At 69.1% G+C, this 225,262-nt stretch carries 206 protein-coding genes and 22 pseudogenes (1 of these 228 only partly in view); 113 read left to right on the forward strand and 115 right to left on the reverse strand.

Translation table 11 applies throughout. The features are described from left to right. Positions 1–805, reverse strand: the 5' portion of a protein-coding gene (locus tag PXH83_RS29910; protein WP_274564575.1) for an SWIM zinc finger family protein. Its footprint begins 542 nt before the window's first position; only the first 805 of its 1,347 coding nucleotides appear in the window; the start codon lies at positions 803–805; the stop codon falls past the left edge of the window. Positions 806–864: 59 nt separating this feature from the next. Continuing rightward, a complete protein-coding gene (locus PXH83_RS29915) occupies positions 865–3,843 on the reverse strand; it encodes a DEAD/DEAH box helicase (RefSeq protein ID WP_274564577.1) in 2,979 nt (992 codons plus the stop codon). A gap of 204 nt (positions 3,844–4,047) precedes the next feature. On the opposite strand from PXH83_RS29915, the gene PXH83_RS29920 reads away from it, so the two are divergent. From PXH83_RS29920 to PXH83_RS29930, 3 genes are all read left to right on the forward strand, one after another. After that, positions 4,048–5,100 carry an acyl-CoA desaturase gene (locus PXH83_RS29920; protein WP_274564578.1) on the forward strand — a complete coding sequence of 351 codons (1,053 nt, stop codon included), beginning with the start codon at positions 4,048–4,050 and terminating at the stop codon, positions 5,098–5,100. A gap of 96 nt (positions 5,101–5,196) precedes the next feature. Next, positions 5,197–5,385: a hypothetical protein gene (locus PXH83_RS29925; protein WP_274564579.1), complete on the forward strand. Its 189-nt coding sequence runs from the start codon at positions 5,197–5,199 to the stop codon at positions 5,383–5,385. Next, complete coding sequence (locus tag PXH83_RS29930; protein ID WP_274565213.1) at positions 5,382–5,924, forward strand: MOSC domain-containing protein; 543 nt, start codon at positions 5,382–5,384, stop codon at positions 5,922–5,924. Before PXH83_RS29925 ends, PXH83_RS29930 begins: the two co-directional genes overlap by 4 nt. A gap of 9 nt (positions 5,925–5,933) precedes the next feature. Here PXH83_RS29930 and PXH83_RS29935 read toward each other — a convergent pair whose 3' ends face one another. Continuing rightward, the gene (locus tag PXH83_RS29935; RefSeq protein ID WP_274564580.1) at positions 5,934–7,316 is read right to left on the reverse strand and encodes a tannase/feruloyl esterase family alpha/beta hydrolase; all 1,383 of its coding nucleotides are present in this window, start codon (positions 7,314–7,316) and stop codon (positions 5,934–5,936) included. A 359-nt stretch (positions 7,317–7,675) separates the two neighbouring features. Here PXH83_RS29935 and PXH83_RS29940 point away from each other — a divergent pair, with 359 nt between their 5' ends. Continuing rightward, complete coding sequence (locus PXH83_RS29940) at positions 7,676–11,023, forward strand: hypothetical protein (RefSeq protein ID WP_274564582.1); 3,348 nt, start codon at positions 7,676–7,678, stop codon at positions 11,021–11,023. Between the two features lie 15 nt (positions 11,024–11,038). On the opposite strand, the gene PXH83_RS29945 is transcribed toward PXH83_RS29940, so the two are convergent. After that, positions 11,039–11,839 carry a hypothetical protein gene (locus PXH83_RS29945; protein ID WP_274564584.1) on the reverse strand — a complete coding sequence of 267 codons (801 nt, stop codon included), beginning with the start codon at positions 11,837–11,839 and terminating at the stop codon, positions 11,039–11,041. A gap of 133 nt (positions 11,840–11,972) precedes the next feature. Beyond that, positions 11,973–12,266, reverse strand: a complete 294-nt coding sequence (locus tag PXH83_RS29950; RefSeq protein WP_274564587.1) for a hypothetical protein — start codon at positions 12,264–12,266, stop codon at positions 11,973–11,975. Positions 12,267–12,364: 98 nt separating this feature from the next. Between PXH83_RS29950 and PXH83_RS29955 the strand changes: the two genes are divergently transcribed. Beyond that, positions 12,365–13,267, forward strand: coding sequence for an oxygenase MpaB family protein (locus PXH83_RS29955; RefSeq protein ID WP_274564589.1), 903 nt, complete (start codon positions 12,365–12,367; stop codon positions 13,265–13,267). Positions 13,268–13,315: 48 nt separating this feature from the next. On the opposite strand, the gene PXH83_RS29960 is transcribed toward PXH83_RS29955, so the two are convergent. Next, positions 13,316–13,915 (reverse strand): class I SAM-dependent methyltransferase, encoded by a 600-nt coding sequence (locus PXH83_RS29960; protein WP_274564593.1) that lies wholly within the window; start codon positions 13,913–13,915, stop codon positions 13,316–13,318. Positions 13,916–14,066: 151 nt separating this feature from the next. On the opposite strand from PXH83_RS29960, the gene PXH83_RS29965 reads away from it, so the two are divergent. The 7 genes from PXH83_RS29965 (at position 14,067) to PXH83_RS29995 (ending at position 20,384) form a co-directional block, all read left to right on the forward strand. Then, positions 14,067–14,840 (forward strand): MHYT domain-containing protein, encoded by a 774-nt coding sequence (locus PXH83_RS29965; RefSeq protein ID WP_274564594.1) that lies wholly within the window; start codon positions 14,067–14,069, stop codon positions 14,838–14,840. Positions 14,841–14,902: 62 nt separating this feature from the next. Beyond that, complete coding sequence (locus PXH83_RS29970) at positions 14,903–17,407, forward strand: sensor histidine kinase (protein ID WP_274564595.1); 2,505 nt, start codon at positions 14,903–14,905, stop codon at positions 17,405–17,407. Beyond that, positions 17,404–17,847 (forward strand): roadblock/LC7 domain-containing protein, encoded by a 444-nt coding sequence (locus PXH83_RS29975; protein ID WP_274564596.1) that lies wholly within the window; start codon positions 17,404–17,406, stop codon positions 17,845–17,847. The genes PXH83_RS29970 and PXH83_RS29975 overlap by 4 nt, the downstream gene beginning before the upstream one ends. 27 nt (positions 17,848–17,874) lie before the next feature. Then, positions 17,875–18,291 carry a DUF742 domain-containing protein gene (locus tag PXH83_RS29980; protein ID WP_274564598.1) on the forward strand — a complete coding sequence of 139 codons (417 nt, stop codon included), beginning with the start codon at positions 17,875–17,877 and terminating at the stop codon, positions 18,289–18,291. Beyond that, entirely contained in the window at positions 18,272–18,877 is a 606-nt protein-coding gene (locus PXH83_RS29985) for a GTP-binding protein (protein WP_274564599.1), read from the forward strand. Before PXH83_RS29980 ends, PXH83_RS29985 begins: the two co-directional genes overlap by 20 nt. An 85-nt stretch (positions 18,878–18,962) precedes the next feature. Then, positions 18,963–19,361: a roadblock/LC7 domain-containing protein gene (locus PXH83_RS29990; protein WP_274564600.1), complete on the forward strand. Its 399-nt coding sequence runs from the start codon at positions 18,963–18,965 to the stop codon at positions 19,359–19,361. Between the two features lie 108 nt (positions 19,362–19,469). Then, positions 19,470–20,384, forward strand: coding sequence for a DUF6397 family protein (locus PXH83_RS29995; protein ID WP_274564602.1), 915 nt, complete (start codon positions 19,470–19,472; stop codon positions 20,382–20,384). Here the strand turns inward: PXH83_RS29995 and PXH83_RS30000 are convergent. Both PXH83_RS30000 and PXH83_RS30005 read right to left on the reverse strand, forming a co-directional pair. Then, the gene (locus PXH83_RS30000; RefSeq protein WP_274564603.1) at positions 20,360–20,833 is read right to left on the reverse strand and encodes a phosphatase domain-containing protein; all 474 of its coding nucleotides are present in this window, start codon (positions 20,831–20,833) and stop codon (positions 20,360–20,362) included. The genes PXH83_RS29995 and PXH83_RS30000 overlap by 25 nt on opposite strands. Beyond that, positions 20,808–21,542 carry a GvpL/GvpF family gas vesicle protein gene (locus tag PXH83_RS30005; RefSeq protein ID WP_274564605.1) on the reverse strand — a complete coding sequence of 245 codons (735 nt, stop codon included), beginning with the start codon at positions 21,540–21,542 and terminating at the stop codon, positions 20,808–20,810. The genes PXH83_RS30000 and PXH83_RS30005 overlap by 26 nt, the downstream gene beginning before the upstream one ends. Positions 21,543–21,739: 197 nt before the next feature. On the opposite strand from PXH83_RS30005, the gene PXH83_RS30010 reads away from it, so the two are divergent. After that, positions 21,740–22,480 (forward strand): SDR family NAD(P)-dependent oxidoreductase, encoded by a 741-nt coding sequence (locus PXH83_RS30010; RefSeq protein ID WP_274564607.1) that lies wholly within the window; start codon positions 21,740–21,742, stop codon positions 22,478–22,480. Between the two features lie 108 nt (positions 22,481–22,588). Next, entirely contained in the window at positions 22,589–23,242 is a 654-nt protein-coding gene (locus tag PXH83_RS30015) for a DUF6629 family protein (RefSeq protein ID WP_274564609.1), read from the forward strand. A 20-nt stretch (positions 23,243–23,262) separates the two neighbouring features. Here PXH83_RS30015 and PXH83_RS30020 read toward each other — a convergent pair whose 3' ends face one another. The 7 genes and pseudogenes from PXH83_RS30020 to PXH83_RS30050 form a co-directional block, all read right to left on the reverse strand. Continuing rightward, complete coding sequence (locus PXH83_RS30020) at positions 23,263–24,105, reverse strand: SDR family NAD(P)-dependent oxidoreductase (protein WP_274564610.1); 843 nt, start codon at positions 24,103–24,105, stop codon at positions 23,263–23,265. A gap of 79 nt (positions 24,106–24,184) precedes the next feature. After that, positions 24,185–24,898 carry an aquaporin gene (locus tag PXH83_RS30025; protein WP_274564611.1) on the reverse strand — a complete coding sequence of 238 codons (714 nt, stop codon included), beginning with the start codon at positions 24,896–24,898 and terminating at the stop codon, positions 24,185–24,187. Positions 24,899–25,068: 170 nt separating this feature from the next. Continuing rightward, positions 25,069–25,683, reverse strand: a complete 615-nt coding sequence (locus PXH83_RS30030) for a hypothetical protein (protein ID WP_274564612.1) — start codon at positions 25,681–25,683, stop codon at positions 25,069–25,071. 450 nt (positions 25,684–26,133) lie between these two features. Beyond that, positions 26,134–26,322, reverse strand: coding sequence for a DUF2795 domain-containing protein (locus PXH83_RS30035; protein ID WP_274564614.1), 189 nt, complete (start codon positions 26,320–26,322; stop codon positions 26,134–26,136). 101 nt (positions 26,323–26,423) lie between these two features. Continuing rightward, positions 26,424–26,772: pseudogene (locus tag PXH83_RS30040) on the reverse strand (DUF7144 family membrane protein). A 54-nt stretch (positions 26,773–26,826) separates the two neighbouring features. Beyond that, a pseudogene (locus tag PXH83_RS30045) lies at positions 26,827–27,236 on the reverse strand (SHOCT domain-containing protein). Positions 27,237–27,418: 182 nt separating this feature from the next. After that, on the reverse strand, positions 27,419–28,417 hold the full coding sequence (locus PXH83_RS30050) for a winged helix-turn-helix domain-containing protein (RefSeq protein WP_274564616.1): 999 nt from the start codon (positions 28,415–28,417) through the stop codon (positions 27,419–27,421). Between the two features lie 571 nt (positions 28,418–28,988). On the opposite strand from PXH83_RS30050, the gene PXH83_RS30055 reads away from it, so the two are divergent. The 7 genes and pseudogenes from PXH83_RS30055 to PXH83_RS30085 all read left to right on the forward strand — a co-directional run bounded on the left by PXH83_RS30055 (position 28,989) and on the right by PXH83_RS30085 (position 32,524). Continuing rightward, the gene (locus PXH83_RS30055; protein WP_214921793.1) at positions 28,989–29,153 is read left to right on the forward strand and encodes a hypothetical protein; all 165 of its coding nucleotides are present in this window, start codon (positions 28,989–28,991) and stop codon (positions 29,151–29,153) included. Positions 29,154–29,338: 185 nt separating this feature from the next. Further along, positions 29,339–29,623: a hypothetical protein gene (locus tag PXH83_RS30060; RefSeq protein WP_274564618.1), complete on the forward strand. Its 285-nt coding sequence runs from the start codon at positions 29,339–29,341 to the stop codon at positions 29,621–29,623. A gap of 33 nt (positions 29,624–29,656) precedes the next feature. After that, positions 29,657–29,863: pseudogene (locus PXH83_RS30065) on the forward strand (phosphatase PAP2 family protein); the annotation flags it as partial. A gap of 78 nt (positions 29,864–29,941) precedes the next feature. Continuing rightward, positions 29,942–30,208 (forward strand): DUF4235 domain-containing protein, encoded by a 267-nt coding sequence (locus PXH83_RS30070; RefSeq protein WP_274564620.1) that lies wholly within the window; start codon positions 29,942–29,944, stop codon positions 30,206–30,208. 35 nt (positions 30,209–30,243) lie between these two features. Continuing rightward, positions 30,244–31,269, forward strand: a complete 1,026-nt coding sequence (locus PXH83_RS30075) for a YihY/virulence factor BrkB family protein (protein WP_274564622.1) — start codon at positions 30,244–30,246, stop codon at positions 31,267–31,269. A 37-nt stretch (positions 31,270–31,306) separates the two neighbouring features. Further along, positions 31,307–31,756, forward strand: coding sequence for a DUF6098 family protein (locus tag PXH83_RS30080; RefSeq protein ID WP_274564624.1), 450 nt, complete (start codon positions 31,307–31,309; stop codon positions 31,754–31,756). Between the two features lie 189 nt (positions 31,757–31,945). Beyond that, a complete protein-coding gene (locus PXH83_RS30085) occupies positions 31,946–32,524 on the forward strand; it encodes a type 1 glutamine amidotransferase domain-containing protein (protein ID WP_274564625.1) in 579 nt (192 codons plus the stop codon). Here the strand turns inward: PXH83_RS30085 and PXH83_RS30090 are convergent. From PXH83_RS30090 to PXH83_RS30100, 3 genes are all read right to left on the reverse strand, one after another. Continuing rightward, a complete protein-coding gene (locus PXH83_RS30090; protein ID WP_274564626.1) occupies positions 32,515–33,108 on the reverse strand; it encodes a dihydrofolate reductase family protein in 594 nt (197 codons plus the stop codon). The two genes, PXH83_RS30085 and PXH83_RS30090, sit on opposite strands and share 10 nt — an antisense overlap. Further along, positions 33,105–33,404: a hypothetical protein gene (locus tag PXH83_RS30095; protein WP_274564627.1), complete on the reverse strand. Its 300-nt coding sequence runs from the start codon at positions 33,402–33,404 to the stop codon at positions 33,105–33,107. Before PXH83_RS30095 ends, PXH83_RS30090 begins: the two co-directional genes overlap by 4 nt. Before the next feature lie 141 nt (positions 33,405–33,545). Beyond that, positions 33,546–34,493: an SGNH/GDSL hydrolase family protein gene (locus PXH83_RS30100; protein ID WP_274564628.1), complete on the reverse strand. Its 948-nt coding sequence runs from the start codon at positions 34,491–34,493 to the stop codon at positions 33,546–33,548. A 227-nt stretch (positions 34,494–34,720) separates the two neighbouring features. On the opposite strand from PXH83_RS30100, the gene PXH83_RS30105 reads away from it, so the two are divergent. Then, positions 34,721–35,128, forward strand: coding sequence for a hypothetical protein (locus PXH83_RS30105; protein ID WP_274564629.1), 408 nt, complete (start codon positions 34,721–34,723; stop codon positions 35,126–35,128). A 232-nt stretch (positions 35,129–35,360) separates the two neighbouring features. Here PXH83_RS30105 and PXH83_RS30115 read toward each other — a convergent pair whose 3' ends face one another. The 4 genes from PXH83_RS30115 to PXH83_RS30130 form a co-directional block, all read right to left on the reverse strand. Beyond that, positions 35,361–35,732 (reverse strand): cupin domain-containing protein, encoded by a 372-nt coding sequence (locus PXH83_RS30115; RefSeq protein ID WP_274564631.1) that lies wholly within the window; start codon positions 35,730–35,732, stop codon positions 35,361–35,363. Positions 35,733–35,839: 107 nt separating this feature from the next. Further along, positions 35,840–36,736 (reverse strand): phosphatidylinositol-specific phospholipase C, encoded by an 897-nt coding sequence (locus PXH83_RS30120; protein WP_274564634.1) that lies wholly within the window; start codon positions 36,734–36,736, stop codon positions 35,840–35,842. Positions 36,737–36,892: 156 nt separating this feature from the next. After that, positions 36,893–38,104 (reverse strand): L,D-transpeptidase, encoded by a 1,212-nt coding sequence (locus PXH83_RS30125; RefSeq protein ID WP_274564636.1) that lies wholly within the window; start codon positions 38,102–38,104, stop codon positions 36,893–36,895. A gap of 101 nt (positions 38,105–38,205) precedes the next feature. Continuing rightward, a complete protein-coding gene (locus PXH83_RS30130; protein WP_274564637.1) occupies positions 38,206–38,841 on the reverse strand; it encodes a hypothetical protein in 636 nt (211 codons plus the stop codon). A gap of 180 nt (positions 38,842–39,021) precedes the next feature. On the opposite strand from PXH83_RS30130, the pseudogene PXH83_RS30135 reads away from it, so the two are divergent. Together PXH83_RS30135 and PXH83_RS30140 are read left to right on the forward strand one after the other, a co-directional pair. Continuing rightward, positions 39,022–39,183: pseudogene (locus tag PXH83_RS30135) on the forward strand (helix-turn-helix domain-containing protein); the annotation flags it as partial. Positions 39,184–39,519: 336 nt separating this feature from the next. Continuing rightward, positions 39,520–40,437: a hypothetical protein gene (locus tag PXH83_RS30140; RefSeq protein ID WP_274565235.1), complete on the forward strand. Its 918-nt coding sequence runs from the start codon at positions 39,520–39,522 to the stop codon at positions 40,435–40,437. A gap of 56 nt (positions 40,438–40,493) precedes the next feature. Here the strand turns inward: PXH83_RS30140 and PXH83_RS30145 are convergent, their stop codons facing one another. Genes PXH83_RS30145 through PXH83_RS30155 form a run of 3 tightly spaced genes read right to left on the reverse strand, consistent with a single transcriptional unit; the run spans position 40,494 to position 43,131 of the window. Then, a complete protein-coding gene (locus PXH83_RS30145; protein ID WP_274564638.1) occupies positions 40,494–41,507 on the reverse strand; it encodes an NAD(P)/FAD-dependent oxidoreductase in 1,014 nt (337 codons plus the stop codon). Continuing rightward, the gene (locus tag PXH83_RS30150) at positions 41,504–42,046 is read right to left on the reverse strand and encodes an isoprenylcysteine carboxyl methyltransferase family protein (RefSeq protein ID WP_274564639.1); all 543 of its coding nucleotides are present in this window, start codon (positions 42,044–42,046) and stop codon (positions 41,504–41,506) included. Before PXH83_RS30150 ends, PXH83_RS30145 begins: the two co-directional genes overlap by 4 nt. Positions 42,047–42,075: 29 nt before the next feature. After that, a complete protein-coding gene (locus tag PXH83_RS30155; protein ID WP_274564641.1) occupies positions 42,076–43,131 on the reverse strand; it encodes a type III polyketide synthase in 1,056 nt (351 codons plus the stop codon). A gap of 122 nt (positions 43,132–43,253) precedes the next feature. On the opposite strand from PXH83_RS30155, the gene PXH83_RS30160 reads away from it, so the two are divergent. After that, positions 43,254–44,150, forward strand: coding sequence for a UbiA family prenyltransferase (locus PXH83_RS30160; protein WP_274564643.1), 897 nt, complete (start codon positions 43,254–43,256; stop codon positions 44,148–44,150). Positions 44,151–44,192: 42 nt separating this feature from the next. On the opposite strand, the gene PXH83_RS30165 is transcribed toward PXH83_RS30160, so the two are convergent. Further along, positions 44,193–44,993: a YqjF family protein gene (locus PXH83_RS30165; protein WP_338054927.1), complete on the reverse strand. Its 801-nt coding sequence runs from the start codon at positions 44,991–44,993 to the stop codon at positions 44,193–44,195. A gap of 87 nt (positions 44,994–45,080) precedes the next feature. Between PXH83_RS30165 and PXH83_RS30170 the strand changes: the two genes are divergently transcribed. Both PXH83_RS30170 and PXH83_RS30175 read left to right on the forward strand, forming a co-directional pair. Then, positions 45,081–45,500 (forward strand): phage holin family protein, encoded by a 420-nt coding sequence (locus PXH83_RS30170; RefSeq protein ID WP_274564646.1) that lies wholly within the window; start codon positions 45,081–45,083, stop codon positions 45,498–45,500. Continuing rightward, positions 45,497–45,940, forward strand: a complete 444-nt coding sequence (locus PXH83_RS30175; protein ID WP_274564648.1) for a DUF3618 domain-containing protein — start codon at positions 45,497–45,499, stop codon at positions 45,938–45,940. The genes PXH83_RS30170 and PXH83_RS30175 overlap by 4 nt, the downstream gene beginning before the upstream one ends. Before the next feature lie 99 nt (positions 45,941–46,039). Here the strand turns inward: PXH83_RS30175 and PXH83_RS30180 are convergent, their stop codons facing one another. The 4 genes from PXH83_RS30180 to PXH83_RS30195 all read right to left on the reverse strand — a co-directional run bounded on the left by PXH83_RS30180 (position 46,040) and on the right by PXH83_RS30195 (position 50,166). After that, entirely contained in the window at positions 46,040–47,107 is a 1,068-nt protein-coding gene (locus tag PXH83_RS30180; RefSeq protein ID WP_274564649.1) for a polyprenyl synthetase family protein, read from the reverse strand. Next, complete coding sequence (locus PXH83_RS30185; protein WP_274564650.1) at positions 47,104–48,168, reverse strand: tetratricopeptide repeat protein; 1,065 nt, start codon at positions 48,166–48,168, stop codon at positions 47,104–47,106. The genes PXH83_RS30180 and PXH83_RS30185 overlap by 4 nt, the downstream gene beginning before the upstream one ends. Positions 48,169–48,337: 169 nt before the next feature. Next, entirely contained in the window at positions 48,338–49,534 is a 1,197-nt protein-coding gene (locus PXH83_RS30190) for a sialidase family protein (RefSeq protein WP_274564651.1), read from the reverse strand. 128 nt (positions 49,535–49,662) lie between these two features. Next, positions 49,663–50,166 (reverse strand): metallophosphoesterase family protein, encoded by a 504-nt coding sequence (locus PXH83_RS30195; protein ID WP_274564652.1) that lies wholly within the window; start codon positions 50,164–50,166, stop codon positions 49,663–49,665. A 99-nt stretch (positions 50,167–50,265) separates the two neighbouring features. Here PXH83_RS30195 and PXH83_RS30200 point away from each other — a divergent pair, with 99 nt between their 5' ends. Continuing rightward, a complete protein-coding gene (locus tag PXH83_RS30200; RefSeq protein WP_274564653.1) occupies positions 50,266–52,293 on the forward strand; it encodes a S8 family serine peptidase in 2,028 nt (675 codons plus the stop codon). A 7-nt stretch (positions 52,294–52,300) separates the two neighbouring features. On the opposite strand, the gene PXH83_RS30205 is transcribed toward PXH83_RS30200, so the two are convergent. Beyond that, the gene (locus tag PXH83_RS30205; RefSeq protein ID WP_274565214.1) at positions 52,301–52,621 is read right to left on the reverse strand and encodes a ketopantoate reductase C-terminal domain-containing protein; all 321 of its coding nucleotides are present in this window, start codon (positions 52,619–52,621) and stop codon (positions 52,301–52,303) included. 159 nt (positions 52,622–52,780) lie between these two features. On the opposite strand from PXH83_RS30205, the gene PXH83_RS30210 reads away from it, so the two are divergent. Then, positions 52,781–53,266 carry a GNAT family N-acetyltransferase gene (locus PXH83_RS30210; RefSeq protein ID WP_274564654.1) on the forward strand — a complete coding sequence of 162 codons (486 nt, stop codon included), beginning with the start codon at positions 52,781–52,783 and terminating at the stop codon, positions 53,264–53,266. Between the two features lie 72 nt (positions 53,267–53,338). On the opposite strand, the gene PXH83_RS30215 is transcribed toward PXH83_RS30210, so the two are convergent. Both PXH83_RS30215 and PXH83_RS30220 read right to left on the reverse strand, forming a co-directional pair. Continuing rightward, on the reverse strand, positions 53,339–53,716 hold the full coding sequence (locus tag PXH83_RS30215) for a hypothetical protein (protein WP_274564655.1): 378 nt from the start codon (positions 53,714–53,716) through the stop codon (positions 53,339–53,341). 175 nt (positions 53,717–53,891) lie between these two features. Then, positions 53,892–54,638: an ankyrin repeat domain-containing protein gene (locus PXH83_RS30220; protein ID WP_274564657.1), complete on the reverse strand. Its 747-nt coding sequence runs from the start codon at positions 54,636–54,638 to the stop codon at positions 53,892–53,894. 143 nt (positions 54,639–54,781) lie between these two features. Between PXH83_RS30220 and PXH83_RS30225 the strand changes: the two genes are divergently transcribed. Continuing rightward, positions 54,782–55,189: a heavy metal-responsive transcriptional regulator gene (locus PXH83_RS30225; RefSeq protein ID WP_274564658.1), complete on the forward strand. Its 408-nt coding sequence runs from the start codon at positions 54,782–54,784 to the stop codon at positions 55,187–55,189. Positions 55,190–55,296: 107 nt separating this feature from the next. Here the strand turns inward: PXH83_RS30225 and PXH83_RS30230 are convergent, their stop codons facing one another. Next, the gene (locus tag PXH83_RS30230) at positions 55,297–55,641 is read right to left on the reverse strand and encodes a hypothetical protein (protein WP_274565215.1); all 345 of its coding nucleotides are present in this window, start codon (positions 55,639–55,641) and stop codon (positions 55,297–55,299) included. A gap of 304 nt (positions 55,642–55,945) precedes the next feature. Beyond that, positions 55,946–56,560 carry a hypothetical protein gene (locus PXH83_RS30235; protein ID WP_274564659.1) on the reverse strand — a complete coding sequence of 205 codons (615 nt, stop codon included), beginning with the start codon at positions 56,558–56,560 and terminating at the stop codon, positions 55,946–55,948. Between the two features lie 259 nt (positions 56,561–56,819). Between PXH83_RS30235 and PXH83_RS30240 the strand changes: the two genes are divergently transcribed. Beyond that, complete coding sequence (locus PXH83_RS30240) at positions 56,820–58,523, forward strand: chitinase (RefSeq protein WP_338054746.1); 1,704 nt, start codon at positions 56,820–56,822, stop codon at positions 58,521–58,523. Between the two features lie 31 nt (positions 58,524–58,554). Here the strand turns inward: PXH83_RS30240 and PXH83_RS30245 are convergent, their stop codons facing one another. Continuing rightward, positions 58,555–59,562, reverse strand: coding sequence for an aldo/keto reductase (locus PXH83_RS30245; protein ID WP_274564660.1), 1,008 nt, complete (start codon positions 59,560–59,562; stop codon positions 58,555–58,557). Between the two features lie 131 nt (positions 59,563–59,693). On the opposite strand from PXH83_RS30245, the gene PXH83_RS30250 reads away from it, so the two are divergent. Together PXH83_RS30250 and PXH83_RS30255 are read left to right on the forward strand one after the other, a co-directional pair. Further along, a complete protein-coding gene (locus tag PXH83_RS30250; protein WP_274564661.1) occupies positions 59,694–60,590 on the forward strand; it encodes a LysR family transcriptional regulator in 897 nt (298 codons plus the stop codon). A 155-nt stretch (positions 60,591–60,745) separates the two neighbouring features. Then, on the forward strand, positions 60,746–61,015 hold the full coding sequence (locus PXH83_RS30255) for a hypothetical protein (protein ID WP_274564663.1): 270 nt from the start codon (positions 60,746–60,748) through the stop codon (positions 61,013–61,015). Between the two features lie 136 nt (positions 61,016–61,151). Here the strand turns inward: PXH83_RS30255 and PXH83_RS30260 are convergent, their stop codons facing one another. From PXH83_RS30260 to PXH83_RS30305, 10 genes and pseudogenes are all read right to left on the reverse strand, one after another. Continuing rightward, complete coding sequence (locus tag PXH83_RS30260) at positions 61,152–62,126, reverse strand: NAD(P)-dependent alcohol dehydrogenase (RefSeq protein ID WP_274564664.1); 975 nt, start codon at positions 62,124–62,126, stop codon at positions 61,152–61,154. After that, positions 62,123–62,359: a helix-turn-helix transcriptional regulator gene (locus PXH83_RS30265; RefSeq protein WP_214921761.1), complete on the reverse strand. Its 237-nt coding sequence runs from the start codon at positions 62,357–62,359 to the stop codon at positions 62,123–62,125. Before PXH83_RS30265 ends, PXH83_RS30260 begins: the two co-directional genes overlap by 4 nt. After that, entirely contained in the window at positions 62,353–62,781 is a 429-nt protein-coding gene (locus tag PXH83_RS30270) for a hypothetical protein (RefSeq protein WP_274564665.1), read from the reverse strand. The genes PXH83_RS30265 and PXH83_RS30270 overlap by 7 nt, the downstream gene beginning before the upstream one ends. 79 nt (positions 62,782–62,860) lie before the next feature. Then, positions 62,861–64,102, reverse strand: coding sequence for an RNA polymerase sigma factor (locus tag PXH83_RS30275; RefSeq protein ID WP_274564667.1), 1,242 nt, complete (start codon positions 64,100–64,102; stop codon positions 62,861–62,863). Positions 64,103–64,150: 48 nt separating this feature from the next. Then, the gene (locus PXH83_RS30280; protein WP_274564669.1) at positions 64,151–64,507 is read right to left on the reverse strand and encodes a YciI family protein; all 357 of its coding nucleotides are present in this window, start codon (positions 64,505–64,507) and stop codon (positions 64,151–64,153) included. A gap of 123 nt (positions 64,508–64,630) precedes the next feature. Beyond that, positions 64,631–64,843 (reverse strand): annotated as a pseudogene (locus PXH83_RS30285) (hypothetical protein); the annotation flags it as partial. Positions 64,844–64,915: 72 nt separating this feature from the next. Further along, a pseudogene (locus PXH83_RS30290) lies at positions 64,916–65,107 on the reverse strand (hypothetical protein); the annotation flags it as partial. Between the two features lie 39 nt (positions 65,108–65,146). After that, a pseudogene (locus PXH83_RS30295) lies at positions 65,147–65,350 on the reverse strand (hypothetical protein); the annotation flags it as partial. Between the two features lie 279 nt (positions 65,351–65,629). Continuing rightward, a pseudogene (locus PXH83_RS30300) lies at positions 65,630–66,295 on the reverse strand (caspase family protein); the annotation flags it as partial. 2 nt (positions 66,296–66,297) lie between these two features. Then, positions 66,298–66,714 (reverse strand): effector-associated constant component EACC1, encoded by a 417-nt coding sequence (locus PXH83_RS30305; protein WP_274564671.1) that lies wholly within the window; start codon positions 66,712–66,714, stop codon positions 66,298–66,300. Between the two features lie 425 nt (positions 66,715–67,139). Here PXH83_RS30305 and PXH83_RS30310 point away from each other — a divergent pair, with 425 nt between their 5' ends. Both PXH83_RS30310 and PXH83_RS30315 read left to right on the forward strand, forming a co-directional pair. Next, positions 67,140–67,280, forward strand: coding sequence for a hypothetical protein (locus tag PXH83_RS30310; RefSeq protein WP_274564673.1), 141 nt, complete (start codon positions 67,140–67,142; stop codon positions 67,278–67,280). A gap of 126 nt (positions 67,281–67,406) precedes the next feature. Then, positions 67,407–67,889 carry a GNAT family N-acetyltransferase gene (locus PXH83_RS30315; RefSeq protein ID WP_274564674.1) on the forward strand — a complete coding sequence of 161 codons (483 nt, stop codon included), beginning with the start codon at positions 67,407–67,409 and terminating at the stop codon, positions 67,887–67,889. Here the strand turns inward: PXH83_RS30315 and PXH83_RS30320 are convergent. Then, positions 67,880–68,332: a YbhB/YbcL family Raf kinase inhibitor-like protein gene (locus tag PXH83_RS30320; RefSeq protein ID WP_274564675.1), complete on the reverse strand. Its 453-nt coding sequence runs from the start codon at positions 68,330–68,332 to the stop codon at positions 67,880–67,882. The two genes, PXH83_RS30315 and PXH83_RS30320, sit on opposite strands and share 10 nt — an antisense overlap. Positions 68,333–68,568: 236 nt before the next feature. Between PXH83_RS30320 and PXH83_RS30325 the strand changes: the two genes are divergently transcribed. Then, positions 68,569–68,772 (forward strand): cold-shock protein, encoded by a 204-nt coding sequence (locus PXH83_RS30325; RefSeq protein ID WP_214921741.1) that lies wholly within the window; start codon positions 68,569–68,571, stop codon positions 68,770–68,772. A gap of 39 nt (positions 68,773–68,811) precedes the next feature. On the opposite strand, the gene PXH83_RS30330 is transcribed toward PXH83_RS30325, so the two are convergent. The 5 genes from PXH83_RS30330 to PXH83_RS30350 form a co-directional block, all read right to left on the reverse strand. Next, a complete protein-coding gene (locus PXH83_RS30330) occupies positions 68,812–69,831 on the reverse strand; it encodes a zinc-dependent alcohol dehydrogenase family protein (protein ID WP_274564676.1) in 1,020 nt (339 codons plus the stop codon). 81 nt (positions 69,832–69,912) lie between these two features. Then, the gene (locus tag PXH83_RS30335; RefSeq protein WP_274564678.1) at positions 69,913–70,245 is read right to left on the reverse strand and encodes a MerR family transcriptional regulator; all 333 of its coding nucleotides are present in this window, start codon (positions 70,243–70,245) and stop codon (positions 69,913–69,915) included. Between the two features lie 82 nt (positions 70,246–70,327). After that, positions 70,328–70,960 (reverse strand): nucleotide exchange factor GrpE, encoded by a 633-nt coding sequence (gene grpE / locus PXH83_RS30340; protein ID WP_274564679.1) that lies wholly within the window; start codon positions 70,958–70,960, stop codon positions 70,328–70,330. Next, the gene (gene dnaK / locus PXH83_RS30345; protein ID WP_274564680.1) at positions 70,957–72,837 is read right to left on the reverse strand and encodes a molecular chaperone DnaK; all 1,881 of its coding nucleotides are present in this window, start codon (positions 72,835–72,837) and stop codon (positions 70,957–70,959) included. Before dnaK ends, grpE begins: the two co-directional genes overlap by 4 nt. 10 nt (positions 72,838–72,847) lie before the next feature. After that, on the reverse strand, positions 72,848–73,264 hold the full coding sequence (locus tag PXH83_RS30350; protein ID WP_274564683.1) for a J domain-containing protein: 417 nt from the start codon (positions 73,262–73,264) through the stop codon (positions 72,848–72,850). Positions 73,265–73,480: 216 nt separating this feature from the next. On the opposite strand from PXH83_RS30350, the gene PXH83_RS30355 reads away from it, so the two are divergent. Together PXH83_RS30355 and PXH83_RS30360 are read left to right on the forward strand one after the other, a co-directional pair. Beyond that, on the forward strand, positions 73,481–75,943 hold the full coding sequence (locus tag PXH83_RS30355) for a SpoIIE family protein phosphatase (RefSeq protein ID WP_274564686.1): 2,463 nt from the start codon (positions 73,481–73,483) through the stop codon (positions 75,941–75,943). Positions 75,944–76,121: 178 nt separating this feature from the next. Next, positions 76,122–76,793, forward strand: coding sequence for a DUF4360 domain-containing protein (locus tag PXH83_RS30360; RefSeq protein ID WP_274564688.1), 672 nt, complete (start codon positions 76,122–76,124; stop codon positions 76,791–76,793). 67 nt (positions 76,794–76,860) lie between these two features. Here PXH83_RS30360 and PXH83_RS30365 read toward each other — a convergent pair whose 3' ends face one another. After that, positions 76,861–78,564 (reverse strand): lysyl oxidase family protein, encoded by a 1,704-nt coding sequence (locus PXH83_RS30365; RefSeq protein ID WP_274564689.1) that lies wholly within the window; start codon positions 78,562–78,564, stop codon positions 76,861–76,863. Positions 78,565–78,925: 361 nt separating this feature from the next. On the opposite strand from PXH83_RS30365, the gene PXH83_RS30370 reads away from it, so the two are divergent. Then, on the forward strand, positions 78,926–80,917 hold the full coding sequence (locus PXH83_RS30370; RefSeq protein WP_274564690.1) for a SpoIIE family protein phosphatase: 1,992 nt from the start codon (positions 78,926–78,928) through the stop codon (positions 80,915–80,917). Positions 80,918–81,197: 280 nt separating this feature from the next. On the opposite strand, the gene PXH83_RS30375 is transcribed toward PXH83_RS30370, so the two are convergent. Beyond that, on the reverse strand, positions 81,198–83,915 hold the full coding sequence (locus PXH83_RS30375) for a SpoIIE family protein phosphatase (RefSeq protein ID WP_274564691.1): 2,718 nt from the start codon (positions 83,913–83,915) through the stop codon (positions 81,198–81,200). Positions 83,916–84,878: 963 nt separating this feature from the next. On the opposite strand from PXH83_RS30375, the gene PXH83_RS30380 reads away from it, so the two are divergent. Next, positions 84,879–85,082 (forward strand): cold-shock protein, encoded by a 204-nt coding sequence (locus PXH83_RS30380; RefSeq protein WP_214921741.1) that lies wholly within the window; start codon positions 84,879–84,881, stop codon positions 85,080–85,082. 160 nt (positions 85,083–85,242) lie between these two features. Here PXH83_RS30380 and PXH83_RS30385 read toward each other — a convergent pair whose 3' ends face one another. The 6 genes from PXH83_RS30385 to PXH83_RS30410 all read right to left on the reverse strand — a co-directional run bounded on the left by PXH83_RS30385 (position 85,243) and on the right by PXH83_RS30410 (position 90,362). Beyond that, positions 85,243–86,145, reverse strand: a complete 903-nt coding sequence (locus tag PXH83_RS30385; RefSeq protein ID WP_274564694.1) for a hypothetical protein — start codon at positions 86,143–86,145, stop codon at positions 85,243–85,245. A 213-nt stretch (positions 86,146–86,358) separates the two neighbouring features. Continuing rightward, positions 86,359–86,778 carry an RICIN domain-containing protein gene (locus PXH83_RS30390; RefSeq protein WP_274564696.1) on the reverse strand — a complete coding sequence of 140 codons (420 nt, stop codon included), beginning with the start codon at positions 86,776–86,778 and terminating at the stop codon, positions 86,359–86,361. Positions 86,779–87,132: 354 nt separating this feature from the next. Continuing rightward, entirely contained in the window at positions 87,133–87,294 is a 162-nt protein-coding gene (locus PXH83_RS30395; protein ID WP_274564698.1) for a hypothetical protein, read from the reverse strand. After that, positions 87,291–88,493, reverse strand: coding sequence for a serine hydrolase domain-containing protein (locus tag PXH83_RS30400; protein ID WP_274564700.1), 1,203 nt, complete (start codon positions 88,491–88,493; stop codon positions 87,291–87,293). The genes PXH83_RS30395 and PXH83_RS30400 overlap by 4 nt, the downstream gene beginning before the upstream one ends. A 166-nt stretch (positions 88,494–88,659) precedes the next feature. Then, positions 88,660–89,379 carry a DJ-1/PfpI family protein gene (locus PXH83_RS30405; RefSeq protein WP_274564702.1) on the reverse strand — a complete coding sequence of 240 codons (720 nt, stop codon included), beginning with the start codon at positions 89,377–89,379 and terminating at the stop codon, positions 88,660–88,662. Then, positions 89,376–90,362 (reverse strand): GlxA family transcriptional regulator, encoded by a 987-nt coding sequence (locus PXH83_RS30410; protein ID WP_420803290.1) that lies wholly within the window; start codon positions 90,360–90,362, stop codon positions 89,376–89,378. Before PXH83_RS30410 ends, PXH83_RS30405 begins: the two co-directional genes overlap by 4 nt. Positions 90,363–90,550: 188 nt before the next feature. Between PXH83_RS30410 and PXH83_RS30415 the strand changes: the two genes are divergently transcribed. Next, positions 90,551–90,931, forward strand: coding sequence for a hypothetical protein (locus tag PXH83_RS30415; protein WP_274564704.1), 381 nt, complete (start codon positions 90,551–90,553; stop codon positions 90,929–90,931). A 12-nt stretch (positions 90,932–90,943) separates the two neighbouring features. On the opposite strand, the gene PXH83_RS30420 is transcribed toward PXH83_RS30415, so the two are convergent. Next, entirely contained in the window at positions 90,944–91,855 is a 912-nt protein-coding gene (locus PXH83_RS30420; protein ID WP_274564706.1) for a TetR/AcrR family transcriptional regulator C-terminal domain-containing protein, read from the reverse strand. 93 nt (positions 91,856–91,948) lie between these two features. Between PXH83_RS30420 and PXH83_RS30425 the strand changes: the two are divergent. The 3 genes and pseudogenes from PXH83_RS30425 to PXH83_RS30435 all read left to right on the forward strand — a co-directional run bounded on the left by PXH83_RS30425 (position 91,949) and on the right by PXH83_RS30435 (position 95,584). Next, positions 91,949–93,501 (forward strand): annotated as a pseudogene (locus PXH83_RS30425) (MFS transporter). 111 nt (positions 93,502–93,612) lie between these two features. Then, positions 93,613–93,846 carry a hypothetical protein gene (locus PXH83_RS30430; protein WP_274564708.1) on the forward strand — a complete coding sequence of 78 codons (234 nt, stop codon included), beginning with the start codon at positions 93,613–93,615 and terminating at the stop codon, positions 93,844–93,846. Between the two features lie 94 nt (positions 93,847–93,940). Continuing rightward, positions 93,941–95,584 carry a GMC oxidoreductase gene (locus PXH83_RS30435; RefSeq protein WP_274564710.1) on the forward strand — a complete coding sequence of 548 codons (1,644 nt, stop codon included), beginning with the start codon at positions 93,941–93,943 and terminating at the stop codon, positions 95,582–95,584. A gap of 56 nt (positions 95,585–95,640) precedes the next feature. Here the strand turns inward: PXH83_RS30435 and PXH83_RS30440 are convergent, their stop codons facing one another. From PXH83_RS30440 to PXH83_RS30455, 4 genes are all read right to left on the reverse strand, one after another. Further along, positions 95,641–96,120, reverse strand: a complete 480-nt coding sequence (locus PXH83_RS30440) for a carboxymuconolactone decarboxylase family protein (protein ID WP_274564711.1) — start codon at positions 96,118–96,120, stop codon at positions 95,641–95,643. Then, positions 96,117–97,196: an NAD(P)H-dependent amine dehydrogenase family protein gene (locus PXH83_RS30445; protein WP_274564713.1), complete on the reverse strand. Its 1,080-nt coding sequence runs from the start codon at positions 97,194–97,196 to the stop codon at positions 96,117–96,119. Before PXH83_RS30445 ends, PXH83_RS30440 begins: the two co-directional genes overlap by 4 nt. A 72-nt stretch (positions 97,197–97,268) precedes the next feature. After that, a complete protein-coding gene (locus PXH83_RS30450) occupies positions 97,269–97,391 on the reverse strand; it encodes a hypothetical protein (RefSeq protein ID WP_274564715.1) in 123 nt (40 codons plus the stop codon). 69 nt (positions 97,392–97,460) lie between these two features. Next, positions 97,461–98,294 (reverse strand): helix-turn-helix domain-containing protein, encoded by an 834-nt coding sequence (locus PXH83_RS30455; protein ID WP_274564717.1) that lies wholly within the window; start codon positions 98,292–98,294, stop codon positions 97,461–97,463. Positions 98,295–98,428: 134 nt separating this feature from the next. Between PXH83_RS30455 and PXH83_RS30460 the strand changes: the two genes are divergently transcribed. Then, the gene (locus PXH83_RS30460; protein ID WP_274564718.1) at positions 98,429–98,869 is read left to right on the forward strand and encodes a hypothetical protein; all 441 of its coding nucleotides are present in this window, start codon (positions 98,429–98,431) and stop codon (positions 98,867–98,869) included. 32 nt (positions 98,870–98,901) lie between these two features. Here the strand turns inward: PXH83_RS30460 and PXH83_RS30465 are convergent, their stop codons facing one another. Further along, positions 98,902–100,242 carry a helix-turn-helix domain-containing protein gene (locus PXH83_RS30465; RefSeq protein WP_274564719.1) on the reverse strand — a complete coding sequence of 447 codons (1,341 nt, stop codon included), beginning with the start codon at positions 100,240–100,242 and terminating at the stop codon, positions 98,902–98,904. 141 nt (positions 100,243–100,383) lie between these two features. On the opposite strand from PXH83_RS30465, the gene PXH83_RS30470 reads away from it, so the two are divergent. Next, positions 100,384–101,796, forward strand: a complete 1,413-nt coding sequence (locus tag PXH83_RS30470) for a M64 family metallopeptidase (protein WP_274564721.1) — start codon at positions 100,384–100,386, stop codon at positions 101,794–101,796. Positions 101,797–101,811: 15 nt separating this feature from the next. Here PXH83_RS30470 and PXH83_RS30475 read toward each other — a convergent pair whose 3' ends face one another. Beyond that, positions 101,812–102,618 carry an alpha/beta fold hydrolase gene (locus PXH83_RS30475; protein ID WP_274564722.1) on the reverse strand — a complete coding sequence of 269 codons (807 nt, stop codon included), beginning with the start codon at positions 102,616–102,618 and terminating at the stop codon, positions 101,812–101,814. Further along, positions 102,615–103,079 carry a Crp/Fnr family transcriptional regulator gene (locus tag PXH83_RS30480; RefSeq protein ID WP_274564723.1) on the reverse strand — a complete coding sequence of 155 codons (465 nt, stop codon included), beginning with the start codon at positions 103,077–103,079 and terminating at the stop codon, positions 102,615–102,617. The genes PXH83_RS30475 and PXH83_RS30480 overlap by 4 nt, the downstream gene beginning before the upstream one ends. A gap of 197 nt (positions 103,080–103,276) precedes the next feature. On the opposite strand from PXH83_RS30480, the gene PXH83_RS30485 reads away from it, so the two are divergent. Beyond that, positions 103,277–104,689 (forward strand): RtcB family protein, encoded by a 1,413-nt coding sequence (locus PXH83_RS30485; RefSeq protein WP_274564725.1) that lies wholly within the window; start codon positions 103,277–103,279, stop codon positions 104,687–104,689. Between the two features lie 76 nt (positions 104,690–104,765). Here the strand turns inward: PXH83_RS30485 and PXH83_RS30490 are convergent, their stop codons facing one another. Next, positions 104,766–105,221, reverse strand: a complete 456-nt coding sequence (locus PXH83_RS30490; protein WP_274565217.1) for an archease — start codon at positions 105,219–105,221, stop codon at positions 104,766–104,768. A 165-nt stretch (positions 105,222–105,386) separates the two neighbouring features. Between PXH83_RS30490 and PXH83_RS30495 the strand changes: the two genes are divergently transcribed. The 7 genes from PXH83_RS30495 (at position 105,387) to PXH83_RS30525 (ending at position 111,613) form a co-directional block, all read left to right on the forward strand. Beyond that, entirely contained in the window at positions 105,387–106,187 is an 801-nt protein-coding gene (locus tag PXH83_RS30495) for an SDR family oxidoreductase (RefSeq protein ID WP_274564727.1), read from the forward strand. Between the two features lie 5 nt (positions 106,188–106,192). Continuing rightward, positions 106,193–106,867, forward strand: coding sequence for a protein-L-isoaspartate(D-aspartate) O-methyltransferase (locus PXH83_RS30500; protein ID WP_274564730.1), 675 nt, complete (start codon positions 106,193–106,195; stop codon positions 106,865–106,867). 1 nt (position 106,868) lies between these two features. Then, positions 106,869–107,573, forward strand: coding sequence for a DUF429 domain-containing protein (locus PXH83_RS30505; protein WP_274564731.1), 705 nt, complete (start codon positions 106,869–106,871; stop codon positions 107,571–107,573). A 28-nt stretch (positions 107,574–107,601) separates the two neighbouring features. Further along, positions 107,602–107,895, forward strand: a complete 294-nt coding sequence (locus tag PXH83_RS30510; RefSeq protein ID WP_274564734.1) for a DUF6183 family protein — start codon at positions 107,602–107,604, stop codon at positions 107,893–107,895. A 110-nt stretch (positions 107,896–108,005) separates the two neighbouring features. Next, positions 108,006–109,280 carry an IS21-like element helper ATPase IstB gene (istB, locus tag PXH83_RS30515; RefSeq protein ID WP_338054745.1) on the forward strand — a complete coding sequence of 425 codons (1,275 nt, stop codon included), beginning with the start codon at positions 108,006–108,008 and terminating at the stop codon, positions 109,278–109,280. 119 nt (positions 109,281–109,399) lie between these two features. Beyond that, a complete protein-coding gene (locus PXH83_RS30520; RefSeq protein WP_274564736.1) occupies positions 109,400–110,740 on the forward strand; it encodes a glycosyltransferase in 1,341 nt (446 codons plus the stop codon). A gap of 3 nt (positions 110,741–110,743) precedes the next feature. Next, a complete protein-coding gene (locus PXH83_RS30525) occupies positions 110,744–111,613 on the forward strand; it encodes a DMT family transporter (RefSeq protein ID WP_274564738.1) in 870 nt (289 codons plus the stop codon). 11 nt (positions 111,614–111,624) lie between these two features. Here the strand turns inward: PXH83_RS30525 and hpnR are convergent, their stop codons facing one another. From hpnR to PXH83_RS30540, 3 genes are all read right to left on the reverse strand, one after another. Next, positions 111,625–113,142: a hopanoid C-3 methylase HpnR gene (gene hpnR / locus PXH83_RS30530; protein ID WP_274564740.1), complete on the reverse strand. Its 1,518-nt coding sequence runs from the start codon at positions 113,140–113,142 to the stop codon at positions 111,625–111,627. A gap of 120 nt (positions 113,143–113,262) precedes the next feature. After that, positions 113,263–114,117 carry an SDR family NAD(P)-dependent oxidoreductase gene (locus tag PXH83_RS30535; protein WP_274564742.1) on the reverse strand — a complete coding sequence of 285 codons (855 nt, stop codon included), beginning with the start codon at positions 114,115–114,117 and terminating at the stop codon, positions 113,263–113,265. A 159-nt stretch (positions 114,118–114,276) separates the two neighbouring features. Continuing rightward, positions 114,277–115,323, reverse strand: a complete 1,047-nt coding sequence (locus PXH83_RS30540; protein ID WP_420803266.1) for an endonuclease/exonuclease/phosphatase family protein — start codon at positions 115,321–115,323, stop codon at positions 114,277–114,279. Positions 115,324–115,498: 175 nt separating this feature from the next. Between PXH83_RS30540 and PXH83_RS30545 the strand changes: the two genes are divergently transcribed. From PXH83_RS30545 to PXH83_RS30565, 5 genes are all read left to right on the forward strand, one after another. Continuing rightward, complete coding sequence (locus PXH83_RS30545; RefSeq protein WP_274564747.1) at positions 115,499–116,407, forward strand: oxidoreductase; 909 nt, start codon at positions 115,499–115,501, stop codon at positions 116,405–116,407. A gap of 142 nt (positions 116,408–116,549) precedes the next feature. After that, on the forward strand, positions 116,550–117,647 hold the full coding sequence (locus PXH83_RS30550) for a DNA glycosylase AlkZ-like family protein (protein WP_274564749.1): 1,098 nt from the start codon (positions 116,550–116,552) through the stop codon (positions 117,645–117,647). A gap of 98 nt (positions 117,648–117,745) precedes the next feature. Beyond that, a complete protein-coding gene (locus tag PXH83_RS30555; protein ID WP_274564750.1) occupies positions 117,746–119,971 on the forward strand; it encodes a terpene synthase family protein in 2,226 nt (741 codons plus the stop codon). A 37-nt stretch (positions 119,972–120,008) separates the two neighbouring features. Continuing rightward, entirely contained in the window at positions 120,009–120,833 is an 825-nt protein-coding gene (locus tag PXH83_RS30560; protein WP_274564751.1) for a MerR family transcriptional regulator, read from the forward strand. 492 nt (positions 120,834–121,325) lie between these two features. Continuing rightward, complete coding sequence (locus tag PXH83_RS30565; RefSeq protein ID WP_274564752.1) at positions 121,326–122,816, forward strand: FG-GAP-like repeat-containing protein; 1,491 nt, start codon at positions 121,326–121,328, stop codon at positions 122,814–122,816. 20 nt (positions 122,817–122,836) lie between these two features. Here PXH83_RS30565 and PXH83_RS30570 read toward each other — a convergent pair. The 3 genes and pseudogenes from PXH83_RS30570 to PXH83_RS30580 form a co-directional block, all read right to left on the reverse strand. Further along, a pseudogene (locus PXH83_RS30570) lies at positions 122,837–123,163 on the reverse strand (MarR family winged helix-turn-helix transcriptional regulator); the annotation flags it as partial. A 115-nt stretch (positions 123,164–123,278) separates the two neighbouring features. Continuing rightward, entirely contained in the window at positions 123,279–124,664 is a 1,386-nt protein-coding gene (locus tag PXH83_RS30575; protein ID WP_274564753.1) for an FAD-binding oxidoreductase, read from the reverse strand. Between the two features lie 159 nt (positions 124,665–124,823). Continuing rightward, on the reverse strand, positions 124,824–126,497 hold the full coding sequence (locus tag PXH83_RS30580; protein WP_274564755.1) for a LuxR family transcriptional regulator: 1,674 nt from the start codon (positions 126,495–126,497) through the stop codon (positions 124,824–124,826). Between the two features lie 521 nt (positions 126,498–127,018). On the opposite strand from PXH83_RS30580, the gene PXH83_RS30585 reads away from it, so the two are divergent. Both PXH83_RS30585 and PXH83_RS30590 read left to right on the forward strand, forming a co-directional pair. Further along, positions 127,019–127,474: a hypothetical protein gene (locus tag PXH83_RS30585; protein WP_274564757.1), complete on the forward strand. Its 456-nt coding sequence runs from the start codon at positions 127,019–127,021 to the stop codon at positions 127,472–127,474. Between the two features lie 421 nt (positions 127,475–127,895). Continuing rightward, positions 127,896–128,735 carry an IS5 family transposase gene (locus PXH83_RS30590; RefSeq protein WP_274564759.1) on the forward strand — a complete coding sequence of 280 codons (840 nt, stop codon included), beginning with the start codon at positions 127,896–127,898 and terminating at the stop codon, positions 128,733–128,735. Between the two features lie 590 nt (positions 128,736–129,325). Here PXH83_RS30590 and PXH83_RS30595 read toward each other — a convergent pair. From PXH83_RS30595 to PXH83_RS30610, 4 genes and pseudogenes are all read right to left on the reverse strand, one after another. Beyond that, positions 129,326–130,090 carry a MerR family transcriptional regulator gene (locus tag PXH83_RS30595; RefSeq protein WP_274565219.1) on the reverse strand — a complete coding sequence of 255 codons (765 nt, stop codon included), beginning with the start codon at positions 130,088–130,090 and terminating at the stop codon, positions 129,326–129,328. 145 nt (positions 130,091–130,235) lie between these two features. Then, on the reverse strand, positions 130,236–131,339 hold the full coding sequence (locus tag PXH83_RS30600) for a PP2C family protein-serine/threonine phosphatase (RefSeq protein ID WP_420803267.1): 1,104 nt from the start codon (positions 131,337–131,339) through the stop codon (positions 130,236–130,238). A 344-nt stretch (positions 131,340–131,683) separates the two neighbouring features. Further along, positions 131,684–131,848: pseudogene (locus PXH83_RS30605) on the reverse strand (DUF4232 domain-containing protein); the annotation flags it as partial. Between the two features lie 224 nt (positions 131,849–132,072). Then, positions 132,073–132,898 (reverse strand): annotated as a pseudogene (locus PXH83_RS30610) (AfsR/SARP family transcriptional regulator); the annotation flags it as partial. Positions 132,899–133,292: 394 nt separating this feature from the next. Here PXH83_RS30610 and PXH83_RS30615 point away from each other — a divergent pair. Further along, positions 133,293–135,026, forward strand: a complete 1,734-nt coding sequence (locus PXH83_RS30615) for a PKD domain-containing protein (RefSeq protein ID WP_274564765.1) — start codon at positions 133,293–133,295, stop codon at positions 135,024–135,026. 4 nt (positions 135,027–135,030) lie between these two features. Here the strand turns inward: PXH83_RS30615 and PXH83_RS30620 are convergent, their stop codons facing one another. Then, on the reverse strand, positions 135,031–135,480 hold the full coding sequence (locus PXH83_RS30620) for a nitroreductase family deazaflavin-dependent oxidoreductase (RefSeq protein WP_274564767.1): 450 nt from the start codon (positions 135,478–135,480) through the stop codon (positions 135,031–135,033). Between the two features lie 487 nt (positions 135,481–135,967). Between PXH83_RS30620 and PXH83_RS30625 the strand changes: the two genes are divergently transcribed. Continuing rightward, the gene (locus PXH83_RS30625) at positions 135,968–138,418 is read left to right on the forward strand and encodes a SpoIIE family protein phosphatase (protein ID WP_274565220.1); all 2,451 of its coding nucleotides are present in this window, start codon (positions 135,968–135,970) and stop codon (positions 138,416–138,418) included. 156 nt (positions 138,419–138,574) lie between these two features. On the opposite strand, the gene PXH83_RS30630 is transcribed toward PXH83_RS30625, so the two are convergent. Next, positions 138,575–140,029: a SulP family inorganic anion transporter gene (locus PXH83_RS30630; protein ID WP_274565221.1), complete on the reverse strand. Its 1,455-nt coding sequence runs from the start codon at positions 140,027–140,029 to the stop codon at positions 138,575–138,577. Positions 140,030–140,145: 116 nt separating this feature from the next. Then, positions 140,146–140,739: a carbonic anhydrase gene (locus tag PXH83_RS30635; protein ID WP_274564770.1), complete on the reverse strand. Its 594-nt coding sequence runs from the start codon at positions 140,737–140,739 to the stop codon at positions 140,146–140,148. A 1,110-nt stretch (positions 140,740–141,849) separates the two neighbouring features. On the opposite strand from PXH83_RS30635, the gene PXH83_RS30640 reads away from it, so the two are divergent. Both PXH83_RS30640 and PXH83_RS30645 read left to right on the forward strand, forming a co-directional pair. Then, positions 141,850–143,751, forward strand: coding sequence for a galactose oxidase early set domain-containing protein (locus tag PXH83_RS30640; protein WP_274564771.1), 1,902 nt, complete (start codon positions 141,850–141,852; stop codon positions 143,749–143,751). A gap of 39 nt (positions 143,752–143,790) precedes the next feature. Next, the gene (locus PXH83_RS30645; protein ID WP_274564772.1) at positions 143,791–145,623 is read left to right on the forward strand and encodes a Dyp-type peroxidase; all 1,833 of its coding nucleotides are present in this window, start codon (positions 143,791–143,793) and stop codon (positions 145,621–145,623) included. A 193-nt stretch (positions 145,624–145,816) separates the two neighbouring features. Here PXH83_RS30645 and PXH83_RS30650 read toward each other — a convergent pair whose 3' ends face one another. Then, positions 145,817–146,779 carry a hypothetical protein gene (locus tag PXH83_RS30650; protein WP_338054743.1) on the reverse strand — a complete coding sequence of 321 codons (963 nt, stop codon included), beginning with the start codon at positions 146,777–146,779 and terminating at the stop codon, positions 145,817–145,819. A gap of 1,082 nt (positions 146,780–147,861) precedes the next feature. Here PXH83_RS30650 and PXH83_RS30655 point away from each other — a divergent pair. After that, positions 147,862–148,689 (forward strand): YhjD/YihY/BrkB family envelope integrity protein, encoded by an 828-nt coding sequence (locus PXH83_RS30655; protein WP_420803268.1) that lies wholly within the window; start codon positions 147,862–147,864, stop codon positions 148,687–148,689. 95 nt (positions 148,690–148,784) lie between these two features. Here PXH83_RS30655 and PXH83_RS30660 read toward each other — a convergent pair whose 3' ends face one another. The 6 genes and pseudogenes from PXH83_RS30660 to PXH83_RS30680 form a co-directional block, all read right to left on the reverse strand. After that, complete coding sequence (locus PXH83_RS30660; protein ID WP_274564774.1) at positions 148,785–149,678, reverse strand: NAD(P)-dependent oxidoreductase; 894 nt, start codon at positions 149,676–149,678, stop codon at positions 148,785–148,787. A 487-nt stretch (positions 149,679–150,165) separates the two neighbouring features. After that, the gene (locus PXH83_RS30665) at positions 150,166–151,176 is read right to left on the reverse strand and encodes an alpha/beta hydrolase (RefSeq protein WP_274564775.1); all 1,011 of its coding nucleotides are present in this window, start codon (positions 151,174–151,176) and stop codon (positions 150,166–150,168) included. 201 nt (positions 151,177–151,377) lie between these two features. Beyond that, a pseudogene (locus tag PXH83_RS32635) lies at positions 151,378–151,761 on the reverse strand (DUF2867 domain-containing protein); the annotation flags it as partial. A 12-nt stretch (positions 151,762–151,773) separates the two neighbouring features. Then, on the reverse strand, positions 151,774–151,995 hold the full coding sequence (locus PXH83_RS32640) for a hypothetical protein (RefSeq protein ID WP_420803269.1): 222 nt from the start codon (positions 151,993–151,995) through the stop codon (positions 151,774–151,776). Beyond that, a complete protein-coding gene (locus tag PXH83_RS30675; RefSeq protein ID WP_274564777.1) occupies positions 151,992–152,618 on the reverse strand; it encodes a TetR/AcrR family transcriptional regulator in 627 nt (208 codons plus the stop codon). Before PXH83_RS30675 ends, PXH83_RS32640 begins: the two co-directional genes overlap by 4 nt. Positions 152,619–152,630: 12 nt before the next feature. Beyond that, positions 152,631–153,092: a DUF2867 domain-containing protein gene (locus tag PXH83_RS30680; protein ID WP_274564778.1), complete on the reverse strand. Its 462-nt coding sequence runs from the start codon at positions 153,090–153,092 to the stop codon at positions 152,631–152,633. Positions 153,093–153,425: 333 nt separating this feature from the next. Between PXH83_RS30680 and PXH83_RS30685 the strand changes: the two genes are divergently transcribed. Continuing rightward, positions 153,426–153,890: an SRPBCC family protein gene (locus PXH83_RS30685; protein ID WP_274564780.1), complete on the forward strand. Its 465-nt coding sequence runs from the start codon at positions 153,426–153,428 to the stop codon at positions 153,888–153,890. Positions 153,891–154,090: 200 nt separating this feature from the next. Here the strand turns inward: PXH83_RS30685 and PXH83_RS30690 are convergent. Together PXH83_RS30690 and PXH83_RS30695 are read right to left on the reverse strand one after the other, a co-directional pair. Next, positions 154,091–154,384: pseudogene (locus PXH83_RS30690) on the reverse strand (TolB-like translocation protein); the annotation flags it as partial. A gap of 9 nt (positions 154,385–154,393) precedes the next feature. Next, positions 154,394–154,756, reverse strand: a complete 363-nt coding sequence (locus PXH83_RS30695) for a hypothetical protein (protein WP_274564781.1) — start codon at positions 154,754–154,756, stop codon at positions 154,394–154,396. 331 nt (positions 154,757–155,087) lie between these two features. Here PXH83_RS30695 and PXH83_RS30700 point away from each other — a divergent pair, with 331 nt between their 5' ends. The 4 genes from PXH83_RS30700 (at position 155,088) to PXH83_RS30715 (ending at position 160,985) form a co-directional block, all read left to right on the forward strand. Continuing rightward, on the forward strand, positions 155,088–155,981 hold the full coding sequence (locus tag PXH83_RS30700; RefSeq protein WP_274564782.1) for a S1 family peptidase: 894 nt from the start codon (positions 155,088–155,090) through the stop codon (positions 155,979–155,981). Positions 155,982–156,333: 352 nt separating this feature from the next. Further along, complete coding sequence (locus tag PXH83_RS30705) at positions 156,334–157,884, forward strand: DUF4331 domain-containing protein (protein WP_274564784.1); 1,551 nt, start codon at positions 156,334–156,336, stop codon at positions 157,882–157,884. Between the two features lie 210 nt (positions 157,885–158,094). After that, positions 158,095–159,402, forward strand: coding sequence for a tetratricopeptide repeat protein (locus PXH83_RS30710; protein ID WP_338054742.1), 1,308 nt, complete (start codon positions 158,095–158,097; stop codon positions 159,400–159,402). Then, positions 159,399–160,985: an urease accessory protein UreH domain-containing protein gene (locus tag PXH83_RS30715; RefSeq protein ID WP_274564785.1), complete on the forward strand. Its 1,587-nt coding sequence runs from the start codon at positions 159,399–159,401 to the stop codon at positions 160,983–160,985. The genes PXH83_RS30710 and PXH83_RS30715 overlap by 4 nt, the downstream gene beginning before the upstream one ends. A 122-nt stretch (positions 160,986–161,107) precedes the next feature. Here the strand turns inward: PXH83_RS30715 and PXH83_RS30720 are convergent, their stop codons facing one another. Next, positions 161,108–162,433 (reverse strand): S1 family peptidase, encoded by a 1,326-nt coding sequence (locus PXH83_RS30720; RefSeq protein ID WP_274564787.1) that lies wholly within the window; start codon positions 162,431–162,433, stop codon positions 161,108–161,110. Between the two features lie 209 nt (positions 162,434–162,642). Between PXH83_RS30720 and PXH83_RS30725 the strand changes: the two are divergent. After that, positions 162,643–163,758 (forward strand): annotated as a pseudogene (locus tag PXH83_RS30725) (pyridoxal phosphate-dependent aminotransferase); the annotation flags it as partial. 532 nt (positions 163,759–164,290) lie between these two features. Here PXH83_RS30725 and PXH83_RS30730 read toward each other — a convergent pair. Both PXH83_RS30730 and PXH83_RS30735 read right to left on the reverse strand, forming a co-directional pair. Next, complete coding sequence (locus tag PXH83_RS30730) at positions 164,291–165,283, reverse strand: MBL fold metallo-hydrolase (RefSeq protein WP_274564789.1); 993 nt, start codon at positions 165,281–165,283, stop codon at positions 164,291–164,293. 83 nt (positions 165,284–165,366) lie between these two features. Next, on the reverse strand, positions 165,367–166,260 hold the full coding sequence (locus PXH83_RS30735) for a serine hydrolase (RefSeq protein ID WP_274564790.1): 894 nt from the start codon (positions 166,258–166,260) through the stop codon (positions 165,367–165,369). Positions 166,261–166,299: 39 nt separating this feature from the next. Here PXH83_RS30735 and PXH83_RS30740 point away from each other — a divergent pair, with 39 nt between their 5' ends. Further along, on the forward strand, positions 166,300–167,259 hold the full coding sequence (locus tag PXH83_RS30740) for a LysR family transcriptional regulator (protein ID WP_274565224.1): 960 nt from the start codon (positions 166,300–166,302) through the stop codon (positions 167,257–167,259). A 215-nt stretch (positions 167,260–167,474) separates the two neighbouring features. Continuing rightward, positions 167,475–168,137: a GOLPH3/VPS74 family protein gene (locus PXH83_RS30745; RefSeq protein WP_274564791.1), complete on the forward strand. Its 663-nt coding sequence runs from the start codon at positions 167,475–167,477 to the stop codon at positions 168,135–168,137. Here the strand turns inward: PXH83_RS30745 and PXH83_RS32645 are convergent. Continuing rightward, positions 168,134–168,490 (reverse strand): annotated as a pseudogene (locus PXH83_RS32645) (transposase); the annotation flags it as partial. The gene PXH83_RS30745 and the pseudogene PXH83_RS32645 overlap by 4 nt on opposite strands. A gap of 445 nt (positions 168,491–168,935) precedes the next feature. Here PXH83_RS32645 and PXH83_RS30755 point away from each other — a divergent pair. The 5 genes from PXH83_RS30755 to PXH83_RS30775 all read left to right on the forward strand — a co-directional run bounded on the left by PXH83_RS30755 (position 168,936) and on the right by PXH83_RS30775 (position 174,474). Then, complete coding sequence (locus tag PXH83_RS30755; protein ID WP_274564793.1) at positions 168,936–170,525, forward strand: hypothetical protein; 1,590 nt, start codon at positions 168,936–168,938, stop codon at positions 170,523–170,525. A 295-nt stretch (positions 170,526–170,820) separates the two neighbouring features. After that, complete coding sequence (locus PXH83_RS30760) at positions 170,821–171,261, forward strand: protein kilB (protein ID WP_274564795.1); 441 nt, start codon at positions 170,821–170,823, stop codon at positions 171,259–171,261. Positions 171,262–171,418: 157 nt separating this feature from the next. Then, entirely contained in the window at positions 171,419–171,937 is a 519-nt protein-coding gene (locus PXH83_RS30765) for a hypothetical protein (RefSeq protein WP_274564796.1), read from the forward strand. Positions 171,938–172,952: 1,015 nt separating this feature from the next. Then, a complete protein-coding gene (locus PXH83_RS30770) occupies positions 172,953–173,522 on the forward strand; it encodes a dihydrofolate reductase family protein (protein WP_274564797.1) in 570 nt (189 codons plus the stop codon). A gap of 10 nt (positions 173,523–173,532) precedes the next feature. Then, the gene (locus PXH83_RS30775) at positions 173,533–174,474 is read left to right on the forward strand and encodes a GNAT family N-acetyltransferase (RefSeq protein ID WP_274564798.1); all 942 of its coding nucleotides are present in this window, start codon (positions 173,533–173,535) and stop codon (positions 174,472–174,474) included. On the opposite strand, the gene PXH83_RS30780 is transcribed toward PXH83_RS30775, so the two are convergent. Then, positions 174,469–177,156 (reverse strand): ATP-binding protein, encoded by a 2,688-nt coding sequence (locus PXH83_RS30780; protein WP_274564799.1) that lies wholly within the window; start codon positions 177,154–177,156, stop codon positions 174,469–174,471. The genes PXH83_RS30775 and PXH83_RS30780 overlap by 6 nt on opposite strands. A 247-nt stretch (positions 177,157–177,403) precedes the next feature. Further along, on the reverse strand, positions 177,404–177,814 hold the full coding sequence (locus PXH83_RS30785) for a hypothetical protein (protein WP_420803270.1): 411 nt from the start codon (positions 177,812–177,814) through the stop codon (positions 177,404–177,406). Between PXH83_RS30785 and PXH83_RS30790 the strand changes: the two genes are divergently transcribed. Together PXH83_RS30790 and PXH83_RS30795 are read left to right on the forward strand one after the other, a co-directional pair. Then, positions 177,758–178,084: a PadR family transcriptional regulator gene (locus PXH83_RS30790; protein ID WP_274564802.1), complete on the forward strand. Its 327-nt coding sequence runs from the start codon at positions 177,758–177,760 to the stop codon at positions 178,082–178,084. The two genes, PXH83_RS30785 and PXH83_RS30790, sit on opposite strands and share 57 nt — an antisense overlap. Next, complete coding sequence (locus PXH83_RS30795; RefSeq protein ID WP_274564804.1) at positions 178,081–178,779, forward strand: permease prefix domain 1-containing protein; 699 nt, start codon at positions 178,081–178,083, stop codon at positions 178,777–178,779. Before PXH83_RS30790 ends, PXH83_RS30795 begins: the two co-directional genes overlap by 4 nt. Positions 178,780–178,848: 69 nt before the next feature. On the opposite strand, the gene PXH83_RS30800 is transcribed toward PXH83_RS30795, so the two are convergent. Further along, positions 178,849–180,378, reverse strand: a complete 1,530-nt coding sequence (locus tag PXH83_RS30800) for an APC family permease (protein WP_274564806.1) — start codon at positions 180,376–180,378, stop codon at positions 178,849–178,851. 454 nt (positions 180,379–180,832) lie between these two features. Here PXH83_RS30800 and PXH83_RS30805 point away from each other — a divergent pair, with 454 nt between their 5' ends. Next, on the forward strand, positions 180,833–181,453 hold the full coding sequence (locus PXH83_RS30805) for a DUF1326 domain-containing protein (RefSeq protein ID WP_274564809.1): 621 nt from the start codon (positions 180,833–180,835) through the stop codon (positions 181,451–181,453). A gap of 311 nt (positions 181,454–181,764) precedes the next feature. On the opposite strand, the gene PXH83_RS30810 is transcribed toward PXH83_RS30805, so the two are convergent. Next, positions 181,765–182,625, reverse strand: a complete 861-nt coding sequence (locus tag PXH83_RS30810) for a DUF2182 domain-containing protein (RefSeq protein ID WP_274564811.1) — start codon at positions 182,623–182,625, stop codon at positions 181,765–181,767. Positions 182,626–182,736: 111 nt separating this feature from the next. After that, on the reverse strand, positions 182,737–183,201 hold the full coding sequence (locus tag PXH83_RS30815) for an HAD family hydrolase (protein WP_274564813.1): 465 nt from the start codon (positions 183,199–183,201) through the stop codon (positions 182,737–182,739). A 920-nt stretch (positions 183,202–184,121) separates the two neighbouring features. Here PXH83_RS30815 and PXH83_RS30820 point away from each other — a divergent pair. Further along, positions 184,122–184,877: a hypothetical protein gene (locus tag PXH83_RS30820; protein WP_274564815.1), complete on the forward strand. Its 756-nt coding sequence runs from the start codon at positions 184,122–184,124 to the stop codon at positions 184,875–184,877. 728 nt (positions 184,878–185,605) lie between these two features. Beyond that, the gene (locus PXH83_RS30825; RefSeq protein ID WP_274564817.1) at positions 185,606–186,418 is read left to right on the forward strand and encodes a hypothetical protein; all 813 of its coding nucleotides are present in this window, start codon (positions 185,606–185,608) and stop codon (positions 186,416–186,418) included. On the opposite strand, the pseudogene PXH83_RS32650 reads toward PXH83_RS30825, so the two are convergent. After that, positions 186,349–186,573, reverse strand: a pseudogene (locus PXH83_RS32650) (hypothetical protein); the annotation flags it as partial. The gene PXH83_RS30825 and the pseudogene PXH83_RS32650 sit on opposite strands and share 70 nt — an antisense overlap. A gap of 92 nt (positions 186,574–186,665) precedes the next feature. Here PXH83_RS32650 and PXH83_RS30835 point away from each other — a divergent pair. After that, a complete protein-coding gene (locus PXH83_RS30835) occupies positions 186,666–187,253 on the forward strand; it encodes a TetR/AcrR family transcriptional regulator (protein ID WP_274564818.1) in 588 nt (195 codons plus the stop codon). After that, positions 187,250–187,627, forward strand: coding sequence for a hypothetical protein (locus PXH83_RS30840; protein WP_274564820.1), 378 nt, complete (start codon positions 187,250–187,252; stop codon positions 187,625–187,627). The genes PXH83_RS30835 and PXH83_RS30840 overlap by 4 nt, the downstream gene beginning before the upstream one ends. 129 nt (positions 187,628–187,756) lie before the next feature. On the opposite strand, the gene PXH83_RS30845 is transcribed toward PXH83_RS30840, so the two are convergent. Continuing rightward, on the reverse strand, positions 187,757–188,626 hold the full coding sequence (locus PXH83_RS30845) for a LysR family transcriptional regulator (protein WP_274564821.1): 870 nt from the start codon (positions 188,624–188,626) through the stop codon (positions 187,757–187,759). A 212-nt stretch (positions 188,627–188,838) separates the two neighbouring features. Beyond that, positions 188,839–189,489 carry a TetR/AcrR family transcriptional regulator gene (locus PXH83_RS30855; protein WP_274563746.1) on the reverse strand — a complete coding sequence of 217 codons (651 nt, stop codon included), beginning with the start codon at positions 189,487–189,489 and terminating at the stop codon, positions 188,839–188,841. Between the two features lie 80 nt (positions 189,490–189,569). Between PXH83_RS30855 and PXH83_RS30860 the strand changes: the two genes are divergently transcribed. The 3 genes from PXH83_RS30860 to PXH83_RS30870 all read left to right on the forward strand — a co-directional run bounded on the left by PXH83_RS30860 (position 189,570) and on the right by PXH83_RS30870 (position 191,732). Then, the gene (locus tag PXH83_RS30860) at positions 189,570–189,977 is read left to right on the forward strand and encodes a RidA family protein (protein ID WP_274563747.1); all 408 of its coding nucleotides are present in this window, start codon (positions 189,570–189,572) and stop codon (positions 189,975–189,977) included. A gap of 37 nt (positions 189,978–190,014) precedes the next feature. Then, a protein-coding gene (locus PXH83_RS30865) for an IS5 family transposase (protein WP_420803252.1) occupies positions 190,015–190,952 on the forward strand; the annotation gives its coding sequence in 2 pieces (ribosomal slippage) (positions 190,015–190,356 and positions 190,359–190,952; 936 coding nt in all). A 24-nt stretch (positions 190,953–190,976) separates the two neighbouring features. Next, positions 190,977–191,732: an EamA family transporter gene (locus tag PXH83_RS30870; protein ID WP_274564822.1), complete on the forward strand. Its 756-nt coding sequence runs from the start codon at positions 190,977–190,979 to the stop codon at positions 191,730–191,732. Between the two features lie 6 nt (positions 191,733–191,738). On the opposite strand, the gene PXH83_RS30875 is transcribed toward PXH83_RS30870, so the two are convergent. Further along, complete coding sequence (locus PXH83_RS30875) at positions 191,739–192,830, reverse strand: GlxA family transcriptional regulator (protein WP_274564823.1); 1,092 nt, start codon at positions 192,828–192,830, stop codon at positions 191,739–191,741. Positions 192,831–192,995: 165 nt separating this feature from the next. Here PXH83_RS30875 and PXH83_RS30880 point away from each other — a divergent pair, with 165 nt between their 5' ends. After that, the gene (locus PXH83_RS30880) at positions 192,996–193,589 is read left to right on the forward strand and encodes an isochorismatase family protein (RefSeq protein ID WP_274564824.1); all 594 of its coding nucleotides are present in this window, start codon (positions 192,996–192,998) and stop codon (positions 193,587–193,589) included. 170 nt (positions 193,590–193,759) lie between these two features. Here the strand turns inward: PXH83_RS30880 and PXH83_RS30885 are convergent, their stop codons facing one another. Next, the gene (locus PXH83_RS30885) at positions 193,760–194,581 is read right to left on the reverse strand and encodes an SDR family NAD(P)-dependent oxidoreductase (RefSeq protein ID WP_274564825.1); all 822 of its coding nucleotides are present in this window, start codon (positions 194,579–194,581) and stop codon (positions 193,760–193,762) included. Beyond that, complete coding sequence (locus PXH83_RS30890) at positions 194,578–195,585, reverse strand: NADP-dependent oxidoreductase (RefSeq protein WP_274564826.1); 1,008 nt, start codon at positions 195,583–195,585, stop codon at positions 194,578–194,580. Before PXH83_RS30890 ends, PXH83_RS30885 begins: the two co-directional genes overlap by 4 nt. A gap of 232 nt (positions 195,586–195,817) precedes the next feature. Here PXH83_RS30890 and PXH83_RS30895 point away from each other — a divergent pair, with 232 nt between their 5' ends. After that, positions 195,818–196,270 (forward strand): DUF3592 domain-containing protein, encoded by a 453-nt coding sequence (locus tag PXH83_RS30895; protein WP_274564828.1) that lies wholly within the window; start codon positions 195,818–195,820, stop codon positions 196,268–196,270. Between the two features lie 167 nt (positions 196,271–196,437). On the opposite strand, the gene PXH83_RS32655 is transcribed toward PXH83_RS30895, so the two are convergent. Then, positions 196,438–196,998: a pectinesterase gene (locus PXH83_RS32655; protein WP_420803271.1), complete on the reverse strand. Its 561-nt coding sequence runs from the start codon at positions 196,996–196,998 to the stop codon at positions 196,438–196,440. Between PXH83_RS32655 and PXH83_RS30905 the strand changes: the two genes are divergently transcribed. After that, the gene (locus PXH83_RS30905; protein WP_274564830.1) at positions 196,969–197,118 is read left to right on the forward strand and encodes a hypothetical protein; all 150 of its coding nucleotides are present in this window, start codon (positions 196,969–196,971) and stop codon (positions 197,116–197,118) included. The two genes, PXH83_RS32655 and PXH83_RS30905, sit on opposite strands and share 30 nt — an antisense overlap. A gap of 502 nt (positions 197,119–197,620) precedes the next feature. On the opposite strand, the gene PXH83_RS30910 is transcribed toward PXH83_RS30905, so the two are convergent. Then, positions 197,621–198,178 carry a TetR/AcrR family transcriptional regulator gene (locus PXH83_RS30910; protein ID WP_274564831.1) on the reverse strand — a complete coding sequence of 186 codons (558 nt, stop codon included), beginning with the start codon at positions 198,176–198,178 and terminating at the stop codon, positions 197,621–197,623. Between the two features lie 95 nt (positions 198,179–198,273). Between PXH83_RS30910 and PXH83_RS30915 the strand changes: the two genes are divergently transcribed. Further along, positions 198,274–198,894, forward strand: coding sequence for a DUF2867 domain-containing protein (locus PXH83_RS30915; RefSeq protein WP_274564833.1), 621 nt, complete (start codon positions 198,274–198,276; stop codon positions 198,892–198,894). Next, a complete protein-coding gene (locus PXH83_RS30920) occupies positions 198,891–199,346 on the forward strand; it encodes a DUF6463 family protein (RefSeq protein ID WP_274564834.1) in 456 nt (151 codons plus the stop codon). The genes PXH83_RS30915 and PXH83_RS30920 overlap by 4 nt, the downstream gene beginning before the upstream one ends. A gap of 502 nt (positions 199,347–199,848) precedes the next feature. On the opposite strand, the gene PXH83_RS30925 is transcribed toward PXH83_RS30920, so the two are convergent. Further along, entirely contained in the window at positions 199,849–200,964 is a 1,116-nt protein-coding gene (locus PXH83_RS30925; protein ID WP_274564835.1) for an NAD(P)H-dependent flavin oxidoreductase, read from the reverse strand. A 52-nt stretch (positions 200,965–201,016) separates the two neighbouring features. Then, positions 201,017–201,625 carry a flavodoxin family protein gene (locus tag PXH83_RS30930; RefSeq protein WP_274564837.1) on the reverse strand — a complete coding sequence of 203 codons (609 nt, stop codon included), beginning with the start codon at positions 201,623–201,625 and terminating at the stop codon, positions 201,017–201,019. Between the two features lie 120 nt (positions 201,626–201,745). Between PXH83_RS30930 and PXH83_RS30935 the strand changes: the two genes are divergently transcribed. Both PXH83_RS30935 and PXH83_RS30940 read left to right on the forward strand, forming a co-directional pair. Then, entirely contained in the window at positions 201,746–202,339 is a 594-nt protein-coding gene (locus tag PXH83_RS30935) for a TetR/AcrR family transcriptional regulator (protein ID WP_274564838.1), read from the forward strand. Positions 202,340–202,384: 45 nt separating this feature from the next. Further along, complete coding sequence (locus tag PXH83_RS30940; RefSeq protein WP_274564840.1) at positions 202,385–203,728, forward strand: IS630 family transposase; 1,344 nt, start codon at positions 202,385–202,387, stop codon at positions 203,726–203,728. Positions 203,729–203,859: 131 nt separating this feature from the next. Here the strand turns inward: PXH83_RS30940 and PXH83_RS30945 are convergent, their stop codons facing one another. From PXH83_RS30945 to PXH83_RS30955, 3 genes are all read right to left on the reverse strand, one after another. After that, on the reverse strand, positions 203,860–206,289 hold the full coding sequence (locus PXH83_RS30945; RefSeq protein ID WP_274564841.1) for an excinuclease ABC subunit UvrA: 2,430 nt from the start codon (positions 206,287–206,289) through the stop codon (positions 203,860–203,862). Positions 206,290–206,695: 406 nt separating this feature from the next. After that, positions 206,696–207,112: a VOC family protein gene (locus PXH83_RS30950; RefSeq protein WP_274564842.1), complete on the reverse strand. Its 417-nt coding sequence runs from the start codon at positions 207,110–207,112 to the stop codon at positions 206,696–206,698. A gap of 10 nt (positions 207,113–207,122) precedes the next feature. Next, positions 207,123–207,542 (reverse strand): helix-turn-helix transcriptional regulator, encoded by a 420-nt coding sequence (locus PXH83_RS30955; RefSeq protein ID WP_274564843.1) that lies wholly within the window; start codon positions 207,540–207,542, stop codon positions 207,123–207,125. A gap of 131 nt (positions 207,543–207,673) precedes the next feature. Here PXH83_RS30955 and PXH83_RS30960 point away from each other — a divergent pair. From PXH83_RS30960 to PXH83_RS30985, 6 genes and pseudogenes are all read left to right on the forward strand, one after another. Beyond that, positions 207,674–207,877, forward strand: a pseudogene (locus PXH83_RS30960) (sigma factor-like helix-turn-helix DNA-binding protein); the annotation flags it as partial. A gap of 291 nt (positions 207,878–208,168) precedes the next feature. Then, positions 208,169–208,879: a hypothetical protein gene (locus PXH83_RS30965; protein WP_274564844.1), complete on the forward strand. Its 711-nt coding sequence runs from the start codon at positions 208,169–208,171 to the stop codon at positions 208,877–208,879. A gap of 171 nt (positions 208,880–209,050) precedes the next feature. Then, complete coding sequence (locus tag PXH83_RS30970; protein WP_274564845.1) at positions 209,051–209,197, forward strand: hypothetical protein; 147 nt, start codon at positions 209,051–209,053, stop codon at positions 209,195–209,197. A 391-nt stretch (positions 209,198–209,588) separates the two neighbouring features. Next, positions 209,589–210,098, forward strand: a complete 510-nt coding sequence (locus tag PXH83_RS30975; protein ID WP_274564846.1) for a DUF485 domain-containing protein — start codon at positions 209,589–209,591, stop codon at positions 210,096–210,098. Next, positions 210,095–211,711, forward strand: a complete 1,617-nt coding sequence (locus PXH83_RS30980) for a sodium/solute symporter (RefSeq protein ID WP_274564847.1) — start codon at positions 210,095–210,097, stop codon at positions 211,709–211,711. Before PXH83_RS30975 ends, PXH83_RS30980 begins: the two co-directional genes overlap by 4 nt. Positions 211,712–213,476: 1,765 nt before the next feature. After that, positions 213,477–213,959 (forward strand): annotated as a pseudogene (locus PXH83_RS30985) (nuclear transport factor 2 family protein); the annotation flags it as partial. 145 nt (positions 213,960–214,104) lie between these two features. Here the strand turns inward: PXH83_RS30985 and PXH83_RS30990 are convergent. Further along, positions 214,105–214,704: a TetR/AcrR family transcriptional regulator gene (locus tag PXH83_RS30990; protein ID WP_274564848.1), complete on the reverse strand. Its 600-nt coding sequence runs from the start codon at positions 214,702–214,704 to the stop codon at positions 214,105–214,107. Positions 214,705–214,992: 288 nt separating this feature from the next. Between PXH83_RS30990 and PXH83_RS30995 the strand changes: the two genes are divergently transcribed. The 9 genes and pseudogenes from PXH83_RS30995 to helR all read left to right on the forward strand — a co-directional run bounded on the left by PXH83_RS30995 (position 214,993) and on the right by helR (position 223,196). Then, on the forward strand, positions 214,993–215,379 hold the full coding sequence (locus PXH83_RS30995) for a VOC family protein (protein ID WP_274564849.1): 387 nt from the start codon (positions 214,993–214,995) through the stop codon (positions 215,377–215,379). Continuing rightward, complete coding sequence (locus tag PXH83_RS31000) at positions 215,376–215,510, forward strand: VOC family protein (protein ID WP_274564850.1); 135 nt, start codon at positions 215,376–215,378, stop codon at positions 215,508–215,510. Before PXH83_RS30995 ends, PXH83_RS31000 begins: the two co-directional genes overlap by 4 nt. A gap of 61 nt (positions 215,511–215,571) precedes the next feature. After that, the gene (locus PXH83_RS31005; RefSeq protein ID WP_274564851.1) at positions 215,572–216,738 is read left to right on the forward strand and encodes a winged helix DNA-binding domain-containing protein; all 1,167 of its coding nucleotides are present in this window, start codon (positions 215,572–215,574) and stop codon (positions 216,736–216,738) included. A gap of 164 nt (positions 216,739–216,902) precedes the next feature. Beyond that, positions 216,903–217,716 (forward strand): annotated as a pseudogene (locus PXH83_RS31010) (AraC family transcriptional regulator); the annotation flags it as partial. 118 nt (positions 217,717–217,834) lie between these two features. Beyond that, positions 217,835–218,323 (forward strand): annotated as a pseudogene (locus PXH83_RS31015) (hypothetical protein); the annotation flags it as partial. Between the two features lie 127 nt (positions 218,324–218,450). Continuing rightward, positions 218,451–218,924, forward strand: a complete 474-nt coding sequence (locus PXH83_RS31020) for a carboxymuconolactone decarboxylase family protein (protein WP_274564852.1) — start codon at positions 218,451–218,453, stop codon at positions 218,922–218,924. Between the two features lie 137 nt (positions 218,925–219,061). Continuing rightward, a complete protein-coding gene (locus tag PXH83_RS31025) occupies positions 219,062–219,358 on the forward strand; it encodes a hypothetical protein (RefSeq protein ID WP_420803272.1) in 297 nt (98 codons plus the stop codon). A 212-nt stretch (positions 219,359–219,570) separates the two neighbouring features. Beyond that, positions 219,571–220,809: a glycosyltransferase gene (locus PXH83_RS31030; protein ID WP_274564853.1), complete on the forward strand. Its 1,239-nt coding sequence runs from the start codon at positions 219,571–219,573 to the stop codon at positions 220,807–220,809. Positions 220,810–221,048: 239 nt separating this feature from the next. Next, positions 221,049–223,196 carry an RNA polymerase recycling motor ATPase HelR gene (helR, locus tag PXH83_RS31035; RefSeq protein ID WP_274564854.1) on the forward strand — a complete coding sequence of 716 codons (2,148 nt, stop codon included), beginning with the start codon at positions 221,049–221,051 and terminating at the stop codon, positions 223,194–223,196. A 121-nt stretch (positions 223,197–223,317) separates the two neighbouring features. Here the strand turns inward: helR and PXH83_RS31040 are convergent. After that, a pseudogene (locus PXH83_RS31040) lies at positions 223,318–223,666 on the reverse strand (histidine kinase); the annotation flags it as partial. Between the two features lie 217 nt (positions 223,667–223,883). Here PXH83_RS31040 and PXH83_RS31045 point away from each other — a divergent pair. Beyond that, positions 223,884–224,306: a DUF6223 family protein gene (locus tag PXH83_RS31045; RefSeq protein WP_274564855.1), complete on the forward strand. Its 423-nt coding sequence runs from the start codon at positions 223,884–223,886 to the stop codon at positions 224,304–224,306. Positions 224,307–224,572: 266 nt separating this feature from the next. Further along, the gene (locus tag PXH83_RS31050) at positions 224,573–224,935 is read left to right on the forward strand and encodes a DUF952 domain-containing protein (protein WP_274564856.1); all 363 of its coding nucleotides are present in this window, start codon (positions 224,573–224,575) and stop codon (positions 224,933–224,935) included. Positions 224,936–225,262: the final 327 nt, after the last annotated feature.

Here is a 225,262-nt window from a genome sequence, read left to right on the forward strand (position 1 = left end):
GGCGATGCGCCCGGGCGGCGGCGTCCGCCGCCAGGAACTCCAGCGCCGCGACGTCGATCCCAGGCGCCGGCCCCGTCTCCGTATCGAGAACCGGTGGCCGCCCCGGCTCCTCGGGGAAGGGCGGGGGCGCGGGCAAAGGCAGTATGTCCCGTGCCGCAAACACCTCGTCGGCACGTACGCCCTCCGGGGCGCGCTCTTCCTCGTGCGCCCCCGCGCTTTCGTGGGGAGTCGCTGCCCTGACGGCACTGCGTACCTGCAGCTCGTCCAGCAGTGCCCGCTCGCTCCGCCCCCGCATCAGCAGCAGCACGAACGGGTCCTGGTCCAGCAGCCTCGCCACCTGGTAGCAGAGCGCCGCGGTGTGCGGGCAGTGATCCCATGCCTCGCACGAGCACTCCGGCTCCAGATCGCCGATGCCTGGCAGCAGTTCGACCCCGGCCGCCGCCGCGTCCTCCACCAGGTGCGGCGGCATTTCGCGGTCCAGAAGGGCCGCGATGTGCCCGGCCCGTTCGACCGCCATGTCCAGAAAGCGGTCCCAGTCCTCGTCGCTCAGCCGCTGCAACAGCACATCACTGCGGTACGCCGAGCCGTCCTGCTCCCGGACGACGGCCGTGATCCGGCCGGGCCGTACGGACACGGCGCCGACCGCGCCCTCACGCGCGTACTTGCGCCCCTTCTTGAGCTGTTCACCGTCGAGCGCCGTGTCCTCCAGTGCCTTCAGCCAGGCACGGCCCCACCAGGACTGCGCGAAGCCGCGACCCCGCGCGGGAGGGAGGGCGCCAAAGGTGCGCTCCGTGTCCCATTCCATGGCCCTGTCCCTCTCGTTTTCCGTGGCCCTCTCCGTCTCGTTCCACCCGCCTGTGCCGCTCATCGCGTGCCCCCTCGCAGCTCCACCAGATCCGCCAGTTCGGCGTCGGTCAGTTCGGTCAGCGCGGCCTCGCCGGAGCCGAGGACGGCGTCCGCCAGCTCCTGCTTGCGCGCGAGCATTCCGGCGATCCGGTCCTCGATCGTGCCCTCGGCGATCAGCCGGTGCACCTGCACCGGCTGGGTCTGCCCGATCCGGTACGCCCGGTCGGTGGCCTGTGCCTCGACGGCAGGGTTCCACCAGCGGTCGTAGTGCACGACATGGGCGGCGCGGGTGAGATTGAGACCGGTGCCCGCCGCCTTCAACGACAGGAGGAAGACCGGGACTTCACCGTCCTGGAACCGCTGCACCATCGCCTCGCGTTCCTGGACGGGCGTACCGCCGTGCAAGAACTGGGTGTGCACCCCGCGCGCGGCGAGATGCTGCTCAAGCAGCCGCGCCATCTGCACGTACTGCGTAAAGACCAGCACGCTCGCGTCCTCGGCCAGGATCGTGTCGAGGAGCTCGTCGAGCAGCTCCAGCTTCCCCGACCGTCCCGCGATCCTGGGCCGTTCTTCCGCCGGACTGTTCCGTTTCGGACTGTGCTCTTTGGGACTCTCCTCTTTCAAATACTGTGCGGGGTGGTTGCAGATCTGCTTCAGCGCGGTCAGGAGCTTCACCACGAGCCCGCGCCGGGTGAACCCGTCGGCCCCTGAAATGGCGGCCAGCGTCTCACGCACTACCGCCTCGTACAGTCCGGCCTGTTCCGTCGTGAGAGACACGGCACGGTCGGTCTCCGTCTTCGGCGGCAGCTCGGGCGCGATGCCGGGATCGGACTTGCGGCGCCGCAGCAGGAAGGGGCGTACGAGCTTGGAGAGCCGCTCTGCCGCTGCCGGATCGTTTCCGCCCTCGACCGACTGCGCGTAGGTCCTGCGGAATGTGCCGAGCCTGCCGAGCAGGCCGGGCGTCGTCCAGTCGAGGATCGCCCACAGCTCGGAGAGGTTGTTCTCGACGGGTGTTCCGGTGAGCGCCACGCGTGCGCGTGCGTTGATGGTCCGCAGCTGCTTGGCGGTCGCCGAATACGGGTTTTTGACGTGCTGTGCCTCGTCGATGACGACCATCCCCCAGGCACCGGGCACGGTCAGCTGCCCGGCGTCGAGCCGCATCGTGCCGTACGTCGTGAGGACGAATTCGCCGTCGGCCAGGCCCTCCAGACTGCGCGAAGGGCCGTGGAAGCGGCGTACGGGCGTTCCGGGCGCGAAGCGTTCGATCTCGCGCTGCCAGTTGCCCATGAGTGACGTGGGGCAGACCACGAGGGTGGGTCCTGCGGCCCGCTCGTCCGTCTGCCGGTGCAGATGCAGGGCGATGAGCGTGATGGTCTTGCCGAGCCCCATGTCGTCGGCGAGGCAGGCGCCGAGGCCGAGGGACGTCATGTGATGCAGCCAGTTGAGCCCGCGCAACTGGTAGTCGCGCAGCGTCGCCGCGAGGGCGGCCGGCTGCGGAATCGTCTGGTGCCCGGTGCCCTCGGGATCGGCGATACGGTCCCGCAACTGTGCGAGCCATCCCGACGCCTGTACGTCGACGCGCTGTCCGTCCACCTCTGTACGGCCGGTCAGCGCGGCACTGAGCGCTTCGATCGGGGTGACCTTCCGGTCCTGGTGCTCCCGCGCGCGACGGGCCTCCTCGGGGTCGATGAGGACCCACTGGTCGCGCAGTCGCACCACCGGCCTGTTGGCCTCGGCGAGCCGGTCGAGTTCGGCTCGCGAGAGCTGTTGGCCGCCCAGCGCGAACGACCAGTTGAAGGCCAGCAGGGCGTCGGCCGACAGGAACGACGGCACGTCGGACGCTGTCTTCCCGGGACCCTTGCGATCGCTGCTCTCAGCTGCATCGTCGGGCGGGCCGACGACCGCGCGCGCCGTCAGCTTTCGCGCGAGCTCCTTGGGCCAGTGCACCTGCACGCCGGTGGCGGCCAGAGCCCGGGCGGCCTCGCCGAGCAGTTCGGTGACGTCCTCGTCCGCGAGCTCGATCGCGTCGGGTACGGCGGCCGACAGCAGCGGGGCCAGCGGTGGCCAGGCGCGTGCGGCCCGGCGCAGGGCGAGCAGCGCGTCCATGCGGGCGCGCGGACCGAAAGCCGTACCCGTGTGACCGGGGTGACTGGCATGACCGGCGTGACCGGCACCGGCCCACACCTCCGCGGCGTCCGCCACCAGCGACGGGTCGCTGACGCTGTGCATCTGGAGGACGGCACGGAACGTCCCGGCCCCGGACGCCGCAAGGCCCGGCAGTTCGACCCGCAGTGAGATCCGTACGCCCGCGTCCTGCCCGGCGGCGACATCCGCGGCCCAGGCCCGCTGTTCGGGCAGCCGCTGCGGCTCGGGCGCGGCGAAGGCGGGGCTCAGGGTGGCCCAGGGTGCGGCGGGCGTACGCGGCAGACCGTCGGCGACCGCGTCGAGGAAGGCGCGGAGCAGGCGCTCGGGTGCGGGCAGCAGCAGGGGCTCGGCGTCGATGTCGAGCGGTACGGCATGTGCGGTGGGCGGCATCGCGGCCGCCAGTTCGCGTACCCGTTCCAGGTCGTCGGTGGTGAGTGGTCCGGCCCGCCAGGCATCGTGATCGGTCGCGGTCAGGCCGGGCAGCAGCCGCCCGCGGGCGGCGAGTTGGAGCGCGACGAGGGCCGCCGCGCCCCAGAAAGCGGCGGCGGGGTCGGCGTGTGCGGACGCGCGGGCTCGGGTCAGGACCGGCAGGGCGTCCCGTACGGGCAGTACGACGGCTCGTACGGTCCGCGGTGTCGCATCGGCCGCGACCACGGTCAGTTCTTCGACGGATCCAAGGGCAGACAGGGGCTCGGACCGGGGCGCGGACGGGGGGACGGGCGGGGGCTCGCTGCCGTCGGACCGCCAGAAGGCGACCTTGCCGGTACGGGGTGGGTCCGCGGGCAGAAAGACCGCGGAGCGGCGGGTGAGTTCGGAGATCTCGGAGGGCGTTGCCGCCGGAGGCCGGTGCACAGCGATGACGCATTCCTCAAGTTTGACTAGTCGGGCCGGGCCGCCGAGGGTACAGCATCCGGCGCGCGCGAGGTGTGGCCAGCCCCACCCTGGCGGCTGGGGGCTTACCCCACTGAAAGCCGGGTGCCAGCGCCATGGTCTTCGAGGGTCCTCGTTGCGTACTTTCATGAGGTCAGAGCAAGGTCCTACAGACCGGAGACCCTTATGCCCCAGGCCGCCACTGTCGCGGAACCCACGACAGGCACCTCGGGGAGCGATTTCGCCCCGCTCCTGCGCACCGTGAGGGAGCAGGGACTCCTGGAGCGGCGCATCGGCTGGTACGCGCTGGGGATCGCGGCCAATCTGCTCGCCCTGGCCGCCGTCGTCACCGGCATCGTGCTCATCGGCGACTCCTGGTGGACGCTGCTGCTCGCACTGCCCCTCGCGGTGCTGTGGGCCCGTACCGCCTTCGTAGGACACGACGCGGGACACGCGCAGATAACCGGCAACCGTCGGCTGGGCATGGCCGTCGGGCTCATCCACGGCAATCTGCTGCTCGGCATGAGCCAGGCGTGGTGGAACGACAAGCACGTACGCCACCACGCCAACCCCAACCACGTCGACAAGGACCCCGACGTCGGAGTCGGCGCGCTCGTCTGGACCCAGAAGCAGGCCGAACAGCGTGAGGGTTTCGCCCGCTGGCTCACCCGCAACCAGGCACGCCTGTTCTTCCCGATGCTGCTGCTCGAAGGCATCGCTCTGAAGGTTTCCGGCTTCCAGGACCTGCGCCGCCAGTCGCTGCGCGAGCGCACGGTGGAGGGCTTTCTGCTGGTCGCCCACCTCGTGACATATGCCACACTCCTGCTCACCACCATGTCCGTCGGAAAGGCCATCGTCTTCGCGCTGGTGCACCACGCGCTGTTCGGTCTCCACCTCGGCATGGCCTTCGCGCCCAACCACAAGGGGATGGAAATGCCCGACTCCGACGGCGAGCGATGGGGCCACCTGCAGCGGCAGGTCCTCACGTCACGCAATGTGCGCGGCGGGATACTCACCGACTGGTTCCTCGGCGGCCTCAATTACCAGATAGAGCACCATCTCTTCCCGAGCATGCCGCGCCCGCATCTGCGGCTCGTCCAGCCGCTCGTGCGTGCGCACTGCCACTCACTGGGTATGCCGTATGCGGAGACCGGCCTGGTCGACTCGTACCGGCAGGCGCTGACACACATGCACGAGGTGGGTGAGCCGCTCAGGCCCGCCCCGAGCGCCGCCGTATAAGCGCTGCCGTACAGCGGGCGCACAATGGAACTGCGGCGCTGGCGTGCACGTTGTCGGAGCAGGGAGCGGCAGTCGCCGCGAAGGAGGCGTCAGAAGATGTCGAACAACGCGAAGGTCGTCGCCGCCGGTGGTGTGGTGGTGGGGATCGTCCTGATCTGGTTGATCGGGTTCTGGCCGGCGCTGCTGGTCATGGTGGGAGTGCCTGTGGCGGCGTACCTGATGCTGGACAGTTCGCAGCGCCGCAGGCTGCGCAGCAGGATCTCGCGTAAGGAGATAGGGCGCTGAGCGGCACCGTCACGGCGGTCAGCAGTAACGGCGAGTACAGCTTCACCAAGCCGAACCGGGACAGCATCACCTTGCTGCCCGGTCTCGGCGTGGAGGGGGACGTGCATGCGGGGGTGACGGTCAAGCACCGGTCACGGGTTGCCCAGGACCCCACCCAGCCGAACCTGCGACAGGTCCACCTCATCCATGAAGAGCTCTTCGACGAGGTGCTGGAGGAGGGCTTCAAGGTCGCGCCCGGCGAGCTCGGTGAGAACGTCACCACGCGCGGGATCGACCTGCCGGCGCTGCCCACCGGCACCCTGCTGCGCATCGGCGACGAAGCGGTCGTCAAGATCACCGGCCTGCGCAATCCCTGCCTTCAGATCGACGCCTTCCAGGACGGCCTCCTCAAGCAGGTCGTCGGCCGGGACGCCGCAGGCAACATTGTGCGCAAGGCCGGGATCATGAGCATCGTCACGGCGGGCGGAGTGGTGCGGCCCGGTGACCGGATCAGGGTCGACCTACCGGCCGAGCCGCACCGCCCCCTGGAGCGTGTCTGACCTCCCGGCTCAGCTCAGCGCACAGGAGTTGACCACATCACCGCCCGTGGGCCTGGCGATCGTCCGGTCCGCGGGCGGCGCGCTGCCGTCCTCGACCCACGCGACGAGGGCGGTGAACGCCGAGCGGTAGCAGGGCAGAACCGGCCGCAGCCGCTCGGGGAATGTGTCGTAGAGAGAGTCGACATGGGTACCGCCCTCGACGGTGTAGTAGCGGTGGAGCCGTGACCGGCTCTGCCCGGTCACCATCCGCTCGTACACGTCGGAGTCGGTGGCGATGGGCAGCAGCGTGTCCAGATCGCCGTGCAGCGTGATCAGCGGCCTGCCGATCCGCCCGGTCAGCGCCACCCGCTGGACCGCGCGGTGTACGGACGAGGGGCGCGCGGCGTAGTCGTAGTCCGCATCCGACGCGCACGGGGCAAGGATCTCCGGCGCCGTCGAACCTGCCGAAGAGCCGGGGCAGTCCGGGTCGTACGACGGGTCGAATTCGGCGCGGTAGATCTTCTGGGTCACTCCCCAGTACGCCTTCTCGTGGTACGGCCACAGGAACTGGGAACCGGGCGCGAAACCGGCCTTCAGGAGGTCGTCGTCCGTCGCCCGCCCCAGAGCGCGCGCCACGGTGACCGGCAGGGAGCCCAGCAGTCCGCCGCCGTCCGCCGTCCAGAGCGAGCCCTCCCAGTCGACCCCTCCGTCATAGAGCTCGGGGTGGTTCTCCAACTGCCAGCGAGTCAGATAGCCGCCGTTGGAGATGCCCGTCATGTACGTACGCCGGGGCCCGTGCCCGTACCGCTGCGCGACGGCCTTCCGTGCCGCGCGCGTCAGCTCGGTGGTCCGCCGGTTCCACTCCGCCACCGCATCGCCGGGCCGCTTGCCGTCCGTGAAGAAGTCGGGGCCGCTGTTTCCCTTGTCGGTGGCCGCGTACGCATAACCGAGGGCCAGTACCTGGTCGGAGATGAGGGCGTCGGTCGCGTACTGCTTACGGGTGCCCGGTGCGCCGGTGACCACCAGGCCGCCGTTCCAGCGCTCCGGCAGCCGGATGACGAACTGGGCGTCGTGCCGCCACCCGTGGGTGGGATTGGAGCGCGAAGTGTCCGGGAAGTAGCCGTCGATCTGGATGCCGGGCACACCGGAGGGGTTCTTCGTGCCCTTCGCGGACAGGCCCGCCTGGTCGGCGGTGTCGGTGTATGCCGTGCCGGCGAGCCCCGCAGTGGTCAAGTCGGGGAGACAAGCCACCTGTTGGTGCTCCGCGCCCGGGACCGTCGGACGATCGTGCGGGGCGCAGGCAGAACCGGGAGGGGCGCTGGGGGCGGCGGCGCCGATGGCTGTCGGCATCGTACTCAGACCCATCAGAAGCGCGGCGACGATCGGAACACCTCGGGACAGGAGCGGGCGCATGGGCGGCCTCCGGATTCACGGCGGTGGGGACGGTGCGGGGCGGTGGTGACGGGACGGGGCGCAGCCGCCACATCGTGCTGTCGCTCGTCCCCCTGCGGCCATGGGGCCGGCCCACACGGCGCCGGGCCGGGGCATGGGGGCGGACCACGAAAACCGCTTGCCCGCTGATCAGTTCGCTGTGATCATGACCGCATGAAGACCGGAAAGGGGGCCTCACGATCCTTCGGTGATCGCTGATGGCCACATACGATGCCCCGCACGCTCAACCCCAGCCCCAGCCCCAGCCCCAACCCGAGCCCCAGCCTCTGACTTCCGCATGGCTGAGGGCTCACTTCGACTCCCTGCCCTTCCCCGCCCGCATGGGCGCTCTCGCCCGTTACGGCCGCGCAGTGGCCCCCGACGCCTACGCCGCGGTGCACGCCGCGCTCGACGCGGGGGACCCCGACGAGCGCCACACCGCGCTCTTTCTCGCCGTCGTGCGCCGCGACATCGACACCGTCTCCCGGGCGCTCGCCGATCCCCTCCTGCGCCGCCGCGCACTCTCCGCCGCCGTCCGCCTGCCGCTCCACGAACACGCCCTCACCGCACTCGCGCTGCACAACACCCGCGCCGTACGCCACGAGACGTACCGCGTGCTGAAGACCGGCCGCCGCACCGCGCTCGCCGACTCCCTCATCCAGCAGGTGTACGAACGCCACGGCGGCCAAGAGGCGGCGCGGCTGCTGACAGCCTGTTCCGCACAGACGGCAGCGCACTGGCTCCCGCGCCTCGAACCACCAGCGGGGTTGCTCAACTCCCTTGCCCGCACCGCCCCTGTAGCCGTCGCCAGGCACCTCACCGACGAGTACGCGGCCCGCAGGAGCCATGAACGCCACAGCTACGCACGAGCCCACCGGATCATCGCCACAGCAGTCGCCGAGCGCGACACGGAAGCCGGCCTGCTGATGCTCCGCGGAGCACCCCCACTCATCGGAAAACGGGCAGCTGCAGCCCTCCTGCGGCACCCCTCCGCCGTGCTGGAGATCCTGCGGGCGGCCCCGGCGCACGACGGCACAGAACACGCAGGCACAGAACACGCAGGCACAGAACACCACGGCACAGAGCCCGTACTGACGATCCAGGCGGGGCCGCTGCCCCCGTCGGTCAGGCGCGCTGTCCTGGACCTGCCGCCCGACGACCTGGTCGAGCTCGCCACCCGGTGCCCGGCCGACGCGCCCAGGCGCATCGGCACGGTCCAGGGCCAGGTCGCCCCCGACTCACTGCTCCTGCTTCTGCCGCCCGACGAACGGTGCCGGGTCGTCCGGGAGCGCATCGGAGGAGACTTCGGGCGCCGCGCCTCGCTGTCCGCCATCGCCGCCATCGCCGCCCTCGAACCGGACGACAGGGCCGCCTTCCTCGCACCCTGGCTCAAGCGCTCGGCAGGCAGGAGCAGGACGCTCAGGCGGTTCGCCGCCGGACTGCCGCTCGACGTCGCGGAACCGCTCCTGCGCGTCCAGACGTCGGACCATCGCATGGACCTCCGGCTCGCCGCCTGGCCCGCGCTGCTCGCCAGCGCCGAACTGAACGGTGATCCCGAGGAGTACGCGCGGATCGCCGCCTCCTGCGAACGCGCCTGGCACGACCAGAACGACGTACGCCGCTTCGCCCTCGCGCAGCTGGCCGCCGCACCCGCCCGGCTGCTCGCGGCGGTCGAGGAACGTGTGCTGCGCGACGCCGCCCTGACCACGGTCCAGTCGCGTGACTCCACCGCAGTCACCCTTGCCTGCGCGGAACGGTGGCTGCGCCGTACCACCGAGAGCGCTGCGGCGCGCGGAGACACCGAACGGGCCGCATTCGCTGCCCGGTTGCTGTGCCAGGTTCTCGCCGATCCCCGGCGCAGGGGGCCGCGCAACCCGCTGCGCCTGGACGCACGTACGGCGCTTGCCGTCTGCTCCGGCGCGGTGGCCGAATCAGGGGCGCCCGCCGAAACCCTCACGTCACTCGCCGAACTCCTGGCACCACACCTGGTGGAACTCCCCGCCCTCGAAGCCCTGATGCGGCGTACTGCGGAGGAACACGAGGACCCCGAAATCGCCGCCCGTGCGGCGGCCGTCTGGATCGCCCCCGCCGCCACCCGAGAGGCCCGCTGCGCGGAACTGGTGCGCCTCGACCCGTCCTTCGCCGGCGTACCCGAAGTGCTGCGCACGCTCACCACCCGCCGTACCGACCTGCTCGACGACGTACTCGAAGCCGCCGTACGGGATGGTCTGCGCGGCCGCATCCGCCCCCGGGGCACGCCCTGGGCGCCCCGGCTACGCCTGGCCGACACCGGCCGCTGGCTCGCGTACCAGCGGCGTAAATGGGCGGCGTACCTGGTGACCGTGGCGTCCGACGAGTACACCCCCTTGCGCGAAAGGACCGACGCGGCCGCGCTCCTGAACACCCCGGTACACCTCACGGCCCTGGCCTCGACCGCGCCCCAGCCAGTGGCGGCGGCCGCGATCGGCGCACTGGGCGGGACCAGGCCCGTCACAGCAGAACTGCTGGAGACACTGCTCAGGCACGCGGGCACCGGAGGCGTGCGCGGGCGTGCGGCGATGTCCGCCGTACGTCGCCTGCTGGACGACGTACCGGACAGCCGGGCGATCACACTCCTGGCGCCCCTTCTGCGGAACCCGGCCAACCCGGTCGGCACCCGCAAGGAAGCAGCCAGGGCGCTGGGCGTCCTCACCGGAACGGCCGCCCTGAGTGCGCTGCTCGCCGCCTGGGACGAGCAGGACCAGCACCGGGACGTACGGGCCGTTGTCGCGCCGCTCCTGCTGCGCGGCATCGACCGCGACGACATCGCGGACCGGCTGTCCGAAGGAGTGTGGGAACAGGCCGTAAGAGAGGCTGTCGTCGGTGTACGCCCCACCGCCGTACCGCGCGCGGCCCGTGCCGCGTACAAAGCCTTCCTCCTCGGCCTCGTACAGGGCGGCGACGACAGCACCGCGACCGCCGCCTGCCGCGCCCTGCCCGCCCACCTCACCGGCGATTCGTCAGAGGAGGCCGCCCGTGTCCTGGCACAGACCGTCGTCGACCTCGCCAGGACCCGTCCGGTGTGGCACGCGGCCGTAGCGCAGCTCGTCGCCCTGCCGTCGGGAGAGAACACGTCGGCCATCACGACGGAGGCTTTCGCGCCGTTGCGGATCGGGGCGCATTCCGACGACCCGCTCAGCAGGGTCGACGCGCTGCGCCGCCTCGACGGCTGTGCCGATGCCATCGCCGGCCAGTGCAGTCACGGGGCTTCGCGGGCTGTTGTCGGCGTCCTGCTCGACGCCCTCGAAGGGGCGGGCCTGTTCCGTCAGGCAGCCCGTCTCGCCCAGGAAGCGGCACTGGACGCCGCACGGGCAGGAGACCCGGCTCCCGAACTCTGGGAGCGGCTGCTGCGTCTGGTCGAGGAACGCCCCGACAGACTGGCGCTCGACGACGGCCTGTACATCGACGTCGGCCGCCCCGGCCGAACCGGCCGTCCCGACTGCGCGGCGGCGGTGCTCGATGCCGTGCGCCTGCTGCGCGCCCGTGGATCGGCGCCCGCAGGACTGCTCGCGCTGGCCCTGGTGTCCGCGGCCGGGCGCTCCTCCTCCTGGCGGGAGCCATGGCCCAGCGAGTTGGCGGCCCTTCGCGACCACCCGGATCCGGACACGGCTCTGGGGGCGCTCGTCGCCGGTCCGGCGCGGGGCCACTGACCCGCGAGACGGCGGTCAGGCGGGCCGTACAGCCATCTTGTCGAGCGCCTCCAGCAGCCCGGGCAGCTCGGGGCCCCTGCCGACCGGAAGAACCTCTCCCGGCTCGTCGTCGAGCAGCACAAAAGCGATGTCGTCGGTCCTGGCGACCATGGACCAGCCAGGACCGTCGGCACGGAGCGTACGGGCCTCGCCGGACGCGAAGGCGGAACGTACCCGTCCCGGCGGTGGCGGGGACTCCACATAGGCGTGCAGTTCCTCGATCACGCGCCGCACACCCGTGTGCGGCTTGCCGCCGGGAGCGACGAAGGTCTCCTCGTCGTCGATCTGCTCACGCCAGGCCGCCCACTGCAGCGCGATTTCGTCCGCGCCGAGCCGCCGCTGGGCGGGCCCCCACTGCTCGGTGTCGGGCGGCGCCAGGGCCGGGCCGGTCTCACCCTCCTCGGGTGGAGGGTCGTGCGGCGCGGGAATGCCCGGAGCGGCCACCGCGAGCCTGAGCGGCCAGCCCGGCAGGCCTGCGACCACGCTGCGCTCGTCGGGCGACAGGTCGTACTCCATGCCGCAGTCCCAGGACGCGATGGCGACCGCCACCAGGGACACGTCGTCGATCACCACCGTCCACCGGGCGCCGGTGCCGTCCTGGCCGAGCACAAGCCCGTACCCGTCGGCGTACGGCTCCAGGCCGAGCGCAGCACAGGCCTCCGGATAGTCGTTGCCGAGCACGCTGGGGAACTGCGCGGGCGTCAGCAGCACCGCGGTCAGCACAAACAGTGCGTCCTCGGCGTCCTCGGCATTCTCGGCGGTGTCCGGCCCGGTCACGGCGCCCTCCTTATCGGATCGGTCGTCGGCGCACCCTAACCAGTGAGTAACCCGATCGTCGAGGTCCACGGGACGAAAAGAACCGCTCAGGGGCCCCGCCCTTCCGGAGCCCCGGATCGCTGCCCTTCCTGGGTCAGGCGGCCGGAAGACCCAGGAGCGTACGCGCCACACTGTGCGGTGATTCGTCGCGCTCCCTTGCGAGCGCGATCAACGCGCGACAGGCGAGTTCGTTGACACCGAAGGAGAGGGCCTCGGGCGAGACCCAGCCGGCCGCCTCGTCGCTGCGCCGCTCGTCGTCCTCCGCGCAGGCGGACACGTAGACCGCCGCGGCCTCGAAGATGTTGTGCTGCCGATTTTCCGGGTGCGGTGCGGCCTGCCCAGCACCGCCGGGTCGTGTCGCGAAAAACTTCCGGAGTCTGCCGAACAACCGGATCACCTTCCCCTGTGTGGCTCGATCACGGATCTTTCAAGTGTGCGCCCCCAACGTAAGGTTGGACCTCGGACGACAGATAGGGGGACGGTGCGTTGAAGCGCTACGACCGGCTGAAGGAGATCCAGCGGCTTGATCCGGAGAAGGACTTCCTGACGATCTACCGGCTCACATCGACGTACGAGTTCCCCTGGGACTTCACCCGGGCACTGGAGCTCGCCCTCTACCGCACGTACGCGGTCCCCAGCATCGGCCGTCTCCTCGCCGAGACCGCAGAACTGACAGACCGTACGCAGAAGCGCTACGACGACACCGCGCTGCTTCTGGACACCGTCGTGGAGCACGGTTTCGAGAGCGAGGACGGCCGCACGGCCATCCGCCGCATCAACCAGATGCACCGCAGCTACGACATCAGCAACGACGACATGCGCTACGTGCTGTGCACGTTCGTCGTCATGCCGAAGCGCTGGATCGACTCCTACGGCTGGCGCCGACTGTCCGACCACGAACTCCGGGCCTGTGCCGCCTACTACGCCCTGCTCGGCAAGCACATGGGCATCAAGGAAATCCCGCAGTCCTTCGAGGAGTTCGAGCGCTGCCTCGACACCTACGAGGAGGAGCATTTCGGCTGGGACGAGGGCGCGCGGAAGGTTTCCGACGCGACCCTGGCCCTGATGGCCTCCTGGTACCCGGGCCCCCTCGCGCCCCTGGTGCGCGGCGCGAGCCTCGCTCTCCTCGACGACGCTCTGCTGCGGGCGTTCCGTTACGACACCCCGGCGCCCGCGACCCGCGCCGTGGTCAGGGGAGCGCTCAGGTTGCGCGCCCGTGCCGTACGGCTGCTGCCCCCGCGCAGTACGCCGCACTACGCCCGGCAGAACCCGGAGATCAAGGGATATCCCGACGGCTACACGGTGGGGAGCCTGGGGACCTTCCCGACACCCGGCGTGGGCGGCTGCCCGGTCCCGCACACGGAGAGCCCGGCGGCCACGCAGCCCTGACTCGTCGGTCCTGACGTATCAGTCCTCGCCATCGGTCCCCAAGCCTAATCAGTCCCCACGTACGGCCAGGACCAGGAACCTGTCACTCTCGTCCGTGTACGACGTCATCCGCCACCCGGAACCGGCCAGCAACGGACGCAGGTTGGGCTCGGCGCGGAGGTCCTCCGGGGTGATCTGCCGCCCCTGCCGGGCTGCGAGGGCGGCCCGGCCGATGGGGTGGAACAGCGCCAGCAGGCCGCCGGGCCTCACGGCCCTGGCCAGCTCACGAAGGTTCTCCCCCGGCCGGGGGAGATGCGCGATCAGCCCGGCCGCGAAGACGGCGTCCAGCGCCCCGTCCGCGACCGGCAGCCGGGTCACATCGGCGATCAGCAGCTGCGCCCCGCGATGACGACCGGCGTGCACCGCCGCTTCGAGCATTGCGGGCGTCAGATCGGCGCCGAGCACCGCACCACCGGGGCCCACTGCGTCGCGCAGGTACGGCAGGGCGCGTCCGGTGCCGCATCCGGCGTCGAGCACGGCGTCGCCGGGCCGCAGGCCGAGCGCCGCGACCGCGGCGGCGCAGGCCGGTCCGTCGTCCGGGAAACGGGTGTCCCAGTCGGCGGCACGGGCGGTGAAGAATTCCTGGACATGCGTGTGGTCGTCGGCCATACGGACATGATCCCGCAGAGACTCCGGCGCACGTGCGGTGCACATGTTCGAGCGCTGCTCGGTCGTTCGTAAACGCATCTCTGTCATATTCCGGCAGCTTTCGAAACGCGCCCCCAGTGTGCGCCCCCTTCAGGGCTAGCGTCCCTGAGCCATGGGACACCTGGACCACGCCACCTCCGGCTGGCTGACACCCGTGCTGTCGTACGTGATGGCCGCCATCGGTGCCGCCCTCGCCCTGCGCTGCACCGTACGAGCACTGGCCGCGGGCGGGCGCTCCCGCCGCAACTGGCTGATCACCGCCGCATCCGCCCTCGGCACCGGCATCTGGACCATGCACTTCGTCGCGATGCTCGGCTTCGGCGTCACCGGCACCGAGATCCGCTACAACGTGCCGCTGACCATCCTCAGCCTGCTCGTCGCGATGCTCGTCGTCGGAGCGGGTGTGTTCGCCGTCGGCTACGGCCGCGACCGTCGCAGGGCGCTGCTGCTCGGTGGCTTCACGACAGGCGTGGGAGTGGCGAGCATGCATTACCTCGGCATGGCGGCGCTGCGCCTGCACGGCGACGTCGTCTACGACCCGCTGCTCGTCGCACTGTCCGTCGCCATTGCCGTTGTTGCCGCGACCGCCGCCCTCTGGGCGGCGCTGAACATCAAATCGCCGGTCGCGGTCGCCGTCGCCTCACTCGTCATGGGTGCGGCGGTCAGCAGCATGCACTACACCGGGATGGCAGCGGTGAGCGTGCGGATCAGTCCCTCCGGAAGCGAACTCCCCGGGGCCGCGGCGATGCAGTTCATCTTCCCCCTCGCCGTGGGCCTGGGGTCCTACCTCTTCCTCACGGCCGCCTTCGTCGCCCTCTCACCCACAGCGCGCGAGCGCGCGGCATACGCCTCTGCTGAACGGCTGACCGAAACTGCCGCCCCTTAGCCGCCGCCACGCCGCACTGAACCGCCCAGGCAGTACGACCCGTAACCCGGAACGAGGAGGCCATGCGCACACCCTGCAGGACCCCGGGCGCCGACATACCACCCGAGTCCGCGCCTCCGACGCGCGGACGGCGGGCGCATGCCGGTCCGCCCGCCGATGAAATCCTCGGGCAGGAGGCGCAGGCGGGCACCCCTGTATCCGAACCCGGGCGGTGGCGGCTGCGGCCGAGGACCGTACGGGCGAAGATCGTCTCGCTGCTGATGGTGCCAGTAGTCTCACTGCTCGCGCTCTGGGCCTTCGCCACCGTCACCACCGCCCAGGACGTGGCACGCCAGCGGCAACTGCAACGCGTCGACGAGCAGGTCCGTACGCCTGTCGCCACGGCCGTCGCCGAACTCCAGGCCGAACGCCGGGCGGCCGTACGCTACTTGGCGTCTCCCAAGGGCGACCGTGCTGACGCATTCGAGGAGCAGGCGAAACGCACCGACAAGGCAGTGGACGGTCTCCGGCTCGACGAGCGCCACACCGTTGCAGCAGGCGCAGAGCTGCCGGACACAGTGGTCAGCAGACTCGACACCTTCGTATCCGGTACGCAGAATCTGCGGACCCGGCGCACCGGAATCCTCGACCGCAGTGCCGCCTGGGACAAGACGTACGACCAGTACACCCGGACCATCCAGGAGGCCTTCGGCGTGGCCGGTGCCCTCACCGGCATCCAGGACGCCCGGCTCGGCTCCGACGCGCGCGTACTGCTCGAATTCGCCCGGGCGGGCGAGATGCTGGCGCGCGAGGACGCGCTGCTCTCCTCCGCACAGCTCACCCGCAGCTTCGACGCCGAGCGGCAGCGGCAGTTCGCCGGAGCCGCGGAGACGCGCAGGCACCTGACAGAAGCCGCCGCCGACGACCTGCCGGACATCGAGCACGAAGCGTGGCGCGCGCTCAGCAAGAAGGGCGCGTACGACGACGTACTCGCGGCCGAGGACAAGGTGATCGCAGCTCCGCCGGGACGGAAGGCCGCCCAGGCCGTACCGGAGGCCACCTGGGAGACGGCCCACACCGCCGTACAGCGCGGCGTGCGCGCGATCGGGGCGGGCACCGGCGGGAACGCGGCCGGCCGCACCGACCCGCTCGCCCAGGGCGTGCTCACGCCGTCCGGTGCGGCGGTGCTCCTGGGCCTCGGCGCCGTGGCCGCCTCCCTCGTCATCTCCGTACGCATCGGCCGGGGACTCGTCGTCGAACTCGTCAGCCTGCGCAACGACGCCCTCGAAATCGCCCGGCGCAAACTGCCCCATGCCATGCATAGGCTCCGCGCCGGAGAGGAAATCGACCTCAACGCGGAAGCGCCGCCAGGGCCGCCCGCAGACGACGAGATCGGCCAGGTCGGAGAAGCCCTCGCGACCGTGCACCGGGCCGCCGTCGGCGCGGCCGTGGAACGCGCCGAACTGGCCAACGGCGTATCCGGAATCTTCGTCAACCTCGCCCGCAGGAGCCAGGTCCTCGTCCATCGTCAGCTCAACCTGCTCGACACCATGGAGCGCCGCGCCGACGACCCGGGCGAACTCGGCGACCTCTTCCGCCTCGACCACCTCACCACCCGGATGCGCAGGCACGCGGAAAGCCTGATCATCCTGTCCGGAGCGGCCCCCGGCCGCGCCTGGCGCATGCCCGTACCGCTGACCAACGTCGTACGCGCCGCCGTGTCCGAGATTGAGGACTACGCACGCGTAGAGGTACGGAACCTGCCCGAGGCCGCCGTCGTGGGCGCCGCCGTCGCGGACCTCACCCACCTCCTCGCCGAACTGGTCGAGAACGCCGCCCAGTTCTCCCCACCGCACACCAAGGTGCGCGTGAGCGGCGAACCAGTCGGCAACGGCTACGCCCTGGAGATCGAGGACCGTGGACTCGGTATGGGCAAGGAGTCCCTGGCCGAAGCCAACCGCAGGATCGAGCAGTCCGAAGCGCTCGACCTCTTCGACAGCGACCGGCTCGGGCTCTTCGTAGTCAGCAGGCTCGCCTCCCGGCACGGCATCAAGGTGCATCTGCGCACCTCGCCGTACGGCGGCACAACGGCCGTTGTACTGCTGCCGATTCCGCTGCTGCAGAGCGCGGTCACCAAAGCCGGGCGAACTCCCGCTCCCGACCCGGGCCCCGCCCGTACGAACGGCACCGCACTCCCTGCCCCCGCCCCCGCACCACGCCCCGTCCTGGCGGCACAGCCGCACCGGCAGCCGCGACCGGACCCGCGACCGGACCCGCGACCGGACCCGCGACCGGAGGAAACCGCCGGAGTCACCTCGCTGCGCCTGCACAAGAGCCGCCCCACTGAACGGGCGGAATCAGGCGACACGGACCCGCACGGAACGCGGAACGGTGAGGACGGACTCCCGCGCAGGGTCCGCCAGGCCAGCCTCGTGCCACAACTGCGCGAAGCACCCCCGCCCGAGCCCCCCTCACCACGCCCCCCTTCCGGCGAAAACGCACAAGAACGCACCCCGGAACAGGCCAGGGACCGCATGACGGCATACCGCAGCGGATGGACCCGCGGCAGCGAAGGAGACCACGCATGATCGAGCACGAGAGGGCCGGAACCGGCACTACCGGCCATTCCGGCGAACTCGACTGGCTGCTGGACGACCTGGTGACCAGGGTGGGCGAAGTACGGCACGCCGTCGTGCTGTCGAACGACGGTCTGGCCGTCGGCGCATCGAGCGCACTGAACCGCGAGGACGCCGAACACCTGGCCGCCGTCGCCTCCGGCTTCCACAGCCTCGCCAAGGGCGCGGGACGCCACTTCCACGCCGGAGAAGTGCGCCAGACACTGGTGGAGATGGACGACGGATTCCTGTTCGTCGCCGCGGCCGGCGACGGCTCCTGCCTCGCCGTCCTGAGCGCTGCCACCGCGGACATCGGCCTGATCGCCTACGAGATGGCCCGGCTCGTCAAACGCGTGGGCGAGCACCTGTACACACCGCCACGCCTCGCCGCACGGCCGCCGGCCGCGGGCTGACCGTACGCAGAAAAGGCGGCACCGCACATGACCGACGACAGGGGCACCGGCTACACCGACCACGAGGGCAGCCACTGGTACGACGCCGACGCGGGCCCGTTGGTACGCCCGTACGCCATGACGGGCGGCCGGACCACTCCGGGCCCGAGTGGGGTGCGGTTCGACCTCATTGCGCTCGTCGACATCGCAGACGACGCGCCGGGCAGCGCCGAGGAATCGCTGCTCGGCCCCGAACACCGCGCACTGCTCGCACTGTGCCGCACGGAGACCCAGTCCGTCGCGGAACTCTCGGCGGACGCCGACCTGCCGGTCGGTGTGGTCCGCGTACTCCTCGGTGACCTGTTCGAATCCGGCTACGTCACGGTCAGCCGGCCCGTACCTCCCGCCCAGCTGCCCGATGAGAAAATCCTGGAAGAAGTGATCGATGGGCTCCGAGCGCTCTGACGACAAGGCCGATGAGACGGCCGCCCTCGCACTGAAGATTCTCGTCGCCGGCGGCTTCGGGGTCGGCAAGACGACCCTCGTCGGCGCGGTGAGTGAGATCCGGCCGCTGCGCACCGAGGAACAGCTCAGTGAGGCGGGCCAGACGGTGGACGACACAGGGGGTGTTGACCAGAAGACCACCACGACCGTCGCCATGGACTTCGGACGCATCACCATCAGGTCCGGGTTGTCGCTGTACCTCTTCGGTACGCCGGGGCAGGACCGCTTCTGGTTCCTGTGGGACGAGCTGTCCCAAGGCGCACTGGGCGCCGTCGTCCTCGCCGACACCCGCCGCTTGGAGGACTGCTTCCCCGCCGTGGACTACTTCGAGCACCGCCGCATCCCCTTCGTCATCGCGGTCAACTGCTTCCCCGGCACCCGGACTTATGGCGCGCACGAAGTGTCACGCGCCCTGGACCTGGACCGGGGCACACCGGTCGTGCTGTGCGACGCACGCGACCGGGATTCGGGGAAAGAGGTGCTGGTACGCCTGGTCGAGTACGCCGGCCGAATGCACACCGCAAGGCTGCTCGACACGGTCGGATAGCCCTGCCCTTGCCGCGACGGCGCCCGTGGGGAAGGCTGGCGTTCGATCAGGGCCACGGGGAACAGATGAACGGGGAGGCCGCAATATGGCGCTGGACAAGGGACTCGACTGGCTGCTGGACGACCTGACAAGCCGGGTCGAGTACGTACGGCACGCACTGGTGCTGTCCAACGACGGCCTGGTGACGGGGGCAAGCACAGGGCTGGCCAGGGAGGACGCCGAGCACCTGGCTGCCGTGTCGTCGGGGCTGCACAGCCTCGCCAAGGGATCGGGACGCCACTTCGCGGCGGGCAAAGTCCGCCAGACGATGGTCGAATTCGACGAGGGAGTCCTGTTCGTCACGGCCGCGGGCGACGGCTCCTGCCTCTGCGTGCTGAGCGCGGCGGAAGCGGACATCGGGCAGGTGGCGTACGAGATGACACTGCTCGTGAACCGGGTCGGCGAGCACCTCGGTGTCGCCGCACGAGGCCCCGACCTGCGCTGACCTGCGCGTACTCGCCCGGCCTGGGAGTTATCCACAGGCCGGGCGGGCAGCTCGCGATTCGGGCTACGGTCGTCACCGAGAGTATTCGGACCTCACGGGGAGACGATCATGGCAGTTCAGGAAGCACACCGCGCCACCCGCACCGCCCGTATCGCAGCCGCGCAGGCCGCGAAGCCGCTGACCACGGCCCGGGCGGCCGAGGAACTCGGCCTGAAGCGGAGCGAGTTCGACCTCGGTGTCCTGCTGGGGCATATCCACACCACTTCGGATCCGGGCGGCACTCACCGTCGCGTCACGCGTGAAGAGATGGACCGGCTGCGGTCGACGAACGGTGCTTCGGACACTTTGCGTGAGCGGATCCGGACGGTCGGCACCACAGAGGGCGCCCAGCTCATGGAGATCAGCCCGGACCGCTTCGGCCGGCTCGCCCGCACCGGGTACATCACTCCGGTGAGGTTCTATCTGAACCGCTATCGGGCGGTGGTCTGGCTCTATCTCGCCGAAGAACTCCGGGAGTTCGCCGACCGCGAGCCGGGTCTGCTCACCGGACGGTCGCCGCAGGCCATGCGCACCATGCTCGCTGCGGGGGAGGACCGGCGACCCCGCAACTGGCGGGCCCGGCGCCTCGGCCACCTGACGCGTCAGACCGCCGATCCCTGGGAACAGGCGGCGATCACGAGCTCCGTGCTCGACCCCGTACAGCTCGCGGAGGTCGTCGACGACCCCTATGAGCGTGCGTACCTCAACAAGCTCCGGCCCGGACTCGTGGGCGGCCAGGGCGAGTCGACCGCCGCGCGGGAGGCCATGGCCCGGCTGTCGCTGGCCGACGACCCGGACGAGATTCTCTGGCAGCGGGTGAGCCTGGCCCTGCTGCTGGACGAGGCCCGAGAACACCGGTCGGCTCCCCGACCGGGCGCCGGCCGTCCAGTGCCGCCGCCCAGCCCTGAAACGTCGCGGGGATTGCGCGCCTGGCTGCGAGCGCGGCGGACTGCTCGCGATCAGACGGCGAAGTGCCGGACGTAGCGCCGTTGCCAGGGCGTTTCGACGGCGTGGGCATCGTAGTTCCGGCGTACGAAGTCCACTGCCTTGTCGGCGGGCACGCCGTCGAGGACGGCGAGACAGGCCAGGGCGGTACCGGTCCGCCCACGGCCACCACCGCAGGCAACTTCTACGCGTTCGGTGCCCGCCCGGTTCCAGGCATCCCCGAGGACGGCTCGGGCCTGCGTACGACTGCTGGGCAGCCAGAAGTCCGGCCAGCGCAACCACCGTGTTTCCCACGGGACTTCGGGGGGCTGCTTGCCGAGCAGATAGACGGCGTATGCGGGCACCTGCCCGGCGGGAAGGGGCCGGCGAAGCGCCCGGCCTCGGACCAGGCGCCCGGAGGGAAGCCGAAGGACGCTGACGTCAGTGGGGCTCCAGGTCGTCTCATCCACGTCATTCACGCGCTCACCATAGGAGAACTGGCGAGACATCGCGGGCGGTGAAGGAATACGCGGGCCACGGGCCGGCGAGTTCCATCCGCACATCGGGGAAGCGCTCGCGGAGTGCATCCACCTCGGCGGTGAACTCCTCTGCGCGGATGTCCGGCACGAGATAGGAGCTGTTCAGGATCACGGAGCCTTTGTATCCGGCCGGGCGGGCATCCTCGGGGGGAAGCTGCGCCGTCTCCACCGCGAAATCGCGGAGTGCGTCGTGGATCTGCTCCGCGCGGTCCGCACCGTCGCCCGCGCGGGCGGCCCGCGCGGCATGGTGCTCGGGCACTCGCGGGGCGGCGTAAGCCTTCACACCCCATTCCCTCCGTCCCGCCGCCCGGTCCAGCGCCGACACGAAGTCCGTCCGCCGCTCAGCGAGGAGAGAGCGCACGCGGTCGTCGTCCTGGTAGATCGTCGCGAAGTGGAAAGGAACGATGTTTCTCTGGAGACCCACCGTGCAGATCACTTCGTGATGGGCCCGGGCGGCCTCTTCCAGCCGGCCGCGGTCCTGGAGGTGGTGGTGCAGCTCCTGTTCTCCGAAGTCCTTGGCCGGCACCGAACCGACGAAGCCGGCCAGACAGGTTTCCTTGACGACATGCACCGTCTCACCGGCAACCCCCGTCACTCCGGTGACTTCGGTGGCGAGGTGATTGTCCTGGCCGACGTCGAACGCGACGGCATAGAGCCAGGTGACACAGGACTCGGTCATGACTCCTCCTCGTCCTTGTCCAGCCCTCGGACCAGTCACCTCGTAAGCGAGGTGCGGCGCCGAGACAGCCGGATAGGGCTAATTATGAGCCATATGTCGCATATGTGAATTTGAAGGGCCGCTGGCCGTGGCCGGCGGGCGGTGAGGTACGGCTTGCTGTTGAACCGTGTATGTACCAGCGATCGCAGGAGGCACCCATGTCACGCCCGGTCACCATTGTCACAGGCGGCAGTCGAGGCATCGGCGCAGCAACGTGCCTCCGGTTGGCAGCCGACGGGCACGATCTGGTCCTGGGGTACGTCAGCAACAGTGCGGCGGCGGAGGAGGCTGCCGACGCGGTGCGTGCGGCGGGGGCGCGCTGTGTCACGGTGCGGGTGGACACGTCCGACGAGGCTGATGTGGAGCGGCTGTTCGACACCGCCGTGGCGGAACTCGGGCACGTCACGGGCCTGGTGAACAACGCCGGAGTGACCGGCCCCCTCGGCAGACTCACCGATGCCCGCACAGAGGACCTGCGCCGGGTGGTTGAGGTGAACCTCCTGGGCTACCTGATGTGTTGCCGACGCGCCGCGCGGGACATGGCGGCGTTCGGCTCCGGCGCCATCGTCAACATCTCCTCCGCAGCGGCCACGCTCGGCAGTCCCGGCGAGTACGTGCACTACGCCGCGACGAAGGCGGCCACCGACGCCATGACCGTCGGACTGGCCAAGGAACTTGGCGCGGACGGCATCAGGGTCAACGCGGTTGCCCCCGGCGTCATCAACACCGAGATGCATGCCGCAATGGGGGACCCCGACCGCCCGGCGAAAGCGGCCGCGCAGATCCTGCTCGGGCGACCCGGCGAGCCGGACGAGATCGCAGCGGCCGTCGCATGGCTGCTGTCACCCGACGCCTCGTACACCACCGGGACGGTCTTGAGGGTCTCCGGCGGGCGGTGAAATGAATTCGGCCGGAGCCGAGTGTCCCCAGGGGCCTCGGCGAGGAGCGCCGTAGCGTTGCGCACGGTAACGACCGATTCACGTGACGCTGTGGTCCGGGTGACGCCAATGTGCTGGAGTGCGACCGCCGATCTCGTGGCGGGTATCGGTATCGCCGCGGTCGGGGTGGCGTGTGTCGCGCGCCCGCACCGGGCTCGTGATCTGCCGCTCGCCGCGCTGCCGCTCCTCCTTGGGGTGCATCAGATCATCGAGTCCGTGGTCTGGCGCTCGGGCGGCGGTACAGGACCCGCCACGGTCGCCTGGGCCGTCATCGCCCTTCCGCTGCTGGCGTTGTGGGTGCCGCTGGGTGTGCTGTGCGCCGCGCCGACACCCGCGCGGCGGCGCCGACTGACGGTCCCCGTCGCAGCCGGAGCCGCGACCGCCGTAGCTCTGGCGTACTGCCTCGCCACCCGTCCCGTGACGGCCGAAATCCGTGGCCACACCCTCGGCTACGTACTCGATCTGCCGCATCCCGAGATGCTCGTTGCCGGCTACCTCGTCGCCACCGTCGGCGCGCTGCTCCTGGCCGGCGACAGCCGATTGCGGCTGCTCGGAGTCCTTGTCACCGTCGGGGCGGCAATCTGCGCGGCGCTGTGGCGACTGGAGTTCATTTCGACCTGGTGCGCCTTTGCTGCCGTGTGCTCGGTCGTGCTCCTCGGCTGGGCACGCAGACGCCCTGCGGCGTCGTACCCGCTCCAACGAACGACGGCCGCCGGAGATTGACGAGCGGTCACCGCAGGGGCTCAGCCGCGACTGCCACCAGCCGTACGGGGCTCGTCGTCGCGGGGCTCGATGCGGAAGTCGAACGCGGCAGTCCCGGGGTCGAGTGCCGTCACCCCGCCGTCCACGGTCAGCACCGCACCGTTCACGAAGGACGCCGCGGGCGAGAGCAGCCAGGCGATCGCCTCGGCGACCTCCCGCGGTTCGCCGGGGCGCCGCGCGGGAAGCAGCCGGGTCGCTTCCTCGTACGCCGCATCGATCTCGCCTTCCCCGAGCCCCGCCTCCTGCGCGAAGCGCGCCATCCGCCGGTCGGCCATCTCGGTGCGCACCCAGCTGGGGCACACGGTGTTGGCGCGCAGCCCGTGCCGTCCGTAGTCGACGGCCAGGGACCGGCAGAGCTGAAGGAGGGCAGCCTTGGACGTGGCATACGCGGCGTTGCCCACCCCGTTGCGCAGCGCGGACACCGAGGCGACCGCGACGACGGATCCGCGCGCCTTCAGCAGGTGCGGGAGCGCGCTGCGCAGGAGGTGGAAGGGGCCGGTGAGGTTGGTGCGCATGACGACGTCCCAGTCCTCGACCGACAAGTCGCCCACGGCGCCACTGCGCCCGGTGCCCGCGTTGAGTACGAGCCCGTCCAGGCGGCCGTACGCGGCCAGTGTCGCGTCCACGAGAGCGACGACAGACTCCGGGTCACCGATGTCGGACGGATGGGCCAGGACGCCGATCTCTTCTGCGAGCCGATTCAACGGCTCGGGCCGACGCCCGGACACAACCACTCGATGCCCGGCGGCGCGCAACAGCCGGGCAGTGGCAGCACCAATGCCCGTACCCCCACCAGTAACGATGACAACTTGCCCATCAGCCATGGTCGTTCAGCCTCCCCGGTCGCCTGTAGTCCGACTGATCATAAAGAGCGGTGCGGATGTGTTCCCGCCCTCGCGGCGGTCAGCCGGCGCTTTCAGCCGTCCAGGGTTTTGGAAGTGGCCCGTAGAGGATGGCCGCCAGGCCCGTGCCGAGGAGGCCACCGAGGAGTTGGGCGGTGATGAAGCCGGGTAGTGACGCGGGAGCGATGCCGGTGAAGGAATCGGTGAGCGACCGGCCGACCGTCGCTGCGGGGTTGGCGAACGATCCGGACGAGGTGAACCAGATCGCTGCCCCGATGTATGCGGCGACTGCGACGGGGGTGAGCTTCGCGCGGCCTATGCGGTCCAGACCGTGGACCAGGAGGACCAGCCCGGCTGTGGCGACTGTTTCGCCGATGAGCAGATGGCCGGCCGACCGGATCTGGGTGGACCAGACGCCGGGCATCCGGCCGAACATGGCTTCGGCGAGGAGCGCGCCCGTGACGGCTCCGGTGAACTGCGCGGTGATGTAGAGGGCGACCTCGCGTCGGCTGAGCCCGTCGTTGCCGCGCCGTCGCGACCACCACATGAAGAGTGTGATGACGGGGTTCAGGTGAGCCCCGGAGACCGGGCTGAAGAGGGCGATGAGCAGGCCGAGCCCGATCGCCGAGGCCAGTGCGTTGGCGAGGAGCCGGACTCCGTCGTCCTGGCTGAGCCCGGCGGCCTGGATGCCGGAACCGATGACTACGGTCACCAGCGCCGCGGTTCCTACCAATTCGGCGGCCGCTCGGCGCGGTAGTGCGTTTTCGGTGCACATGGTGTAGTTCCTCCCCCGGGCTACGACGTATCGGAAAATATATTCCGTATCTTGGAAATGCTGTAGCCCGGGGGGAGGGCCCTGGAACTGGAATGGGGAGACTGGAATGGGGAGAGAGGGGAGGGGCAGTTTGCGATCGGCGGCAGCGACTGACCGCCCCCTCCGCCCCGTCAGGCAGGTGAGACAGGGGCCACGAAGACCACCTCGAATTCTTCGAGGCTCCGCGTGATCACACGCGCCTTCGCGGTGGCCTCGCCCCGAATGCCCGCGACGGCGGCCCTGGACGCCGCGAGCGTGTTGTGATCGGTCCAGAGGGCACCGACGGTGGCTCGGCCCTTCGCGCGGTCGATGAGCAGCGACGCGCCCTCGAAACCGCGGATCGTCTCAAGCTTGGGCAGCCCGGTCTTCTCGAAGGTGTCCACCAGCAGATCCGCGTCGGACGGCTCGAACTCCAGCCGGAGCAGCCGGAACCAGGCACCGGAGCCGAGCGCCGCCGGACGCCGGGCGACTGCCGCCTCCCATGTGTCGACCGCCACAGTCCGCGCGAACGGCGCCAGCAACTCGGCCCGCCGCTCGCGCAGGCGATCGTCACTGGCCTGCTCCGCCTTTTCGTCCTCCCACCATGTTCCCGCCACGAGCTTGCCGAGTTCGCGGTCGACGAACAGGCCCATGCCGCGATAGCCCGGCTGTTCCGACAACAGCCTGCGGCCCTCGGTGCTGAGTGCCTCGACTGCGCCGTCGAGTTCGGCCGGATCACCTGTTGCGTAAATGGTGCGAACGTACATAGCGCCCTTTCCTGCAATTCCGACGGCGCGGCTGCGATGCCGCTCCGGCGGCGTGGGCGAGCCCCCGGGTGGGCTCGCGTCCTGCACTCCATGCGATGGCTGGGAGGGCTGGAAGGCAAGGCGGCCGGGGCGTCCGGGTGACCGCCCGCGGCTGGGCCGACGAAAGGGGGGATGCCTGCGCCCGCCTGTGCCAAGCGGTCGGCGAGGTCGCTCGTACGCAGGAGGGGTTGCGTCAGTTGCTCGCGCGGAAGGCGCCACCGATCCGGAATGGACGGCCCTTTACGAATCACTGCCGGTCGATGCCTGCAGAGTCGCCGATGAACTGCTCGCCGAGCTCCCGCACCACAGGGACAGCTCGTGGCCGGCGGACCCTGGCCATGGCAAATATCGGTACCCCGTGACAGCTGTTGCCACGGGGTATCCGGTCATGTTCAGGCTGTGGTTGAGGACTCAGGACTTGCCGACTTCCTTGTTGATGGCCGCCGGAGAGTCGTATTCCTTCTCCGGCAGGGCGTCCAGCGCTTTCTTGACCTCTTCACTTGCCTTGTTGTTTTTCGCCTGGTCGAGGATTTGCTGCTTCGAGGCGGGGTAGTTGACGCCGCCGAGGGACTTCTGCATTTCGATGGGGTTCACCTTCATGGACCGATGTGTGCCCCGATCTTTTCTGTGTGATACCGGGCGTCGGCGCTGTCACCGTGATGGAGTAAATCGGTAACATCCTCGTCCGAGCCGTACAGGTGTCAGTAGCCCGATCCGACGAGGGTGTTGTCCTTCCGGACGACGCAGAGCGCCCAGATGATGAACGCGTACAGGGCGATCAGCACGATCGACCACACCGGGTAGTACGGGATCGAGGCCGACGGCGATAGCGAGGACTCCCAGGACCAGCTGGATCTATCCCCAACTGGTCAGGTCGAACTCGAAGACGTAGTTCGGGGTGGCGACGAAGACATCATCCTCGGCAATGGCCATGATGCCGCGGAAGAGGTCGAGGACGCCGACGATGACCAGCATGACGGCCGCGAACAACACCAGGCCGCCGACCGCGGTTTCGGAGCCGTCGGACCGGCGGGGGGTTGCCTGTGTCATGGTTGTCTCGATTCCCTGGAGTGCCTGTCGCTCGTCCATTGACGTAATGCGATTTCAGCGCAGTATCTTCTCCTTGGCGCGCTGAAATGCCTCAGCGGAAATGTCGCCCTGGGCCTTGAGTTCGGACAGTTTCGCGAGCTCGTCCACGCTGCCCCCGCCTTCACCGACGGCCTGCCGGACGTACGCGTCGACTTTGTCCAACTGGTGTCTGGCGTGCTGAATCTGGCGCTTGCCCATGCCGTCGCCGCGTGCCAGGAAATAGATGAAGACGCCGAGGAAGGGCAGGACGATCACGAACAGTGCCCATCCCGCCTTTACCCATCCGCTCAGATCGTCGTCACGGAAGACGTCGGTGAAGACGCGGAAAAGGAGCACCACCACGTGATCCAGATAAAGATCCACATGACGGTCCAGAAAGCTCCTAGAAGGGGGTAGTCGTACGCCAGGTTCACGTAACCGTCCATCGTGTTCTCCCTACTCCGGGCAGCCCATGTACGTCTTGAGCGTGCGCGCCACGCGAGCCGTTGCAGTCGGTCCGTCTCGGGACCGACTGCCAGACGGCCGATCATCAGGTGCTCGACAGCCAGCGCTGCTGCGTACTGCCAGACCGCCGCCGCGGCCGCGGCCGCATGCGCCAGGGCATCGGTCAGCTGATCGCGCAGGCCAGCCAGCGTGCCGCCCGCCGGTGCAGGCGCTGTTCGAGAGCGGGGCTGTGACTGCGCAGATGGGTGCGGAGCACCGCGGCGAACAGCGGGTGGAACCGGCACCACGAAGTGTCCGCGACGGGTTCGACGAAGAGGTCGGCGCGGGTGAGACCGGTCAGGATGCGCTCGGCGTCTTCGCGCCCGGTCAGCGCGTCGGCGAGAGCCGGGTGCACCTGGCTCAAGATGCTGGTGCGCGGGAGCAAGTCGCGCGCGGCGGGCGTCTGCGCATCGAGGACCTCGGTGAGCAGATGGTCGGCGACGGCCCGCTGGGAAGCGGCGAACGACTGGGCGAGGCCGCCCGGGTCGTCCGACTGCTGCACGGCCAGGGCACACAGCCGCAGACCGGCGGCCCATCCCTCGGTGCGGCCGGTGAGCATGCCGACGGTCTCCGCCGTCGCGGTCAGGCCGTGGCGGCGCAGCAGCGGATCGACCCTGCTGATCAGTACCAGGCACAGTTGAGGGCCCGCGTGGTCGAGCAGGCGTGCCAGGCTCGATGCGACCTCACGGCTGGAGACCATGTCGAGTCCGTCGAGTACGAGAACGACCGGCTCGGGCAGGTGCTCCAGTGCGTGGGCGAACCGGGCGAGCAAGGAACGGTCTGCGCTGTCGGGGCGGCTGGGCGAACCGACGTCACCACCCGGCAGCACCAGACGCTGGTGGTGGAAGGCCTCGAACACATACGCCCAGAACACGCCCGGGGCATTGTCGTCGGCTTCGAGCGTCAGCCAGATCACCGGGCCGGGGGCCGTTCCCGTGCGTACCCAGGAGGCGGCCAGCGTGGTCTTCCCGGCGTCCGCCGGGCCGGTGATCAGGGTGAGCGGCCCGGCCGTACCAGCGGTGAGTCGGTCCAGGAGCCGCTGCCTGCGCACGGAGATACGGGGCACGGGCGGCACCGAGAACTTGACGCTCAGCAGCGGATCCCCGGTCGGCGACAGGCGCACGCCACGCCCCTGGAACCGCAGCCGTCTGTCGGGACGTCGGCCTGGCCGCGGGCGGCGCCGCCCTGTGCCGTTGCCCGCGAATCAGTATCAGGAATGGGGGCCACCGCCAGGTGGGTCCGGACCGTCTGCCCGAACCGATGGGTCGATCCTGGGAGTTCTGCGAGCCGTCGCCGTGGGGGAGAGCTCAGCGGGCGTCGGCCGGTTCGACCTCCGAAAGGCGCCAGGTGCGGTCGAAGAACGACTGTTCCGGGCTGTAGACGGAGAATCGCGAACCGCCCCTTTGCCGGGTCGGTCTGGATCCAGTTGTCCTCTCCCGCTCCGTCGGGACGTGCCGGGCCAACGTCCCGGGGGACATGTCCACTCTTCGATGCTGCCTGCTCCCTGCGTTCTTCGCATCTGCGCGTCCAGGACGAGTCCCCGGGGCGGCGATTGTCGCTTTGCGTGCTTTGACCGGCTGGAGTCGGCCCAATACCTGGTGCGCGCCACGGCGCCGGATGAAGAGCACGTAAACTCCCCCCGTTTCCGCCCGCCGGGCGGTCAGCGTACGCAACTGATCGATAGGTAGTTCGACGTGAGTTTCACAGACAAGACCGACGCACCGATCTACGCCGGTCTGGTGGAGGAGCGCGGGGACGTCCCGGCCGAGGTGCGCCAGGCGGCCGAGCAGACTCTGCGGGAGGTGGAGCTGGCGGTCGACTTCAGCGACGTGCGCGCGTCGATGGCGTACCGGCGGTAGGCGTCGGCACCGGCCGAGCCGGAACCGCGCGCGTCGGCCGCCGCGTCCGGGATGCGAATCGCCGGCCCCCGGGGTGCCATGGAAGTCGAGGCAGTACGTGCCGGCCTGCCGCCCCGGCGTGCGAGTCGGCTACGGACGGGATACAGCGAGCGGATCCATGACGGACGCGCCTGATCTGCCAGAACATGATCCGGTCTCTGACTCGCCGCATCGCCGGCCGGGATTCCGCCTTCACCCGGCGGTTGCTCCCGGCGATGGAGTCCGCAGCCGAGCGCACAAAGCTGTGGCTGGGCCTGGCCGTGGCGATGGCCGCGACCGGCGGATACAGGGGCCGGAAGGCGGCGGCCACGGGGCTGGCGAGCATGGGCGTGTCCGAGCCGGCCTGCAACGCGGTGGGCAAGCAGCTGTACGAGCGGCGCAGGCCGAAGGAGCAGCTGATCCCCCCACGAGGGCGCGCACGAGCGGCCTGACAGCTCCTCCTTCCCTTTCCGGGACACACCGCTGCCGCCGTCGGCTTCACCGCCGCCGTGGCCCGTGCCCGGCCCTGGATGGGCGCGGCCTGCACGGTGGCGGCCGCGATGGTGGCCACCGAACGGGTCCACAGCGGCGCGCACTACCCCACCGACGTCGCCGCCGGGGCCGTCATCGGCCTCGCATGTGCCTCCCTCGTACGTCACGCCCCCCGCCTGCTGCTGCGCAGATTGCTGTGAGAAGGCGGCGGCAGCCATGGATGTGCCACGCCGCCCCGGGTACCTGCGCAACGACCAGCCACGAAGCGGAGGCCAGCAATGAAGGCATCGAAGATTGCTTACAAGCCCCTCGGCCTGGCGCTGGGATCTCTCAGCGGTGTGATAGCCGGGCTCGTGTTCAAGCAGGTCTGGAAGCAGCTCGGGCACGAAGAGGACGCCCCCGACGCCACCAACAAGGAACGCGACTGGCAGGAAGTCCTGCTCGCCGCGGCGCTCCAGGGTGCGATTTTCGCCGCAGTCAAGGCCGCCGTCGATCGCGCAGGCGCGACCGCCACTGAGCGCGTGACGGGCACCTGGCCCGGATGACGCCCACCCGCTGCCTCACTGGAGAGTGGTGAATCATGGCGCGACGCACACCGGACAACACACCGGACAACAACGAAGCTGCCGGCCACGAGCCGGGTGCAACACACGAGCCGGATACAACACATACGACACAGCAGCCGGTCAAGAAGCCGACGGACCTGCCCAAGCAGTCCTGGACCGGCGTTCTGAAACGCACCGCGAAGGAGTTCAAGGGCGACAACCTCACCGACTTGGCGGCTGCCCTGACGTACTACGGCGTGCTGTCGATCTTCCCGGCCCTGTTGGCGCTGGTGTCGATCCTGGGGCTGCTGGGCACCTCGTCGATCAAGCCGCTGATCGACAATGTGGGCAGCCTGGCGCCGGGGGCGGTCCGCGACATCCTCAACAGCATGCTGACCGAGCTGCAGAGTGGCCAGGGCAAGGCGGGTGCCGCTCTGATCATCGGCATCGTCGTCGCCCTGTGGTCGGCTTCCGGCTACATCGCGGCGTTCATGCGCGCCTCCAACACCGTCTACGACATCGGCGAGGGCCGCCCGGTGTGGAAGACACTGCCCACCCGGTTCGGCATCACGCTCGTAGTGGTGGTGCTGCTGGCCGCGATCGCGATCGGCGTGGTCTTCACCGGCAACCTGGCGCAGAAGACGGGCGAGGTCCTCGGCATGGGCGACACCGCCATCACCGTGTTCAACTACGTCAAGTGGCCCGTGCTGGTCCTGCTGTTCAGCTTTGTGATCGCACTGCTGTACTGGGCTGCGCCGAACGTCAAACGCCCCTTCCGCTGGGTCACCCCCGGCAGCATCCTCGCGGTGCTCATCTGGATCGCCGCCTCTGCCCTCTTCGCGCTGTACGTGGCGAACTTCAGCAGCTACAACAAGACCTACGGAAGCCTGGCGGCGGTCATCATCTTCCTGGTGTGGCTGTGGATCTCCAACATCGCCATCCTGCTCGGCCTGGAGTTCAACGCCGAGCTCGAACGTGGCCGCGCCATCGAGGCCGGTCACCCGCCGGAGGAAGAGCCGTACGTCGAGCCCCGCGACACCCGGAAACTCGACCAGCCCTGACCCGAGGACCCGAGGACCCGAAGACCCGAGGACCGGTATGAGCAGCACCGCGGACGAGCTGCCCGTCCTGCACACCCTCGATGACGTGACCGCGCTCGTCGAGCGTCACGAGCATCTGTACGTTCGCTGGTCGCACGGCCCCGCTGCCGACTTGGAGTCGGCGTCGAGCAGGGACGACCTGACGGGCGTGGCGATGCCGGGCCTGTCCGCGAACGCCCTGGCGGTCGAGCCGTGGTGGGGAGACCGACCGGTGAGGGTGTGGGTGGCCCGCCGGTTGTACGACTACTCGCACCTGCCCCGCGACAAGGGCCCAGGAGTGCGCCCCTGGGCGCTGCGCGGTCAGGAGACGGGCCGCGGTCCCGACAACGAGCCGCTGGTCAGGAAGGTGGAACCGGTCGGCTGGATCGATCGGCGAGTGATCGAAGAAGCAGAGGCGGAGGTCGCCCGTCAGGAGGGCGTCTGGGGCCCTCTGCGGCGCAAGGCGTAGCGCCGGAGCACCGGCGGTTCCCCTGATCGGCAGCAGACGGCCGGGCAATCGGATGACGCGGGGCCGACGGCGTCGTGGCGTGTTGGCGGCCGTTGCGGGCCGGACGTAGGAAGTGTGAGGGAGTCGGCCCGGGGTGGCGAAGCCCCGGGCGGCTCCCTCCGAGACGAGCAGACCTGGGGAAGACGCCGTATGACAACTGCCCAAGACAACGATCTGGCCGGTCGCCGTGTCCTGGCGATCGTGACCAACTACGGCGTCGAGCACGACGAACTCGTCGTCCCCGTACAGCACCTGAGGGAAGCCGGCGCCGAGGTGGATGTGGCGGCCGTCTCGGCGGATCCGATCCAGACCCTCATCGGTGACAAGAAGCGGGGCGAGACCGTCGAGCCCACACTCACGCTGGCCGAGGCGGAGCCCTCCGCGTACGACATGCTGCTCGTACCCGGCGGCACGCAGAACGCCGACAGGCTGCGCCTGGACGACAAGGCGGTCGGCATTGTCCGTTCGTTCCAGTCTTCGGGGCGCCCGGTGGCGGCGATTTGCCACGGGCCGTGGGCACTGGTCGAGGCGGGGGTGCTGGAGGGCAAGACCCTGACCTCCTACGCCTCGCTCAAGACGGACATCAGCAACGCCGGCGGCAACTGGGTGGACAAGCCGGTCGTCAGCGACGACTCCGGCGGGTGGGTACTCATCACCTCGCGCAGGCCCAGGGACATGGACCACTTCCTGCGGGAGATCGACGCGCTGTTCCGCGAAGATCACCCCTGATCGGATGCCTCCGTACGCCGGTACTCGGTACGCCGGTAATGGAGGAGGACGACCCCGTTGCCGAAGGTCCGGGTCTCGACGAGCCGGAGGTTGATCTTGGAGTCCGATCCCTGGAACAGCGGTTTGCCCCGTCCGATCAGGACCGGGTGTACGTAGATCCGGAACTCGTCGATCAGATCGCGCTCCATGAACGCCGCAGCGAGGTCGGCCCCGCCGAGCCCCATGTCTCCGCCGGGCTGCGCCTTGAGCGCCCTGATCTCCTCGACGTCGACGTCCCGGGCGATGGTCGTGTTCCAGTCGGCCCGCTCCAGGGTGCGGGAGAACACGACCTTGGGCATGTCCCGCCAGATACCGGCAAACTCGACCATGGCCGCAGTACTTGAGGGGTCGGAGTCTGCGGTCGGCCAGAAGTCGGCCATGAGCTCGTAGGTGACGCGTCCGTTCAGGAAGGCGCCCATCGACCTGGCTTGGTCGTTGAAGTGGCTGTGCAGTTCGTCGTCGACCATGTGCCAGTCGATCTGACGGTCCGGCCCCTCGATGAACCCGTCAAGGGACACCGACATCATCAGGACGATGTTCCTCATTGCCTGGCCTGCGCGTCGGGTGCTTGCGTCGCGTCGTCCAGCTTCTCGCGGTGCAACAGGGCCGAACCGGCGAGGACCGCGCCGATCGCGAACGGGTCGCCGAAGACCGGCTTGGGGGTGGACGGGGGCCACACCGGCGGGTCGAACGGCAGATCGACAGCCGCAGAGGTCGCGGGGGCCGCGGGCTCCGCGGATTCCGGGCCACCGACGGTGCCGACGCTCGGCGCCCGCAGGTCGGGTGCGGCGGCATCCAGGGTCGGGGGTCGATGCTTGCGCATGGCCGGGTCGGTTGTCATGGCGCGGCTCCGTTCGCCGAACTGCCGGTGGCACCCACCGAGGGTTGCCGTGCGTCACTGCGGCGCACGCCTCGTTACATTGAACGGGCATTCCGCGCTACTGCGCCATCCGAGAACGGCAGACGAGGGTTCTGGGCCAAGTCAGGCCGACCGGCGCAGATACGCGTCTACGACCGTGGCGATCGCCTTGCAGTAGCGCACGATCCCCGGCGAACGCACCGGACAGGGCCGCGGCCGCTTCGTCGTCGGGGCGAGGCAGAAGTGCAGATGGTCGTCGCCACGGTGCAGCGTGGCAAGCCCACCGCTGCAGTCGCGTGCGCGGGCCCGTTCGTCGTCGTTGCAGGGCAGCCGCTGCGCCCAGGTGTAGCGGTCACCTGCCGGGCTCACCTGCCGGCCGGCGTCCGCCACCATGTCCCCGGAGGCGGCGGCCTGGGCCCGGTAGATGCCGTTGACGCGCCGGACCCGGTCCGGCGAGAAGGCGTCGGGCGCCTGCAGCACCCACACGATCCTGGGCCGTGGGATCCCAACCTCGCGGGCCGCTGCCGCGATCTGCTCCGTGAGTGCCTTCGCGTCGGCCGCGTACCGGGTGTAGTAGCGCGAACCGCCGCCCTGGGGGATCGAGTCCATGCACGGCGTGTACGCCCAGGAGTTGCCCCAGAACTGGAGCACGACGACCCGCGGGCGCTGGGACTTGACCAGAGCAGCCGCCTTGTGGCGAGGCGGCACGAGAGAGTCGTACGGCCTGTCCGCCCGGTAGTCGCACAGCGTCGTACCGGAGTACGGCGCACGGTGTACGGTCGCGCGCCCGTCGGCGGAGATCCGGTCGGCCAGGACCAGCTGGTTCTCCATGGCGAGCGAGTCCCCGACGTACACCACGCGGGACTTCTTACGCGGCTGCTGCTGCGATTTCGACGGTGCCCCGGCGGGCGGGGCCGACCCGGACTCCACCGGCCGTGCGGCGGTCGACGTACCGGGAGGAGCAGGCGGGGGAGCGGCGGAGGAGTCGGAGGCGTCCGAGCAACCGGTCACCCAGACCAGTGCCAGTGCCAGTGCCAGTGCGACGAAAACCGGGATCCGTCCGCGCCTCACAGTTGTCTCCCTCCCGCGCGGTGATGGGGCACCACAGTGGCCCCGCGGGGCGCGGACGTCCAGACGCGTACGCGACAAATGCGGGAGCGTTGTACGTCGGCGGCAGCGCCTGAGTGATCACGCGCAGCAATTCGCTCTGAACGCGACGTCCGCCCATTGCGTACTACCGGCTATCCGCGCCCCAGCGAGGCGCGGCGAAGGTCTCCGCGTCAACGACAGGAGCGGCAATGAGTAATCGTGACGAGCCGATGATGCAAGGGCTTCCGGACGGCGGTGCTGAACTGTCCGTGGTGCTGCACCTCCGCTGGGACGACGTGGCCGCGCTCGGCCGGGAGGCGAGCCGGCTGGCCGTACAGAGCGGGGCGCCCGTCAGCCTCGACGAGGCTGCCAGCCACCGGCTCCGCACCTGGTCCACCGCGATGGCCAATGCGCCTGCCGACCGCAGCAACGACCGCAGCAAACCGGCCACCCTGAGCGCCACGACCACGACCACGGCCATCACCGGAACCGCGGCCGTGGACCGGGCCCGCCCGAGCGTGGGGCACTTGAGCGAGACGGCGTCACCGGGCGCGTCCATTCCGGCGCAGCCCGTCAGAGACGCACAGGTCAACGGGGTCACCAGCCGCAGCGCCTGACCGGCCAACACCCACACGCTCTCCGTCAACGCACCGTCGCCAAGCGTCGACCACGCGGGTCTGCGCCTGATCACATGTGGCGGGCGTTACGACAAGTCGGAGCGGTATTACCCCGACAACGTGGCCGTGTTCGCACGCCTTACCGAAAGAGCGTGTAGGCGTGCCGTGCCCCGGCCGGGCAGCTCGTCGCGGACGTGCCCGGCCGGCACTCACCGGGCGGCGAAGTCGTGGTTCAGGTGCCTGCCGGTTTGGCGTAGTCCCCGAAGCCGACCCAGTCCAGGGCCACGCACGGCTCGTCGCCGACCACCCAGGCGTCGTGGCCCGGCTTGATGTCCATGAAGTCGCCCGGCCCGAACTCTCCGGTCTCCCCGTCGTCCATGGTGACCTTCATCCGGCCGCTCACGACGTAACCGGTGTGGGCGGCCTGGCAGCTGTCGGTTCCCGCGATGGGCTTGATGTGCTTGGACCACTGCCAGCCCGGCTCGAACACCGCCCGGCCCACCGGGCCGCGGTCTGTGGTGATCAAATCGAGCCTGCCCTTGCCCTCCTTGAACGGACGGGTCTCGTCCGCGGAGTCGAAGTTCCTGCTCACGATTCCGGCCATGATCATCCGCCTCCCGGCGGGGTGAGCGTACGTGCCCCGAGTCCATTTCCAGCCTACGTTCCCGGGTGTCGCCCCGCTCCCGGAGGTGACTGCCCGGAACGGCTCCTTCATGCCCCCTGGGCGCCCTGCCCGGGGTTGTGCCGGATGAGGGACTCCACCAGTCCCGGCCGGGTGTTGGGGAAGTCCATCGGCACCACACCGAGCCCCTTCCAGCCGCCCGCCTCCGCGCCGTCGAGGAAGCCGTGCACTCTGGGGTTGAGCCGGTCGGAGTTCCAGCGGGGCGGCAGCAGTGCCGACGTACTGACGTAGTTGAGGAAGAGCTTTCCGGGCTGCTGGGCGGCTTTGCGGAAATGGGCTTCGATCTTGGGGAACTTGGCGCCCGGCTCGGCCATGTAGTCGTCCTGGATGTCGAAGAGCGCCGAGTCCCCGTACCGGACGCCGGGCAGCCCTCCGTTGTCGGCGAGCAGAACTATCCTGCCTCTGGCCTGCCCCAGCGTCGGCAGACCCGCGTCGATACGGAAGACCGGCCGCCAGCCTTTCGCGTCGAGGTAGAGGTCGAAGATCCGGCGGAACTCGGCGTCGGCCGCCTCGGAGTACTCCTGCTTGACACGCATCAGGACGGTTTCGGTGGGGCGGGCCCGCAGGAAGTCCTGGCAGGCGATGAGCACATCGCCGAACATCAGGTTCTGGTAGTACGCGCCGTGGTGGATGGCGAAGGAGTCGCCGATGGCCCGGCATCGTACGTCCAGGAAGCGGATGCCACTGTTCAACTGCTCGGCGACGGAGGTGTTCTGGCACGCCACCCAAGGTCCGCCGACGCGCGCGCCCGAGTCGTGGGTGCCGGGGATGGTCAGCCGCTGCACTGGGGTGGAGTCGTCGAGGCCCGCCATCCAGTCCTGTACGGAGAGCGTCTGCGGCGCCGCGGCTGCGCTCGGTAAGCCCAGCAGGGCGGTCGCGGAGAGCGCCGTCGCACCTGTGAGAAAGGTTCGCCGGTCCACACTCATGAGCCCGTCCCCTCGGCCGCCCGATCGGCCTTGGGATTATGACGTGGACAGGTCACATTTGGTAGTGCCCGGCGTGCCCGGACTCGCCGCGTGGTTCCACCCGCCCCGTGTCGGGCGTTCCCGCGAGGCGACCCGGGCCGGGAGCGGTGCGGCTGCTCAGCGCAGGGAACTGAGCCTGCGCCACTGCTTGAAGCTCAGGTTCCAGTCGCCGTACCCATTGCCGGTCGCGACCGTGGCACTGCGCGATCCGGTGACCTCGACGATGTCACCGGGGACGGACCGTTTGTAGAACCACTTGCCGTTCGCACCGGACATCCCCACGCAGCCGTGGCTCTTGTTGACCCGGCCGAAGTAGCCCTTGCCTTCGTTCCACGGGGCGGCGTGGACATAAGTGCCCGAGGTCGTCAGATGGACGGCCCACGGCACGTTTTTGTCGTACGGGTCGTCGATATTGACCGATTCGGACGTCATACGGACGAGGCGCTGCTTGCCGAGGACGACCATCGTGCCGTTCCAGGTCGGGTACCGCGGCTCGCCGCCAGATATGGGGATGACCTTGGCCTTCTTGCCGTCCTCGAACACCGTCATCGTGTGTTTGAGCAGGTCCACTTCCGAAATCCGGGCGGTTCCGGTGGTGAAGGTGGTGCTGACGTCGCGCCGCAGGTGGCGGCCGCCGGTGTCCACGCCGCTGAGCTCGGCACGCATCGTCACCTTGGTGCCCTTGGCCCAGTAGTGCCTGGGTCTCCAGTCCACCCGCTCGGTGCCGGTCAGCGGGTCGCGGGTCCAGCCCCACGAGCCCTCGGTCTTCGGGGTGGTGGTGACCGACAGCCGCCGCTCGACCGCCGCCCTGTCCCGGACAGGCGCGTCGAAGGCGATCGACACGGGCTGCCCGACGCCGACGACCGCGCCGTTGGAGGGCGTGACGGTCACGCCGTTGACCTGCTTGGGGGCCCTCGTGCGGAACGTGCTCCGGGTACGGGTCGTGCCGCCGGCCGCGTTGGTGGCGGTGGCCTCGACGACGTACGCAGTGTCGGGCGTCATCGTGCGGTCGGACTGCCAGGTGCGCCTGGCATTCTTCCAGGTGCCGGTCACCTGGACGCCCTCGTCCCCGGCGGGCTTGACCTCGACGGATGTCAGCGTTCCGCGGTCGGTTACCACCTTGACGGTGTGCCCGGGATCCACTGGACCGGTCCCGGTGCCGGCGGGCGAGATGGTGATGCGGGCCCGCGCTGTGTCGGTGACCGCCGCGTCCGGCTCCCGGTTCTTCGTATCCGCGGCGTCCGACGACTGACACCCCGTCACCAGCACAAGACCGAGGAGTGGAACTGTCAGAACGCGCAGACGGCGCCGACGGCGTGTGGTGATCAATGGACTCCTTCTGCGAGTGGTGAGGGTGGGCGGCCCATCGCGGGCCCGGGCTACGCGGGGCGGCGCGCTGCGGTCCGTACAGCGCGCCGCCCCTGGGCGTATCAGCGGTAGAGATTCTTCACCGCGGTACGGGTGGTTGCCTTGAAGCCCTTCAGCGGGGCGTCCTCCAGGTCGCCCAGGCGGCCCCACTGCACGTAGGTGACGGTGCGTCCGTCGCGGCCCACGGAGAACAAGTTGATGTCGGTGCTGCCGACCTCGCGGTCCTCGGTGTCGAGGCTGTAGACGTATGCGCCCTCCTCCACCGCCAGCCTGCCGTGGTAGACGCTGCTCGCCTGCGTGGTGGGGTACTGCTGCTCGATGCGCCCGGCGCACGTGGCGAGTGCCCGGCGCAGTGTGGTGACTGTCTCGGCGGCCTTCGCGGTGGACGTGGCGACCGTGGTGATCTGCAGGCCTCCGGTGTCCAGTTCGGTACGGAACATACGGTGGCTGGTGCCCTTGCCCGGCAGGGCACCCGGAGCGCAGAACACGCCCCCTTCCGGCAGGCCCTTGGTGACCCTCCCGGCCGTCCACGGTGTCGAGGAGGCGGGCATCTGTGCGGCGTTGAGGAACACCGGAGAGGGGGACGGGGAGGGGGACAGGGTGGCCGGGGCCGCGGTGGCCGGGGTGAGCGGGGCGGCGCTCAGGGCGAGGCCGACGGCGGTGAAGGTGGTGGCGAGCGTGGTACGGAATGCAGGCATGGACGGAATATCCCCCGTTGCGGTGGTTGATGAAGACATTGATCAGCTTTGGCAGGTGAAGCCGACCAGCGCAATGCCAACGCGGCCGTACGGGACGGTGGAACCATTCCACCCCCACTGACGTGGGGATATGCGGGTGGGGTGGAATGCGGCCCGGAATGGCTGAGGGGCGGGGGACGGATGAGCACGTCGAGGGAAGCCGAAGTCGAGCTGTTCGCGGAGCAGGTGCGAGGGCTCAAGGAACGCTCGGGCCGGAGCTACGGGGCCTTGGCGCGACGCCTGGGCGTGAGCGCGTCGACACTGCACCGGTACGGCTCGGGCGAGGCGGTACCAGCGCACTTCGCGCCGGTCGAACGGCTGGCACGGCTGTGCGGGGCGCCACCGCAGGAGCTGCTCGAATTGCACCGACTGTGGATCCTGGCGGACGCGACCCGGCGCCCGCAGACCATCCGGAAGGCGGCCGCTACGGCGGCGGCTTCGACGCCGCCCTCTGAGACGTCGGTGCCGACGGCGTCGGTGCCCACGAGCTCGGCCCATACGGCGTCGGCCCGTACGCCGTCGGTGCCCACGAGCTCGGTGCACACGGCGTCGGCCCACGCGGCGTCGGCCTCCAGGACGTCAGAACTCACGACGCACGAACCCGCCAGTCCGCCCCGCCGACCGCGACGCCTGCGCAAGGTGGTTCTTGCCGCGGCTGCGGTTGTCGCCGTCGCCTCCGGGCTCGCCGCGCTGGCCCTTGCGGGGCCGGGGTCCGGAGCTGCGGACGACCGCCGTTCCGCCGCCTCCGTCGAGGGGGTCGGCGACGACCGAACGGGACCACCGCCGCCCGGCAGCCCCACCGCACACCCGAGCAAGTCCGGCAGCCCCAAGGCGTCAACCAGCGCGCCCCCGCGCCGGAACCCCGCGAGAAGCACGCCGCCCAGCACAGAGAAGCGCGTGCCCACGGGCGGCGCAACAGGCCCCGCCGTCCCGTTCACCTGGACCGCCGACTCCGACGTCTGGCAGAGCGGCTGCAACCACAACTACCTGATCAACCGCAGCCCGGACCAGGTCCCTCCGCCACCCGTGGAACAGGACGCCAAGCAGTGGGCGCGCTCCCTCGGCGCACTGCACGGCGGCGACACCAATGTGCGTATCTCCCTCCAGGGCACCTCCGAGAAGACGGTGGTGCTTGAGGCACTTCGCGTGCGCGTCACCGAGCGCGCTGTGCCTGCCAAGCGGAACGTCTACGGGATGAACAACGGCTGCGGCGGCGCACTCAGCCCGCGCTACATCGACGTGAACCTCGACGCCCCGCGCCCCGTCGCCCGCTCCGTCGCGGGTTTCGACGGTGTGGCCGGAACCCGGATCCCCGCGGTTTCGTTCCCGTACACCGTGACGGCCTCAGACCCCGAGGTGCTGCTGGTGACCTCCAGGACGGTCAACTGCGACTGCTACTGGTACCTGGAGCTGGAGTGGAGCAGCGGTGCGCGCTCGGGCACGGTCCGGATCAGCGACAGCGGACAACCCTTCCGCACCAGCGGCACCAAGGGAATGCCGCGCTACGAGTACGCCGCCACCGACCGCCGCTGGATCACCAGCCAGGATCGCGGGTAGCTGACCAGGATCAGTCGGCGCACTGCCCGACACGCCTCCGTAAGCGATGCTGCGAGTCACTGGAGGGCATGGACAGCCGCGGCGAAGGCCGACGGAAGCCTGGCCGCCGCCGGTACGACGAGGCGAGCGGCGGCCGCGTGACTGCTCAGCCGTACGAGCCCCTCCGTCAGCAGGCGATGCCTGCGGGACAGTCGCCGCCAGCACCCCTCGTACGCCTGAGGCCGCCCAGACCTCAGACAGCGCACAGCCGCTTCGGCCGAAGCCATCGCGAGGGCGAGTCCCTCGCCGGTGAGCGCGTCGGTGTAACCGGCCGCGTCGCCCACGAGGAGTACCCGCCCTGCCGTACGGCGGCGTGCCCGCTGGCGCAGTGGTCCGGCGCCGCGTACCGGGGTGGCGGTGGGGCCGTCGAGGAGCTGGAGCAGCCGGGGGAAGTGGGCCAGGTGTGCGTCGTAGCCGCGCCTCATCGTGCTCAGTACGGCCACTCCGACCAGGCCTTCGCCGACCGGTGTCACGTACGCCTCGCCGAAGGGCGACCAGTGCACCTCGACGAACTCCGTCCACGGATCCACTCGGTAGTGCCTTCGCAGGCCGTAGCGCCGCGGCCGACGGTTGGGAAGGTCCAGGCCGAGCGAGTGGCGCAGCGGCGAGTGCAGGCCGTCCGCGGCAGCCAGCCAGCGCGCCTGCAGCCCTCCCGCGCTCACCGTGTCCGTACTCTGCCGCACATCTCCGACCCTGCCCGTGACGACCCTGACGCCGAGTTCGGCAGCCCGCCGGGCCAGCGCCGCGTGCAACTCCGTACGGCGAACACCAAGACCCGAGCCGTCGCGGAATGGAGCCTCCGCGCAATACCGTCCGTCCACGTAGCGAATGCCGCGCAGTGCCCGACCGCCGACGCGGATGCCCAGGGCGTCCAGAGCCAGCACACCGCCGGGCATGATCCCCTCGCCGCATGCCTTGTCCACCGGGGTGCTGCGCTGTTCGATCACCACCGCTTCCATGCCGGCCGACGCCGCGTGGATGGCCGTGGCCAGCCCGGCCGGTCCGCCGCCCGCCACCAGCAGGTCGATCACAGCCCGGCACCCGCCCTGCTGCCGACAGCGGCGCGCGCGGGAGTCAGCGCCTGGTTCTCACAGCGAATCCGTACGGTGAGGAGCGCGGCGTTGAGTACGGTGAAAATCAGCGCGGTGAGCCAGGCGCCGTGCACCAGCGGCAGGGACAGCCCTTCAGCCACTACCGCCACGTAGTTGGGGTGGCTCAGCCACCGGTACGGGCCGCTCGCGACCAGGGGAAGATCCGGCACGACCAGCACGCGGGTGTTCCAGCGCGGCCCCAGCGTGCGGATGCACCACCAGCGCAGGGCCTGTGCCGCCACCACGACGGCGGCCATGCCCCACCCGAGCGCCGGGTCGAACGACCGCCCGGCCAGCCGGACTTCCGCCAGGCATCCGACGAGCAGCCCGGTGTGCAGGGCCACCATCGCCGGATAGTGCCGCTGTCCCGCTTCGACGGCCCCGCGGGCCAGGCTCCAGCGGGCGTTGCGGCGGGCCACGACGAGCTCGGCCACGCGCTCCGCGCCGACCGCCAGGACCAGCAAGGTGAACCAGAGCATGGGTTGCCCTCCCTACCAAATCCAATGGCCTACCAGCGGAGCAGGACGAGTTCGGAGCAGAACCCCGGGCCCATGGCGAGCAGCAGTCCGGCCGTGCCGACCGGTGGGCGGCGCTGTTCAAGGGTGTCGCGCAGGACGTGGAGCACCGAGGCCGAGGAGAGGTTGCCCACTGCCGCAAGCGAACTCCAGGTCAAGTTGAGTGCGCCGCACGGCAGTTCAAGGGCTTCTTCGACCGCCTCAAGCAGTTTGGGGCCGCCGGGGTGGCATACCCAGGCAGCGATGTCCCTCCGGCAGAGACCGTGATCGGCGAGAAACGCGTCGACGTCGGCGGCGAGGTGCTTGCGTACGACATCAGGGACACTCGCATCCAGTACGACGCGGAAGCCGGAGGCCGTGATGTCCCAGCCCAACACGTGCTCGGTGTCCGGGTAGAGATGACTGCGCGTCCCGACCACGACCGGTCCCGTGGCGGCCGTACGGCGCGCGCCGCATGCGACGACAGCCGCGGCGCCGTCCCCGAACAGTGCGCCGGCGACGAGATTGGCCGGTGAGGCGTCGCTGCGCTGGAAGGTGAGAGAGCACAGTTCCACCGACAGAAGGACGGCCACGTCGTCGGGGCGGCCCAGGAGGTAGTCGTGCAGGCGGGCGATTCCGGCCGCCCCCGCGACGCACCCCAGGCCGAAGACGGGGACGCGTTTGACGTCCGGACGCAGTCCGAGCGGCCCCACGAGGCGAGCGTCGACCGACGGTGTGGCGATGCCGGTCACCGAGGTGAACATCAGGAGGTCGACGTCGCGCGGCGAGAGGCCGGCCGCGTCCAGCGCCGCGCCGACCGCCTCGGCACCGAGGCTCACCGCACCCTCGATGAAGGCGTCGTTGACCGCCCCGAAATCGCGAAGTTCCGCGTATGAGTCGAGCGGCAGCGCCGTATGACGGGTTTTCACCTTCGCGCTGTCATGCAGACGGTCGAGTACCCCGCGATCCGTCCCCTCGGGCAGACATACGCGGGCGATCATGTCCGTGATCTCTCGTTGGGCGTGCCGGTGAGGAGCCAAAGCTCCGTGAACAGCGGCGATCCGGGTCATCTGCGGTCCGAGGTCGAGAACGGGGGACCTTGCAATGAGTGCCCCCGCTCGGCATCGCATCACGCCATGTCGCCCGTCCGGCGGCTGGCCTCCGCGACGGCCGGGCTGCCTAGCATGAGCGCGTGGACGCTGAACTGGACGTGGACGCTGCGGCCCGGGCCGACGCGGCATCGGCGTCCCCTGGGGCGTGTCTTCAGCCGCGCCCCCTGAGCGGCCTCCTGAAGGCGTGTCATCCCGGCCCGACCGCAGTGGTCACCGTCCTGATGACCGTGATGGCGGTGGCCGGTGGTCAGGGCGCGGGCGGATGCCTGCTGGTCGCCGCCGCCGTGCTGACGGGGCAGTTGTCCGTCGGCTGGAGCAACGACGCCGTTGACGCCGTACGGGACACCACCACCCGGCGGCGCACCAAACCCGTGGTCGCCGGATCGGTGAGCGTCATCGCCGTACGCCGCGCCGCGATCACCGCCCTGGCCCTGTGCGTACCGCTGTCCCTTGCCTACGGTCCACTCGCCGGTACGGTCCACCTCATCGGCGTGGCCGCAGCCTGGACGTACAACCTCCGGCTGAAGGCCACCCCGCTGTCCTGGCTGCCGTACGCCGTGGGATTCGCGGCGCTCCCTGCCTTCGTATCGCTCGGCCCGGCGGGACGGCCCTGGCCCGCGTGGTGGGTTGTCGCCTCCGCAGCGCTGCTCGGAGTCGGCGCGCACCTGGCGAACGTGCTCCCGGACATCGCTGCCGATCTGGCAACCGGCGTCCACGGCTGGCCCCAGCGGCTGGGCCCGACCCGGGCGCGGCTGCTGCTGCCGCTCCCTCTCGTGACGGCCACCGCGCTGCTCGCGCTCGCCCGTCCCGGCCCGGTCGGTATGGCCGGGGCAACGGCTTTGTCGGTGGCTCTGATCACGGCGGTCGGCAGCGCGCTGCTGGGCCATCGGTGGCCGAGGCTGCCGTTTCTCGCGGCAATCGGCATCGCCGCGGTCGATGTCGCGCTGCTGCTCCAGCAGGGCGTAACCATCACCTGACGCCTAGGGCGGCGGCCTGATCCGCCGCACTCCCCAGCCCCGTCACGGCGCCAGGGCCGAGGAAGAGGATCGACTGCGGCAGGCCGCGGCCGGGCGTGTTACTCCCAGCCGTACGGGCCCGACTCCCGGGGAGTAGTGAACGACAGGCTCTCCCACGGGAGCCGAGAGGCCCGCGCCCACGGTGAGGGTCTCGTCCAGGTCGAGGAGTGTGACGCGTGCCAGGGAATACGGGGGGTGCTCGACCGGTGTCTCCCAGAGCAGGCCCGCTGTCCGGGTGAAGGCCCGCCACCGTGAGGTCAGCCAGGCATCCTCCTCGGTCATCTCGACCGGAGCGCCGGTACGTACCGTCAGCCGGTACCGGGGGCCGCCACCGCGGCGTTCCCCGGTGTAGTGGATGACAGGACCGTCCGTCCTGATCTTCAGGTTCCCCGCGTGGTAGGGGACACCTGCCAGACGGGCCGCCGTCATGATCGGATTGCCGGCCTCGATGGACAGGAACCACAGGCCGCGTTTGCCGTCGGGAAGCCGCACGTACGTTCGTACATTCGTTTCGCTGAATTCCTGGCCCGGTACGGCGACCACACCGAGGACCTTCACCTCGGTCATCAGGAACGGGACGACACCCACCCATGCGGCGTTGCGGAACACATCCACCCGAAGGCCGCCCGGCAACAGGGCCTGTACCTCCTCCGGGGCATACGGCCAATTCACAAAGGTCTGGCTGAGCCACCGCGCCGTCAGTAGGGGAAACGTGACCGGCTGCTCCGCCGAAAACGACGTCACACCCAGCACATGCCCACGACAGCAAGGGGTACGCGCCGGGGGACAGCAGCCACACCACACGCAACGAGGGAGAGGACCCGTGGTGGCAACACGGAAGGCCGGAAATCGTTAGGCGGCCGCTGCTGCCCCGAAAGGCAGGTCACGACAATGAGCAGATCACTGGATCACCCGCCCCGTACTGACACCGAGCAGTCGGTGGGCGAGCTGGTCAAGCAGGCATCGGAGCAGATCTCCCAGCTGATACGGCAGGAGCTGCAGCTGGCGCAGGCCGAGATGCAGCAGAAGGGCAAACGGTTCGGGCTCGGCAGCGGCATGTTCGGCGGAGCCGGTGTGATCGGTTTCGTCGCCCTGCTGGCAGGCGTGGCCACCGCGATCGTCGCTCTGGACCTGGTCTGGCCACTCTGGCTCTCTGCCCTGGTCGTCACCGGCGCTCTGCTCGTGACGGCGGCTGTACTCGCCCTCGTGGGCAAGACGCAGGTCAGCCGGGCCATTCCCCCCGCACCCGAGCAGGCCATCGCCGGCGTCAAGGCCGACGTGGCCGTGATCAAGGAGAGGGCACGGCGATGACGAAACACCGACATGGGAGCAGGTCCGACCGCTCCACACTCACTCCCGACGAATTGCGGGAGCAGGTCGCGGGAACCCGCGAGAAGCTGGGCCGTACGGTCGACGCGCTGGCAGCCAAGGCCGACATCAGAACTCAGGCGCAGGAGAAGGCGGCAAAGGTCAGGAGCCAGGTGCAGGGCAAGGCCGCCCATGTGCTCCATGCCGCGCAGGACAAGACCCCTCAGCCGGTCCGAGAGAAGGCTGCGCACGCCAAGGAACAGGTGACCGGAACGGCCCACGTCCTTGGACAGAAGATCGAGGACAGGACGCCGCAGCCGGTGCGGGAGAGGGCCTATCAGGCGGCTGAGGGAACACGGGCCGACCGAGCAGTGCTGCTGCTCGCCGGTCTGGCCGTGCTCGCCGCAGTCATCATCATCGTGCGGCGTGGCAGGAAGACCTGATCGAGGCGTCACCGTCTCCCGGGAGAGCGACTGCGCAGATCACACCTCTGCTCACGCCCTCGGATCACACCCGGGAGACGGCTCGCGTGGGGCGAGTGGTCACATTCTGCGGTCGATGAGGAACGGCAGGAGTGTGAGGATCTCGCCGACCGCCGTCGGCGCCAACGAGACGCTGTCCAGGCATGCGCGGGCGCTGTCCAGGTGGTGGTGCGCCTCGGTCAGGGTGGCCGAGCGTCCGCCCGCGTCTTCGATGAGCCGGGCGGCCCGTCGTGCGGTGACGTCGTCGAGCGGATCGCCCGAGGTGAGCAGCGCGACGAGGTGTCGTGCGGCCGGTCCGTCCGTGGCCAGGGCTGCCAGGACGGGGTACGTCTTCTTCAGCCGGCGCAGATCGTTGTGGACCGGCTTGCCCGTCACCTGCGGATCGCCCCAGATCCCGAGCAGGTCGTCCACCGCCTGGAAGGCCACCCCGAGATGCCGGCCCGCCCGGGCGAGGGCATCGACGGTTGGAGCCGGGGCCCCGGCGAGCACGGCGCCCAGTCCGGCGGCGCAGCCGAGCAGCGCGCCGGTCTTGTGGCCGGCCATGGACCGGTACTCGTCCGGCCGCACCGCGTCCGGCCCCGTCCACGGCCGGGACTCGAACAGAAGGTCCTCCGCCTGACCGCGCACCAGGTCGTTGAGCGTCGAGGCCAGGTGCCGCACCGCTGCCCCGCTGTGTACGGTGCGGGAGTTCGCCAGGGTCTCCACGGCGAGGGCGAACAGTGCGTCCCCCGCCAACACCGCGGGGCCGGTGCCGTAGGCCTTCCAGACGGTCGCGCGCTGTCTGCGTGTTTCGTCGCCGTCCATGATGTCGTCGTGCAGAAGCGAGAACGTGTGGATCAGCTCGACGGCGACCGCGCCGACCACGGCGTTCTCCCCGGGGGCGCCCGCCGCCTCGGCGCAGAGCACGGTCAGCGCCTGGCGCACTCCCTTGCCGTGCGAGCTGTGCGAGCCGTGCGTGCCGGGGACGAGCGTGCCGCCCACCTCGCTCCAGCCGAGTGAGAAGGCGGCCATCTCGGCCGGCCAGGGGTGAAGGCGCTGGACCGCTTGCGTGAGGGCCGGCCGCACAAGATCGCGGCAGCGGGCGAGGATCTGCGGTGCGGTGGCCCGGGCTGTTGTGGGCATCGTCATCGTGGGCCGACTTCCTCGCCCGCCGCCGTGGCGAGAGGTATGACCCCGAGTTCGGCATGGGCCTTGTCGACCATGTCCCGGGCGTGACGCAGGCCGATCCGGTCGAGCGTACGGCCCAACTCGTCCAGTTCCGCAGCTGTTTCGGCCCGGCCCCGGCCGAGATGGGCGCGCGCCTTGACCAGCCCCAGCCGGGCCAGCGCCTCGCCCCGCGGCTCGCTCATGGCACGGAACTCCGCGAGCGCCTGCTCGTAGACCTCTCGGGCTTCGGCATAACGGCGGGCGCGGTAAAGCACGTTGGCGCGCATTTTGTGGTTGTACGCGAGGGCGCTGGACAACTTCATCTCGCGGCACGAGAGTTCTGCCTCGGCGAGCAGGGCGAGGGCCCGCTCCGGGTTGTCCTCCCGCAGGGAGACGATGTCGGCCATGCCGCGCAGGGCCCACGCCCGTCCCCGCCGGTCGTCCGCCTTCCCGGCTATCTCGGCCGCTTCCTCGAACATCGCGAAGGCCGTGTCGTACGAGCCGGTGTTGCGGTGAATCTGCGCGATGCCCTCCAGTGCCCACACGGTATGGCGGGCCTCGCCGCGTTGGCGTGCTTCGGCGAGCAGTTGCTCGTGCAGGACGGCTACGGCCTGGTAGTCGCCCTGTATTCGTCCGGTCTCCGCCAGACCGGCGAGGGAGTAGCCGCGGGCCACGACGTCTCCGCCGCGCTTTCCCATGTCGGCGGCCAGGCCGAGCAGTCGGAAGGCCAGTGCCAGCGAGCCCCGCTGGCGTGCGAGCGTGCCGCCGCTCCACAGCGCCCAGGCCATGGCCCCGAGGTCACCGGCCGATCGGGCGGCCCGGTAACTCGCCTTCCAGGCCTGGTCGGCTTCCTTGATGTTGCCCAGTCTGCGGTGCGCCTCGGCCACGGCGAGCCCGGACCGCGCCACCTCCTGCTGCGAGCCGGAGAGTTCGGCTGCCCTCAGGTGCTCGGTTCCCTCGGCCAGTACGTCCGTCAGGGAGGAGTTCACCGACAGTTTAGTGAGGGCGCCTTGGTACTCGGGCGCGAATGCCTTGCTGTGCATGGATGCCTTTCTTGCACGGCCGGGGCAACAGCGCGTAACTATACGCTCTATGTATACATGCAGTGTATAGCGGGCTGGTGCCCGGACCTTTTGACGCTCCGGGGATCTGGGCGCCGCCCGTCACCTGCGGCGAAGCGCCCTGCTGTGGACCAAGACGCCTGCCGCGAGCTCAGGGTTGCTTGCCTGTCGAGAGTTTCGGAGAAGGAAACTGTGTGTAGTGGATCGTGTCGTGATAGGTCAGCTTCCCTGTTTCGTAGAGCAGGCCGACTGTCCGCGAGTCCGTCTGCACCAAGTCCGAGTAGCCGGCCGGGTCTCCCGACGCCGACCAGACAGGCCGCCACGACCGGCCGCCGTCGGCGCTGGCCCGCACTTGCATGCGAAACCGCCCGTCCGGGTCCGACGGACCGGAGTACAGCAACGGGCCACTCCGCAGTCCGCGGGAGACCTGCAGCACGCTCCCCTGGACCGTCGGCCCCGTCAGCTCGGGCTGCGGCCGGAACGGGACGGACAGCGTCAGGCCGCCGTCGGTGCTGTAGGCGTCCGCGCGTGTACCTTCGGCCTTCCGGTCGTGGTCACGCGCGTTGATGTAGACCCTGCCGTCCGGGAGCTCGGCCAGCGTGCTCTCGTTGAGCGCGAGCGGGCCGCCGGCGGATCGGCTCACATAGCCGATGCGCCACGTGTGTCCGCCGTCGTCGCTGTAGAGGGAGTGCCCACCACTGCGTCCGTTGGCGCCGGAACTGTGATTCGCGGGTACCAGCAGCCGGTCCCGGTCGAACCCGTGCCGCAGGGCGACCGCATGGCCCGGGCCGACCGCGTACCAGCGCCAGCCGGACGGTTTGACGGATCCGGTGATGTCCCGCTGCCGTGACCAGGTCCTCCCGCCGTCGGCGCTCCGCTGGACGTACACACGACGTACGGACGGAACGACCTGACCCGACGTCACCTGCGACTTCGTGGCTCCGTCGATCGTCCGGCAGGTCACCAGCACGACGTCACCGCTGACGGGGTCGACGACCGGCACGGGATTGCCGACCGTGTCCTTCCCGGCGTCCGCGACCAGCTGGAGCGGCCGCCACGTGCATCCGCCGTCGAAGGAGCGACGCAGGACCAGATCGATGTCACCGTTGTCCGCCGGGGAATTGCGCCGGCCCTCGGCGAAGGCGAGCAGCGCACCGCCGGGTACCTGGAGCGCGGCCGGAATGCGGAAGGTGTGATAGCCGGAATCACCCGACCGGTAGGGCACGGACGCCGGGCACCGGGCCGCCCCGCCGTACGCCGCGGGTGCCGGAGCCTGGGTCACCCCCAGTCCGGCGACCAGTGTCAGCAGCAGTGCCAGGCGTCGGCCGGCAGTCGTATGGAGTCTCATCGTGTCTCTCGTCCGGTGCGGCGTTCACAGAGTTCGTCTCCGACTGACCCGAAGGACAGAAGCGAACGTAACGTCATAAAACGCCCTCACTTGCGAGCGCCACGCGAGAGGTTGTGACCGGAAGCGGTTCAGCTGCGCCGCGGGAGGCGGTGCAGGCGCACCCCGCTCAGGCGCCCGTCCTCCACGACGGCGGTCATATAGGTGCAGTACGGCTGCCGCCGCCGGTCGGTCGGCGAACCCGGATTCAGCAGTCGCAGACCGCCGGGAGCGGTGCTGTCCCAGGGGATGTGACTGTGGCCGAAGACCAGAACGTCGAGATCGGGGAAGCGCTCCGCGCACCGGCGCTCCCGCCCCTGAGCGGCTCCGGTCTCGTGCACCACACCGAAGCGCAGACCGCCGAACTCGACCCGCGCCACTTCGGGCAGACGCGCCCGCAGGTCGGGGCCGTCGTTGTTGCCGTACACCCCCACGATGAGCCGCGCGTGTGCGTCGAGCAGGTCCAGGGTGGCCGTGTCCACCCAGTCACCGGCATGGATCACGGCGTCGGCCTGCCGCGCCCCCGCGAGGAGTTGCGCGGGGAGTTCCCTGGCGCGAGTGGGCAGGTGGGTGTCGGAAGTCAGCAGCAGGCGCACGCGGCCACGGTAGGCGCGTCGGCCGCGCAGTGACACACCCGGCTCGTATGGTGACAGAATGTAATCAACTGTTTCGCGTGCGATCCGGGGAGTGTGGCAATGGCTCGTATCACCATCAACGGCGTGACCGTGGACCCGTTGGTCCAGTCGCGGGAGATGGCCAGTGCATCGCTGGTCTCCGACGACGCTTCCGCGTCCAACTACCTGCTCGTCCAGACCACGCACGTTCCCTCCGCCGAGGAGAAGCAGCAACTTGCGGCGCTCGGCGTGATGATCCACGAATACGTTCCGGAGAGCACCTACCTGTGCGGCTACCGGCCCTCCGATCTGGAGGCCGTACGCGCACTGCCCTTCGTGGCCTGGGCGGACGTCTATCTCAAGGGCTTCAAAATCGCGCCGTCACTGCGGTCGGACCGCCTGCGGCCGGCCGTCGCCGTCCTGGCCGAGCCCATGGAGGCGGCGGGCCCCGCTCCCCGGACGGTCGATGTCGTCCTGCACGAGGACGTCGACACGGGCTCGGACGGAGTGCGCGAGCGGATTGCCGGGGCCGTCGGTGCCCGCGCCGGCGATGTCCGGCCCAACCGCCGCAAGGTGCGTATGACGGTCCGGGAGGAGGACCTGCCCGCGCTGGCCGACCTCGACGAAGTACAGCATGTCGAGGAGGTCGCCGAGATGGGGCTGCACAACACCCTCGCCGGAACCCTGATGCATAGTCAGATCTCTTTCAACGGCACGAAGTTCCGGGGCGAGGGCCAGGTCGTGGCCGTCGCCGACACCGGCTTCGACCGCGGCTCCACGGCAGACGTGCACCCCGCCTTCACCGGCCGCGTCGTCCGCCTGATCGCCCTCGGCCGTACGAACCCCAAGCAGGTGGACGACCCCGACGGCCACGGAACGCACGTGGCGGGCTCGGTCCTCGGCGACGGTACGTCGGCATCGATGGGCGGCCCGATCACGGGCACGGCGCCCGAGGCACGACTGGTCCTGCAGTCCCTCCTGGACGAGAACGGCAGACTCGGAGGCATCCCGGACGACCTCCGTGACCTGTTCGAGCCGCCCTTCCTGGAGGACGGGGCGCGGATCCACACCAACTCCTGGGGCCCGACCCGCCCGAGTCTGCCGTACGACACCAGAGCGTTCGAGACCGACAAGATGGTCTGGGACAACAAGGAGTACGTCATCTGCTTCTCGGCGGGCAACAGCGGTCACGACCGGGACCGTGACGGCCGTGTCAACCAGGCATCCGTCAGCGGGCAGGCGGGCGCCAAGAACTGCATCACCATCGGCGCCAGCGAAGGCAGCCGCCCCGACATCCCCCTCACCTACGGCCAGCTGAGGCCCACATCCTTCCCCGCCAACCCGATCCGCGACGACCGGCAGGCGAGCAACCCGGCCGGGATGGCGGCGTTCAGCAGCCGTGGCCCGTCCCAGGAAGGCCGCATCAAGCCCGATGTCGTCGGCCCCGGCACCTCGATCCTGTCGGCGCACTCGCGCGCGGCGGGGCCCGACACGCTCTTCGGCGTCTCCTCGGACCCCGCGTTCTTCTTCAGCAGCGGCACCAGCATGTCCACCCCGCTGGTCGCGGGCTGCGTGGCGGTGCTGCGCGAGGCCCTGATGAAGAACGGCACCCCCAGGCCGAGCGCGGCGCTCCTGAAGGCCATGCTGATCAATGGCGCGGTGGACCTCCCAGGCCAGTACAACCCCACCGAGGCGGGCCTCTCCCCGAACAACAACTCCGGCTTCGGCCTCGTCAACCTCGAACGCTCCGTTGTCCTGCCCGGCGACGGCAACCGGGCCGGCTTCGCCGACGAGGAGGAGCTGGAGCAGGGCGAGGAGCGTACGTTCCGTATCAGCGTCCCGGAGCAGGCCGGTCACACCCTGAAGATCACCCTGGTCTGGACCGACCCGCCCGGTCCGGCCCTGCAGAACGACCTCGACCTCATCGTCCGCGCGGGCGCCCAGGAACGCCACGGCAACATGGGCACGGAACCCGGATTCGACCGCGTCAACAACGTCGAGCAGGTCCGCTGGAAGAACATCCCCGCCGGGGACGCAGAGGTCGTGGTCCGCGCCCACCGGATCACCCAGTTCGCCCAGCCGTACGCCGTCGCCTGGCGCCTCTCCTGACGCGTACTCACATGGTGAGCGTGCGGTGTTGATGGACACGCAAGTGCAGTGTGGCCAAGTCGAGCAGGGGCGTGTCGACCGACAGGGCGCGTGCGCGCGTCACCAGGTCGCCGAAGACGTGCTCGACTTCGGCCGCGCGGCCGTCGACGACATCGCGGTACATGGAGGGCGCGAACGAGGACAACGGCTGGGTCACCGTTGCTGTGGTGGCGGCGAGTTCGTCCGCCGGGACGGGGAAACCGGCGGCTGCCGCCACCGCTGCGGCCTCGGCGAGGATGGCGGGACCGAGGCGGGATCCACCGGGGACACCGTCGAACAGCGTGATCAGGGGGCCAAGCGGGTCAACCGGATACGCCGCGAGGAGCTCGACGCACGCTTTCCCGGACTGCTCGACCTGATCCTCCGCGCCGACGCCCCCGGCCAGCCCTGCCGTTGACCCCATGTGATCTCATGACGGGCTTGACCGAGACGAAACACGGAGAGCGACATGACACCGAACGCGTCCATACACACCGGCGGAGTATCACTGCGCACAGCCACCGCAGAAGACGCGGAACCCATCACCAGCGTCTTCCTCGCCTCGCGCGCCGAGGCCATGCCCTACTTGCCGAGGGTGCACAGCGACGAGGACACACTCGCCTGGATCACCCACGTCGTGCTGCCGGGTACCACGGTGTGGGTGGCCGAGGAGGAAGACACCGGGAACCTGTTGGGCTTCGCCTCCCTCGACGGAACAGAGCTCGACCACCTCTACCTTCGTCCCGACGTACGACGCCGGGGCATCGGGTCACTGCTGCTGGAGAAGGCCCGCGAGGCCAGCCCCGTAGAGCTCAACCTGCACGTCTTCCAGCGAAACACCGCCGCCCGGGCTTTCTACGAGCGGTACGGATTCAGCGTGGTCGACTTCAACGACGGCAGCCGGAACGAGGAGAGGGAGCCGGACGTCACGTATCGGTGGACCGCTCAGGGATGAGGGATGTGGCCGACGCGCTGTCGCTGCCGGTGGGCGACGAAGCGTACGACGTGGCCGTCAGCGGGCTGGCGCTCAACTGGTCGGCGAAGCTCCGTGCCGAGTGCTCGCTGTGCGGCCATTGGTGTTCTTCGCCGTCCGTCCGCCCACCGAACTGTTCGCACACTGGTTGACTGGACGGCATGCCGCTCGACGCAGCACTCGCTGGCACAGTGTGACGACGCCCTGGGGCGTCGTGTCGACGGCGCTGCAGCGCGCCGAGGCGTCGCCGATCTTCTTGCCGGGCTTGCCCGACTTGTTCTCGTACAGGTGCGCGTAGACATGCCAGTCGGAGCTGATCTGTACCTGGTCCGGGCGGGTGTCCGACTGCGTCAGTGCCAGCCAGTCGAGGACGATGGCGTCGTCCTTGGGCGCGGGCGGCGGGGCCGGCACCGCCGCATGGGCGTTGGGCACGGAGCCTCCAGGAGATGCGTCGGACCCGCCCGGCCCCAACGGCGTCGACGGGCGAAACGAGCCCACCTCAACGCGCGTAAGCCACTCTCGGATCGTGCCACGGGCGAAGAGTCACCTGGTTGGTGGGCGTGGCCACCCGTTCAGCGGCGCGGCGTACGGGCCGTCAGCCGGGCACTCAGGTCAGCTCGGCGCGGGCCTTCGCGCCCTGCGTACGCAGCCACTGGACCACGTCTTCGGCGTCCTGGGCGCGGGCGATGTCGAGGGGCGTCTTGTCGTCGTAGCCGATCCAGTTGATGTCCGCGCCGTGGCGGTGCAGGTACTGGGCGGTGGGCAGGCGGCCGCCGTGGCAGGCGCCCCAGAAGGCCCGGGTCACTTCGTCCGGGGTCGGCGGTTCCGGCGTTTCGACGAGGGCTTCGACGAGGGCTTCGACTCTGTCGAGCAGGCCGAGAGTGGCTGCGTCCTGCAGGGTCGTACGCGCGCCGTGTTCGATGAGCCGGTGCGCTGCCTGCCACTGTCCGAAGCCGCGGGCGTCGGCGAGCGGTGTGCCACCGCCGATGACGGCACCCGGCGCTTCGATGTCGGCGCCTGCCTCGACGAGTGCGTCGAGTACGGCGATGTCGTTGCTGCTGGCGGCCCAGTGCAGGGGCGTTTCGGTGTGGGCACCGGCGAAGCGGGCATTGGGGTCGGCTCCGGCGGCGACGAGGGCGGCGACCGTCGCAGGACCGTTGGGGAAGTGGCCGGGCCAGTCGGTCGCGATGTGCAGCAGGCTCCGTGTCCCGGCGGCGCAGCCCTCTTCAGTGATCCTCGCAGTGGCCAGGCCGGGGTGGTCGGAAAGCAGCTGCTGGAGCGCCGGGCCGTCACCGGCGCGGATCGCCTTGGTCACCGCGATGGCGAGCGGATCTTGGGAGTTGAGAGTGTCCATGGCTGTCCTCCTGGTCGGTGATGCTCCGATCCTGCCAGCAGGCGATCACGACGGTCGGCGATCCGGCCAAGCCATGCTCGCTGCGAGACTGTCGACCGTAGACCTTCCACCGCACTGGAAGGTCAAGGAGTAGCCTCGGTGGCATGCGCATCGGGGAACTGGCCGCCGCCTGCGGGCTGACCACCAAGACCATCCGGTTCTACGAAGAGACCGGCCTGCTGCCCGCGCCACCGCGAACCCCGGGCGGCTACCGCGACTACCCGCCGGAGACCACACCACGGCTGAAGTTCGTCCGGGACGCTCAGAGCGCCGGGCTCACCCTCGCCGAGATCCGCAGCATCCTCGTCCTGCGCGACTCCGGCGAGGCACCGTGCGTCCATGTGGCCGGCCTGATCGAGGAGCACCTCGCAGACATCGAGCGGCGTATGGCCGAGCTGCGCACGGCGCGCGCCGCATTGCGCGGGCTCGCTCGGCGTGCGGCCGAGACGGATCCGAGCACCTGCGGGGGGACGGACATCTGCCGAATTATCGGTGGCCCTGCGGGAGGCTGACAATCAGTGGGAAACGACCGACGGTGCGCCATGCCGTGAGGTCCGCGAATTACTGCAACTGGTGGCGGACCTCACGGACATATATGACGCGCTCGACCTGAATTCGGTCAGAGGCGACGTACCCGCGCAGCGATCCCATGGCCGAGCAGAAGGTAAATTACGGCGGGCAGGCCGTAATTGAGGAAAACTCTCAGGCCTTCGGTCTCCATCGTGAAGATGTCCTGGGACCAGCCTGCGAGCCAGTCGGCCATGCCGTGCACAAAGCCGACGAAGACATTTCCCTGGTTGGCGTCGAGCAGGTACAGGAGGATCCACAGGCCCAGAAATCCTGCTGCTATGTCCGCGATCGTATGGATCGCCAACGCTGCCCGGTTTACTCCGTCGCCGTCCCGGCTACGGCTATGGGTGTCCCTGTTGGGGTCATACGGGTGGTAGTTGTCGTTTACGGGCATGGGCTCACGGGGATTGTTCATGCCCTCCCTGCTTGCCTGGCGCGAGTACGGGAAACCTCTTTCAAACCTGCGATTTCATAACGGGTCCGGTTTCGGGACTGGCGCCCCAGGCCCTGAGTACGTCGGCCTCCTCCGCGGCCGTGAGTGCGATCGCGTGGCCGGCACCGCGCAGGCGTCCGGCGGTGTCGCGAGCGGTCTCAAAGCGCATCACGTCATGATGCTGCGAGCCTGCCGGGCGCCGTCGAGGCGGCAGCCCACGGTGCCGGCCGAAGTCCTCCCTTGCCGAGCCGGGCGCTCGGCAGGGTCAGTTGGCGGGTGCCTGGTAGAGGCCGCGGCCGGCGCGGTGCGCCCTGGAGGTGGCGACGAGGCGGTCGAGTGTGCTGCGTACGGCGTTGATGCTGTTGGCCGTTTCGTCGCGTCCCAGTGCTTCTGCGACGTCGCGGGCGCGGACGGGGCTCTTGCCGGACTTGGCGAGGAACGCCGCGATCTGCTCGGTGAGGCTCTCGCCGACCTGGGCCGGCATCGCGGGCGGTGCCGTCTTCTTCGCGGGCTTTGCCTTGACGCTCTTCGCCGGGGCGGCCTTCTTCGCCGGACGGCGCTTCTGCTTGACGGGTGCTTCCGCGCTCTTCCGCTTCGCTCCGGAGGACGCCTTGGGGCCGGTGACGAGTTCGGCCTCGGTGCTCGCGGACGGGGCGGGCCTGGCCTCCGGCTCGGGCTGGGGGGCCGGCTCCTGGACTTCCGGTGCGAGGGACAGTGCCTGCAGGGCGCTGAGCGCGCTGCGTACGGATTCCAACCGTTCGGTCACTGCGGCGAGTTCTGACTCCAGCGACTGCTGCTGCTCCTCCAGCCGGGGAAGTTCCGCCTGCAGGAGTGCTGTGGTAGCCGCGACGCTGCCCGGTGTGCTGGTTGTGGAATTCATGGTGTCGCCTTTCTGATTGCGGCCCACTGTTGAGCGTGGTGATCGGTGGCCGTTGAGGGGCAGCCTACGGTTTGTTGTGTTGTGGTGGGAATCCGGTGACAGCAGAGCACTCTTCCGAGGCGGTCATGGAATGGCCGGCTGCCTCCGGCGGTCGATGGCAGAGGCCTTGACAACTCCGTTGGTCTGGACCATTTTTACGGCAACGGTGGCCACCGTTGTCTCGTGCACCCCTCTCGCCATACCCCCACCGGAGGCAGTAGTGGACCGCACCACACGCTCACGAAGATGGTTCGCCAGAGCACTGGCGGTGGTCGCCGCATCCGCGCTCGGCGTTGCCGGACTGACCGGAAGCGCTCAGGCAGCCGACGTCAACGTCGCCAAGAACGGCGGCTTCGAGTCCGGACTCGCCAACTGGACCTGCACGGCCGGCAGCGGGGCCACAGTCTCCAGCCCAGTGCACGGCGGCGCGGCCGCCCTCAGGGCGACCCCAGCCGGGCAGGACAACGCCAAGTGTTCGCAGGCTGTCGCGGTCAAGCCCAACTCGACGTACGTGCTGAGCGCGTGGGTGCAGGGCTCGTACGTGTACCTCGGCGCCGGCGGCACCGGCACGACCGACGTGTCCACCTGGACACCCGGCGCCTCCGGCTGGCAGCAGCTCACCACCAGTTTCACGACCGGGGCGAACACGACCTCCGTCACCGTCTACATGCACGGCTGGTACGGCCAGCCCGCCTACCACGCCGACGACCTGACCGTGGTCGGGCCCGACGGCGGCGGGGGCACCGATCCCGAGCCCGGCATACCGGCCGTGCCCAGCGGGCTCGCGACCGGAGCGACCACGGCATCGTCCGTCGCCCTGTCGTGGAACGGCGTGTCCGGCGCAACCGGCTACAACGTCTACCGGAACGGCACCAAGACCCAGGCGGTTTCCGGGACGTCGGCCACCGTGACCGGGCTCAGCGCCTCGACGTCGTACCAGTTTCAGGTGTCCGCGACCAATGCGGCGGGCGAGTCGGCGAAGTCTGCGGCCGTCACCGGGACGACCACGGGCGGGGGCGGCGACCCGGGCAACCCCAACGTGCCGAAGCACGCGCTGACCGGCTACTGGCAGAACTTCAACAACGGCGCGACCGTCCAGAGGCTGAGCGACGTACAGGCGCAGTACGACATCATCGCGGTCTCCTTCGCCGACGCGACCGCCACACCGGGCGCGGTCACCTTCAACCTCGACTCGTCCGGACTCGGCGGCTACACCGTCGCCCAGTTCAAGGCCGATGTCGCGGCCAAGAAGGCCGCCGGCAAGTCCGTCATCATCTCGATCGGCGGTGAAAAGGGCACCATCACCGTCAACAGCGCGGCCTCCGCGACGAACTTCGCGAACTCGGTGCACGCGCTGATGCAGGAGTACGGCTTCAACGGCGTCGACATCGACCTGGAGAACGGCCTCAACTCCGCTTACATGACGCAGGCGTTGCGTTCGTTGTCACAGAAGGCGGGGTCCGGCCTGGTCATCACCATGGCGCCGCAGACCATCGACATGCAGTCGACGTCGAACGAGTACTTCAAGACGGCGCTCAACATCAAGGACATCCTGACCGTCGTCAACATGCAGTACTACAACAGTGGTTCGATGCTGGGCTGCGACGGCAAGGTCTACTCCCAGGGCTCGGTGGACTTTCTCACCGCGCTCGCCTGCATCCAGCTGGAAGGCGGCCTGGCACCGTCCCAGGTAGGGCTCGGCGTACCGGCCTCGACGAGCGGTGCGGGCAGCGGCTATGTCTCGCCCACGATCGTCAACAACGCCCTGGACTGCCTGACGCGCGGCACCAACTGCGGATCCTTCAAGCCCTCCAAGACCTACCCGAGCCTGCGCGGTGCGATGACCTGGTCCACGAACTGGGACGCGAAGGCCGGCAACGCCTGGTCCAACGCGGTCGGCCCCCACGTCCACAACCTCCCGTAGACGTAAACCTCTCGTAAGCAGCTCCGCCGGTTCAGACGGCCGCGACTGGCGGCGAGGAGAGAATCGCATCAATACGCTGGAGTTCGGCCTCGCCGAACTCCAGCCGTGCGATGGTCTCGACGCTGTTGCGCAACTGCCGGGCGCTGCTCGCACCGACGACTGCGGAGGACACCGTGCCGTCGCGCAGCACCCAGGCGAGTGCCATCTGGGCCAGTGACTGGCCCCGCTCAGCTGCCAGTTCATCGAGCGACCGCAGGCGCGACACCAGCGGCTCCGTCACCGCTTCCGCGGTCAGGAAGGGACTCGTGCCGGCAGCGCGGGAGCCTTCGGGGACGCCGTTCAGGTAGCGGTCCGTGAGGAGTCCCTGGGCCAGTGGCGAGTAGGCGATGGCTCCGGCTCCCACCTCGCGCAGGGTGTTGAGCAGGCCGTCCTCGGGTGCGCGGTCCAGCATCGAGTAGCGGGGCTGATGGATCAGCAGGGGAGTGCCGAGCTCGCGCAGGATCGTCGCGGCCTTGTGTGTCTCCTCGACGGGGTAGTTGGAGATACCCGCGTAGAGCGCTTTCCCCTGCTGGACGGCGGTGTGCAGCGCACCCATCGTCTCTTCCAGGGGCGTGTCGGGGTCGAAGCGGTGCGAGTAGAAGATGTCGACATGGTCGAGCCTCATCCGGCGCAGGCTCTGGTCGAGTGACGCGAGCAGAGACTTCCGCGAGCCCCACTCCCCGTAGGGGCCCGGCCACATCAGATGTCCGGCCTTCGTGGAGATGACGACCTCGTCCCTGTACGGCGCGAAGTCCTCGGCGAAGAGGCGCCCGAAAACGGTCTCGGCCTCTCCCGGTGGGGGACCGTAGTTGTTGGCGAGGTCGAAGTGGGTGACCCCCAGGTCGAAGGCGCACCTCATGATCTCGCGCTGTGCGTCGAGGCTGCGGTCGCTTCCGAAGTTGTGCCAGAGGCCGAGCGAGAGTGCTGGGAGTTTGAGTCCACTGCGGCCGATACGGCGGTACGGCATGGTGTCGTACCGGCTGGGGTGGGCGGTGTACACGTTGGTCTCCTCTGCGCGTGTGCTCGGGGTGCGGGTGCGCCGGAACGCTGCGCGTCCCAAGCGTGTCGGATCCGCCGCCATCCCGTCCAACAGAAGAATGTGAAGGGTTCCAGAAGCTACCCTTCTGAATCATGGAGCTGCGACACCTTGAGTACTTCGTCACCGTGGCCGAGGAATGCCACTTCACCAGGGCCGCACAGAGGCTCATGGTGTCTCAGTCAGGGCTCTCGGCCTCCGTTCGGGAACTGGAGCGTGAACTCGGCACCGCGCTGTTCGCCCGTACGACCCGCTCGGTCGGACTGACCGAAGCGGGGCGCGCGTTGCTGGCCGAGGCGCGGCGCACCCTCGCCGCCGCCCGCGCCGCCAAGGACGCCGTGGCCGCGGTCCAGGGACTCCTGCGCGGAACGCTCACCGTGGGCACCGAGCAGTGCATCGCGGGTGTGCATGTCCCCGGGCTGCTGGCGCGCTTCCACCAGCGGCATCCGCAGGTGGAGATCCGGCTGCGTCAGGCCGGCTCCGCGCAGCTCATCGAGGAGGTCGGCGGCGGCCGGCTCGACCTGGCTTTCGCCATCGACTGCGGGGACACACCCCGGACCGTACGGATGCTGCCGCTCACGGACGAGCCCATGATGCTGCTCTGCCACAGCGATCATGCGCTCGGTGGAGCGGCGGAAGTGTCCTGGCACGAGCTGCGTGACGAGCCGTTCATCGACTTCCACTCAGACTGGGGGCCGCGCAGGGTCGGCGACGCGGCGTTCGCCGCCGCCGGAATCGGCCGCCAGGTGTCCCTGGAAGTCAACGACGTCCACAGCCTGCTGGAGCTCGTCCATGAGTCGCTGGGTGTCGCGCTCGTTCCCCAGCACTTCGCGAGGAAACCGGAGGCGAAGGGGCTGCGCGCCGTACCGCTGGCCGGTGCGGGGCAGCTGACGTACAACAGCGTGACGGCCCTGCCGCAGGAGGAGTCCACAAGCCCGGCGGCCCGTGGGCTTCTCCGGCTGCTGGACGAAGCCAGGGCTGTCGTTTCGTAAGGGCATACCGCGAGTAGGTTCCGGGCACGGACGAGCGATCTGTGGTCAAGGGGTCACGGCTGCGTTGTCGCGCCCGCCACATGGGTATCCCTAACCGGCGAAGGACCCACCAGCCCAAAAGGGGCCCTTCGCCCACCAAGAGCGAGGTGTGCGCAATGAGCGAGAAGGAATCCCGTAAGCGCGGGAACGAGCCCAGGCCACGCAGTGAAAAGGGCCCCGGCGCCCACTCCGGCGCCGAGCGTCAGGCGCAGGACCGGGTCGTACCCGGCACGGCGAGCGCCCGCGAGGGGTACCAGACAGAAGGCGGAACGGCCGGCGGCGAAAGCCTCGCCGGCGTGGAGTCGCACGACGAAAAGCGTGGTGCGCAACGCTCCGCCAAGGGCGATGTCACTCACACCCCCGCCAAGCGAAAGCGCCACAGGTGACCTCGGGGAACGGGGCCGCCGTGATCACCGGAGAACACGTACGGGATCTCCTGCGCTGACGTACGGACCACCCCACGCTGGTCGTCATCCAAGGCCGGGCCCAGGTGGGGGGCGAGCATCCGAGAGTGTGTCCGCACTACACGCTGACGACGATCTTGCCGCGTACGTGACCCTCCATCAGGTAATCGACGGCCTCGGGGACATCCGCCAGCGGGTAGGTCCGGTCGATGACCGGTGTCACCGAGCCGGCCTCGATGAGCTCTGTGAGGTGCTCAAGGTCGGTGTGGGGCAGATCCATGGCGGCCAGTCCGCGGAGCCGCTGGCCGATGAACGGCGACATCAGCAGCGCCCGCAGCTGCCGGTCGTTGCCGCCGATCCAGTTGCCGCCGCCCTCGCCGCCGATGATGACGAGGGTGCCGCGGGGGTTGAGGGCGCGGCGGAGTCCGGAGAGGGGGCGGTTGCCGGCGGTGTCGAGGACGAGGTCGTAGCGGCGGGCGCCGTCGGTGGGGTCTTCGCGTGTGTAGTCGATGACCTCGTCGGCGCCGACGGAGCGGACCAGGTCCGCCTTGGCGGCGCTGCAGACGCCGGTGACGTGGGCTCCGAAGGCCTTGGCCAGTTGTACCGCGAAGTGGCCTGTCCCGCCGCCCGCGCCAATCACGAGGACGGTCTGACCGGCCTTCAGCCGTCCGGCGTTGCGCACGGCCTGAAGAGCGGTGCAGGCGGAAACCGGAACGGCGGCCGCCTGTTCGAAGGTGAGGTTCACCGGCTTCCGCGCGATGTTTCCCTCCTTGGCGCAGGCGTACTCGGCGAACGCCCCGTCGCAGGTGCCGTACACCTCGTCGCCCGGCCGGAAGCGGGTGACGTCCGGGCCGACGGCCTCCACGCGTCCCGCGAGGTCCTGGCCGCGGACGCGGTCCTTGGGCGCCCGCAGGCCGAAGCCCATGGCGCGGATCAGGTACGGCATGCCCGCCATGAGGTGCCAGACGCCGGGGTCTACGGCGGCCGCGTGGACCCGTATGAGCACCTCGCCGCTGCCGGGCACCGGCTGAGCGATCTCTTCCAGGCGCAGCACCGACGACGGTCCGTAGGCGCCATGAGTGATGGCCTTCATTGGGTCTCTCCCGCGTTGTTGTGGGGGTACTGGAACACTGCGTCGAGCGGTACACCGAATACACGGGCGATCTGGAAGGCCATCTCCAGAGAGGGTGAGTAGCGGCCCTGTTCGATGGCGATGACGGTCTGGCGGGAGACGCCGATGCGGCCGGCGAGCTCGGCCTGCGTCATCTCGCCGTGGGTGAAGCGCAGGGCTCGGATCGCATTGGTGACCCTGGTCGGCTTCACCACGGGTGGAAGCCCAGCCGGTACGAGACGATCTTCGTCACGGATCCGAGGAGCGACGACAGGACGAACGCCAGGTAGATCGCGTTGGCGATCCAGAACTGGTCGAGGCCGGCCATGGCCAGGGCGAGCCCGGCCACGCCGCCGATCACGACGAACGACTGTCCGATGTGCTCGCCGAAGCGGTGGATCTCCCGGTCGCGCTGGTCCTTGGTGTTCGCGTCCTCGGGCGAGAACGTCGCCAGCGCGATGTGGAGCACGATGGACGCGGCGATCGCCGCGCCGACCGTCCACAGCAGCGCGGACACATAAGGCGTGTCGGCGAGGGGTGCGTCTCCGGGCCGCCCGAGGACGACCGCCAGGTAGATCGCGTACGACGCGACCGTGACCAGGAGCATGCTCCAGGCGCGTTTCTCTTCGAAGGCCACTCGGCTCACTCGCTCCCCATGTAAAGAAAACCTGACACACTGGAGTGTCAAGCAGTCTCAACACGATGTCAAGTGTTCTTTACTTCGCGGAGCGCGAGGCCCTCTCCAGGAGCAGTTTTCGCTCACGTGCGTTGCGGGTCAGCGACGCCGCCCTCTCGAATTCCCTGCGCGCTTCCTCGCCCCGCCCGAGGCGCTCCAGCAGATCCCCCCGGACGCTCGGCAGCAAGTGGTAGGCCCTCAGGGCTGGTTCGTCCGCCAGAGCGTCCACCAGCTTCAGGCCGGCCGCGGGGCCCTCCGACATGGAGACGGCGACCGCCCGGTTCAACTCGACCACCGGGGACGGAGTCAGCGTCATCAGCCGGCCGTACAGCGCGGCGATCGTCGCCCAGTCCGTGTCCTCGTACCGGACCGCCTGCGCGTGGCACGCGGCGATCGCGGCCTGGACGGAGTACGGGCCGTGGCCCGCGCGCTCCAGGGCCTCGATGCCACGGCGGATGAGCATGCGGTTCCATCTGGACCGGTTCTGGTCGGCGAGCAGCACCGGCTCGCCGTCCGGTCCCGTGCGGGCCGCGATGCGGGAGGCCTGGAACTCCAGGAGCGCGGCCAGGCCGTGGACTTCGGGCTCCCTGGGCATCAGGCCCGCCAGAATGCGGACCAGGCGGAGCGCGTCCTCGCACAGGGCCGGGCGCACCAGGTCGTCGCCGACCGTCGCGGAGTACCCCTCGTTGAAGACGAGGTAGATGACTTCGAGGACCGACGAGAGGCGGGCGGCCCGGTCGGCGCCGTACGGGACCTCGAACGGGACGCCGGCCTTGGCGAGCGTGCGCTTCGCGCGCACGATGCGCTGCGCGACTGTCGCCTCGGACGTCAGGAACGCGCGGGCGATCTCCTCCGTCGTCAGTCCGCCCAGGAGCTTCAGCGCGAGCGCGATCCTGGCCTGTGTCGACAGCACGGGATGGCAGGCGGTGAAGATCAGCCGCAGTAGGTCGTCGTCGATGCCGTCGGGGTCCGTGGCGTCCGCCGGCTCGGGCGGAGGCACGTCCTCCAGGGTCCGCCCGACCTCCGCCAGCTTGCGCGCGTACGTCTCCTTGCGGCGTACGAGATCGATCGCGCGGTGCTTGGCGGTGGCCATGAGCCAGGCGCCCGGCTTGTCCGGGACACCTGACTCCGGCCACTGCTCCAGTGCGGCGACCAGAGCGTCCTGCGCGAGCTCCTCGGCGATGCCCACGTCCCGCACGATGCGGGTGACACCTGCGATGATCCGCGCGGACTCGATCCTGAACACCGTTTCGACCGTCTCGGTCGCGCTTGCTGCCGTCACGGCCACCCATCAGAGCAGGGGTGGCGGGGCGGGGCAAGCGGGGGCGGATCAGGCCTCGGCGATCTCGCGGACCTCGGCCGTGATGGTCCAGTAGTCCTCGTGGGTCTGCAGGAACCGCTTGGTCCACTCCAGGGCCTCGGCTTTGTCCTTGGCCTGCACGATGGAGTAGCCCCCGATGACTTCCTTGCTCTCGGTGAAGGGCCCGTCGGTGTAGCTGAGCTTGCCGCCGGACCAGGTGACCCGGGTGCCCTCGGAGGTCGGGGCGAGGCCCGCCGTGTCCAGCATGACCCCGGCCTTGGTGATCTCCTCGAGCAGTGCGCCCATACGCTCCATGAGCTCGGGGCTGGGTCCTTCGGCGGGGACGTTCTGCTCGTCGATGCGGATCAATGTCAGGAAGCGCGGCATGGTGACCTCCTCGGTCGGGAGGGCGGGGGCTTTCCCTGCCTCTCACCCTTGCGTCGAACGGGAGACGGCCGGATCGACAGCTTCCCCGGAATTCTTCCGAGATTTTCCGGGGCCGCCACGCGATCAGCCCCGCTGGATTCCGTCGGTGTCGAGCAGCAGTCCTCTGAGGCCGTCCTGGGTCTGGGCGAGGATGGCGTTTCCGCGTTGTTCGACGGCGAGGTACCAGGTGCCCGGTGTCAGTTCTGCCACTGGTGTCAGTGAGCCGTCCTCGCTCAGGAGCTGCTGGGGCTCCGGTACGGCGAACCAGAACAGTGTGAAGTCCGGCTCCGGAGAGGCGGCCACCGCACCGGCCAGGCGCTTCGCCTTGCGCACGGTCTGCTGGGCACGGCTTTCCGCCACGCCGCTGTCGCCGCGCTGGATTCCGTCGGTGTCGAGCAGCAGTCCTCTGAGGCCGTCCTGGGTCTGGGCGAGGATGGCGTTTCCGCGTTGTTCGACGGCGAGGTACCAGGTGCCCGGTGTCAGTTCTGTCCCTGGTGGCAGTGAGCCGTCCGGGTTCTTCAGCGGACGCGGCACCGGTACGGCGAACCAGAACGGCTGGAAACCGGACTTTGCGGCTGCTGCCGTGTCCACGCCGCTGTCGCCGCGCTGGATCCCGTCGGTGTCGAGCAGGAATCCTCTGAGGCCGTCCTGGGTCTGGGCGAGGATGGCGTTTCCGCGTTGTTCGACGGCGAGGTACCAGGTGCCCGGCGTCAGTTCTGCCACTGGTGTCAGCGAGCCGTCCTCGCCCATGAGCGGACGCGGCACCGGTACGGCGAACCAGAACAGCTTGAAGTCCGGTTCGGGACGGGCCGTCACGGCGTTCGCGAGGCGCTGCGCCGTCTCCACCGTCTGCCGGGCGCGGCGTTCCGCCTCCCGGCGCAGCTCCTCGTTCTCCAGACGCAACTGCTCCGCGCGCTTCTCCATCTGTACGAGCCGCATCTCGGCCTCCCTGTGCCGGAAGATGAGGCTTGACCGGTCGGGCGCGAAGGGCGGTGCGGCAGCCCCGGGCTCTGCAGCACGGTTACGCGCGATGGCGATGAGGCCGCCCGTGTTCCGGTTGCGCTGCTGCGGCAACGGCCGGGACTTGCTGGTGAGCCTCCGATGAAGGTGCCGGTAGAGGGTGTCCATGTCGAGCGGGTCGGGCCTGCCCGGGATGCCCTCGTTCAGGGTGGTGATCAGTTCACCGGTGAAGGCGGTGTACGTCTCCCCGGGAGGGGCCAGCGCCGGACGGGTCTCGGCGGACGCCGTGAGCAGGCACGTACCCTCAACGACGGCCTGGTCCGCGATGTGCGCGCTCGCGCTCATCCTGCCGAGCAGCGCGCGTCCGCTGTAGCAGCAGTCGAGGATCACCACCGTACGACGGGCACGCGCCTGCGGGTCCAGCACTGCCCGGCGCAGATACTCGTACCGCAGCGAGGTGTACTCGCGGTCGCGGTCCGAGTCGGGCAGGGCCAGATACAGCTCGTCGGTGTGAAGGTCTGTCAGGCCGTGCCCCGCGTAGTAGACGAGCAAGGTGTCCTGGGCCCGGCGGGCCCTCTCGCGCACGGTGTCCAGCACGTGCCCCGCACTGGCGGGCTGCGAGATCACCGTGCATGCCCCGGCGGGCAGCCCCCACACCGCGGGGTCGGTCAGGGCATTCCGCAGCCCTTCCAGGTTGCGGGCGACCGCCGGCAGGTTCTCCAGTTCGGCGTAGTCATGGACGCCCACCAGTACGGCTTCCGAGTGAGCCGGGTCCGACAATAAGGCCACGGTTACTCGCCGTCTCCGTCCGTCGAGGCGGGCGAGGGCCCGGTGTTCTCGTTCCAGAGCTTGAGGATCTGTTCGACCGTTTCGGGCGAGGCGCCTTCCAGGGTGACCACTACGCCGTTGCGTTCGAGCCGTACCTGCGGCGGGCGCGGACGGGAGCCCCGCCACGTGACCACGGCGGTGATCAGGCTGCCCAGCGCGATGCCGTTGGCGAGCACGACGTTGACGATGTCCAGGGCTCCGCCCATGTGACCCTGACCCGGCTGCCCGGACTTGGTGGTCACCTCTGCGCAGCCGCGCAGCTCGGGTTCCGCTGTCAGCCAGCGGTACAACGACGTCGCGGACTCGGCGAGGTCAGCGCTGTGTGCGTCCTCCGTGCCGTTGCCGGCCGTGCCGTTGCTGAACGTGAGATTGAACTCCACGCCCCTGGTTCCTTCCCCCGACAGTGCTCAGAAGTGCTCATCGTAGAGGTCGGCCTGCGCGAGTACCGGCGTTTCCGGGGGCCCCGTGGCATCGGTCTTGCGGCTGGTACGACGGGCCAGGACACCGCGGTCGCTGCAGTGAGCCACCAGAACGCATTGCTGCGAGAAGACAGCCGAACTGCCCAACTACGAAGAAACAGAAGGGCTCAACCCCGAGGGCAGCGAGTTCTGCGTACTGCGCAGCGCCGAGGACCGGAAGGCGGGCGAGGCCGAAGACGCCCCGCACACGCGTAGCTGAGGCAGTTGCTGCCACCGTCACGGGCGTTGAGCCATCCGCAGCACGTCGCCCGGGCGATCGGCGCCGCCACCTCCGGCGACTGCGCTACTTTTCGTACGCCGATCCGTACCGAAAGTGAGTGTTTGTCATGAGTGAGTACGACGAGTACCCCACCCCGTCGCAGGCTGAGGGCGAGGACGACAATCCGGCCGAGGAGCAGCACCCCAGTACTCCCAGACTCACTCCGTCCCAGGCAGAAGGCGAGCGTACGGAGGACGACGAGACCTGATCGCACCTGCCGGAGCCTTGGAGATCTAACGGCATCTCGCCCCGCGGGATGCCGATCTCCTTCTTCCCCGCTGCCGTACGAGGCAAGCCTGAAAAATCACTTGATCCAACTGATTACAGTTTCGGCATGACGACGACACTCCGCCTGGCGGAGATCACTGACGACAACTTCGACGCCGCGATCGGCCTGAAGGTACGCCCCGACCAGGAGCACCTGGTCGCACCCGTCATCAGGTCCCTGGCCGAGGCGTACGTGAACCCGGACACAGCCTGGCCTCGCCTCATCCTCGACGGCGACCGGCCCGTCGGCTTCCTCATGGCCTTCATCGACAGAGACTTCGCCGGCGACGGCAAGGGCACCGATATCCGCTCGGGCCTGTGGCGCCTCAACATCGCCGCAGGCGAACAGGGCCGCGGCTACGGCCGCTTCGCCGTCCAATCGGTGGCCGATGAAATCCGCCGCCGCGGCGGCACCCGTCTCACCACCACCTGGCTCCCGGGCGACGACGGCCCCGAGGGCTTCTACCTGGGGCTCGGGATCCGGCCGACGGGGGAAATGAGCGGGGACCAGAAGGTCGGGGAATTGGAATTGGGGGAGGTTCAGCGCTGATAGAGGCCGAAGAATGTGCCGCTGGCCAATTGCCGGTCGTCCACTGCGGCGTGCACGTCATCGGCGCTCGCGTTGTCGCCCAGAGCGGTCGGCTCCGGGAGTGCGTAGATGCGGAAGAAGTACCGGTGCGCCTTGTCGCCGGCGGGAGGACGCGGTCCGCCCCACCCGCGGTCGCCGAAGCCGTTGAGCCGTTCCTTTCCGCCGCGTGGCGTCTGCCCGGCCTCCACACCGTCGCTCGCGGGGTCGATGCCTGTGACCAGCCAGTGCATGAAGGTCCCGCTGGGCGCGTCGGGGTCCTCACACAGCAACAGCAGCTCCGAAGTGCCATCGGGCACACCGGACCAGGACAGATCGGGGGAGACGTCTTCTCCGTCCTTGGAATAGCGGCGCGGGATGAGCGCCCCGTCGTTGAATGCGGAACTCTTGAGTTCGATTCCAGCCATGCAAGCAGTGGTACCCCGCCCTGGCGCAGGTCTGCGGAGCCGGTCGGCAAAATGCACCGAGTGGCGCAGAGCTTGTCGACGAACGCTCGGTGCGGACTGTCCCGATCACAACACTCGGTTGAAGTCCTCTCGCCTGCATGGCGTTTCTGCCCGTCCCTGCCCCGTCGGGCAGGGACAATCACCGTCGACCCGCACGACGTGGGGCTCGCTACCCGTTTTTCATGAGGGAGATCGACATGGCCACCGGCACTGTGAAGTGGTTCAACGCGGAAAAGGGCTTCGGCTTCATCGAGCAGGACGGCGGCGGCCCCGACGTGTTCGTCCATTACTCGGCCATTGCCAGCAGCGGGTACCGCGAGCTCAACGAGGGCCAGAAGGTCCAGTTCGACGTCACCCAGGGACCGAAGGGCCCGCAGGCGGAAAACGTCACGCCCGCCTGAACCGGCCTGCGCGCCGGATCACCGCAGTAAGGCCGTCGGTCACTGCACGACGAGCACGGCCACCCCGGTGAGCCGACCGGCCCCCAGATCGTCCAGGGCCCGGTCGGCCCGCCGCATCGGATAGCTCGTCACCCGGACGGTGGGTCGCAGCCGCGCTGCCTCGGCGAGGTACGCGCGGCCGTCCTCGCGGGTGTTGGCGGTGACGCTTCGCACAGTCCGTTCCTGGAACAAGTGGCGGGCGTATTCGAGCGGGGGGATGGCGCTCAGGTGGATCCCGGCGATCGCGAGCGTGCCGCCCCGGTCCAGCGCCGACAGCGCCACCGGCACCAGGTGCCCGGCCGGTGCGAACAGGATCGCGGCGTCCAGCGGCTCCGGTGGTGCGCCGGCTCCGGCTGATGCCGCCCCCAGTTCCAGGGCCAGCCGCTGCGCCGTAGGTGACCGCGTGACGACGTGGACGTCGGCACCCCGGGCGATGGCGAGCTGGGCGGTCAGGTGTGCGGAGGCGCCGAATCCGTAGATGCCCAGCCGGCCGCCCGGCGGCAGGTCGGCCCGCTGGAGAGCCCGGTAGCCGATGATTCCCGCGCACAACAGGGGTGCGGCTTCCTCGTCGTTCCACCCTTCCGGAAGGCGGTAGGCGAACCGGGCGTCCACGACGAGGTGTTCGGCGAATCCGCCGTCGATGTCCCAGCCGGTGTAGCGCGAGCTCGGGCACAGGTTTTCGCGCCCCGTACGGCAGTAGCGGCACTCACCGCAGGTTCCCGCCAGCCAGGCGGCCCCCACCCGGTCACCGGGGCGGAAGTCCTGGACGGCGTGTCCGGCATCGACAACCTCGCCGACCACCTCGTGGCCCGGCGTGCACTGTGGCTTGCGAGGGGCCAGGTCGCCTTCGGCCAGGTGCAGGTCGGTCCGGCACACCCCACAGGTGCGCACGCGCACCAGCAGTTCGTACGGTCCGGGCTGGGCAATCCGGCGCTCCACCAGGCGCAGCGGGGCGGACGAGATCGGACCCGGGCGCTCCACGACCCAGGCGGACGTCGCCCCACGGCTTGGTGGCGCCATCGTCGGTCTCCTGTCTCAGACCCCTCGTCTCAGACCCGTGCCTCAGCCCTTGGTGCCCTTGGTGCTTCAGCCCCTGGCGTTTCAGCCGGGACGCTGCTGGTCGGCAGGCAGCCGCCCCCGCTCGACGACCGCGTCCCGCGCGGCCAGTTCGGCCTCCAGGCCGCGGATGTGCGCCTTCAGGGCCAGCACCCGGCGGACCCCGGCGAGAGTGAGCCCTTCGTCGATCAGCTTCATCGCCTCGGCCACCAGGCTGATCTCGCGTCGCGAGTACCGGCGCTGACCTCCGGCCGACCGCGCCGGAACGACGACGCCCTGCTCGTCCAGGCGCCGCAGGAAGGTGACCCGGGCGTCCAGCATCTTTGCGACCTGTCCGATGGTGTAGAGCGCGGCATCGGCGTCATCGATGGGCAGCACGTTGACGCGCGCCTCCTGCCAGGGGCGGCCGGCGCCGCCCGTCGGGGCCGGCGTCGCGCTCGGCCGGCCGTCGGGCCATGGCTCACACCTCCTGCCTGTGCGGACCGGTGGGCGGTTCGGCGACCGCCACCTCGGCGGCGCGCAGGAGGTGGTCGCCGACCCGGTAGCCCGGGCGCAGGATCGCGGTACAGGTGGGGCGTTCGACCTCGTCGGTATGGCTGTACGAGATGGCCTCGTGCACGAACGGGTCGAAGGGGTCGCCCACCGCGCCGAAGCGCTGCAGGCCCATGGCCGCCAGTTCCGACCGCAGCGCCTCGGCGACGCGCTCGAAGCCGCCGGTCACCTCGCCCTGCTGGGTGGCCTCGGTGACGGCGTCGAGTACGGGAAGGAGCCGCCCGAGCACGTTGGCCACGGCGATCTCGCGGACCGCCAGGCGGTCGCGGCGTACGCGCTTGCGGTAGTTGTCGTACTCGGCCTTCAGCCGTTGCAGGTCGGCCGTGCGTTCACGCAGTTCCGCACGGAGCACCTCCTCCCGGGACGGCCGGGGGGCGTCGCTCCCGCCACGTCCGGACGGCGCGTCGGCCGCCCGGCGGGTCCGCTCACCGGGGCCGGTGGCATGGGTCGACAGGGCGGCCGGGGGACCGCCGCGCCGCCCTTCACGGACGATCTCGAGCGGCGCATCGGGGTGGCCGCTGACATCGGTCGGACGGTTCATCCCTCGCCTCCTCGCTGCCTGTCCTCCTCATCGACGATCTCCGCGTCGACGACGTCCTCCTCGTCGCCGGCCTGCGCACCCGAAGTGCTCTCGCCCGACCCGCCGGCGCCCGCAGAGGAGCTCTGCGCCTGCGCATCGGCGTACATGGCCTGGCCGAGCTTCTGGCTGACCACGGCCACCTTCTCGGTCGCCTCGCGGATGGCCGGGGAGTCCTCGCCCTTGAGCTTCTCCTTCAGCTCGGCGACAGCGGCCTCCACCTCCGTCTTGACCTCGCCGGGCACCTTGCCCTCGTTGTCCTTGAGGAACTTCTCCGTCTGGTAGACGAGCTGCTCGGCCTGGTTGCGGGTCTCGGCGGCCTCACGGCGCCTGTGGTCCTCCTCCGCGTGCTGCTCGGCTTCGCGGACCATCCGGTCGATGTCGTCCTTCGGCAGCGCGGAGCCGCCGGTGACGGTCATCCGCTGCTCCTTGCCGGTGCCGAGGTCCTTGGCGGCCACGTGCATGATGCCGTTGGCGTCGATGTCGAACGTGACCTCGATCTGCGGGACTCCACGCGGGGCCGGCGGCAGACCGGTCAGCTCGAACATGCCGAGCTTCTTGTTGTACGACGCGATCTCGCGCTCGCCCTGGAAGACCTGGATCTGCACGGACGGCTGGTTGTCCTCGGCCGTCGTGAAGACCTCGGAGCGCCTGGTCGGGATCGTCGTATTGCGCTCGATCAGCTTCGTCATGATGCCGCCCTTGGTCTCGATACCGAGCGACAGCGGCGTCACGTCGAGGAGCAGAACGTCCTTGACCTCACCCTTCAGAACACCGGCCTGCAGTGATGCGCCGATGGCGACGACCTCGTCCGGGTTCACACCCTTGTGCGGGTCCTTGCCGGTCAGCTCCTTGACCAGCTCGGTCACAGCGGGCATCCGGGTCGAGCCGCCGACCAGGATCACATGGTTGATGTCAGCGAGCTTGATCTTCGCGTCCTTCACCGCATTGTGGAACGGGGCCTTGCACCGCTCCAGCAGGTCGGCGGTCAGCTGCTGGAACTGCGAGCGCGTGAGCTTCTCGTCCAGGTGCAGCGGGCCCTCGGCCGACGCACTCAGATAGGGCAGGTTGATGTTGGTCTCGGTCGCGGCCGACAGCTCGATCTTGGCCCGCTCGGCGGCCTCGCGCAGCCGCTGCGTGGCCATCTTGTCCTTGGACAGGTCGATGCCGTACGCGTTCTTGAACTGCTTGGCCAGGTGATCCACGACCCGCTGGTCCCAGTCGTCACCGCCCAGGTGCGTATCGCCGTTGGTGGCCTTCACCTCGACCACGCCCTCGCCGATCTCCAGCAGCGATACGTCGAACGTGCCGCCACCGAGGTCGAACACGAGGATGGTCTGGTCGTTCTCCTTGTCCAGGCCGTAGGCGAGCGCCGCGGCCGTCGGCTCGTTGATGATCCGCAGCACCTTCAGGCCCGCGATCTCCCCGGCTTCCTTGGTCGCGGTGCGCTGGGAGTCGTTGAAGTAGGCCGGAACGGTGATGACCGCGTCCGTCACGTCCTCACCCAGGTACGCCTCGGCGTCGCGCTTGAGCTTCTGCAGCACGCGCGCGGAAATCTCCTGAGCGGTGTAGCGCTTGCCGTCGATGTCCCCGCTGTCCGGGAAACGCCACTGCGCCTCGCCCACGTGGCGCTTGACCGAACGTGCGGTGCGCTCAATGTTGGTTACGGCCTGCCGCTTGGCGATCTCGCCCACCAGCACGTCACCGCTCCTCGCGAAACCGACCACCGAGGGGGTCGTCCGGGCGCCCTCGGTGTTGGTGATGACCGTGGGCTCACCGCCCTCCAGCACACAGACCACCGAGTTCGTCGTACCAAGGTCGATACCCACTGCACGTGCCATTGCCTTCTCCTCACCATGCGCTCCACCCTGAGCTCCACTTCCACAGCAGGTCGGGCAGATGTGGCCACGGCGTGCTCGGTCCGCCCGTGCTCGGCCCGTCGGAAGGCGGATCCACCCGGGTGGGGCCCGCCCACAGCAGTGGGTCGACGCCGACCCGGCCACCATGACTCGGAGCACGCTTCGGGCCACTCACCCCGATCTGGGCGTCGTACGCCGCGCGCAGGGCGGGATCGTGCAGCGTCCCGTAGGCGGCCACGACGTCGGCGAACCTGCGGTCCGCCGCCGGGCCGTCGGGATTGGCGTCGGGGTGCAGCGCACGCACGAGCCTGCGGTAGGCCGAGGTGATCTGTCCGGCCGAAGAGCTCGGCTCCACGCCGAGCACCGCGTAATGGTCGGGCCGTCGGCCCGATGCCTCCCGCCCTGCCATTTGCGCTCACCTCCCAGCCGCTCTGACCTGCGGATACGGAGGAAACCTCTTCAAAGAACTGAATAGAACGTACCGACGCAATTGTCAAGATGTTCCAGTTCGGGGCATATGGGCCGCGGCGTCGTGGCGCGGCAGCCGTCGCATGGGCGCACACCGGTTGTGCCCGTCCTGGGCAGGCCCGATTCTGTACGTAATGAACCGGGCCGGTGTGGCGCCATGAGCGCATGGAACGCGGCGCAGCAGATTGCCGACTTCCGTGGCCCCCTCGACGTCACCAGGGCGGCCACGGCGGTCCTCGACGCCCAGGACACGGTCATCGGCTGGAGTCCCGCCGCCGAGCGGCTCTTCGGCTACCCGCAGGACGAGATCGTCGGCAAGCCCCTGAGCTCCTTCCTGCCGCCCGGGCCGGGCCCTGTCGGCCCTCCGGACGAGCAGCCGGTCCCCGCCCTGTTCCGCCCGTTCGGTGGAATCGAGAGTGGAAACGAGATCCGTACCGCCCGGCACCGGGACGGGCGCGAACTACTCGTCGCGACGGCGGTGTGCACCCTGCCCGGCACCGGTGCGGCGGAGCGCGTCTTCGTGGCGACGGAGCTCGACGACCTGCGGGTGTGGGAATCCCGGCTCGCCATGCTCCACGGGCTGGCCACCCAGTCACCCGTCGGCCTGGGCATTTACGACACCGACCTGCGTCTGACCTGGTGCAACGCGGCCTACGAACGGGAGATAGGGCGGCCGTTCGCCGAGTTCCGCGGCATGCGGGCCGATGAGCTGTACGCCACGGGCAGGTTCGTGACCCAGGGGTATCAGGGATACCCCCACACGCTCGACTCGGTCATGCGCCATGTATTGGACAGCGGTGAGCCGATTCTCGACCTGCATTTCGAGGGCGAGCCTCCCAGCGATCCGGGAACGCTCCACCTCTGGTCCTGTTCGTACTACCGCCTCCAGGACGCCTACGGGAACGTGCTCGGCGTGTGCGAGGACGCTTTTGACGTCTCCGACCGATACCGGGCCCAGCAACGGCTGGCCCTGCTCGTCGAGGCAGGCCGCGGAATCGGCACCGCCCTGGACGTGACGGTCACCGCCGAGAAGATCACCGAGGTGGCGGTCCCGGACTTCGCATGCACCGTAACCGTCGACCTCGCGAAGGCGGTGCTCGAAGGAGAGGCGCCGGTCACCGGCGGCTCGGCGGCGATGGCCCTCGTACGGGTCGCCCGCCGGTCGGCCGAGGCGCCCGAGGAGGGTGACCTGACAGGGCCGGGGGAGTCGGGGGAGCGGGAGGAGTCGCACAGCCCTCAGCCTCCCCGCGTCGATTTCCCGCCGGGTTCGCCCCAGGAACGCAGCCTCGCCTCGGGCGGGCTCGTGCTCGACGACACGACTCTGGTCGTGCCGCTGCGGGCCGGGGGCAGCGTACTGGGACTCGTCACCTTCATCCGCGATACGCGGGCGGGTACGTTCGACAGCGGTGAAGTCGCTCTGGCCGTCGAGCTGGTGGCCCGTACAGCGGTCGGCATCGACAACGCCCGCCGCTTCACCCGTGAGCGCGCCGCGGCCCTCGCCCTGCAGCGCCAGCTGCTGCCGCAGCACGTGCCGGAGCAATCGGCCGTGGACCTGGCCTACCGCTACCTCCCGACGGACGACGTAACAGGGGTCGGCGGAGACTGGTTCGACGTCATCCCGCTGTCCGGAACGCGGGTCGGACTCGTCGTCGGAGACGTGGTCGGCCACGGCCTGCAGGCGGCCGCGACCATGGGACGACTGCGCACCACGGTACGTGCGTTCGCCCAGATGGACATGCCTCCCGACGAGCTGCTGACACGGCTCGACGACCTGGTCGGGCAGACGGAGGAGGAGCAGTCACATGCGCTCGGTCAGCCCGACGGCCTCTATGAGGATGTGACGACAGGGGCGACCTGTCTCTACGCCGTCTACGACCCGGTTTCGCGACGATGCGTCATGGCGCGGGCAGGACACCTGCCACCGGCGGTAGTCGACCCCGACGGCAGACTGTCGTTCCCGGACCTCCCGGCCGGCCCGCCCCTGGGCCTCGGCGGCCTGCCGTTCGAGTCGATGGAGATCGAGCTGCCGGAGGGCAGCCTGCTGGCTCTCTTCACCGACGGCCTGGTCGAAGCCCGCGACCGCGACATCGATCACGGACTCGACACCCTGGGACGAGTACTCAGTGACCGGCACGCGTCGCTGGAAGAACTGTGCGACCGGGCCGTGTCGGAACTCCTGCCGGAGGGCACGACGGCCGACGACACGGCCCTGCTGCTCGTACGCACCCGGGAACTCGACACTTCGCAGGTCACCGACTGGGAACTGCCCGCCGAACCGGTCGCGGTGGGTCACGCCCGCGAGCTGGCCACCGGACAGCTTCACGCCTGGGGGCTGGAGGAGCTGACCTTCGCGACCGAACTCGTCGTCAGCGAGCTGGTCACGAATGCGGTCAGGCATGCCGGCGGGCCGCTTCACCTGCGCCTCATCCGTGACCGCACGCTCCTGTGCGAGGTTGCGGACACGGGCCACACGTCGCCTCATCTGCGTCACAGCGGGGAGGACGACGAGGGCGGGCGCGGACTGTTCATCGTCGCTCAACTCGTTCAGAGGTGGGGAACGCGCTACACACCGTCGGGAAAGACGATCTGGACCGAACAGGCCTTTCCCTCGGAGGAATGACCGGCGTGGGCCCCAGGCCGGTCCTCTCCGCTTTGCGGCCGATAACCGGCCTGTCCGGCTGCGGCATTGGCCCCTACCATCCGAAGCGTTCGGGCGGGTCAGCCGGTTGAAAGATTGACATGTCCATGACTTCATCCGGGTTGGCCGCCCACTTCGACCGACAACCGATCGGAGCCCCATGCCCAGAACCCTGTCCCACGCGTTATTCGCCTGCGGCGCGACCGCGGCCGTCCTCGCGGCGACCCTCCTCGCACCGGCCACGTCCACCGCGGCGGAGGGCTCCATCGTCGCGCCGCCCGACAAGATCGTCATCGAGATCGCGACCGTCAACGGATCGGGCTGCCCCGCAGGCACCGCCGCCATAGCCGTCGCCCCCGACAACACGGCCTTCACCGTTACGTACAGCGAGTACCTCGCCCAGGTCGGCCTCGGCGCGAAGCCCACCGACTTCCGCAAGAACTGCCAGCTCAACCTGATCGTGCATGTCCCGCACGGCTTCACCTACGCCGTCGCCAGCGCCGACTACCGCGGCTACGCGCACCTGGAGCCGGGTGCCACTGCCGTTCAGAAGGCGTCGTACTACTTCCAGGGCTCGCCCGACACGGCAGCCGCGACGCATCCGTTCCGCGGCCCGTACGACAACAACTGGCATGCGACGGACGAGACCGACTGGGGCCAGCTCGTCTGGGCGCCGTGCGGCGTGAAGCGCAACTTCAATATCAACACCGAGCTGCGGGTCAATGCCGGCACCTCCGACCCGGCCAAGACAAACAGCTTCATCGCCATGGACTCGACGGACGGCGACATCAAGACCATCTACCGGCTCGCCTGGAAGGAGTGCCGGGCCTAGCACGTGCGTCGGCTCCCGAGACCACTGCTCGGGAGCCGACATCAAAGGCCGCTGGGAAGAGCGGACGTCAGTTGGCGTTCACCAGATCATGAGCAGGCACGGTCACCGTACGAGCGCCCGGTCGGCCGCCCAGGACGACCTTGCGCAGCGCGCTGTTGTTCTTGAGGTTGGTCTCCTTGAGCCGCTTCTCGGGGTTGGCCAGCACCTGGATGTAGTAGGTGCCGTTCGGCACATTGGTGATGTCGAACGACTGGCCGGGAAGGTCCTGGGTGTACGTGTCGCCGGAGCCGACGTCGAGCACCTCACGTACGGAAATCGAGCTCTCCTGGCCGCACGCGGTGGACAGGTCGGTGTTGCCCGGGTGCCAGTTGGCGTTCTTCACCGTGTAGTCCACGGCATCGGTGTTGGCCAGGCAGAAAGCCTCCTTGCCACTGCGCACGGACTCTTTCTGGTCGGCCTTGAGCAGCCGGTAGCTGGCGAAGTCGGTGAAGTGCCAGTGCTCGTGGCCCGGGCGGGGGTCCCACTCCATGGTGCCGGTCGGTGTGTAGCCGACCTGCTTGCCATTGGCGTCGTAGAAGTACTGGTAGGCGTCCATCAGCTTCTTGCCCGGAGCGCGGAAGCCGTCAACCACCAGCTGCGCGGGACCCGCGTTCCACACATTGGCGCTGAAGGCCAGGTAGTCCTTGCCCGGAGTGTCGTTGTCTCCGCGACCGATGGTGATGCCGTACGCGGGCAGCGAACGGAGGTCGGGCTTGGGCACATCGGGCACCGTCGGCGAGCCGGTCGGCCGCTTCGCGTTGGGCTTCACCGCCGGCGCCTGCCGCGAACCGTCCGTCTGCCCGGCCCCGTCACCGACCTTCGCCGCCCTGAGGCCCGCCTTCTTGAGCGCCCACGGCAGAGCCGGCGGTGCGGGGGTGTGGGGCCCGTGGCCCACGTTGTACGACGGACCGGCCCCGCTCGTCGCAGGTGCGGGCGCGGGTGCGCGCATCGCACCGTGACCGGAGTGCCCGGCCGAGTGCGATCCGTGCTTCATGGCGGCCGACCTGCCCGCGCCGCCCTCCTGGCTGCGCTCGCGCACGGTCACCTTGATCGTCTGAGGCTTGTTCTCCATGCCGAACAGATCGCGGTAGCGCTTCTTCACGGACACCTTGGCGGTGTACTTCCCGGCCGGCAGGGCGATCGGCTCGGAGTTGTAGCCCGCGTACGTGTTGGACGCCCAGCCGTTCTCGACGCCCCACACCGAACCGAGCGTGAACGGGTTCTCGGGGCAGCTCTCGGGGTACTTCGACTTGGCCGGGGCATCGGGGCGTATCCGGCCGGAGGCGTTGTTCGGACAGAAGGCCTCGGACTTGTTCACCACAGTCCTGCCGGCCGCGTCGGTGACCTTGACCTGGGCGAAGTCCGGCAGCCCCGAGAAGTCCTTCACTAGGCCCTCGGGAAGGGTTTTGGTCCGGACCGTCGTCCCCTCACGAATGATCTGCTTGGCGACGACCGGGTCCTTGTAGGACTTACGGGTCACCTTGAGTTCGAGGGGTCCGCTGTCGGCAGTGACGTACGTACCGAGGTCCAGGTAGACGCCCGGGAACTCCTTCCACGAGTCGAGGGTCACCGATGTCGAGGCGGCGATCAGGCTCAGCTTCGGCGTGGGCCTGTCCTGCGCCCGTGCCTTGTCGGCGTCGGGCGCGGCGGCGACGACGCCGGCGGTCACGGCGACCGCCACAGCGGCAGCGAGCGCCGGACGCCATGGACGGACTGGGTGGGATCTGGTCATCGTTCCTCGTTTTCCGCGTTTTCCGAGTGCAGGCTGATCTGCTGCGAAACTGTTCCCCTGCCTCTCAGAGATGACGGACGGCACCATGGGTTGTCTGCGGGCTCGTGAGTCACGCATGGTTGGCCGAAAACAGCTAATGGATTCCGGTTCAAGCCGACGTAGTGCCGTTTCCGTCCCGCGGGCTCCTCGGTTGCGGTAATGCGCGGCAGGCGAATTCCTCGGTGACCAGATCTGCCGATATGTCCGCATAATGAAGGGGAGAGCGGCAGCCGGAAGGGGACGTCTCGTGCCATCGGATCGGCCGGGGGACCAGAAGCCTCAAGGTCCGTTCTGGTCCGAGCCAGGGACGCTGCTCCAGCACGTGTCTGTCGCCGTCTTCGGCATCGACGACGACGATCTTGTCTGTTACTGGGGGCCCGGCGCGCGGGACCTCTTCGGGTACGACTCCTCCGCCGTCCTGTCCCAGCCCGGCGCCGTTCTCTTCCCCGACGCGTCCGGCGGCGCCTCCGCATCGTGCGCCCGGATGCTGGAGCGAGGCCGCACCCTGGGCTACTGGCGCGGCCGGCTGGCGGCGCGGCATCGCGACGGCACGGTCTTCGACTGCGGCTTCCGGGTCTTTCCCGTCTCCGGCGCGCAGGGGCGCTCGGTGGTCATGGGCCTGGCGAGCCGCAGCGAGGAGCTCGACCGTGTCAAGACGAACCTCGCCTTCCTCGACGCCCTCTTCGAGACCTGCCCCATCGGCCTGGTCATGCTCGACCCCGACCTCCGGTACGTGCACCTCAACCAGGCGCTCGCCGACATGGACGGCCTCCCGATCGAGGCGCACCTCGGGCGGCACATGGACGAGATCATGGTCATGTCCGACGGCGGCGAGTACGAGCGCGTCCTCCGCGCCGTTGCCGCGGGCGGCCGGCCCGTCGTGGGGATGCTGGTGGGCATGCGTACACGGGGCCGTCCGGACCGGGACCAGGTGCGGTCGGTGAGCTTCTTCCCTCTGAGCCAGGCGGTCGGCTCGCGGCCCGGAGTGGGCGGGCTGATGGTGGACGTGACCGACCGGGAGCAGGCCATCCTGGAGGCGACCGCAGGCCGTCAGCGGCTGGCTCTGCTGGACCGTGCCGCCGCCCGGATCGGCACCACCCTGGATGTGAACCTCACGGCCCAGGAGCTGGTCGAAACGGTAGTCCCGGGCTTCTGCGACGGCTCGGTCGTAGAGGTCGTGGAGTGGGCGGACGAGACCGAGCTGTTCGATCCGGAGCTGCCGCTGGTCACCCGCCGGATTGCCTCCGGGACGATCCTGCCGCCTCCTGCCACCGAACTCGTGAGCGGAGCGGAGACCGTGACGTACCCGCCCGGATCCGTCATCCACGAAATGCTGCGAACCGGACGCCCCATATCCGCCGAAGTGAAGGAGTTCCTGGCCCGGACCGTCTCCGACGAGGCACGCGCGAGGCTGCTGGCCGAGAGCGGCTTGTCGTGCATCCTCGTCGCCCCGCTCATCGCCAGGGGCACCGTCCAGGGAATCGCCATGTTCGGCCGGTCCGCGGCCCGGCCGCCCTACACCCAGGACGATCTCAGCCTCGCCGGCGAGCTCGCCTCACGCGCCGCGATCTGCCTGGACAATGCGCGTCTGTACAGCCGCGTACAGGACATCGCGCTCACGCTCCAGCGCGCGCTGCTGCCCAGCGCACTGGCCACCAGCCCGTACGTGCACATGGCCCACCGGTACGTGCCCGGCAGCCGCATCACCGAAGTCGGCGGCGACTGGTACGACGTCATCAACCTGCCCGACGACCGGGTCGTCCTCGTGGTGGGCGACGTAATGGGACACGGCGTGCCGGCCGCCGCCGCCATGGGTCGGCTCCGCATCACCACCAAGGCCCTGGCCAGGCACGACCGCGAACCGGACGACCTCCTCGCCGAGCTCGACGCGTGCGCCCAGGATGCCGGCATCGAGCTGGCGACATGCCTCTACATCGTCTACGACCCGAAGACCGGCCGAGCCCGCATCGCCAGCGCCGGGCACCCCCCGCCCCTGGTCGTCCACCCGGACGGCAGAGTCGAGACCATCGACGACGTCCTGGGAGTCCCCCTGGGCGTCGGCGGCTTCCCCTTCAGGACGACCGAGATCGAACTCCCCGAAAACGCCACCCTCGCCCTGTACACCGACGGCCTCATCGAGGCGCGCGGCCGGGACATCGAGGCCGGTCTGGGCAGGCTGCGCACCGAACTGGCCCGGGATCAGGGGTCGTTGGAAGCGACAGCGGACCGCATCCTTGAGAACCTGCTGCCCGACCCCCCGACCGACGACACGGTCCTGGTCCTGGCCCGCGTCCACCGGCACACAACTTCCTGAGCACCGCGTCGGCCCGCCGACCAGCTGGTCACCGAGCCTCACCCCGCCCCCGTAACCGGACCGACGTATCAGGCGATCGGCCGCGCCGGCCCCGTGGTGGAGCGCCGCCACGACGACATCGACGTCTCACCGCACCGGCCGGCTGCCCTCCGCCTGTCACCCGGAGCTGACGTCCAGGAACTGCTCGCCCAAGTACTGGATCGGCTGGACGCCCGCATCCGCCACCGCCCGGCCCACACCTGACGTGGCATTGGGTCCGTCGAGCCCAGCGGATCGGGGCTCACAACCCGTACGCACTCGCGAGGTCCGGCGGCTGGTCGCCCCCCAGCGGCTGCTCCGTCCAGATGACCTTGCCGTCCGCGGTGTACCGGGTCCCCCAGCGGTCGGCGAACTGCGCGACGAGGAACAGCCCTCGGCCTCCCTCGTCGGTGGTCGCCGCCTGCCGCAGGTGCGGAGAGGTGCTGCTGTGGTCGGAGACCTCGCAGATCAGACTGCGGTCATGGATCAGCCGTACGCGGATCGGCCCCGTGGCGTAGCGGATGGCGTTGGTGACCAGTTCGCTGAGGATCAGCTCGGTGGTGTACGCCTCCTCCTCCAGGTCCCATTCGGCCAGCTTGCGGGAGACCGCGGCCCGTACCTTGGACACTGACGAAGGGTCGGGCGGCACGTCCCAGTCGGCCACCTGGCCGGCGTCGAGCACGCGGGTACGGCTGACCAGCAGTGCGATGTCGTCGCGCTGGCGCTCGGGCAGCAGCGCGCCGAGCACGGCCTCGCAGGTCTCCTCCGGTGTCCGGTCGGCGTGGTCGTCGAGCGTACGACGCAGGAGCGCCAGACCCTCGTCGATGTCCCGGTCCCGGTCCTCGACGAGCCCGTCCGTGTACAGGACCAGGCGGCTGTTCTCGGGCAGATGCAGGTCCAGCGTTTCGAAGGGCAGGCCGCCGAGCCCGAGCGGAGGGCCGCCGGGCACATCGGCGAAGACCGTCCTGCCGTCCGGCCGGACGATCGCGGGCTGGAGGTGGCCGGCCCGCGCCATGGTGCAGTGCCCGGTCACCGGATCGTAGATCGCGTACAGGCAGGTGGCTCCGGTGACACCCGCGTCCGCGTCGTCGCCGCCCTCGTCCTGGTCGATACGGACGACCAGCTCGTCGAGGTGCCACAGCAGTTCGTCGGGCGGCAGGTCCAGGGTGGAGAAGTTGTGGACCGCGGTACGCAGCCGGCCCATGGTGGCGGCGGCATGGAGCCCGTGGCCCACGACGTCGCCCACGACGAGCGCCACGCGGGCGCCGGGCAGCGGGATGATGTCGAACCAGTCCCCGCCGACACCACCGAGCCCGCCGAGCCCGGCCTGTGCGGGCAGATACCGGTAAGCCACGTCGATGGCGTTCTGCTCCGGCAGGCCGCGCGGCAGCAGGCTGCGCTGCAGTGTCACCGCCATGGTGTGCTCGCGCGTGTAGCGGCGTGCGTTGTCGACGCTCACCGCGGCGCGCGCGACGAGCTCCTCGGCGACGGAGAGATCCTCCTCCTCGAACGGCTCTGGTTTCGCCGAGCGCCAGAACATCGCCAGGCCCAGGACGACACCGCGGGCGCGCAGCGGAACCGCGATCATCGAGTGGAGGCCGTACTCGACGAGCTGCTGTGCCCGCTCCGGATCCTGTTCCTGCCAGCCGGAGAAGGCGGTCAGATCCGCCTCAAGGATTGCCTCGCCCTTCGCGAGGCCGGAACTCAGCGGCGTGGACGGCACGAAGCGGATCAGCTCGCCGAGCGGGTAGAGCGCGGTGTCATCGCGGACGCCGCTGAAAGCCGTACGGCGCATGTCCGTGCCGGCGCCGGCCCCCGTGGCCGTCGGTTCCTCGCCGCGCAGTACGGCCTCCACCAGATCGACGGTGGCGTAGTCGGCGAAACGGGCCGCGGCGAACTCCGCCAGCTCCTCGCACGTCCGCACCACATCGAGGGTGGTGCCGATCTCCATCCCGGCGTCGTACAACAGCTTCAGACGCCCCCGCGCCAAGTCGGCCCTGCCGGTGAGTGCCTGAAGCTCGGTGGTGTCCCGCAGCGTCGTGACGCTGCCGGGCGGCCCGCCGTGCTGGTCCGTGGTCCGCTGGTTGACGGCGAGCAGGCGGTCTCCGACCGGATGGACCTCGTCGGTCGCGATCCTTCCGGAGGCGAGCAGCCGGGCGGTCTCCGGGTCGAGCCCCAGATCGGCGACCTGGGCCCCTTCCACCTCGGCCGGCAGATCGAGCAGCCTGCGTGCCTCGTCGTTGGCGAGCAGCAGCCGTCCGTCGCCGCCGACGATGAGCACGCCCTCCCGTACGGCGTGCAGGACCGCGTCGTGGTGCTCGTACATCCGAGTCATCTCCGCGGGACCGAGGCCGCCGGTCTGGCGGCGCAACCGCCTGCTCACCAGGGCCGTCCCGCCGGTGGCGAGGAGCAGCACCCCTGCGGCGGAACCGAGCAGCAGGGGAATCTGCTCTTCGACGACGCCGCTGACCTTCTCGATGGTGATCCCGGCGGAGACCACACCGATGACCGCGCCGTCGCTGCCGGTGATGGGAACCTGGGCCTGCACGAGGGGCCCGATGGTCCCGGTGATCTTCTCGGTGACGACGCGGCCGGCGAGCGCGGGCTCCAGATTGCCGACGAACTTCTTGCCGATCCGGTCGGGCAAGGGGTGGGTGTAGCGGGTTCCGTCCGGGTTCAGCACGACGATGAAGTCGACTCCGGAACGCTTACGGGCCTCCTCGGCGCGCGGCTGCAGCACCGCGGTCGGGTCGGGGCTGTTCAGCGCTTCTTCGATGCCGGGTGCATTCGCAAAGGTCTCGGCCACGGCGACCGACCGGTTGCGCGCCTCGCGTTCGCTGTCGGTCCGGGACTGCAGTACGAGCACCGCGATGGCGGCAGCGACGAGCAGGACCACGATCGCCACCTGCAGGAGAAAGACCTGGCCAGCGACAGTTCGCATCCTCAGAACCGAGCGCGGGCGGCGGTTGCGTCCGGCCATGACCTCTTTCTACACCTCCCACATACGCTGGGCGAACCGCGCGCTGCGGGGCGCAGTGATCGTCGGCGAGCCGCTCAGGATCACATTTAAGCCCGGCCGGGCGAGCGGGGGACAGATGCTTGCGGATCCTGATGCGGCGCGGGGAGACCAGTCACGCTTCCGGTTGGATCGGGGCACGAGTTCCATCTGTTGCCTCGCTCTCTGGGCGGACGCCGCGACCGTGAACCGATCATCGTGCACGCGGGGACGGAGGGGAAGCGATACGGTGACGATGAGGTGATCTGACGTATTGTCAAATCGTTCCTCGTCGAGAGCCGATGCCGCCGCGATGAGTGCGAGACGCGTGAAAGCCTGCGGAAAGTTGCCCAGTTGCTCGCCTGTCGGTCCGACCTCCTCGGCGAACCGGCCGACGTGGTTGGCGCGCACCGGGGCCGAACCCCGGTAGCCCTCCGGATGTCCGAGGATTTCTCGGCGAGGTGCGGGTCGCTGTCCACGATGGCGGTGTCCGCCAGGTACAGCTGCCGTGTGGTGGGATCTTCCTGTCTCTCCCGCGTGCGCGAGGCGTGGCTGCGCACCGGGGACCCCCCGGGCGAGCGGCGCGCAAGCCCTGGAGATCGCCGCGCGGGTCATCACTTGTGCAGCACTGATCATGGTCAGCGTTTTCGCGGCCTTCAGTGGACACCGAGAGAGAGGCCGCCGCAGTGAGCGCCCCGGTGCCCGGCCGGGGCCCGGCAGCCTGGGCGTGGCGGGTTCACGGAGCGACCTCTGAAGAAGGGAACACAAGCGCATATTCGGGGAGATTTGGTCATATCCTGGAGGTCACGCACCGCTAGGTCGGTGGTTCGAAGGCGTCGCGCTGACATGCCGTTTCTGCTCGTCAGTGCCCGCTCGGACAGGGGTAGGCAGTCCCGTTTCGGCCATATGTACGGAGCTTGCTGCCCGTTATTCATCAGGGAGAACGACATGGCCACCGGCACTGTGAAGTGGTTCAACGCGGAAAAGGGCTTCGGGTTCATCGAGCAGGACGGCGGCGGACCGGACGTATTCGTGCACTACTCGGCCATCGCCAGTAGCGGATACCGCGAGCTCAACGAGGGACAAAAGGTCCAGTTCGACGTCACACAAGGACCCAAGGGCCCGCAGGCAGAAAACGTCACGCCCGCCTGAAAGTACCTTCAGCGCTCCGGCACCCGACGGTCCGGAGCGCACCTCATCTGACGTCTGCGCCGCACTCTCGGCCGGTTTCACCGGCCGCGCGAGCGGGAGATTTCAGCTGCGCCAGTTGCCGACGGCAGCCGCGGGGCGGCGCGTGAGCGGACGCGGTCCCTTACGCGTCGTTGGCCGCCAGCTGCTCTGCGTACGCCGCTGTGTCCTGGGCGCGGCGGCGTGCAGTGCGGGCTTCGGTGGCCGCTTCGCGGGCGCGGTCCCTTGCCTTGCGGGCACCGTCAAGGGCAGCCTTCCGGCGCTCCTTGGCCTCCTTGAGCTGCTCAGTCAGCGCTGCGATCTCCTCCTCCGCCTCTCGTAGCCGATCCTCGGCGCGCTCTTTCTCCGTCTCCGCCTGCGTCAGCTCCTCTTCACGGGCCAGTGCCTGCTGGCTGGCTTCCTTCGCGTCCTGCCTGGCCTGGGCGAGCTTCGCGCGCTGCTCCTTGCGCGCTCGGTCCGTGACCTTGGGGGCGGTGGTGCCGGGACGTCGGCCGGTGGGTTGCGAGGGCGACGGGCGGGGAGCCTTGTGCGGCACGGAATCCGGGGTGGTGGCACTGGTGAACCCGACCGGTGGGCTGAGCGGTTTGATCAGCCTGCCCGCAGCCCATTCCTGGGCGGCCTCGGCGTCAGCCAGCACCGCGTGCAGTGTGGCCTCCACTTCGCGCTGAACGTCCTCGCTGACTGCCTGGCCGGCGTCGGCCGCCAGCTGCCGCGCCTGCCGGGCCAGGGTGGCGACCAGGGCGTGCTGCCGGCGGCTGAGCTCGCGCAGCTGCTCGCCGTCGAGATCACGGTGGGCCCGGCGCATGCTTTCGCCGAGGCTGATCAGTGGCTGGACCTGGTCCGGTTGCCGGTGCACGAGCAGGTTGCTGGCCCAGGCTGAGAGCGTTGGGCGCCGCAGGGCCTGGATCTGTCCGGCCAGTTTGCGGTCACCTGCTTTACGGGCCGCGACCACGCGCTCGTTCCTGGCTGCGGTGAAGTCGGCGGGCGGCAGCGCGTACAGCTCATCGGTGATGCTTTCCAGGTCCACGGTTCTCCCGGTTTCGTGCGCTTCGGGCTGCCGGCGCCGACTGTCAAAGCGGTGCGGGAGATCGCTTGTCTCGTCGAAACCATATTCACCGACGGCTGCGGCGTCCCGGCCAACACACCATGCGTCGCCAAGCGCACTGCAAGCGACGAGGCTGCAGCTCATGCGGCTGCAGCCTCGTCACTACGAGCACTGTTGTGGTGTCAGGGGCGGGGGCTATTGCGGGGTGAAGTGCCACTGCTGAGAGGCGGTTGCTGTGTCGCGGCTGGGCAGTTCACGCAGGGGCGCGACGTTGTCATCGCCGAATGTGCCGGTTACGGCGACGCCCTCTGCCAAGTAGGGGCTGAGGACCCACCTCTCCGTGCCGCTGATGTAACTGAGCCTCCACCACTGGGCCTTATTCGTGGTGCAGTTGCGCATGTATACGTAGGTGCCGGCGTCGCCGGTGGCCTCGGCGCAGGTGCCGGTCCTGGCGCTCTTCCAATGGAAGACCCGGTCCTCGCCACTCACGGCCTCGAACTGGAACGCACGCGGGTAGGGATGGTCGGCCCGGTAGTACACCTGAAGATAGGTGCCATTGTTGCCGACGCCGTCGTCGGGGATCAGGTAGTTGGTGTGCGCGTGATTGGTGATCACGACGGGTCCGGCCGGGACGGCCGGTGGGGCAGCATGAGCGGTACCCGAGAGCATGACGCTTACCAGAGCCGCCGCCAAAGCACCGTGAGTGAGAGTTTTCCGCCAGGACGAAGTGGCCATGAGGTCTCCTTCCGTCTTAGAAGCGAAACGAAGCGCCCAACCGTTGAACCCTGGCGCCTTCGCTCCATTGCTTCTCCCACCTTCCCGTCCGTACCGCCATTGGGAATTGCCCTGAACGGGTGAGAGCGGGGGCTCTCGAAGTTATCGCGACACGGTGCGAGACGAAGACACGCGCTGTCGTACGCCCGCGCGGCAGAGCGGTGCGAAATCCAACAGCATTCGTATGTAAATAACTCATTGGCCGATTGGTCGCCCCTCGCGGACGACGTCGAGGTCGTCACGTTCGCCGAACATTTCACCACCGAGGACCAACTCGCCGCGGCCGTCGTCGAGTTCGACCTCGCCCGTCCGCCGCCTCGGCTGACTGCCTCCATCCTGGAGAGAACCGTCCGTCACCGGCTGCCGTCCTGGCGTGCGGCGCACAACGCGTGGTCGACCAGGTCGGTGATGCCTCGTATCTGGCTGGTGGCCGTGTCCTGGTCCCCGGGCCTGCTGTGTACGGAGACGGTCACGGCGGCCCGCCCGTCCGGCGTCGCGGCGGGCCACACCATGTAACCGAAACCGTTGCCGCTGTGTCCCCAGTACCCGCCGCCGCAGGACAGCGGCGTCCAGTTGAGGCCGAGACCGTCGCGCGTGCCCGCAGGAGCGCCGTGGTCATCGGGCACACTGACGGTCCGCTGCATCTCCGCGAGCTGGGCGGGGGCCAGCAACTCCCCTCGCACCAGCGCAGTGAAGAACCTGTCGGTGTCCGCCGTGGTGCTGATCAGTGCCCCGTCGGCATCCCCGTCGAAGGGCAGGTACGCGACTGTGGCGTCGGTCATCGTCGCGCCCGGCTCGAACTGTTGGTAATTGCGGGCGTGCGGGCGGGGCAGGAACGGCCAGTTGCCTGGTGCGAGCGTGTGCGTGAGCCGCAGCGGGCGCAGGATCCGGGCCCGGACCTCCTGCTCCCAGGAGTGGCCCGTAACGGCCTTGATCACCATGCCGGCGAGGACGTAGTTGGTGTTGGAGTACTCCCAGCGCGCACCGGGCTCGAAGGCGGGCGGGTGATTCATCGCGAAGGCGATCCGCTGCTCGGAGGTGTACGTCGTCCAGCGGTGCTCTCGGTATCCCCGGGCGCTGAGATCCGGAACGACGTCCTTGGTGTAGTCGGGTAACCCGCTGGTGTGTTGGAGAAGCTGGCGCAGTGTGATTCGGCGCCCGTCGTTTCCCTTGCCACGGACCACCCCGGGCAACCATGTGTCCACTGTGTCGCTGAGTGACAGCCGCCCCTCACCAACGAGCTGAAGCAGCACGGTGGCGACAAACGTTTTGGTGGTACTGCCGATCCTCACGTACCCGTCCTTCGGCACAGGCGACCCGGTGCTGAGATCACCGACCCCGCTGCGGACGGTACGCACGCCGTGGGGCGTTTCGAGCCTGACGGCGACGCCGGTGACCCCGGCGTCGCGCAGCGCATCGGCGTCCCGTTGCAGCGGGGAGGGCTGGGCGGCGGCCACCGATCCGGTCGGTGGGAGAAGCGCCGCGAGGAGCGCGACAGTGAGTGTGAGGAGACCGGTCGCTGCCCGGTGGGTGATCCGACGCTGCTTGATCGACATAGGTCAACCGTAGGAAGGGCACACCGGGCAGGCAATCGGGCTGACCGTACGTTCCGGGGTGGGGTATACCCCACCGTGCGCGCCGTCGCGGGGCGCGAACCCTCTCCGTCCCGAAGCCCGTCAAACCTGGGACTCGGCCAGCAACCGCAGTGCCAATTCCTTGAGTTCAGGGTCGGCGTCGGCTGCGTTTGCCGGAGTTGAACGGGGGGTGCGGGTCGTATTCGATGGCCAGCTGGATTGCCTTCGCCGTGGTTTCCCCGGCGATCAGAGACGCCAGGTACAGGGCCATGTCCAGGCCTGCCGAGACCCCCGCCGCCGTGATGATCTTCCCCGAACGCACGTAGCGCTGAGGCAGGTAGGTCACGTCGAACTCGGACCGCAGGTAGTCGGCGGAGGCCCAGTACGTCGTTGCCTGTCGCCCCTTCAGGAGGCCCGCCGCGGCGAGCACCAGCGTCCCGGTGCAGACGGAGGCCGTCCACTGGCTGTGCCGGTCGATTCGGCGGATCCAGCTCAGCAGCGCCTGATTCTCCATGGCCCCGACCGTGCCGCGGTTGCCGGCGCCGGGCACGAGCAGGACGTCCAGGCGATTGACCTCGGCGATGGATCGCTCGGCCATTACGGCCACGTCCCCCGTGTCCGTACGGACCGGTCCTCGCCGCTCGGCGATCATCGTCACGTTCGCACCCGGCAGCCGGGACAGCACCTCGGCGGGGCCGGTGGGGTCCAGCAGGCTGTAGCCGTCGTACAGCAGGATGCCGATGGCCGGCCCCGCACCACCCGGCCGTTCGGCGTGTGCGACACCGGCTTGGGTGACGCCTGCGGTGGCGAGCGCGGCGGTGGCCACGGTCCCGCGGAGGAGGGCCCTGCGTGTCGTCGAATTCGTCATGGCACGGGAGTCTTCTGTGCCGACGGTACGTGCGCTCGTGGCATGTCCGGCATCCTGCGAATCCTGTCCCCGCCGACCCCATAGTGATCCAGGAATGCCTGCCGCAGCGTCTGCGCCGACCCGAACCCGCAACGACGCGCGATCGCGGCCAGCGGCAGCCCGCTGGACCGCACCAGATGAGCTGCCGCCTCCGTACGGGCCGCCCGCACCGCCCGTGTCGGGGTCGTGCCGAGATGCGCGGTGAACAGGCGGGTCAGGTGCCGGGGGCTCACTCCCGCCCGGGCCGCCAGCACGCCGGGCGTCAGGTCCTCGGCCAGGTGGCCCGCGATGTAGCCGGCGAGGTCCCGTACGAGCCGGTCCCCCGGCGGTGGGGCGGCCAGGAACATGCTGATCTGGGCCTGATCGGCGGGCCGGTGCAGGTAGGAGACCAGTTCGCGTGCGACGGCGCGGGCGAGCGTCGGGCCGTGGTCGTCCTCGATCAGAGACAGCGTCAGGTCGAGTGCGCTGGTGACCCCGGCGGAGGTGTAGACGTTGCCGTCGCGGATGTAGAGCGGCCCTACGTCAACGGCCACCGCGGGGTGGCGAGCGGCCAGTTGCTCGCCGTAACCCCAGTGTGTAGTCACCCGCCGATGGTCCAGCAGCCCGGCGGCGGCGAGCACGTAGGTGCCGGTACAGACGGAGGCGACGCGTCGACTGCGCTCGGCCAGCCGCCGGACCTGGGCCAGCAGCCGCCCGTCCGCCGCCGCGTCTTCGTACCCGGCTCCGCCGACGACGATCAACGTATCCAGCCGTCCGGTCACCGCCTCAAGCCCGCACCCCGCCCCGAGCACGATCCCGGCCGAACTGCGGGCGGCACGGCGGCCGAGGGTGCCGAGCTCGATGGCGTAGGGCGGGGTGGCGCCGTACCGGTTGGCGATGTCCAGTGCGCCGCTGGGGCAGGCGATGTCAAGTATCTGCGCGTCGTCGTAAGCCACGATGAGGATGCGCCGCTGGTTGTCCATGGGCCGATGCCATCACGCACCGCAGAACAGCGATGTGGTGCGAGCATGAAACCGCTGCTGGGCCGCTCACCTGAGCCGCGGGCGGTCCCGGGCCGGTCTCAGGACGCCCTCCTCCGGGGCGCTGCGTACCCTGGAAGCAGGACGCCCCGTACCGCCCGTGGAGGTACGCCATGACCCGCGGTCACCGCTTTCACGTCGATCAGCACGGGCACTCCGTCAGCGTCCAGCTCGGACGGCGCTCGGCCGGCATCGAGGTCCTGGTGGACGGCAAGGTGGTTGCCTACCGGCCGGGCCGCGCCAAAGGCGTCACGATCCTGGCCGCGGAGCTGCCCGAGGAGCCGCCCCGGCCCTTCCGCATCCTCGTGGAAGACATGGGCGGCACGCCGTTCTGCGTCATGGACACGGCCGGATCGACCTTCCTCATGCCACAGGTGCCCTTGACCAGCCGACACGAGTCGCCGCCGCGCCTCACGTCGTCGGATCCTGTACGCCGCCTGCGCAGGATCCTGCGGCGCATCCGAATCACACATCACGGCCCGCACGGTGCGTGAGACGCACGCACGTCAGGGCGTCCGGGGTCGCCCTACGAGTGCCTCGACTCCGTCCAGCATCCGTTCGAGCCCGAATTCGAAGAGGGTGTCGAGTTCGAGGTCGAACTCGTCCTGGTCGAAGAGGGTCGACAGCACCGGATAGGCCCCGGTCGCCTGGATCGCTTCAATCCGCGGCTCGTTGGACGCCATCCACTCCTCCGGTGTCATTCCGGTGTCCTGCCGTGCTTGCGACTCCAGCTCAATGGCCATCGCGACGCCCTGGGCGTACCCGACGAGAGTCAGGTGGACATGGACCATCTCGTACGGCGTGAGCCCCAGTCCGCGCAGAACGCTCAGGACCCGCTCGGTGTACCGCATCGCATGGGGTGAAGCCATCGGCCGGGTGAGGGCGGCCGTGGCCCGCGCCAGCCAGGGATGGCGCTCGTACAGACTCCACAACCACCGTGCCTCCAGCGCCAGTTGCGCACGCCAGCCGGACGGTCGTGGTCCCGGCGGTTCTTCGCTGAACACCGCCTCCGACATCAGCCGTACGAGCTCGCCCTTGCTCGGGACATGACGGTAGAGCGCCATGGTGGACGTGCCGAACTCGGTCGCGAGCCGGCGCATGGAGAGCGCGGTGAGCCCCTCCGCGTCGACGAGCGTGATGGCGGCGCGAATGACGCGCTCGCGGGTGAGGCCATGGCCGGGCGGGGCCGAGCGCTCCCGTCCCGGCTCGGCGACCACCGTGCCGACACCGGGCACGGCCCGCACCAGCCCCTCGCGGTTCAGCGCGGCGAGAGCTTTCGTCGCGGTCGCCATCGCGACGCCCCACTCCTTGGTGATGAGGCGTGTGGAGGGGACGAGATCACCGGGAACGAGCTCGCCCGAGGTGATGCGGCGGCGGATGTCCCCGGCGATCCGGAGGTAGGGCGGCTCGACCTTCATGCCCGTACTGTACTAGTGCACCAAAGTGGTCCGTGACGGGTGCACTAGGTATCTGTTTGCGGTGTACGCGCCGACCCGATTCCGTATCGAGCCATGGAGAACACACCCGGCCCCCGCGCGGGCCGCAAGGAATGGACCGCTCTCGGCGTCCTGATGCTGCCCCTGCTCCTCGTCTCGATGGACGTCTCAGTCCTTTACTTCGCGATCCCGTACGTCAGCCAGGACCTGGCACCGAGCGCCACCCAGCAGCTGTGGATCCTCGACATGTACGGCTTCGTACTCGCTGGACTGCTCATCACCATGGGCGCGCTCGGTGACCGCATCGGGCGGCGCACGCTGGTGCTCGTGGGAGCCGTGGTCTTCGGCGCGGCCTCGGTCGCCGCCGCGTACGCGCATTCGGCCGAACTGCTCATCGCCGTACGCGCACTGCTCGGACTCGGCGGCGCCGCCCTGATGCCGTCGACCCTCGCTCTGATCCGCAACCTCTTCCACGACGAGAAGCAGCGCGGCAAGGCGGTAACCATCTGGACGGCCGTCATGACCACGGGCATCTCCATCGGCCCAGTGGTCAGCGGCCTGCTGCTGGAACACTTCTGGTGGGGATCGGTCTTCATCGTCAACCTGCCCCCGATGGTGCTGCTGATCGCCCTGGTGCCGTTCCTGGTACCGGAGTTCAAGTCGCCGAAGCAGGGCCGCTTCGACCTGCTGAGCGCGCGGCACTCTCACTCGCTGCCCTGCTCCCGGTGATCTACGGCATCAAGGAATGGGCCCGGCACGGTTACGAGCCGCTGCCCGCCCTGTGCATCGCCTCGGGGCTCGCGCTCGGCTTCGCCTTCATAGGCCGCCAGAAGCGCCTCGCACACCCGGTGATCGACCTGAGCCTGCTGCGCCGACGTGCCTTCGGCGGCGCGGTGTTCGCCAATCTCCTCGCCATGTTCGCCACGGTGGGAATGGCCGTCTTCTTCACCCAGTATCTGCAGTCCGTCCTGGGCATGGGCCCGTTCGAGGCCGCACTGTGGAGCCTGGTGCCGGCCGTGGGCGTGGCCGTCATGGCCCCGGCCGGCGCGGCACTCGCGCAGCGCACCGACCGTGCGTATGTCATGGGCGGCGGCTTCCTCGTCTCCGCCTGCGGATTCCTCTGGCTGGCCCAGGTGCGTACCGACTCGCCCCTCTGGTTCACCCTCGTCGGCGGCTCCGTCTATGCGGGCGGTTTGGTCGCGGCCATGACCCTCGCCAATGAACTCGCTCTCGGCGCCGCCCCGCCGGAGCGCGCGGGCTCGGCCGCGGCCGTGCTCGAATCGGGCCAGGAGCTGGGAGGCGCCCTGGGCATGGCGATACTCGGCTCCGTGGGAGCGGCGGTCTACAGCCGCGACATGGCCGACGCCCTGCCGGCCGACGTGGCACACGCCGACGCCGTACGCGAAACGCTGGGCGGCGCGGCTGCGGTGGCGGCGCACTTGCCGACAAGGACGGCAGAGACCGTGCTGGCGGCCGCGCGCGACGCCTTCACCCACGGGATGGGCTTCGCTGCGGTCGGCGCGGCCGCTGCCATGGCCGGAGCGGGCGTCTTCTCGCTCGTACTGCTCAGGGGCGCAGGCAGGACGAAGCCGACATCCGCCGAACCGGAGCGTGCCGTGCGGGGCTAGCTGCTCTTCTTCCCGTCGGCGCCGACGTTCGGGTGATAAGTGGCCTCGCATGCAACTGAACGCCACCTGACGGGACTCCTGTTGGTCAGTGACGACACGCAGGAGGTTCCGATGAACACCACACAGGTTTCTGCACTTCCCCGGAGGGCGCCGCGGAGGACGCCGCGGTGGGCGCTCGACCCGTACCGCCCGCTGCCGGCCGACAAGCACCGACTGGATCTCCACGCGGCCCTGACCACGACAGGAATCGCGCCGCTCCCCGGCGACCTGGACGCCATCAAGGTCCTCAGCACGCTGGACGACGCCACTGTCAGGACCGTTCTGCGATGGATCACCAACCGTTGACCCGTACGCGCAAGTTACCTCCAGGTATGTAGTGACTTCACAGGCAAGCGGCAGTAGAACCTGTTTCCACTCCATTGAGAGTGAGGAACCTCACATGAATGATCCTGCCGTACGTGGTACGGGTTCCAAGGACTTCTCGCGCCGAGGATTCATCGCTGGAACTGGTTCTATTCTGGGTGGCGTCGCCCTCGCCGGTTACGCCACCGCAGCCCAGCCGAAAGCCGCTTCCGTGGCCGCTCCGATCGAAGCCGGGGCCCACGTCCCGGCCCTCGTGATAGGCACCGGATACGGCGGCTCCGTCGCCGCCCTGCGTCTCGCTCAGGCCGGCGTCGACGTACACATGATCGAGATGGGCATGTCCTGGGACACGCCCGGCACGGACGGCAAGATCTTCGCCAACACCACCAAGCCGGACTACCGGTCCTTCTGGCTCCGCACCAGGACCAAGCAGCCCCTCAGCAACTTCCTCGGCTTTCCGCTCGACAAGGACGTCTCCCGCTACACCGGGATCCTGGACGCCGAGGAATTCAGCGGCATCACGGTCTACCAGGGCCGCGGCGTCGGCGGCGGATCCCTGGTCAACGGCGGCATGGCGGTCACCCCCAAGCGCGAGAGATTCAGCGCCGTCCTCCCGTCGGTGAACGCCGACGAGATGTACGGCACCTACTACCCGCGCGCCAACGCCGGGCTCGGGGTCAGCCACGTCGACCCGGCCTGGTGGGAGAGCGCGGCCTGCTACCAGTACGCCAGGGTCGGCCGTAAGCACGCCCAGCGTTCCGGCTTCCCGTTCGTCTTCGTGCCCAACGTGTACGACTGGGACTACATGAAGCAGGAGGCCGCCGGAGCCGTCCCCAAGTCGGCCCTGGAGGGCGAGGTCCTCTACGGCAACAACTACGGCAAGAAGTCACTGCAGAAGAACTACATCGCCCAGGCGAAGGCGACCGGCAGGGTCACCATCTCGCCGCTGCACAAGGCCACATCGGTCGCCCCGGCGGCCGGTGGTGGCTACACCGTCCTCATCGACCGGATCAGCACCAGCGGTGACACCACGGTCACCAAGGCCGTGACCGCGGACAGAGTGTTCTTCGCGGCCGGCAGCGTCGGCACCAGCAAGCTCCTGACCAAGCTGAAGGCCACCGGCCTGCTGCCCGGCCTGAACAACGAGATCGGCAAGGGCTGGGGCGACAACGGCAACGTCATGTGCGGCCGCGCCAACCACATGTGGGACGCCACCGGCAGGCTCCAGGCGTCCATGCCCACGGCCGGCATCGACAACTGGGACGCCGGTGGCGCGTTCGCCGAGGTGGCACCGCTGCCCACGGGGATCGAGACGTACGCCTCGTTCTACCTGTCCATCACCAAGAACCCGAACCGCGCCGAGTTCTCCTGGAACGCCGCCACGGGCAAGGTCGACCTGAACTGGCAGACGGCCTGGAAGCAGCCGTCCATCGACGCCGCCAAGACGATCTTCGACAAGATCAACGCGAAGGAGGGGACGATCTACCGGACCGACCTCTTCGGGTCGTACAAGATCTGGGGCGATCACCTCACGTACCACCCGCTCGGCGGCGCGGTGCTGAACAAGGCCACCGACAACTACGGCCGCCTCCACGGCTACTCCGGCCTGTACGTCATCGACGGCTCGCTGATCCCCGGCAACACCAGCGTCAACCCCTTCGTCACCATCACAGCACTCGCCGAACGGAACATCGAAAGGATCATCGCCACCGACCTGTGACGGTGGCCGGGTGAGCCCTGGGGGAGCCGGGCGCACCGGGCGGCCCCCCGACCACCTCAGTGCCCGGGCAGCACGCACACAGTGTCGAGGCCCAGCACACGATTGAGCCGGCCGAACGCCAGCCAGGAGCCGATGCTCATGCTCAGCTCCACGATTTCGAGCCGGCTGTAGTACGCGGTCATCCGCGTCCAGAATTCGTCGTCGAGGCCGTGGTGATCCAGGGCGTACCGCTCGGCGTACTCGGCGGCCAGCCGCGTCCGGTCGTCGAAAGCGCCGGTGGTACGCCACTGGGCCACCGCGTCGGTGAACTCCTCCTCGACCTTCTGCCCGTCCCGTTCGGTCCGCCAGTCGAGGCAGAAGGCGCACCCGTTGATCTGCGCGATCCGCAGCCGCGCGGCCTCGAACTCGCGCAGCCCCAGGGTCGTGTGGGCGTACACCGACAGCGAGAAGTTCGAGGCGGCGATCCCGATGCCGGGGACCATCTCGCCCCACACGTACTCGATCGCGTTCTTGCCCTCGGGGATGTCGATGTTCATCGCTTACTCCTTCCGAGCTTGCCGACTGCGGGGCGCAGTGGCACGTCGAGCGCGTCGTAGAGCCCGGGTTCCGCGTCCACGAGCCAGTCGATGGCGCCCACCAGCCGGCCGACGGCGGTGGCGTTCCCGCCCGCCGAACGGTTCTCGCCTTCGTCGGTGGCCTCGACCGTGACCTCGATGCGCGGGCAGCCCTCGATGATCACCCGGTGTGCCCCGTCGCCGTTGGGCGGCGCAGGCCAGTCCGGTGCGCAGGACGGGTGGATGCGGGTGACGTGCTCGATGACGATGCGGGGTTCGCCCTCGACGATGCCCTGCACCTCGAACCGCACCGCGCCCTGGGTGCCCGCCTCGAACGAGCCCATCGTCCGGGTGCTCACTGTGGCGTCGAGCGGGCGCCGGTCCATGGTCTCGCGTATCTCGTCGAGTTCGACGTCCAGTGCCCTGGCCATCAGCCGTATCTGCCCGCCCCACACCATGGTCGGGACGGTAGGCGCGAGCATCAGCGGCTCGTAGTCCATCGGCCGGCCCATGCCGACCAGGTACCGGACCGAGTCGGGCTGGTCGTAGGTGGAGTAGTCGAAGATCTCCTGGCAGCGGATCACGTCCACGGTGGTGCCGAGTCCGCTGATCAGCAGGGGCAGTACGTCGTTGCCCCAGCCGGGGTCGACACCGGAGACGAACAGCGAGCCGCCGCCGTCCGCGATCGCGGCCAGCACCGGCTCGCGCAACTCCGGCGGGGCGCCCTCCTGGTCGTACAGCGCGTACACCGAAGGGGTGACGACCACGGCTCCGGCGCGGATCGCCCTGACGCTGTCGGCGAGTGCATCGTCAGGGCGGATGTCACCGGAAGCGGCGTACACCACGGCCTGGGGGCGGGCGGCCAGCACCGCGTCGATGTCGTCGGTCGCCGCGACGCCCAGATCATGGTTGAGCCCACCGAGACCGCCTGCGTCTCGGCCCACCTTGTCGGGGTTGTGGACGAGTACGTTCGTGAGCTTCAGCGCCGGATTGGCCTCGACGGCACGGATCGCCAAGCGGCCGACGTTCCCGGTACCCCAGACAACCGTGGAAATCATGCGGCGGAGGGTAGCGCGAGGACCCAACGGTTCCTAGGCACGCGACGACCCCAAACCGTAAGGGAGTTGGGATCAGTGCGCGCCATGCCTGCGGAGGTTCTCCGTCAGCATCGTCGTGGCCTCGCCGACACCAATGCTGCCGCTGTCCTGGTCGGCCACGGGCAGGCGTCCGTCCGTGGATTTGAGCTCGGTCATGGCCTCTTCCATCGCACGGTGCGACGCCCACCGCGAGCGGATCTGAGGCGACAGGGGACAGGCCCCCGTTCAGCTCCCCTGGTTGGTTGTCCCAGCGAGCTCGCGGAGGGCCTTCGTGGTGAACTCGTCGAGAGGATAGAAGAGCTCGATGGCCAGTTCCGACAGCGTTACGTCGGCCGGGGCGCCGAATGTCGCCATGGTGCTGAACATCGACAGTTCCCCCTGCGGGGTGCGGATTCTCAGCGGCACCTGTATCGGGCTCGGCGGGCTCGGCCTCGATGCCGGGGCGTCGGCCCCGGCCTGCTCCTGGTCGGCGAGGACTGGGTACTGGCTCACCTCTTCGTACAGCGCGCGTAGTTCCGCGTCTCCGGTGGCGTTGACCTGGCGGAGCAGCCGTTCGAGGAAGAGGCCTCGGACCTCACCGAGATTGGACAGTCGCGAGGCCAGCCCCTCGGGGTGCAGAGCCAACCGGAACACGTTCGGCTGCGGCTCCAGCAGATGAGGCGGTATGCCGTCCATGAGCACGGCCATGGCCCGGTTGCCGGTCAGTACATTCCAGCAGCGGTCGACCACAACGGCGGGATACGGCTCGTGCGCCGTCAACATGGTGTCGAGCGCGGAACGGACCGACGCCATGTATTGGTCGTCGAGGCTGCTCTCCCGGTACGCCGGCGCGTAGTCGGCGGCCAGTAGCAAGGTGTTGCGCTCGCGCAAGGGGATGTCGAGGGCGGCAGACAGGCGGAGCAGCATCGTACGGCTCGGGCGTGCGCGGCCGGTCTCCACGCAGGACAGGTGGCGCGCGGAGGTGTCTGCCAGGAGAGCGAGGTCGAGTTGGCTGAACCTGCGGCGCCGGCGCCAGTCCCTCAGCAACGCGCCGACCCGGGACGGCTGTTCCACATCCATGCCCAGGAGGATAACTGCCACTGGATCAGGGAGGCCATGACCTCAGAGGTCATTGAGTCCATGACGCTTGCGATGCCACCGTCTCCCCAGGCCGGGCATGTTCAGGTCCCGGCCCTCAGACCAAGGAGACCTGTATGACCCTCACGGCCATGACCGCCCAGCGCCCGGCGGCCGGCAGCGCCGCGTCGGACCTGCTGCGTACCAGCCTGCGCATCGACGCCTGGAGTACCGCCGTCTTCGGCGTTGTCATGCTCGTCGCCAGCGAGTGGCTCAGCGGCCCGCTCGGGCTGCCGACCGCTTGGTCCGTACCGTTCGGGATCGCCATGCTGGGCGGGGCCGCCGCGCTCGCCCTCATCGCCGGCTATCCCCGGATCCCGTCGCACCTCGCCGCGATCGTCGTCGTGGGCAACACACTCTCCTGCGCGGCGATGCTCGTGCTGGCGTTCACGAGCGTCATACCGCTCACCGGCCTGGGTACGGCCTTCATGGTCGTCGGAGCGCTGGTGGTCGCGGTCTTCGCCGAACTGGAGTTCATCGGCCTTCGGCGCTCCAGGAGTGCCGTTCCCACGTCATGACGTGTGTTCGGCTGCCGTATACGTGACGGCCCTCAGCGCGGCGGGATGTGCGGGCCCGCCGGCGCGGGTCCCAGAGTCGTTGTGCCCCGGGCCGCCCGGTGCCCCAGCCCCGTGCGGTATACGTCCAGGGCCGCCTCAGTGCGGCCGCCGCGGCGCAGCAGGTCGCCCAGCAGGCGGCACAGGTCGGCGAGGTCGCCGCTGGCCCCGCTGCGCTCCAGCAGGGCCAGGGCCAGGACGTAGTGCTCCTCGGCCGCCTCTGCCTCCCCTCTCTCCTCTGCGATCAACCCGAGCAGCCGGTGCGCGCCCCCCGCGTGCACCGCACCGTGCCGGTCGCCCAGTTCCAGCAGTGCCGAGAGGAGATCGGCCGCCTCGTCGTGCCGCCCGAGCCGCCGCAGTACATCGGCCAGCTCCACCTCGACCTGGGCGGTGTAGAGCGCGGCGCGCTTGGCGGCGAGCATGTCTCGGGCGGTACGCAACTCCTGCTCCGCGAGCGCCAGTTCGCCGCTCTGCGCCTGGACGTAGCCGCGCATCCAGTGGCAGTGCGCGAGATCGGTGCGCAGCCTCAGCTGCCGGTAGATCGCCTGGGCCTTGGCGAGCGAGGCGTCGGCGTCGGCCGTGCGCCCTTCGGTGAGGAACGTACGGGCCACCTGCCGATGCATGCCTGCCACCAGCGCGGGGTCGTTGACCTGCGGCGCCAGGGCAAGGGCGAGCTCGGCGGCGTGCGCGGCGCGGGCGTGGGCGCCCATGTCGATGTACGGGCCGATGACGGCGGCGTACAGCAGGACCAGCGCCTCGGGATCGGCCAGGCCGCTCGCGGCGAGCTCGTCGATGGTGGACTCAAGGAGATAGCAGGCGTAGCGCAGCTCCCCGGCGAGGAGGTGCGCGACGGCGCGGCCCCGGATCGCACGGGCGCGGCGAGGGAGTGGTTCACCGGCCAGGAGTCGTTCCGCGGCTTCGAAGTGCCGCCCTGCGTCGGCCAGTTCGCCGGTCTCCAGCGCGCATTCGCCGAGTCCCAGCAGCGCCTCGGCCTGCTCGGGCGCGAGGTCGAGGTGTTCCGCGTCGGTGAGCAGCCGGCGGTAGCCAACAGCAGCCTCGTCGGCGGCGCCGGTGGTGAGTTCTCGCTGGGCATCGGTGAGAGCGAGCCGCAGCTCGGTGGCCAGATGAGCGGGACGTCCGGTGGCCAGCTCCTCGTACGACGTGCCGAGCTGCTCCGCCAGGAAGCGCAGTGCGGTCTCGGAGGGGCGGAGCTTGCCGGACTCAAGTGTCGAGATGTACGCGGGAGTGTACGAGGGGGCGGCCAACTGCCGTTGTGTCAGACCGCGTTGTGTACGCAGTCGCTGCACCCGGCGGCCGATCTCGGCCGGTTCGTCCATGAGAACCCCCCTGGTTGCTCCAACTCCCCAGTATTCATGGGCAGTAGACCATTGCGCGCATCCTGCGCCTCCGCCTAGTTTAAGCGCCGAGTTCATTGTGCTTACTCATTCGCTTAACTTCCGTATCAGGGGGAGGACTTCATGCGTTCAGCACGGCGCAGAGCCATGGCGGCGACCATCATGGCCGCTGCCCTTACGGCCGTACTGGCCGCCGCACCCGGCAGCGCGGCCGTCGATCCGGGGACGCCCGGCGGGGCGGGTGCCGGGAGCGAGGTCGAGGTCGAGATACCCGGGCCGGAACACGGCACAGCCGCCGGAGCCGGCCACGCACAGGTATCGCCCGTATCGCCGGACGGCCGGACGCAGCCGCAGCGCGGGCTCTCGGGAGCCGAGCGAGCCGCCGACGGCGAGGTCACCAAGCTGATAGACAACGGCTCCACCGCCGACCGGCTGGACGTCGTCGTCATAGGGGACGGCTACACCGTTGCCGAGCTGGCTCGGTTCCACACCGAGGCCAAGCAGAAGTGGGCCGAGGTGGCGGCCGTCGAGCCGTATACGACGTACCAGAATCTCTTCAACGTCTGGGCGGTCGATGCCGTATCGAACCAGTCCGGCGTTTCCGGCGACCCCGGTCCGGCCACCGTCCGCGACACGGCCCTCGGCTCGTACTTCTGGTGCGACGACATCGAGCGGCTGCTGTGCATCGACCAGGACAAGGTCGACGGGTACGTGGCGCAGGCGCCGGAGGCCGACCTGGTGATCGTCCTCGCCAACAGCACGAAGTACGGCGGCGCGGGCTACAACGAGCCAAGCGCGACTTTCGGTTACGAGGGGATCGCGACCGCATCGGCGGGCAACGAGAAGTCCGGCCAGGTCGCCATCCACGAGACCGGCCACTCGCTGGGCAAGCTCGCCGACGAGTACTTCTACCCCGACTACCCGGGCTACGAAAAGTACGAGGGCTCCGAGCCGGCCGACTCCAACATCTCCACCCTGACGGCCGAGGACATGGCCCGACGGCACGCCAAGTGGTACCGCTGGCTCGGCGAGGAGTCACCGGACGGCGGGACGGTCGGCGCGTACGAAGGCGGCGGCTACTACGTCACAGGGCTGAACCGGCCCACCGGCAACTCCCTGATGCGTTCCCTCGGAAAGCCCTTCAACCTGCCTGGTGTCGAAGCGATGATCGCCGGCTTCTACCGCCACGCGCGGATCGTCACCGCGATCACCCCCACCGGCAGCACTCTCCGGCCGGGAGACACCGCGCAGGCCGCCGTACCGCGACTGACGGGCCCGGACGGACGTCAGCTCAAGGTCCGCTGGTATCTGGACGGCAGGGAGTTGAAGCCCTTCGCGGGCCGTGCCGAGGTGCGGGTGTCGGACCTGGGCCTACGGCCTCTCGACCTGCGCACGCACAGGCTGTCGGTCACCGTGGAGGACCGTACGCCGGCAGTGCGAGACCCGAAGGTCGCGGGAGCACTGAAATCCACCATCGGCTGGAAGATCCGGCCGGGCGCCGTCAAGCCCGGCGGCCGCGCCATCGCCGGCTCGTAGCGCAAGGACTGCCGGTCACGGCTGGGGTCGGGTCAAGTACGCCGCGATACGTTCCCCCCATGTACGCATGTCCGCGCGTGTCCGGGAGACATGCAGGTCGGCGTGCGGCAGCAGATGAGCCAGCGTTTCCGCGGTCGACAACGGGTGGCCCGGGTCGTCCACCCAGGCCAGGATCAAGGCCCGCTGGTGCAGCGCGGCGATTTCCGTGGGGGAGGGCAGGTCGGACCGCGCCAGGCCGCGCAGGATGGACGGCAGTACGTGCTCGGCGGGCGTCGGTTCGAACGGGGGAACGTCGGCTACGACGGCCGGGCGAGGCTGTTTCCTCTTGGCGGCGAGCCAGGCGTCGGCACCTTCGCGTTCGATGGTGTCCGCGGATTCACGGTTGGCCCGCGCATACGCCTCCCGCGTCGTCCAGGCCGTCGGCGGGATGAGCAGAACCAGTCGGAAGAACCGGTCGGGCGCCTGGACAGCGGCGTGCAGCACGCTGCCGCATCCCATCGACGCGCCCATGGCGTCGATGGGATCGGCGGAGCCCAAGTGATCGAGCAGGCCCAGCAGGTCACCTGCGAGCGAGGGATAGGTGAAGTCGCTGTCCACGGCCTCGCCGGTGGACCGGCCGTGGGCCCGGGCGTCATTGCGGACCAGGCGCACGCCCGCGTCCAGGACCGGTGCCCAGTCGAACAGGCCCATCCGGCCCTCGGCGGCCTGACTGACGAACCCGCCGTGCGCGTACACGGCAAGAGGTCCCTCACCGGCGTCGTCGTAGACCAGCTCGGCCCCGCGATGCCAAAAGCGGCCTTCCGTGAGCGGTGCCTTCCTCAACGCGTGATTTCGCTGCCGTGCGGCGCGTACAGGTCCAGGAGCCGGACCCGGGCCGCCTGCAGCCGGTGGGAGAGCACCCGCCCGACCCAGTGATTGATCGACGAGGCGAACACGGGGTCGGAGTCCATCATCCTCTGTACGGTCGCCGCGTCGAACTCATTCGTACGTACAGGAGTCATGGCCTCGGCGCCGAGCTGCCAGCGGTACGGCGGGAACAGCCAGGACCATCCGACCAGTTCGCCCTGCCCCAGGCTGTCGATCACGACCGAACGACCACCCGGCACCTTGATGTCGAGAGTGACCGCACCGGAGCGGACTATCCAGAAGCGGTCCGCGGGAGCGCCTTCGGTGAATAGACGTGCCCCCTCGGGAAAGTGCACCTCGTGTGCCAGCGCCATGAGGCGTGACCGGTGCTCCGCCGACAAGGAGGCGGCGATCCGGGTGGGGGAAAGCATGCTCATGGCTGCCCTCCGGTTCTGAGTCCCCTTCCAGTGTCACCCCGGGTGGCCGGACGCACGACAGGAGCGGTCCTCCCGGATCGACGCCCACCCCCGTCGCGAGGGGTGAAGTCGTCGCCGCACTCGGGCATGACGATCCCGGAGGTATGGAGGAAGACCGAACGGGTACTGGCGCTCACGGGCGAACCCGGGAGGCTGCGATGGAGTGCGTGGAGGAGCGTCCCTACCGCTTCCGGATCGATCAGCAGCGGGAGATGCGAGTGCCCGGCGTGGTGTTCGCGTCCAGGGAGCTGTTGCACGATGCCGAGAAATCGCTGGAGCAGGTCGTCAATGTGGCGACGCTGCCAGGCATCGTGACTGCCTCGTACGCCATGCCGGACATCCACTGGGGCTACGGCTTCCCCATCGGCGGAGTGGCCGCCACCGACATCGACGCGGGCGGCGTGGTCTCGCCCGGCGGCGTCGGCTTCGACATCTCCTGCGGGGTCCGGCTGCTGGCCGCCGACTGCGACCTGCGGGCGCTGGAGCCGGCGCTGCCCGGGCTCATGGACGGCCTGGGCCGGGTGATCCCGCGCGGCGCCGGACCGGGCGGTGTCTGGCGCCTGGACGGCCACCGTGAGCTGGAACGGGTCCTGGAGGGCGGATCCCGGTACGCCGTGGAGCAGGGCCACGGCGAAGAGCGCGACCTGCGGCGCTGCGAAGACAGCGGAGCGGTCGCCGGCGCCGACCCGGGCCAGGTGAACGAGCGTGCGCGTGAGCGCGGGCTCGGCCAGGTCGGCAGCCTCGGCTCCGGGAACCATTTCCTGGAGGTCCAGCAGGTCGACGAGATCTACGACGAGCCGGTCGCCGCAGCGTTCGGGCTCGCCGCCGACCAGATGTGCGTGATGATCCACTGCGGTTCCCGCGGGCTCGGGCACCAGATCTGCTCCGACCACGTACGGGCGATGGACCGGGCCATGGCCCGGTACGGGATCGCCGTGCCGGACCGGCAGCTGGCCTGCACCCCGGTCGATTCGCCGGAGGGCAGCGCGTACCTCGGAGCGATGGCCGCGGCCGCCAATTACGGACGGGCGAATCGCCAGTTGCTGGCCGAGGCGGCCCGCCGTGTCTTCCGCCGCGAGGCGGGCGCCCGGCTCACGCTCGTGTACGACGTGTCCCACAACCTCGCCAAGATCGAGACGCACCTGGTGGACGGCGAGCCGCGTCGGCTGTGCGTGCACCGCAAGGGCGCCACCCGGGCGTTCCCGCCCGGCCACTCCGAGCTGCCCGGAGAACTGCGCGGCGTCGGCCAGCCGGTGCTCATCCCCGGCACCATGGGCACCGCCTCGTACGTCCTGACCGGCGTCAGCGGAGGCGACGCCTTCCACTCCACCTGCCACGGCGCCGGCCGCGTCATGAGCCGACACAAGGCGGCACGCACGATCGGTGGCAAGGAGCTGAGGGCCCGGCTGGAGGCGGACGGCATCGCGGTGCGCCCGCTTTCCTGGCGGGGCCTGGCGGAGGAGACCCCGGAGGCGTACAAGGACGTCACCGCGGTGGTGGAGGCGAGCGAGGGCGCGGGGCTGTGCCGCAAGGTGGCCCGGCTCGTCCCGATCGGTGTGGTCAAGGGATAGCGGCGTTACGCAAGGCTGTTACGCAGGGGCCGATACACAGGGCGGCGGCCTGCACCACGTCGCCCGCACCACAACCTCAGACGTCGACCGTCACCGCGCAGGACCATCCGTACGGATCCGGCGCCAGGTGCAACTCGTTCCAGGACACGGCCTTCGGCACAGCACCGGTGATCGGCACCGATCGCACGTCGGTCACCGCCATCCGCATGTCCAGCCCGCCGTCATCCGTCTCCGCCTCGACGTCCACCGGCACCTCGCCGTGCACCTCCAGCCGGAAGATGACCTCGTCCAGCAGCGCGGCCAGCAGGTCGTCGTCGCTGCCCTCGTCCACCCGCATCTGCCGCACAGCGCTCGCCCGTACGCCGGAGAGGTCGGCGAAGCACTCCACCATCCCCAGCACCGCCTCCACCAGGCACTGCTCGCGGCTCGCCCCCCAGGCCTCGATGCGCAGGTCGGCCGTGTGCGGGACGGCCCGATGCCCACACTCCCCGGGACGTCGCACCTGCCTGTCGTTGTCCATGTCACCGGCCATGCCGAGCATGTGCCCGCTCACCCCGCGCCGATGCGTGACGAGTGCCGGCGGTTCTCCGAACAGCCACCACGTGCGCGCCGTCCCCCTGCACGTTCTGCGCGTGCTCTGATGTCGCACCGGTGGGAGAGTCGGAGAGCGAGCCCGTTCAACCCGGAGGTGCTGCTCATGGACACTGTCCTGATCACCGGTGGGACCGGCCATCTCGGGCGTGACGTGGTCGCTGCACTGAAGTCCCGGTACCGGGTGCGCGTGCTGGCCCGGTCGCGCGGGCAGGACCCCGACGTGGAGTGGATCAAGGGTGATCTCGCCACTGGCGCCGGAGTACAGGACTCCGTTTCGGGGGCGCAGATCGTGATTCATGCGGCGACACTCTCCCCGGCCGCCCGGCGCGGTTACCTTCTTCCGTCGGACTTCTGGCGCAGTCCTCCGCAGGTCGATGTCGACGGCACCAGTCGACTGTTGGAGGAGGCCCGGAAGGCTGGCGTCGCCCATTTCGCGTACATCTCGATCGTCGGCGTCGACCGCTCCCGTATCCCGTACATGCTGGTGAAGCGCGCCGCCGAGGAACTGGTGCGGGCCGGTGGAGTGCCCTGGTCCGTCCTGCGGGCCACGCAGTTCCACTGGCTGGCCGACCGCATGCTCGGCAAGGCATCGAGGATGCCGTTGCTGGCGGTACCCGGCGCCCTGGTGACTCATCCGGTGGACTCGCGCGACTTCGCGGCGTACGTGGCCGACCGCGTCCAGGACGGGCCGGGCGGGGACTGCGAGGAATTCGGCGGCCCCGAGGTGCTGGAGCTGCGTGATCTCGTCAGGCAGTGGCAGCAGGCCCGCCGCCGGAGATTCCGGGTGCTGAACGCACCCGCGCCCGCACGTCTCCAGCGAGCGGCCCGCGACATGACCGCCCCGAACGGCCGCCTCGGCGAGACCACCTGGTCGGACTGGCTGCGCACCCACCAGCCCGAATAGACGCGATGACCCACCCCGGCCCGGACCCCACCCCTGAAGCCCTGGTGAGGGCTGCTCGCGCCGCCGGTGTGACGGATGAGCGACTGCTGCACGCCATGCGCGTCGTCCCGCGCTCGGCATTCGTACCCGCCTCGCACCGCGCATCGGCGTACACGGACGCGCCGATCCCCATCAGCCACAGTCAGGTGACGACGCAGCCCTCCCTAGTCGCCATGATGATCGATGCGCTCGGCCTCACCGGGAGCGAGCGCGTCCTGGAAATCGGTACCGGCTACGGCTTCCAGACCGCGCTGCTGGCACGCCTCGCGACATACGTCGTGAGCGTCGAACGATGGCCGGACATGGCGGAGGAGGCCCGGGTCAACCTCGCCGACGAAGGCGTGCAGAACGTCGAGATCGTCGTCGGCGACGGCACCCTCGGCATGGCCGCCCGTGCCCCCTACGACGCTGTCATCGTCTGCGCCGCCTTTCCGCAAGTGCCGCCCCCACTGGTCGGACAACTGCGGATCGGCGGCCGTCTTGTCCAGCCGATCGGCCCGGGCGGCCAGGAGGAAGTCGAGCTGTACGAACGGACCGCCCACGGCCTTGAGCACCGCGGGAACGTCGTACGGGCTCGCTTCGTCCGCCTGTTCGGGGCCTACGGCTACCCCCCGAGGACGCCGTTCGGCGATGCTGGGTGACATGGTGGCGGTCCTGGGCGTCGACGCGTGCACGGCGGGGTGGGTGGCGGTCGAGCTGCGGGACGCCCGATTCGCTGGGGCACGCCTGGCCACCGACCTTCGCTCCCTGCTGCGCGAGGCGGAGGAGGCCCGGATCGGCGGCGGTGGCGTCGAAGTCGTGGCCGTGGACATGCCGCTGGGTCTCCTCGACACGGGATGGCGGCGCGCGGACGCGGAGGCGGCCGCCCTGCTGGGCCGGCTCAGGGGCAGCGTCTTCCGGGTGCCGCCCAGCGAGGTGTGGCAGGAGGAGTATTACGAGGACGCGAACCGCCGGTGCCGGGAACTCACCGGAGCCGGGCTGAGCCGCCAGAGCTGGGGCCTCGCCGTCAAACTCCGCGAGGCGAACGGCTGCTTGGCGGATGCCGGGGCCGACCGACTCTTCGAAGTGCATCCCGAGGTGTCGTTCTGGGCACTGGCGGGAAAGACACCGCTTGCGCACCGCAAGAAGAGCTGGGCGGGGCAGATGGCCCGGCGCTCGCTCCTGGAGGCCGCCGGCGTCGTCCTCCCCGACGAGCTGGGTGACGTGGGGCGCGTGCCGCCGGACGACGTACTGGACGCGGCTGCCGCAGCATGGAGTGCCCAACGGATCGCCCAGGGCCGCGCGCGCCCCCTCCCGGATCCGCCGCAATACGACAGCCGGGGCAGGGCTGTCGCGATCTGGTACTGACCGGCGCGCGCCGGCTCAGGTATGGCGGGTGCTCTTCGCGGCGGCGTCCACGGGAGGCGCTTACAACTCCGGTGGCTATGGAGCCTACGGCCGCCTGGCGGCATGGCAGTCGCTTGCCGGGCTGTCGGGAGCAGCTGAAGGGGCATCGGCCGCCGAGGTGGAGGCGGGTACGGGGGGTGCGACTGGTACAGCTTCGGGGCTGCCACGGAGTGGTTCGAGCACAAAACCCACTGAGCCCCACGCCCAAGTCGCTTGTCGGCAACGTGATTTCTGGGAATCCGTACGCGCCCTACCGGCCGGATCACCGCCGGTACGACGCTGAACCACATGACGACTCCAGGGAGAATCCACCGCTGAGGCGGTCGCCGAGAGACGTTGTCCTACTGGAATTCTATTAACCCCAAAGGGTGGCGGGAATTCAGATTTTCGGCGGTGGCCCACAAGAATACGAATCTCTTCCCGCTGCTGGAGGTGCCGTTGTCCCGTCCCGCCTCGTCCCCGTCGTCCCCGTCGACCATGATGACGCTCGGGTGCGCGTTGTTCGCCACCCGCTGGCTCCAAGCACCTCTGTATTTCGGCCTGGTGGCCGCTCAAGGGGTCTACGTCTACAAATTCTTCAACGAGTTGTGGCATCTCATCGACCACGTCGTGAGCGGGAGGGCGGACGAGACCCACGTCATGCTCGCCGTCCTCAAGCTGGTAGATGTCGTGATGATCGCCAATCTGCTGATCATGGTGATCGTCGGCGGGTACGAGACCTTCGTCTCCCGGATCGGACTCCAGGGCCACCGCGACCAGCCGGAGTGGCTCTCGCACGTCAACTCCAATGTGCTGAAGGTGAAGCTGGCCACCGCCATTGTCGGGATCTCGTCGGTGCACCTGCTGCAGATGTTCGTGGACGTGCACCACACGCCCCAGCACGACCTGCTCTGGGGGACGGTGATCCACATGGCGTTCATCGCCTCGGCGGCGATCCTCGCGTACATGTCCGGCCCCATGGCTTCGCACGAGAGCAGGGGAGACTCCGCACACGGGCCGCAGTCGCAGCAGTCGCCGGGCCTGCCGCGGCAGCGGGACGGCGGGGCCGAGGAGCCGGGCTCCGCGGCGGAGGAGCGGATCGAGGCGGCCGGGTTCCCCGCGCGCAAGGTCCTGGAGATGTTCGACGACAGTCACCTGCGGTCGCCCGACCCGCAGACCCTCGCCCGGCTGAGCAAGGTCGACTTCGTCGGCCGCAAGGGCAATGTGGTGTTTCTCGGCGCTCCGGGCACCGGCAAGACGCACTTGGCCGTCGCGCTGGGTGTACGGGCGTGCCAGGCCGGCCACCGGGTGCTGTTCGCCACCGCGGCCGAGTGGGCCGCCCGCCTCGGCGACGCGAAGGCCGCGGGACGGCTGACGAAGGAGCTCGCGCGGCTTGACGACTATTCGCTGCTGATCGTGGACGAGCTGGGTTACGTACCTCTGGAAGGAGAGGCGCCCCACCTCCTCTTCCAGCTCATCTCGCGCCGTTACGAGCGGGCCTCGATGATCGTCACCAGTGACCGGCCGTTCGGCCGCTGGGAGGAGGTGTTCGGCGACACCGGGGTCGCCTCGGCGGCGGTCGACCGCCTCGCCCATCACGCGGAGGTGGTCACCCTCGACGCCGACAGCTATCGGACGCGGGGACTCGGGCCCGCCGAGGTCGCGGGGCGGGGAGCGCCCGGCTTCTGACGGGCAGACGTCCGGTACGGCCATCGGAGCGGACTGCTGGTCACGTGGGTGACATGGGGCGTGTCCAGGGGTAGTGGTGCGGTGGGCCGCTGAGGCTGGTGGCCTGGAGGTGCCTTCCCATGAGCGATCCGTTCGGTGGCGTCGTCGGACTGCTGCATGCCGCGGCGGCGTCGTCCGACGTGCCGTCCGTCGCGGTGCTCGTGGACCTGGTCAGGACGCCCTCCTCGGGCGGCCAGATCAAATGCTGGGAGCACTTCGCCGAGGCCGCTGCGGGCATGAGCCCGGCGGCGCTGGGAGTCGATCTGACCGTCTACACGCTGGGTGAGGCACACCGCGTGGAGCGCCTCTCGCCGGCCGTACGGTTCGTCTCCGTGCCACCTCTGCTGAGTACGGCGCCGTTGGTCCGGAAGGCCGGCGCCGACGTCTGCGACCTCTCGCCCCACCACCCCGCGCTGAACCGGCTGCTGCCCCTGCACAGCGTCTGGCATCTGACGCACATGTTCTCCCTCGCCAATACCGCGGTCCGCCTGCGCCGGACGCGACAACGGGCGGGGCCGGCGAACCGGCCGGGACTCGTGGCTTCCGTGCACACCGACGTGCCTGCGCTCACCTCCTCCTATGTCCAGGAACTGCTCGGCAGAGCACCTGCCCGCCTGATGCCGCGCGCCGCCCCCGCGCGACTCGGTGAACTGAGCGCCCGGCTCGCGCGACACCGCCGAGACCGGCTGCTGCGGGCCTGCGACCTCGTACTGGTCGCCACCCCGCAGGAGCGAACCGACATGACCGCCGTGGTGGGTGAGGAGCGGGTGTCCCTCCTCGGCCGTGGAGTCGACCATCGCCTCTTCCGCCCCGACGCGTCGGCGCGCGCGGAACTGACACGGAGTCACGGTGTCCCGGCCGACCGTACGGTGGTGCTCTTCGCCGGCAGGGCCGATGCCTCCAAGCGGGTGACGCTGCTCGCCGAAGCCGTCCGGCGGCTTCGCGACGAGGGACGGTCGGTGCACCTGGTTGTGGCGGGCACGGGCCACGAGACGGAACAGGTGTCGCGGCTCCTGGGCCTCGACGCGACGCTGCTCGGCACCGTGAGCCAGGACCGGCTCGGCCGCGTGTACGCGGGATGTGACGTCTTCGCTCTGCCGTCCCTCACAGAGACGATCGGCAATGTCGTCGGCGAGGCGATGGCCTGCGGACTACCGGTCGTCCTGCCCGCCGGTGCCCGCACCACGCGGTGGCTCGCGTCGCCGGGCGATGACGGACTCGTCGTCGCGGACGACAGTGTGGCGGGCTGGGCCCGCGCGCTGGCCGCTCTGGTGGACGACCCCGCCGCGCGCGCCGCGATGGGACGTCGGGCGGCGGCCACTGCCCGCGCCACGCAGCGGACATGGGCGCAGGTGCTGACGGAGGACCTGGTGCCGGTGTGGCGTGAGGTGGCGCCGCTGCGCTCTCCCAGGGCCGGCTGACGCGTGCTCGTCGCAGTGTGCGCCGCGCTCGCCGCCGCAGCGTGTTTCGCCGTGGCCGGTGTGCTCCAGCAGCGCGCCGCCGCCCGCCGCCCCGATCACGAATCGCTGACTTTCGCTCTTCTGCGGCAGTTGGTACGCCAGCGGCTGTGGCTGGGCGGCATCGCACTGGCGTTCCTGGCCTACGTATTTCAGGCACTGGCCCTTGCCTCTGGTCCGCTCAGCCTCGTACAGCCGATCATCGTCAGCGAACTGCTCTTCGCCATTCCCCTGGCGGCACGGTTGGGCCGTACGCGCCTTCGAGCGCGCGACTGGCTCGGCACCGCCGCGGTGACCGGCGGCCTGGCGAGTGCGCTCTTCGCCGCCCGCCCCCACGGAGGCAGTTCGGTGGCGAGTCCGGAGGGGTGGCTGATCACGCTGGCGGCCGTCGGTGGTCTGGCGGCCGCGTCCCTCGCCGGCAGCCGTCTTGTCGCGGGGCCGGTGAAGGCGTCGTTGATGGCTCTCGCGGGCGGACTGGTCATGGGCCTGCAGTCCGTACTCCTGGCCTCGACCGTCAACAGGTTCGACGAAGGCGCCGTGGCGCTCGCCACCGCCTGGCAGACGTATTTGCTCGTGGCGGCGAGCATCGGGGGACTGCTCCTGATCCAGAGCGCCTTCCAGTCCGGCCCGTTGGCCGCGAGCATGCCGGTGATCGACGCCACCGAACCGGCGGTGGCCATCGCGGTCGGTACGGCGTTGTTCGGCGAGAGCGTGCGCCTCGGCTGGCCCATGGGCGCTCTGGCCGCTGCCGGTGCGGCGCTGACTCTGACGGGGATCTTCCTGCTGGATACGTCGCCGACCCTCGGGGCGCCGGGTCGTACAGAAGGGGACTCCTGAGCCCAGAAGACTCAGCCGGGCTCGGGCTCGGGCTCGGGGTCCGCCTGCCGGCGGGAGTGGGTGGCCGCCTTGGTGTGGATGTACAGGTCCTGCCGGCCCGGAGGGGCTTCGCGGCGCGGCGGCAGGGGCAATTCGTACTGCACATGCCGACGGTGATCGGCGAGCTGGCGTTCGACGTTGTAGACACTGCCGAACTTCCAGAGCATACGGGCGAAGTTGGTCTGGCCGTGCATGAGGTTGCGGCCGAGTACCCCCAGTGCTCCGAAGGCGGTCCGCAGGCCGAGGTGCTTGCGGTTGATGACGGCCTGGGTGCGTACCAGCTCCCGGTAGAAGACGTCGAGCGGAAGCTTGGTGGGAACGACGGCGTGCTGGATGTCGAAGAGCCGGTAGTCACGCGTAGTCAGCTGGCGTGCTTCCGTGTGCCAGATCTCCGTGCCCGGGTACGGCGTCATCACGGTGAGGTGCACGATCTCCGGTACGGCCAGCGCGAATTCGCGTACTACGCGGAACCGTTCCTCGTCCCAGGCCGGGTCGACGATCAGGTTGATGGCCACGTCGATGCCCAGGCGCCGTGCGACCTCCAGGGCACGGAAGTTGTCGTCCGGGGTCACGCGCTTGCGGTAGAGGTCCAGCCCTTCGGCGTCGATCGCCTCCATGCCGAGAAACATGTACGCCAGCCCGAGCCGGGCCCACCGTTCGAAGACCTCGGTGTTCCGCAACAGGACATCGCTGCGGGTCTCCAGGTAGTAGCGCTTCCGGATTCTGCGACGCTCCAGCTCGGCGGCGATGCCGTGGCCGTGCTCGGGCCGGATGAACGCCACGTCGTCGACGATGAAGACGTTGGGCTCCCGGATCGACGCCATCTCGGCGCCCGCGGCCTGCGCGGACGCCTTGCGGTAACTGCGGCCGTAGAACGTCCACGCCGAGCAGAACGAACAGTCCCACGGGCATCCGCGGGTGAATTCGATCGAGGCGCACGGATCGAGCTCACCGATGAAGTAACGCTTGCGCTTTCGCATGAGGTCGCGTGCCGGCAGGGGCTCGTCCAGGCTGTCCAGCAACCGTGGGGCCGGCCCTCGGCCGTCGGCGCAGACGACACCCGGGACCGTCTTCAGACCGCCGTCCCGTGCGGCCTCCAGCAAGGGCGCGACGGCGGGTTCGCCTTCGCCCCGTACGATCGCGTCGACCGCGCCGTCGGCCTGTGCGAGGACGTGCTCGGCGATGAACGAGATGCTGTGCCCGCCGAAGAAGACGAAACACTCCGGGAGCATTGCCTTGGCCTGGCGGGCGATCTCGATCGCTTCCGGAACATTCGCCAGATAGTTCAGCGAGATGCCCAGCGCCTCCGGCGCGAATTCGGCCATCTCCCGGTCGAGCAGCGAGCGGGAGAGCACCTGCAGGTCCACGACCCGCACCTCGTGGCCGGCGTCGCGGGCCGCCGCGGCCACACGTTCCAGACCCAGCGGCTCCAGCCGCAAAAAGATCTCCGAGTACATCAGCGCACTCGGGTGAACGAGCATCACGCGCATCTCAGTCTCCAGCCGACGGCAACAGAATCGTCCTTCCGGGACATTTCATCCCTGTTTGTCCATCCTGTTCCGAGCGGCACGCCGCAGCGGGCGGCAGAGGAGGCGTGGTGCGTCGCGCCGTTATCCGAACCGTGCCGCCAGACGGCGGTACAGAGCCGGTGCCGCACCTCGCACGCGCCCCGGGATGCGCACCCATCCGGGTACGTAGACCTCGACGCGGTCCCGCTCGATCGCTTTCCAGACGGCGGAGGCGACCCGGTGGGCCGGTACCGGCCGCGGATGGGAACGGTTGTACGGGGCCCCTCGCCGGTCGAAGAACGGGGTGTCGACCACGCCGGGCACCACCACCGTGATGCTCACTCCGGTCCCGCGCAGCTCGTAGCGCAGGGAATCCGCGAAGGTCTGCAGCCCGGCCTTGGCGGCGGAGTAGACCGCCTCGCCGCGAACGCCGACGGAGCCCGCAATGGAACCGACCAGGACGATGCGGCCATGCCCGGCCGCCACCATGTCCGGCAGCAGGAGCCGCACCAGATGAATGACGGCAACCAGGTCCACGGACAGCACCTGGTCGATGTCGGGCAGCGGCATGTCCTTGAAGGAACCGGCCCAGCCGATCCCCGCCCCCGCCACGAGAAGATCCACGCGCCCCGCGGCCCGCAGCGCCTCACGCACCAGTGCCTGGCTGCCCTCCAGCGTGACCAGGTCGGCCGGGAGGGCGGTGGCCGAGGTTCTGCGGGCCACGTCGTCCAGCCGGTGCAGGTCGCGCCCGTTCAGCAGCAGCCGCCAGCCACCCTCAGCGGCAAGCCGCTCGGCGACGGCAGCGCCGATGCCCGAGGACGCGCCGGTCACCAGCGCCACTCCGGCCCCCCGCGCACCACCGCCGGAACTGGTACCCGCAGGCTGGACGGCCCGGCCGGCCTCGCTTCGGCCGGTGGAGCCGGCGACGGCGCTGAGACCGGCGAATGAACGCGCCACGACAGTCCTCTCAGAAGACCACAAAGCCGACTTTTCGATGGCAAGCATTCACTATGCTCGTTCCTGAGCCGAACCGCTGCACGTTCCACACGCGTCCGCCTGGCCGTACGTGGCGGGGCTCGGCGGGACTCGGCACCAAGCGCGCTCAGCGCTCAGCGATCAGCGTCCAAGATTGATGCGGGCGGCGGTCGGCAGGTGGTCGCTGCCGGTGGCGGGCAGAGACCAGACGCCGGTGACGGTCGCCGAGCGGGTCATGATGTGGTCGATCCGGGACACGGGGAAAGCCGCAGGCCAGCTGAAGGCGAAGCCCCGACCTGCCGAATCCATCCGCGAGGTGACCGGCGCCAGCCCACGGTCGTCCACCGTGCTGTTGAGGTCACCCAGCAGGATCACCTTGTCCTGCTTCTCGGCGGCGATGGCCGCGCCCAGCAGGCCGGCGCTCTCGTCCCGCCAACCGGAGCTGAAACCGTTCAGCCGGACGCGGACCGAGGGCAGGTGGGCGACGTACGCCGCGATCTCACCCGATGGCGTACGTACGCTGGACCGCAACCCACGGCTCCAGCCCTCCCCGATCCCCTCCGGCTTGATGTCCAACGGCCGGACGTCTGCCAGCGGGTACCTCGACCAGAGTCCGACGCTGCCCTCAACCGCGTGGTACGGGTAGTCCGCTGCCAGGGCCCTCTCGTAGACCGGCAACGCGGAGGGCGTCAGCTCTTCCAGAGCGACCAGGTCCGGTGCGGACTCGATCAGGGCAGCCGCGGTGCCCGCGGGGTCGGTGTTCTCGTCACTGACGTTGTGCTGGAGCGCGATGATGTCGTGCGTGCCGCGGCCCGCCGTCGGGTCCTCGGCGAGAAGCAGCCCGCCGAAGAGGTTCGCCCAGACGGCTGCGGGCACCAGCAGGGTCACCAGCGCGGTTGCCGAGCGGCGCAGCAGTGCCAGGCCGAGCAGTACCGGAATGGCCAGGCCGAGCCAGGGCAGAAACGTCTCCAGCAGGCTGCCGAGGCGGCCCACGGTGTTGGGTACGGCGGAGTGGAAGGCCAGCAGGCCGGCGGTCAGCACGGCAAGCGACACGAGAACACGACCATGCGCCCAGGGCGACCGGCCTCTCGCATCCTCGCCCCAATGCCACGGGCCGATGCGCCGCAACCACCGCCGGAGCGCTGAAGTCCTCGGCCCCAGCGCCACACACCTGCTCGCCCTCTCCATCACGTGCCACCCATCTGCCTCGGACCTGTCTTCGCCCGCCCCGCAGCGATGAGCACGACGTGCCTGTTACGACGCATACGCCGCTGATCAGGTTCCGGACCGTGAAGTCGGCTTGCGGGTGGCAGCTTGCTGCCACCCGGAGGCGCTCCGAAGGCCGTCTGACCAGACTCCGGTCATGACCTCAGAGACGATCACCGCGGCGGCCGCGGGCACATGGGAACTCGGCGACCTGACAGTCAACCGGATCGGTTTCGGCGCGATGCGCCTGACACAGCGCGGCGAGGCGTTCGGGGCCGGCGCCACGCCGCGCGATCGCGGCCGGGCGATCAGCGTGCTGCGCCGCGCGGTCGAGCTCGGTGTGAACCACATCGACACCGCCGCGTTCTACTTCTCACCACTGCGTTCCGCCAATGAACTGATCAACCAAGCACTGGCCCCCTACCCGGATGATCTCGTCATCACCACCAAGGTCGGGCCGGGCCGGGACCCGTCGGGGGAGTGGGTGCCCCATGCCACCCCCGAGCAGCTGCGCGGCCAGGTCGAGGAGAATCTCCGTCAGCTCGGCCGTGATCACCTCGACGTGGTGAACCTGCGCATCGTCGGAACCGATTCGATCGCCGAGCGCTTCGGCGCACTGGCCGAACTGCGCGACGCCGGGCTCATCCGCCACCTGGGCATCTCCAACGTCCGCCCCGAACACCTCCCGGAGGCCCAGGCCATCGCGCCGGTGGTCTGTGTACAGAACCAGTACGGCATCGGCGCGCGACCCGAGCAGGACGAGTTCCTCCGTACCTGCGGTGAGCAGGGTGTCGCGTTCGTGCCGTTCTACGCGATCGTCGGCGCCGGACGGGAGGCGGGCGCGAGTGGCGCCGACAGCGACGAGGTACGCGCCGTCGCCCGCGCACACGGCGCGACGCCCGCGCAGGTCCGGCTGGCGTGGACACTGCACCGCGGGCCGCATGTGCTGGCCATCCCGGGCACCGGCAACCCGGACCACCTCGTCGAGAACGTGGCCGCGAGTGCGCTGCGGCTCTCCGCGGACGAACTGGCCCGCCTCGACTCGCTCCACACAGGCGGAGAGTGAGCCAAGTACTGGTATCCGTGGTACGGCGGAAGGGCGCCGCCGAGGACCTTGACGCCGCGGGCGTGGGCCTCGCGGACAGGTCGCCGCTCCCGCGGGCACCGGCTTGTGTACGGTACGGACAACGCGTGCGAAGGGTGCGGTCGTGAGCAGCACACACCGGATCGAAGTGAGCCGGGAACAGGTACTGGCCCACCGGGTCGCGGCCCACGGGTTCGACCGCTCCTCGCCCGCACCGGACGTACTCGTCATGGGAGCGCAGGACACGCCGAACGGATCGGCCCGGCAGGCGCTGGCCGCGCGGGGCGCGTCACTTGACGGGCTAGAGCTCCTCTGGTCGTTCCGCGGCGCTCCCCATCTGCACCGGCGTGCGGACCTGCCGGCGCTCGCCGCAGCCCTCTGGCCGCTGGACGACGCCGATGCAACGGCGCGGATCGACACTGCGGTGATCAGGGACGGGGCGCGGCTCGGGGGCGAGGCATTCCGGGTCACCGCCGAGGCGTTTCGCGAGGTCGTGACCGCGCCGATGCCCAAGGGTGAGGTCAGTACCGCGGTCAGTGCGTCCGTACCGGAGTCGCTGACGTACTGGTGTGCGCGGTGCGGTGCGCAGCACATCTCCGGGCTGCTGTTCCAACAGGCCGGGATTTTCGGAGGGATCGGGGTCCGGTCGGAAGGGGGCAAGACCATCTTGGCCCCGCTGGGCGAGAGGTTTCCCGTACCGGCAAAGGCGTCAGGGACCACCGAGCTGGTGCGCGCCTATCTGCGCTTCCTCGGCCCCGCCACGCCCGCCGAGGTGGCGAAGTACCTCGGCACCAAACCGGCTGTCGTCAAGGCGGTGTGGCCGGACGACCTGGTGGAGGTGTGGCTGCGCGGCAAGAAGGCATGGCTGCCTGCCTCCGACCTGGACGCACTGCTGTCGGCGAAGAGCCGGGGATTCGTACGGCTGCTTCCGCCGGGCGATCCGTTCCTGCAGGCACGCGACCGGGGACTGGTCGTGCCGGACAAGAGCAGAGAGAAGGAGATCTGGCGAGCGATCGGTGGTCCGGGCGTGCTGCTGATCGGCTCGGAGATCGCCGGTATCTGGCGTGCCAAGGCCGCCGGTCGCAAGCTCGACCTGACGGTCACCCCTTTCGGACCGCTGTCCTCCGCCGTCCGCAGGGAACTGGAGGTCGAAGCCGCCACTGTGGCCTCGGCGCGCGGCGCGGCGGAGACCCGGCTGCACATCGCTCGATCGGATGGTTGAGCTGGGAATACGCTCCTGACTCACGCCCAGTTGTGGAACCCTCGCGCCCGAATGTGAACCCGAATGTGAACCAGCGAGAGAATTGGGCAGGGCGCGTCATGCCGCAGCCTTTTCGGCTTCCCGAGTTCTACCGGCCGTGGCCCGCGCGTCTGAATCCGCATCTCGGGTCCGCGCGCGAGCACAGCAAAGCGTGGGCGCGCGAGATGGGGATGCTGGACCACGCGGGCCCCGACGGCAGTCCGGTCTGGGACGAGGCCCGGTTCGACTCCATGGACTACGCCCTGATGAACGCCTACGTCCACCCTGATGCGAGCGCCGAGGAACTCGCTCTGCTGACCGACTGGTACGTGTGGGTCTTCTTCTTCGACGACCACTTCCTCCAGGTGTTCAAGCGCACCAGGGACTACGACGGCGCCAGAGCGCACCTGGCCCGGTTGGCCCTGTTCACGCCTCTGGACGGGGTCGCGCCCACTCAGGCGAACCCGGACGAGCGAGCGCTGTCGGACCTGTGGCCGCGCACCGTCCCCGCCAGGTCGGCCGAATGGCGCCGCCGCTTCGCCACCAGTACGCAGAACCTCATCCAGGACTGCCTGCGCGAGCTGTCCAACATGAAGGCCGACCGGGTGCCCAACCCGATCGAGTACCTCGCGCTGCGCCGCACTTCGGGTGGAGCACCCTGGTCGGCGGACCTGGTGGAGCACGCGGTCGGCGCGGAGGTCCCCGCCGCTGTCGTCGGCACCCGGCAGCTGCGCGTGCTGCGGGACACTTTCTCCGACGGTGTGCATCTGCTCAATGACGTCTTCTCCTACGAACGGGAGACAGGGGAGGAGGGCGAGCTCAACAACGGTGTACTGGTGGTCGAGCGGTTCCTCGGCTGTGATCCGCAGGGCGCCGCCGACCGCGTCAACGACCTGCGTACCTCCCGGCTGCACCAGTTCGAGAACACGGCCGCCACGGAGCTGCCGCTGCTTCTGGAGGAGCACGGCCTCGATCCCGAGGCCCGGCTGGATGTGGCTCGGTACGTCAAGGGCCTGCAGGACTGGCAGGCGGGCGGCCTCGAGTGGCACCTGCGCTCAAGCCGTTACATGAACTCCCAGCCACCTCAGGCCCCCTCGGGGTTCCGGCCGTTGATCAGCCACACCGGGCTGGGTGCCTCAGCCCTGCGGATCACGCGCCCGCGCGAGCCCGGTCACACGAGCAACACCCCCGGGTACCCGTTCGTCCTGCCGTCCTTCACCCTGCCGTGGCCCGCGCGGCTCAACCCGCACGTGGACTCCGCGCGGCGCCACGCCAAGGACTGGGCTCGCCGGATGGGCCTGCTCGACCCACTGGAGTCGCCGCCCGGCCCCGCGATCTGGGACGAGTACACCTTCGACTCCGACGACTGGCCGCTGTTCGCGGCCCTGACCCACCCGGATGCCACCGAGGAGCAACTCCAGCGGGTGGCCCTCTGGGACGTCTGCCTGCTCTCCCTCGACGACTACTTCGTCACCGCGTACAAGAACCCGCGCGATCTGGCTGGGGCCAAAGCATCCGTCGACCGGCTGCCGCGGTTCATGCCGCTGGACGGCTCGGCCGCCCCGAAGCCTGCCAATCAGGTGGAGCGCGGCCTGGCCGATGTGTGGGCGCTGAGCGCGCCGGCCATGCCGCGGGAGCTGCGGAGCCGGTTCCCCGGCCATGTGATGGACTTCGTCGGCTCCAACCTGTGGGAGCTGTTCAACATCATCGAGGACCGGGTGCCCGACCCGGTCGACTACCTGGAGATGCGCCGCACCACGGCCGGGACGGACCTGTCGACAGGCCTCACCGTCCACGCTCCCGGCCGCGAACTCCCGCCCGAAGTCCTTGAGTCCGCACCGATGCAGACCTTGGTGAACGCCTTCGCCGACACCGTCGGCATTCGCAACGACATCTACTCATACCGCAAGGAGATCGACTCGGAGCAGGAGGTCAACAACGGCGTCCTGACCATCCAGCGGTTCCTCGACTGCGGTCTGCAGCAGGCTGTGGACATCGCGTACGACCTGTTCACCGCCCGCATCCGCGAGTTCGAGGAGACCGCCGCCACCGACCTGCCTCAACTCCTTGTGGACCTGGGCCCGGACGTATCCGAGAACGTCCTCGCGTACGTCAGGACGCTCCAGGACTGGATGGCCGGCGACAACCAGTGGTACCGCCGGACAGGCCGCTACACCCGACGGCCCATTGAGCGCCTCCTCCACGGCCCCACCGGCCCCGGTACCTCCGCCGCCAGGATCGGTGAGCGGTCGTCGGCAGCGTCACACACCGCACCGGCAATGGGTGGACCTGGCACCGATACTTGACCATGACACCGTGTGAGGCCATGCACTGAGGGACGTCATGTTCACCATCGGAGACTTCGCCCGGCACGGCCGCGTGTCAGTCCGCATGCTGCGTCACTACGACGCGATCGGGCTCCTGCGTCCTGCCCATGTCGACCCGGTCAGCGGTTATCGCTTCTACGAAGCGGGCCAGCTCGCCCGGCTCAACCGCGTCATCGCCCTGAAGGATCTCGGATTCACACTCCAGCAGGTGCAGTTGATCCTCGACGAGCAGGTAAGTCCTGAGCAGTTGCGCGGGATGCTGCGGCTGCGACGGGCAGAGCTCGAAGAGGCTGTGGCAGCCGCAGCGGCACGGCTGACCCAAGTCGAGGCGAGGCTCCGGACGATTGAGAGTGAGGGACGTATGAGTACCCATGACGTGGTGGTCAAGCGCATTCCAGCTGTCAGGGTCGCCGAGCTCAGCGGCACAGCCGCCAGCTACGAGCCGGAACACATCGGCCCGGTCATCGGGCCGCTCTTCGACGAGCTGTGCCGAAGGCTGGACCAGGTGGGCGTGGTGTCGGCGGGGCCGGGCATCGCCTACTACGAGGACTCCCCGGACGGCGGCGACGCGATCCTCGTGCATGCCGCACTTCCGGTCGGGACGAGCCCGAAGGACGGCCACGACTTCTCCATCGTGGACCTGCCTGCGATCGAAAGCTCCGCCACCGTCGTGCACCGCGGCTCCATGGACAACATCATGCCCACGGCCCAGACGCTGGCCCGCTGGATCGACAGCAACGGTTACCGCTCCGCCGGCTACGCCCGAGAGCTCTACCTCGAATGCCCCGACGATCCCGGCCAATGGGTAACCGAGATCCAGGAGCCGATCACCTCGCGCTGACCCCGGCCTCTGAGATGACACCCCGTGCCCGGGCGAGAAGCCACGCCCAGGCACGGGGGACGTCAGACGTCCCTCGACACCCCACAACCGTTACTTTCTCGGCCGGGGCTGGGGAACCGGCTGGTCCGTCGAGCTCACGCCGACAGCGCCTGCTCATCCCAGTCGCCGTCCTGAGCGCAGGCGGCAGCCAGGTGAGCACGGGGCCAAGAGTGGCCTTCTCCGTGGTCGGCGGTGCGGTGAGCTTGGCTTGGATCCGGGCGATCCTGGCGTCCATCGGTTCTTCTTCTCATGCCGAAGCGAGTTCGAACTGGGAGCGTAGCCCACGGTCCGGGCTACCAGGCCGGCCTGCCGAGCCGGCCCTCGACGGCGCCCCCTGTGGTGAACGACAGGTGGCGGGAGGGCGTACAACCGTTTGCGCTTGGTGCGGGTCTTGGTGGCTACGGATCTTGCGATTCGTCTGAGGCAACAGTCGGCCACAACATGGGGGTTGGTTTGTCTTCCCGCAGTTTCCGCAGTACGTCCGTTGCGATTGCCGTCGTGCTGGCCTGTGCCGGTACGGGCCTGATCCTGGCGGCATCGGCTGCCGTGGCGGTCCCTACCGCAGGCCCCGCCCTGCACGACGACTTCAACGGCGACGGATACGCCGACCTGGCGATCGGCGCACCCAAGTCGAACAACGGCGGGGGCGCGGTCAGCGTGCTCCACGGGTCCGCCGGAGGGTTCTCCACCCAGCGCAAGCAGGTTGTGGCGCTGCCGGACCCGGAGGGGTCGGACACGCGGACGACCGCGTTCGGCACCGCCTTGCAGAGCGCCGACGTCGACGGTGACGGGTACGCCGATCTCATCTCGCCGGTCCACTACTCATCCGTCGGCATGGAGCCGGGCTGGCGCATGGCGATCACCTGGGGCGGGCCGCAGGGACTTTCGGCCGAGCCGGAGAGAATCCCGTATCTGCCGCCGGGCAGCTGGAACGACGTCTTCCAGTTCAAGGGAGCCGCCGTCGGTGACCTCGACGGCGACGGCCACCCCGACCTGGCGCTGCTCGACGTGATCGGCACGGGCGACGAGACGGAACGGCACGATGTCACCATCATGCACGGGCCGTTCAGCCGCGACGAGAAGCCGGCGAGGATCTCGACGTCCGAGCTGGGCGCCGACGTCGCCGTCATCGGCCCGGCGGCCGCAGGCGATGTCAACGGCGACGGCGTGGACGATCTCGCCGTGGGCACGCAGCTCACGGGCGAGCGGGACCCGCGCGGCGTCACCCTGCTCACCGGCGGCTCCGCGGGCCTGACGGAGAGATCCGCGCTGAAGGACGCGCAGGGCAATGTCATCGGCGGCGAGGACATCGAGATCGGCGACCTCGACAACGACGGTTACGAGGACATCGTCGTCGGACACTCCATCGACCACCACGAAAGCGACGCCTGGCTGCCCACCAAGGGCGGAGCCGTGGCGGCCGTGTACGGCGGCCCCGGCGGACTGTCCACCACCCGCAAGCCGGTGTGGATCAACCAGGCCACAACGGGTGTGCCGGGTACGGCGGAGCGGGGCGACGGCATGGGGAGCGCAGTGTCCATCGGCGACACCAATGGCGACGGCTATCCCGACGTGGCCACCGGTCTGCCCGGTGAGGACCTGGACTCGGTGCTCAACGCGGGCAGCGTGCTGGTACTGAAGGGGAGCGCCTCCGGCCTGACCGGCAGCGGGGCGAAGGCCTTCAGCCAGCGGACGAGTGGTGTGCCGGGGACGGCCGAGTCACAGGACCGGTTCGCTTCGGAGACCGCCCTTGCCGACGGCGACGGCGACAAGAAGTACGGCCTGGTCGTCGGTGACCCGGACGAGAACGCGGGCAAGGGCGCGGTGTGGGTCTTCGCCGCGAACTCCACGGGGATCACCGCCACCGGCTCCTTCTCCTTCGGCGGGGCCACGCTGGGCGCTCCCTCGACAGCGGCACGGTTCGGCGCATCCCTCGCCGAGTGACCGGCGCCGCACACCCGATGTCAGGTGTTGCTGCCCGGCGATGGGCGGGTGCCGGGGCGGTGTTCTTGGTACTCGTTCGTGAGCAGTGAATCCATGGTCCTGCGGAGGTGGTTGATGAAGTCCTCGAACTGCTGTAGCTGCGCAGGGGTGTACTGCGACATCTCCGCGGCCATGCGCTCGGCGTAGGGGCCGAAGAACTCCTCGGCGCGCGGCCTGACGTTGGGGCTGCTGCGCAGCGTCACGATCCTGCGGTCGGTGTGCTCTCGGGTGCGGACGATGTGCCCGGCCGCTTCGAGGCGGTTCAACAGGATGGTCGTCGCGCCGGACGACAGGCTGGTCAGCCTCGACGAAGCTGACCACTGAAGGTGATGTCAAGGCGAGTTGTCGGAAGAGGTCCGGCTCAGTGAATGCTCCGGAAACCGAGGACGCCGCTTAAGCGAATAGTTCACACTCACCGCCTTCTCACGGCGTGATGTTGTGGTTCAGGCGGAACAGATTGCCCGGGTCGTAGCGCCGCTTGATCGCCGCCAGACGGTCGTAGTTCTGACGGTAGTTGTCCCGGACGCGGTCCTGGTCGTCGTGGTCCATGAAGTTCACATAGCCGCCCTCCGCGGAGTAGGGCTGGAGTGCCGCGAAGAAGGCGCGCGCCCAGCCGACATTGGCCTCGCAATCGGCTCGGGTCAGGAGGGTCGGGCTGAGTGCGGTCGAGAAGTCGGCGTCCCGGTAGGTGAATGCGGTCTCCTCCGGCCCCACCCGGTGGCATGCGCCGTCGATGGGGAACACGACCGTCGCGCTCTGGATGCTGGGCGTAGTGGCGCCGTACTCGACGTACGCGTCGATCGCCCCGTCGGGCAGGCCCCGGCTGAAGGTGCCCTTCCAGTAGTGGAAGAGGCCCGCGGGGAGCAGTTCGTCGAACAGCGTGTTGATCACCGGATACGGCATGCGCTCGACGTACTGCCCCACGACCGGCCCGAGTTCGGCGAGCCGGGCACGGATCTGGTCGTCTTCGCCCTCGGGGCCGGTCCAGCAGGTGATCACTCCGCAGAGCGGTCGCCCGTGCCAGCGTTCGGGCAGGAACGGTACGGGCGGACCGAGCGCGACAACGAGCAGGGCGCCGAGCTTCTCGTCCGAATCGGCGATCAGGTCCCGGTATCGCCGCATTACGTCGCCGTCGAGCGGATAGAACGTCGGCCCCCCGAGAATGTCCGCCACGGGGTGCAGCCGGTACTCGAAGGATGCGACGACGCCGAAGTTCCCGCCCCCGCCGCGCACCGCCCACAGCAGGTCGGCGTCCTGCTCTTTCGTGCAGGTCCGGAAGGACCCGTCCGCCGTGACCAGGTCGGCCGAGATCAGGTTGTCGCAGGCCAGCCCACAGCCGCGGGTCAGATATCCCATGCCTCCTCCGGTCGTCAGCCCACCGATGCCGGTACTGGACACGACCCCGCCCGTGGTGGCCAGGCCGAAGGCGTGCGTGGCGTGGTTGAAATCGGCCCAGGTGCAGCCGCCCTCGGCCCGGGCCGTACGAGCCTCGGGGTCGACCCGAATCCCGCGCATCCGCCCGAGGTCGAGTACGACGCCGCCGTCACAGGTGCCGTAGCCGGGGACGCTGTGGCTGCCGCCGCGCACCGCCAGCAGCAGATTCTGGTCCCGTGCGAAGTCGACGGTGGCGATGATGTCGCCCACGTCGGCGGCCCGGACGATGATCGCCGGCCGCTTGTCGTGCATCGCGTTGTAGACCTTGCGTGCCTCGTCGTAGTCGGGGTCGCCTGGCTGGATGATCTCGCCTCGTACGGCTCCCTGGAGCCGCTCCAGCAGCTTGTGGTCGAGGGCTGGTGTGTAGGTGGTCATGGCCGCCACCGGCTTTCCGCGTCTTCGGGGGAATCGGTGAATTGGAGACAGCACTGTTATAGGCACGGCGCCGGGCGACGCTCATCGCACGAACCGCTCATCTCGCCGAGGCGGGCATGGGCAGAACAGCCCATGTGCCACCGGTTCACGTACGTGGGATTAAGCGAGGCCGTGTGTGTACGCGTACGCCGTGGCGGCTGCCCTGGAGGACACATCGAGCTTGGCGAAGATGTTGTTCAGGTGGCGGGCGACAGTGTGCTCGCTGATCACCAGCTCGGAGGCGATGGACCGGTTGGTCCTGCCCGCGGCGACGAGGCGCAGAACTTGTGCCTCACGCTCGGTGAGATCGCCGCGCCGATGTTGCACAGTGCTGAGCAGGGCCGCCGCCCGCCGCGCGTCGGGCTCCGCGCCCAGCCGTTCGAAGGCCGCATGCGCGGCTCGCAGTTCCAGCCGTGCGCCTTCGTCGTCCCCCGCGGCCCGGTCGGCGGCAGCGAGTGTCATGCGTACTTGCGCAGCCTCGTACGGGACTCCCAGCTCCAGCCACAGCGACAGCGCCCGGCGCAGCAGGCGCAGAGCGCGTTCGAGGTCACGGTCGGCGAAGGCCACGGCACCGCCCGCCGCCGCTGCGGTCGCATGCAGCACGGTGGTCTCGGACTTGCGCCGCTGCTGCCACTCGCGCGCGGACGATTCCAGTTCGTCCGCCGCCGTACGGGCCTGGTCGAGCTGTCCGAGGGCGAGCGAGACCTCGACCTGGGCCGCGAGCAGCCGGCAGCGCCCGAGGCGGTCGGGCCCACCGCCGCCGTCCTCGCCCGCCAGTGCGAGCCGCAGGGCGGCAGCGGAGTAGTCGGCCTTGCCCTGGGCCAGGCGCAGCAGCGCGAGGCCTGGCTGCGGGTCGCGGCCGAGCTCGTGCGCACGGTCGTACGACGCCTCGGCCGCAGCCAGGTCGCCGCGCCGGCGCTGAATGCCTGCGATCAGGTAGATCGCCTCCGCAGCCATCCGGGCCTCGTAGGGGAGCAGCTCCCGGCAGGTCACGGCGGCCTCGGTCTCGGCCCGGGGCCAGTCACCACACAGCTCGAGCACCTCGACGCGGTGCACCCGGCACAGCCCCCGGAAGTTGTTCTCCTCGGGCATCGACGCACACCAGGTCATGGCGGCGTCGGTCCACTCGACGGCTCGTTCGAGGTCGGCGGATGCCATGCACTGCTGAAGGCCCAGGCAGTAGATCCACCCGGTGAAGAACGAGCTGAGTTCGCCCGCAATGGCCGAGCACATGGCGTCGTCGAGCAGTGCGAGCCCGTCGGCGACCCGCCCCTGCGCCAGCAGCACACTCGCCTGCGCCTGGGTGCTCATGGCGAGGAGATCCCGGCTGCCGCAACGCCGCGCGATGCCTGCCATGCGGCGGGCACTGGCCATCGCCTCGTCGAACGCACCACGCTGCTGTGCCTCCTCTGCCTCGACCCAGACGAGATAACACTGCTCGGCGCACTCGGGCTCGCTGCCGAGGTGCTGCCGCGCCCGACGCAGCCAGCCGGCGGCAGCGGCCGTACGTCCTGCCAGCTGGTACTCGTAGAAAAGCATCCAGGCGGAGAACCCTGCCTGGCGGGCGGCGCCCGCGCGCACGTACCCGGAATACGCCCTTGTCCGCGCAACGATGGATTCCTCGATGCGGCTGGTCCACCAAGCGGCATCGGCGAGCGCGGCGAGGTCCTCGGGGGCCATACGGCCGGGGTCGAGGTCGTGCAGGACGGCGTACGCATCGGCCCAGGCCTCGCGGGCGGCAGCGCCCCTCGCCTGCTCGATCGCCTCTTCGGTACTGGTGATCCGCTCAGCCACCGCGGCTCCTCTTCTCGCTCTCAGTGAGCCGGAACACCCCTCACCAGGATAGGAGCGGACGCCTCCTGAGGGCTGAGCGAAAAAGCACCTCAACCTTCCCATCAAGACCGTCAGCCGCCCCCGGACTCCTCCGGCCGAGACCTTGATCACCCGGGCCGTTACTCAGTCCAGGCGGGCGAGGGCTCGCTCAGTGGCTGCGGCGAGGGCCTCCGGGGCCTCCTCGGGCGCGAAATGGCCCGCATCGTCGAGCACCTCCAGCTCGGCGTCCGCGGTGAACACCCGCTGCCAGCCCCGTGTATTCCCCCTGTATCCCGTCGGACTCTCCTGACTCTCCGTCACACGTTTGTGGTGCTGGTCGCCGCGAGTCAGCTTTCAGTACGGCCTGAGAAGCGATCGGCGGAAGGGTGCAAGAACCGACTGTCGGGCCGCTTGGCCGCGCCGGCTGCTGGACCATCACCCGGAACCCGGCATGCGCATTCCACGGAAGGAACGTCCGGCCGTCTAGGCGCGTCCTCCTGGGCATGATCGAACTCTTCGACCCCTCCAGCCCTGACGAAATCGACCCCTCCGACCCTGACGAACACGAAGAGGCCGTGCGGCCAGGCCCGCTTTGGCGTCATGCCTTGTGGGTGGCCGGCATCACCGTCCTCGGGGTGGGCCTGGGTTGGGCGACCGCCTTGTTCCGTATCGGCCCCGAGGAATACGGGCTGCCGTCCGCCGCTCTGGGGGCAGTCTGGCCGTACCTGGTCGCCTGGACTGCGACCGGCCTGGCGGTGGCAGCCGCACTGCGGGCCGCCGCCGCCAGGGTGCCGGTCTACGCCGCGGGGCGGATCGCAGTCGTGCTCACCGCCCTGGGCACCCGGCTCTCGCTGGGCTGGCGGCCGGAGGCACCAGTACTGGGTGCGATGGCTGCGGCTGCACTGACGGCGGCGGCCATATGGTGCGCCCTTGCGCTGCGCACCACCTCCCGGACATGAGCTGGTGCTCGTCCAGCCTGTGTCGGCCGCCCCACGGGGTGGCCGACACAGGGCGGTTCGCGCGACTACCTGGGCTCTGCCGCTACGGCGGAGAACTCGACGTTCGGCGTCGTACAGGCCTGGACTGGACGTGACACACAACTGCTTCTGGGCGGGCAGCACTTGGAGGAACTCGCCGCGCATTCGACTTCAAAAGCAGGTTCTGAAAGAGCGTTTTGTCCCGGCGAGGTTGTTTGGTGAGGCTTCAAAGGGCGAGTCGATGAGGGCTGATGGGGCAGAGGTGCTCCATGTGACGGATGGGACAGGTGCTTTCCTTCGGTAGCCCGTTTCCTTCGGTTCGCTCCTGTCTGATCCCAAGGCGCCCCCGCTTGGCGCCATTTGCGCCCTGGAGAGACGGACTGCCCGACGGTACTACCGAAACATGACGCGACAACGCCCGTATCCCAGTGACCTCTCGGATGCACGCTGGGAACTGATCGGGCCCACATTCACCACCTGGCGGGCCGAGCGCAGAGGCAAGGGCCTGGACATCGGCCGGCCGCCCGAGCACGACCTGCGTCGGATCATGGACGCGATCCTCTACGTCGACCGGACCGGGATCCCCTGGCGCTACCTGCCCCACGACTTCGCGCCGTGGGAAACGGTCTACGGCTACTTCGCCGCCTGGCAGAAAGAAGGCGTCTTCGACCGGCTCAACGGTCTCCTTCGTCGTCTGGTGCGAGAGACCGAAGGCCGCGACAGCGAGCCAACCGCCTGCGTACTGGACGCGCAGAGTGTGAAGACCTCCGCGAACGTACCCGCGGTGGGCCAGGGCATCGACGCCGGCAAGAAAATCGCAGGCCGCAAGCGCCACATCGGGGTCGACACCCTCGGCCTGCTCCTAGCCGTCTGGGTCACCGCGGCGAGCGTTTCCGACAACGTCGGCGGCATGCACCTGATGTCACACATCGCCGCCACCCACCCCCGCGTGACCAAAGCATGGGCCGACACCGGCTACCGCACCAAAGCCATCGACCACGGCGCACGTCTGGGCATCGACGTCGAGGTCGTACAACGCGACCCAGGCGTCAAAGGATTCAAAGTCATCCCCCGACGCTGGGTTGTCGAGCGGACCTTCGGCTGGCTAATGCACCACCGCCGACTCGCCCGCGACTACGAAACCCACCCCCACCGCTCCGAAGCCATAATCCACGTCGCGATGATCGACCTCATAAGCCGCAGACTCACCCGCGAATCCACCCCCAACTGGCGCGACACCTGAACCTCGAACCAAACAACCTCGCCGGGACAAAACGCTCTTTGAGAATGCGCACGCAGCCCACCACGGGTAACTCGTCCCGCACCAGCCGCTCAATCAGATCCGTCATGCCCGTTCACGCCCGACAAGCCCCATAAGAGAGGCGGCGTCTATAACCGCGGTCGCGCGGGCGTCAATTCGCATCGTGGGCGTCTCTTGAAGGGCTTCGCGCGGGATCACTTCCACCAGTCGGTGCATTTGACTGCACGGCCGTAGTCATGGATGTCCTGGCATGCCTGGTACTTGATCCACTTGCCGTTGACGTAGCGCGGAACAGCGATGGTGGCCCCGTCTCTTCCGTGCAGTCTGCGGAAGGGATCTCGCCGGCCTGTGGGCGCCCGGCGAGCGGTGGGGAGGTGTCTGGTGTTTTGGAGGGAGCGGGTAGGCCGGAGGCTGGTGCGGAGTCGTCGCACCGACCCGACCTGCCCCGATCTGATCTGATCGCCGGCCTGCCGCGGCCGGATGGGCCTGTCCGGTGAGTCGAGTGTTCTGAGCACCGCGGAGAGTCGCTTGTCGCCGGGGGTCTGCAGCCCCCCGGCGGTGTGAGCCGTCGGTCAGCTCAGCCGGGCATCGGCGTAGAGGACCATCGCGTCGCGCTGGTAGACGGCCAGCCCGTCGGCGATCTTGTCGTAGTTCGCACGGAACTGTGGGTCGTCGACGTAGGTCTGGCCCAGTCCCTTGTACGCGGCCGCGTTCGGGGTCCAGAACCGGCAGACGCCCTGGTAGTGGGCGTCCACTTCGGCCTGCACCGCAGGATCGGCAACCGGTGTGCCGGCCACCATGAACTCCGCAATACGGATCATCTGTGCCGTCACCTCACGCTGCCACTGCTCCTGGTCCTCGGCGGTCATCGTCTCGATGGCCTGCCGGGACTGCTCCCACGCCTTCGGCCACCGCTCGCGCACCTCGGCCTCGGCGGCGGGGGAGTGCTCGAATCCCTCGAACAGGTTCTCCGGCCTGTTGATTTTTGCCATGTCGTTGTTGTCCTTGCCTTCCTCCAGTTCGGCGATGGTCCGCCCGACCGTTCGGACGAGTGTCTCCAGCCGGTCACGCTCCCTGAGCAGCCGCCGGTGGTGCTCGCGCAGCACGGTCACCTGATCGACCTGGCTGTCCAGAACCGCCTGGACCTCGCGCAGTCCCAGGTCCAACTCCCGCATCAGCAGGATCTGCTGCAGCCGCAGCAGATCGGCCTCTTCGTAGTAGCGGTGCCCGTTACTTCCGATCCACGCAGGCGGCAGCAGACCGACCTCGTCGTAATGCCGCAGTGTCCGGGACGTCACCCCGGACATCCGGGCCACATCCGAGATCGACCAGGCCATTGCTGTGCCTCCCATCGCCAGGCCGGTCTCTCCGGCCACACAGACGACCGTAGGAGTTGACGCAGCGGAAACCGCAAGCCGGAACCGGCGTCCGGATGGCGCCACACCTGATTGCGGGGTGGGAACCCACCTTGGGGGCAGGTGGTCAATGCCGTCTGTCACTCGAGGAGGCGTCACCTGCGCCGACTTGTTCGCCGGCTTCTTCGGCGAGCCGGTCAATGAGCACCATCGCCACATCGTCCGCCAGGCGGCCATCGGTGTGGCGGATCAGTCCCTGGTGCAGTTGTTCCAGGAACTCGTGAGGAGTACGGGTATGCAGCGCCTCCATGGCCTCGGGCAGGGGGAAGAAGTCGTTGTCGCGATTGCGTGCTTCGATCACGCCGTCGGTGTGCAGCAACAGACGGTCGCCGGGTGCGAACGGATAGCTGTCCGCCTTGCCCGGGGGACCGATGATGAGGTCTTCCAGGCCGAGTGGCGGGAATGGTGAGGTGGGCATCAGGGCCTGAACCGTGCCTTGGCGCAGCACCAGCGGAGGGGGATGGCCGCGGTTGACCAATTGGACCTCGTGGGTGTCGGGCACCTGGGCCACGAGCGCGGTGACGAAACCCTCCAGCAGAACGTCCTGATCGACCGCACCGGGCATGGCGTCCTCCCGTCGGAGCGCAGCCGCGCAATGGTTGATGACCTCCACGAGGTCATCCTCGTAGTGCACGGATTCCCGGAACGCGCCCAGCACGGCTGCGGCCGCGCGCACGGCAGGCAGTCCCTTGCCCCGGACGTCCCCCACGATCATGCGGACCCCGTACCGGGTCTGCACAGCCTCGTACAGATCACCGCCGATCTGCGCCCCCGTCTCAGCCGCGAGGTACATGCTGGCCGCCCGCACCGGGCCCAGCCGAGGTGGCACAGGCCGCAGCAGGACTTCCTGAGCTGCCACGGCGATTCTTCGGACCTGGTGGAGTTCTTTCTCTCTGAGAGTGCGAACGGCACCACTGCCCATGACAGCGGCGACGGACACCACGAAGACAGCCAGGAAATTGGTGTAGACCATCTGACTGCCCCACGCCTGGTTGTAGGTCGCGGTGGTCACGCTGACGGCCAGAGCGAAAGCCGCTGCCGAGAGGGTGCCTTTGGGGCCCATCGTCACCGCGGCCAGTGCCGGCGTCGCGGTGAGCATGGGGCCCGTATACAGAAAGTGCAAAGGCGAGAGCTCGATACCCACCACGGCCAGTGCGATGGCGAAAGGCACACACTGCGCAAGCGTGAGGGCGACCCGGCTATGGCCGCCCGCCTCTGGCCGAAGAGAGCGGAGGAGCGACCGCATGGCTACAGCCTGCCTTGCGGAAGCTCAATGTTCCACTCGGCTTGCGTGGCCTCAGGTCCATTCGGTGACCCCTGACCGATCTCCGAAAACAGCCCAGTGCGGGGTCCGGCCCACCGTGACCAGCCTCTTCGGCCAGGGTCCAGTTCTTGCGCGGTCCGGTCCGCGCCCACCGACACGGGCGACGCCTATAGGCCTTGCCCACGGGGAAGGCCCCGACCGGGGTCGGGGCCTCACTTGTACGCGTTCGGGTCAGTGCCCTGGGGTGAGCCTCAGAATTCATCGGCGCCGTTGCGCAGCTCCGGCGTCCAGTAGCCGGTCTTCGCGGCCGCGAAGACCACCGCGATGCCGCCCTTGGGCGCGGTGACGACCTTGCTGCCCTCGGCAGGGCCCTCGGCGGCGAAGAGGTTCACGTTGAAGGAGGTGACGACGCGGTTACTGCCTGCGGCGAATGAAAGTCAACGGGTAGCGCGAGGCGTGCACCGCCCTGGCGGCGGCGTACGAGTGCCCGGACGAGTACGTCGGGCCCGGCGTCCAGGCCACGCGCGTACAGCCGTACGGAGGCGATCAGGCCGCGCAGCCGGTACCGGCTGGTGACCACGGTGACGCATCTGCTCGGAACCGCGCGCATTGTCGAGTACGACGAGGAGCTGACGGTCGGCGGCAAGGGACCGGAACAGTGCGGGAGGCCGACGGCTGGTGTGTGGTGACCGGCACGGGGTGGGCCCGGAGCCAGGACTTCCTCCGCATCGTCACCGTCGCCACGCAGTGCCGCCGCGTAGGCGTCCGCCGGCTCCCGGCCCGGGTCGACCCCCAGTTCGTCGGCGAGCAGCCGCCGGGTGCGGTGGAACCAGTCGAGCGCCTCCGAGCGGCGCCCCGCACGCTGAAGTGCCCTCATGAGCGCGGCGGACAGCGATTCGTGCAGCGGATGGGCACCGGCCTCCGCGCGCAGCACGGCCGCAGCCCGGGCGTGCTCACCCAGCCGGCCGTAGGCCGCGGCCAGTGACTCCACGGAGGCCAGCCGCAGTTCCTCCAGCGCGTGCGCGGCGGCCTGCAGCGGGGGACTTGGGTACGCGCCGGTCAGCGCGGGGCCCTGCCACAGCGACAGCGCCTCCTGACACGGCGTCGGCCGGCGCACGCTGGCTGCGGGCCAACGTCACCAGCTCTTCGAAGCGGTGGGCGTCCAGCAAGGTCTCCGGCATCCGCAGGATGTACGCCGTCCCCTGGTTGACCAGTTCGACACCGAACATCTCGGCGTCCGTAGGGGCGAGCAAGACCCTCAGACGCGACACGTGGCCCTGGATGACACTGCGGGCACGCGGCGGCGGTTCGTCGTCCCACAGTGTCGCCGTCAGCTGGTCCACCGACACGGGGCGGTTGGGCCTCAGCAGCAGAGCGGCGAGAAGGCTGCGCCGCTTGGCGGGACCGAGTGTCAGGTCACCGGCCTCGGTGGCAACGGAGACCGCTCCGAGCAGCCGGAACTCCACTGGAACAACTCCTCCTGGGCAAAAAGAGCCAGATTACCGGAGGTGTTGGCGAGGGTGTGCCTGGTGCATACGGGTGACTGGTGGTGTCGTTGCCGGGCGCCGGAAGCCTGAGAGTGGTCCTCGGCGTGACCGTGGCCGTTCCGTGCCGCAGGTAACTGTAGGTAAGTGATCAGCCTCACTCCGCAATGCCGTCGCCTCACGTTTCGCCCCTGCCCCCTCCTGCCATGATCACCATTGATGCGGCGTTCGGTTGGCTCGGCATCAACCCAATTGGCAACAGAAACAGGGTATTGGCGTGAGCAGTACGTGGTCTCGGTCGGTGGCACGACGGCGTGAGGACGGCGGCGGGGATCCCACTCCCCGCAGAGGAGAGTTATCCCGCCGCCGCATATCCGTGGCCAGGCTCGTCCTTCCGGCGGCGGCCGCGGCTCTGCTGGGCCAGTTGCTCACCGGAATTCCCGCCGCAGCCTCGGCGGAGGCCTCCGCGGCATCCGCGTACCCCCTCGTCCTTGACGTGGACCTCACCCCCAATCCGGTCTGCACCGGACCGGTGCAAGGCCGTGTGCAGCTGTACGACCCCGCCGCGGCGAGGGCCGGGGCCACGGTCGAATGGCGGGTGCGCGCCGGTGGGGAGCAGCTGGCCGGCGGGCGGGTCGCCATGGGTGCGGCCGTGTCCGGAGCCGGGTTCAGCATTCCGTTCGACCGCGTGCCGACGGCCGAGACGGCCTTGCAGTTCGACGCCCGCGTGGTCCCCTCGTCCGCCGGCGAGGAGCCCGGTCCGTACGGCAAGGTCTGGCGGGACACCATCAGGCGGGGCTGCGATCCGGTCCGCGTGGCCTCCGTCGGGGACTCGGTCGTCTGGGGGCAGGGCCTGGACCATGACCAGAAGTTTCCCTACCTGACGGGCCAGTCGCTCGGGCGCGCGACCGGGCGGGGCCATCAGCACATGGATTACGCGATCTCCGGCGCGGTGCTCGACGCACCCGAGTTTCCCGCGGGCAACGACGACTCGGCCTGCCTCCAGAACCAGGAGAAGCAGGACCCCGACGGCGACGGCGAAATGGAGTTCGGCGAGGTCACGCAGCAAACACCGGACGTCTTCTGCCAGTTGGAGAAGGCGGGTGCGCAGGCACGTGCGGGCGGATACGGTCTCGACCTGGTCGTGATCAACGGATGCATCAACGACCTCGACCCCTTCTTCGGCATCGCCGTGGGTATCACCCCCGGGTCGAAGAGCCTGCCCGAGGCGGTCCGGCGCGAGTGTTCCGGCATCGGCGCGGAACCGGAGAACCCGGCAAAGAACGTGCCCTACTTCAGCGGCGCCAAGGTCGGATACGGCGGCCGCGGCATGCAGGCAGCCATCGAGAAGGCACATTCCCTGCCCGGCCGGCCGAAGGTCGTCGTGGCGGACTTCTACTACGCCCTCAGCCGTGACAGCTCCCCCATCCCGGTGAAGCACTGCACCGCACCTGGACTTGCGGGAGCTCGGTTCACCACCTGCCTGGGCGCGCTCGGCAAGGCGACCGGGCGCTACGAGCAGTACACCCAACTGGCCAACGACGCCTACCGAGAGGCGGCCGAAGCGGCCAACAATGCCTCGCCGGACGGCGCGTACGCGGTCGCGGCCGACGGGCTGTTCACTCTGGACAGCGCCGTCTACGCCCCGCACTCCACGGTCTGGGGCAATCCGTTCTCCGACCCGATGTATCCGCTGCGCAAGAGGGCCTGCCCGGAGCTCAGCTCCACCCCGGTCCAGTGTGTCTCCGCGGCCGTCGGCCATCCGGACATCGCGGGCGCCCGGCAGTACGCCGACGCCTTCCTCCTCAACCCGCGCCTGCGCCAGTGGTTCCACCTCGCATCCGGCGGGCCGTGGTTGACGCTGGACGCGCCCAAGGACGCCCATGTCGGCAGCGAGGTGCGCCTGACGGCGACCGTGGACGGCGCGCAGCCACCCGCCGGATACCGCTACCACTGGTACTTCGGCGACGGCACACGGCAGGAGACCGGCGAAGCGACCACCACGCATGCCTACGACCGGGAAGGGCCCTATCTGCCCCGGCTGGTGCTGGTCGGCGCGGACGGCCGGAAGGTGCTGACCGAGGCCACGGAGGCCGTCACTGTGAACTGACGGCTCAGTGGTGGCCTCCGGCCGCCGGTTCCAGGACGAAGACGGGGATCTCACGCTCCGTCTTCTTCTGGTAGCCGGCGTAGTCGGGGTACGCCTCGACCGCGCGCTCCCACCAGAGCGCCTTCTCCTCGCCACTCACCTCACGAGCCGTCATGTCCTGGCGCACTGGGCCGTCCTGCAGCTCCACCCGAGGGTCGGCCACCACGTTGTGGTACCAGACGGGATGTCTGGGGGCGCCGCCGAGCGACGCGACTATGGCGTACGTGCCGCTGTGCGCCACCCGCATGAGCGGGCTCTTGCGGATCTTTCCGCTCTTGGCGCCTCGGGTGGTCAGGATGATGACGGGCATGCCCCGCAGCGTCGTTCCCTTGGTGCCACCGGAACCCTCGAACAGCGCGACCTGGTCGCGCACCCACTTTTCCGGGCTCGGCTCGTACTCACCCTCAAGAGGCATGACATCTCCTGTCGTCGAAGACTGGCGCTGCCTGCTCAACGCCCCGGGGGCACGTAATCATCCCCGGGGCGTACGTAGAAGCACCGTGCGGTTGACGCGTCCCGGTGGTGCGCCGGCTGGGCGCCGGTGGCATGGGGCAGGTCTTTCTCGGTCACTCGGCGAGCGGTCGGGCCCGTAGCCGTGAAGCTGGTCCGCCCGGAGTATCGAGACTCGGTGCCCGTGACCGGTTCACACGGTGCTGGGCACGCGTCTGCGAGATTCGCGGGCCGGGACCTGAGCCGTATCCAGATGGCCTAGGGCGGACCGGTGCCCGTCGCGGCCCTCCGGCGTGCTCGGACCCGTCGATTCGTGCCCGAGCCGCGTGGCGTCGGACACTTCAGCAGGTGAGTGACCGATCATGTCCACAGACCTGCACCACTCCCCGAAGGCGGGCGTAGAGGCCGCGACCGGGGGTACGAGATCGGCACCGACCACGAGGGCTGCGGTGATGGACACGCCCGTGACGATGTTCAGCGAGAGCCCGGAGGACCCGTTCGCTCTGCGCCGGGCGGCGTCGGTGGTGCTGGACGACCGCGGGAGGGTCGTCGGCTGGAGTGAGCGGGCCGAGCAGTTGCTCGGCTTCTCGGGTCCGGAGGTGATCGGCCGGCCGGCGTTGGAGTGCATGGTGGATCCCCGCGACCGGCCCGCCGTCAGCGACGTCGTGGCGGAGTGCACCAGGGCACGCGGTTGGTTCGGGGTGCTGCCGGTCCGGCACCGCGGCGGGTACCGGGTGGAACTCGGGGTGAGGTCGCGCGTGGTCACGAGGGCCGACTCCGTCCAGGAGTGGTTCCTGGTCGGCGCACCCGCGCAGGAGGTCACCCGGTGGGAGCTGGACCGTGCGGTCCTGGACGGCATGTACCGCCGGTGCCCGATCGGTCTTGTCGTCCACAGCCCCGACTTGGAGGTTTTGCGGGTCAACCAGGCGATCGCACGGGTGAGTGAGATCCCGGTCGAGCAGCATGTGGGCCTTACCACCGCCGCGCCGCTGGTCGACGAGGATGCCGAAGTGGCGCGGAACCGGGTGCGACAGGTACTGGAGACCGGACGGCCGGTGATCTTCACCGAGCAGTCCTCCCGGCTCCGGCGAGATCCCCACCGCGAGCTGATCGTATCCGCCTCGGCGTTCCGGATGGAGGACTCCGCCGGCCGGATCATCGGCGTCGCCGAGCTGCTCGAGGACGTCACCGACCGCCACCGGGCCCGGCGCCGGCTCGCTCTGCTGAACGAGGCCAGTGCCCGCATCGGGACGACGCTGGACGTGGGGCAGACGGCTCGCGAGCTGGCCGATGTGGCCGTTCCCGGCCTGGCCGACTGTGTGTCGGTGGATCTGCTGGAGCCGGTGTCCCGGGGCGAGGAACCGCTGCAGGATACGGCCGGGCCGGTTTCCCGGACGGCCGTCCGCAGCGTGTCCGCTCGTCAGGCGCAGGCGATGCATCAGGTCGGCGAATTGATCCGCCTCCGTCCGGATGCACCGCAGGCCAGATGCCTGGCCGGGCGGCGACCGGTGCTCGAACCGGCCGCCGGCGTCTCCGCCGCGTGGTACGCGATGGAACCCCGGCCCGCCGAAGGCGCCGCCGATCCGGGTGTCCACTCGCTGATGGTGGTACCGCTCGTGGCACGTGGCCTCGTGCTGGGCGCGGTCAGTCTGTGGCGGTCGCGGCGCCCGGAACCGTTCGAGGAAGACGACCTCGTACTGGCCCAGGAGTTCGCCTCCCGCGCCGCCGTCACCATCGACAACGCCCGCCGCTACACCCAGCAGCAACAGGCCGCGCTCACCCTGCAACGCAGCCTGCTTCCGGGTGACGTACCCGAACACCCGGCCATCGAGGTGGCCCACCGCTACCTGCCGGCCAGTACGGCGTCAGGGCTCGGCGGCGACTGGTTCGACGTGATCCCCCTCTCCGGGACCCGTGTTGCCCTTGTCGTGGGCGACGTCGTCGGCCACGGCATCCACGCCGCCGCCACGATGGGCAGGCTGCGCACCGCCGTGTACACCCTGGCCAGCCTCGACCTCGAACCGGACGAGGTCCTCTCCCGCCTGGACGACTTGGTCAACCTCCTGGCCGCAGAGCAGGAAGCCACCGACGGAGACCTGCCGCCGACCGAGCAGATCGTCGGCGCGACGTGCCTGTACGCGGTATACGACCCGATCTCCCGACGCTGCTCCGTGGCGAGTGCCAGCCACCCACCGCCGGCGGTGGCGACTCCGGAGGGGCAGGTGAGCCTGCTCGACCTGCCGGTCGGCCCGCCGCTCGGTCTCGGCGGACTGCCCTTCGAGCCCTACGAGTTCGAACTCGCCGAGGGCAGCCTGCTCGCTCTCTACACCAATGGGCTCGTCCAGGCGCGGCACGGAGACATCGACGAACGGCTGGCGCGCCTGTGCGCAAGCCTCACCCACCCCGAGGAGGCACTGGAGCAGACCTGCCAGGCGGTGCTGGACTCGGTGCTGACCGGCTACCCCACCGATGACGTCGCGCTGCTCATCGCCCGTACCCGGGTACTGCCACCCGAGAAGGTCGCCACCTGGCAGCTGCCGGCGGAACCCACCTCGGCGGCCCGGGCGAGGGCGCTGACAACTGCCCAGCTGACCGAGTGGGGACTGGAGGAACTGACGTTCACCACCGAGTTGATCGCCAGTGAGCTGGTCACCAACGCCTACCGGTACGCCGGCGGACCGGTGGTGCTGCGCCTCATTCATGACGACACCCTGATCTGCGAGGTCTCCGACACGAGCAGCACGTCCCCCCACCTGCGCCGCGCTCGCAGCACCGACGAGGGTGGGCGCGGTCTGTTCCTGGTGGCCCAGTTCACCGAGCGGTGGGGCACCCGCTACGCGCGTGACGGTAAAACGGTCTGGACGGAGCAGGCACTGGGTTCAGCGCGGCCTTGGAGTTCGTAGGGAAAGGCGTTGGAAGCGCCGGTGGGTGATAAGGCATGTACCGATCAGGCGGGCGAACGTCGGATCGAAGGCCACCGGTCCGAACACGCCCGGCTCGCCCCGGGCCGTACGGCGGCCGGTCAGGGAAGCCGTACGGGCCGGGCCGACTGGTCGCTGTCAGGCCGCGGGCATCAGCACGCGGGTGGCTCCTTCCTCCTTGTTGTGCCGGTCGGCCCAGTTGGCGAGGGCCGTACTGCACGCGTGATCGAGGTGCCGCAGGTCGAGCAGGTCGAGCTCGATGTGCCGGTCCTTCGGCAGTCCTTCGAGGGTGTCGAGGATCCGGGGCAGCCGGAGGAAAGTCGCGTTGCCGGAGAGGACCACACGCAGGGGGCCGTTCCGGTCAGAGGCTTCATCCACCTGCACTTGGACGTGCGACGTCTCCCACGCCGTCTTCGCGACGGCGAGCAGCAGCCCTGCCAGCACGCCCTCGAACATGTTCGTCGCGACAATGGCGACCGCCGTCGCCACCAGGATCAACGCCTCCCCGCGATGCTCGCGCCACAGTGGCCCTAGTTCCTTCAGCGGGATGAGCTTCCAGCCGGAGAAGACCAGAATGCCGGCGAGCGAGGCGACCGGTATGAGGCCGAGCGCAGCGGGCACGAGCGCCGCGAAGAGCAGCAGCCACACGCCGTGCAGCACCCGTGACGCCTTGGTCCGGGCACCCGCTTGCACATTGGCCGCACTGCGCACGATGACCGCGGTCATCGGCAGCGCCCCGAGGGCCCCGCACAAGGCGTTGCCCGCGCCCTGCGCCATCAGCTCCTTGTCGTAGTCGGTGCCGGGTCCGCTGTGCAGCCGGTCGACGGCGGCGGCGCTGAACAGACTCTCCGCAGAGGCGATGAGCGTGATGGCGACGACCGTGCCGATCGCCCCGACCACTCCGGCATCGGTGATGCTGCCGAGGTCGTCGAGGGAGGGTGGCCGGATCGCGCCCAGCAGTCCCTGTACGTCGACCCGCTTCACGGGCAGTGCGAACAGCGCCACGACGGAGGTGGTCAGAGCCACGGCAGCCAGCGGTGCGGGGACCAGTCGGACTTTCGGCGGCACGTGTTTCCACAAGGCCATCAGTACGACGGTGACCGCGCCGAGAGCGAATGCGGTCAGCGCCTCGGGCGAGCGGGCCGTACGGATGAGCAGATCGGGCAGCCCCATCAGGTTGGCCGGGCCCGAGCCGGGCGCTTTGGCGTCGGCCATGGCGTAGAGCTGACCGGCGATCAGTACGAGGCCGATCCCGGCCAGCATCCCTTCCACCACGGCGATGGAGATGGCGCGGAACCAGCGGCCCAGCCGCAGCGCGCCCATGACCAGCTGGAGCACGCCCGCGATGAGGACGAAGACGCCCAGGGCCCCGAGTCCGAATTCGGTGACCGCTTCGAGCACGAGGACGGTCAGACCTGCGGCGGGTCCGCTGACCTGGAGGCTGCTGCCGGGGAGCAGTCCGGTGACGAGCCCGCCGACGATGCCGGTGACCAGGCCGAGTTCGGCCGGGACGCCCGAGGCCACGGCCACGCCCACGCACAGCGGCAGGGCGACCAGGAAGACGACGACGGACGCGGTGAGATCGGATCGCAGTGTCGAGGCGGAAGGTCGCTCGGTGCGGGGCGGCGCCGCCCTTCGGTGGCGTCCACGGTTCGCGCGTTCGGAGTTCCCGGGTTCGTGGTTCCCGCGTTCGCGGGTGTCGGCGGCGCTCACAGCGGAAGAAACGCGTCGTCGTGCGCCCGGTGGACGAGCACGGAACCGGTGTGTATCTCGTAGAACCAGCCGTGCAGGCTCAGTCGTCCTTGCGCGGCCCGGCGGGCGACGCACGGGTAGTCGCGCAACCGCTGGAGCTGGCACAGCACATGGTGCTGGACGGCCTCGGCGATGGCGGGGCACGAGGGGTCGGTGAAGAGGGGCGGGGGAGACGCACTCTCCAGCCAGCCGCGGACCGCGGGTACGGCGGAGAGGTCTTCGCGGCGCACCATCGCGCCGACGGCACCGCAATGGGAATGGCCGCAGACGACGATGTCCGCGACGCCGAGCACCTCGACGGCGTACTCGATGGTGGCCGCTTCGCTCGAGTGCCGGCCGGGGTCGTGTTCGGGGATGATGCTGCCCGCCGTGCGGAGTTCGAAGAGCTCGCCGGGTCGGGCGCCGGTGATGAGGGAGGGGATCACCCGCGAATCGGAGCAGGTGATGAACAGCGCCTGGGGGGACTGACCGTCCGCGAGGCGGCCGAACTCCTCGGCGCGCGCGGCGGCCCGGTGCCGGAAGGCGCGGGCATTCTTCATGAGCATGTGCATGGGGGTGTTCCTCCAGCGCGCCCAGGGCGCGAGGTGGGGAGCCGTCATGTCGGATCGCAAGTGGGGGGAGTGGACGGATCGATCAGAGGTGGAGGACCTGCAGCACGGCACGCCGTGCTGCCGGGCGCTGTCCGGTGGGACCGGGAGCCGATGCCCCGTGCACCGAGGAGGCGGCAGTGCCGCCGTCACCCGCCGGGGCCGGGGGAAGGCCGATCGCCTGTGGGCGTGGCTTGGCAGGCCGACGAGCTGTTGGGCCGGCCGCCATTGCGAGGGGGCAGCTTCCCCACGGGATCCTGATCGTCCCGCAGAGCAGCAGGACCGCGAGCGACAGGCTCCACACAGGGGCAAGTACGCCCGATGCTGCGTTTCGCCGTGCCACGGTCCCTCCCGACTTGGCCATAGAGGATTGGTCCAACTGGCCAGTAACTCCAGCCTCTTGAGTCACTGTGACACCACGACGACGTAAAAGTCAGTGATTCGTTAAACATTCGTGAGCGTCACACCCCTTGACAGTCGTCACATGGCGGAGATGCCGCGGGTCACCCCAGCTGAGGCGCTGATTGCGTCCGGCATCGCCGCAGGCGCTGAACCGCGACGCTCATCGGGCGGAGGATGCGTGAGGCAGTTCCGGACCCAAGTACCGTGCCATCGAGCCTCCGTCATCCGGTCCGGACGTGCTTCCGCGAAGCCTTCGCCCGATCCTGCTTCGGTTCGCCAGCACCGCTCCCAGGACAGACCGGGCACTGAAACGCGCAACATTGACGCAAGCCATAGAGGCGTGCTCCCGGCTGGCATCCGCTCTCCGTCGCAGGTCAAACCACATCGGACCGCAGAATTGATTTTCTTTCAATCGCAAGGGTGGTTCGGCGAAGCGACTGTTGCGAGCAGTACCGGTGTCGCCTCTACGTTGATCGCGCCCCCTCTGCATTCCGACCTGGCAGCCCATGCCAGTTCGATCACCGCGCGCTGATTCACGGCGTGCGGCAGATCGCATCGCTGTGCCTATTTATCGCATTCAGTCATGTATGGCCATTTTCCGCTTGCATACAGCCCCCGCCGGAACCGCGGAACGGTCGTGCATGCGGAGGCCGTCACGCCATGAGGAGTCCCATGTCACGACCACGACTGTCCAGGCTGATTTCGGCGTGCGCCGTCATCTCCGCCCTGACCGCCCCCCTCACCATCTCCCTCCCGGCCGCTGCCCACGACAGCGGGTTAGGACACAGCGGGTTAGGACACAGCGCGTCAGGAAGTCATTCCGGCTCCCGGGAGAAGGAACCCGACACCGGCAAGTTCACGGTGGACAAGGCCGAGGCCGCTGTCCTCGGCCAGGAGCACGCCGAGACGCACGCCCGGGCTCGTATGCGGGCTGAGGACCTCGGCGACTACCCGCAGCCCATGCGGACGGGGCGCCTTGAGTCACTCACCAAATCGCAGGCGACGCACAACGCCAAGTTCAGCGCGCGTGAGTACGGGGCTTTCAAGGAATACTTTCCGTCCCCCGACTTCGGCGTGCATGTGGCCCAACTTCCCACCGGGAAGGTTCTGTTGTTCTCTTTCGAGAGGGTTGAGACCAACCCGACGAAGGAGACCGCCCCCACCCAAGTCGTCGGCAAGGCGAACGCGGGCCGGGCGTATCTCTGGGACCCTGCCAAGGGCAGCGGCGAAGACGCGTTCAAGAAGGTCACGCCACCCACCATCAATATGCCGGACGGCAAGAACGAAGCGCGGCCCGCGCCGTTCTTCTGCGCCGGCCACGCCTTTCTGCCCAATGGGATGCTCGGTGTCTTCGGCGGCAATCTCGGCGGCAACCACGGCTCCGGGGCCAAGCTGTCTCTCGTCTTCGACCCCTGGACCGAATCGTGGTCGCTCAACGAGCAGATGTCGGTGGGGCGTTGGTATCCCAGCGCCGTCACCGGCCCCGACGGGCGGATTCTCATCATGTCCGGCCAGTCGGAGCTCGGCTGGGGAACGCCCACGCCCATCGTGGAGCGTTTCCCGGCGCTGAACCATCCGGTCCCGACGACCAAGACCGACGTTCCCAGGAACGTACCGGTGGACGTCTTCAAGGCGGACGCCCCGTTCAAGCACGACTATCCGCATCTGTTCTCCCTGCGTGACGGCATGATCTATGGGCTCGGCCGGGATCACGACCAGCAGTGGCTGTTCGATCCCGTCGCGGAGACCCGTACCAACCTGGCTGCGCGGCCCGACAAGTTCATGCGCAACTACGGCTCCGCGGTGCCGCTGCCCGCCGGTTTCAAGGGCCCCAACTCCGTTCTGGTGCTCGGCGGCAACCGGGACGACCCGAACACGTACCAGCTCGCCGGCGGCAAGTGGAAGACGAAGGAGGCACGGGCCTTCGGCCGTACGCAGGACGACACGCTGATCCTGCCGGACGGCAACCTCCTCACCGTCAACGGTGCTTATGACATCCGCGACTACGGCAACGGTCAGTACAACCCCAACGCCGACCTGAAGTACCGGCAGACCGAGATGCGCGACGAGGGCGGCGACTGGAAGCTCGGGCCCGCCCAGCGGCTGCCGCGCGGCTACCACTCCAACGCCGTGGTCCTGCCCGACGGCCGCATCATGGTCACCGGCGACGAGGCCCAGCAGATCGCCAACGACCCCGACATCAGCGACGACATGGACGGCAGCATCGAGATCTACGAGCCTGCCTACCTGCACAACGGCGAACGCCCCGACCTCACGGCCGTGCCCCGGCGCACGCTCGGCTACGACTCCCGGTTCAGGGTGCTCACCTCAGCCCCGGAGGACGTCAAGCGCGCTGTCCTGCTGGCGCCCACGACGGCGACCCACTCCGTGAACTTCAGCCAGCGCCATCTCGAAGTCCGTATCAAGAGCCGCGGCGACGGAGCACTCGAACTGCAGGCGCCGCCCTCGGCGGAAGCTGCGCCTCCGGGCTACTACATGCTCTTCCTCCTCAACGAGGAAGGTGTGCCCAGCACGGCGAAGTTCGTGTCGTTCGGTCCGCCCGCCGCCAGGTGACGGTCGCCATACCAAGGAACCCGAAGGACAGGAGGCGGAATGACCGATCTGACGCTGCGGGAGAGCACCGAAATCCAGGGCGATGTGCTCGCCGGCTTCAAGAAAGACCACGTACAGCTGCTGTTCCTGAAGTTCGACGACGCGATGCGGGCGCGCACCTGGCTGCGGCGCCTGAAGCCGCGTATCGCCACGACCAGGCAGGTCGCAGCGTTCAACGCCGCCTTCAGCGAGGCGCGCAGAAACACCGGGGGTGACGACCCCAGGGCTCTCACCGCCGTATGGCGCAGTGTCAGCTTCACTTACGGCGGCATGCGGACGCTGACGGGCAAGGAGCCCTTCCCCGAGACTTCGGACGGCACGACACAGCACGCGTTCAAGCAGGGCTCCGCCGTGCGGGCGGGAATGCTCGGGGACACCGGGGAAAGCTCCCCGGAGAACTGGCTCTTCGGAGACAGCAACGCGCAGCCCGTCCACGCGGTACTCACCATCGCGGCCGACAAGGTCGAGGAGCTGCGGTCTGCCCTCGCCCAGGAGCGGCAGGAAGCCTCCATTCACAAGGTGGTGATCATCTTTGAGCAGGACGGGGGGACCCTGGCGGGAGACCGGCGGGGCAAGGAGCACTTCGGCTTCAAGGACGGCATCAGCGAGCCGGCCGTGAAGGGGTTCGACCCGCCCGACCCTGAGCGTCCCGAGTGGAAGAAGGGCAGCCCGGGCACCAGGATCGTCCCTGCCGGCGAATTCGTCATCGGTGAGGAGACGGTCTGCGGCACGCCCTCCGGTCTTCCGGACTGGGCGAAGAACGGCTCGTTCCACGTCGTGCGCCGGCTCAGCCAGGATGTTCCGGGCTGGTGGGCACAGATCGGGGCGCGGCTGAAAGAACTCAAGGCCTCGAAGGCCGTGCCCCCGGAGGCCACCACGGAGTGGCTGGCAGCCCGTATGGTCGGGCGCTGGCGTTCAGGCACACCCGTGGCGAAGTGTCCGCACGCCGACATGTCCTCCGATCCGGAATCGGCGAACGACAACAACATCAGCTTCGCGAACGACCTGGAAGGGGAGATCACCCCGCTGTTCTCCCACCTCCGCCTGACCAACCCCCGCGACGGCCTTGCCTTGAAGAAGGGCGACACACCCGTCCCCGAGAACGGCAAGCTCGACGCCCGGCGCATCATGCGTCGCGGCATCCCGTACGGCCTGCCCTTCGACCCTGCGGGAGCGGCCGGCCACGGCCCCGACGCCGCTCGCGGTCTGGTCTTCGTCAGTTACCAGGCCGACCTGGTCAGTCAGTTCGAGTTCATCCAGAAGGACTGGGTCAACGATACGAACTTCCCGGAGCGCCGCCCCAAGGTCGGTGCGGACCCCATGATCGGCGTGACGACCGATGTCACCTTCGTGGGCAAGCAGGTGCGCTTCGAGCAGTTCGTAAGGACCGAAGGAGCCGTGTACGCCTTCACGCCGTCGCTGTCGACCCTGGACCGTCTGGCCGACGGCAAACTGTCGGACGACGCCCCGAGGATCAAAGACATTGTCACGGAGAACGGCAACCACGAAGTCTCCGCCGTCTCCACCTTCTGTATCGGTGACGTCGTCGATGCGGGCAAGGCGAAGCTGACGCTCCAGGACGACGGCAGGCTCGTCGTCTTCGACGAGAACGAGGACCCTTGCTGGGCCTCGAAGAACCCCGCCACGAAGGGCGCTCGCGCCGTCTTCCAGGAGGACGGCAACCTCGTGATCTACACGACGGACAACCAGCCGGTGTGGGCCTCGGTGACCCATGGCCACCCGGGCGCCAAGCTCGTGGTCCAGGCCGACGGCAACGTGGTGATCTACGACCGGAGTGGCACCCCCATCTGGAACACCAAGACGCAGCACTGACACAGCACTGCCCACCCGAACAGAACAGCCCGCCGGAGGACCGGCGGGCTGTTCTGCGCCGGCGAAGGGGCGTGCCCGTTCTGGAAGAACAGGTACGGGGCGACGCCTTCGGCATGTGTTCGGCCTCTTCGGCATCAACTGGCTGTCGACTTCAGCGAGCAGCAGGCCTGATCAAGACCTGTGAGCAGGGGTTTCAGCTGACGGCGCCGTCGCCATGTGCCAGCGGCCACTCGCGGTGCAGGGCGCCCAGGGGGATGCGGTGCTGGAGGACGGGGGTGCCGAAGATGGACAGTTGGAGCTGAAGCCATCCCGTCAGATCCACGCCGCCGTAGAGCTTCCAGGCCCCGACGGTGGATGCGGGTGTGGCGACGACGGTGGCTTCCCCTCGTACGTACGGGGCGACAACGCCGGTGACGCCGACCGCACCGTACAGCCCGACACTGGCCTCCGCGCCGAGGGCGGCCTTCACCTTGCCGGCCGCGGTCAGCTTCGCCTGCACCGGGGTGCTGGTGATGTCGGAGGTGCTGACCGGCTTCCAGCCGCCGGCCTTTGTGTAGCTGCCGCCGATCCGGAAGCCGCCCTTGAGGTCCTGCTTGACGTCGACGGTGACGGCGCCGTCCGCCGCCACCTGGACGTACGCCGTGAGGTCGAGGTTCACCACGACCGGCACCGGCCCGACCTGGATCACGGGATCGGCGTGCAGTTTGGCGAAGGGGATCCGCACCGGCTTTCCGCCTGCGACGGCTTTGCCCTTCAGCGACCACTGCGAGGACCAGTCACCGGTCAGCCCGAGGAATGCGCTGTCCGGAGCGATGACGGAGGAACCGTCGTAGGAGAACTCGACCTTGGGGGCCAGCTGCACGTGGCCCGCGACCGCCGCAGCCCCCGACAACGGAGCACCCTCTGTGACCGGGAGCGGGACCGACGCCCCGACATCGATCCGCAGGCTTCCGAGGGGCACCTTCGCGCCCTCGGGGCCCACATGCACGTTTCCTGCCTTGGCCCAGGAGACCTTCACTCCCTGGACCAGCGGCTCGACGTCGAAGCTCGCCGGATCGACCGGGACCGTGCCGTTGGCCTTGTCGTCACCGAGCAGCGCGCCGAGCGTCGCCGCTTCAGTGCGGACCTCGGTGCCCTTCTCGGTCTTGCCGGCCACCTCGGTTACCTTGGCGAGCAGACCGTCGGGGGCCCCGGGCGCGGGCCCACTGGCGATGACGTCACCGACGGCTGGGGCGTTCTCGTCCGGACCGGTCGCCGAAGTAGCATTCGCCGTTTCAGATATGACCGCCCGTCGACTGTTCCGATCGTAAGACGCCACCTTCAGTGGCGACTTCTGCGCCTTCCCGTCCCCGGCTATCCGAGCGACGGCAGTCGGCTGTTCGTCGGGGGCCCCTGCCACGGGGAGTTGCCGCGAGGGGCTGGGGTAGGGACTGGGGTCCGGATGCGGGACGCTGGTGCGATGCGGTGCTTGCGCACCGTCGGCCGCCGGGGGCGGTGCCTGGGAGCCGGCCGAACAGCTGGTGGAGAGCAGGGAAATGGAGGCCAGAGTCGCTAACAGGGCGTTTCTGGCAAGGCGCTTGCGCACGTGTGAATCCTCGGGGCGTGGTGGGGGATACGCACAACAGGGATTGTGACTCGCAGATACCAACGAGTAACAACCGGCCGTACGATCCCACATGCATCACTCGCACCGCCACTCGGTCGCTCCGCCACGTCGTCGCCCCGACCTCGCCCGTCCGCCGGGCGGCCGGCCTCCGGTGGCCATGGGAGAAGCCGGCGCCACTGCACAGACTCACTCCCGCGTGGGTCCGGCGTGGGTTTCAGAACCCGCGCACGAGGGCCGCATCCCCAGCCAGCGCACTGAATCTTTCCTTCCAGGCCCCCGGACGCCCCCCGGCTCGAAAAGACCGACCCGGCAGAAGGGCACAGCCAGCCCAACTTCTCGTAGCTTGATCAGTGCTCTGCCCATGCACTCCGCCACCGAGGACCCGTCAGCCCGCATTCCACCAGGCAGAGGTCCGCCGCTGGCAGCGAACGTCATATAACAGGCTGAGCTCTTCGTTTACGCCTGGGGTCGAACGGCGCCTCGAACTAGACCCCCGTTTCGTGCAGTTCAACGGACATGAGGGCGGCCTTCGCCAGATCCTGTGCCCTGCGCCCCTTGCCCTTTCAAGGTATTGGGGGACCTCTGCGTCGAGCCCTCGCGCGGTGACGTATCGACCGTGGTAGTCGACAAGCATGCGAATGAACAGTGCCGCAGGCCCTTCTTCTCTCTTCGCACGGCTACGCCGTGTGATCAGCCGTTCACCAGTCGGACGCGGATGGAGGCGGAGCAGCGATCTCGACCTGTGGCAGCGTTCGCTGGGCTTCGCCGCGCTCGGGATCCTGACGCTGGTGCCCCTGCTGATCATTGTCTCCTCGGCCGACCCGGAGCATGGGCGGGGGTTCGCGCAGTGGCTGGGGGAGGGGCTCGGCGTGTCGACGGCTGCCAGAGAACAGGTGGAGCAGCTGTTCACCCCGCCCGGCCAGGCCTTGCGGACTACGACCGCGTTCGGCATTGTCGCGCTTGCCGTCTTTGGCCTGACCTTCGGGGCAGCAGTGCAGACGGGCTACGAGGTGGTCTGGGATCTTCCCCCGGGGCGCTGGTGGGCCAGGTGGCGGCATGTGGTGTGGCTCGCCATGCTCACCGGCTACCTCTTCGTCTCCGCGACCACCACGCTGCGGCGCGAGTCCCCGGCGGGCGCCTTCGCAGCATCGCTGAGCGCCGTCCTGTTCTTCTGGTGGTCGCAGCGGATGTTGCTCGGTGGGCGGGTCAGGTGGCGTGCCCTGTTGCCCGGCGCGGTGGCCACCGTGATCGGGCTGCTCGGTCTCAGGGTCTTCTCCCTGCTCGTCTTCTCGCCGTTGATCGCGTCCAACGCGGTCACCTACGGTTCCTTCGGAACCGTCCTGGTCCTCCAGTCCTGGCTGGTCGGTGTGGGCGTCGTCGTTTTCGGCGGTGCGATGGTCGGCCGTCTGTTGCACGAGGAGCTCCCACGCGTGGCACATGCGATGAGACGGAGAGGATGAGTTGCGGCCCAGAAGACAGATGGCACGCTCAGTCCCCATGTCGTCAGTTGGGCCAGCAGAACCTTCGTTCAGCAGACATCGTCGTCCGCCCGCACTCAGTACTTCCTGAAGTGCTCGATCAGACGCGAGTAGCTGTCATTGGCATGGCCGCCTTCCACGGCCTTGTTTACGAGGCCGAGTGTGTAGCCGGGGAATTCGGCGTCAATGTTCCGTGCCGTGCTCTCGCGGACCAGGTCCTCGACCGAGGGCCGGTGGTGCTGGAGCGCTCCGTACTGCGTCGCGTACTCACTGCGGTCGACTTCGTCGGCGATCATCGGGAGGGACGTCAGGAGTGCGGCAACGGATGGGCCGGCGTCGTCCAAGAATCGCTTCACCTCGATGCCCTCGCTGGACAACAGGGCGGCTGCGTGCAGGAATCCGTTGAGCGTGCCCCACATGGTGCCGTGCACGGCCATCCCGTACAGGGCCGGTACACCGGCGTCGGCCGAGATCAGGCTTCCCCGGCCACCGATGAGCTGGAGGGTTGGCCGATAGCCGCCGTACACGGCGTCGGAGCCGCCGTAGAAGATCACCGTATCGGCGCCCCCGATGCCCGGAGCGATCGTCATGATCTGCCCGTGGAGGTACTGCGCGCCTTGGTTGTTGACCCACTCGGCCATGGCCCTGGCCTCTGTTGATGTCCCATCCGTGAGGTTGAGCACGGCGCGCCCGGAAAGTGTGTCACCCGACGATTCCAGAACATCGCGGGCCGTGGCATTGCCCTTCACGCTGACGACCACAAGAGGACTTGCGGCAACGGCGTCGCGGACGGTTGCCGCCCGCTCGGCCCCCCTGGCGACCAGGGTGTCGGCTTTCTCCGGCGTACGGTTCCAGACCGTGGTCGGGTGCCCGCCATCCAGGAAGGCGTCGGCGAGTGCGAAGCCCATCTCGCCTAAACCGATCACGGTCACGGCCGGCTGGGCATCGGTTCGTTCTGAGGCAGTGTTCATCAAAGTCGCTCTCTCCGAGGTTGCAGTGGTCAAGCCCGTCCAGGGCCGCCACTGGTGATGCGCGCGCAACGTCACGCTAGAACCTGAACCGCAATTGAGGTCAAGGGACACCTCTGGAAGGTCCGCAGGCACGCAGTCGTACGGCGAGAAGGGGTTTCGGTACACGGGCCCGGCACGGGCTGCGACGGCCCATGTCCAGGGCCGCCGAACTGCGTTTCCTGACCGACTGCACCGGTCCACCGCCGAAGCGTGAGCTGCCCGGGCGGACCGCGGTCGATGCGCACCTCGACGATCGAGCGGATCTTGAGTCACCGGGGCGGCGCCAACAGCGCTCCCCAGAACCTGGAGATCCTGGGGAACACGGATCCGTTCTTGCACGCGCATGTGCGGGCCCGGTGATGTTGGTGGAGCACTTCATCCGAGGCACCGTGGGTGCGCAGGCGGGCGCGTGGTGGTCCGGCCAGGCGTGCAGGAAATCGTGCGGCGCTCAGCGGCACATCCGTGCCACGAGCTCCAGCTCGTCCGCCCATACGGCCACATCCCGCGGACCGATGTGCGGGGCGGCAAGCGACCGTACGCGGAAGCGGTTGTGCGGCGTCGTCTCGTCCGCCTCGCGGATCATCAGGTCCTGCAGCGTCGGCGGGATCGAACGGTCTTTGGTGAAACGCAGATACGTACGCGGCACCCGACCCCACTTGGCCGGCAGCCCCCGGGCGTCGCTGGCCCCGATCGCCGCAGACTCGTCCGGCTCCAGAATGTTGAGGAGCGCTCGCACCTCGGCGTCCGGCCAGTCACTGGCCAGCGCTGCCTTCGCCGCCGCGAAGAAGGCGGGGTCACCCGAGCGCCAGTTGACCCGGCTGACACCGAGTTCCGGCGGCGTCTTGACGCTGGGTATCCAGTACAGGGCGCTGGAGGACGCCTCCGGGGTCGTCATCAGCTGCAGCACCGAAGTGTGCTGCGTCGGGCAGAAAGCGGAGGCGTACACCAAGTGGGAAATCAGCTCGGGCACTTGGTTGGCGACTGCGTTCACCGTCGCCCCACCCAGGCTCTGGCCGACCAGGATCACGGGGCCGTTTCGGTACGCGGCGCGCACGACGCCCACGACATGCGCCGCGAAGTCCGCCAGCGTCACCTTGGCGATCGGCGACGGCTCGGTGCGCAGCCGTTCCAGGTCCTGAGGGGCCTGGTAGGAGACCGGGAAGTATGCGCCGGGCCCGTGCCCGGGCAGGTCGACCGCGATCGCCCGGTGCCCGCGCAGGCCCAGCTCGCCCAAGACCGCAGACCAGCCGTAGGAGTTGCTCCCGGAGCCGTGGACGAGGACGAAGGTGGGCGCGCCGCGCCGCCGTCCGTCCGCGTGCGCGACGGAGGCTCCCGCCCCCACCGCAGCGACCGCCCCCGCCCCGGCCACGGCCGCCTTCAGGACCCCGCGACGCGACCGCCCGCCGGCGCCGACGCTGTCGCTCGTATCGCTTCTGCCGCGCATGTCACTGTCACTCATTCTTTCGACTCTAGGAGTGGCGCACACATGATCGGCTGAATTCGGCCAGCCCCTCTCGATCAGCCCTCCAGAGCCGAGACGCGATGAGGTGCGCCACACCTCAGAGTCGAAACCGGACGGGCCTCGCCGTGGCGGCCACGTCGCAGGCCCCAACTCGCCGCCCAGCAGCACCAGAACACCACCCCTCGCTGCGGGCATGGGCTACCCCTTCGTTGTCTGAGCCGTGCCGGCCTGCCAGTCCCGTTCGATCCCGCGCAACATCGACGGGAACACGACCAGGTGCCGCAGTGGCGCGATCGCGGCCATGTACGCCTTCCCGATCAGACCGTTGGGTTTCACCAGCACGGCCATCTGGCCGCGGTAGCCGCCGGTCTCGTCCTGGACCCAGCCCATGTGGATCACCGCGTGCACGGTCCGGTTGGCCGCCTCCGCCGCCCACTCGTCGTCGGTCAGGTAAAGCGAGGTGAACGGGACACCGCGGAATTCGGGTCCGGGTGGCGCGTCACGGAGGTCCGCCGGCAACCGGTCGCGCAGCGTCGGCACCCGGGAGCCGAGGCCGGCGTCAGGGGCGTCCCAGCCGAGGAGTTTCCCGAGTTTCTAACGGATTGCGAAGAGTGTGCGCGCGACGAGGGAGGGATTGTCCGACGTGTCGCCCGACACGAACTGTTGCACCAGCCGTGGGAAGTCGTCCGGGCCGCCGGGCGTCGACAACGCCCAGACGTCCTCAAGTTGGAAGTCGTGCGTGATCTCGTGGATACGCCAGGGGTGGGAGGTGTGTGCGGTGGCCTGGAGTTTCATGTCGTGGTCCTCCGTGGTCAATGACGTGTGACGGTAAGGGGATCGAGTCCGAGTACGCCGGCGGCGGTGCGGGCCGCGAGCAGCTCGTCATGCCGTACCTGCCCTGCCAGCGCGATCACGGTGCCCTCAAGTGCGCCGACGAAGGCGAGTGCGACGGTTCTGGCCGGCGGGCCGGACGGGATCGTTGCCGCCTTGCGCCCGGCTTTGACCAGGCGCTCGCAGAGCGTGATGAGTGTTGCGTAGCCCTCCTCCACCGAGCGCCCCACCGGGTGGTCCTGCCCGGAGAACTCAAGCCGCAGCGCGATCGCCACCCGCGCGATGTCGCGACGGCAGAAGACGGCGTGACCGCGGGCAAGGGTGAGCAGCGCCGCGACGGGATCCTGCTCCTGCTCGACGAACTGGCCCACCTCCTGGTCCCAGGTTTCGTAGACCCACTCGGTCACGGCCAGGGTCAGGTCCTGTTTGTCCTTGAACTGGTGATAGAGCGCGCCGCGCGTGTACCCGGCGTCCTTGGCCACCTGCTCGAGCACGAGGTTGCCGTAGCCGTAGCGGGACAGGCCCCGCGCGGCCGATTCGAGCAGCGCGGTGCGGGTGCGCAGGCGGCGATCGGCCTGGGTCAACCTCTCCCGTGTCTCGTCACCCATGCCTTGCTCCGTTCACTTGGCCGAAATCTTGCTCGTGATCAACTGCCGTGCCGCCCGCCGATGACCGATGCCGACGACCGCCCAGATGAGTCGAGCAAGCACCGGCCGCTGGTAGTGGAGAACGCTGGTGAACATTCTGAGAGTCGGCTCGACCCGACGCCCCACGAGCACGACGCGCATCAGCGGCAGGGTTGTCTCAAGATGGACCACCTCGGGGCCGGACTCGATGACCCGGAAATCGCCGACCTGCTCTGCCGACTCCGCGGGGGCGCTGCGCATTCCCAGCAGTCTCGCGATCCGGTCCACCCACTTCGGGGTGGAGTCAAGACCCGCCCGGACCCAGGTTTCGGGGGAGTGCGGATCCGGTTCGGACAGACGAAGTTCGAAGGCGTCGGCGTAGTCGTACCGCTGAGCCGTGGCGATCGGGTCGGTCGCTTCGACTTGACGTACTTGTTGCGCCAGTTGGTTCTTCATCTGGCATTCCTCCCTCGGGTTCCAGTCCTTCGCATCATACATACGTACATGCATGTACGTATGTGATTGCGGGGCGAGGGTGTCCTGCCTCAGGCTGAGCGGGTGGCGGTGCCGAGGATGTGGAAGGGTGACGAACCGTGGGAGCGCCTGGTGTCCCGTCTCGTCCGATCTCGCCTACGGCCAACGCTGTGACCTGCGCGGAGGGAGTTTGCGTCGAGACGATGCCGGGCGGTGGCCCTACCTGATACTGCCGGGCATCGAGATCTGGCGCGTCGCAGCGGCTGTAACTCGGATGTCGGAGATTCCTGCTCTCATTGAGAGCAGGAGGTCGCCATGGTTGATACGAAAGTCGTCGTCGAGCGGCGGATCGCCGCGTCTGCCGAGCGGGTGTGGGAGGCGCTCACCGATCTCGACGGCATGCCGTCGGTGCTCAGTGGTGTGGACCGGGTCGAGGTCCTCACCGAGGGCCCGTTCGCCGTGGGCACACGCTGGCGCGAGACCCGGCGGATGTTCGGCAAGCAAGCGACCGAGGAGATGCGCGTCACGGCGTGCGAACCGCCCTCCCGCTACGTGGTCGAGGCCGATTCGCAGGGTACTCACTACATCTCGGAGTTCGCTCTGTCCCCTGGCGAGCCGCGTGCCACCACGGTGCGGATGACCTTTGCCGCAGTACCACCCGGAGGCTTCGCCGGTCTGCTCGCCAAGCTCCTCGGCCCCCTGGGAGCCAAGGCGGTGGCCAAGGCCGTGGCGAAGGACCTCAGCGACGTCGCTGCCGCCGTGGAGCACTCCGCACCCTGAACCGGTCGCGATCTCGCGCGATCGATGGTGCTGCCCGCCCCAGAGCCCCCGCCCGGAAGGGGTGCAATCGCCCATGTGAACCTGCGTACTTCTGAGGAACCTGGGAGGGGGCAGGCGAGGCCGTCAAGGAATCGGACCGGAGGGTTCAAACCTTGTGTCCGTCCGTCCCGCGCGTGAGGTCGCAGAGCCCCTGCGCTGCCTCATCGAGTGGCGGTCGAGACCAGGCTGGGCGAGTACGCGCCGCGGGCGACGAGATCCGGCTCGCCGGTGCCGTCAGCAGGAACGGACCAGACGTCCGAGGAACCCTTCGCAGCGGCCGGAAGGGCATAGGCGACCGTCCAGTCGTCCAGCCACGCCGCCTGGTCGTCGACGCTGCGGGTCTCGGCCAGCGGGGTCTCGCGCATCGTCTTCAAGTCGAGGACATGCAGCTGCCACGGATCCTGGGCGCCCGCACGGACGCGCTTCTTGTAGGCGATGCGGGTGCCGTCGGGGGACTGCACCATTCATCTGTTCGGGGTCCAGGAGTGCCCCGATCCGGCCTGGCAGTACCGGTCCGCGATCGTCAGGAGCAGTTCCCCCAGTTCTCGGAGCGCTTGCTGTGGCTCGCTGTCCAGCCGTGCCTCCGCATTGCGCAGGACTGCGACGACCTGACGCTCGTGCGCCCGGAGCGCCTTGCGGCGGTGCGACAACCGAGGCACGGAGCTGCGGTGTCTGTGGGCGGCCCGTAGTCCCTGAGTGACGGCCCCGAGGCGCCGGGAGGCCCGGCGCAGCGCAGGGCCCTGCTGCTCGCCGCCCGCCGCGTAGGCAGCGGCGCACGCCGAGATTGCCTGGGCGAAAGAGATCCACAGCGACCGCAGGTAAGACATGGTGAGTTGGTCGTTGTGCCGACCATGGGGAGCGGGTGCTGGACCGTGCTGGGCCCCAAGACCGCGTCTTCAGAAGAAATCCCGCGGGTGAGTGAACCTGGCCCGCTCTTTTTCCGTCTGAGAGACGGAGTGAGTAATGCGCAAGCCGGCGGAATGGCAGCCTTCAACCGTGGAATTGAGCTCGCATCTTTGACGTGCTCACACGGGTGCTTCTAATGTGAGTCGGCGTCACAACACCTGGTGTGCGCAAGCTCATTGACGAGCCCCGCCGGCTCATCGATTAGGCATGCGTGCTGCCGCGGTGTCATTTCACGAATCGGAGACACCCCCCATGCGAATACCCTTCTTGCGCCTCCAGTCGAGGCAGATAACCGCCGCCGGTATGGCGGCGGGCGTGGCTCTCAGCCTTTCCATATCGGCCGCAGGTACGGCCCAGGCGGCCCCGGCGGCGAAGGACGGGGGCCGGCCCGGCGCCTACATCATCGGTGGCGTTGAGAAGCCCAACGGTTCCTACCCGTTCATGACCGCGCTGCTGAACAAGGGCAACGGCAGCCCGGTGGACCGGCAGTTCTGCGGCGGCAGCCTGTTGTCCCAGGATGTCGTGATGACTGCCGCGCACTGCGTCGAAGGCACCAAGGCCAAGACCATCGAGCTGACGGTCGGCCGTACCCTGCTGTCGAACAAAAGGCAGGGTTCCCTGCGCAACGTGTCCGACATCGTCGTGCACCCCCGCTACGCCAAGGGCCAAGAGGCGTACGACATGGCGTTGCTGGTGCTGGACAAGCCGGTCAGGGGCACCGCTCCGGTAGTGCTGCCGACCCAGGGCACCGACGCTCTGATCCGCCCCGGTGCCTCGGCCACGGTCGCCGGCTGGGGCAACACCAACACCGAGATCCCGTCGTTCCCGGACCGGCTGCGCGCGGTGAACGTGCCGGTGCTCTCGCACATCGAATACAAGGCGAGCTATCCCGGCTACGACAAGCGGGTCAATGTCTGCGCGGGTGTCGAGGGCAAGGACTCGTGCCAGGGCGACAGCGGCGGTCCGCTGTTCCGTAAACTTCCCGGCCGTCAGGGCGTCTATCAGATTGGCATCGTGTCGTACGGAGACGGCTGCGCGGAGCAGGGGGCTCCGGGCGTCTACACCTACACCGGCTCAGCCAAACTGTGGAACACGCTGGATGAGTCCGCCAAGGGCAAGAAGGTAAAGCGGCTGCTCGGGCGCTGACCCACTGATCATTGGTTGCCTGGCTCTGCTGCTGCAGGGCCAGGCAACTGGCGTACGTGGCCGCAGCCCGCGGCACGCCTGTTGATACGAAAGCGGCTGCCGCAGCGTTCATCTGTTCCGGGATGTGCGCCCGAACCGATTCTTCTGATCCGCCCGTGACACCGCTGCAGTACAGGCCCTCACCAGCGAGGTCACCAGCGAGTGTTCCGTCTCCTCCAGCTCCCGTACGGCCGGCTCGAAACACGTAGGTGCGATCTTTCAGCGCTCGAGACCGAACAAGACGGCTGCCGCGCACGTACTGGACGTACAAGCAAGCCGGTACGGACGAGATGACGGATGAAGGACGGACGAGATGACCGCAATCACCAGAAGCGTGTGGACTTGGCGGAGTCGCGGGAGCGTCGCTCTGCTCGTCTGTGGTGCGTTGGCCGGCGGGGGACTCGCAGCTGCCGGCGTGGCCGTGCTGGAGCCGCAGACGGCGACCGCCTCCAGCCACCGGGAGGCCCCCCTGATCTCGGGGCAGCCCCAGTTCGACAATACGGACGTGTACGCGTTCGTCAGCCCGGACCATGACGACACGACGACTCTGGTGGCGAACTGGCTGCCGTTCCAGGAGCCGGCGGGCGGCCCGAACTTCTACACCTTCGCCAACGACGCGCGCTACGACATACACATCGACAGCGACGGTGACGCCCAGGACGACCTGCTGTACCGGTTCACGTTCAAGGACCACCGCAAGAACCAAAACACCTTCCTCTACAACACGGGGGCGGTGGAGAGCCTGGACGACCCGGACCTCAACTTCACACAGACGTACGACATCGAACTGCTGCGGCTCGAGCACGAGAAGGTCGTCTCACGGCACAAGGTCGCGAAGAACCTTCCGGTCGCCCCGTCGAACGTCGGCAAGGCGTCGATGCCCGACTACCAGAAGCTGCGCGACCAGGCGGTGCAGAAGGTCCCCGGTGGGCTGAAGGCTTTTGCCGGTCAGGCCGACGACCCGTTCTTCCTCGATCTGCGGGTCTTCGACCTGCTGTACGGCGGTGATCTGTCGGAGGTCGGGAACGACACACTCAAGGGCTACAACGTCAACACGATCGCCCTGCAGGTGCCGAACACGTACATTCGCGAGTCGGAGAAACAGCCGGTCGTCGGCATCTATGCGACGACGGAGCGCAAGAGCGCCTCCGGCGGCTGGACGCGGGTGTCGCGGCTCGGTATGCCGCTGGTCAACGAGGTCGTCAACCCGGTGAAGGACAAGGACAAGTTCAACGCGTCCTCGCCCGAGAACGACGGGGATTTCCTGAAGAACGTCACCGAACCGGAGCTGCCCAAACTCATCGAGGGCATCTACAAAATCAAGGCTCCGGCCGAGCCGCGCAATGACCTCGTCTCGGTGTTCCTGACCGGTGTCAAGGACGTCAACCAGCCGCCGAATGTCACACCGTCGGAGATGCTGCGCCTCAACACCTCCATCAAGCCGGTCGCAGAGCCCAAGCGGCTGGGTGTACTGGACGGCGACAACGCGGGCTTCCCGAACGGGCGACGTCTGACGGACGACGTGCTGGACATCGCGCTGCAAGCCGTCGAGGGCGAGCTCGTCGGTTCGAAGAACGACCTGGGTGACGCCGTCGACGCCAACGACAAGGAGTTCGGCCGTAGCTTCCCGTACGTCGCCCTGCCCACCTCCGGTTCCGACGGCAAGAAGGCGGCGGAGGCAGACACCAAGACGGATGCCACGGGCCTGACCGGCGGACTGTCTCCCATCACTGCGTCGTGGGACGACAACACGGTGATGCTCGTCTCGGCGCTGTCGGGGGCTGTGAGCGTGCTGCTGATCGGCCTCGGCATGGCGTACGTGCGCTCTCGGCGTCAGCCCGCACGCCGGTCCTGGCTCGGCTGACGTCCGGCCATGGAGCGCGCATCCGGCGGCTCGGCCCTCTCCTGACGGACGAGCAGCGTAGTCCGTCAGCCCCACGGCGCGGCCGGGCCACCCCACAGAGAAGACCCGTGAAAACCGAGGAAGGCGAGACCGATGCTCGTACGGAAGCCGCAGTTCATGCGATGGCATGAGCGAGGGCATGGGCCGCGACGGCGGCGGATCGCGGCAGTCGTGGCGGTGGCAGTGGGGCTCACCGCCACCTCGGTCGCGATCGGGGCCGACGGCGGCTCGGGCCGGTCCGGGCGGGCCGCGCCCACTCTCGCGGCGGACGCGTCCGCCGAGCGGCTGACGGCCGGAGACCTCGTGCAGGGCATCGACGCCCTGCACGAGCACCTCCAGGGGCAGCCCAAGGACGCGACAGGCTGGGCGACGCTGGGCGCGGCGTATGTCGAGCAGGCGCGGACCAGCGGTGATCCGACGCGGTATCCGCAGGCGGAGAAGGCGTTCGGGCGGTCTCTGAAGCTGCGCCCGCCCGGCGAGAACGATGCGGCGCTCGCCGGCCGGGCGGCGCTCGCCGCCGCCCGGCACGACTTCGAGGCGGCCCTGCGTCAGTCGGACCGGGCGCTGCGCGTGAACCCGTACAGCGAGCGGGCGCTGTGCAGCCGGGTCGACGCCCTGGTGGAACTCGGTCGCTACGACGAGGCGTTGCGAGCGGTTGAGCTCGCCGACCGGCGCCGGCCCGGCATTCCGGTCTTCACCCGGTACGCGTACGTGCTGGAGCTGCGCGGCGACGCGAAGGGGGCACGCCAAGTGCTGCTGCGTGCGCTGGACTCCGCGTTCACTCCCGCCGATGTGGCGTACGTCGCCACGTCGCTCGGCCAACTGGCTTGGTCGCAGGGGCAGTACAGGCGAGCACAGGGCCATTACGCGACGGCGGTGCGCGCCGATCCGCAGTACGTGCCGGCGCTGGAGGGCCGCGGGCGTGCGTATGCCGCACAGGGGGAGACGAAGCGAGCCCTGAGTGATCTCCAAGAGGTCGTACGGCGATATCCGCTGCCGGGTCAGCTCGCCGCACTCGGTGAATTGCATGAGGCGGCCGGGCAACGCAAGCAGGCCGAGGAGCAGTACCGACTTGTCGGTACGTGGACACGGCTGGCCCGCGCCAACGGCGTCGCCACCGATCTGGAATCCGCTCTCATCGAGGCAGACCACGGCGACGCCGCTCAGGCGTTGAAGTCGGCGCGCGCCGAATGGTCCCGCCGGGAGACTGTCCACACGGCGGACGCGCTCGCCTGGGCGCTCCACGCGAACGGCAAGGATCAGGACGCCCTGACGTACGCGAAGAAAGCGACGGCCGGGACCCCCGGCTATCGGAACGCTGTGTTCAGCTTCCACCGGGGCATGATCGAGCACGCCCTCGGCGACGACACGGCGGCACGCCGGTATCTGCGCGCCGCGCTGGACCTGAACCCGGGCTTCTCGCCGACTGCGGCGCGCGAGGCGAAGTCCGTGCTGTCCGAGCTTCGGGGGGAGTCATGAAACGCCGTACCACCACCGTTTCCGCTCTCGCCACGCTGGTGGCCGGAGCGGCCTTGGCCCTGCTCCCCGCCCATGCGGCGCAGGCACACCCCCTGGGGAACTTCACCGTCAATCAGTACGACGGTCTCCTCGTCGCTCCGGGGAAGCTGAACGTGGACCATGTCGAGGACCTGGCGGAAATTCCGGCCGCCCAGGAACAGAACCGCATCGACGCCGACGGAGACGATCGGCTGGCGTCGGCCGAACTGTCGGCATGGGCCCGGACGCGGTGCGACGCCGCGGCGCAGGGCGCCCAGCTGGTGATCGCCGGCGGGGCGTCACAGCGTGGGAAGACCGCCCCCGTCTCGGCGGGAAGCGCGAAGGCGCAAGTACGGCCGGGGCAGGCCGGGTTGCAGACGCTGCGCGTAATCTGCGAGCTGACGGCGCCGCTGCCCCGTGCCGAACGAATGCGACTGGCGTACCGGCCGGCGAGTGTCACGACCGGAGCGGGGTGGCGGGAGATCACCGCGCGAGGCGACCGGATGACGCTCTCGGGCACGGACGTGCCGGGGGACTCCGTCTCGCGGCGGCTGACCGTGTACCCCGGCGATCCGCTCTTCACACCGCCTGACGTGCGGTCGGGCGCCTTCACCGTCCGTCCCGGCGGGCCGGCACTCGCCGGGAGTCAGGACGAGAAGAGCGGTTCCCCGACCGCCGGCGTGCTGCCGCGCGGGGCGGACCGCTGGGCCCAGACGCTGACCGGTCTGGTGGCCCGGCACGAACTGACCGTAGGTTTCGCGGCACTCGCGCTCGGCGCGTCTCTGCTGCTGGGCGCGCTCCACGCGCTCGCCCCGGGGCACGGCAAGACGATGATGGCGGCCGCCGCCACGGCCGGTGGCCGAAGTTCTCTGCGTGACGTGCTGGCCCTCGGGATTTCGGTGACCATGACCCACACCCTGGGCGTCTTCGCGCTGGGTGCTCTGATCGCCGCGGGATCGGCGGCCGCGCCCACCGTCGTCTCCTGGCTGGGTGTTGCGAGCGGCACGTTGGTCGCGGGCGCCGGCGCGCTGCTGCTCCGGAAGGCGTGGCGACAGCGTCATCGCCCCCACGGGCACAGCCATGGCCATACGCACGGCCATACGCACGGGCATGCCCATGAGTACGACCGGACCCTCGCGGACCACCGTCATGAGCACGGCACGGCGAGTACTCACTCCCACAGCGAGGACCACGGGCACGGCCACTCACACTCCCACGTCCCTCCCGCTCCCGGCCTCCGCGGGGTCATCCTCCTCGGCTTTGCAGGCGGACTGGTCCCGAGCCCGTCCGCCGTCCTCGTCCTGGTGGGCGCGGCCGCGCTCGGCCAGGCCTGGTTCGGCTTTCTGCTGGTCCTGGCGTACGGAGCCGGGCTGGCGCTCACACTGACGGGGGCCGGGTTCGCGGCAGTGCGGTTGAGTGAGACCACAACACGCAGGCTGACGCTTCGGCCGCGAGGCCGGTTCTTTTCGATTGCCCAACGCGCGGCCCCACTCGGCACGGCCGCCGTTGTATTCGCGCTGGGGTGTGGATTGTTGCTCAGAGGGGCTGCGACAGCGCTCAGTTGAGGCATCGTGGACAGGCGGGGACGGCGGGGACGGCGGGGACGGCGGGGACGCGCCGTGGGCACGGCGGCCGGGAGACGGAGCGCCGACCGCCGTAGGCATCGACCTGTCACCGCCGCCCGGCTTCAGCCCCAGACTTGGGAGTACTGCCTGCGATAGCTTCTGCGGTCATGAGCTGACCGGATCCAACGGGTGGCCATCAGACCGAGAAGACTTACAGCGACAACCAGCAGTCCCGGCATGAGAGTCCGCAGGGTGACAATTCCGTCAGGCAGTGTCACACCCTCTACCACCCCCGGTACGGAGGTTCCGGCGGCAGCCGGTGGCGAGGCTGCGCCGCTACCCTCTTCGGCCGCTGTGGTGGCGCCGGCCACGCTCACTCCGAGGGCTGCCATCGCCGTGGTCGTCGGCTGGAAGTAGGTGAGACCACCGGTGGTGCAATCCCCGTTGCCGCCCGAGGTCACGCCGAGTGCCAACCCCTGAGCGAACAGCGGGCCACCGCTGTCGCCCGGCTCGGCGCAGACCGTCGTTTCGATCAGGCCCGTCACCGTACCCTCGGGAAAGTTCACCGTCGCGTTCAACGCGGTCACCCGGCCTGAATGCACCCCGGTGGTACTGCCACTGCGGAAGACCTGTTGGCCGACGAACGGATCGGCGGCCGCGGTGATCCGTACCTCCCGGCCACCACCGATCCCCACTACGCTCCTGCCACTGGAGGCGTCGCCGTTCTCGTACTTGACGAGGGAGAAGTCGCTGCCGGGGAAGGTGCTGGCCGTTGTGGTACCGACCCGCCCGGAGCCCTGCGCGTCCTGGAACCAGGCGGTGCCGAGAGAACCGCAATGCCCCGCCGTCAGTATGAAGTTGTTCCGGCCGTCGGTTACGTTGAATCCTGCGGAGCAGCGCCCGCCGTCGGCGAAGACCGGGGCGCCACCACTGACCCTCGTGGTAAAGGACCCCGTGGTCCGTTGCATGTGTACGAAGCTGCCGATCTGATCGGCGAGGCCGGTCATACGTGACCAGTCCCCGGCCGAGACGGTGCTGTCGGCATGCACGACGACCTCGTTGGACGCGTAGTCCACCACCCATGCGGTGCCGGGCACCCGGGGGGCAGCTCGCAGAGCATCCGTGGCCGAGCGGAGCCGGCGCATGCTGTGGCTGACAAGCTTGGCGCGTGCTCCCGCCTGCCCGACCTCGACCGCCGCTTCCGCGTCGGTCACTGCGACGACCGGGCGCCCGTCGGAGCCGATCCAGCTACCGGCGGTACGGGATGTGCCGAGCCGTGAGACGAGACTCGCGCCCAACTCGGCGGGCTGAACGGTGACGCCCTTGTCCGCTCCACGAGCTGATGGCTCGCTCGCGATCGCGGTGGTCATCATCAGACCGCCGCAGAGCACTCCGCCGACGGCTGCCAGCCGTGCCAGCCCCTGCAGTCTGCGTCGTGCGTGCCTCATCAGTCACCCTCAAAGCCGTTTCGACACGACGTCACCGACGTCGGGAGCCGCGGGAGGCGGCCCCCTCTACATACGAGTCGTCATGAGGCCCTGTTCACTCACACCGGCCAGGTCGGCCAAGCACGTCGCTGAACGCCGCCTCACCTCCGTCCGTATACCGGGGCGGCCCCTTCGTAAAGCACGGGCCTTCGCAGGCAGGGAGGCAGTTCATGGCCGGCAGCAATGTCACCGCACTCTTCCGCGCGTCCACCGCGCACAGCCCCTCGTACTTCACCCTGAACCGGGCAGGGGCCGGCGCGGCCGGTGAGATCACCGACTTCTGCATTCCCTGCAACCCGTACTTCCCCACCCCCGCGATGTTCGACGAACTCGGCAGTCGGCTCCGCGAGATTCTGACGTACTACCCGAGCAGTGCGGAAACCATCACCGCCGAGTTGTGCCAGGTGCTCGGACTCAACCCGCAGACCGTCGCGATGGGGAACGGCTCCACAGAACTCATCACCTGGATCGACCACTTGCTCGTCCACGAGTCGCTGGCCGTGCCTGTCCCCACCTTCGGCCGGTGGACCGACCAGCCGATGGAAACCGGCAAGCGAGTCGACATGCTCCTGCTACCGGAAGCGCACGGCTTCGGCCTGGATACGGAATCGTTTGTACGGTTCATCCGAACGCGTGGTTCACGCGCAGCAGTGATCTGCAACCCCAACAACCCCGACGGCGGCTTCCTGCCCAAGCATCAGGTCCTCGCGCTCCTCGACGCACTCCAGGACCTGGATCTGGTGGTCGTCGACGAATCCTTCCTGGAATTCGCCGACGCCGAACCCGAACCGAGCGTTGCCGCCGAGGCGGTACTGCGGACAAATGTGATCGTGCTGCGCAGTCTCGGCAAGAACTTCGGACTGCACGGTGTGCGCTTCGGCTATCTGGTGTCGAATCCCGGGCTTGCGGGGAAGGTGCGCGCCGCTCTGCCGAAGTGGAACCTCAACTCCTTCGCGGAAACAGTGGTGTTCATGCTCAAGGGGCACCGCCAGGAGTACGCGGACAGCATTCAGCACTCGCGCCGCGACAGGGAGGAGATGACCTGGCGCCTCTCCCAACTGCCGGGCCTGACCGTCTATCCCTCACAGGGCAACTTCGTCTACGTACGGCTGCCGGCAGGTGCGGACGGGACGGTTCTGCGCGACCGACTGCTCTCCGAGCAGGGAGTGCTGGTGCGTGACTGCGCCAACAAGGTCGGCAGTTCCAGCCGTTTCCTACGACTTGTCGTGCGCCCTCAGCAGGATGTGTCCCGGCTGATCTCAGCACTGGAGCAGGTTCTGTACGGGCAGCTTATGCAGACACCCGAGGCAGCATGGACGTCACGACCACAGAGGTTCGCACAGGTACCCACGTCGGCGGCGCAGTCGCTTCCCCCAGAGAACCTGCGGCATGCCCCCGCAGCGATGCTCGCTCGGGACAGTCAGCAGACGGTTTCACCCCACGGCCTCGATCCGGTGCCGGCACAGGGCCGGCGTCCGAATACCGCGCTGCCCGGGGCGATGGCGAGGGGATACACCTCGGGAACCGCAGCGGTGGACCGCCTCGTCAGCGGGGCGTGACGAGCTCGTGCATGGTGGGCGGTGGCCACCGAGACGGAGGTGAGCTCATCTAGCTCGAAGGGGTGCGTGGGCCGAGCAGCACAGCTCCCTCGGATACGGCGGAAACCGGGGCAGCGTCGCTGACGTCATGCCGGAACGCTACCCCTGCCCCCGTTACACCGACCTCATCGGACGGGCCATCACCTACAGCAACAGTGCGTCTATGGCCAGCTGGCAGTGTCGGCCCATCCTCTGACCGGTCCAACCTGCGGTAGTCCGGTCAGCGCCTCGGCCGCATGTCGCCGCCATACGCGGTGCGGTAATCCGGGACGACGATCCGGCTGGCCGGAGACTCCCGGTGGACCTGGGCGATGAATGCGTCCAGGTCCACCGCCGGGTCGCGGCGCAGGGGCTCGCTGAGCGGCTCCTCGAAGTTGTCCCAGTGGACGGGCACGACAACCCCGGGTTTGCCCAGTGCCCGCAGCAGTCGAGGCACATAGTGGGATGTGGAGGTGCTGGACGGGACCGCGACCATCGCAAGATCGGGGCGTAGTCCCTCAGCGTCCCGCTCGGAGAAGTCGCTGGCGCCCATCAGGAACGCCGACGGGCCCCTGTTGGGGGCCGTCACCTGGAAGGCGAGTGTGTCGCCCTCCGGCAGGTCGGAGATGGTCCTCGGGGCCGCCGCGGGCGGTGCGTTCAGCGTGCCTGGGGCGAAATAGGAGTGGCGCTTGTTGCGACTGTGCCGGCTCGCCACGACCTCGACGGTGAGCCCGCCGAAGTCCAGCACCTCGCCGCCCTTCACCACCGAGATCTGGTGCGGGTCGACACCGAACGCGACCAGCACATGGAATGTGGTCTCGGTGCCGACGATCCGAGCGCCGGTGGACTTGGCGATGTAGGGCACATCGGCAAGGTGATCCCAGTGGCAGTGGCTGACCAGGACGATTTCGGGGCGGCCGATGTAATCCCGTACCAGCTTGGGATCGCACTTCAGTGCCGTGTCCGGTTTGAAGGCGCCAGAGAACAGTCCGGTCTTGAATCGGGTGATGTACGGGTCGAAGAGCACGGTCCGGCCGTCGACGTCGATGCGCCAGCCGGAGGTGCCCAGCCAGCGGAGGGACGCCGAACCGGCCACCGGGGCCCCGCGGGTGGCCGCCTCGGACGCGGCGGCCGTGGAGGTAAGGAGCGGGGCCGCCGCGCCGAGGGCGGCGCCGCGCAGCACCGTACGTCGGCCGAATCTCAGTATGCGCTGTGCGTCTGTGTCGTCGCTCATGGCGTCAGGAGATCAGGTACCGACCACCTTCGTCCAAGATCAAAATTCTGCCGTCCCTATATGCAAACGCATATGACAGCAGGTCACGCGCCTGTGGTCTTCAGGAAGTCGACGGCGATCCTGGCCGCGGCGCCGATCGCGGCGTCCACCGCCGGCCGTGAGGCGTTCAGCTCCCGCGTACGGGCGAAGACGGAGACCGCGTAGCAGCTGCCGTCGGGGTACCGAACGACCCCAGCCTCCATGTGGAGCCCCGGCAGGGTGCCGGTCTTCGCCGCGACGGTCACCTCGTCGGGAAAGCCCGAAACCAGCCGGTGCCGGAAGACTTGACGGCTCATCAAATCCCGTACTTGTGCGCAGGCTTCCGGCGGGCCCGCTTCGTCACGCCAGATGAGACGCAGCAGCTGGGTGATCTCGCGGGGCGTGCTGGAGTTGGTCCGCCGGGGATCCAACACGCTCAGCCGTCTCTTGCGGTCATCCGGCAGAGCCGGGTAACGGACGGCGAACTCTGCCTCGTTGCGTGCCCCGACCTCGGCCAGCATCGACTCCAGTACGTCACGAGGGCCGCCCACGATCACGGTTCTGTCGAGCCCGAGTTCCCCGGCGAGAAGCCGTACCGTGTCCAGGCCGACTCGCGCCAGCAGCAGATCCGCCGCTGAATTGTCGCTGACCGACATCGCGAAGAGGGCCAGATCGCGCAGCGACAGCTCGACGTCGTCCATACAGCCGGCCGTGCCCCAGCCGCCGAGCCGGTCGGCCGCCGTCACCCGTATCCGCTCGCGGGCATCGAGCTGGCCGGCGGCGGCCTGCCGGGCAAACTCCAGAACCAGCAGCACCTTGAAAATCGAAGCGATCACAACGGACTCGTCCGCGCCGACCGTCACCTCCTCGGCACCCGGCTCCATGCCGACAGGGATCGCATGCAGCAATCCCTCGGCGCCCGCCCCCGCGAAGACCTCGCGGATCCGTTCCTCGACCACCGGTTCCCCCTCTCACGTAGGGTCCTGAGTGTGGACCTCTTGCGCCACCTGCGCATTTTCATCACCGTCGCCGACGAGCTGCACTTCAGCCGTGCCGCCGACCAACTGGGCATGGCTCAGCCGCCGCTCAGCCAGGCGGTACGCAGACTGGAGAAGGACCTCGGCGCCGAACTGTTCGACCGATCACACCGCCAGATACGACTGACCGCCGCCGGGATGGTCCTGCTGGACGAGGCACGCGAACTCCTCGCCCGCGAGGAACGGTTGCGGACGCTGGCCCGGCGCGCCGGGGACGGCGGCCTGGGCACACTGCGCGCAGGCGTACCCCCCGACACCACAGCCGCGATGCTGTCCACGCTGCTCGCCGCCTGCGCGGAGCACTCCCCGGGCCTGTCCGTCGATCTGCAGGAGGTCACTACCGAGGAACAACTGCGGCTGCTCGCCTCCGGTGGACTCGACGTCGGCCTCGTCCACCAGCCCGTGGACGCCACCGAGCTTCGCCTCGGCCCGGAGGTCTCCGTGGAACTCGGAGTTGTTCTGCCCCGCAGCTCACCGCTGGCCAGGCTCCCCGAGGTCGCGCTCGGGGAGCTGTCCGGCCACGATCTGGTGCTCTTCCCGCGTGCCCATGCCCCCGGTTGGTACGACCGGATCCTCGACACCTGTCGCGCCGAGGGCTTCGTGCCCGGCCGCCTCCGGCACGCCTCCAACTCTGAGTTCCTGCTGGCCCTGGTCACCGCTGGACAGGGAATCGCCTTCGACCAGGGGCCGGTGGCCCGAAAGGAACCCCGCGTCGCCTGGCGGCCCCTGGCAGGCCGCCCCCTGACCCAGCGGATCACCGGCGCCTGGTCGGCCGACCGGTCTGCCCACCCGGCCGCCCCCCACTTCGCGGAGCTCGCAGCCGACGTGCTCGCCCGCGACCGTACGGCGGCCCTACGCCGCGACGACGGCCGGCGCTCGCAGGGCGGGGCGCCCCGCCCGTGGTCGGTGGTGTACGACTAGATGAGTGGGTCCGACGTCTGTGCCGCATCGCTGGGAGACCGTCAAAACGCTCCCACTTGGCCAGGCCGTTGCTTTCGGATCAGTCAGTGGACCAGGCATGAGGTGAGAGGGACGGACCAGGGCCGGAATGACCGGAATCAGCGGGGGAACTTCTTAGCGGTTCCGGGCGTCTGATCATGAGAAGGCGATCACGGGGCGTATACGGGGGAGCGGGTATGGCGATCACACTGGCCGAGGAGATCATGCTGCTGTCTCTGGACGATGAGTCCGGGTCGGCGAAGCAGCGGCAAGCCGCTGGGTGGGCGGTGTCGGGAGGGATCCTGCTCGAACTGGTCCTGGCCGGGCGGGTGTCCGTTGCAGGCAAGCACCTCGAACTGACAGACACGACGCCGACCGGGGACCAGTTGCTCGACAGCCGGACGGCACTGATTGAGGCATGGCTGCGCGGACGCAAGAAGCGACGTGTGACGGAATGGCTGACGAAGGACCAGGCCAAGGCCGTTCGTGCGGCTCTGGAGAGTCTGTGCAAGCGCGGAGTGGTCGTGGAGGAGAAGCACAAGGCACTCGGCGTGTTCCCGATACGCCGCTATCCCGAGGCCGACGGCGCCGTCGAGGCTGAGTTGCGGGAACGGCTGCGCACCGTCGTACTGGACGACGCCGAGCCGGACACACGGACGGCGGGCCTCATCGCGCTGATCCACTCCGCCAAGCTGCACCGCCTGGCCTTTCCCGACAGCCCGCGCAAGCAGGTCGCCGCGCGGATGGCGGAGGTGGCCGCCGGGCAATGGGCGGCAGAGAGTGTCCGCGCCGCCATCCGCGACATGCAGGCGGCTATGGTCGCAGTCACCGTAGTCACGGCCGCCACGGCCGGGAGTTAGACCATTCCTTTCGGATCATCGGCGGACCGGATGAAGATGCCTGCGATGTGGAGTCCGGCGAGGTGGATGGCTGCGGTCTTCTCGTAGCGGGTGGCGATGCGCGCAATTGCTTCAAGCGGTTGATGCACCGCTCGACGGCGTTGCGCTGCTTGTACGTCTCGCGGTCGAAGGCCGGTGGCCGACCGCCTCGGTTGCCTCGCCGTAGACGGTGGGCCCGCTGGCTGGCCGGGACGGGGATGACCGGGCGGATACCGCGCTTGCCCAGGTGCTCGCGGATGGTGCGCGAGGAATAGGCCTTGTCGGCCGGGACCACGGTCGGGCCGGGTACGAGGCCGCTTCGTGGCCACCTCTGGCTGTACGTGGCGCCCGCCAGTCGGATGACCGTGCTGGCAGACGTCTCGTCTGTCGACGTTCACGCAGTGGAGCCGGGAGCGGGTCCGGGCGTAGCTCCACAGCGCGGACATGAGCAGATTCCCGGACGGCCCTCGACAGATCGACCAGGCCCCGGTCGGCCAGAAGGACGTACCCGCGCCGTCGGCAACAACGGCCGCGCAAGATCCCGCAGACCATCCGGCACAATCCATCCCCACCGCTCAGTCCCCATGACGAACCCAATGGCCAACTCGCCGTGCAGGGCGCGGTCTATGCGCGCGGGCGGCGTCGTCTCACTCGTTCGGGACTGGCCGCTGCGCCGATTGCCGTGCCTGCCCGATGCGCGTGGCGCAGTCATCACGCAGCGTGGAGGGGGGGCGGGGCGGAGGGACCGCCACCGCCGTACCGCCACGTGAGGCCGAGGCCATGCAGAATGCACGTTTGATCGCAGGTTCGGCGGACGGCGTCCCGCTCGGGGCGCGCGAGGACGGGCACCCGCCCGGCGCCGGGGCGGCCGCGCGCCCGCTGCCCTGGCTGGCGGCTGTCGCCGCCGCCTTCACGTTCGCGCAGCTCGTCCTGGTCGTGCCCGGCCTCGGGCTCGGCTGGGACGAGACGGTGTACGTCAGCCAGGTCAGCCCGCAGGCCCCGGCGGCGTTCTTCAGCGCGCCCCGAGCGCGGGGCATCAGTTACCTCGTGGCGCCCGTCGCGGCGCTGACCACCTCCGTGGAGGCGCTCCGCGTCTATCTGGCTCTGCTGTCGGGCTGCGGCCTGTTCCTCGGGCTATGGGTGTGGCGGCGGCTGCTGCCCGTTCCCGTACTCGCGATCGCCGGGGCGCTGTTCGCGACCCTGTGGGTCACGATGTTCTATGGCCCGCAGGCGATGCCCAACCTGTGGGTCGCCTACGGAGCGCTCGCCGCGGTCGGCTGCTTCCTGCGCGGCGCCCGGGACCCCGGCGACCGGTGGGCGCTGCCAGGTCTGGGCGCCGGGGTGGCGCTCGCCGCTGTCATGCGTCCGTCCGACGCGGTGTGGCTGGTCCTGCCGCTCGCGGTGGCGGCGCTGCTCATGCGGCCGGCACGCCGCCGGCCTCTGGTGGTGGTGACCGTGCTCGCTGGGGGGCTGCTGCTCGGTGGAGCCCAGTGGGTCGTCGAAGCGTACGCACACTACGGCGGCCTGTTCACGCGGCTGCGGCGGTCCAGCGAGATCCAAGGGCACCTGGGCTGGTACTTCGCCGTCGACGACCATGTGCGCGCACTGGGCGGGCGGACGCTGTGCCGCCCGTGCGACGTGCCCTGGCGGTACCCGCTCTCCGCCGTCTGGTTCCTCACGCTGCCCCTGTTCGTTGCGGGCGGCGTGTGGGCCGCGGCCCGTACTCGCCACCGCACCGCGGTCATCCTGGCAACCGTGAGCGGACTGGCGCTGGCCGCGCCCTACCTGTTCGCCGTCGGCTACGCCGCTCCGCGCTTCCTGCTGCCCGCGTACGCCCTGCTGGCCCTGCCCGTCGCTCAGTGCCTTGTCCGGGTGGCTCGCCGCACCCGGCCGCGGGGGCGCCGGACAGCTGTCGTCCTGGTCGCCGTGGCGGTCACCGCGCACCTGGCGGTGCAGTACCAGGTGCTCGACTCGGTGGCGGACCGAGTACGCCGCAACAGCGTCGCCCTTGGCCACATCGCCGCCGAGCTGCACGCGCAGGGCGTCCGCCCGCCCTGTGTGGTCAGCGGCGAGGATGCGATCCGGGTGGCGTTTCGCGCCGGGTGCGCCTCGCGTCAGCCCTCGGGACACGACGGCAGCATCACACCTCAGGGCCTCACGGCCACGGGCACGCGCCTGCCGGTGGCGGTCCTGGTCTCCGACGAGGGCGGCATCCCGTCGCACGCGCGCCGATGGCGCGTTCACCGGCTCCCGGACCTGGGACACAGAACCGGCCTGCGCGCCTATCTGTCGTCCGCAGCCACACCAGCAGGCGAGAAGCCGATGTACGGAAGCCGTACGGTGACGGCGATTCCCACCCACAGGCCCTGAACTGGCGCAAGCAGCGGTGGCTGGAGTGGAAGTCGACGCCTGACCGGCAGGCTGCGGGCGGTGCGAATGCTCAGCACAGCGCTGCGAGGGCTGCGTCCATGAGCCGACCACAAAAGCCCCAGGTGGTCTCGCCGTTGTACGGGAGCGCCGAGTGAGCCCCGGTAGCGGACAGACTGAAGCCCCCTTCTCGAACTCTTTGACGAGGCGTCTCGCTTCGAGATCTGATGTACCGGACCGATGCTGGAAGGGCGCTGAGGCAGCCAGCATCACGCCGCTCCCTAAGGAGGACTTTCCGATGTGGTCCAGCATCATTGCCGTGGCCGGCACACTGCTCGGCGGCGCGCTCACCGGACTGCTTCAGTTCAGGGGTGAGCGGGCCGCCCGCGCTGACCGGAGGGCGGAAGCGCTGCGCCTGGCGCTGGGCGAATTGGTGGCCGCCTTGGGTGACCATCGGCGGGCCATGTGGCACCGCGAAGACCTTCGCCTGAACGGCGCGAGCCAGGAAGCCGTCGAGGCAGCCCGTTCAACCTCCCATGCCACTCGCTCCGCCGTCACTGCCCCCTTGGTCGCGGTCTCTGTCCTCGAACCGTCCCTTGCTGAACCGGCCCGCGAGGCCGCCCTGGCCGCGTTCGACATACGCGACGTCGCCGACCACACCATCCTGGCCGCCCGCCGCGAGGCCGCCATCGCAGCGAGCGACGACCTGGTTGCCGCTGCAGGGCGTGCCATGGCCTGATCACAGGCACTCAGACCATTGAGCCAGACCACCGCGACGCCTGGTAGATCCCTGATCCCTGATCCCAGATCTCCAGAAGCGGCGAACGGCAGCCACCCGCGCGCCTACGATGGTGGGCACGGCCGCCCGCGGCCGCGCCCACCCCGGGGAGGCCGCTGTGACATCACCTCAGGACTTCGAGGAGGGGCATCGCCCTGACTACCCGCCCCGGACGCCTCCTCCGCCCAAGAAGCCAGTCGAGCCGCCACGCCCGGAGAACCAGGCCGACGCAGAGACCGCGTTGATCGTCCAGCCCAGACTGCGGGCGCGGATTTCGAACCGCCGCGCCGCGAACTGGACTTACGAGGCAGCCAAGTGGTCCGCCCCGAAGGCGGGCGGGAACACCGTCGACAAGCTGCGGTCATGGGGTTACCGGATCGGCGAGGAGCACACTGCGGGAGAGCTCGCGGCCCGGCTGGTCACCGCAGCTCTTGAAGACGGAGGAAGCCGCATCAGTCTCCACCTCGCCGACCAGGACAACAAAGCCCTCATTCTTGTCCTGAGCCATCAGCCCGGGCACGCGCCTCTCGACGACATGCTTCTTGCGGAACTCGCGGCGTTGGGCGTGGTCTCATGCGGAGTGGACACCGACCAGGAGGACGGCGGCCGCCGCCGTTGGGCCCTCATTGACGTGTAAGGCCTCCCAATGGAGAAGTCGAGCCTTGGGGTCTGTGCTGCGTGCCGAGCAACGTGTGGACCGCGCCCCGGTGGGACTGACGTCGATCAGCGCGTCGGGAAGGAAGCCAGAGCAAGGTCCCACTGGCCAGCTGCGTAAAGCAGCGCAGCATGTCCGCCCCCGCGGGCCTGCGTTGTGAGGGCCCTGCTCCTCAGGCCCTCCTTGCAGCTACGCCGCGTCCACTTGCGCGCGGCGTCACCTCACGGTCCAAGAGGCGGCGTCACACCGGCCCAGGCCGCCGCCCGCCCTTGACTCGTCAGCCTGACCGTGGGCATTTATGCCATCCCGCTGGTGACGCCCCCAGGGCGGGCGCTTGTGACGACGGAGCGGTACAGGTGCCCACTGCGCTGCCTCAGTTGGCAGCTCTGCCATGACCTGCTCGGCCCCTCCCTTGGGGGGGGGAGGCTGGGAGGGGCCACGTTGCCCCGGCCACGTGGCAGGACACGGGCGGGGGCCAGGGTGGGGATCTCCGGGGGAAGGAGGATCACCGCCGTCACAGCATCGCACTGGTTTCAGCCATGCGACAGGGTTGTGACTGGAATACGTTGCGGTGGAACCCGACCTGGCTGCCGCCTGGGTCAGAAGCCGAGCCCCACGCCCTGCTGAGGGCGGGAGACGGAGGGGCTGCAGAGCGGAAGGTGTCAGAGCACGTCGACGTAGTCGCCCGCGGCCTTCGCCGCCGGAGTGGTAGAGGTGCCGGCGAAGTTCCAGCTGCTGGGGGCGGCGGCGATTTACATCGCCCGACTGGCCCGCCGGTAGGCGCTCAGGAGGCCCCGACCGAGCGCCAGTTGCAGAGCCTGAGGGTCCCATGCCCAAGTCCCGTACGGCCCAGCCCCGTCATCTTAAGTCGGAGTGACCGATGCCGGTTCTGCGTGGCCCGACCTACCGTCGATGACGTCCCCGCTTCCGTTGCGGAGCGGGCAGCGGCGGTCATCGGCCGTCGCTTCGTCATCAATCTGTCGAAAGCGGCCTCTGCATGCGCAAGCTCACTTACTACATCGGTTCCAGCATCGACGGCTTCATCGCAGGTCCGGAGGGGCAGTTCGACTTCTTCGCTTTCGAGGGAGATCTTGCGGCCGTGATTCTCGCTGAATATCCCGAGACCATGCCGGTCCAGGCACGCGAGTTGCTGGGCGTCGCTGGTACGGCGAACAAGAAATTCGACACGGTCCTGATGGGTCGCGGCACTTATGGGCCCGGTCTGGCGATCGGCGTCACCAGCCCCTACCCGCACCTCACGCAGTATGTGTTTTCCCGCACGCTGACCCAGCTCGACCCCCAGGTGGAGATCGTCTCCGGTGACCCTGTGGAGTTTGTCCGCCGGCTCAAGCGGCAGGAGGGGATGGACATCTGGCTGTGTGGCGGCGCCACGCTGGCCGGGCAGTTGATGGGCGAGATCGACGAGCTGGTCATCAAGCGCTACCCGGTGGTCATCGGTTCCGGTATCCCTCTGTTCCACGCTTCCTTCGACCTGACCACGTTCTCGCCGACCGACTACCGGGTCTTCAACACCGGCGCGACGATCACGACTTACGTCAAGAACTGAGGAGACCCCCATGTTGTTTCGTTCCATGACCGAGGCCGACCTCGATCGCGTGACCGCCGTGACGGTCGACGAACCCATCAGCTGGATCCCCGCCGACCGCTATCTCGATGAACTGGCGCAGGGGATGTACCGGCCCGAGTGGACCTGGATCGCCGAAGACGGCGGCCGGGTGGTGGCCCGGGCCCTGTGGTGGGGACAGTCGCGCAGTGAGCACCCAATCGCGTTGGACTGTCTGTACGTCGATGCCTGCGTCGCCGACCGTGCGGCGGTCGCGGCCGAGCTGCTGACCACGAGTCTGAAGGCCTTCGCCGAGCAGGGCGCGAGCAAACTGCCGCTCTACAACCTGACATTGCCGTATGGCTGGCGCGAGGACCCGGCCGTCGCGGCAGCCCTGGCCTGGCGGCGCGATGCCGCGCTGGCGGCCGGGCTCACCGAGGAGGTGGAGCGGCTGCGTCTGGAGTGGACACCCGACGCCGGCGTCCCGGCCGCCGACGGCCGGCTCACCTTCGCCGAAGCCTCGGACGAGGAGTTCCTCCAGGTGTTCCAGCGGATCGCCGTGGGCAGCCTGGACCGCGAGACCCGCAGGAACCTGGCCGCCAAGGGTGCCGAGGCCACGGCACGGGAAGAGATGGACTTCTACCTCGGCTGCCCGGGCAAGCGCGAGTGGTGGCGCCTGGCCCGCACTCCTGCAGGGCAGGTCGCGGGGCTGGCGATCCCGTCGGCGACACCGTACAACCGCAACGTCGGCTACCTGGGCGTCGTCCCCGAGTTGCGCGGCCGCGGTTACGTCGACGACGTACTCGCCGAGATCACCCGTGTCCACGCGGAGTCGGGCGCCGAGCTGATCACGGCCACCACGGACACGGGCAACGCGCCGATGGCCGCGGCCTTCGCCCGAGCCGGCTACCGGACCGCCCAGATCCGGATGATCTACTCGGCGCCCGAGTCATGAGCCCAGTAGCGCGGCGAGTTCATTGCGGGACGTGATGCCCAGCTTGGGGAAGGCGCGGTACAGGTGGTGCCCGACCGTGCGGTGACTCAGAAACAGCTGCGTGGCGATCTCACGGTTGGTTGCGCCGGTGGCGGCCAGCCGTACGACCTCGCGCTCCTGCGGGCTCAACCGGCTGATCCGTCCGTCCGCAAGACCGGTCGGAGCAGCGCTCTCGCCTGCGGCCCGCAGTTCCGCCCGAGCCCGGTCGGCCCAAGGCCGGGCGCCGAGCTTCTCGAAGGTCTCCAGCGCCTCACGCAGGTGGTCGCGGGCATCGATCTTGCGCCGCAGGCGGCGCAGCCACTCCCCGTAAAGCAGCTCGGTGCGGGCCCGTTCGAAGTCGCTGCCGCCCTCGTGGAGGCGCACGGCTGTCGCGAAGTGCGGTTCGGCCTCCTCATCCGCACTGGTCAGGGCCAGACAGCGGCGGGTCAGGGCAGTGAGGGCCGACTGATGTGCGGCGGTCGCCCATTCCCCCAGTAGACGCGTTGGTTCCATCGCCCGCTCGGGACGGCCGGCACGCACTGCCGCCTCGACAAGATCGGGCAGCAGGAACAGGGCCAACAGCGGATGGCCCACTTCCTTCTGCGCCGATTCCAGCAGCTCCAGAGCCGCATCCGCCCGCCCGAGGCCGAGCTCAAGCAATCCCAGCGCCCACAGGGCGTCCGCCGTACCCCGTCCGACGTCGCGCGGACGCGTGTATTCCAGGGCTTCCTCCGCCAGCTTGCGGCACTGCTCATCCAATCCCTGGACGGCGGCCGGCGTCGCCAGGGCGGCCCGCAGGTGGGAGGCTCGGTGCGCCAGATCGTAGTACTCGGCAAGCCGCAGTCCCTCGGTGGCATGCGCGTACGCCTCATCGTGTCGGCCGAGCGCAAGCTCCGCCTGGGCGAGCAGGTGCAGCGTCGTGGGCAGCCACCCGCCGATGCCTTGCTCCCGGCACTGGGCGACCGACGCGACGGCGACCTCGTACGCCGCCGCATGGTCCGCGACCAGTTGGAAGTAAATGCCAGTCATCAGCCGGTCCATGAACGCGGCATCGGGATAACGGCTGATTCGCACGAGGTCATGAAGGGCGTCGAGCGAGCCGGGTACGTCTCCGGCGAACAGACGAGCGGGTACGGCGAGTACGGCCAGGTCCGGGGCGTGGGCCCCGACCTCGGCGATCAGGTCGGCGTTGCCTGAGGACAAGGCCGCGTGGATCGCGTCGACCAGAAGAGAGGCAAGTTCGCCGGGGCTGCTGGGGCCGATGAGGTCTGCGCATTCGACCAAGATGCGACCGGCGGTTTCCGGCCTGCCGTAACCCAGCTCGACGACTGCCCGTACGCGGGCGAAGCTCGCTGTCAGGCCCGGATCGTGGAGAGGAAGCGTCACCTGGTCGGCCAGGGCGCCGCACCGCTCGTCCTGACCGGCTTCACTGGCCTTCTGAGCAGCGCAGATGAGGCGGCGCGCGCGCCTTTGCGGGTCCGCCGTGAGCTGGGCGGCACGTTCATAGGCGGCGGACGCGGACGCCATCGCCTGTCTGCTGCCGGCCCACTCGGCAACTCTCTCGAGTTCGTCGGCGACCCGTTCGTCCGGACCCGTCGACGCAGCAGCCAGGTGCCAGGCCCGCCGGTGCGCGTCCTTGACGGTATCCAGCACCTCCGCCAGCGCCTTGTGAGCGGCGATGCGCCTGACGAGCGGGGCCTCCTGATAGGCGGCGTATCGGACCAGCGGGTGCCGGAAGCGCACCCCCGCCCCGGACAGGAATACGAGCCCGGAGCGTTCGGCGGGTTCCAGGTCCTCAATTGCGGCGCCGAACCGGTCGACGGCCCTCAGCACCAGGGTGAGATCTCCGGTGTCATCCGCGGCGGCCACGAGCAGCATCAACTGGGTGGCTTCGGGAAGGCGGCCGATCTGCTCCAGAAAGGCGTCCTGAATCCGGCTCGCCGGCGGGGACGACGCCTCGGGCAGCGCCAGCGGGCCCAGATGCCCGGCGCGCTGCGCCGGGGTGAGCACGGCGGACAGTTCGATGAGGGCCAGCGGGTTGCCCTGCGCCTCCTCGATGATCCTTTCCATGACGTAGGGAGGAAGATCCCGGACGAGCGTTGCGGCTGCCGCCCGGTCAAGGCCTTCGATGAGCAGCCCAGGAAGTCCGTTCACGACGGCGCCGCCGGCACCGTCGCGGACAGCGAAGATCATTACGATGCCCTCGGCCCTCAGCCTGCGAGCGGCGAAGGTCAACACATCCACCGACGGCTGGTCGATCCACTGCGCATCATCGACCAGGCAGAGGAGCGGGCCCTCGCCAGCGACCTCCGACAGCGTGGTGAGCACGGCGAGGCCGAGGGTGAAGCGATCACGCACCACGTCCTCGGTGAGCCCGAAGACAGCCTTCATGGCCGTGGCCTGCGGTCCCGGCAGCATGTCGAGGACGTCCATCACTGGAAGGAACAGCTGGTGCAGCCCTCCGAAGGCGAGCTCCATCTCTGACTCGATGCCCTCGACGCGCAGCACGCGCATGCCCTCCGCCCGCTCGGCTGCGTAGTCGAGCAGCGAGGTCTTGCCGATCCCCGCCTCACCGTGGATCAGCAGGGCGCTGCTTGTTCCCCGACGAGCGCCCACGAGCATCTGGTCTATCCGGTCTCGCTCCACGGTTCGCCCTTGCAGCATTGCCCCCTGCTTTCACGCTTCGGTTACTCCGCCTCAGGTCCGGCGAGACCGTGCAACGGCAAGCCGGTGAGGAACTCAATGATCTCCTCCTCGGACATGTGAATGGCTCCTGGGCGGCGGTCCTAGGCGGTGCGGTGCAACGGGCCGCGACGTGACCGCTTGCGTGTGTGTGCTGAGCAGGTTGCCCAGCAGGGCCGCGAGAGATACGGCTTCGGCGCCGGCCGCGATCCGAGTGTGCGCACCTGAATCACGCACCCGTCGTGGAGCCGGGGCGGACGATCATCAGGACGACAACCACCGCCCAGAGGACGTTGAAGATGCCCGTGAGCATCGTCAGGCGGGCCGCCGTGGGACGCGCCGCTTCCCGGTTGGGCAAGTCCTGAGCCACGGCGAGCAGGCGCTGCTGGCCGGGCAGGATGGCCAAGGCGAGGAGGGCCGCGGCGATCGCGGTCAGTGCGAGCGATGCGATCAGCCAGGCATCGGTGAGCACGCCGAGCTGGGCGCCGGTGGCTATCCCGAACACCGGCACGGCGAGACCGGCGACAGCGTAGCCGCGGCAGATTCGGTGCAGGAGTGCGGCGATCCCGGCGGATCGGACGCGGTGCGAGGGCACCTGGATGGACTGTTGCTGGCCGTGCTGGAGTCGGGCCCGCTCCACGGTTACGCGATCATCGCTGCGGTCCAGCGCCGCAGCGGGGGCGTACTCGAACTGCGCACGGGCACGATCTACCCGGCCCTGAACCGGCTGGAGCGGCTCGGACTGCTCACCAGCAGCTGGCAAGCCGACGGCGAACGGCGTCGTCGCTGTTACGAGCTCACCGATGCCGGACGGCGCACCCTGGCAGGCGAGCGAACGGCGTGGAGCGAGTTCACCACAGCGATCGGCTCAGTCCTGAACCCCGCTGCACCGCCCGGGCTGACCACGTGAACGCCACCGGTCGGCAAACCGACCTCATCGGGGAGTACGTGGCGGCCCTGACAGCCGCCCTGCACGGACCGGCCCGGGCCAAGGCCCGGATGATCGAGGAGATACGCGACGGCCTCACGGACGCGACTGCCGCCCACACCGGCGAAGGAATGCCCTACGAACGCGCCGCCCACCAAGCAGTGCGCGATTTCGGGACTGTCGACGAGCTTGTACCGAGCTGCCAACGCGAACTGACCATCGCCCAGGCCCGCCACACTGCCCGGGCCGTCGCGCTCACCGCCCCCTTCCTGATCGCCTGCTGGTACCTGGCCTGGACTACCGACCAAGATCAGGCCTGGCAGCTGCCGCGCACGGCTCAGCTGCTGGCCGTTCATCTGGCAGGAGTCGCGACCGTCGCCGCGCTGCTCGCCGCAACGACGCTGGCCGCTACCGGTGCCCTCGCCCGCCGGCTGCCCACGCCGCACCGGCTGCCACTCGTGGTCGCCTGGACCGGTACCACCGCCAGCGCTGCCATGGCGGTCACGACGCTCGCGCTCGCCACCGCCTCCGCCCTGGCCACCAACTGGCCACTGCTCGCGTTCGCCGGCGTGCTCGCGGCTGCCTCGCACGCGGCAGTGGCAGCTTCGGCCCGCGCCTGCCGTCACTGCGCCCACCTGCCCACCACGCAACCCGCCGTCTCCTGGCTGCGCGGCTGACGTCGTCGCATCCGTCCCTCAGCCGACGTGACCGGATGCGTCGGTCCCGTACCGGCTGCGCCGAAACCGTCAAATATCCATGACAAGAGGCGGCGTTGCCTGGTGCAGCACCTCGCCGCGGAAGAAGTCCGGGCTGTGACGCCGTATCAGTAGCATGATCACGGCGCCGAGGAGCAGCAGGCCGACTCCGATGACGAAGACGCTGCCGATGCCGGCGACTGAGCTGCCGCTGCCGTAGGACGGTTCCCAGGTGTCCCTCAGCGTCTGGACGAACACGCCGGTGAGCATCAGGCCGCCGAGGCCCGGCAGAAGCCCCTTGATCAGCAGGTTGCCCGACGAGTGCCGCAGTTCGCGGCGGAAGAACCAGACGCAGGCGAAGGCCGTGATCCCGTAGTAGAAGCTGATCATGAGGCCGAGTGCGAAGACAGTATCCAGCAGGACGTTTTCGCTGATCAGGGTCATCAGGGTGTAGAAGGAGCCGGTGAGGACGGCCGCCGCGACGGTGGCGCGGGCGGGGGTCCTGAAGCGCGGATGGACGGCGGCGAACATCGTCGGCAGGGCCTTGTAGGTGCTCATCGCGAGGGCGGTGCGGGCCACCGGGATGAAGGTGGTCTGCAGGCTCGCGGCGGCGCTGGTCAGGACCGCGACGAAGAGCAGCACCCCAATGCCGGAGCCCATGACCGGATAGGCGAGTGCGGCGAAGACGTTGTCGGCGGTTTCCGGGTTGCCGAGACCGGTGCCCTTGGTGCCGATGCCCGCGTACATCTGGGCGGCGACGGCGATGAGCAGGTAGGTACAGACGATGACGACGATGGAGAGCAGTGCGGCGCGGCCGGGCGTCCGTTCGCTGCCGATGCTCTCCTCATTGACCGTCAGACAGGTGTCCCAGCCCCAGTAAATGAACATCGACAGGGTGACGCCGGCGGTGAAGGCGGTAAAGGACTCGACGCCGAACGGGTCCAGCCAGGACCAGGAGAAGTCGAGTGACCCCTCGGCCTCGCCGGATGTGGAGATCGCCATGACGACGAACAGGGCGAGTACGACCAGTTGCAGGCCGACCAGCACGGACTGCAGCCACTCGGTGAGGGTGATGCCGCGGTAGCTGATCAAGGTGGCGACGGTGATGAAGGCCAGGGTGGTCAGGATGTGGACGGCCTTGTTGTCGTTGAGTCCGGTGACGTCGGGGCTGTCGGTCACCTCCCCCAGGAAGAGGTAGAAGAACTCCGTGGCCACCCCGGCGAGGTTGGAGAGCACCACGACGGACGCCATCAGCAGGCCCCAGCCGCACATCCAGCCGGTGCTCGGGCCGAAGGCCTTGACCGACCAGGCGAAGGAGGTGCCGCAGTCGGGCAGCACCTTGTTGAGCTCGCGGTAGGCGAAGGCCACCAGCAGCATCGGCACGAACCCGGCCAGGAAGATGCCGGGCATCCGCAGTCCGGCCTCGCTGACGGTCGGTCCGAGGGTGGCGGTGAGGCTGTAGGCGGGGGCGACGGTGGAAATACCGATCACCGTGCCGCCGAGCAGGCCGACGCTGTTCCGGCTGAGGCCCTTGGCCTTGAGGTCCTCGCGATCCTCGGGGTGCGCGGCTCCTTGCTCCATCGCACCAGTCTGGTTGATATCGACGGGAGAATCCTGAACGTCCCGTATTTCGTCGAGCGGTGGCGTTCAGCCCGCAGTGCTCACCGTCTGTGTGTTGCGCCCGGAGGCATCGCTGCGGCGCTCGTCCGTAACTGCCGACTCACGAGACGAAGCGGCGTAGTACAGGGCAGATGATGCCCTCCACGAACGCGTAGCCTTGAAGGAGGAGAGACTCCCCGGGCTGGAATGCGTGCCGGCGGAGAGGAATCCATCATGGAATCTCTCACACCCCACGGTTTCCCTGCGCTGGTCAGCAGCACGTCGCGCGTCGCCGCCGCTGCAATGGTCAGACACGGCTACGCAGCGCATCTCAAACCCGCTCCACCGACCGAACGTTCCCCACCGGGTGCTCCCGATGCCAGCGTCGTCCGCACCGGCGGACGGCGGCCATCGCCCAGGAATGAGGAGCAGAGTCATGACATGGAGTATCTCCGGCAACTACTTGGCTGGTTGCTCATGCGCAGTGGTCTGCGGGTGCCCCGTCGACGCGAAGCCGCACGACGCGCAAGGACGTGAGGAATGCCTTGGGTGCATCGCCTTCCACGTGGCCGAAGGCAGCTTGGACGACGTGAATCTGTCCGGCGTGGACTTCGCCCTCTACAACCACTTCCCCTCCAACCTGACCGCCGGTAACTGGAAGGTCGGCGTGGTCGTCGACGCGGAGGCCAGTGACGAGCAGGCCGACGCGCTCGAGCGCATCGTGTCCGGGCGCGAAGGCGGCGCGTTCGGCGAGCTCTCGCAGTTCTTCGGGGAGTACCTCGGCCTGGAGCGGGCGAGCATCTCCATCACGGACGGCGAAAAGCCCCGACTTCGGGTCGGCGGGAAGACCGAACTCGAATTCGAGCCCCTTCGAGGGCCCGATGGTGGACCCACCACGATGAAGAACGCGATGTTCGGATTCGCACCGGAATTCACGCTGGGCCGCACCACCGGCAGCTCGACAGCCTTCGGCTTGACGTTCGAGCCTGCGTACGGCGAGAAGTCCGACTACGTCTTCTCCAGCGAGCAGCCCGAGGGCACGCCCACAGGGCGCTAGATGTGCAGGGCACCGGCCCGCCGGATTCGTCGGACACGGGAGGAGGACAGGGATGCCTCCTCCCGCGCAGGTGCCACCGCGGCTGCTGCCGACCGTGTTCTCGCGCGCGTCACTGTCCCGATGCATACCGATCGCGATTCTTGTCGGCGTCGTATTGTCCCTGGTCAACCAGGGTTCCGTCATCGCCGCGGGCGAAGCCGGGGCAGCCACCGCCGTACGCATCGCCGTCAACTTCGTAGTGCCGTTCTGTGTCTCAAGCGCGGGATTCTTCAGCTGCCGGCGGGCCGCATGGCGCGGCGGCAGGCAGGCTCTCAGAACATCCGGCCCGCCATCTGATCCATCTCCATCTGATCCATCGCCATCTGGTCCATCGACGGATCGGACATCTCCAGGCCAGGCAGCAGCCAGTCCTGGAACGGAGCGAGTGCGGCCAGGACGAGGAAGGCGAGACCGACCGCCCAGGTGAGCCAGGGGCCTCCCCGCCACAGCTTCTCCATGAAGATCACCGCCGCCAGGCCCGCCATCGCCGCCACGTTCATGAAGCCGAGCGGGATGAGGACGATCATCAGGCCCCAGCAGCAGCCGACGCAGTAGAGCCCGTGATGCGCGCCAACCCGCAGATCCTTGGCCCACGGCCGGAAGCGTGAGTACCGGAGCAGTTGGAACATCGGGTTGCGGCAGTGTCGCAGGCAGACCCGCTTCAGCGGCCCGAACTGATGCAGTCCCGCGAGCAGGAACGCGGCGGCGCCGATCCAGCGCCCAGCCCCGGGGTTGCCGTCCACCAGACGGCCGGTCGCCGCCAGAGCGCCGTACGCGAGCAGACCGAACCCGGTCCAGGCCAGCAGATAGCCGCTGACGAATTCCGTGATCCGCACCGCGCGGACCGGGCCTGCGGACTGGCGCCCGATCGCCCACACCCAGGTGATGGCCACGGGCGCCACCGACGGCAGCATCATCGCCACCATCATGACCACCCACAGCAGCAGGAAGAGCGGGAACGCCAGGCCCATGGTGCCGGGCTCCATCCCCATATCGCGGGACTGGCCGACCGTAAGCACCCAGGCCAGAGCTGCGAGCAGCACCATCAGAGTCCAGGCGACCGCCAGATCGCGCGTCGGCAGCAGGACTCCCGGCCGGGTCGGGGCCGGTGCGGCGAGGCGGACGTGCGGCATGGCACTTCTCCCAAGTACGCGCGCTGCCGAGAGCCCGGCGGCGGCCCGAGCCGTATCGACGGCGGCACGTCACGGAGAGCGACGAGCAACGTTGAAGACACTTCCAGCAGATCACAGAACCGGATGGCACAAAACCGGGGGAAAGACGTTGCTTCCGGAGGGCAGCCGCGCCCGCCCCGAACGTCCAGAAGGGCATGCCCAGGCTGTGAAGCGGCGATGCAGGGGCCGGAAGCGGCGCAGCCGCAGCTCGGGATCGACCTCTGCGATGACCTTCCCGATGCCGACCTCGGCCGCCACCGCGTGGGCCGCGGCGGTGTTGTCGCCGGTCAGCAGGACCGGGGTCAGGCCGAGCCGTTTGAGGTCGGCGACCGCCTCGGCGCTGGTCGCCTTGACGGTGTCGGTGACCACCAGCGCGCCCCGGATCTGCGAGTCCCAGGCAGTGAAGACGACCGTACGGCCCTCGGCCTCGGCCTCCTTCTGTGCGCGGCCGAGCTCGTCGGGCAGCACCTGGCCCTGCTCCTCCAGCCACGCGGCCCGCCCCGCACGGAGCGTACGTCCCTCGACCTGCCCGGTCACGCCCCGGCCCTGGGTGCTGTGCGAGAGCCGACGATGGCCGGGATGTCGAACATCGCGAGCTCGGCCAGGAAGAAACGCACCGTGTGGAGGTGAGGGGTACTGGTGCCCGGAGGCAGAGTACGTCTGCGTGGGGGAGAGGGTCAGGTAAGCGGTACGGCCAGGGCACGAGGTCACAGTGCGTCCAAGGCATTGGTTGGTGGCCGAGCCCCAGGTACGGCTATGCTCCCGGCCATGGTTGCGGCCCGGCCGATCCTCAAAGTGCTGCGGTCCCGCTCTCACGCAGCGGGCCCGTGGCGGACGTGGGCACTGGTCGTACTACTCCTCGCACTGGCGTACACACACGGTGTCAGCGCGGAGAGCGCCGCAGGCCATGCCCACCCCGGGACGTCCAGCTCGGTGGCCCTGGCCATCCAGGACGCCAGTGCGACTGAACACAGCCACGACGGGATCGGCTCACACTCCGACCAGCGGCACGGCGACCACGACGATGCACCGGAATCCGAACACGCGGCTCACCAGTGTGTGTCCGGCCAGCCCGAGCAGGGTGCTGCGCTAGCCGCGCCGTGCGAGGCTCCGGTCGTTCGGCCTCCGCACGCGTATGTACACACCGTCGGTCGACCTGCCGCTGCCCTCTGGGCGTCTCCCCCTTTGCCGGACTCAGCGGTCCTACGGATCTAAATCTTCGCGCCTTCCGATCGTCGACGACTCGTTGGGCACACCCGCGCTGCCCATCCCTGCCTGTCGACAGCGGATCCGCCATGCCGCCCAGTGCCCTTCTGCTGTCCCCGAGTGTCCCCGAGCGAACAGCGGCGCGGAGCCGTGGGCCGGCCTCAGGTTTCGCTGTTCCCAGGCAACCGGCCTTCGGCCTCGCACTGCACATCCTCATGTCGCGTTGAGAGCCCCCAAGGCGATCAGCCCCCATGCCACCGAACCCACCCTTGAAAGGCCAGCAGCTCTTGTCCTCCTCCGGTCTCGCCACAACCCCGCCCCCAGCCCCGCCGCAGCTGCCCCCCAGCCACCGCCGTTCCGCCAGGAAGAGGGAAGGCGCCTCCCTCCCGTGGCGCTACCTCGGTTACGTCGGCTACTACGTGGGTGCCGGACTCATCAGCGGCGCGGTCGTGCATCACCCCATGGATCCGGCCCGCTACTCGATGATCGCTGGATCCGGCGTGCTGGTCTTCCTGATCGCAACGGTCCTCAACGACATCATCCTCGCGACCGAGAAGCCCGCCCTGTCACGCATGCTGCGGGTGCTCGGCACGTCGACGATGCTTTCGTTCGGTCTCGGCATGCTCAGCGGCGGCATGCAGCATTTCGCTGACCTCCCGGACCGCTGTGCCGTACTGATACCGCTGGGCATCGTCCTGTCCTTCGTCGCCTACTTCCTGAAGGAGGACAAGAGGCCGTGGAGGCGCATCTTCGGTCTCATGGGTCTGGCAGTCCTCGTCGTCGCAGCCCTCACCTTTGCGGGCCTGCGTCACATTGCCCCCGCCATGGCCGAGGGAGCCGGCGGGGGACACAGCCACAGTGACGCCGAGACCAAGAAGGACAACGACGAAGGACATGACGGTGACCACGGCAGCGGCACCGCCGATCCGACCTCCGACCCCACCACGCCCACGAAGGACACTCACCCCAGCGAGGAGCCCGGGCACGAAGACGGCCACAGCCATTGAGCCGAGCCCTGTCGGTGAACGACTCTCGCCGCTGCTGATGGTGGGGGCCGTCCTACCGGTTCACCTCCCACCGCTGGCCGTCGGCCGCCGGCCGGACCGGCCGGGGACGTGCAGGAGAAGGTGGAGCACATCCACGACCTGGCCGGCGAGAGACCTGCACCCTGAGTTGGCCTACGGCGAACCCCCATCCTGAGCAGGGATCATCGCGGGAGGATCGCTCAGGCCGGGTCACCGAGATCAGGGGTCGGCATACGATCGCCGCAGCCCTTCCGGCGTCCACTGCCTTGGGGCGTGCCCCACGAATGTCACGCTGCAGCGGCCGGATCGCCTGAGCTGCTCCCACGTTATGCCGATGGCCTTCCCTGATGTCGCATGGGGAAGGCCATCGCGCCGCGTTCGGTCGCGGACGATTGCAGCCAGAGCGGGAACTGCGCGCTGATCAACGATGGGGAACGCGTCGCGTTCCGCCTCGAGGAGGAATGCTCGTACAAGGGGCCGCGCCGGTTGTAGCCGATAAGGCCGGCCTGGAGCAGCCGGGCCGCTTGGACACGTCCTGCCCCAGGGAGCTGTTCACCGGGCGGAGTTGGCAGCTTGCGCCGGAAGTGCACAGGCATGATCACCCGGGCGGGAACATCCGTTCGTACCGTTGATAGCCTGCCCGCCCCCGCTCTGCGGTGTCCTGTCCCGCGGGCGGTTCTCTCTGATCCCGTACAACGCAAGAGGTAGGCATGAACTCAGGCAGACCTGGCACGGTGGCCGCGCTCGTGGGGGCCTTGACCCTGACGGCGCTCACCGCCCCTACGGCGCAGGCCGCGTCCACCGGCATCACCGTGTCGGACATCGTGGTCAACGGCGGCAAGTCCATCGTGGTGGGGACCACGGACGTGAAGGAGCCGTCCGTCTCCTTCCGCATTTCGCTGCCGGCCGGCTACAGCACCGCCGATCCGTCCCGCTACGACGCGAACCCCTTCCTCTACCACGACACAACGCCCGCCAACGGAGCCGACAGCGGCGGCCTCTACATGGGGTCGTACATCTGCTACGAGGAGAGTGACCGGGTTGCGCGTTGCGAGGGGAACCTCTACATCGACCCGCGCTACCGCCTCGACTCCAACAACGACGCCACCACTTGGAAGATCGGCGTCACCAAGCGTCTCTTCAATGCCAACGGAAGCCTCAAGGCCGAGGAGTTCACGACGGCCCCCGGCAGCGTCCCTGTGAAGCGCTGGGCGAAGGTCACCGTCAACGCCTCGCCAGAGCCGGTGACGAAGGGCACGGCGATCACCGTGACCGGCAGCCTCACTCGCGCTGACTGGGTGAAGCACCAGTACACCGGCTACGGCAGCCAGCCGGTCAAGCTCCAGTTCCGCATGAAGGACAGTTCGGCCTACACCACCGTCAAGACCGTGACGTCCTCCTCCAACGGGGCACTGAAGACCACGGTCACGGCGTCCGCCGACGGCTACTGGCGCTACACCTTCGGCGGCACATCCACCACGGGCACCGCCACCGCGGCGGGCGATTTCGTCGACGTCCGCTGACGGCACGCTGCTGCCGGACCGTACCGGCAGCAGCACGCGGATCGCCAGGCGCGCGCCAGTACCCGCGCGGGTTCACGCCAGAGTGCGGCGACTTTCTCGGCGTCAGGAGCGAAGGCCAATGCGTCCAGCAGCCGCCAGTAGAGATGGGCAGCGCGATCTTCGGTCATAGGGGCACGGATCACGTTGGCCGGTCGGGGGATTCGGCGAACTCGACTAACCATACGGGTCGTCCCGTATGGTTAGTCGTATGACGCATCCCAGCGCCCCGCGTGGGCGTCCCCGAGACATTCGTGCTCATCAGGCGATCCTCACCAGCACGATTGAGTTGGTGACCGAACTCGGCTACGCCGCCACCTCAGTTGGGGCAGTAGCGGCCCGGGCCGGCGTCGGCAAGGACACCATCTACCGCCGTTGGTCCGGCAAGGCCGAGTTGGTGTACGAGGCGGTCTTCACCGAGACCGAGGCGGCTCCGGTGCCGGATACCGGCAGCCTGACCGGTGATCTGACGGCACTACTGGAGTCCCTCATCCACGAGTTCACCGCCCCGGCCGCCGCTGCCGCCCTGCCTGGCCTGCTGGCCGACTTCGCCGCCGGCCCGGAGTTGCAGGCCCGCATCCGATCCCAGTTCCTGGCCCCGGCCAAGGAGTCTCTGGTGGCGGTGTTCGAGCGCGCCGTCCGGAGGGGGGAGACCGACCCCAGCGTGCCGGTCGACCTGGTCCTGGACACGCTGGCTGGAGCCGTCTTCTTCCATGTCGGGCTGGTGGGCGAGCGCCCGACGCGGCAGCTCGCCACGCAACTGGCCGCCATCGTTGGCCGCGGAATCGAGGCCCGATGAACGGCTGGTTCCTCACCGCCGGCACAACCGCCGCCGCGGTCGCCGTCGTCCACATCGTCGCGGGCGGTCGTGACGTCGTTCGACCGCTGCTGGCCGGCAACCTCCCGGACGAGCCACGGCGTGTTCTGCACACCGTCTGGCACATGGTCACGGCCGACCTGGTGCTGGCAGCCGCCGCGCTGATCTGGCTGTCTCTGCGCGAACGCCCCGGCGGCGATACCATCGCCTGGCTCCTGGCCGGCCATTTCGTCGCCTACTCGGTGGTGTTTCTGATGGTGACCTTGGCGGCCGACTGGTCGAAGCCGTTGCTGCGGCTGCCGCAGTGGATGTTGCTGCTGCCTGTGGCGGTACTGGCCGGAATCGGCACATTGTGAGGCCCGAAGTGGACACCGCCGAGGCAGCTGGATCCGGGCCGATGGCGGGGGCCTCCGTGCAAGGCAATCCCGGCGGTCCCCGGAACGTCTGCGCCCAGGTGTGGGGAACGACAGCTGAGGCGGCAGGGATCAGGCGGCTTCACGGTAGAGGTCGGCGAGCAGGGCGACGGCGGCGTGGGTGGCCGGGTGGGGATCGTGTCGGCGCCAGATGAGGTGGACGGGGATGGGGTCGGCGTCGCGTAGGGGACGGTAGGCGATGCCGTCGCGGCGGTACTGGGTGGCGGTGGCCTGCGGGGTGACGCCGACGCAGCGGCCGGTGGCGATGGCGGCGAGCCAGTCGTCGATGTCGTGGGTGTACTCCACGGCGGGGCGGGCGCCTTCGGGCCACAGGTCCAAGGTGGTGGTGCCGGTGCGGCGGTCCACCACCAGGGTGCGTTCACAGATCTCCTCCAGACGGACGCTGCGGCGCTTGGCCCACGCGTCGTCCGAGGCGAGGGCGAGGTAGCGGCGCTCGTGGCCGACCACGGCGTGGGCGTAGCGGCGGGTGTCGATTGCGTTGCGGAGGACGGCCAGGTCGCACAGTCCCTCGGCGAGGCCGCCGGTGGGGGTGTTGTGGCGGATCAGGTGGAGTTCGACATCGGGGTAGCGGTCGTGCCAGCGGCGCTGGAACTCGGCCGTGTGGCGGCCCAGCGCGGACCAGGCGTGGCCGATGCGCAGCCGGGTGTGGCCGGTAGTGGCCTGGCGGACCAGTTCGTCGGCCTCGGCGAGCAGGTGGCGGGCGCGGGCGAGGACCTGCACGCCCGCGGTGGTGGGGGTGAGGGTGCGGCTGGTGCGGTGCAGCAGTCGCACGCCGAGGATCCGCTCCAGCGCGAGCAGTGTGCGGGAGACCGCGGCCTGGGAGACGCCGAGCTCGATCCCGGCGTCGGTGAAACTGCCGGTGTCGACGATCGCGACCAGGCAGCGCAGATGCCGCAGCTCCAGCTCCGTACGACGGTCCATGCGTCCAGGGTATAGGTGGGGCCTCGGATGCATTTTGCGTATCCCTCGCCGTGGCGGAGTTTCGAGCCATGGCAATCGACGCTCGCGTACAGACAACAGCGGCCGCCCCATCGCATGCGGCGTCGCCCCGGTGGTCCGGGATGGCGCTGATGGTGGGCAGCGGCCTGTCCAACCAGGTCGGGGCATCGGTCGCTGCGCTCGCGTTCCCGGTCCTAGGGCCTGTCTCTCCGATCACGAGAGTTGGGCCGGGCCGGGGTTGGCTGGCCCCAGCCGTGCTCAACCGACTGGCGGCATCGGGCGGGTTCGTCTCCTGCGCCGGTGAACAGTGCGGTCAGCATGGGTGCGCCGTGAGCAAGGGTCTGGTGCGGCAGGGGGCCTGTGGCGACGAGGGATGCGAGTCCGTGGCCGATAGTCCAGCTCTGTGTTGCCAGTTCCAGCGGGTCGACCTCGTCGCGGAAGCGGCCGCTCGCCTTGGCCCGCTCGATGGCCTCGACGAGACGGTGCAGGGTTTCGTCCGCGGCGCCGGAGTCTTCGAGGTCGAAGCCCGCGTCGAACATGACGCGGTAGAGGTCAGGGTTTTCCAGGGCGTTGGCCAGGTAGGCGGCGCCCAGGGCGGCGAGGTCTCGTACCGGGTCCGCGGACATCTTGACGGCTGCGAGTTGGGTGGCCAGGCGTGTGAAGCCTTCTTGTCGCAGTGCCTTCCAGAGGCCGTCCATGCCGCCGAAGTAGGTGTAGACGGCCATCGTTGATACGCCGGTTCCGGCGACCAGGGTGCGCAGTGTGACCGGTTGCCTCGTCCGCAGCATCTGTGCGGCCCGCTCGAGGAGCAGGGAGCGGACCGCTGGATCTTTCGTCCTTGCCATGGTTTCACAATACATAGCGTCGTTATGCTTTGATGGGTGCTGATCTTGCTGCTCCTGACGCCACGAGGAAGAGGTCGTTCATGTCTGTGACGCTGCTCAATCCCGAGGGATTGCCGAAGCCCGAGGTCTACCGGCAGCTGTCGGTCGCCACCGGATCGAAGCTGGTGTTCCTCGCGGGGCAGGTCGCCCGCGACGCCGACGGCCAGCCCGTGGGCCAAGGGGACTTCGCCGCTCAGGTCGAGCAGTGCTATCTCAACATCGGCACCGCTCTGGCCGCGATCGGCGGCTCCTTCGATGACGTGGCGAAGCTGACCATCTACGTCGTCGACTGGAGTCCCGAGAAGATGCCGCTGCTGGGTGAGGGTGTGGGCCGGGCGGCAGCGAAACTGGGCGTCGATCCGGTCAAGCCGATCACCCTGCTGGGCGTCGCGGCGCTGGGGGAACCGGACCTCCTGGTCGAGGTCGAAGCCACCGCGGTCATCGAATAGCCGTAGCACTGCGAGCAGGGAGACTCTGGGGCTGACCATGCTGAGTCGGGGGGATCTGACGGACGGCGAGTGGGCGCTGCTGGAGCCGCTTTTGCCGGTGGGCAACAACCGGTGCGGCCGTTGGCGCGATCACCGGCAGGTGATCAACGGGATCATCCACCGGCTGGGCACCGGGGTGCAGTGGCGGGAACTGCCCGAACGCTTCGGCCCGTGGAAGACCGTCCACAAGCGGCACTTGCTGTGGTCGGCCGACGGCACCTGGGAGAGGCTCCTGCGGCACGTTCAGTCGGAAGCCGACGCCGAAGGCGGCATCGACTGGAACATCAACGTCGACTCCACCGTCGCGCGTGCTCACCAGCACGCCGCAGGAGCACCTCGGACTCCGCCGCCCCCGCCGAGCCCTTCAAAAGGGGGACGCCGAAGGCCAGTGCGGCGGCTGTCGCCCATGGTGATGCCGCACGGCCTCCTGGAGGGGGCGGCGCCCCGGGCGAAGCTCTCGGCCGGTCCCGCGGCGGCCTGACCACCAAGATTCACATCGCCGCGGAGGGCCACTGCCGCCCGCTGTCTCTACTGATCACGCCGGGACAACGGGCGGACTGCACACAGTTCGAGCGGGTCATGGACAAGATCCATGTCCCGCGCGCGGGACGAGGCCGTCCCCGCCGCACGCCGGACAGCGTGAGCGCCGACAAGGCATACAGCAATCGCAAGATCCGCGCCTACCTCCGCAAACGCGGTATCCGGCACGCGATCCCGGAGAAGAGGGACCACAAGGCCGCCCGCCTGCGCAGGGGTTCACGCGGCGGACGGCCCCCGGGCTTCGACAAAGACCGGTACAGAGATCGCAACACGGTCGAGCGGGCAATCAACAAGCTGAAACAGTTCCGGGCCGTAGCTACCCGCTATGACAAGCGCGGATATGTCTATCTCGGCACTGTCACCGCTGCCGCACTCCTCATCTGGCTCCGATCATGATCGGAGAGACAGGACCTAGGGCCGGTGGGAGTGGTGGCGGTGCGCCAGTGGGTGGCCGCCGTGGTGCTGCTGATCGCCGGCCGGCCGAAGCTTCGCTCGTTCACGGCTGCGCAGTGGCGGCCGGTGCTGGCGCTGGCCGTTGTCTTCGCGACCATGAACCTGACGCTGTATACGGCGATCGACCGGATCGGTCTCGGTCTTGCGGTCACCCTTGAGTTCCTCGGTCCACTCACCGTGGCGCTGGCGAGCTCCCGCCGCCGTATCGATCTGGCCTGCGCTCTTGCCGCCGCGGCGGCCGTGGTGGTCCTCGCGCGTCCCCGGCCCAGCACGGACTACCTCGGCATCGGCCTGGCCCTCGTCGCCGCCGTCTGCTGGGGCAGCTACATCCTGCTGAACCGTACCGTGGGAGAGCGCCTGCCCGGGCTGCAGGGATCGGCCGCCGCCGCGGCCGTCTCCGGCCTGCTCTACTTGCCCGTCGGCGCGGCTGCCCTGTGGCTCCACCAGCCCACCGCCGGCGCCCTGTTGTGCGCGCTGGCCGCAGGCGTGTTGTCCTCGGCCGTGCCGTTTCTCGCCGACCTGCTCGCGCTGCGCCGGGTGCCGGCCCGCTTCTTCGGGATCTTCATGAGCGTCAACCCGGTATTCGCCGCGCTGATCGGCATGTTCGTCCTCGGCCAGCACCTCGCCACGGCATCGTGGCTGGCCGTTGCCGTGATCGTCACCACGAACGCTGTGGCCGTGGGCACCGCCGCGAGCCACTCCCGGGAGAAGACCGCCCGGTGAAGGTACTCATCGTCCACGCCCGCCTGTTGTTCCATCAGACTGAGCGGTGGCCACACGCCGGCGCTTCGCCGCTCCGGCGACTCCAAGTGAGTCCACACTTTCACCAATGGCATGCGAATGCCGGAATCGGTTCCGGTACTCCGTCGGTGTCGTGTTGAGTTTTCGGCGGAACGCACGGATGAGGGTGTCGGTCGTGTTGAAGCCGCAGGTGGATGCGACACGTTCGAGCGTTGCATCCGTGGATTCAAGTTGATTGCGCGCCACCTCTACGCGGGCTGACTCGATGTAGGCGGCCGGGGTCATTCCAAGTTCAGTCTTGAAGATTCGGGTGAGCTGACGTTCGCTCACGTGGGCGTGACTGGCGAGGTCGGCGACCGTGAGCTGCTCGGCGATGTTTCGCGTGATGTAGTGGCGGAGATCCTCGATGCGTCGCGTTGTCGAGACGGGTTCGAGCGGGACGCTGAATTGGCTTTGCCCGCTTGGCCGTTTCAGGTACATCACGAGCTGCCGAGCGACGCGAAGCGCGGTGGATTCGCCGAAGTCGTCGGCAACGAGGGCGAGCGACAGGTCGAGGCAGGCGCTGATTCCCGCGCCGGTCCACACATCGTGATCGCGAATGAAGATCGGATCGGCGTCGACCTCGACCGAGGGGTGATCGGCGGCGAGTTGCTGCGCGGTCGACCAGTGGGTCGTGGCGCGCTTGCCGTCCAGCAGCCCCGCCTCCGCGAGAATATGTGCCCCCACGCAGACGGATGCGACGCGCCGTGTCTTGCCTGCGAGTGCCTTCACCCAGGCGACCACCGTGGGGTCGGTGATGGCGTGAACCCGGCGTTGGCGGTCGACTTCGACCGCGCCGGGCACCAGGAGGGTGTCGATGCGCCTCATGGACACCTCCTCGAAGGTGGTGTCGGGAAGGACACGAACCCCCGCGGAGGTGGTTACGGGGTCCATGGTTTCGGCGGCCAGTACGACGTAGTAGCCCGTCGCGTCGTCCACCTCGCGTTGCAGCAGGGAGAACACTTCTGGGGGTCCGGTGACGTCCAGCAGGTCGACGCCGTCGAAGAGGATGACGACAACGAGTCGTTTGACGGTGCTCATTTGGTCTCCGTTCGGTCGGCACCGGCGGTTTGCCACCGCACGTGATGTCTGTATCTGCATGTTAGGTGACATTGCCGACACACTTGGTGAGTCGTAGCGTTCCAGGCACCAGCCACCGCGTGGTGGCCCGGACCTTTCAACACGACGCCCGAGGAGGGCACTTCAATGGCTACGACAACCCTGCGTGAGCTCAACGGCTTCGACCAGACCCCTGCATCATTGGCCGATGCGACACTGATCCTGGTCGACTACCAGAACACCTACACCACTGGTGTGATGGAGCTGACGGGGTGGGAGCTCGCCCTCGACTCTGCCGCCGCATTGCTGGCCAGGGCACGGAACGCCGGAACGAAGGTCATCCATGTCGTGAACGACGGCGGCGAAGGAAGCCCGTACGACATCCGGACCGAAATCGGCCAGATCCACTCCCGTGTGGCTCCCATCGAGGGCGAACCTGTCGTAGTCAAGACGGCCGCTGCCAACGCGTTCGTCGGCACCGACCTGGGCGAACACATAGACGCCGCCGGCAACAAGAACGTCATTATCGTCGGGTTCATGACCCACATGTGCGTGACCTTCACCGCAGAAGGCGCGTTCCTGCGCGGCAACCAGCCCACAGTGGTCGCCGACGCCTGCGCGACCCGGCCTCTACAGACGGTGGTTTCCGGCCTGTCTGCGGAACAGATCCACCACAGTGCACTCGCAACCATCGCTGATCTTTACGGAATCGTCGTCCCGTCCGGCTCGTCTTTGAGTTGAGCGCCGAACGACCGCGCTCACGTGAGGAACACCTTGCGAGCGGCCGCAACCGCAACCGCACGCCAAAGGGCCGGATCGCGCGCGTCCTCGCGCGATCCGGCCCTTTGCCCGGTGCGGCCTCCCGTGCCGCAGGCGGCGGCAGAGGAGCCTCCGGAGTCCGAAAGTGCGGCTCAGGAGTACGCGGGCCTCCCCGGAGCCGGGACGTTGCGGAAGCGGAACGGCTCCGGGGCGCGGCCTGCCTGGATGAGCCAGCATTCCCCGGCGCCGTCGCCGGTGACGATGCGCAGCACCGTGTCGGCGACGACCTCCGCCGGGATGACCGGCGTGCCCTGCTCGGAGAGCATGCCGCGCAACGGGTCGATGATCCGCGACTCGGCGAAGCCCGGGCAGACCGCGTTGAACCGGATGCCGTCGGGCGCCAGCGCCGGTCCCAGTGAACGTGCGAGACCGACCACGGCATGCTTGTTGGCCCCGTACAGGGGGTCGAGCGGTACCGAGGCCAGGCCGGCCAGGGACGCGGTCGCCACGATCGACCCACCGCCGCGGGCCCGCAGCGCCGGCAGGACCGCATGGGTGCCGAAGACAACGCCGTCAAGGTTGGCGCCCATGGCGCGGCGATACCGCGCCAGGTCGAAGTCGTCGCCGACGCCGCAACCCGTCGACACACCCGCGTTCAGGAAGGCGATGTCGACACCGCCGCAGCGCTCAACGGCGAAGTCCACCAGAGCACGGTTCGCATCGAGGTCGGAGACGTCGCACGCCCGGAAGTGACCGCCGACGATGTCGGCCACCTCCCGGCCGCCCTCCGCGTCGAGGTCGGCGACGACCACTTCGGCGCCCGCCTCAGCCAGCGCCAGCGCCGTGGCCCGGCCCAACCCGCTGGCACCGCCCGTGACGATCGCGGCCTTGCCGCGCAGCGGTGCCGATCCTTGCGCGCTCGGGGCGGCCTGGCCCGGCTGCGGGGTGTTCGTCCCGGTCGCCTCGGCGGTCATGCCAGCTCCAGCACGAGCTTGCCGACGTTATCGCCGCGGAAGAGCATCTGCAGCGTCTCGGGGAAGTCGTCCACCGTCCCCTTCACCACATGCTCCTTGACCTTGAGCCGGCCGTCGCCGATCCAGCCGGCGATCTCCTGTGCGGCCTGCGCGTAGCGCTTGGCGTAGTCGAAGACCACGAAGCCCTCCATGCGGGCACGGCGCACGAGAAGGGACATGTAGTTCGACGGGCCCTTGACCGGCGTCGCGTTGTTGTACTGGCTGATCGCGCCGCAGACCACCACGCGAGCGTGCATGGCCAGCCGGGTGAGCGCAGCGTCGAGGATGTCTCCTCCGACGTTGTCGAAGTAGACGTCGATGCCGTCAGGAGTCTGCTCGCGCAGCGCACGCTTGACGTCGCCGGCCCGGTAGTCGATCGCCGCGTCGAATCCCAGCTCGTCGGTGAGCAGCGCGCACTTCTCGGGCCCTCCGGCGATGCCGATGACGCGGCAGCCCTTCACCTTGGCGATCTGGCCGACCATGGTGCCGACCGCACCCGCCGCGCCGGAGACGACGACGGTCTCGCCGTCCTTGAGGGCACCGACGTCCAGCAGTCCGAAGTACGCGGTCATGCCGGGCATGCCGAGTGCGCCGAGGTAGGTCGATGGCGGCGCGAGCGAGGTGTCGATCTTCAGGGCGCCCTTGCCGTCGGACACGACGTGCTCCTGGACGCCGAAAGTGCCCACGACGTGATCGCCGGGCTGGAAGCCGGGGTGGTTGGAGGCGGTCACCTCGATGACCGATCCCGCGCGCATCACCTCACCGAGCCCGACGGGCGGGAGATAGGAGGGGCGGTCGTCGAGCCAGCCGCGCATCGCGGGGTCCAGCGATATGACGCGCGTCCTGCCCGCGAACTGGCCGGGGCCGGGTGCCTCGGCGGGTGCGGAGACGTGTTCCCAGTCCTCGCGTTTGACGTCACCCACGGGGCGGGCTGCCAGACGTATCTGGCGGTTGGTCGCAGACATGAAGCCTCCTGTCGTCCATGAACCACTCGACCATACCGACTAGTAGGTACGCCTGTGACTGTGAGGTGCGCCACGTCCTGACCGGGCCGCCGGGGTTCCGCTGCTCGATCGCCGAGGAATTGAAACCGGGTGTACGCCGCACGCCCGGGGCCTTCTGAGCTCAGCTGAGCCACTCCCTGCCTCCGGCGTCACGCGGTAGCCTTCGCGCCGAAGCAGGGGAGGGAAGGGGAGTATGCGAGCTGATGGGTGGGGGACGCTCGGGTGGGCCGCATTGACGGCGGCTCTCCTCGGCGTCGGCGCTGTGGCGTTCTGGCTCATGGCCGACCCCTTCGACGGCCGCGGAGTCCGGGTCACGGGGGAGATCGCCGGTGTGCGACCCCTACCGATCCCCGCGCGTGGCGCTGACGGGAGTGTCGACTCGGAGACCATCAACCGTCCGGTGGTCTTGTTCACGACCGCGGACGGGCGCTCGGTCGAGGCGTCCACCCACGTGGACTGCACTCAGAACAACGAACTTCCGCCGGGTACCTCGGTTTCGGTCGTCTACGACGAGGCGGACCCGGGCAGGGTCTGCCTCGCGACGAGCATGCGCACCTTTCGGCTGGTCAGTACAGGCTTCGCACTTGCGGCTCCGCTCGCCGCCGCTGCCGTCCTCTTCTTCGGGAGAGCCAACTTCCGAAACTGATCCACGGGTGGATTTACTCACCAATCGTGACGGCGGTCGTTCGCGGGTTCGGGGTCGTTTTCCGGCTCGTCGACGTACGTGCAGAACGGGCTCGGGGCGCATGGAAGGCGGCGCCGAGCCGGACTTCGGGCGCATCTCTGTGCCGGCGGACCGGTACGGGGTCCGCTTCACCATGGACTGGGTGCCCGCGCGTACCGACCCACGAACATCGACCGCCCCACCCGTAGCGGCTCGTCCGCGTCCGCGCCGGACGCCGACTGCGGCGGCGCCACACGGGGTCGGCGACAGCTGAAGGGCTCAGGCACCCAGGTGCCGAAGTAGGCGTCGTGCGTGTGCGCGTGGGCCTTTTCCGCCGCAAGTTGTGGCCGCTCGGCGGGGACGGTGATGCGGGCGCCCGGGCCGTTATTGCGGTACTCGGCGAAGCGCTGGTCCTGCCACGGGTGGGCGCCGCGCATGTCGCCGTACGGAGCTGTGGAGTCGATGCCGGGACCCATCCAGGTGTCACGTACGACCCGGCGCGTGACCAGCGTCGGGACGACTCGCGAGACGTCGACGCGGGTGCGCAGGACCGGAGTCCAGCCCGCGCCCTCACGCAGTGGGTTGCCGGGGTTCGCGGCATTGTGCGCGGCCAGCAGATCCACCGGAGCGCCGTTGACGTAGTTGCTCTCGGCGGTGACCGGCGCGTACCCGAGGAACGGGTGCAGCTGACCGTCGGCCTGTACGCCCACATCCGCGCCGGTGCCCTGCGCTCGGTCACCGGAGACGTGGAGAAGGTGCTGGGCCGCCCGCCCCGGGACTTCGCCGACTACACTCGCACCGCCGCCGCCCAGGGCGCCTGGGAGAACTGACCCACACCACGGAGCAGGCTCGGGAATCGCGCACCTGCCGCCAGGCATCCTTTGCCTCGCGTACGGCCGGTGATCAGCCGCTGATCCTGAGCTGGAGTCGGGTCGGGTGCGGACGTACCGGCAGGCGGCCGAGGTCTTCGGGGTCTCCCAGCGGTCGGTGGCCCACCTGGTGGCGTAACTACCAGGCCGCGCGGCTGGAGGCGCTCTTGCCGGTCAAGTTCCGGTCCAGCCTAGTGATTTGATCAGTGCCGAGGGCCGTGCGGTGCTGTCCCAGGCGATGGCTGACACGGCCCGAAGAGCGGCTGATCGGGGGACCGCTGTGGACCCCCTCCCTGGTGGCCGAGCTGATCCGGATGGTCGTCGGGGGGCACCACGACCGAGCAGGGCGTGGGGGAATGGCCAGCACCAGGCGCAGAACACCGCATCCAGGAACACCACGACCAACGCAGAATCCAACGCGGCATTGCAGATGGAGCCGGCAGCCTGGTCTACAACATCGGGTTCACGGTTGGGGTCGCAGGAGAAGTTCTCCGGCCAGGTGCATGGCTTCGCGTTTGGTGCGTCCGGGGTGGTCTGCGGCGATGAAGTGGCGGCCGATCGCGAGCGCGAAGGCCAGAGTGCTTCGTGCCTCGACTTCGTCGGCGTCTGCGATGAAGCTGCCGAACATTGTGCGAAGGAAGTCCATCCGGGCGTTGTCGATCCGCCGCAGCCGCGCCGCGACCGATGGGTCATGGCGAGCCCACTCACGGACCGCGAGATCAATCCGGTGCAGATCGTCCGAGAAGGTCAGTTGGCCGGCACGCCGGACCCTCTCGGCAGGGTCTCCGCCTTCGGACTCGACCTGCTTGAGGATGTTGTTGGTGCAACGGCGTTCCCACTCGTCGAGCATCTCGGCGAGCAACGCGGGGCGACCGTCGAAGTATCCGTAGAAGCCGCCCTTCGTCACCCCGATTTCGGCGGCCAAAGCCTCTACTCGGACAGCGTCCGGTCCGCCCCGGGCGAAGGCGTCAAGTCCCGCTTCGATCCAGCGACTTCGTGGCGTACGAGCGATGGGAGGCACCTGCTCACCTGCTCTCAAGGGGTGTTGTGTCGCGAGGATGTACGGTACCGTACAGATCAAGGTATACGGCGGCGTACAGAACGAGAGGTCGAAGCGTGGCACGACTCGCGAAGTCCACCTACACCGAGCGTCCGTGGCGCATCCACGAACTCACATCTGACTTCGGAGTCGAGGACGTATGGGCGTTCCGCACCCCGGGAGCCGGGCCTGACGACTTCCCAACGATGCTGGCAGCGATGCGGACGTCCGGCGGGCCCGCGAGACAGACCTGGCCGGTGCGGTTCTTGTTCGCCGTCCGGTGGAAGCTCGGCGCACTCCTCGGCTGGGACAACCCGACGGCGGGTGTCGGTGCGCGAGTTGGCTCGCTCCGCGACCGCCTGCCCAGCGACCTCCGCGATGCTCACCCGGGCCAGGACAACGACAACATGCCCCTCAAAGCGGTCTACGAGACCGCCAGGGAGTCCGCTCGCGAACTGGCGAACAAGACCGTGCACACCGTGATGCACCTCAGCTGGGTGCAGGGAGCGAACGGCGACTACGAGCTGCGGATGGCCGTCCTCGTCAAGCCCAACGGATGGTTCGGGCGGCTCTACATGGCCGCCATCGCGCCCTTCCGATACGTCATCGTCTATCCAGCCCTGACCCGGCAGTGGGAACGAGCCTGGCGGGACCGCAACGATCCTGCGGCGCAGCATGGTGGACGGGGCCGACGATGAACGCCAGTAAGCAACTGCTGCGCTGGGCGAGCGGCATCATGCTCGTGCTGGGCACAGGTCACCTGTTGTTGCTGACTCTTTTCGCCTGGGAAGACATCACCGGCTGGGTGGATCGGGGGGTGTGGGCAGCCGTCCCGCTCGCGCTGACGGACAGCGGCGCCGATCAGACAGTGGAGATCTTTCAGAATCAAGTCACCTTCTGGGCCGGTCCGGGAAGCTTCGCCGTGCCCCTCATTCTCCTGGGTTGCCTGACATGGCACCTCGCTGGACGCGGGGTGGCCGTGCCCGCCGGGATCGGCTGGGGCCTCGCGGCGTGGTGTTTCATCGGTGGAGTCCTGCTTGTGCCGTCTCCGTACTTCGCAGGCATCATCTCTGGCGCACTCATCATCCTGGCGGCGCGGAAAGAAGATCGGTCGCGAGCACCCCGCGACCGGGAGAACGACCTGGTGTGATTCGCGCCCGCCCGCGAGGAACGGTGCGGTTGAGAGGCCGGCGAGCGGACCGGAAACGTCACCCGGGACCGGAAAGTCACCTGGGCCGGTGGCCATGGCCGGAGCCACAGCCGGATCGCGGCAACGGTGACCGTGCGTTAAGGACGTAGGCACGCTTGCTGCCATGGCGAGTGGCCGCGCGGTGACCCGGCCGACGGACGATTGCAACCTCGCGTTGATCACTCATAGCGCCAGGATCACACGACCCGCACCAGACGCCGAACGAGCCCCTTGATTCACTTTCCCAACAGACCCTTGGTCCCAATCGTGGTCATCCTGGGCTCGTTGAGCGGCCGCCCGCCTGCGCAGCGTCTCACGAGGCGAACGGCCGTCCGGCTTCGACGAAGAGCGGTACAAGAAGCGCAACAACGTAAAACGAGCGAGCGCGGGTTACGTCTGCCTCGGCACCGCCACGGCAGCAACCCTCGTCATCTGGCTCCAGCCATGATCGGCCGGACAAGTCCTAGTCGCGCTGGGACGGCAGATGGTCCAGTGCCGCCTCGGTGTCGGCGATGAGCTCGTCGAGGTAGGCGCGGGCGCCGCGCGGCCGGGTGAGCGCTGCCGCTTGGCCTGACCAGAGGTTGACGTAGTCGGCCAGACCGCGTTCCGCGGCCGCTGTGCGCAGCGGGCGGGTGAGTGTGTACTGGATGGGATAGGGCGCCAGTTCGCTCTCGTACGCCAGCGCCTCACGCGTGAAACGGTTTGGGATTGCTCGCGCGAGCCGCCCGGAGAAGGCTCGGGTCAGTACGGTCGTACGCGCGTCGGGGCCGTGCAGCGCGGCCCGGTGGATGGCACTCGCCCCGGACTCCTCGGTGGCCAGGAAGCCGGTGCCGATCTGCACTCCGTGCGCCCCGAGGGTCAGCGCGGCGGCGATTCCCCGGCCGTCGGCGATGCCGCCGGCGGCCACGACGGGGATCGACACCGCCTGCGCAACCTGTGGGACGAGGGAGAAGGTCCCGACGAGAGACTCGTTCACGGGGCGCAGGAACGAGCCGCGATGCCCTCCCGCGTCGCTGCCCGAAGCGACGACGGCGTCCATGCCCGCCGCCTCGATCGCGAGGGCCTCCTCGACGGTGGTCGCGGTGCCCACGGTCCGGATGCCCCGGCGCCGGGCCTCGTCGAGCACCCGGCTCTCGGGGATGCCCATCACGAAGCTGATCACCGGCGGCTCCGCCGCGAGCAGCGCGTCTATCTGCTCCGCGAAGCCCGGGGCGGGCGGCGGCTCCTCCAACTGGCCTGCCGACAGACCGAGTTCCTCGAACCAGGGGCGCAGCAGCCCGGCGTACCGGGCCATCCGGTCGCGGTCCGGCGGTGCCGCGGCTTCGTCGGGGTGCGGGACCCAGAGGTTGACCGCGAAGGGCCGGGCGGTGGCCTTCCGCAGCTCGCTCACGAGCGTGCCGATTCCGTCCGGGGTGAGGATGTGTCCTCCGTACGAGCCGAGCCCGCCGCCCTCGGAGACAGTGGAGGCGAGCGCCACGGACGACAGTCCGCCGCCGAACGGGCCTTGCACGATGGGGACTTCGAGGTCCAGCAGCTCGGTGAGGCGGCCATGGGCCCAGGAACGCTTTCCGTCGGTCATGACAGTCGTCCTTGGAGTTGAGTAGTTGAGGGAGGTCTGGGGGTGAGGGGGTTCACCGCGCGAGGGTGAGCGCCATACGGCCCGACACCTGCTCGAGTGCGGTCTCCGCCACCCGGCGCCCGAGGTGCTCGGCGGTCCGCAGATCTGCCCCGGACGGGGCCTCGTCGGGGCCGAGGTCGGACGGCGAGTGGGCCATCGCGCCAAGGAAGCCGCCGAGGCGGTTGAGGTCCTCCGGGGTTCCGGTCGTGGAGTACTCACCGCCGGGCGGCAGGCCCAGCGAGACCCAGTTCATGCCGTGCTGCGCGGCGAAGAGCGCGAGGGAGACCAGGACGTTCAGCTTGTCACCGTTGACGCCTGCGGAGTTGGTGAAGCCGGCGGCGAGCTTTCCGGCCCAGCCCTGCTCCGTCCAGACCGGGGCGCTGGCCTCGGCGAAGGCCTGGAAGACGGCGGACTGGCTGCCCATGTAGGTCGGCGTACCGAAGACGATCGCATCGGCGGCGGCCAGCGTCTCCCACAGCCGGTCGTCAACGCCGGCCACGTCGCACAGCTCGGCCTGCGTTCCGGGCACCGACCCGGCTCCGGTGGCGACCGCACGAGCCTGGCGGGCGGTGTGGCCGTAGCCGCTGTGGAAGGCGACGGCGATCGTGATGTTTTCGGGCATAGCGAAGTCCTCGCAGGTCAGGGAGGTGGCGGGCAGGTTTTCCACCACATGACGAGGACAGTAGACGACCGGTCAACTAAACGCCACCCCGAATAGTTGACCGGCCGTATACTCATCGCCATGGGACGGACGAGCACGGCACGGGAACGACTGCTGGACGCGGCCTGCGGCCTGATGCTGAGCCGCGGTTACGGCACGATCGGCGTCGCCGAGATCTGTGCCCGCGCGGACGTGAAGAAGGGCAGCTTCTACCACTTCTTCGAGTCGAAACAGGCCCTGACGATCGAGGCGATCAACGCGCACTGGGCGGCCCAGCGGCCCGGCTGGGTGGCGACCCTGCGCGGCGACGGGCCGGCGGAGGACCGGCTGGAGCAGCTCTTCCTCCACCAGGCCGCCGCCCAGCGCACGGCAAAGACGCAGGACGGCGCGGTCAACGGCTGCCTGTTCGGCAATCTGGCGCTGGAGCTGAGCAACCAGGACACGGCCGTCCAGGCCCGGCTGACGGAGATCTTCGAGGAGCAGATCGACCTGGTCCACGCGGCGCTGACGGATGCGGCGGAGCAGGGCACGATCCCCACCCCGGCCGCGACCCGCACCACCGCCCGCGCGGTTCTCGCCCAGCTGGAGGGCATGGTCATGTTCGCGAAGCTGGCGAACGATCCGGCCGTACTGGACGGGCTGTGGGCCCAGACCTCCCGGCTGCTGCGGATCTAGTGTGATGCGCCAGAAATTCTGAGGGTTAGTAAGTAGCCTGTTGGCATGTCGCATCCGGGGCCTTCCGCTGTGGAGATCACGCTGTCCGAGGACGAGCGTGCGGAGTTGCTGCGCCGGGCGGAGTCGCCGGACCGGCGTCCGGCAGAGCGGGCCCGGATCATCCTGGCGTGTGCTGAGGGGATGTCGAATGCGGGTGCCGCGCGGGCTGTTGGGGTGGCGCTCAAGACGGTGAGGAAGTGGCGCGGGGCTTTCGCCGCGGAGCGGATGGCTGGCCTTGAGGACACCGGCCCGATCGGTCGGCCGAAGGCGGATCTGGTCCTGAGTGATGTTGAGCGGGATCAGCTGACCCGGTGGGCGAGGCGGGCGAAGACCGCCCAGTACCTGGCGCTGCGGGCGAGGATCGTGCTGCGTTGCGCGGAGGGCGGGACGAACCGGCAGGCCGCGGTGGACCTCGGTGTCGATGAGTCGACTGTGGAACGCTGGCGTGCTCGGTTCATCGTCAAACGCCTCGACGGCCTGGCCGACGAACCTCGGGTGGGCCGGCCACCCTCGATCCTGCTCGACCGGGTCGAGGATGTCATCTCGGTGACGCTGGAGTCCACGCCGGGCATGGACACACACTGGTCCCGAGCCTCGATGGCCAAGCGCACCGGCCTGTCGAAATCGACGATCGGGCGGATCTGGAAGCGGTTCGATCTCAAGCCGCACCTCCAGGACGCGTTCAAGCTCTCCACCGACCCGCAGTTCGTCGCCAAGGTCGTCGACGTCGTCGGCCTGTACCACCACCCGCCCGAGAAGGCGGTGGTCCTGTGCGTTGATGAGAAGTCCCAGATCCAGGCACTGGACCGCTCTCAGCCGGTGCTGCCGATGATGCCCGGCATGCCCGAACGCCGCACCCACGACTACTACCGGCACGGCATCACCAGCCTGTTCGCCGCCTTCAACATCGCTGATGGCACCGTCATATCGGCCCTGCACCGCCGCCACCGGGCGATCGAGTTCAAGAAGTTCCTGATCCGGATCGACAAGGCGGTGCCCGCCGGCCTCGATGTGCATCTGGTCTGCGACAACTACGCCACCCACAACACCGCCGAGGTCAGGACGTGGCTCGGTAAACACCCCCGCTTCCACGTCCACTTCACCCCTACCGGCTCCTCCTGGATGAACCAGGTCGAGCGGTGGTTCGGCCTGCTGACCGACAAACTCATCCGCCGCGGCGTCCACACCTCCGTCAAAGCCCTGGAAAACGACATCACCGCGTGGATCGAACACTGGAACCAGGACCCCAGGCCGTTCACCTGGACCAAGACCGCCGACGAGATCCTCAACTCCCTTGCCGACTACCTCACCAAGGTCGGAGCCGACAACGAGGAAACAGAGCAGAACTAACCCTCAGAATTTCTGGCGCATCACACTAGTGCTGTGACCGGAAACGTTCACCGCCATCGTTGTCGGACACCAAGTGGGCCGAGTTCAAACAGATGGGAGAACGCGTCCCACGGTGTCCGCGAAGGCCTCGGTCAGGTGCCGACGTAGGCCGCTAGGTGCTCGCCGGTGAGGGTGGAGCGGGCGGTGACCAGGTCGGCGGGTGTGCCCTCGAAGACAATGCGGCCGCCGTCGTGGCCCGCGCCGGGGCCGAGGTCGATGATCCAGTCGGCGTGCGCCATGACCGCCTGGTGGTGCTCGATGACGATGACCGACTTGCCGGAGTCGACGAGGCGGTCGAGCAGGCCGAGCAACTGCTCGACGTCGGCGAGGTGGAGGCCGGTGGTCGGCTCGTCGAGTACGTAGACAAGCCGGTCGCCGCCCTTCTCACCCATGCGGCTGGCCAGCTTGAGCCGCTGCCGCTCGCCGCCGGACAGCGTGGTGAGCGGCTGGCCGAGGGTGAGGTAGCCGAGCCCGACGTCTGCGAGCCGGTCGAGGATTTTGTGCGCGGCCATGGGGTATCCCCTGCTCGAAGAGCTTGGGGAAGTTTGCGCCTCGTCGGCACCGAAGAACTCCTCGGCTTCGGTCACCGACATCGCGAGCACCTCGCTGATGTCGCGGCCGCCGAGGGTGTATTCGAGGACCGATGCCTGGAACCGCTTCCCCTCGCAGTCCTCGCAGGTGGTTTCGACGCCGGCCATCATTGCCAGGTCGGTGTAGACGACGCCGGCGCCATTGCAATTGGGGCAGGCGCCCTCGGAGTTGGCGCTGAAGAGCGCCGGCTTCACGCCGTTGGCCTTCGCGAACGCCTTGCGGATCGGGTCGAGCAGTCCGGTGTACGTCGCCGGGTTGCTCCGTCGCGAGCCGCGGATGGGCGCCTGGTCGACCGACACCACGCCCGCCGAGGCGGGGACGGAGCCATGGATCAGTGAGCTCTTGCCGGAGCCGGCGACACCGGTGACGACGCACAGCACGCCGAGCGGGATGTCGACGTCGACGCCCTGCAGGTTGTGGCGGGTCGCGCCGCGGATCTCCAGCGTGCCGGTGGGCTTGCGCACCGTCTCCTTGAGGGCGGCTCGGTCATCGAGGTGGCGGCCGGTGACGGTACCGCTGGCCCGCAGCCCCTCGATGGTGCCCTCGAAGCAGACTGCGCCGCCCGCCGTTCCGGCGCCGGGGCCGAGGTCGACGACGTGGTCGGCGATCGCGATGGCCTCGGGCTTGTGCTCGACGACCAGCACCGTGTTGCCCTTGTCCCGCAGCCGAAGCAGCAGGCCGTTCATTCGCTGGATGTCGTGGGGGTGCAGTCCGATGGTGGGCTCGTCGAAGACGTAGGTGACGTCGGTGAGCGAGGAGCCGAGGTGGCGGATCATCTTGACGCGCTGCGCCTCGCCGCCCGACAGCGTGCCCGACGGACGGTCGAGCGCGAGGTAGCCGAGGCCGATCTCCACGAACGAGTCGAGGGTCTGCTGCAGCGCGGTGAGCAGCGGCGCCACCGACGGCTCGTCGAGGCCGCGGACCCATTCGGCCAGGTCGCGGATCTCCATCGTGCACGCGTCGGCGATGCTGATTCGCTTGATCTTCGACGACCGGGCACCCTCGCTGAGCCGGGTGCCGTCGCACTCGGGGCAGGTGGTGAAGGTGACCGCGCGCTCCACGAAGGCGCGGATGTGCGGCTGCATCGCTTCCTTGTCCTTGGACAGGAACGACTTCTGGATCTTGGGGATCAGGCCTTCGTAGGTGAGGTTGACACCGTTGACCTTGACCTTGGTCGGCTCTCCGTAGAGGAAGTCCCGCAGCTCCTTCTTGGTGTACTTGCGGATCGGCTTGTCCGGGTCGACGAAGCCGGACTGGGCGTAGACCTGCACGGTCCACTGGCTGTCCGACTTCCAGCCGGGGATGGTGAACGCGCCCTCGGCGAGCGACTTGGAGTCGTCGTAGAGCTGGGTGAGATCGATGTCGGTGACCGTGCCGCGGCCCTCGCAGCGCGTACACATGCCGCCGGTGCGGTTGAAGGTCGCCTTCACGGTCTTGGTCTTGGCGGAGCCGCGTTCGACGGTGATCCCGCCGCTCGCCCGGACCGAGGCGGTGTTGAAGGAGTACGCGCTGGGCGGGCCGATGTGCGGCTTCCCGAGCCGGCTGAAGAGGATGCGCAGCATCGCGTTGGCGTCGGTGGCGGTGCCGACGGTGGAGCGGGGGTCGGCACCCATCCGCTGCTGGTCGACGATGATCGCGGTCGTCAGCCCTTCGAGTACGTCGACCTCCGGCCGCGTCAGTGTCGGCATGAAGCCCTGCACGAAGGCGCTGTAGGTTTCGTTGATCATCCGCTGCGACTCCGCGGCGATCGTGCTGAACACCAGCGAGCTCTTGCCCGAACCCGAGACGCCGGTGAACACCGTCAGGCGGCGCTTGGGGATCTCGATGCTGACGTCCTTGAGATTGTTCACGCGCGCGCCGTGCACGCGGATCAGATCGTGGCTGTCGGCAGCGTGCAGCGCAGGCGACTGCGTGTCCGTCCTCGTGGCCATGCTTGTCGTGTCTCCATCTGTTAGCGGGGCCGCCTTCGCGGTCTCCGTCGGCGTCGCCCGGCTCGATCTGATCAGCTTCGAGCGGCACCACTGGTTCTACTTCGTCGGCGCGGTCGCGGCAACGGTCGCTGCCCACCTGATCGACGGTTGCGGCCGGGGTGGCGCGATCCCGTCCGGCCGACGCCGTCCGGGATCGCGCTCGGTCCAAGAACCAAGGCATCCACGCCCCTTCGGCCCGTGGAGCCTCTGGGCCCCCGGCCAACGCGGTGCGCCCGGCCGAGGTGTCAGACCAGCCGGCGGCCAATGCGCATCGGCTCGCGGTCGGGACTTTCGCTCAGCTCGCGCCAAGCCTGGATGCGGCGTGGGGTTCGCCGGCAGGGCAGCGCCCGGTTCGCGGGACCAGAACTCACTGCTTGCGAGGCTGGTTGAAGCGCAGCATGTTGCCGGAGGGATCGCGGAAGGCGCAGTCGCGGACGCCGTACGGCTGGTCCATCGGCTCCTGGAGCACCTCGGCACCGGCGGAACGGATGCGCTCGAAGGTGGCGTCGACGTCGTCGGTGCGGAAGATGACGCCGCGCAGCAGGCCCTTCGCCAGCAGTTCGGCCATGGCCTGCCGGTCGGCGGGCGAGGCGTTCGGGTCCGCGAGGGGCGGTTCGAGGACGATCTCCACATCGGGCTGCGCGGGCGAGCCGACCGTCACCCAGCGCATCCCCTCGAACCCGACGTCGTTGCGTACCTCCAGGCCGAGCGCGTCCCGGTAGAAAGCGAGTGCCTTGTCGTGGTCGTCGACGGCGATGAAGCACTGTGAAAGGTTGATTTCCATGCGTTTCACGCTACGGGCGGGCGCCGGGTTTCGCTTCTCCATTCCTGACCGGTCGCGTGTGGATCTTCGCGACGCAGGCCGGGATGGCGGCGCCGTCCTCATGGGGCCGGGCCCGGTACGCGCTCGGGCTCTCGCCGACCAGCTCGGTGAACCGCGAGCTGAACGACCCCAGCGAGGTACAGCCAACCTCGAAGCAGACCTCCGTCACCGTAAGGTCACCCCGCCGCAGCAGCGCCTTGGCCCGCTCGATCCGGCGCGTCATCAGGTGGCTGTACGGCGTCTCCCCGAAGGCGGCGCGGAAACTGCGGGAGAAATGGCCCGGCGACATGTGGGCGAAGCGCGCCAGCGCAGGAACGTCGAGCGGCTTCGCGTACTCGCGGTCCATCAGGTCACGGGCCCGGCGCAGCCGGACGAGGTCCTCCAACGTCACGCGACCACCATCCCACAGCACCGGGCGCAGGCTGCTGGTGCAGTCGTAAGCGCTCCACGAAGTCAGGGCGCGGGTTGATCACCGTGATCTCGGCAGCCTTCACCTTCTTGGCCAGCCGGTTCGCCGCGACGCCGACCGAGCGGGCGGTGTGCGTGCTGCGCGAGGTTTTCGATCTCGGGTACGACGCGATCGCGGAAGCCGTCGACGAGAGCCCCGCCGCGGTCCGCCAGGTCGCCCACCGGGCGCGGGCACACGTCGTCGCGCGCCGACCGCGCGGGCTCATTTCTCCGGCCAAGGCCCGAGCTGCGCTCGGGGCCGTCCAACGAGCGGTCGAAAAAACAGCGACCTGCAGATCAGTCCCTTGTCCCAGGCGTGGACGAACACCGGCCGGCCGGTGGGGACCGAGCCGTTCATCGACACATGGGGGACATGGGGGTCTTCCGTGCCGTGACCGGCTCTGACCTCAGGTGAAGCCGCCTTCACCCGGCTGCAGCATGCTTCGGGCGCGGTGCCCTCGCCCCGCCCTCCCCATGGGGCAGGGTCGATGCGGCGCAGACGACCTGGAGGAAATCGTGATCCGGACAGCACGGCATCGTGGCCTCGCACTGGCTGTCACGACACTACTCGTGACCGCAACGGCGACCGGGTGCGGCAACGACGGCGGGGGCGGCCGGGCCACCCCCGCCGCCGCACTCTCTCCGACGGCGTCAAAAGCGCCGGCCGTGAACCCCGCCGACTTCGTGACGACGATCGACAATCCGTACATGCCGCTCGTCCCCGGCACGAAGCTCCGCTACGAGGGGACCACCGAGGACGGCACGGAGACGGTCGCGGTCGAGGTGACCCGCCGGACGAAGAAGATCCTGGGCGTCACTGCGGTCGTCGTACGAGACACCGTCACCGAGGACGGTCAAGTCGTCGAGGACACCTTCGACTGGTTCGCCCAGGACCGCGAAGGCAACGTCTGGTACTTCGGCGAGGACTCGAAGGAAATCGAGGACGGCAAGGTCGTCAGCACCGAAGGCTCTTGGGAAGCGGGCAAGGACGGCGCCGAGCCGGGGATCGTGATGAAGGCGAAGCCGAAGGTCGGCGACAAGTACCGCCAGGAGTACTACAAGGGCGTCGCCGAGGACAGGGGCGAGGTCTTGAGCACGACCGAGAAGGTCACAGTGCCGTACGGCTCGTACGACAACGTCCTCAAGACCAAGGACGACTCCCCGCTCGAACCCGATGTGGTCGAGCACAAGTACTACGCCAAGGACGTCGGCCTTATCCGCGAAATGCAGGTGGAGGGAGGTGATGACCGGCTCGAACTCATCAGCGTCGACAAGGCCTGACGGACCGCGTACGGCTCGCGAGCTGAACCGATCGGCTCCTTGAGGACCCGGACGCCGGGCTCGGCCTCGCCGCAGCCCTCACCTGCTGCAAACGTCTTCTCAAACTCACCGCGTGAGACACGGCCTTCGAGCGTCCACGGAGACCAGGCAACCGCCGTCAGCTACGACTCGATGGACGGCGACGTCGTCAAGGAGGCGACACTCGTCGTGCGTACGGGCAACGCCGTGGTCGAACTCCACCACAGCGGCGCGGGCTTCGCCGGCGCGGCCACCCCCCGACGCCGCGACGATCATGAGGGGGGCGACGACGGCGGCTGAGGAGGCCGTGGAGTCGGTCGCCAACGCCAACAAGTAGAGTTGTCCACTTTGGTCTGGGACATAGCGGGTCCTGGGACACAGCGGGCGCTCGGCGTTGCCGTCGCTGGAGCGGATCGGCGAAGTTCTCCCGCGCCCCTGGAGTCTCGCCCGCGCTGACGGCATAGGCCGCCGCCCGACCGGCTGCGTCGCGCCGTCGACGCCACGGCCCGCATTCCGTACGGACGGGGTCGACGCAACGGCACCGTGGACTTACCGCCCGCTCCGGATTACCACCGACCTTGCCATCCAGTCCGTGGAATGCCTCTTACGCCATCACGCTACCGATGAGTAACATGCGCGCACCAGCCGGCACCACCCGCCCGCCTCCCCCGCGGCGGCAAGGAGCAAGTCGATGTCGCACCACCGCCCCTTCCCGAACCCACCACCCTCCCGCCACGCCTGGGACGCGGCCGCGCGCTCCTGGGAAGCGCCGCCGCAGCATGAAGACCACCGCGAGGCGCACAGCCCTCACGGCGACCTCGACGCGCTCCGCTCCGGCTACCGCAAGCTGCGCCGCGTCTCGACGTTCACCGCACTCGGGTATTTCGTCCTCTTCCTCTTCCTCTCGGCCTTCACGCCCGGGCTGATGACCAGCGAGATCACCGGTGGCCTCAACGTCGCCCTGATGCTCGGGCTCTGCCAGCTGCCGGTGGCCCTCGCGGCGATCGCCCTCTACGAACGCATCGCCCGCGACCGCGTCGACCCGCTGTCGGCGACCATCCGGGAGAAGACCCTGCAAGCGGCAAGAGAGACGGGCGGCCCCCGGGTCCGCCGCGGCTCCCGGGCGGATGTCCCTGCGTACCCCGTTGGCCAAGGGCAGTGGCAGTGGCCCGACGAGACCATGGGTGGTGGCCGGTCATGACCGAGTTCAGCTCCGACGCCCAGACCATGTCGCTGGTCGCGTTCATCGCGGTCATCACAGTCACACTGCTGGTGTGTGTGATGACCGGGCCCGATCACGAGGACCTGGGCGAGTTCTACACCGGCTACCGCTCGTTGTCGCCCATACAGAGCGGCCTCGCCATCGCCGGTGACTACATCTCGGCCGGAACCGTGCTCGGCACCATCGGCATCATCGCGCTCCTCGGCTTCGACGGCATCACGCTCACCCTGAGCACCGTGCTCTCGCTGGTCCTGATGATGTTTCTGCTCGCCGAACCCCTGCGCAACGCCAGCCGGTTCACGATGGGCGACGTCTTCACCCACCGTGCACCCGGCCCCTTCGTGCGGATCATCGCAGCCATGGTCACACTGGCCGCGCTGCTGCCGCTGGTGATCTTCCAGCTCGCGGGCGCGGGTGACCTGCTCGCCGTCGTCCTCGGTTTCCACGCCGACGGTTTCAAGACCGGGGCGATCGTGTTCCTCGGTCTGCTGATGATCGCGTACGCGGCGATCGGCGGGATGAAGGGCACCGCGTTCATCCAGGTCGTCAAGACGGTCGTCCTGCTCGGCGCAGCCACCGCCATAGCGGTGCTCGTCCTCAATCGGTTCGACTTCAGCCTGCCCGTGCTGCTGGAAGCCGCCAAGCAGGGGAGCGGGGCGGGAGACGCGTATCTCGCCTCCGGACTGCAGTTCGCGGGCGACGATTTCGACATGATCGGCACACAGTTGACGGTCGTACTGGGCGCGGCGGTGCTGCCGCACATCACGATGCGCATGTTCAGCTCGCGCAGTGCGACTGCCGTGCGGCGCTCGCTGTCCTGGGCCGTTTCGACCGTCGTCGTGACCTGCCTGCTGCTCGCCGTGATCGGCTTCGGTGCGGCCGCGATCGTCGGGCACGAGGGTCTCGTCGCCGGTGACCCGCAGGGCCAGACGGCGTTCCTGATGGTCAGCCAGGCCCTCATGGGCACGGATCCGAGCACCGTCGAGACACTGCTGTTCACGGCGGTGGCCACGGCGATCTTCCTCACCCTGCTCGCCTCGGTCGCCGGGATCACCCTCGCCTGCGCAAACACACTGGCGCACGACCTCATCGCGCACGGGCTGCGCAGGGCCGCCCTGAAGCACTCCACGGAGATGGCCATCGCCCGGGCCGCCGCGGCGGGCGTCGGGCTCGTCGCGATCGCGTTCGCGGCCAGTGCCCGGAACCTGAACCTTCAGGCGCTGCTGACCCTGTCCTTCTCCGTCGGCGCTTCCGCGATCGCCCCGGCGCTCGTCTACAGCCTCTTCTGGCGCCGCTACACCCGCACGGGACTGCTCGCCACCCTCATCGTGGGCACCACCGCCAGCCTCATCCTTATGATCGGCAGCAACCTGGTGTCCGGATCACCGCAGTCCATCTTCCCCGACGAGGACTTCAACTGGTTCCCGTTCACGACGAGCGGCATCGTCTCCATCCCGCTCGGCTTCCTGGCGGGATGGCTCGCTTCGGTCCTCCACCACCGGGACGCGGCCGACCAGCGCCGCCGCTACGAAGAGATGGAACCGACGATCCTGGCCGGCACACCGGCGACGGTGGGCGGCAACGCTTCCTGACCCGGCTTCCCGACGTAGGAAAGGGCGCCCGGCCGGTAGCAGGCCGGGCGCCCTTTTCGTTGTCCTCATCGACGCGCTTCACGCCGGCGGCCCGGCTGCCCAGGGTCGCAGCGAGTACGCTCGCTCGATCTCACCCACATATTGTCCCAGGTGGAAGCGGACCTCCTCGATTGGCCTGTGGCCGAGGTCCGGATACATCAGCTCGCTCCATACGACCGTCTCACCACGTAGTCGTACTCGGATGTGGAGCCCCAAGGAGCCCAACTCGCACTGTTCCTGAGACGTCAGGTCTACGCTGCGGGCGGCATCCGTCGGGTAGAGCGGTCCGCCGGGCCGGAGAAGCTGCTCCGGACGCATACCCATGGCGCTGCTGTTGCTGCGCGTGATCAAGTCGAGGCCGTCGACAAAAAGGTACGTATGCACGGCAGTACATACAGGTGGACCAGGGCAAGTGTTGATGAGTAACGTGCTGATCCGACTGCGGCTTTGGCGATCGGGCGGCCTGATCCGAAGCGGATGCGGGGACCTACGCGGCATTGGCCTTTCGTGGCGTCATGCGCCGATCATACTGTTGCGGGTTCCGTCCGGCACCAAATCCTTCCCGACCACGGACCTGTGCGGGTAAGGCGCATGAGGCTCAGTACGTACAAGAAGAAGCATCTGTACGTCCTCATGGCGGCTGTGCGCTCTCGTGCTCCACGGGCGTGCTTCCATGTGCCCTCAAATACAAAGACCCGGCTTCCTTTTGGCATTGCCGTCTTCTTCGCACGGCGGTGAGGTATGCGCATACAGGACCCGTGCACCCGCTCAAGAAATCTATTGACAGGTGGTCATGGAGATTATGTGCAGTGCCACGGAAATGGCCCTTCAGGCATCACCGCTGCCGGAGCAGCCCCGATGACGGCGCGGGCCGGGAACCACGCGGTTGTCCTGGGCGGTGGTTTTCGGGCCTGGTCGCGGCACGTGTCCTCGCCGACCGGTTCCGCTCGGTCACCGTCTTGGAGCAGGACCCCGTCGCCGCGCACGCCCCGCACCGCAAGGGGACTCCGCAGAGCCGCCCCCCCCATGCGCTGCTGGCCCGAGGAGCCCAGGTACTGGAACAGCTCTTCCCCGGTCTGCGCGACGAGCTGACCGAACGGGGCGCCCCGGTTTCGGACTTCGGACGCTTTCCGATGCTCTATCCCACGGGCTGGTCACCCCCGGTCTCGACGGACCTGGTCCTGCAGACGTTCAGCCGTCCCGTGCTGGAGACAGCGTTACGTCGGCGGGTCCTGGCGCATCACGCGTTTCACTCCTCGACAGGACCCGTGCGACGGGGTTGGCCACCGACGCCGCTCGCCGTCGTGTCACGGGGTTCCGGACTGAGGGGGACGCCACGTACCTCGCCGACCTCGTCGTTGTGGCCACGGGACGGCATTCCCGTCTTCGCTCCTGGCTCAGCGCTCAGCGCTCAGGGCATGGCCGGGCCGGAAGTACTCAGTGTGGACGGAAAGCTGTCGTACGCCTCCCGCCTCTACAAGCGCTCAGCGGACTGCACGCGAAGCCGGCAGGCATCCCTGCAGGCCACCCTCGCACCCACGGGGAACCGTGGCGGCACGGTCCTGGCGATCGAGGACGAGCAGTGGCTGGTCTGTCTCTTCGGCGCGGACGGCCAGCTGGCCCCGACCGACCCGGAGGGCTTCGGCGCGTACACGGCATCGCTGATGAATCCGCACATCCACGAGATCACCGCGTCGCCGACTCGGTGTCGATGGCGGCGCTGCTGCTGCTGGTGCGGGCGCGGCGGCATATGGAGGCCGGGCGGCCGCGCTTCGAAGCGGTCCGCAAAGAGCGGGAGGAACTGGCGTCGCGGTTCTTCGACGCCCTGCGCGAAGGCGACGTCGCCGGCCTGCAGGAACTGCTCGCCGCCGACGTATCGATGGTCGGCGACGGCGGCGGCAAGGCCCCGCAGCTGGCCAGGGCCGTCATCGGCGCAGAAAACGTGGCCCGGCTGCTTGCCTCCGTCTTCCCCCTGCTGGCCCGGATCGACGTGACGTTCGAGCCGCACGAGGTCAACGGCCAGCCGGGCGCGATCTTCCGGGACCGGGACGGCAAGGTGCTCCACACCCTGGCGCTCGATGTACTCGACGGGCAGATCCAGACGATCTGCTCGGTGATCAACCCCGACAAGCTCGGGCACGTGGGCCCAGTAGCGGACGCCTGGGCAATCCACCGCGAAGTTAGACAGGCACGCCGGCCCACGGAATAGCCGCAACACACGACCGCACCTCGAACCCCCTACAAGCAGCTCAACACCTTCACCGGCAGGAGCACCCAGCGAGCAGATGAGCCTGCCCAGCGGTGAGGCCGCGTTGGTGTGCCTTTCGAGCCATGGAGCCAGACAGGACGTCGGCTCACTGGGGCGGCGGCTGCAGGCTGAGGGTGGGGTTGGGGGTCAGGACCCGGCGCAGGACGGCTTCGATGTGGGTTCGGTCGGGGGCATGCGTGCCGGCCAGGCCGCTGAGGGTGAGCCCGTTCATGGTGGCGGCGGCCGCAGCGGCGGTGACGGGGTCGGTGTAGTGGGCCAGGGCTTCGACGGTGTGCTCGGTGTACTGGTCTGCGATCGGGCGCAGTGCGGGGCGGCGCAGGGCGGCGACGTAGAGCTCGAATTCGGTGACCTGCTGGTCGCGCTGGGGCCCGAAGCAGCCGAGCAGCACGTCGGTGAGCAGGATGACGAGATGGTCGGTGCTCAGCTCGGGCCGTTGGGCGACCCAGTCGCGGAGGTAAGCGGCGTAGCGGTCGACGGCCCGGCTCAGGGCAGCGGTGATCAGATCGTCCTTCGTGGCGAAGTGGTAGGTCGTCGCTCCCAGGGGGACGCCGGCCGCTTCGGCGACTGCGCGGTGGGTCAGGCCTTCGACGCCCCGCTCCGCGATGACCCTCTCGGTGGCCTCGGCGATCTCTTCGATCCGCCGCTGCGGGTCGCGCCGGCGCCGCGCGGGCTTGTCGACAGTCATGAGACCGCCCCTCTCCCTCTTCATAGGGTCGTGTAGTACGAAGGTACTGTACTGATGCCGGTCGGTGCTGCTCAAAGTGTGTTGCCCTGGTCAGGTGCACCCAAAGGGCTCCGATGCAGCGGAAGGGTTCAAGAAGAGAGGGGCGCAATGTCCGTATTGCACCCCTGGGGATCCTGCGGTACAGTACAAATGTACTGCTTGAACGCGGAGCCCCGGCACTCGTCGGCTCTCGCCGGTCGGCCGATACACCCCCCGCACCGCAAAGCCCACACGCAAGGAGTGATCCCCATGAAGGCTCCCGCCCTCTCTCCCTGTCTCGGCGTCCCCGACACCCAGGCCGCCGTCGACTTCTACGAGAAGATCGGCTTTACGGCCCTCCCCGCCGGCGACGACCCCAACGACGACCTGCGCATCCTGCTCTTCGAGGGCGAGTTCGCCCTGATGGTCTACCGCGAGGATCAGCTGCGCAGCTGGCTGCCGAACCTCAAGGAGACCCCTGTCGGCGCGTTCGGCATGTTCTACCTGGCCGTCGACGACTTCGACTCCTACGTCGAGCGCATCCGCCCCTTGGTCACCGTCCAGAAGGACGTGCTTGAGCACCACGGGCAGAAGCTCTTCTACTTCACCGATCCCAACGGGTACGTCATCGCCGCTGCCCAGAAGCAGACCTGGTGACCCGCCCCAAGAAGACGTCGCAGGGCGCCGCGAGGGTGAACACCCGCCCCGGCCGCCAGCCCGGCGGCGTCCACTGGACCGTCCTGCTCGATCCTTCCGGCCAGCCCTTCTGTATCAGTTCCACCCGCTAGCCGGCCGCTGCCCGTTCCCCACCCCATCGTTGCCTCTTCAGTCCACCTCCCGGAGCGAGCCATGACGTCCTTCCACCGCCGCGTCACCCCGACCGAGCGCCGCGCCCGCCTCGGGCGTCGGCACCTGCTGGCAGGCTCGGCGCGGGTACGGACGCCGGAGGAGGTCGCCGGCGCCCTGATCGGACTGCACGCGACCGACCCGGCCACCGTGTTCCTGTCCGCCGCAGCGCGCATGGCCGAGCCGGAAGTCGCAGCGGTGGAACGGGCGTTGTACGAGGAGCGGACTCTGGCGCGAATACGGTGCATGCGCCGCACCATGTTCGTCCTCCCGGCCGCCCTCGCCCCGGAGACCCAGGCCGCCGTAGGCCGGTACGCCTACATGGACCGTGGCAAGGCCCTGGACCGGTTGCGTGAGGCGGCCGGCTGGGACGAGCTCCGCTACACCGCGGCGGAGCAGGACGCCTTGGCACTCCTTGCCGAACGTGATGAGGCCACCGCCGCAGAGTTCGCCGACGCCGTACCCGCTTTGCGGGAGCAGATCGTCACCTTCCCCGGCAAGTCGTACGAGTCCCGCCAGCGCGTCGCCTCCACGGTCCTTGGCGTCCTCGCCGCCGAAGGCCGTATCCGCCGCGCCCGCCCGGCCGGGAACTGGACCTCCGCCCAGTTCCGCTGGGCCCTGGCCGAACCCCTCCCCGAGCTGCCCGCATCCGAGTCGAAGACCGCCCTCGCCCGGCGCTACATCTCAGCTTTCGGCCCCGTCACCGAGGCCGACCTGAAGTGGTGGACCGGCTGGACCTTGGCTGCCACCCGCAAGGCGATCGCCGCCAGCGGGGCCCAAGCGGTGAGCCTCGACGAAGGCACCGGCTACCTCCTGCCAGAGGACCTTGAGCCGGTCTCGTACCCCGAACCCTGGCTGGCACTGCTGCCCAGCCTCGACGCCACCCCCATGGGATGGCGCCAACGGGACTGGTACCTCGACGCCGACCACACCCCCGCGCTCTTCGACCGCAACGGAAACATCGGCCCCACCATCTGGGCAGACGGCCGCATCATCGGCGCCTGGGCTCAGCGTCCCGACGGCAGCATCAACCACCGCCTCTTCACGGACCCCGGCCGCGAGACACGCAACGCCCTCGACGGCGAGACCGCCCGCATGACCGCCTTCCTCAGGGGCGCCCGCGTCACCCCCTGCTACCGCACCCCCCTCGAACGCGAACTCTCCGCATAACCGTCAGCGGATCCTCCCCAAGCCGTAGTCATCACGGAAGCGCGGTCACAACCGGCGCGAGCCGTCGGTGGCTTGTGCGCACCCGACCGGACCGGGCACAGGATGTCGGGTCCGGCAGGGTGGGTCCTTCCTGACGTGAGTGAACGAAAGGGAAGGAGGCCGCGGTGCTGGAGCGGATGAACCAGGCCATGGAGCACATCGTGTGCCAACTTGATCAGCGGATCGAGGTGTCCGACCTGGCGCGGATCGTGGTGACGTCGGAGTACCACTTCCGGCGGCTGTTCTCCGCGCTGGCGGGGATTCCTCTCTCGGAGTACGTCCGGCGCAGGCGGCTCACGGTTGCGGGTGCCGAGGTGCTGGCCGGCAATCGGACGCTGTTGGAGGTCGCGGTGCGATACGGCTACACCTCGGGTGAGGCGTTCGCGCGTGCGTTCCGCGTCATGCACGGCGTCGGTCCGGGCGAGGCCAGGTGGTCCGGTGCGAGCCTGCAGTCCCAGCCGCGGTTGTCCTTCCGCCTCACCGTCGAAGGGAGTAGCAGCATGCGATACGTTCCGTGTGGTCGGCAGGAAAGCGCGTGTCCCGCTCGTGCACGAGGGGGTGAACCCTGCTATCGCAGCCTTCATCCGGGACATCGGCCAGGAGACGCTGCAACGCATCGAGAGCCTGTCCGATCAGGAGCCGGAGGGGATCGTCTCGGTGAGTGACCAACTGAACGGCAGCCGCGCCGAGGGAACCGAACTCGATTACTACCACGGCGCGGTGACCCGGGCCGCCGTGCCCGAGCACATGGACGCTCTCACCGCCCCGGCCGGAACGTGGGCCGTCTTCGAGAGCTCCGGGCCGTTCCCGCAGACGCTCCAGTACCCTGTGGCGGGACGTGTACACGCAATGGCTCCCGTCCAATCCCTACCGGAGCCGACCGAACCCGAGATCCTGCGGACACAGCTGTCGCAGGACGCGGCGCAGGCGGACGCGGAACCAGCTTGCCTCAGTTGGCTGGGAGGGGATCGCTCAGTCCCGCCAACTGCGCCGCCCATCCGTAAAAGTGAAGGGCTCAGTCAGATCGATGGGAGCGAACGGTCGTGCAGTGCCGCGTCTCTTCGGGCGTGCCGGCATCGGAGAACAGGCAACCCGTTCGACGCTGACCCGCATGGTGGGGCACGGCCTGCTGCGGCGGCAGCGTGAGGGGCGTCGCATGTACTTCGGGCTGACGGAGCGCTCGGAGGCGGTGCTGCGCGACGGCAGGCGCAGGATCTAGGAGACCGGCGCGGTCAACCGGCAGTGGGACGGCACGTGGACCCTGCTCGGCTTCTCGCTGCCCGAGTCCTGGCGGCGGCAGCGGCACGATCTGCGCTCGCAGCTGACCTGGAGTGGCTTCGGTCCGCTGTTCGGCGGGCTGTGGATCGCGCCGGGCGAGGTCGACGTTTCCTCACGAGCAGAGCGACCGGCTTACCCGCGCGCTGGGAACCTGACCCCCTTGACGGCACGGACACCAGCGCACAACCGAGCCGGAAGTAAACACAGCGGAACTGCACACTCCAGCCCGCGGCCAGATCGCGAGCCGACGGCGCACCCTCGCCTTTGACCTGAACGTTGTGGGTGGTCCTGCTGCGATACGAGAGGGGAGACGCACGTCACATTCGTTCGTGTCACATCTTGCCGAGTTGTTCCGTCAGGGAGGTGTAACCACCAGCAACGGCAAGGAGTTCACCATGGATACTCGCTTGAACCTCTTCGGCAACCCCCTCGCAGCCAAGTTCCTGAGGCACATCAACTCGGCGGGCAAGGTGGTCACGGACTCGACGCTGCCGGCCGCGACACAGGAACTGGTGAAGATCCGCGCCAGTCAGATCAACGGCTGCGGTTTCTGCACCGACATGCACACCAAAGACGCCGCGCACGCCGGGGAGACCTCGACGCGCCTCAACCTGATCGCGGCCTGGCGAGAGGCCAAGGTGTTCACCGACGCCGAGCGCGCTGCCCTGGAGCTGACGGAGCAGGGCACCCGCATCGCCGACGCGGCCGGTGGTGTCACCGACGAGGCATGGGCGAATGCCGCCAAGCACTACGACGAGGACCAGCTCGCCGCCCTGGTGTCCCTCATCGCCCTCATCAACGCCTACAACCGCGTGAACGTCATCGTCCAGCAGCCCGCCGGCGGCTACCAGCCCGGCCAGTTCGGATAACAAGGACTACCTCGCCGGCCCGGGGCGTTGTTCTGGTCCGCCCGGCGGTCCCACTGATCCGAACGAGTCAGCCGGGGCGGCTTCGTGTGGGTCACCGGGTGGGCCAGAGGAAGACGCCTGCGAAGGAGCCATGGGGGGTGGCAAACCGAGGAGTTCGGGTCGTCCCACGTGCGCAGGGCGGGGAGTCCTGCCATCTGATCATCGAAGCGCACGGCATCCCGCCGGCGGTCTCGCTGACCGGCGGCAACCGCAACAACGTCACCCAGCTCATGCCTCTGGTCCAGGAGCAGAGCTGCGCGCTGCTGCACTGGTTCCGCCGGTTACGCATCCGCTGTGGGATCCGCGACGACATCCACGAAGCCTTCCGCAGCCTGGCCAGCAGCATGATCTGCCGGCGACGACTAAGGAAGTTCTCACTTTGTCAGGAGCTCTAAGACGGCGTGCGGCGCATGGGAGATCCTCCTGGGCCGGCGCTGCCGCTTCGCGAGGAGGTTGTCCGTCCACAGCGGACGACAAAGGGCAAGGGGGAGTACCCACTCCTTGCCACTCTCAACATATAGCGCACCGGGGGGCTTGCGGCAAGACCCCGGTCGTAGCGCAGAATCGCCGACCTAAGCCAGAATTTGCGGAACTTGGGAGTCGCGAAGTGCGTGTGTTGTTGTCGACGTATGGGTCGCGCGGGGACGTCCAACCGATGGCGGGACTCGCAGTGGAGTTGCGGGCACTTGGCGCGGAGGTGCGGGTGTGCGCGCCGCCGGACGAGGAGTTCGCGAAGCTGCTGGCCGGTGTCGGCGTGGAGCTGGTGCCGGCCGCCGAGCCGGTACGCACGCTGGTGACCGGGACGACCCCGACGCCGGAGGGCCTGCCCCAGCGCGCGGCCGCTTTGGTCGCCGCGCAGTACGAGGCGGTCGCCGCGGCGGCCGAGGGATGTGACGCGGTGGTGGCGACCGGCCTGGTCCCGGCCGTGGCCGCGGCGCGGTCGGTGGCCGAGAAGCTGGGCATCCACTTCGTATACGTGAGCTACTTCCCGACCATGCTGCCGTCGCCGCACCACGAGCCGCTCCCGTTGCCGCTGTGGCCGTTCCCACCGGACATGACCGACAACCGGGCGCTGTGGGACCTGAACGCTCAGAGCTTCAACGCGCTGTACGGCCCGGGAATCAACGCTCACCGGGAGTCGATCGGCCAGCCGCCGGTGGACGACGTCCGCAGCCACGTCTTCACCGACCGGCCGTGGCTGGCGGCCGACGCGGTCCTGGGGCCGTGGCAGGATTCGGCGGACCTCGACGTCGTGCAGACCGGCGCATGGATCCTGCCGGACGAACGCCCGCTGTCGGGCGAGTTGGTGGCGTTCCTGGACGCCGGCGAATCGCCGGTGTACGTGGGCTTCGGCAGCATGCCCATGGGCGCCTCGGAGGACGTCGCCCGAGTGGCCATCGAGGCGGTCCGCGCGCAGGGCCGCCGCGTACTCGTCTCCCGCGGCTGGGCCGACCTGGGCCTGATCGACGACCTCGCCGACTGCTTCGCCGCCGGCGAGGTCAACCATCAGGCACTGTTCCGCCGGGTGGCCGCCGTCGTGCACCACGGCGGCGCGGGCACGACGACGGCAGCCGCCCGGGCCGGCGCGCCTCAGGTGGTGGTACCCCAGTTCGTGGACCAGCCGTACTGGGCCGGCCGGGTGGCCGAGTTGGGCATCGGCGCGGCACACGACGGTCCGACTCCGACCTTCGAGTCCCTGTCGGTCGCGCTCAAGACGGCCCTGACCCCTGAGACCCGCGCACGAGCGACCGCCGTGGCCGACACGATCCGGACCGACGGGGCGACGGTGGCCGCGAAGCTGCTGCTCGACGCGGTCGGCGAAGAAAGGCCGCCCACGTCCGCGTGAACCACGCGGGGATCATCGAGCCAGAGCCCAGAGCCCAGAGCCCAGAGCCCAGAGCCCAGAGCCCAGAGCCCAGAGCCCAGAACACGAGAACCTGCAAACCCTGCGACCTGAACCGACAACGGTCACGGGGTCCACGTCAAGACGGAGCGTTGCCCGTCATGGCCACCAGGTTCGTCACGCCGGTCCAGACGCCTTGCTGCGCCCATGGTTGCAAGCGACCTCACATCGGAGCCAATTACTTGAACCCCCTGACCACCAGCGCCTTTTATCTTCCCGACCACCTCTCGCCCAAGGCCGACCCGACGCTGATCGCCGACGACGAGCAGCACTTCGCGGCCATCGCGAAGAGTCTCGAGCAGACGATCGCCGAACTGTCCGAGCGCCTCGATGCCGCGCTCAAGGCGCCCGGCGGCGTTGGCCGCGAGGCGATGGAGCGGGACATGGAGATCCACCGGCTGAACGGTCGTCTGCGAGCCCTGCGTCGCTTCGGTTTGGACTTGTGCCTCGGACACATCGTCAGCGCGGACGACCCCGAGCCCGTGTACATCGGACGACTTGGCCTCACTGACAGCACGGGTCGTCGGCTACTGATCGACTGGCGCTCTCCCGCGGCTGAGCCGTTCTTCGCGGCGACCCACGCCAACCCGATGGGGCTGGCAAGCCGCCGCAGGTATCGCTGGACCCGCGGCCGGATCAGCGACTACTGGGACGAGGTGTTCACCTCGGACGGGTTCGTCGGGCACGCCGCGCTCGACGACCAGTCCGCCTTCATCGCCAGCCTGGGCAGCGACCGGTCGGCCCGGATGCGAGACGTGCTCGGCACCATCCAGGCCGACCAGGACGCCATCATCCGGGCGGGATCCCGCGGCGCTCTCGTCGTCGACGGCGGTCCGGGTACGGGGAAGACGGTCGTCGCTCTGCACCGCTCCGCCCACCTCCTCTACTCCGATCCGCGCCTCGGTCACCGGCGGGGCGGCGTGCTGTTCGTCGGTCCGCACCAGCCTTACCTGGCCTACGTCGAGGACGTCCTGCCCAGCCTCGGAGAGGAGGGTGTGCAGACGTGCACCCTGCGGGACCTCGTCCCCGAGGGAACCGGAGCGGCGACCGAGACCGACCCGGACGTTGCCCTCCTGAAGTCGTCCGCGAACATGGTGAAGGCGATCGAGAAGGCCGTACGGTTCTACGAAGAGCCGCCCTCCCAGGGGATGACGGTCACGGCCTCCGGGTCCGACATCTGGCTGAGCGCCGACGATTGGGCCGAGGCGTTCGAAGCGCCAGGACCAGGTGCTCCGCACAACGAAGCGCGCGACCAGATCTGGGAGGAGCTGGTCACGATCCTGCTGGACAAGCACGACGGCGATGTCTCGCCCGACCTGTTCCGCAAAGCGCTCCTGCACGACGAAGAGCTGGTCACGACCCTCGACCGCGCGTGGCCGCTGCTCGCAGCGGCCGACCTTGTCGGCGACCTGTGGTCGGTACCCGCATTCCTGCGGATGTGCGCTCCCTGGCTCAGCCCCGATGACGTTCGGAAGCTGCAGCGCGCGGACGCCCAGGCCTGGACGGTGTCCGACCTGCCGCTCCTGGACGCGGCACGGCAGCGGCTCGGCGACCCGGAGGCGTCACGGCGCAAGCGTCGGCGCGATTCCGCTGTCGCCGCCGAACGCGAGCGCATGGTCGGCGTCATCGACGACGTGCTCGCTGCCGATGTCGACGGTGAAGGCGCGGTGACGATGCTGCGCGGAAAGGACCTGCAGGACAGCCTGGTCGACGAGACCGCGCTGCCTGGCACCGACCGGGATCTGCTGGCCGGCCCGTTCGCGCACATCGTCGTGGACGAGGCTCAGGAACTGACCGACGCGGAGTGGCAGATGTTGCTGCTCCGGTGCCCGTCCCGGAGCTTCACCATCGTCGGTGACCGCGCCCAGGCCAGGCACGGGTTCACGGAGTCGTGGCAGGAGCGGCTCGAGCGGATCGGGCTCGACCGGATCAACCTGGCCTCTCTGAGCATCAACTACCGGACGCCGGAAGAAGTGATGGCGGAAGCTGAGCCAGTCATCCGGGCCGTGCTCCCGGACGCCAACGTGCCGACCTCCATCCGCAGCAGCGGCGTCCCTGTCGTACACGGGTCTGCTTCGGATCTGAGCTCGATCCTCGACACCTGGCTCGCCGCACATGCCGACGGGATCGCCTGCGTCATCGGCGGTCCCACATTCCGGACGACGTCCCGCGTCCGGTCGCTGACCCCGGAGCTGTCGAGGGGGCTCGAGTTCGACCTGGTCGTCCTCATCGACCCAGACGCGTTCGGCAAGGGCATCGAAGGAGCGGTCGACCGCTATGTCGCGATGACCCGAGCGACCCAGCAACTCGTCATCCTCACGAGCTCCTGACGTCGGCCGGACGAACGCCCGCTGTCGGCCGGGTCGGTGGCGTTCCTGGACGTCGGCAACCCGCCGGTGTACGTGGGCTTCGGCAGCATGGTCATGGGCGCCTCGAAGGACGCGCGTGTTAACCACGCCTGCGGGCCACATGGACGGCGACTTCGGACTGCACCTTGATGATCGAGATCTGGTGGGTGAGCGAATCGTGCAGCTCTCGCGCGATACGGAGTCGCTCCTCGTCGGCGCGGTGCCGCGCGGTCTCCTCCCGGGTGCGCTCGGCTTCGTCCGCCCGCCGCTCGGCCTGCCGCAGCGCTTCCCCCGCAGCCCCGGTGGCAATCAGCCAGGCCAGCTCGAGGGAGGTCGAGGTTCGTGGCGGAGTGCTGCCCGGACAGCCCGGTGACCAGCAGCGCCGTCGCCACGCCGACGGCGATCACCCAGTCTCTGACACCGGCCCGGACATCGAACCGTCCTGTGCTCATGCGCGCACCCTAGCCGGATGCTGCCGCGGGGGAGTCCCTCTCGCGGACGAGCGGCTGCCTACCGCACACGCAGTACCTTCGCGGCGTCTGCCGCGCCTGCAGCAGCCGGGTGCGCCATCGGCAGCAGCGCAAAGTGCCTGCGTCCACAGGACGACCGGTGGTGGGCGAGCGGACATGATCAGGCGACGTCCAGTCGTAGAACGAGAAGGAGCCCCTCATGTCAGTCCGTCACCTGCTTGCCGCAGCAACAGCTGGCCTGCTCGGGGCGTTCGGGCTTGCCACACCGGCGGCCGCGCACGCCTCGGTCCAGTCGGCCGCCGCCGACGTTTACACCATGAGCGCCGGGCGACGCGGGGCCGTCGTGGCCGCGCTGCTGGCGCTGACCGGCGTGGTCATCGGCGGGCTGGCTCTGGCCCGCTCCACCGGCCGTATCGGCACCGGCCCCGGGCGACGCGGGGCCGTCCTGGCCCTGGTGGCGGGGCTGATCGGCATGACCCTCGGCGGGCTGGTTGCGGCCACCGCCTCCGGTGGTCTCGGCACCGGCAACGGGCTGGGCGGGGCCGTCGTGGCCATGGTGGTGGGGCTGATCGGCATGGCCCTCGGCGGGGTATCTCTGACCCGCTCCCGCCGCACCGGCTGATCGCAGCGAATACGAGGGCGCGTTCGGGTCTGCCTGACCCAGACGTCGTACTCACCGGCGAGCAACAGCACCGGATTCCAAGATCATCGCGTATGGAAATCCAGACCTGATGAAGCCCGGCCTGCTCGATGGGCCGTCGCAGACGCAGCAGTTGCGGATAGCAGTGACGCCCCAGCGCCGGGGATCCAGGTCGGTGAGATCGAGACCTTCGACGGATTCCAGGGAGGGCTGGAACCGCGCGGTTGGCGTCCGTATATAACGGGGCCATGATCTACCACGTTGTGACGCTCGGTGATTGGAACGCCCTTCCCGACCACGCATACGAACCCGCTTCCCTCGCGGAAGATGGTTTCGTCCATTGCGCCCCGGACGAGGCGACTACTTTGGCCATCGTCAACGCCTTCTATCGGACTGCGCCGAGGCCATTGTTGGTGCTGCTCCTCGACGAGGGCCGCCTCACCTCCAGAGTGGAATGGGAGGAGGCGGTTCCCGCCCCACCGCCCGGGGCTGCCGAGGTCACCTTGTTCCCGCATGTGTTCGGGCCCATCAACCGCGATGCCGTCGAGCGAATCCTGGAGATCCAGTGGGATGAGGACGGCCGCGCGACAGGGCTAAAGGACGCGAGCTGACCAATCGCCGCCGCTTGGCACCGTCAGTTCGACCAGGCAACCTGACACGCGGCGCCCAGCGCAACGCTGCCTGGGGGCGAGGACGACGGTGGCGGGCCAGTTCGCTGTCGTCGGGCAAGGGGCCAGTGGGCGTGCACAAAGGGCCAGCAGGGCAGGCCAGTTGAGGCGCGTCATCTCCTCGTGCACCGCGGCCCGTTGGCTGGCAGGGCGGCGATCCTGGTGGATGCGGAGGAGCTGCTGCCAGGAAGCCCGCCGGATGGGTGGCGAACGGCGCGTCACGGTGGCACACCGAGCACGGCGCACAGGTCCATCGGGGGAAGAATTCAT

Source organism: Streptomyces spiramyceticus, from assembly GCF_028807635.1.
GTDB lineage: Bacteria > Actinomycetota > Actinomycetes > Streptomycetales > Streptomycetaceae > Streptomyces > Streptomyces spiramyceticus.

Coding starts and splice junctions, on each gene's coding strand:
- grpE (WP_274564679.1), bottom strand. CDS start 70,960: ATGAACCGTCCGACCGATGTCAGCGGCCACCCCGATGCGCCGCTCGAG.
- PXH83_RS30645 (WP_274564772.1), top strand. CDS start 143,791: ATGACCGATCTGACGCTGCGGGAGAGCACCGAAATCCAGGGCGATGTG.
- PXH83_RS31045 (WP_274564855.1), top strand. CDS start 223,884: ATGTCAGTCCGTCACCTGCTTGCCGCAGCAACAGCTGGCCTGCTCGGG.
- PXH83_RS30080 (WP_274564624.1), top strand. CDS start 31,307: ATGAGCAGCACCGCGGACGAGCTGCCCGTCCTGCACACCCTCGATGAC.
- PXH83_RS29965 (WP_274564594.1), top strand. CDS start 14,067: ATGGGACACCTGGACCACGCCACCTCCGGCTGGCTGACACCCGTGCTG.
- PXH83_RS30895 (WP_274564828.1), top strand. CDS start 195,818: ATGCGAGCTGATGGGTGGGGGACGCTCGGGTGGGCCGCATTGACGGCG.
- PXH83_RS30485 (WP_274564725.1), top strand. CDS start 103,277: ATGGAGTGCGTGGAGGAGCGTCCCTACCGCTTCCGGATCGATCAGCAG.
- PXH83_RS29940 (WP_274564582.1), top strand. CDS start 7,676: ATGGGCGCTCTCGCCCGTTACGGCCGCGCAGTGGCCCCCGACGCCTAC.
- PXH83_RS30315 (WP_274564674.1), top strand. CDS start 67,407: ATGACGACGACACTCCGCCTGGCGGAGATCACTGACGACAACTTCGAC.
- PXH83_RS30950 (WP_274564842.1), bottom strand. CDS start 207,112: ATGGAAATCAACCTTTCACAGTGCTTCATCGCCGTCGACGACCACGAC.
- PXH83_RS30320 (WP_274564675.1), bottom strand. CDS start 68,332: ATGGCTGGAATCGAACTCAAGAGTTCCGCATTCAACGACGGGGCGCTC.
- PXH83_RS30435 (WP_274564710.1), top strand. CDS start 93,941: ATGAATGATCCTGCCGTACGTGGTACGGGTTCCAAGGACTTCTCGCGC.
- PXH83_RS29925 (WP_274564579.1), top strand. CDS start 5,197: ATGTCGAACAACGCGAAGGTCGTCGCCGCCGGTGGTGTGGTGGTGGGG.
- PXH83_RS30010 (WP_274564607.1), top strand. CDS start 21,740: ATGTCACGCCCGGTCACCATTGTCACAGGCGGCAGTCGAGGCATCGGC.
- PXH83_RS30310 (WP_274564673.1), top strand. CDS start 67,140: ATGAGTGAGTACGACGAGTACCCCACCCCGTCGCAGGCTGAGGGCGAG.
- PXH83_RS31005 (WP_274564851.1), top strand. CDS start 215,572: ATGACGTCCTTCCACCGCCGCGTCACCCCGACCGAGCGCCGCGCCCGC.
- PXH83_RS30640 (WP_274564771.1), top strand. CDS start 141,850: ATGTCACGACCACGACTGTCCAGGCTGATTTCGGCGTGCGCCGTCATC.
- PXH83_RS30800 (WP_274564806.1), bottom strand. CDS start 180,378: ATGGAGCAAGGAGCCGCGCACCCCGAGGATCGCGAGGACCTCAAGGCC.
- PXH83_RS29975 (WP_274564596.1), top strand. CDS start 17,404: ATGATCGAGCACGAGAGGGCCGGAACCGGCACTACCGGCCATTCCGGC.
- PXH83_RS30375 (WP_274564691.1), bottom strand. CDS start 83,915: ATGGCCGGACGCAACCGCCGCCCGCGCTCGGTTCTGAGGATGCGAACT.
- PXH83_RS30035 (WP_274564614.1), bottom strand. CDS start 26,322: ATGAAGGTGAACCCCATCGAAATGCAGAAGTCCCTCGGCGGCGTCAAC.
- PXH83_RS30995 (WP_274564849.1), top strand. CDS start 214,993: ATGAAGGCTCCCGCCCTCTCTCCCTGTCTCGGCGTCCCCGACACCCAG.
- PXH83_RS29920 (WP_274564578.1), top strand. CDS start 4,048: ATGCCCCAGGCCGCCACTGTCGCGGAACCCACGACAGGCACCTCGGGG.
- PXH83_RS30875 (WP_274564823.1), bottom strand. CDS start 192,830: ATGAGCACCGTCAAACGACTCGTTGTCGTCATCCTCTTCGACGGCGTC.
- PXH83_RS30400 (WP_274564700.1), bottom strand. CDS start 88,493: ATGTCGATCAAGCAGCGTCGGATCACCCACCGGGCAGCGACCGGTCTC.
- PXH83_RS30620 (WP_274564767.1), bottom strand. CDS start 135,480: ATGCCTCTTGAGGGTGAGTACGAGCCGAGCCCGGAAAAGTGGGTGCGC.
- PXH83_RS30820 (WP_274564815.1), top strand. CDS start 184,122: ATGCCACCGAACCCACCCTTGAAAGGCCAGCAGCTCTTGTCCTCCTCC.
- PXH83_RS30715 (WP_274564785.1), top strand. CDS start 159,399: ATGAAACGCCGTACCACCACCGTTTCCGCTCTCGCCACGCTGGTGGCC.
- PXH83_RS30860 (WP_274563747.1), top strand. CDS start 189,570: ATGTCTGTGACGCTGCTCAATCCCGAGGGATTGCCGAAGCCCGAGGTC.
- PXH83_RS30575 (WP_274564753.1), bottom strand. CDS start 124,664: ATGACCACCTACACACCAGCCCTCGACCACAAGCTGCTGGAGCGGCTC.
- PXH83_RS30755 (WP_274564793.1), top strand. CDS start 168,936: ATGCAGAATGCACGTTTGATCGCAGGTTCGGCGGACGGCGTCCCGCTC.
- PXH83_RS30170 (WP_274564646.1), top strand. CDS start 45,081: ATGAGCAGATCACTGGATCACCCGCCCCGTACTGACACCGAGCAGTCG.
- PXH83_RS30085 (WP_274564625.1), top strand. CDS start 31,946: ATGACAACTGCCCAAGACAACGATCTGGCCGGTCGCCGTGTCCTGGCG.
- PXH83_RS30460 (WP_274564718.1), top strand. CDS start 98,429: ATGACCCTCACGGCCATGACCGCCCAGCGCCCGGCGGCCGGCAGCGCC.
- PXH83_RS30685 (WP_274564780.1), top strand. CDS start 153,426: ATGGTTGATACGAAAGTCGTCGTCGAGCGGCGGATCGCCGCGTCTGCC.
- PXH83_RS30940 (WP_274564840.1), top strand. CDS start 202,385: ATGTCGCATCCGGGGCCTTCCGCTGTGGAGATCACGCTGTCCGAGGAC.
- PXH83_RS30365 (WP_274564689.1), bottom strand. CDS start 78,564: ATGACCAGATCCCACCCAGTCCGTCCATGGCGTCCGGCGCTCGCTGCC.
- PXH83_RS29990 (WP_274564600.1), top strand. CDS start 18,963: ATGGCGCTGGACAAGGGACTCGACTGGCTGCTGGACGACCTGACAAGC.
- PXH83_RS31020 (WP_274564852.1), top strand. CDS start 218,451: ATGGATACTCGCTTGAACCTCTTCGGCAACCCCCTCGCAGCCAAGTTC.
- PXH83_RS30840 (WP_274564820.1), top strand. CDS start 187,250: ATGAACGGCTGGTTCCTCACCGCCGGCACAACCGCCGCCGCGGTCGCC.
- PXH83_RS30970 (WP_274564845.1), top strand. CDS start 209,051: ATGGACGGCGACGTCGTCAAGGAGGCGACACTCGTCGTGCGTACGGGC.
- PXH83_RS30220 (WP_274564657.1), bottom strand. CDS start 54,638: ATGGACACTCTCAACTCCCAAGATCCGCTCGCCATCGCGGTGACCAAG.
- PXH83_RS29935 (WP_274564580.1), bottom strand. CDS start 7,316: ATGCGCCCGCTCCTGTCCCGAGGTGTTCCGATCGTCGCCGCGCTTCTG.
- PXH83_RS30835 (WP_274564818.1), top strand. CDS start 186,666: ATGACGCATCCCAGCGCCCCGCGTGGGCGTCCCCGAGACATTCGTGCT.
- hpnR (WP_274564740.1), bottom strand. CDS start 113,142: ATGCGCGTGATGCTCGTTCACCCGAGTGCGCTGATGTACTCGGAGATC.
- PXH83_RS30405 (WP_274564702.1), bottom strand. CDS start 89,379: ATGACGAATTCGACGACACGCAGGGCCCTCCTCCGCGGGACCGTGGCC.
- PXH83_RS29985 (WP_274564599.1), top strand. CDS start 18,272: ATGGGCTCCGAGCGCTCTGACGACAAGGCCGATGAGACGGCCGCCCTC.
- PXH83_RS30680 (WP_274564778.1), bottom strand. CDS start 153,092: ATGAAGAACCAACTGGCGCAACAAGTACGTCAAGTCGAAGCGACCGAC.
- PXH83_RS29995 (WP_274564602.1), top strand. CDS start 19,470: ATGGCAGTTCAGGAAGCACACCGCGCCACCCGCACCGCCCGTATCGCA.
- PXH83_RS30925 (WP_274564835.1), bottom strand. CDS start 200,964: ATGACCGACGGAAAGCGTTCCTGGGCCCATGGCCGCCTCACCGAGCTG.
- PXH83_RS30780 (WP_274564799.1), bottom strand. CDS start 177,156: ATGCTGCAAGGGCGAACCGTGGAGCGAGACCGGATAGACCAGATGCTC.
- PXH83_RS30845 (WP_274564821.1), bottom strand. CDS start 188,626: ATGGACCGTCGTACGGAGCTGGAGCTGCGGCATCTGCGCTGCCTGGTC.
- PXH83_RS30230 (WP_274565215.1), bottom strand. CDS start 55,641: ATGCCCGTAAACGACAACTACCACCCGTATGACCCCAACAGGGACACC.
- PXH83_RS30000 (WP_274564603.1), bottom strand. CDS start 20,833: ATGTCTCGCCAGTTCTCCTATGGTGAGCGCGTGAATGACGTGGATGAG.
- PXH83_RS29980 (WP_274564598.1), top strand. CDS start 17,875: ATGACCGACGACAGGGGCACCGGCTACACCGACCACGAGGGCAGCCAC.
- PXH83_RS29970 (WP_274564595.1), top strand. CDS start 14,903: ATGCGCACACCCTGCAGGACCCCGGGCGCCGACATACCACCCGAGTCC.
- PXH83_RS30075 (WP_274564622.1), top strand. CDS start 30,244: ATGGCGCGACGCACACCGGACAACACACCGGACAACAACGAAGCTGCC.
- PXH83_RS30440 (WP_274564711.1), bottom strand. CDS start 96,120: ATGAACATCGACATCCCCGAGGGCAAGAACGCGATCGAGTACGTGTGG.
- PXH83_RS30720 (WP_274564787.1), bottom strand. CDS start 162,433: ATGAGGCACGCACGACGCAGACTGCAGGGGCTGGCACGGCTGGCAGCC.
- PXH83_RS30260 (WP_274564664.1), bottom strand. CDS start 62,126: ATGAAGGCCATCACTCATGGCGCCTACGGACCGTCGTCGGTGCTGCGC.
- PXH83_RS30660 (WP_274564774.1), bottom strand. CDS start 149,678: ATGAACACTGCCTCAGAACGAACCGATGCCCAGCCGGCCGTGACCGTG.
- PXH83_RS30855 (WP_274563746.1), bottom strand. CDS start 189,489: ATGGCAAGGACGAAAGATCCAGCGGTCCGCTCCCTGCTCCTCGAGCGG.
- PXH83_RS30420 (WP_274564706.1), bottom strand. CDS start 91,855: ATGAAGGTCGAGCCGCCCTACCTCCGGATCGCCGGGGACATCCGCCGC.
- PXH83_RS30770 (WP_274564797.1), top strand. CDS start 172,953: ATGCGCAAGCTCACTTACTACATCGGTTCCAGCATCGACGGCTTCATC.
- PXH83_RS30665 (WP_274564775.1), bottom strand. CDS start 151,176: ATGAGTGACAGTGACATGCGCGGCAGAAGCGATACGAGCGACAGCGTC.
- PXH83_RS30805 (WP_274564809.1), top strand. CDS start 180,833: ATGACATGGAGTATCTCCGGCAACTACTTGGCTGGTTGCTCATGCGCA.
- PXH83_RS30380 (WP_214921741.1), top strand. CDS start 84,879: ATGGCCACCGGCACTGTGAAGTGGTTCAACGCGGAAAAGGGCTTCGGG.
- PXH83_RS30625 (WP_274565220.1), top strand. CDS start 135,968: ATGGACACGCCCGTGACGATGTTCAGCGAGAGCCCGGAGGACCCGTTC.
- PXH83_RS30445 (WP_274564713.1), bottom strand. CDS start 97,196: ATGATTTCCACGGTTGTCTGGGGTACCGGGAACGTCGGCCGCTTGGCG.
- PXH83_RS30880 (WP_274564824.1), top strand. CDS start 192,996: ATGGCTACGACAACCCTGCGTGAGCTCAACGGCTTCGACCAGACCCCT.
- PXH83_RS30095 (WP_274564627.1), bottom strand. CDS start 33,404: ATGACAACCGACCCGGCCATGCGCAAGCATCGACCCCCGACCCTGGAT.
- PXH83_RS30005 (WP_274564605.1), bottom strand. CDS start 21,542: ATGACCGAGTCCTGTGTCACCTGGCTCTATGCCGTCGCGTTCGACGTC.
- PXH83_RS30235 (WP_274564659.1), bottom strand. CDS start 56,560: ATGAATTCCACAACCAGCACACCGGGCAGCGTCGCGGCTACCACAGCA.
- PXH83_RS30700 (WP_274564782.1), top strand. CDS start 155,088: ATGCGAATACCCTTCTTGCGCCTCCAGTCGAGGCAGATAACCGCCGCC.
- PXH83_RS30015 (WP_274564609.1), top strand. CDS start 22,589: ATGTGCTGGAGTGCGACCGCCGATCTCGTGGCGGGTATCGGTATCGCC.
- PXH83_RS30185 (WP_274564650.1), bottom strand. CDS start 48,168: ATGCACAGCAAGGCATTCGCGCCCGAGTACCAAGGCGCCCTCACTAAA.
- PXH83_RS30280 (WP_274564669.1), bottom strand. CDS start 64,507: ATGCCGCGCTTCCTGACATTGATCCGCATCGACGAGCAGAACGTCCCC.
- dnaK (WP_274564680.1), bottom strand. CDS start 72,837: ATGGCACGTGCAGTGGGTATCGACCTTGGTACGACGAACTCGGTGGTC.
- PXH83_RS30250 (WP_274564661.1), top strand. CDS start 59,694: ATGGAGCTGCGACACCTTGAGTACTTCGTCACCGTGGCCGAGGAATGC.
- PXH83_RS30730 (WP_274564789.1), bottom strand. CDS start 165,283: ATGAGCGACGACACAGACGCACAGCGCATACTGAGATTCGGCCGACGT.
- PXH83_RS30225 (WP_274564658.1), top strand. CDS start 54,782: ATGCGCATCGGGGAACTGGCCGCCGCCTGCGGGCTGACCACCAAGACC.
- PXH83_RS30325 (WP_214921741.1), top strand. CDS start 68,569: ATGGCCACCGGCACTGTGAAGTGGTTCAACGCGGAAAAGGGCTTCGGC.
- PXH83_RS30890 (WP_274564826.1), bottom strand. CDS start 195,585: ATGTCTGCGACCAACCGCCAGATACGTCTGGCAGCCCGCCCCGTGGGT.
- PXH83_RS30935 (WP_274564838.1), top strand. CDS start 201,746: ATGGGACGGACGAGCACGGCACGGGAACGACTGCTGGACGCGGCCTGC.
- PXH83_RS30980 (WP_274564847.1), top strand. CDS start 210,095: ATGACCGAGTTCAGCTCCGACGCCCAGACCATGTCGCTGGTCGCGTTC.
- PXH83_RS30655 (WP_420803268.1), top strand. CDS start 147,862: ATGCGAATGAACAGTGCCGCAGGCCCTTCTTCTCTCTTCGCACGGCTA.
- PXH83_RS30130 (WP_274564637.1), bottom strand. CDS start 38,841: ATGCCTGCATTCCGTACCACGCTCGCCACCACCTTCACCGCCGTCGGC.
- PXH83_RS30500 (WP_274564730.1), top strand. CDS start 106,193: ATGACCCACCCCGGCCCGGACCCCACCCCTGAAGCCCTGGTGAGGGCT.
- PXH83_RS30585 (WP_274564757.1), top strand. CDS start 127,019: ATGATCGAACTCTTCGACCCCTCCAGCCCTGACGAAATCGACCCCTCC.
- PXH83_RS30675 (WP_274564777.1), bottom strand. CDS start 152,618: ATGGGTGACGAGACACGGGAGAGGTTGACCCAGGCCGATCGCCGCCTG.
- PXH83_RS30020 (WP_274564610.1), bottom strand. CDS start 24,105: ATGGCTGATGGGCAAGTTGTCATCGTTACTGGTGGGGGTACGGGCATT.
- PXH83_RS30175 (WP_274564648.1), top strand. CDS start 45,497: ATGACGAAACACCGACATGGGAGCAGGTCCGACCGCTCCACACTCACT.
- PXH83_RS30595 (WP_274565219.1), bottom strand. CDS start 130,090: ATGGCCTGGTCGATCTCGGATGTGGCCCGGATGTCCGGGGTGACGTCC.
- PXH83_RS30120 (WP_274564634.1), bottom strand. CDS start 36,736: ATGAGTGTGGACCGGCGAACCTTTCTCACAGGTGCGACGGCGCTCTCC.
- PXH83_RS30025 (WP_274564611.1), bottom strand. CDS start 24,898: ATGTGCACCGAAAACGCACTACCGCGCCGAGCGGCCGCCGAATTGGTA.
- PXH83_RS30975 (WP_274564846.1), top strand. CDS start 209,589: ATGTCGCACCACCGCCCCTTCCCGAACCCACCACCCTCCCGCCACGCC.
- PXH83_RS30210 (WP_274564654.1), top strand. CDS start 52,781: ATGACACCGAACGCGTCCATACACACCGGCGGAGTATCACTGCGCACA.
- PXH83_RS30695 (WP_274564781.1), bottom strand. CDS start 154,756: ATGTCTTACCTGCGGTCGCTGTGGATCTCTTTCGCCCAGGCAATCTCG.
- PXH83_RS30415 (WP_274564704.1), top strand. CDS start 90,551: ATGACCCGCGGTCACCGCTTTCACGTCGATCAGCACGGGCACTCCGTC.
- PXH83_RS30745 (WP_274564791.1), top strand. CDS start 167,475: ATGGCGATCACACTGGCCGAGGAGATCATGCTGCTGTCTCTGGACGAT.
- PXH83_RS30430 (WP_274564708.1), top strand. CDS start 93,613: ATGAACACCACACAGGTTTCTGCACTTCCCCGGAGGGCGCCGCGGAGG.
- PXH83_RS30540 (WP_420803266.1), bottom strand. CDS start 115,323: ATGGAGAGGGCGAGCAGGTGTGTGGCGCTGGGGCCGAGGACTTCAGCG.
- PXH83_RS30105 (WP_274564629.1), top strand. CDS start 34,721: ATGAGTAATCGTGACGAGCCGATGATGCAAGGGCTTCCGGACGGCGGT.
- PXH83_RS30115 (WP_274564631.1), bottom strand. CDS start 35,732: ATGGCCGGAATCGTGAGCAGGAACTTCGACTCCGCGGACGAGACCCGT.
- PXH83_RS30360 (WP_274564688.1), top strand. CDS start 76,122: ATGCCCAGAACCCTGTCCCACGCGTTATTCGCCTGCGGCGCGACCGCG.
- PXH83_RS30490 (WP_274565217.1), bottom strand. CDS start 105,221: ATGGCCGGTGACATGGACAACGACAGGCAGGTGCGACGTCCCGGGGAG.
- PXH83_RS30545 (WP_274564747.1), top strand. CDS start 115,499: ATGACCTCAGAGACGATCACCGCGGCGGCCGCGGGCACATGGGAACTC.
- PXH83_RS30465 (WP_274564719.1), bottom strand. CDS start 100,242: ATGGACGAACCGGCCGAGATCGGCCGCCGGGTGCAGCGACTGCGTACA.
- PXH83_RS30200 (WP_274564653.1), top strand. CDS start 50,266: ATGGCTCGTATCACCATCAACGGCGTGACCGTGGACCCGTTGGTCCAG.
- PXH83_RS30775 (WP_274564798.1), top strand. CDS start 173,533: ATGTTGTTTCGTTCCATGACCGAGGCCGACCTCGATCGCGTGACCGCC.
- PXH83_RS30150 (WP_274564639.1), bottom strand. CDS start 42,046: ATGCTCTGGTTCACCTTGCTGGTCCTGGCGGTCGGCGCGGAGCGCGTG.
- PXH83_RS30930 (WP_274564837.1), bottom strand. CDS start 201,625: ATGCCCGAAAACATCACGATCGCCGTCGCCTTCCACAGCGGCTACGGC.
- PXH83_RS30355 (WP_274564686.1), top strand. CDS start 73,481: ATGAGCGCATGGAACGCGGCGCAGCAGATTGCCGACTTCCGTGGCCCC.
- PXH83_RS30480 (WP_274564723.1), bottom strand. CDS start 103,079: ATGAGCATGCTTTCCCCCACCCGGATCGCCGCCTCCTTGTCGGCGGAG.
- PXH83_RS30760 (WP_274564795.1), top strand. CDS start 170,821: ATGTGGTCCAGCATCATTGCCGTGGCCGGCACACTGCTCGGCGGCGCG.
- PXH83_RS30590 (WP_274564759.1), top strand. CDS start 127,896: ATGACGCGACAACGCCCGTATCCCAGTGACCTCTCGGATGCACGCTGG.
- PXH83_RS30030 (WP_274564612.1), bottom strand. CDS start 25,683: ATGTACGTTCGCACCATTTACGCAACAGGTGATCCGGCCGAACTCGAC.
- PXH83_RS30330 (WP_274564676.1), bottom strand. CDS start 69,831: ATGGCGCCACCAAGCCGTGGGGCGACGTCCGCCTGGGTCGTGGAGCGC.
- PXH83_RS30920 (WP_274564834.1), top strand. CDS start 198,891: ATGAACGCCAGTAAGCAACTGCTGCGCTGGGCGAGCGGCATCATGCTC.
- PXH83_RS30070 (WP_274564620.1), top strand. CDS start 29,942: ATGAAGGCATCGAAGATTGCTTACAAGCCCCTCGGCCTGGCGCTGGGA.
- PXH83_RS30470 (WP_274564721.1), top strand. CDS start 100,384: ATGCGTTCAGCACGGCGCAGAGCCATGGCGGCGACCATCATGGCCGCT.
- PXH83_RS30825 (WP_274564817.1), top strand. CDS start 185,606: ATGAACTCAGGCAGACCTGGCACGGTGGCCGCGCTCGTGGGGGCCTTG.
- PXH83_RS30455 (WP_274564717.1), bottom strand. CDS start 98,294: ATGGATGTGGAACAGCCGTCCCGGGTCGGCGCGTTGCTGAGGGACTGG.
- PXH83_RS30255 (WP_274564663.1), top strand. CDS start 60,746: ATGAGCGAGAAGGAATCCCGTAAGCGCGGGAACGAGCCCAGGCCACGC.
- PXH83_RS30155 (WP_274564641.1), bottom strand. CDS start 43,131: ATGACCCGGATCGCCGCTGTTCACGGAGCTTTGGCTCCTCACCGGCAC.
- PXH83_RS30555 (WP_274564750.1), top strand. CDS start 117,746: ATGCCGCAGCCTTTTCGGCTTCCCGAGTTCTACCGGCCGTGGCCCGCG.
- PXH83_RS29960 (WP_274564593.1), bottom strand. CDS start 13,915: ATGGCCGACGACCACACGCATGTCCAGGAATTCTTCACCGCCCGTGCC.
- PXH83_RS30450 (WP_274564715.1), bottom strand. CDS start 97,391: ATGACCGAGCTCAAATCCACGGACGGACGCCTGCCCGTGGCCGACCAG.
- PXH83_RS30990 (WP_274564848.1), bottom strand. CDS start 214,704: ATGACTGTCGACAAGCCCGCGCGGCGCCGGCGCGACCCGCAGCGGCGG.
- PXH83_RS30885 (WP_274564825.1), bottom strand. CDS start 194,581: ATGACCGCCGAGGCGACCGGGACGAACACCCCGCAGCCGGGCCAGGCC.
- PXH83_RS30505 (WP_274564731.1), top strand. CDS start 106,869: ATGGTGGCGGTCCTGGGCGTCGACGCGTGCACGGCGGGGTGGGTGGCG.
- PXH83_RS30810 (WP_274564811.1), bottom strand. CDS start 182,625: ATGCCGCACGTCCGCCTCGCCGCACCGGCCCCGACCCGGCCGGGAGTC.
- PXH83_RS30060 (WP_274564618.1), top strand. CDS start 29,339: ATGATCCGGTCTCTGACTCGCCGCATCGCCGGCCGGGATTCCGCCTTC.
- PXH83_RS30945 (WP_274564841.1), bottom strand. CDS start 206,289: ATGGCCACGAGGACGGACACGCAGTCGCCTGCGCTGCACGCTGCCGAC.
- PXH83_RS30090 (WP_274564626.1), bottom strand. CDS start 33,108: ATGAGGAACATCGTCCTGATGATGTCGGTGTCCCTTGACGGGTTCATC.
- PXH83_RS30635 (WP_274564770.1), bottom strand. CDS start 140,739: ATGCACATGCTCATGAAGAATGCCCGCGCCTTCCGGCACCGGGCCGCC.
- PXH83_RS30180 (WP_274564649.1), bottom strand. CDS start 47,107: ATGACGATGCCCACAACAGCCCGGGCCACCGCACCGCAGATCCTCGCC.
- PXH83_RS30705 (WP_274564784.1), top strand. CDS start 156,334: ATGACCGCAATCACCAGAAGCGTGTGGACTTGGCGGAGTCGCGGGAGC.
- PXH83_RS30350 (WP_274564683.1), bottom strand. CDS start 73,264: ATGGCAGGGCGGGAGGCATCGGGCCGACGGCCCGACCATTACGCGGTG.
- PXH83_RS30190 (WP_274564651.1), bottom strand. CDS start 49,534: ATGAGACTCCATACGACTGCCGGCCGACGCCTGGCACTGCTGCTGACA.
- PXH83_RS31050 (WP_274564856.1), top strand. CDS start 224,573: ATGATCTACCACGTTGTGACGCTCGGTGATTGGAACGCCCTTCCCGAC.
- PXH83_RS30520 (WP_274564736.1), top strand. CDS start 109,400: ATGAGCGATCCGTTCGGTGGCGTCGTCGGACTGCTGCATGCCGCGGCG.
- PXH83_RS30495 (WP_274564727.1), top strand. CDS start 105,387: ATGGACACTGTCCTGATCACCGGTGGGACCGGCCATCTCGGGCGTGAC.
- PXH83_RS30560 (WP_274564751.1), top strand. CDS start 120,009: ATGTTCACCATCGGAGACTTCGCCCGGCACGGCCGCGTGTCAGTCCGC.